A 230,686-nucleotide genomic window follows, 5' to 3' on the forward strand; every position below is an offset into this window, starting at 1 on the left:
CCAAGGACCACCAACACTAGCGTTTGTCATAACTGAGATCGGCAAATTCAAGGCATTGGACAAAATTTGTTGTCCAACGACTGGTGTCTTGAACAAACCACCCTGCGCGATCATCACGTCAGTCGTAATACCTTCTTCATTGGTCAAAATATCCATTCCGATCTTAAGCGGTGCAAAAGCTGAATATAACTGTGCTGTCATAAAGTTTGCCAAATTAAAATTGCTGTTTGGCGTTCTGACAAATAACGGCCGACCTTCTTCAGTTTTGGTAACTGGTTCACCTGAGAGATAGCTATAATTGACTACACCGCCAGCATCTGGATCACCTTTTGTAGTGTCCAAGAATAAGGTCGAATAGAGTTCATCAGGTTTAAGGTTCAAGCCTAACCGTCCAGCAAATTCCTTGAAAACACCTGCCCAAGCATTAATATCAGACGAACAATTATTGATATGGACCATCGCAACTGGCAGTCCATCTGGTGTTTGAACAATATCGATATCTCTATGAACTTTCTTCAACGGTTTATCCAATACAACCATCGAAAACTCAGACGTCCCGACCGAAATATTACCAGTCCGTAACCGAACACTGTTAGTCGAGATCATACCAGTCCCTGCGTCACCCTCAGGTGGTGCCATAACACTGCCCGCCTGCAACTTACCAGAGGGATCAAGTAATTTAACCCCCGTCTCTGTCAAGTTGCCAGCGCTTTGCCCGGCCTTCAAAACTGTTGGCAAAATATCTTGCAGCTTCCAAGAATATTGTTTGACCAGATCCAACTCATCAAATTGGGCCATCTTGTCTTGATCAAACTGCCCCTCTTTATCGATCGGAAACATTCCTGAAGCATCACCAACACCAATGTTTTTATTACCTGATAATTGCCAATGAACATAACCAGCTAGAGTAGTGATAAAATCAACGTCCTTAACATGCTCTTCCTTTTGTAAAATCGCATGATATAGATGAGCTATACTCCAGCGCAACGGAATATTAAAATCAAACAATTTTGTTAGCTCACCAGCAGCATCTTCGGTGATCGTATTACGCCATGTTCTAAATGGGACCAGCAATTCATCATTTTTATCAAATGCCAGGTAACCATGCATCATTGCACTAACACCGACCGAGCCGATTTTTTCAACTTGAACATGGTACTTAGTCGAGACTTCAGCGGCCATTTGTTGATAGCTTTGTTTGATCCCATCCCAAACTTCATCTAAAGAATAGGTCCACACGCCGTCTTTCAAGCTGTTTTCCCATAGAAAGCTGCCTGAAGCAATTGGTTCAAATTCTTTTGTTACTAAGACTGATTTGATCTGTGTCGAACCAAGCTCGATCCCTAAGGCCGTATTGCCAGCCTGGATCTCTTTGGCTGTTTCAGCGATATTCATTCAAACTACCTCCTAGTCTTTATTTTTTCCATGATTCATTCCAGCTTCTTGGATCTCTTCCAGAGTATGGCCCTGTGTTTCAGGAACACGGTAATGAATAAATAAGACGCCTGCTAAACAAATCACACCAAAAATTGCAAAAACTGCTTCTTGGGACATTGCAGCTGTCATAATTGGGAAGATCAAACCAACTGCCCATGAACCGACCCAATTCATTGAAGAAGCTAAACCGGAAGCACGTCCACGAACAGCAAGTGGGAACATTTCACCAACAATGACCCATGTCAGAGGTGCCCAAGTAAATGAGTAAAATGCAACATAGATACACAAGAAAACAACGATCGTGATCGGATTCATATTATCGATCATAATATTCAATAGTGACGGCAAAATAAATGATAGGCCCATTACCGTACCACCAAGCATTAACAAGGTCCGCCGTTTAACTTTTTCAGCGATCGCAATGTAAAATAATGAACCCAAAACCAAGATCACACCTTGAACAACAGGCCACAATAAGGCGGAACTTGCAGCATTCCCAGTAGCCTTCTCAACGATCAAGGGTATATAGTAGAAGATCGCATTAGCACCTTGAAATTGTTGGAATGTAGCAACACCAACACCCGCAATAACCAGATATCGGTATTTACCACTAAACAACGTTGCCCAAGATGTCTTTTGTTCTACTTTATTTTCTTCTTTTGAAGCTTCTTCGATCGATTTTATTTCCCGATCGATCTCACTGTCATCCTTACGGATATAAGACAAAACTTCTCGAGCTTCATCCCGCTTGCCGTTCTTGATCAAGAAACGAGGTGATTCTGGTAACTTCAACACACCCAAAAATAAAATTGCAGCTGGAATAGCAGCGCAACCAAGCATTACACGCCAGCCCCATTCCTGAGGAAGACCTTTGAGTAGGAAGTCCATAATGTAAGATAAAAGCATACCAGTCGTGATCATCGTCTGATTCAAACCTGATAAGCTTCCACGTGCATTGGCCGGAGCCATTTCAGACATGTAAGCGGGTACCAGAGCAGACGCTGCACCAACAGCCAACCCCAACAAGATCCTGACAATGATCAAATAGATAGATCCATTATTCGGTGACACCATTGAAAGAAGTGAAAATATAGCAAAAATTATTGCCGAAACTAAGATCATCTTTTTCCGACCAAACTTATCAGATAGCTGTCCAGCAACAGATCCTCCGAAAATCGCACCAAACATGACCGCGGATGTGATCCAACCAACTATCGAAGCATTAGTTAAGTTCCAATCGTTTTGCAAAAAAGGCAAGGCACCTGTCATGACACCAATGTCATAGCCAAATAAAATACCTCCAAAGGAACCGAAGAAATATATATATTTACTCGAGATCTTTTTTTCTTGAGCCACGGAACTTTCCTCCTTAAATCAAAAATTATTAATTTTAGAACGTTTGCAATAAAGCTTATCCGTTCTTTGTAACCGTTTATAATAATAAATATTTCATGCGAATGATTCCACCCTCTTAAAAATTCATTCGCATAAATATGTGGAACAAAACGGGTGTAACCCTTTACATTTCAAGGCTTTCTCTTTTGTGAAACAATTATTTATTTTTTTAGCCTATTAGTTTTAAATAGTCATTTGAAATTTATAGTACCAAAAAATCCCACAACTACTTATTTAAAAAGTGTTTTCACAAACCGGTTTGCTTGTGTTATCCTAAAAACATAAAATAAAATATTTGCAGACAATTTTTTATTGATTTAAATTTATTCAAATGAATTATGGGGTTAAACGAAATGAAAAGTGACTTTATTAAAGTCAAAGAAAAACTAAAGAACCAAATTACTTTTGGATCATATCAAATGAACGACAAGTTACCCACTGAAACCGAATTGATGGTAGCTTTTAATGTTTCCCGTTATGCGGTTAGAAAGGCTTTAATAGAGCTGCAACATGAACATTTTATTTATAAGATCCAGGGTAGCGGAATGTATGTTGAAGAATGGAACAAAAAATGGAATTTAAACACCGAAAGTAAAACGATCGGTTTGATCTGTACACACATTGCCGACTACATCTTTCCTAAAGTGATCTCTCAAATTGACACCGTTATCGGCAAGGAAAACTACTCCCTTCTACTGGCTAACACACACAATGATCCAGAAAAGGAACGCTTGAGTCTTATCAAGATGCTCGACTCACAAGTTGCTGGCTTAATAATAGAGCCCAGTGAAAGTGCCAAGCCTAACAGGAATTTGGATATTTATCAGCAAATCACCAAAAATAAGATACCTTTACTATTTATCAATGCAAAATATCCTGAATTAGACGCACCCGGGATCTTAAACGCCGACACCGAAGCTGAGAAAAAATTGGTTAAATATCTTTTGGAGATGGGCCACCGTGAGGTCCTTGGGGTCTTTCAAGTTGATGACCGTCAAGGTGTTCACCGAATGAGTGGCTTTATACAAGCTTATCAAGAAATGTCGCTCGACCCCTCAGACAGTAGTATTATTATGTATAGTTCCCATGATCCTTTCGAAGTCGTTAGCAAAAAAATCGACTTTTACTTCAGGGATACTTCTCATCCGACTGCGATCGCCTGCTATAACGATCAACTGGCCATCAAAGTCCTCGCCAAATTAAAAGAACAGGGCTTATCTATCCCACAAGACATTTCATTGGTTGGTTTCGATAATTTTGATTCCTCTGCTTACCTTAGTCCTAGCTTGACGACCATGAACTATCAGCGTACTAAAGTCGGACAAGAAGCCGGTGAAGGGATTTTAGCTGTGATCAAAGGAAAGAAAATAAAAACAATTGTCCATCACCCTAAAATACAATTACGTAATTCTGTACGAAAGATCGAAAAAAACCACCAGTAGAACTGGAGGTTTTTTGGTATGCCCTAAAAGGGCTTGACCTGTGGCATAGCCTCTGAAAGAGGCCCAGAAAATTCCTGCCAACCGCCAATGCTTTTATGCTACCTTACTTATACTTTTTATTTTTTCTATATTTATTTACCTCGTCTTTAAATGGGTCTAAATATTCTCTTTTCGTCATTTTATCCTCTAGACGATCTTCTGATTCTTGTTCACGTATATACTTTTGAATTGTTTTTTGATTAAGACCAACTGTACTGACATAGTATCCTCTCTTATTACCGTATTTGTAGACTAAATTAGCGTGACGCTCATGAATCAATACCGCACTTCTTCCTTTTAAATATCCCATAAACGATGAAACACTTAATTTTGGTGGGATCCTGACCAACATATGAATATGATCTGGCATTGCATGAGTTTCAATAATTTCGACATCTTTATTTTCACATAACCGTCGCAGTATTTGTCCTATATCTTTCCTAATTTCATTATAAATAACTTTTCTACGATATTTTGGTGTGAATACTAAATGATATTTACAATTCCACCTCGTATGTGCTAAGCTACTATCGTCTTTAGACACTTTAAGATCTCCCTTCGTTCTTTAGTTAGCGGTTGGTAGCCACTAACTATTTTAGCTGAAGGAAGGTCTTTTTTGCTAGAAGCTTCTCGAGTCGCACACGTATAACGTGTGGTTTATTAGCATCGTACTAAAAAAGATAGTATGAGATTTTTAGAGTTTAGAAATCTCATACTATTTTCATTAAGCTAAAGCCTACGTCAAAGCGTAACTATTACATAAAAATTAAATCATACAATTCTGAAGAAAAATCATTCTTTTACAGAAACACGAATCATATTCCATGAATAAGGCTGTAGTCGTGCTACGATCTGTTTTGAAGATACGTCTACTTCACCAAGTTTTTCAAGCTTCATATCTTGATCTTCATTTGTCTGTTTCAAATCATAACCACAAAATTTGGTTGCTTCAACTACATTATTTAATTGAAAATTGGTGAAATTACTTTCGAAATCCATCGGCTCTTTAGTCTTATTTTCTACAAAAACGACTATTTCTTTAGACTCTGGGTTATAGACTACAGTTGAACTAGAAGATAAATATTTTTGTCCCTTAATCGAATAGGACGAAACTTCTTTATTTACATCCAAAGTATACCCTTGACCATAATTTGACACCTGCATAAACGGGTAAAAAATAGACTGGTACCATAAAGAAGGTGACCCATCGTTATTAGTCATAATTGGCGCAATAACATTTACTAACTGAGCTAAACACCCTATTTTAACTCTATCGGCGTGTTCCATTAACACATTTGCTAATGCCCCAACTAATAAAGCATCTTCGAAGTTATAATGATCTTCTAACAAATGGGGAGCCTTTTGCCATGGTTCTTGCTCAACATCAGCTTTTTTAGTATGATACCATACATTCCATTCATCCATCGCCAAATTAATCTTTTTATCACTATGTCGCCGGGCTTTTACGGCATCACAAATGGACACCACATCGTTTATAAAGCCGTCAAAGTCCTCTGACCATCCTAAGAATTTATCAATATCATTATCATAATTATCATAATATTGATGCAAGGAAAGATAATCAACATTATCATAAACATAGTCTAGCAACGTTTCTTCCCACGTGCCAAAGGTGTCCATTGTTCGTAAAGAGCTTCCGCTAGCCACTAACTCAATACTTGGATCTATTAATTTCATTACTTTAGCTGTTTCGTGCGCGGCGCGGCCATATTCCTCAGCAGTGTCATGTCCTATCTGCCAGTCTCCATCCATCTCATTACCAATAGACCAAACTTTGATATTAAAAGGCTCCTCGGCACCATTTTTACGTCTAAGATCACTCCAGTATGTCCCTTTAGGAAAATTACAATACTCTACTAAATTTCTGGCTGCATCTATGTCCCGAGTACCCATATTGACGGCCATATCAGGCTCTGCTCCTACCTTTTTACACCATTTAATAAATTCATGTAATCCAAATTGATTAATTTCGATACTTTGCCAGGCTAAGTCTAACTTAGTGGGGCGTTTTTCTTTGGGACCAATTCCATCCTCCCAATTATAACCAGAAACAAAATTTCCTCCAGGGTAGCGAATTAATGGCACATTCAATTTTTTTACTGCCTCAATAACGTCTGTTCTAAATCCATCTTCATCAGCAGATGGATGGTCCGGTTGATAAACCCCATTATAAATAGACCTTCCAACATGCTCAGTAAAAGAACCCCACATTCTTGGATCAATTTTTCCAATTACTTTATCTTTATCAACATTTAAAATCGTTTTAATAACAATCACTCCTCATTGAGTTTCAAAAACCTGATTATCCTTTCCTAATAATAAACTGCCAATAAATTGTTAAGTTCAATCAACCTTACCGGCACTCGTATCAATTTTCTCTGTTTCACCTGCTTGAACTGGATCTTCTTTTTTAAGCAAGAAAGCAGCCAGCAAGGTAATAACAAAGACCACGATTCCCATAATAACATAAGTATGCTGATATCCTAAACTATCGTACATTGTACCAGCAGCTGATGAGAATATGAATACAGCAATTTGCTTAGCAAAATTGGACGCTAACGCATACACAGTAGCATAAACACGAATATCAAAGGCACCTGCAATATATTTCATAATCGAAGTCAGAAGGAGCGGCATTTCTAGTCCAGCTAATAACCTGAAGAAGACGACCCATCCCCATGCAGGTGACAATGCTGAACCTAAAATTCTGACACAAGTAATAAAACCATAGGCAATTAATCCGTTACGTGAACCAATTTTGTTAATGATCCAAGGCATTGGAAACATCAAAAGAAATTCAATCACAGTCTGTGCAGAACTCATATAGCTATATACAAGGGTACCTTGAGCAGCTGTATCAAAGAATGTTTTAAAAAAGATAATAAACTGTTGATCAAAAACATCAAAAATCGCGGCAGCACCCATATAAAAGATAGATAGAACCCAAAAGTTTGGATTTTTAAAAACAGTACCAATAGTCTTCAAATCCAAAGATTCGGAAGTATCTCCAGCAGCAGAAGCGTTTTCCATATTAATCTTATCACTAAACACTAATAAAAGTACCAAAACTAAAGCTGCAACTGAACAACTCCAAAAAATAGCGTTTGGCTTCCATAGAAACAGTCTACCTGCAACTAAAGCGGCCACGATGCCGGCAACGGATCCACCTAGCCTAGCGTGTGAATATTCAAAGCCATTTGCTAAACTTGCGCGTTGTACATACTGTTCAATAACACTTACGCCACCATTTAGAATAAAACTTAGAAAAATACCAGTTACAATAGCTACCAATCCAGAATTAATTTTCATTAAAGGTAAAAATAACCATTCAAAATAAGGTCCTATTAACAAACCAGCACCAGAAATTGTCAAAATTAAGTTCTTTTTAAAAAGTAGCTTATCCGAAATAACGCCGAAGAATGGCTGAAATAGAAGTGAAATTCCGGCCATCATCGAAAAAACAAGTCCAGATTGGGATCCGTTAAGGTGTCCCACTTCTTCCATCCATAAAGTCAAATATCCATTAACAGTAGCCCAAATAAAGAAATAGCTAAAATCAGTGAATGGAAATCCCCAAAAATAATTGCCTCTTTTTGCTTCTTTTTTCATTCCAATTAAACCTCCTGATAATTATAAGGTACTGGTTTTCCAAAATTCGGTGTTCCGTCTTCATTCCAAGAAAAAGCCTGAACTTTAGTATGTCTATTAGGATCATACAAAGGATCTCCCTTAATGTCTGTATAATCACGGCAATGGTAAACTAAAACGTCAGTTTCCTCATCCTCAGCAATGGTGAATGAATTATGGCCTGGACCATATTGATAAGTGGATAAATCGCTTTGAAATACAGGCTGCTTTTCTTTTTTCCAATTTGCTGAATCTAGCACGTTAGCGTTATCATCAATACTTAACATCCCCATGCAATAATTTTCATCAGTTGCACTAGCTGAATAAGTTAAGAAATATTTTCCATTTTTATGAATAATGGCTGGTCCTTCATTAACCCAGAATCCCCTTGTTTCCCATTCAAATTCTGGTTTTGTTAACATAACTGGGTCTGTTTCAAGGGTCCAGGGGTTTGCCATTTTAGAAATATAAATATTTGAATTTCCTTTAATTTGAGGATCTTTCTGGGCCCAGACATAATATAAATTCCCATTTGCTTCAAAAGTAGTCGCATCTAATGAAAATGAATCAATTGACGTTTTTATTTGACCGTGTTCTATCCAGTTATCTTCACTTTCCATCGGATCCTTTGCATCACATTCAATACAAAACATCCTATGTTGAAACATTCCATTCTCGTCGAAGTCTGTCGTTTCAGCAGCGGCAAAATAAATAAACCACTTTCCATCAATATAATGAATTTCCGGTGCCCAAATCAATTGACTCATTGGACCGCTTTCATGTTTTCGCCAAACTGTCCTAGGGGCCGCAAAAGCCAAAGCAGAGATTGTTTTTGCGCGACGGATCTCAATTAGATTATAGGCAGGGACCGAAGCAGTAAAATAATAGTAACCATCTGTATGTTTGTAAATATAAGGGTCTGCCCTTTGAATAATTAGAGGGCTAACGTACTGTCTTTCCATTTTATTTGAACACTCCCAATAACGAAATTTCTACGTAGCTATATTGTGCACGCTTTTCATAGTAATTACTTTAGCAACCGATTACAATATTCTTTTCGTTTATTTTTTTGTTTTTTTATTATAACAATAATATTTATGTGTTCTGTATATTGACATTTAACTCAAAACAAGAATAATATAAACAAAAACAATGTTATTAAAATAAAAAACAACAAAAAGGTTGGTAATAATGTGGAGCTAGATATATCGGAACGTTCTTTAGATGTTTATAAAGCTTTAGCAAGCCCAGTACGATTGGATATTATCGAGAAACTTTCACATAAAAAATTAAGTGTCCAACAGCTATCTTCTTCTTTAAATTTAAGTAGCACTATTATCCTGATGCATTTAAACAAGCTCGCTAATGCTGGTATTATTGGTTTTGAAAAAGTTGGTCATAATAAAGTTTCTTTTTTAAAGGTCGATAATATAAACATACGTTTTCCAGAGATTATTTACCCCGCCTTTGATGTCTATACCACTAATCTACCTGTGGGACAATTTACGAACTTTTCAGTCACGCCTTCTTGTGGCTTAGCTGGAAAAGAAGATTACATCGGTAAGGTCGATAATCCTGGATACTTCATGGATCCTCAAAGGGTTAACGCCGGGATGATTTGGTGGAATGAAGGTTTTATAGAATACAGATTTCCGAATTATCTTGATAAAAACGATAAACTAGAAATGGTCGATCTATCCATGGAATTAGGCTCCGAGTTTCCTTTTTCAAATAACGTTTGGCCATCAGACATTACTTTTTCTATTAATGGTATAGAAGTTGGAACTTGGACAAGCCCTGGGGATTTTTCTGATACTCGCGGTAAATATACACCATTATGGGTGCCAGATAACGTTAATCAATACGGCATCCTCAAATTATTGAGGATCACTAATCATGGAAGTTACTTAGATGGTCAACCATTCACTAATGTTTCAACTTCAGATATAGATTGGAGAGATAGTTCTATTACTCTCAAGTTTTCTATAAGGGAGAACGCTAAACATCAAGGTGGCTGTACAATTTTTGGTAAGGGCTTCGGTAATTACAATCAAGACATACAGATGAAAGTATTTTATAGTTCTTGAAATGTCAAATTAAGTTAGAAATAACATAGCTGTTTATCTGTGATGTTTTCCATGAATACCTCAATTGGTGTTTTATAATTTAATGATTTTCTTGGAATATGATTACGCCGGCTACTGACTTGTTGAACTAAAGCATTTGGTAAATTGCGAAAATCCATGCTCTTGTTGAGACCATCTCGTCTAATTAGTCCATTATTATTTTCGTTTAAGCCACGCTGGTTAGGAGCCCCAACTTCGGCAAAATAAGTACTAATATCATGCTTATTTGCGATTTCTTTCCAACCAGTGAATTCTTTACCATTATCAAAAGTAATTGACTTGAAAAGGTGTTTTGGCTGTTGGGACAACCATTGATTAAGATGTTTGTTAACGCATTCAGCCGATTTTTGTTGGATGTTTAAAATGATTTCAACTTTGGAGAGACGCTCAACTAAGGTCATAACTGCACCTTGATGTGCTTTGCCTTGGACGGTGTCTGCTTCTAAATGACCAAATTCATGTTGAAAATGAGGATAATCCTGATAGCGTTGATAAATACTTCTGCCGAGTCGGCCAGCTTTACCACGCCGTTCAACGTAACCATTTGGATGCCTTTTACCTTTCATTGGCAACAATTTCACATTGAAAACACCTCTTTGAAAAAGTCGGTATAAGGTTCTCATACTACAACTGATCTGTATCTCAGCTCGACCAATAATCGTATCAGGGGTCCAACCTAATGCGAGTTTCTGCTTAATGTATTTGGTTTCATCTTCTGGTAATTCAATTGCTTTTCGACCGCAATGAGTTTTATTAACTCGATGATTTTCTTGAAATTGACTAATTGAATTACCAGCATCTAGAAACCGGTAAACACGATAAACGGTTTCGCTGGAACGTTTAAGAGCTTTAGCGGCATGATAGGCTTTAATATCTTGTTTCCAAAAATTATATATAAAGGTTAATTCACGTGTGGTAAGATGTTTATAAGTCATTTGTGGTTACCTCTCTTTTGATTAGGGATATTCAAAAGTCTACCACAAATGGCTTTTTTATTTCTAACTTAATTTTACAAACGACGGTTAGATTAATTTATGTCTATTTCTATCCTAAAAAAGATTTGTTTTCTTAATTTTGAACAAATTTAATCCGTTATTTTTTTAATTGAAATACAAACAAAGGTGACAGAAAAAATAAATATGTAAAGTGCCCCATAATTATTAGAAGTAGAAGTCTAAAATTATGGAGCACTTTATTATTTTAGTCTTTTTTGTATCAAGATATGTTCATACATTCTCTTGTTAACGAACATATTTTGCATTTCAGCTATTCTTTTCTCTGATCCAACTTATCATTTGCCCGTTGGATCGATTAGCCCAAGCATAATAAGGGATTAAATACATGGTTTCTAAACTATTTTTTTTACTCCTTTCTTCTGTGTATAATGAGCCTCTTTCAGAGTCTTCTTGTTCCCTTTCCGCATAAGCAGCAATTGAAACAACCCCCTTTAATAAATTACTCTTATATTTAACGTCAACTTCTTTATTAGTATATATCTTATAAAGCCATAGAGGTGCATTATTATCTTCCTCTTCTGCACAATACACTAGTGGACCTCTCATTAACGCTACTTTTCCTATATTATCCTTAACCAAGTTATTAGTTTTCATAAACTTGACATCCATATCCAAAGTCAATTCTATATTCAGTTCTTTCGACATGACATCTATATAAATAAAACCATCTTCACTATCAATATAACTTTCTTGACCGTTAACTTTCAAAGTAAAATTATCTTGTGACCAACTAGGAATTCGAATTCCAAATTTGAAGTCTTCATTGCTATTTTCTATTTTATAATTAATCTTTCCATCCCAGGGAAAGTTATTAGTTTGTTTAATTATTGTTCCATTTTTTAAAGTTGTGTCATTTGCGATAAATTGGTGGCTTAGTAGCACGCCTTCTTTTTCTGTATATAAATATTGATCTATCGAGGCAATCAATCGAGCAAGATTAGCAGGGCAACAAGCACAACCGAACCAATCTGCACGATGGGTTAACACATGTGTTTTGCCTGGATTCTTTTGTGAAGCTACTGGATCCGCCTCTAACGGATTCACATAAAAGAAATGCTTCCCGTCTAATGCTATTCCGCTTAGAGCTCCATTAAATAATTCTTTTTCTAAAATATCTCCATACTCGCCCTTAGAATTGATCGATAACATCTGCTTGGCAAAGAAAGCCATTCCTACAGACGCACAAGTCTCACCATACATAGTGTCGTTTGGCAAATCATAATCATAAGTAAATGCTTCGCCCGTTGTGGTTGAGCCTATGTTGCCAGTAATATACATCCTTCTTTTCACAATATTATTCCAGAAACGGCTGCAAGCCTCTAATAAGTCCTTGTCTCCCGTTAAACGTGCAACATGTGCCATACCAGTACATAAATACACAACTCGAACTGCGTGCCCATCGGCCTTTTCCTGATCTTTAATTGGCTCTGCTGCCTGGTAATACGTTAAGGGTTGCTCTTGCATGCCTGGGATAATATCACGATCTTCAGAAGTACCATCTTTTTCAATTTGTCTATCAAAAAAGCTTGGATCTTTCCCACGTTCAGTTAAAAAGTAGTGAGCTAAATCAAGATACTTTTCTTTTTTCGTAACATCATACAATCGCGCTAAAGCCAATTCAATTTCAGGATGACCATCAACGCCGTGAATTTTACCTGATTCAGCTCCAAAATTATCATTAATGCAATTTGCCATCTTTATGGCTATATTTAAAGCCTTTTTATTTTCAGTTACTTGATAATATGCTACCCCTGCTTCAATATAATGTCCCATTGTATACAACTCATGCGACTGTTGTAATCTTTTAAATTTACGTTCTGGCGCATCAATTTGAAAATATGTTGACAAATAACCATCATCATCTTGGGCATCGGCAATTAAGTCAATCAAACTATCAGTGATTTTCTTTAAATCATCATTTGGTTGATAGTTAAAACTATAGGCAGCCGCTTCTAGCCACTTATACACATCCGTATCTTGAAAAGGAAAACCATAGTGATGTCCTTTCATCTCTCCAGCCGCAATTTTCAGATTCGCAACTGCATGACTATTTTTATCGATACCTACGTTTTGAGGATCAGAAGCAATATTTATATTTGCTTCATCATTCATTACTTTCCATTGATAGGGCAAAACTTCTTTAACAATTAATTTTCTATACCTATTCCAAAATTTCGACGTTACCTTTACATTTTTAATATTTGAATCCGTTGTAGACATTCTCAATTAAAACCCTCCTAGTATAGTAGTATACTTCTTACTTTCGTGCTTGTTCTACATGTCTTTGTCTTAAATCAGTATTAACAACCGCCTCGTGTTTTTCCCATTTACGATAAAAAATCATTATAATCAAAGCAACTGCATAAATAACAATTGGGACCCAAATAAAGGTCAATCTAATTCCGAATAAACTTTGGCTAGTTTGTTGTTGCCCTGCGACGAAACCAAAAATTTTTAAAATTTGCGAACAAATATAAGAACCCAAACCAGATCCCATTTGAATACAAAAAGAAGCAGCAATTGCCGTTAAAAAACCAGGAGCGCGAATTCCATTTTTCCACTCACCATAGTCAACAGTATCTGAAGCCATAGCAAAGAACATTGTACAAGCACTACCAGCACCAATACAAGCAATGCACCAACCAATAAGTAGCATTATTACATTGTTTCCGGAAAATCCCATCCAAATTTGACCAATAATAGTTAACCCAAGCATCAAAGCTGTTGCGCCCCATTTATGCAAATACCTCGCTACGTATGGGACCGCTAACATGCCAAGTACCTGAATAATAGAAAATCCATTAAAAACGGAAATTAAACCTTTACTGTCCATATTATATTGAAAATAATAAGCCATTGATGAATTTCTTACCATATAAGCAGCCCAATAAAGCAAATTACCAGCAACGATAAAAACCCACGGCCAATTATTTTTAGCAGCTTTAAAGCTTTCTTTAATGCTAAGGATTTTCTCACTTTCTAGGTTTTTTTCGCGCATATCCACGAAAGCCACAATTAACATTATTAAAGCAACAACTGCATAAATACCAACTGCTAATGACCAACCTTTTTGGTTATTTCCATTTCCTAAATAACTCGCTAAGGGAATAATAAATGTCACAGCAAAAAAGTTCCCCACATTTCCCATTGCCATTCTAATAGAATTAGCAGAATTTCTTTCATCAGTATCATTTGTCAAGTTAGGCAAAACAGATGTAATTGGTGTAGAAACAGCAGTATAAGATAAATCAGCTAAAACATACATGATACCAGCATAGGCAACCTTTGCTCCTCCTGATAAGTTGGGTGTCGTAAAAAGTAACCAAACAAATATTGCAAAAGGGAAAGCCATCCATAAAAACCAAGGCCGGCTTTTACCATATTTACTATTTGTATGGTCAACTAAAATTCCCATTGTCGGAGCTCCAATAGCATCAATAAACCGACCTATTAGTAATAATGTACCCGCTAGTCCAACAGACAAGCCAAAAACATCTGTGAAAAAATAAAGCATATAAGTACTAATGATACAGTACAATAAATTTCCTGCGCCATCAGTGAAAGCGTACGTTATTTTACGGTGAAAAGGAAGGTGATCGCCATCCTTTATCGTACCCACTTCGTCATCTAAAGCATTATCAGTTCCTGTATTCAAACTCATAATTTAAACCTCCAACATATCATTACCCGGGTCTGTAATCGTTAACAGTTTCAGTATAGCTATTTAAAAAAGCGCTTTAAAGGTCTATAATTTGTAAAAAGGTTACTTTTTTCGACTTCTTACTTTTCTGTTTTATTGATTTGTCCCTTATTTATGACATTTAGTAACGTTTTCCGACTATGACTTAAAAAAGGAGGCCCATTTTGTGATGCGTTATTTTACATTTGATCTGACTCAGCCCGTGTTATTTTATAAAGGGGGAGAGTTTACTTCAAAAAGCCAATGGGCACACCGTAAAATGTATCATCGTGGTGACTATGAACTCATCTTTTGTATTGAGGGCCCATTATTTTTAGAACTCGGTTCTGAAAAAATAGTACTCAAAAAAAACGATCTTTTGCTGGTCCCACCCTTTACACGCCTGGTAGGCTATAAAGAATCTTCAAATGATATTGACTTTTATTGGTTGCACTTTTTCTCAAGATTTGAGAACAATAATTTTATCGCAAACAAAGAAAAAAACTTAACTATTTTAAAAAAAACCGATTTTCACAGACAAAGGATCATCTTACCCGCATGTTTTCATATTGAAAACTTCTCTTCCGTAATGCTGGATTTTTACAAGATACTATCTATACAAAATGGTTTTTCTTATATTGATGAGCGAGACTATCTCACAACCGCTCTGCTAGTGAAACTATCAAAAATATATACTGAACAAAAAGAAACAAGCGAAATAGATAATCTAATTAGTCAAGTAAAAGAATGGATCCGTGCAAACATTAGTGCTGATTTAACAGTTGAAGAAATTGCAAACCAGTTTAATTTAAACATTGACTATATCACAAGATTATTTAAAAAAGGTACTGGCATAACACCTAAACAGTACATTACTGATTTGAAAATAAATGTAGCAAAACTTTTATTAATCCGGACAAAAATGCCGATAAAACAAATAGCCTCTGAATCCTTTTTCAATAACTCTAAAGTGTTTATGCGTTCATTTAAAAAAAGTAGCGGTGTAACCCCAACTAACTACCGCAAAAGCTATAACTTGGTACATTTAAACAATCCGCATATCGATCCACAAATTCCTATACCTAAAAGGATAGAAGATGACATTGAATTCGTCCCTAATAATGGTGATTTCGCAAAGAGATAATAAAAACACCCCCTAATTGTTAGTTTCTATGACTAACAATTAGGGGGCACTTCATCTACGATTTTTAATCCACCAAATAATACTCTCTTTTTATTTTTCTAATTGATATCTAGCTTGAAAATACTTGCCAGTTTATTTTGGGGAAGTATATTTCAGCTGATTATTAATCAGGTCATTTCCCATTTGAGTTTCCTTATTAGCATTTCCGATATAAAAACGTGCCCGCCTTTTTGGCAGACACGTTTTTTATTAATTAACTAGGTTTGAGAGCTCTTTATGCTTCATTCTTCAACTTCATGATATCACGAGCGATCATCAATTCTTCGTTTGTTGAAAGACGTAAGACTGAGACCTTAGAACCTGGTTGTGAAATTACGCCTTCATAGTTTTCAGAATTCTTAGCGTCATCATATGTCAATCCCAGGTATGCCAAGCGCTCCATGATCCGCTTACGGACTGGGATCGAATTTTCGCCAATACCAGCAGTAAAGACAATACCATCGACTCCGCCCATTTCAGCAATATACTCACCGATATACTTAACCACGTTTTTTACGAATAATTGAATAGCTAAGCTTGCACGTTCATTACCTTTTTCCTCGGCTTCCAACAAGTCTCGCATATCAGACGAAACGCCTGAGATACCGATCAAACCAGATTTATGATTCAAGATATCCAACATATCATCCATTGAGTCAATGTTTAACTTGTCCATTATATAACCCAACAAAGCTGCATCAATATCACCTGAACGAGTAGCCATTGTTACACCAGTCAATGGTGTAAAGCCCATAGAAATATCAAATGACTTCCCATCTTTAATGGCACAAACAGAAGAACCTGCTCCTAAATGACAAGTTATCAATTTAAGGTCTTCCAATGGTTTACCGATTTTTTCAGCAGCTAATTGTGAAACATATTTATGACTGATACCATGCGCACCATAACGGCGAACACCATAATCTCGATACCATTCGTAAGGAGTACTATATAAGTAATTAACAGCCGGGATCGTTTGATGGAAAGCTGTATCAAAAGATGCAACGGAAAAAGCATGTGGCAAGATCTGCTTAAATGCCTTGATCCCCATCAAGTTAGCTGGGTTATGCAATGGAGCCATATCAGCGATCTCATCAATGTGTTTGATGACATCATCATCCACGACAACGGAATGCTTAAAATATTCACCACCGGCCACAACGCGATGGCCAACGCCTGTAATTTCTTTAAGGTCTTTAACGATCCCTAAGTCCTTTAGCAAGAAAGTCAAACGATCCACGGCAACTTTATGGTCTTTAATTTCCTCTTGATTTTCATATTTTTGGCCATCACCATATTCGATTTTAATTTTTGACCCAGAAATACCGATCCGATCAACAATACCATCTGCTAATTCTTTTTCCTCTGGCATGACTAATAATTTGAATTTCAAACTTGAACTGCCTGAATTAATAACCAGCAGTTTTTCCATATGTGATCCTCTCCCTTTTTTCATTCTATACGATATTAAAATATCATAGTCCAACTACTTAATATTGTAAACGTTTAATATCTAACTTGACCATCAATAAGCTTAATTGGACCAATTACTTTTCTAACATACCATTGAAATCAGCAAAAAAACAGTATCTTGAACTAAAAATAATAAAAAATGGTCCAAAATCAAAACGAAGATTTCACACCATTAGTTATCATAAATTTTATTTTTTACGGTTTCTTAGAGCTCGTTTTTTAGCTTTTTTCAAATCACGTTCACGATCTTTTTTAGCCTGCTCTTTCGCTGCTCTTTCACGATTGATCTTAAATGGATTGTTGATCAGAAGTGTTTGGCCAACTGAAAAGGCATTGGTAACGACCCAATATAATGACAATGCAGCCGGAACATTTAAGGCAGTAACAAAAATCATCACAGGCATACCATATGTCATAGCTGCTGTCATACCTTTTTGCCCCGTATCAGGTTGAGACATCATACTTAATTTCGATGTAGCAAAGGTAAAAATAGCAGCCAAGATCGGCAAAATAATGTACGGATCTTTATCACCCAACTGCATCCATAAAAAGCTCCCGGTCTTCAATTCTTGTGATCTAAAAATAGCCTGGTACAAAGCGATCAAAACTGGCATCTGCACGATAAGTGGCAAACAACCAGCAACTGGGTTAACTCCAGCTTCAGCATATAACTTTCTTTGCTCTTCTTGCATCGCACGCATTGATTCTTGATCACGATCAGGATATTTTGCTTGTAATTCTTTTAATTGCGGTTGAATTTCCATTGTTTTCCGTGATGATTTCATTTGATAAACCATTAACGGTAAAATAATGATCCGAACAATAATTGTAAATACAATGATCCCCCAGCCAAAACTACCGCCAAAAATATTACTTAGACCCTTGATCGCGCGTACGAAGTTCCAGATAATATAATGGTCCCAAAATCCTGTACTTTGAGAAGTTACAGGATCAGTACTACATGCACTCAGCACTAATACTAAAGATAAAGCTCCAAATAAAGCAAGAGCCTTTTTCCCCTTTTTCAACGTGTTCTACCTCTCTTAAATTGAAATTCTTAACTATTAATAATATTTGCTAAAGAAAGAACATGGATCAAATGCTGTTTAACCTCAGCAGTAGACATTCCAGCAGCACTCGGACGTGCGATCACAAGAAAGTCACAATCTTGTTTAAGTTGCGGCTTTAATTCAGTCAAGCTCTGTCTGATCCGACGTTTGACCCAATTACGTGCCACTGCGTTACCTATCTTCTTACCAACTGAGATCCCCACGCGAAAATGAGACTGTTCAGCTTTTTCTAGTACATAGACAACAAACTGACGATTTGCACAAGATTTGCCTTGAGTAAAAACTTTTTGAAATTCCGCTTCTTTCTTGACGCGGTAAGATTTACGCATAATACATCTCCAAAAATAACAGAGCGGAGCAAGCCGGTTAAGTCTTGAGCATTATCGGAGTCAGACACTATAGCGCGCTTTTCAGCGATGTAATGTCTGACTTAGATAAGCGGAAAGGCTTAGCTTGCGTAGCTCGACTATGAAAACAGAGCGGAGAAAATCGTTAGACAACGAGCATTATCGGACTTGAGCCTTATAGTGCAGGCTTTGCACTGTGAGGTTCAAGTTGGATAAGCGGAATTGTCTGTTTTTCGCAGCTCGACTAATAACAGAGCGGAGCAAGCCGGTTAAGTCTTGAGCATTATCGGAGTCAGACACTATAGCGCGCTTTTCAGCGATGTAGTGCCTGACTTGGATAAGCGGAGAGACTTGGCTTGCGCAGCTCGACTATGAAAACAAAGCGGAGAAAATCGTCCAAAAGATGAGCACCAATGGACTTTGATACCACATTGCCATGTTCGCAATATGGTATCAAAGTTGACTAGACGGAATCTTATGAACATCGTAGCTCGACTAACAACAGAGCTAGCTAGCAAACCACGCCCGCTACCAACACAGCGTAATGTATTGCTAATACTAAGCTGGATTAAACACAAGGTCTATTATTGTTAAATACATCCACTCTTTTTTCTTTCAAAAACTTTGCTTAATAAAATAAAAAGACCACTGACGGTCTCAGTGATCTATGCAGACAATACTTTTCTGCCTTTACGGCGTCTACGTGCTAACACATTACGACCGTTGCTTGTACTCATGCGTTTACGGAAACCATGAACGCGTTGCCGATGGCGTTTTTTTGGTTGATAAGTTCTTTTCATTGGTTCTGACACCTCCTTGGTTTGAACTCTGATATCTTCTACTACCACAAAAAGGTAGTCACTTCAAGTTCAGACTTACTTGTCTATACTATCATATATGGCTTTAATTGCAAACAAAATTTTAAAAACACCTATTGGATGGAATGTCTAAATCAGCGTAAAAATTTCTAAGAAAAACAAGCAGAATTCCTTTAAGCGATCCAAAAGTTATCCACAGCAGTTGTTAAAAGTGTTTCTTTTCCTGTGAATTTTCTTTTTAGAATGCACACCATTTTCCCCGAAATTGTCCACAAGTCACAAGCTGTTCATAACAGTCCTGGTGTCTGTGGATTGTCTTGTTGATAACTCTCAAACTCCGCATGAGCCGTACGCAAAACACCCGTTCAGCTCTGTGGATAAGTTAAGAAAGCAAGGGGCTCATCAACTTATCCACACCCTTGTTGATAACAAGTTGAACAACCTGTTTTTTCTTCTTCTTTGTTTATGCACATTGTGGAAAACTAATCTATTCCATGCTACAATAATTGACGTGTAAATTTAATTAAAGGAGGAATGTCCAGTGCCAGATCTTGAAACTTTATGGCAATTTATTTGCGCAAAGTTCAATGAATCTTTCTCCACGATCACTTATAAGACTTGGATCGAAACTGCAAAACCTATTCAATTTGCTGATAAGACCCTTGTTGTTGAAGTCCCATCAAAGCTTCATCGTGATTACTGGACTCAAAGTGTGACCCCGCAGATTGTTGACTTGCTGGAAGAACCATTGGGTTATAAATTAACAATTTTACCAAAGACCCCCGATGAACCTAATCCATTGGAAGCGTACGACCCGACCGAAAACTTATCCACTGAAAATTTAACTTCAGAAGATGCAAGTGAAACTCCATCTAAGGTTTTTGTCAAAGACGCTCAACTAAATGAACGTTATACCTTCGATACGTTCGTGGTAGGGAAAGGGAACCAATTAGCTCATGCTGCTGCTTTAGCAGTTGCTGAAGAACCCGGCGTCTTTTATAACCCACTATTTTTCTATGGTGGTGTTGGCTTAGGTAAAACGCATTTAATGCATGCTATCGGTCATCAAATGTTAGAGAATCGTCCAAACGCTAAAGTCAAATATGTAACAAGCGAATCCTTTGCCAACGACTTCATCAACTCTATCCAAACAAAACGGCAAGAAGAATTCAGGCAGGAATACCGGAATGTTGATCTTTTATTAGTTGATGATATTCAGTTTTTCGCTGACAAAGTTGGTACCCAAGAAGAATTTTTCCATACATTTAACGCCTTATATGATGACAAAAAACAAATCGTACTTTCGTCAGACCGTTTGCCTAATGAGATCCCTAAGTTACAACAACGCTTGGTCTCTCGGTTTAAGTGGGGCTTATCAGTTGACATAACACCACCAGATTTTGAAACACGTATTGCGATCTTGCGCAATAAGGCAGAAAGCGAACATTTAGATATCCCTAGCGAAACTTTAAGCTATATCGCCGGTCAGTTTGATTCTAATATTCGAGAACTAGAAGGTGCTTTAATGCGTGTTCAAGCCTATTCTTCCATGAATCATACTAAAATCACAACTAGTTTAGCAGCTGAATCTCTCAAGAGTTTAAACGGTAAAGACCATAATAATAAACTCACGATCCCAGCAATACAAAACAAAGTTGCCAAGTATTATAACGTGTCTGTTAATGAACTTAAGGGTAAAAAAAGGGTAAAAGCAATCGTTGTTCCAAGGCAAGTAGCGATGTTTTTATCTCGAGAACTAACTGATTCTTCTCTCCCTCGCATCGGCCAAGAATTCGGTGGTAAAGATCATACCACGGTACTCCATGCGTGCGAAAAAATAACAGAGACTTTGGCAGACGATCCAGGATTAGAACATGAAATTAATGAATTGAAAGCAGAATTACAAGTTTAAAGAAAAATTTTTAACAGTTCTTGTTACAAATTACGTATTTAAAACAGATAAGCGAAGTGACCGTTACTTTTGCACCTGTGGATAACTGTGGAAAACTTCTGACTTTTATCCACATGTTATTAACAAGCAATTTTACTATTTCCTTTACTTTATCCTACTTATCAACATAAATAACAGGCCCTACTACTACGACTACTTTTATTATTAATTAATAATATAAAAACAGGAGGATATCATTCTATGAAATTCAGTATTCGCAGAAATACCTTCATTGCTTCTTTGAACGATTCTCAAAGAGCAATTTCATCCAAAACAGCGATCGATGTATTAACTGGTATTAAAATCACTCTATCAGCAAGTAAATTAACCTTAACTGGTAGTGATGCAGACATCTCGATCGAAACTGTTATCTCTCAAGATGATGAAAAAGCAGCTTTACAAATCGATGAACCAGGCAGCATTGTCTTGCCAGCACGCTTCTTTAATGAGGTCGTAAAAAAATTACCCGAAGATATAATGACGATCAGTGTAGATGAAAGATTCCAAGCAACTATTACTTCTGGGCAAGCTGAATTTACTATCAATGGTTTAGACTCCGAAACCTACCCTCATTTACCAGAGATCGATGCTGAAGATAAATTAGTTATAGCTGCAGATATTTTAAAAAAAGTGATCACACAAACCGTTATTGCCATTTCTACACAAGAAAGTCGCCCGATATTGACAGGTATTCATTTAGTGTATAGTAACGGAGAATTACTAGCTGTTGCTACTGATTCTCACCGTTTAAGCCAACGAAAAATTGCCTTGAACGATGCGGGAACTAAGGATTACGACATCATTGTTCCTGGAAAATCTTTAAATGAATTGGCCAAAATGTTAAGTGACACGAGCGAAAATGTAGAGATCCGTATTGCCGAAAATCAAATCTTATTTACTTTTGCAAATACTTCTTTCTATTCACGCTTATTAGAAGGAAATTACCCAGATACAGATCGTTTGATCCCACAAAGTTCAGAAACAACAGTAGAATTTAACGCGGTTGACCTACTACATTCAATTGAACGTGCTTCACTGTTGTCACATGAAGGACGTAATAACGTTGTTAAGTTATCGCTAAAGGCCGGGGAACAAAAGGCCGTTATCTACGGTAATTCTCCCGAGATCGGCAATGTAGAAGAAGACCTTGCATTCAAGAGACTTGAAGGAAATGACTTGGAGATCTCCTTTAACCCAGATTATATGAAAGATGCTTTATCTTCATTTGGTCAAACGGATATCATAATGTCGCTAACATTGCCGCTACGTCCGTTTACATTAGTTCCAACCGAAGATGGGACTGATTTCGTACAACTGATCACGCCAGTTAGAACATTTTAGTTAAGTTGGTATGGTAAAAAATTATTTTTTTATGGGCTCTTAAGATATGAGTCCATTTTTTTTAGCTTAGAGAAGTTTCTAAGACATTTTAAGAGTTCAAGTAGCTATTCTATCCAGATATAGTCAAAATTGCTTAGAATGGATATATAGCCCAATAAAATTGTTTTAAGTGGAAAAAAAAGGTATAATTAAGAGGTAACTTATAGAAAGTGAGGATCGTTTTTTTGAAACAAGAAATATCTTTAAAAACACCTTACATAACTCTCGGACAACTTTTGAAGATCGCTAATTTGATTCAAACTGGTGGACAGGCTAAATGGTTCTTGTCAAAAAACGATGTTTATGTAAATGGTGTGCTTGATTCACGGCGAGGCAAAAAGCTTTATGCCGATGATGTGGTCAAAATCAATGACGTAATGATCAAACTTAAAGCTGGAAAGTAATTATGTTTTTACAAAAGCTTCATCTTAAAAATTTTAGGAATTATTCAGAGGCTTTACTAAACTTTTCCCCTGGTATCAATGTCTTGCTAGGACAAAATGCTCAAGGAAAGACTAATTTGTTAGAATCAATTTATGTTTTAGCAACGGCCCGTAGTCATCGAACGGCTAATGACCGTGAGTTGATCCGTTTTGGTAATAATGATGCTGATATTCAAGGTTTGGTGCATCGGCGTGCTGATGAGCTTCCTTTAGAGCTTGAACTGGGTAAACGTGGTAAAAAGGCCCGTATAAATCATTTGGAGCAAGCTAAGCTTTCACAATACGTTGGCCAGTTGAACGTTATCTTATTTGCTCCTGAAGATCTATCTTTAGTGAAGGGAAGTCCAACAGGAAGACGGCGCTTCATTGATATGGAATTTGGCCAGATCGCCCCGCGATATCTTCATGATTTAAGTGCATACCGAGATGTTTTAAAACAGAGAAATCATTATCTGAAATCATTAAATATGCACCAGACAAGTGATCGGGTCTATTTGGATGTTTTGTCTGAACAGCTGTCTTCATTTGGCGGTAGTATCATGGCACAGCGACAAACTTTTTTAAATGAATTGGAGAAATATGCTCAAAAATTACATTTGTCGATCACCCAAGGGCAAGAAAAACTGTCATTCGAATATGAATCAAAGTTGAAAAATATAGAAGACTATTCCGAAAAAGAATTACAGCAGCTAATGTACGAGCAACTCAAAGAACAGTATGAAAAAGAAATTTTTCAAGGTACGACTTTGATCGGTCCACATAGAGACGACATTAAATTTTTGATCAATGATAAAAATGTTCAGACCTATGGCTCTCAAGGCCAACAACGAACCACGGCATTGTCAGTTAAATTAGCTGAAATAGATGTGATGAAGGAACAAACAGGTGAATACCCTTTATTACTTTTGGATGATGTTTTATCTGAATTGGATGGGCAACGCCAGACGCATTTATTAAAGACTATTCAAAACAAAGTACAAACGTTTTTAACAGCACCAGCAATGAATGATGTAGCTAGAAACCTGATCAAAGCGCCTAAAATTTTCACTATTAACCAGGGACATGTAGCTGAAACGACAGCTAATGGTGAGCTAGTTTTAAAAACGACCACTTATTATCCACGTGGTGATAATGAACAAGATAAATTTAATTTAAGCTAGTTTTGAAGGTTATAAAGAACAAACAATTAATGCAGTTGGTCTGTCCGAGGATCAGCTGTGGCTTTTTGTTAGTGGTATGACTTAGATAATAAGGAGGATATCAATTGACTGACGAAGAAAAAGAAGTAGAAGCCAAAGAGAAACAGGCAAGTGAATATGATGCTAGTCAAATACAAGTTTTAGAAGGGCTAGAAGCGGTTCGCAAACGTCCCGGAATGTATATTGGCTCAACAAGTACTCAAGGATTACATCACTTGGTTTGGGAAATAATCGATAATGGTATTGATGAAGCCCTAGCCGGTTTTTGTGATGAGATCAATGTTATCGTTGAAAAAGATAATAGTATTACGGTTAAGGATAATGGACGTGGGATCCCTGTTGATATTCAAAAGAAGACGGGACGCCCAGCTGTTGAAACTGTTTATACGATCCTACACGCTGGCGGTAAGTTTGGCGGTGGCGGATATAAGGTATCTGGTGGCCTGCATGGTGTGGGTGCCTCAGTTGTCAATGCACTTTCTTCTGACTTAGAAGTACGAGTAAAACGTGGTGGAGATACAAATGTGTATGCGATGGATTTTGCTTTTGGTAAAGTCAAAACACAATTGCATGTTGTTGGCCAAACTAGTGAGCATACTCACGGAACAGAGGTCCATTTCAAGCCTGACACTGATATTTTTACGGAAACTAATGTTTATGATATTAAAGTTTTGACTACTCGGATCCGTGAACTGGCCTTTTTAAATAAGGGATTAAAGCTAACTGTCACCGATCAACGGCCTGATAAACCAACGTTTGAAGAATTTCATTATGCTGGTGGGATCAAACATTACGTTGAATTCTTAAATAAAGGAAAAGAAGTCCTTTTCCCAGAGCCAGTATATGTTGAAGGTGAAATGAATGGTATCACGGTTGAGGTTTCATTACAGTATACGGATGATTTTCATTCAAACTTATTGACTTTTACTAACAACATCCATACGTATGAAGGCGGGACTCACGAAGCTGGTTTTAAGACTGCTTTGACCAGAGTGATCAACGATTATGCTAGAAAACAAGGTATCTTAAAAGACAGCGATGATAATCTTTCTGGAGAAGATGTACGAGAAGGGATCACAGCGGTGGTTTCTGTTAAGCATCCGGATCCGCAATTTGAAGGACAAACGAAGACTAAACTGGGAAATTCAGATGCTAGAACGGCTACAGATAAGTTATTTAGTGAAACATTCTCGCAGTTTATGTTTGAGAACCCAACGACTGCAAAACAGATCGTGGAAAAGGGTTCTTTGGCCGCTAAAGCTCGTGTTGCTGCCAGACGTGCCCGTGAGGTAACACGCAAAAAGAATGGCTTAGAGATTTCTAACTTGCCTGGTAAGTTAGCCGATAATACAAGCAAGGATCCTGAAATTTCAGAATTGTTTATTGTTGAGGGTGATTCTGCGGGCGGATCTGCTAAACAAGGACGTTCACGTTTGACACAGGCCATTTTGCCGATCCGTGGTAAAATTTTAAACGTTGAAAAAGCCAGTTTAGACCGCATTTTAGCCAATGAGGAGATTCGTTCGTTGTTTACGGCGCTGGGAACAGGTTTTGGCGAAGAATTCGATGTTAGCAAGGCAAATTATCATAAACTGATCATCATGACCGATGCCGACGTTGATGGCGCTCATATCAGAACTTTGCTGTTAACGTTATTCTATCGGTTTATGAAACCAATGATAGATGCAGGTTATGTTTATATTGCTCAGCCGCCTTTGTATCAAGTTCGACAGGGTAAAATGGTCAGATACATTGATTCTGATGAGGAATTGCAAGATATTTTGTCGCAATTGTCACCATCTCCAAAGCCATCTATCCAACGATATAAAGGTTTAGGTGAAATGGATGCTGATCAATTGTGGGAAACTACGATGAATCCAGAAAATCGGCGGATGATGCGTGTGTCACTGTCGGATGCTGAAGAAGCCAATAGTGTCTTCGAAATGCTAATGGGAGACCAAGTTGGACCAAGACGACAATTTATTGAAGAAAATGCCACATATGTTGAGAATTTAGATGCATAATTATTTCCCGGGAAATAAATTTCAACTGGGAGTAAAATAGGAGGTCAGAAAGTTGGTAGATATACCAGATCGAGTTAAGAATGTCGATTTATCCAAGGTAATGCAGAACTCTTTCCTTGATTATGCAATGAGTGTTATTGTTGCACGTGCTTTGCCTGATGTTCGAGATGGACTAAAGCCTGTTCATCGTCGAATTTTATACGGGATGAACGAGTTGGGTGTCACACCGGAAAAGCCGTATAAGAAGTCTGCTAGGATCGTTGGAGAAGTCATGGGTAAATTTCATCCACATGGTGATTCGGCAATTTATGAATCTATGGTGCGGATGGCACAAGATTTCAGCTATCGTTACATGTTGGTCGATGGGCATGGGAACTTTGGTTCGGTCGATGGTGATGGTGCTGCAGCTATGCGTTACACTGAAGCACGGATGTCGAAGATCACGCTAGAGATGTTGCGCGATATCAATAAAGATACGATCGATTTCGAACCAAACTATGATGGGACTGAAAGAGAACCCAAAGTTTTACCAGCACGTTTTCCAAATTTGCTAGTAAACGGAGCTACGGGGATCGCCGTTGGGATGACAACAAATATTCCACCGCATAACTTGGCAGAAGTCGTTTCTGCATTGCATATTCTGATGGATGATCCTGATGCCACAGTTGCTGATCTGATGGAGGCCATCCCAGGCCCAGATTTTCCTACTGGGGGGATAGTCATGGGTAAATCTGGGATCCGCAAGGCATATGAGACAGGCCATGGGCATATAGTTTTGCGAGCTAAGGTCGATATTCAAGAGGAAAAAAACGGTCGTGAACGAATTATTGTTAATGAATTGCCGTATATGGTCAACAAAGCTCGCTTGATCGAACGTATTGCAGAATTAGCTCGGGAGCATAAAATCGAGGGCATTACTGATATCAAAGATGAGTCTGATCGTGAAGGTATGCGGATCACTATCGATATTAGGCGTGACGTTAGTGCTTCAGTCGTTTTAAACAATTTGTATAAATTAACTTTAATGCAGTCGTCGTTTGGCTTTAATATGTTGGCGATCGTTGACGGTACTCCAAAGATCCTTAGCTTGAAGCAAATCTTACAGTATTACTTAAAACACCAAGAAGAAGTTATTCGCCGTCGGACTGAGTTTGATTTAAAGAAGGCTAAAGCCCGTGCGCATATACTTGAAGGGTTGCGGATCGCTTTAGATCATATCCAGGCGATCATTGATATCATTCGCAGCTCACAGAGTGGTGATATCGCTAAAGATCGTTTGATGAATGAATATCAATTAAGTGACAAACAAGCTCAAGCTATCTTAGATATGCGGTTGGTAAGATTGACCGGCTTGGAACGGGATAAAGTCGAAAATGATTATAAAAAGACGATGGACGCTATTGCTGATTATGAGGATATTTTGGCTCATACTGAGCGCATCAACCAAATTATTTACGAGGAACTTTTACAGATCCAAGAAAAGTTTGGCGATGACCGGCGTACTGAACTGCTTGTCGGTGATGTGACAAGTATTGAAGATGAAGACTTGATCGAAGAAGAATCAGTCGTCGTTACTTTAACTCACAACGGCTATATCAAACGCGTTCCAACTAGTGAATTCAAGGCACAAAATCGTGGAGGACGAGGTATTCAAGGAATGGGTGTCCATGAAGGAGACTTTATTGAGCATTTGATAGCTACTTCGACTCATGATGAACTATTGTTCTTTACCAATACTGGTAAAGTTTATAGCTCTAAAGGATATCAGATCCCTGAATATGGACGTTCAGCCAAGGGGATCCCAGTGATCAATATGTTAAATATTGCCTCGGACGAGAAGGTTGCTACAGTGGTCACTGTTTCTAAAAAAGATAAAGAAAACGCCGATACGGATAATAAGTTTTTGTTCTTTACCACTAAAAACGGTGTAGTTAAACGGACAGTTGTTTCAGAATTCTTGAATATTCGCAAGAATGGTTTAAAAGCTATTACTTTGCGTGATGATGATGAATTGATTGGTGTTTCGCAAACAAATGGCGCACAAAATATTATCATTGGAACACATCAAGGATTCGCTGTTTCTTTCGCCGAAGATAACGTTCGCTCCATGGGTCGTTCAGCTGCAGGTGTGCGAGGTATTCGTTTAGGTAGCGATGATTATGTGATCGGAGCTGATATTTTAAGCCCTGATAGTAGGGTTTTTGTTATTTCGGAACAAGGATACGGCAAACAAACTCCTGCTAGTGAATATGCAGTTCATGGCCGTGGCGGTAAAGGTGTCAAGACAGTCAACATTACTCCTAAAAATGGTCCACTGGTCGGTTTAACAACTGTGTCTGGTGATGAAGATATTATGGTCATTACTAATAAAGGCGTGTTGATCCGTTTTGCTATTGCTAATGTTTCAACAACTGGCCGTTCAGCACTCGGAGTACATTTGATCAACTTGGATGAAGATTCCTTTGTATCTACAATGGCCAAGGTTGAACCTAAAGAAATTGAAGAAACAGTGGCAGATGAACAAAATAATTCAGAAGCAGATCCTGCCCAATTAGAAACGGAAGAAAATAATACAAATAAGGACGATTTGGACTAAAAATCAAATTAGAAAGTAAAAAAAGATTTTTTTTGCGTATATATATTATGTAGCGTAAATCAAGTGGTCAGGAACAAAACAGTTAATAAAAAAGCAAACTAAGTGGCTTAAATTTTAGTTTTTGGACGGCTGTTAGCTGCTGGGCTCGTTTGTTTTAAGCGGTTATTGCAAATGAAATATAAACGTGTTATAATTCTAATTCGTGAGTATCTAAGCATTTTAGATTACTCTCCTTGTCCTCTACGTTAGGATAGGGGGCCAAAAGTCCATAAGGAGGTGTAAACAGTCATGACAAATTATGAAATTACCTACATTATCAGCCCTGCTATTGATGAACCTGCCAAAAATGATTTGGTAGAACGTTTCGATAACGTTTTGAAGAGCAACGGTGCAGAAGTTGTAGATTCAAAAGACTGGTCTAAGCGTCGTTTTGCTTACGAAATTGGTGGGTTTACAGAAGGTATCTACCACGTTGTAAACGCCAAAGCAGACAATGCTGACGCAGTGAATGAATTTGATCGTCTTGCTAAATTCAATGACGGGATCTTACGTCATATGATCGTTAAACGTGAAGCTTAATTTTTTTAAAATCAGAAGGGGGAACGAATTTTGATCAATAGAGCCGTATTAGTCGGACGACTGACCCGTGATCCTGATTTGCGTTACACATCTTCCGGAGCTGCTGTTGCATCCTTCACAGTTGCTGTCGATCGTCCGTTTACAAATCGTTCAGGTGAACGAGAGGCCGATTTCATTAATTGTGTTATTTGGAGGAAAGCAGCTGAAAACTTTGCTAATTTTACCCATAAGGGTTCAATGATCGGAATTGATGGACGGATCCAAACACGTTCATATGAAAATCAGCAAGGGAACCGTGTGTTTGTAACAGAGATCGTTGTTGATAATTTTGCGTTACTCGAGTCTAAAGCTCAGTCTGAGCAGTATCGTCAACAACATCCTAGTTCTCAGGGGAACAATTCTGCTCCTTCTTCACAATATTCATCACAACAGAATAACAATCCGTATGGCAATCCTAATGCTAATAATAATCAAGGTGGTTATCAGGATCAGAATAATTCTAATTCCGATAATGATCGTGATCCATTTGCAGATAATGGCCAACAGATCGATATTTCTGATGATGACTTACCATTCTAAGTAACTGGAGGAGGGAAAAACATGGCACAACAACGCAGAGGCGGACGTCGTCGTCGTAAGGTTGATTTTATCGCTGCTAATCATATTGAATATATTGATTATAAAGATACAGACTTGTTAAGAAGGTTTATTTCTGAGCGTGGTAAGATTTTACCACGTCGTGTTACAGGTACAAGTGCAAAGAATCAACGTAAGTTGACTGTTGCGATCAAACGTGCTCGTATCATGGGCTTATTGCCTTTCGTAACCGAAGACTAATAAAAGAATGGGCGAATATGATATTAAGTGTGTAAGCATAGTTTATTTTTAGTTCGCTCTATATTATGGATTTTAGCGATCCACCAAAAGGCTCCACGAAGTTTTTAATTAACTTTGTGGAGCCTTTTTTGTTTTGCAAAAAAATTTTATTTTTTTAACCGTAAAAGATGGTATTTAAAGGTCTTGTCGAATATAGATGGAAACAATTTGGTAGTTTCTTACCTTTTTTCTGCTATTGATCATTAACTATTTCTATTTGGTAATAATCCCAGCGCTTGTAGGTGACCACATACTCTGCCATGCTATTTTTAACTGATAACCATGTCTTTTTCTCTTGAAAAACAGTTGGCTGGTTTCCCTCTAACTGCAAAATATTTGCGACGTCATCATTTGTGGGGAAACAGATCTTGTTTATTTCTTTAGAGGGCATGTCATTTAAATTGATCGAAAAATCGTCTCGAAAACGTTGGTAGATCGAACTGTAGTAATTTGGGTCGTCGGGATGCTGAATGAAACGTTCAGGTATATATGAATGATGATAGATATATGGTATACCTTCAGCAGTTCGTAACCGGACTATTTTGTAGTAGTGTTCATCTATTGATAAATTCAATTCCTTTAGAATAGTAGGCTCATTTTCTTTAGTTAAAGAAAGCACTTTGACGTGATCATCAGCAGAAGAAAAAATTTCTTTGTCTGTAAAACGAACAAGCTTGTTCACGCGTTTACGAGAAACAAAAGTCCCCTTGCCTTGATATCGAACTAAATAACCTTCCTTAACCAGTTCTTGAATGGCACGGATCACTGTAATAGAACTAGCATCGTACATTTTGGTAAGTTCAGCTTCACTATAAAATTTGTCTCCGCTTGAATAAGTCCCGTTGAGGATCTGGCTTTTTAAATCGTTTTTTATTGTAAGATATTTCGGTGTTTTCAAATTTTCGCAACTCTTTTCTTTCCGCTAATTATATTAAGTTTAACCTATGCATCTAGTTAAGTGAAATGGAAATATATTTATTTTTACTAGTGTTAGCGTTTACACTTAATACTTATTATGTTAATATATTAAGTGTTAAATTGAAAGGGCGGGAGGAGAATATATTGGAGCATTTTTTCATCGGAAAACGTGATTTTTATTTAAATAATAAAAAATTTAAGATCTTATCGGGTGCGATCCATTATTTTCGGGTACATCCAAGTGATTGGCAAAATTCTCTACATAATTTAAAGGCTCTTGGCTTTAATACTGTGGAAACTTATGTGCCATGGAATGTCCACGAGGAAAATGAAGGGCAGTTTAACTTTTCGGAAGACGCAGATTTAAAGAGATTCATTGAGTTGGCTCAACGTGAGGACTTGTATGTTATTGTGCGTCCTTCCCCTTATATTTGCGCCGAGTGGGAATTTGGCGGTTTACCGGCATGGCTTTTGGAAAAAGGCTGCCACATTAGATCTAACGATCCGCAGTTTCTAAAGTTAGTGGCAACTTATTTTCAAAAATTATTTCAAATTTTAGTGCCCTTGCAGATCACTCATGGTGGTCCGATCATTATGATGCAGGTGGAAAATGAATACGGTTCATTTGGAGAAGACCATGACTATTTGCGAAGTATCCGCGACATAATGCTTAAAAATGGAGTAGACGTGCCCTTATTTACTGCTGATGGTGCTTGGCATGCGACTATGCAAGCGGGGAGCCTAATGCAGGACGGAATTTTAGAAACAGGTAATTTTGGCTCACATGCACAAGAAAATTTCGCAAATATTGTAAGTTTTCAAAATGAAAAAGGACAAACACAACCATTGATGAACATGGAGTTTTGGGATGGTTGGTTCGACAGGTGGGGAGAACCGTTTCATGCAAGAGACCAAGACGAAATGGTCAATGAACTTAAGAAGGTCATTGATCAAGGCAGTGTAAATATGTATATGTTTCATGGAGGAACGAATTTTGGCTTTATGAATGGTTGTTCTGCCCGTGGAACTCATGATTTACCACAGGTCACTTCTTATGATTATGGAGCACCGCTTAACGAACAGGGTAATCCGACCGATGGATATTATAAGATCAAAAATGTATTAAAAGAAAAATATCCAAAAATTGCACAGCAAGAACCTCGGATCAAAGAAAGTTTCGATTTAAGTGAAATTAAATTGCAAGATAAAGTAAGTTTGTTTGAAGTTTTAGATGAGGTAGGTAACAAAACAGTAACTAAATATCCACAAACGATGGAAAAAGCAGGTCATTATTATGGCTATATGTTGTATCGAACAAATATCAGACGTGATGCAGTTGAAGAAAAATACCGAATAATCGATGGAAGAGACCGAGCACAATTTTTCTTGAATCAAGAAAAACAAGCTACCCAGTATCAGGAAGAAATTGGCGAAGAGATCCATGTTAAACAAACTAAAGTAGAAAATGAAATTGCAATTTTAATGGAAAACATGGGACGAGTCAATTATGGTCATAAACTATTGGCTGATACGCAAAGAAAAGGGATCCGTTCTGGTGTTATGAGTGACCTGCATTATGTAATGGATTGGGAACAGTATGGACTAGATTTTTCGCAGCTTGAAAACCTTGATTTTTCTCGTGAATGGAAGCCGGGAGTACCAGCTTTTTATCGTTACTCGTTTGATTTGAATAAAGTCCAGGATACAAATATTGATTTAAGTCAATTTGGGAAAGGAGTTGTGGTAGTCAATGGATTCAACTTAGGTCGTTTTTGGCAACGTGGTCCGCTGCGTTCACTATACCTGCCACATGGAATTTTGCGTCAAGGAAAAAATGAGATAATTGTTTTCGAAACTGAAGGACAGTTTAGTGATGAACTTAATTTGGTAAAAGTACCGATCAAGTAGGAGGAAAGTATTATGAGTATTATCGGAACAAGAGTAGATGGTCGTTTGATACATGGACAAGTGGCGAACTTATGGGTCACAAAATTGCAAATTTCACGGATCATGGTCGTTGACGATGAAGTTGCAACTAGTCAGATAGAAAAAAGTGGGCTAAAGTTAGCCACACCGTCGGGAGTTAAACTTAGTGTTTTACCAGCCCAAAAAGCGGCAACTAACATCTTAGCAGGAAAATACGACAGTCAACGTTTGTTAATAGTCGTTAAAGAACCTAAATATTTGCTCGACTTAGTAGATGCGGGTGTTGAACTTCCTGAGGTCAACGTAGGGACTTTAGCACGCGATGGTGCTACAAAAACTTTGACCCATCAAATATCTGTTACACAAGAAGATATAGACAACTTTAAAGAATTAGATCAAAAAGGAGTTCACTTATTCGCTCAAGTCAACCCGAGTGTTAAGTCAGAAGATTTTATGAAGTTATTACAAAATTAAGAGGGGGGGCCATACAAATGGCAATTTCGTGGTGGCAAATTTTATTATTGACGCTTTATGCAGGTTATCAGATCTTAGATGAACTTGAAATAAATTCTAGCGCAGGTTCAGCAGTTTTTGCTGGGTTTATCACAGGTTTGATCATGGGGGATCTTAAGGCTGGTTTATTGATAGGTGGAAGCATGCAGCTAACGATTCTTGGTGTAGGCACTTTTGGTGGAGCTTCTAGGATTGATGCTAATTCAGGAACTGTTTTAGCGACTGCTTTTTCAATCGTAATTGGCATGAAGCCTGAACAGGCGATCGCAGCAATTGCAGTTCCAGTAGCTTCTTTAATGATCCAAACTGATATTTTAGCTCGTTTTGCAAATACTTTCTTTGCTCATAGGATCGACAAGAATATTGAAGATTTCAATTATTCAGCGATCAGCCGTAATTTTTTGTTGGGTAATATTCCATGGGCTCTTTCGCGGATGCTCCCAGTTTTCTTGGCACTCGCTTTTGGTGGAGGCTTAGTTACAAAGGTTGTTAATTATTTGAATACTGACCTTAAATGGCTTGGTGATGGCTTGTCAGTAGCCGGAGCTGTATTACCAGCCGTTGGTTTTGCTATTTTACTTCGTTATCTTCCGGTAAAGAAACATTTTCCTTATTTGGTTTTAGGTTTCACTTTAACAGCTTTATTATCGACGGTCTTTACAAATATTCAAACACTGGGAACGGGTTTAAAAGGCGTTGCTAAGAGTTTTTCAACTACTTTTAACGCTTTGCCAATGTTGGCCATCGCGCTGATCGGTTTTGCCTTGGCTGCTATTAGTTATAAGAATAGTCTTGATAGAAACAATGGAAACAATGGCAGTTCTGAAAATCAGCAAACAAAAGAACAGAGTGAAGAAAATGACGCAGAGGGGGAAATTGAAGATGACGAACTCTAATGAAAATCAAAGATATAAATTGACCGACAAAGATTTCAAACAAGTCAACCGGAGAAGTTTGTTCCTCTTTCAATCTGGTTGGAACTACGAAAGAATGCAAAATACAGGATATCTGTATCTGATACTGCCACAGTTACGCAAGATCCATGGAGATGGGACGCCTGAACTGAAACAGGCAATGAAAACACACGTCCAATTCTTTAATACATCCAACTTCTTTAATACTATCATTACTGGGATCGATTTAGCTTTGGAAGAAAAGCAAGGAGCAAAGTCGCTTGATGCAGTCGCCGGTCTTAAAGCCGGGTTACTTGGCCCGTTTGCCGCGATCGGTGATTCCTTATTCGCTGCTTTAGTTCCGACTATCTTTGGTGCGATCGCAGCTAACATGGCTATTAATGGTAACCCGACTGGTGTATTTATTTGGGTCTTAGCTAACATCTTCATTATGGTTTTCCGTTGGAAACAGCTGAAATTTGCTTATAAAGAAGGGGTCAACTTAGTCACAACAATGCAAAACCAAATGAGTGCCCTGACTGATGCAGCAACGATGCTGGGCGTTTTCATGGTCGGAGCTTTGGTTGCTACTATGATCAATGTCCACATCGGTTGGCAGCCGATGATCGGTAAAGTTCCGCTGGACATTCAAAATACTCTAGATATGTTAATGCCTAAAATTTTGCCAGCCGGTATTGTAGGGGTTATTTACTGGATGCTTGGCAAAAAGAATATGACATCAACACGTGCAATATTTATCGTTTTGATCGTTTCTGTTGTTCTATCAGCGCTAGGTGTTATCGCAAAATAATAATTAGGAAATCAAATAGTTTATTTAAGATGTGAAAGGGGTGTAAAAGATGGCAAAACCTTTAATACTGATCAGCCATGGAAATTTATGTTTGGAATTAAAGAAAAGTGTAGAACTTATAATGGGCCCTCAAGAGGGGATCTACACAGTGACTTTGCAGCCACAAGAGGGTCAACCGGAGTTTTTGCAGAAATTCGAAGAAACTATAGCTAACTTAGATGATTTTGTTGTTTTCGCTGATCTATATGGTGGGACACCATGTAATGTCGCTGCAAAAAAGATCCTTGGTGGTAGCAATTTTGAGCTGTATGCGGGAATGAATATGGCGATGGTCATAGATTATTTGAATGCTGGAATGTTAGACAATGAACCAGATCCCGTAAAAGGGGGAACTCAAGGGATCTGTGACGTTAACGCTTCTTTACAAGGGCTAGATGATGAAGACGAATGATCAGGGAGGAAATTAAAAATGTACGAACTGTCTCAAGCAGAATTGGAGAAAATGGGCGCAGATATTACCACACGCGAAATTAAACAAGAACCGGAATTATGGAAAGAAACTCTGAAAATTTACCGGCAGCATCAAACGAAGATCACATCATTTTTAGATGAGATCAAAGCTCAAACTAACCAAAAGATCCGAGTTATTTTTACTGGCGCGGGTACTTCGCAATATGTGGGAGATACTGTAGTTCCATACTTGAGAAAAAATGGTAATACAGCAACTTATTCGTTTGAAAGTATTGGGACAACTGATATTGTTTCGGCTCCAGAAGAAACTTTACTGCCAGACGAGCCAACGATCTTGGTCTCTTTTGCTCGGAGCGGTAATAGTCCAGAAAGTGTTGCAGCAGTCAAATTAGCTGAAAAAAGAGTGAAGAATATCCATCATTTAATGATCACATGTGCTAAAGACGGTGCATTAGCGGTTGATGGACAAAAGGCATCCAATACCTTTGTATTATTAATGCCGGAGCTTTCAAATGATGGTGGTTTTGCGATGACTGGTAGTTTTTCATGTATGACTTTGGGTGCACTGTTAACATTTGATCAAGTTGATCTTGAGACAAAAGCGCAGTACGTTGATAACTTGGCAGATTTGGGCCATGAGGTCATTGCACGTGAAAAAGAGATCCAAGAAATAGTCGGTCATGATTTTGAAAGGATCATTTATTTAGGGTCTGGAAGCCTGGCAGGATTGACACGTGAAGCTCAACTTAAGGTCCTTGAATTGACTGCGGGTAAAATCGCTACAGTTTTTGATTCTTCGATGGGATTCCGTCATGGTCCTAAGTCTTTTGTAAATGAAAAAACGTTGGTTTTTGATTTTGTTAATAATAATGAATACACGCGCGACTACGATTTAGATGTCATGGAAGAAATAAAGAATGACGAGATCGCTGCTAAGGTCACTACGGTCGGTCAGGCTGGTCAACGCAACTTTAGTGGTGATAGTTTTGAATTTACGAAGAGTTCTGAACTTTTACCGGACGGCTATCTTGCTTTAGCTGATATTATGTTTGCTCAAACGCTGGCATTGCTGACTTCCGTTAAAATTAACAATAAACCAGATACACCATCCCCAACAGGAACTGTTAACCGAGTCGTTAAAGGAGTTACGATCCATGATTTCAAATGATCAAGGAGGTCAAAGTATGCATTATTATATTCATGCAGCAAAATTTATTTTGGCTTCAGGCCTTGCCAAACAAGGCTACTTGGAGATCGTTGATGGGAAATTTGGTCGCTACACTAAGCAAAAGCCAACTGACGTTAAAGTGATTGATCTGGGACAGAGTATAGTTGCTCCAGGTCTAGTAGATACTCACATTCATGGCTATGGGGACCATGATGTTATGGACAATGATTTTAACGGTTTAAATGAGATATCTAAGGGATTATTGTCGTGTGGAGTAACCTCGTTTTTACCTACAACTTTGACAGCGACCTCTGACAAATTGAATGAAATTTGCAAAATGATCGCGGCAAGACATCAAGAAGTAGAAGGTGCACAGATCAAAGGAATTTTCTTTGAAGGTCCTTTTTTCACCACCGAACATAAAGGGGCGCAAAATCCAGATTATATGTCAGATCCGGAGCTGTCTGCTTTTCAGGATTGGCAAAATTCGGCACAAGGACTTTTGAAAAAAATAGCATTGGCTCCAGAACGTCATGGTTCTACAAAGTTTATTGAAAATGTCAGTAATACTGATGTTAGGGTAGGGATTGGACATAGTTCAGCCACTTATGAACAAGCACTTGAGGCAGTCTATGCAGGCGCAAGTATATTTGTGCATACTTTTAATGGCATGAGTGGGTTAAGCCACCATGCTCCAGGAATGGTAGGAGCAGCGATGTCTACGCCTAATACTTACGCTGAGTTGATTTGTGATGGGCATCATGTAGAACCCGGAGCGGCTAATTTGCTGATCCAAGAAAAAGGTGTTGATCATGTGGCTTTAGTGACTGATTGTATGAGTGCAGGAGGAATGCCTCCTGGAGATTATGTTTTGGGGGAATTTCCAGTTATTGTTAAGGACGGAGCAGCCCGACTAAAAGACGGCGGCAGCTTGGCAGGTAGTGTTTTGAAATTGCTTCAAGCGGTTCAGAATTTAGTTGAGTGGGGAAGAGTAAGCCTATATGATGCTTTTAAGATGGCTAGTTATGTTCCAGCCCTAAGTATTGGGATAGCTGATGAGTGTGGTTTGATTGCTGCAGGCAGAACGGCTGATTTTATAGTAGTCGATGAAAATATTGATTTGCAGGCTACATGTTTGGCTGGAGAAAAAGCTTATTCTAAACAATAAATTTCAATGTGAGTTATAACTGAAAATTGGAAGAGTGCTAGTGATCGGTCGGTCACTAGCACTTTTTTATAGGTTTTTTATAGGGTAAATATTTTTCTGTTGTAGTTTTAGAAAGTGGCGTATGATAGGGTTAAAATAATGAAGTTTAAAAATATAGTTAATAGGGGAAACGAGCATGTTAAAACGAGAGAGATTGTTAACAATTAAAAAACTTGTTCAAGAACATGGGATTATTACCGTGAAGGAAATGATAGACCAGTTAGGCGTATCTGATATGACTATTCGGCGTGATTTAGATGAACTGGCTGACAGTGGCAAGTTAGTTCGAGTCCACGGTGGTGCTCAAAGTATCGATAGTAGTGAAAATAATGAGTTATCACACGTTGAAAAAAAAGAGATCCATTTAATAGAAAAAAGACAGATAGCAAAAGAAGCGGCTAAACTAATTGAAGACGGAGATACTATCTATATTGGACCAGGAACAACACAAGAACTGATTGAACGTTACTTACCTTCTGTTTCAAATCTACGGGTAGTTACCAATAGTTTTCCAATTTTTCAAAGTTGGAAAAACAGAAATAATGTTGATTTAATTTTAGTGGGTGGTAATTATCGCCACCGATCAGGAGCATTTATCGGTGGGTTGGCTAATGATACTTTGTCTGAACTAAAGTTTAACAAGGCATTCGTTGGGGTCAACGGTATTCATAATGAAAGTATGATGACTGCTAATACTGAAGAGGGAAAATCACAGAGTGTTGCCCTAAATAATGCTAAAGAAAAAATAGTGTTGGCAGATAAATTTAAGATCAACCGTGATGATTTTTATCAATTTTACAATTTATACGATGTCGACCATCTGATCACCAATCATGATATTACAGAAGAGATCATGACACATTACCAGCAATTTACTAAAGTTTCTTTGGCTGGTGGCTAATGAACTTCAGGCACTGAAAATTTTAAGTTTTCAGTGCCTTTCTTATGCCAACCTTTTAAATGTTTCACGTGAAACACTTCTGAGGATCAAAAATTTAATTTCCAAAAATGTTGACAAAAACATATCCCACATATATAGTTAGTTACATAAGTAATTAACTAAATAAGCGACAGGAGGATGCGATATGAAAAAACAGGCGATCGTGTCAGCGAAAAATATTAGAAAAGTATATGGCCATAAAGGCGAAAAACAATTTGAAGCTTTGAAAGGGATAACTTTTGATGTTCAGCCAGGTGAATTTGTGGGAATAATGGGTGCTTCAGGATCGGGGAAAACCACATTATTAAATATTTTAACGACTCTAGACCAACCAACAGAAGGGTCTGTTGAAATTAACGGGCAAGATATTACAAGTTTGAAAGGCAATTCTGTTGCCGATTTTCGTGCCAAAGAGATCGGCTTTATTTTTCAAGATTTTAATTTGTTGGAAAATTTAACTAATAGTGAAAACCTCGCTTTGCCATTGTCTTTGCAAAACGTGGCAGCCGCTAAAATTAAGCCACAAATTCAGAAGCTGGCCAAACAATTATCGATCGAAGGCATTTTAGAAAAATACCCTAATGAGATCTCAGGCGGACAAAAACAAAGAGTTGCGGCCGCTCGGGCACTTGTGAGTCAACCAGCAATTTTATTTGGGGATGAGCCAACCGGAGCCCTAGATTCTTCCAGCACAACAGATTTATTGGAAATGTTGACAGAAGTTAATCAACAACAAGATGTTCCGATTTTGATGGTCACTCATGATCCTCTTTCAGCTAGTTATTGCCAACGGATCTTATTTATTCAAGATGGTAGGATCGGTCAGGAGTTAAAACGTGGAGGACAGACACGAAAACAATTTTATAAACGGATCATTGATGATCTGGGTGCATTTCAAGGTCAGGAGGCTGAATAGGTATGTTGCGAAAATTGGCTTTTACTGGTATCAAGAGTCGCCTACGTGATTATTTAGTCCTCTTCACCGGTTTAGTAATTTCAAGTGCTGTTTTTTATATGTTTGAAGCTTTGGCAACTAACCCTCAATTTTTAAAGAATAGTACAAATGGGATGAGTGCAGCTTCTTTTGTATTTCAGTTCGGGTCAGTTTTACTGACGATCATTTCATTGGTTTATATTTTTTATGCAAATACTTTTTTACTAAGTATGCGACAACATGACTATGGGATCTTTATGATGTTAGGAGCTAAGCCAGCTAAAATTGGACGCTTGATATTAACTGAGACCCTAGTTATCGGGGTGCTTTCAAGTTTGATCGGAGTCGTTTTAGGTTGTATCTTGACAGTTAGTCTAGGGTCATATTTGATGCAAAGTATTTTGCAGACCAACATAGCTGATTTTCAGGCCGTTCGTATACCTGCCATCATAGTAACCTTAGTCTTGTACTTAGTTTTATTTGTAGTTGCCGGTTTTATTAACAGACGAAAATTGATAAAAACGCCTGTATTAGAACTATTAAGAGGTGATAGTCAACCTAACAGGGCAAAACTTAAACCGGTAAATCAATTTATCCAAGTAGTGTTAGGGATCGGTTTATTGGCAGTCGGATACTATGTAATGGGTCACTTTATAGATTTTCAACTGGCAAGTATTCCAATTGCTCTAGTAACGATCGTTTTTGGCTCATACTTTTTGTTTAACGCAGTTTTTGTGTGGTTGGTCGTGTTGTTAAAGAAAACAAAGTGGGCACAGCGTAGTATCAATAACTTTACTTTGTCACAGCTGGGATTTCGGATCAGGAATTATACCAAAATCTTAGCCACGGTTTCGATTTTATTTGCTTTGGCTTTGGGGGCTATTACAGTTGGTATGGGCTTTGGAAAAGAAACAGACTTATTTACACAAGGCTCAAGTGGCTATACGATGGCGTTGCAAGATCCAAGCTCTGCTGTGAAAAAGCAAGTTGCTAAGTTAGCTACTGAGAAAAAAGTCAGTTATTCTGAAAAACAAGATAAAGATACGGTTTATTATGTTAAAGAGGAATTTGACCGCACACCTTTGCAAGATGTGAAAAACAATTGGATGAAAGAAATATCCAAAGGCAATAATACTAAGATCTCCTATCAAAATTTTGATGGGAAAAACCTACAAAAGAAACCAGGTTCGTTATACTATTTACAGCAAAATGGATATGATAAAAAGATAAGGGTTGTTTCTCAAAGCGATTTTTCTCAGATCCAGACACCGCGTCAGCAACTATATCTATTTAGGGTAAAAGACATTGAAAAAAGCAGATCTGCCTTGGATAAGATCGTGAAGACGGCCTATCCAAAGAACTACCACACAATGCGATCAATGGTCCCAGGAGGCTATTCTGCATATTTGAATGGGCTTGAATTATTTGGCGGTTTTGAATTCATGGGCCTTTTTTTGGGAGTCGCTTTTCTTGCAATGTTGGCAAGCTGTTTAATGTTTAAGATTTTAAGTGGTGCTAATAGCGATAAACATCGGTATGAAATGTTGAATAAATTAGGGGTCAGAAGGAAAGTATTACGTCGTTCTATTTCCCGGGAAATAATGACATTGTATGCTTTACCAGGTGTTTTAGGAGCTGTTCATGTTTTGTTTGGGTTGCAGCTATTTAAAACCTTGTTAATTTCGCCATATCGCGGGATCTGGGTGCCATTTTTGATTTTTATTGTGCTATATTTGCTTTATTATTGGGTCACGGTCGAGTTATATGAACGCATTGTTCTGCCAGAGGTAGAAATCGATAAATAAGTAAAATTTAAAGTAAAGCTGACCAGAGGTGTCGATAATGAAACTTGGTGATGATGATGCAGTTTAATTTTGATAGTTCTGAACCATTATATCTTCAAGTGGCAGAACAAATCGAAGCTGCAATTTTTTTAGGAAGCTTTGCAGCAGGAGAACAGATCCCGTCTACAACTGAGATCTCACGTGATTTTCAAATCAATCCCGCAACGGTTCTAAAGGGTATGAATATCTTGGTAGCAGAAGGTTTGATTCAAAAAAAGCGTGGGCGTGGAATGTTTGTTTTAGGGGATGCACAAGAAAAAATCCGTTCTAAAAGACAAAATGAATTTTTCCGCGATTATATTTTAAAGATGGTCGTTGAGGCTAAAAATCTTGGGTTAGATGAAGATACTATTATCTCTTTGGTTGAAAGGGGATTTGAAGAAGAATGACAGAAGTGATCTTAAACCAGATTTCAAAGGAATATGGTAAACAACAGGTTTTAGACGATATTAGTTTTAAGTTGAAGCCCAATGTGATCTACGGCTTATTGGGCCGCAACGGTGCTGGGAAAAGTACTTTATTGAATATTCTTACGAATCGAATACCAGCAACATCAGGGAGAGTTTTAATTGATGGCCAGACAAATATTAATAATGATTATGCGTTAAGCAAAATTTACCTAATGAGTGAGCCGAATTTATATCCGAGTCGAGCTAAAGTTTTTCAGATATTTAGAGAAACAGCACATTTTTATCCGGGATTTGACTTTGAACTGGCACATCAACTGGCAACAAAGTTCGAATTAAATGAAAATTTGCGTTTTAGTAAGTTGTCGACGGGCTATCGTTCAATTTTAAAAGATATTATTGCTTTGTGTGTTGACGCCGACATAATTTTGTTAGACGAACCAACCTTAGGATTGGATGCAAATCACCGTGAACTTTTTTACCAGGAATTAATGCAAACATACGCCGATCGACCGCGGACTTTTGTGATCTCGACTCATTTGATAGAAGAAATTGCGGGAATGATCGAAAATGTGTTGTTGATCAGAAAGGGTAAATTAGTACTTGATGACACTACAGAAAATTTGCTGGCACAAAGCTATTCTGTTACTGGACCAGAAAAACAAGTTCAAGAGTATACGGCGGGTCTTAACGTGATCGGACATGATAGTTTGGGTAAAATGCGGTCAAATTATGTATTTGGTAAGTTGAATGAAGAGCGTGTCTTACCTGATACGGTTAATGTGGACGGTATTGATTTACAAAAACTATTTATTAACTTAACTGAGCGATCCAGTGAGGAGGGGCGGAAATGAAAATAAAGAAGGCTTTTCAATACCAGTTAGCAAATGGGGCTAAATTATTGGGGTGGACATTTGTTTGGATCATTGTTGCAATTATTGTTGTCCCGTTTATAACTACGGCTTTAATGGGACGGTTAGGCTCTCTTAGTGTTAATGACTTCTTTTCACCAGGTCTATTGGAATTTTCACTCATAGTATTTTTGATTTTCTTTAGCGCCGCAACTTATGACGGTTTCCAATATATGATCCAAAATGGTGTTGGGCGTAAGACATACTTTTACTCTAAGCTGCTGGTGGTCGGAATATTCGCTTTTCTTGGAAGCTTAGTTAGTGTTTTATATAATATGTTAGTTCTTCCTTTTGATCCAGGCAATAATGATGGTTCATTTGCTTTAGCAGGTTTATACGATCGTTTCTTTTCGAGTAGCTTTTTGAACCATGTAATGCCATTTATTATTTTAGTCTTGTTAACTATTTGTATTGCTGCTACTTTTATGTTTTTGGGGAGTGTTTTGAGTTTATTTGAACGTCGGATACAAGTTGCGTTGGTCATTGGTATTCCCATTGTATTGATTATTGCCTTTATGATCGTTGTCAGTGCTAGCCAGCAGATCTCGTTGAAATTAACATGGATCGTACAAATGTTAATGTGGATCGCGGGGGGGAATGGTAATGCACAGACCGGCGCTTTAAATCCATTTCAGCCGTTGATATCAGGGATATTATACTCTATGATATTATTCGCAGGAACGTATTTGTTTACTCTTAAATTACGGACTCCTCGTTAACATAAATAAATTTTAACTACAAAAACGCCAAATATCTGAAGTGCCCCATAATTGTTAGACATAGAAACTAACAATTATGGGGTGTTTTTGTGTGAGTTAAGACTGCGATATAACCAGCTTTTATATTATGAAATTCGGTATTTAGAGTTAGATATGATAGAATATAAGAGAACGCACACATAGTGTTAGGTGGGGAGTATAAGATGGCAGCACGCTGACTTTAGGAGTGATCTTGTTGATCATTCTTGCTCATCAAGTGGCCTTTAGTTTAGAGTGCATAGAAATCTTTATTTTAAATTTTGCATATTAGGGGTCAAAAAAGAAGAGGAAGTTTTATGAAGAATAAGTTTATACAAAGGTTTGGCGATATACCTAAGATCTTTAAAAATGAACAGTTCCGCCTAGTCGCTCTTTTGTTAATTATAATGGCGGTTGTAAGTGATGCTTTAGCATTTACTTTTAACTTGATCTTTGGGGTCGTCTTTTTGTTGATCCTGGTTTTAGTGATAATCGGAGCTTTTACAATTTTAACTGAGATCCGTGGTCAAACGAGTGATTATATTTCGGATCTGACGTATCGTATTCAACGCGACGAGCAGGATGCGTTGATTAGAATGCCGATCGGGATCTTGCTATTTAATGAAAATACTGAAATTGATTGGGTCAATCCATATTTACAGAGTTATTTTGGCAAGGCAGATATTTTAGGTCGCAATTTAGATGACGTTGATTCAGACCTAGCTGATTTGATCGTAGAAAATATGGATCAAAAAGAGGATGTAGAAGTTAAATGGCATGATAACTATTTTAATTTATTGATCCAACAGGATATGCGTGTGGTTTATTTATTAGATATCACACATTATGCTCAGATCCAAAAGAAATATGACGATTCTCAACTAGTCATAGGGCAGGTCTTTTTGGATAATTATGACGAAGTTACTAAATCATTAAATGACACTGAAATTTCCAATTTGGATAGTTTTGTTGCAAATACTCTATCCAGATGGGCTGAAAAGTTCGGTATGTTTTTGAAAAAAGTTGATCAAGATCGGTATTTTATTTTGGCCTATACAGGTACTTTAAATGAAATCGAAAATGAAAAATTCAAGATCTTGGATGTGATCCGCGAGAAAACTTCTAAGGGGAATTCGCCGTTAACGTTGAGTATAGGTATGGCATATGGCAACGATAATTTGTCAGAACTCTCCGAACAATCACAAAATAACTTGGATCTGGCTTTAGGACGCGGTGGTGACCAAGTCGTTGTTCGTCAAGTTGATGGACAAGCACGCTTTTATGGTGGTACGACTGATCCGATGGCTAAGAGGACAAGGGTCCGAGCACGTATGATCTCACAGGCCCTCAGAGATTTAATGGTTCAGTCAGGACAAATATTCGTGATGGGACATAAAAGACCGGATATGGATTCTATTGGGGCTTGTTTAGGGATCAGAAGGATCGCTGCTATGAATAAAAAGCAGTGCTGGGTAGTAATTGACCAGGAAAACTTGCATTCTGATGTTTCTCGTCTAATGGAAGAGCTCAAAAAGGATGAAACGATCAGTGCAGCGATCATTAGTTCTGAAGAGGCGCTAGAAAAGGCTGATCAAGAAGACCTGTTAATTATGACAGACCATTCTAAGCGATCGATGGCGGCTAGTCCTGATTTGTATGACAAATTAGAAAATCGCTTAATGGTTATCGATCACCATCGTCGGGGTGAAGAGTTTCCTGAAAATCCGATGTTGGTTTATATCGAGCCTTACGCAAGTTCTACGTGTGAGTTGATCACAGAAATGTTTGAATATCAATCTCGTGAAAGTGAACCTATCAACCGGATCGAAGCTACGGCTATGCTAACAGGTATTGTTGTTGACACACAGTCGTTTTCGCAGCATACTGGGACACGGACTTTTGATGCCGCTAGTTACTTGCGTGCTTTAGGAGCAGATCAGGCTTTATCTAGTCATTTTATGAAGGAAAATGTTGATAGTTATATGAACCGGAGTCATTTGATAGATAGAGTTGAATTCTTGAATAGTGGTAATGCAGTTTGTGCAGGAGAAAATGATCGTACTTATGACCCAGTTACCGCTGCTCAAGCGGCAGATTCTTTACTTGACGTTAGTGGTGTGGAAGCTTCATTTGCTATAACTAAACGCTCTGAAAGTGCCGTCGGGATATCGGCTCGTAGTAGCGGGAGACGCAATGTTCAGTTGATCATGGAACAGATGGGCGGCGGTGGACATTTGTCCGTAGCAGCTACGCAGATCGAAGATACGACTGTATCTGAAGCTCGTGAACAGTTACTTGAAATTTTACAAGAACAGCAGGAAAATGAAGAGGAAACAGCAGAGTAATGTAGGAGGTACATTGATGAAAGTTATTTTTATACAAGATGTCCGAAATAAAGGTAAAAGAGGAGAAGTTAAGGAAATTCCGGATGGCTACGCTAACTTCTTGATCAAAAATAATAAAGCTAAACAAGCTAGTGCTGCTGCTATGAGCAAATTAAAGGGACAGCAACACGCTGAAGCAAAAAAGGAAGCTGAAATCATTGCTGAAGCTAAAGATTTGAAAGAGAAACTCGAATCTGGCAAGTATGTTGTTGAATTAAAGGCTAAGGCTGGTAAGGATGGACGTTTGTTTGGATCAGTAACATCTAAGCAGATAGCTCAAGGCCTACAAAAACAATATGGACTTCATATTGATAAACGTAAAATGGATCTAAAGGAGCCTATTCGTTCAATGGGCTATGTTAATGTGCCAGTCAAATTACACAACGATGTTTCTTCTAAGATCCGAGTTCATATTAGTGAACAATAATAAAAAGTAATAGGAAAAGATCAGTGTTGTTAAGTGGGAACCTAAGAGTACGTGGTGCTTCTTAGGCTCTTTCTTTTCGTTGTGTTTTATATTACTATGTAAAACAAACTATAATGAGTGGAAACTCCAAAATTTTGATTACTAGAAAGGAACACGGTCATGGATAATGACGTTTTGACGGAAAATTTACCTCCGCAAAATATTGAAGCTGAGCAAGCAGTTCTTGGGTCGGTTTTCTTAAGTACAGATGCACTAGCCGATGCAATGGAATATGTTGAACCAGATGATTTTTATCGGCGAGCTCATCAGATCATGTTTCAAGCAATGATCGAGCTTAATGATGCTGGTGAAGGTATTGATGTTGTGACTGTTAAGAACCAGCTTGAACAGGATAACCAAATTGACGATGTTGGTGGTGTAGCTTACATTGCTGAGTTAGCTCAAGCTGTTCCGACTGCCGCAAATGCCTCATATTATGCACAAATTGTTGAAGAAAAGGCTATGCTGCGCAGGTTGATCTCTGCGGCAACTAATATTATGAGTTCGGCACAGAATCAAGATGAGGATGTTCCTGATCTTTTAGATGATGCTGAACGCCAAATTATGGATGTGTCAGAAAGACGTAATCGTAGCGGTTTTAAACCCATTGCTCAAGTCTTGAAAAATACTTTAGAAGAGGTTGACAAGCTGTCACAGGAACATGATGATATTACTGGCTTACCGACTGGTTATAGGGATTTTGATTTAATGACTGCTGGTTTGCAACCTGATAATTTGGTCATTTTGGCCGCACGCCCCGCGGTCGGGAAAACAGCTTTTGCCTTGAACATTGCGCAAAATGTTGGGACGGCTACCGATTCCAATGTTGCAATTTTTTCTTTGGAAATGAGCGCTGAATCCCTGGTCAATCGGATGTTGTGTGCGGAAGGATCGATCAATGCCAATCATTTGCGTAATGGACAGTTAGATAACAACGAGTGGCAGAACCTGATCGTTGCGATGGGTGCGTTGTCTAAGACTAATATCTATATCGACGACACTCCTGGGATCAAAATGAGTGAGATCCGTGCTAAATGTCGGCGTTTGGCTAAGGAAAAAAATGGTTTAGATTTGATCGTTGTTGATTATTTGCAATTGATCGAAGGATCAAATAAGGAAAGTCGGCAACAAGAGGTTTCTGAGATCTCACGGCAACTTAAGAAATTGGCTAAAGAGTTATCAGTTCCCATTATTGCTTTATCACAGTTATCACGTGGAGTTGAACAAAGACAAGACAAGCGGCCTGTTTTATCTGATATTCGTGAATCTGGTTCCATTGAACAGGACGCAGATATCGTTGCCTTTTTATATCGTGATGATTATTATGAACGAGACAATGAAGAAGATGACGACGAGGAACAAAACGAAGAAGATCAAGATGTCGGCGAAGTTGAATTGATCATTGAAAAAAACCGTGCAGGCGCACGAGGTACGGTAAAACTTTTGTTTATTAAATCGTATAACAAATTTTCAAACATCGCTTACCAAGAAGAACAATAATAATTTATGCACAAAGGCTCCCTAAAATGGCGCAGTGAGTTAAGAAAACATTTATTGCGAAAGTCGGCATGGCACATTAGGCTATGCCGACTTTCGCTATTTCACGGTTTATTTGGGGTTGCTCAATGGCCTTTCCAAAGTCAAACGCACCGATAAAGTTATAAACGATTTCGTTTTCCTTCCTATGATGTTTTAATGCTTATTTTTAATGCTGTTACGCCATTTCGTCTGTCCCATTAAATCTCGCATATTGGCCATGTATTTTACGTCAGGTTCCGACCACCTCAATTGAATTAGTTTCTCCGCGTCCGGGCCTGCCGGATAACGCAACCTATCTGTTTTATCGCAAGCTGCATTAAAAACTTGTTCAGCAACTTGATCAACGTTGGCATACTCCAACGCAGGAGCGTTTTGAGCTTGCATATAAGATTTGAAATACTCGTTGTAGCAGGGCAGAACCGGGAAATCCTGTTCAGCGTGGATCGCAGCGACGCTTGTCATAAAGTTTGTGGTTATCATAAACCCCGGCTCTACAAGTTTGACAAATACGTTTTGTGATTCAAGTTCGTATGATAACGATTCCGTCAGTCCCTCGACAGCAAATTTTGTAGAAGCGTACACCGCCCGCATGGGTGGGGCCACAATACCGGCGGAAGAACTTACATTGACAACAGTACCGCCCCTTTGCTCTCGGAAATGTGGGAGTATTGCTTTTAGCACGTTTATAATGCCGAATACATTGGTTTCAAAAATTCTGCGTATATCCTCAATGGGCGTGGCTTCTAATGCGGCTCCAAAGCCATAGCCTGCGTTGTTCACAATCGCGTCTATTCGCCCGAACCGCGTAATACCCGCAGATATTGCCGCTTCAATAGTTTCGGGCTTCGTTACATCAAGCTCTGTAACAAAAATCCGGTCGGGATACTCCGCTGCAACACCCTTCGTTAGTCTTACGCATTGTTGCAACAACATTCCAGCCCTCATTTGCAAACTTTTGAGCAGCAGCAAAACCCAACCCAGTAGAACAACCTGTTATTAACACCGTTCTTGTCATAAAATGCCTCTTTTCTACTACCGAAACCTCGGCTTATTTGTTCAATACAAGTATAAGCCTAAAGTTAGCTTTATAGTATAATAAAAGTACTTTTGTAAGTGGCCGAATTTAGTTGGTCACTTTTTGACCACCATGTTTTCTTATGTAATCGTCGCTAATGGGGGCTTTTTTTATATGTGGTCGATCAGCATAGGAATATCTATATATTGACTTTCAAAAAAGTTCACATAATTAAATATGAACGCGCTTTATAAATATATTGAAAACAGTTTGTTTCGCAAAAGTAGAACGATAAACTTTATCTTTATTAAAAATATTCGTTTTTATTCTTGATTATGAACTTGCTTTTTGTTTATAATATCTTGTGGAAGTTAAGATTCACATTAGACAAAATGAAATGGGGAATTTTTAATGAAGTTTTTCAAAAAAGCTGCAATTGTTGCGTCTAGTCTCTTATGTGCAGTGGCTTTAGCAGCATGTGGCAATAGTAATAAAAGCTCCAAAGGTTCTGATACATATACACCTAAGGAATTAACAGTACAGTTTGTACCTTCTTCCAATGCAACAACGATCGAAGCTAAAGCAAAACCTTTGGAGAAATTATTGAAAAAGGAACTAGGTATTCCGGTGAAAGTTAGTGTTTCAACTGATTACAATACTATTGTAGAAGCTATGGGTTCTAAAAAGGTTGATGTAGGATTTTTGCCGCCAGATGCTTATGTTTTGGCACATAAACAAAATAACGCCAAAGCTATCTTGCAAGCTGAACGTAAAGAAGTTGTAGGAAAAGATGATCACGAAGGTAAAAAGAACGTGGATTATTATCGTTCGCAGATCCTTGTTCGCAAAGACAGCGGGATCAAAAACCTTGATGATCTGAAAGGAAAGAAGATCGCAGTTCAAGATACAACATCGACAGCGGGATGGATCTTCCCAGTTGTTGAAATGTACAAACACGGTGTGAATATTAACAAAGACGGCATTAAAACAGCCCAAGTAAAAGGTCATGATCAAGGCGTTTTATCTGTTTATAATAAAAATACGGATGCTGCTTTTGTTTTCCAAAGTGCACGTAATTTGGTCAAAAAAGATGCTCCAGATATTAACGATAAGGTTGTTCCGATCTATACAACAAAGAAGATCCCGAACGATACTATTACAGTTCGCGGAGATATGAGTGGAAAATGGCAAAAGAAAATTGCTAAAGCCTTCAAGGATATTGCTAAAACTAAAAAGGGCCACGATATCGTATCAAGTGTTTATTCACATGAAGGATACGCGGATTCAAAAGACAGTAATTTCGATATAATCCGTGAGTATGATAAGACGGCGGAAAAATTGGATAAATAAAACAGAACGACAGAGCGCAGCAAGCCGGTTAAGCCTCGAGCATTATCGGAGTCAGGGGCTATAGCGCGTTTTTCAGCGGTGTAGGCCCTGACTTGGATAAGCGGAAAGCCTTGGCTTGCGGAGCTCGACTAAATGACAGAGCAAAGTGAGGCGGGAGAAAGCGGGCACTATTGTAGTCTAGTTATATAGTGCGGCTTATGGCGCTGTATGACTAGACTGAGATAGGCGGAATTTTCTGTTTCATGTAGCTCGACTAAGAAAACACAGAGCAAATATTCTTTGATATACCGGTATTTGCTGACTCATGGTAATTTTACATGACAAATTTAGAAGTTTGAAAAGGGGGCAGAAACGAGTAACTTTTGTTTCTGCTCTTAGTTATATCTAGCTGCAATTGTGTGGCATGAAAGGCGGATTTGAAATGAATGACGGGTCGGTTATGATCGAGTTTGAAAATGTGCAAAAAGTCTATCCTAACGGAACTGTGGGGTTGAAGGATATTGATTTAAAAATCTATGAGGGTGAGTTTGTTGCTGTGGTTGGGCTGTCTGGGGCTGGAAAAAGTACTCTCCTTCGCTCGATCAATAGGATGCACGATGTTACTGGCGGCGATATAAAAGTTGATGGTCAGTCGATCGTTAGTTATAAGGGCAAAGAACTGCGAAATTTAAGACGTAGCATTGGGATGATATTTCAGGATTTTAACCTAGTTGATCGTGCAAGTGTTAGAAGGAATGTCTTATCCGGTAGAGTTGGGTATTATTCAACATGGAAAAGCTCGCTAGGATTATTTTCGGCGCAAGATAAAAAACGTGCCATCGACTCTTTGAAAAGGGTCAATATGGTGGAAAAATTATATACCAGAGTCGATGAGCTATCTGGTGGTCAACAACAACGAGTAGCTATTGCACGTGCTTTGATGCAAGATCCGAAAATTATGTTGGCAGATGAACCTATCGCATCGCTTGATCCGTTAACAACTAATTCTGTTATGGATGATTTACTTAGTTTGAATAAAGATTTAGGGATAACTGTATTGGCGAATCTCCACTCAGTTCCACTGGCAATGAAGTATGCAGACCGTATCATTGGCTTACGTGCTGGACAGTTAGTTTATGATAAACCGATCGCTGAAGTTTCCGAAAATGATTTTGATGAAATTTATAGCGAAAGTCAAGCTGTAACAGGAGGCGCTGTCAATGGATAAACAGCTTCTCCCAAAACGTACTTTTGTGCAAAAATACCATATCAAAGGTCTTTCTGGTACGATCCTTTTTCTCCTTTTGTTGTGGGGTTCAGCGGTTATGACGGGTGTCAATTGGGCCGAATTTTTTACTAATTTAGACCAATTTTTTGATTTGCTTAGCCGGATGGCGCATCCGGCTTGGGAGTACACAGCGATTGTTATCCAACCGATCTTAGAAACTATCCAAATGGCTTTGATCGGGACAACGCTCGGAACTTTGATCGCTATTCCGTTTTCGATCTTTGCTGCTAGAAATTTGATCAAAAATTCATTTGTTCGTGGGATCGTGCGGTTTGTTTTGAATTTGATCAGAACGTTACCTGACCTTTTGTTGGCCGCTTTGTTTGTAGCGATCGTTGGGATCGGTGCAACGGCCGGTGTTTGGACTTTAGCAGTATTTTCATTTGGGATGATCTCCAAATTATTCTATGAAACGATCGAAACTATTGACGATGGGCCACTGGAAGCTTTAAGAGCTGCAGGTGCTAATAATACACAGGTGGTTATTTTCGCAGTGATCCCCCAAGTTTTAAACAGTTTTGTTAGTTATTTTCTGTATACATTTGAAATTAATGTTCGTGCCTCGACCGTTCTTGGTTATTTAGGTGCAGGTGGTATTGGTGTGTATTTGCAACGCTCCTTATCTTCGTTTAGGTATGACCAAACAGCTGTGATCGTTATCGCTATTTTACTGGTCGTGATAGTGATCGACCCAGTCAGCAATAATTTAAGGAGGAGATTGCAATGACAGAAAATATAAAAAAACAAAACTTTAGTGCACGTTATGGTTGGATCTTCTGGGCTATTTTAGTAATTTTATTTTACGTTTGGTCAATCACGGGCCTCAAGTTTAGCGGGCTGCAAGAATCTGCCGGAGAAGTTTCAAAGTCGATCGTCGATGGTTTATTTCATCCCGAATGGGGCTACTTTTATGACGGTAGTGGCGAGGACTTGTTTAGTTTGATCATCCAAACACTTGCTATTGCCTTTTTAGGGACATTTGTTTCTGCTATTTTGAGTGTTCCTTTCGCTTTTTGGGCTGCACGTGGTGTTGAAGAAGGAAAGTTTCATCCGCGTTCTTCAACTGGGAAATTTGTCTTAGTTTTTATCAGAACATTTCCGGAATTGGTCCTAGCCATTATGTTCATTAAGGCTGTTGGACCAGGATCCTTTGCCGGAGTTTTGGCGGTTTCGATCCATTCGATCGGAATGCTAGGTAAGTTATTTGGCGAAGCAATTGAAAATATGGATCGTGGTTCTGAAGAGGCTATTCAATCTGCTGGCGGAAGTAAGACTGATATGTGGCTTTTAGCTACGATGCCGACTATCATGCCGTCTTTCTTGTCATATACATTATATAGATTTGAAATTGCTGTTCGTTCAGCGTCTATTCTGGGTATGGTCGGTGCTGGCGGGATCGGAACACCATTATTGTTTGCGATCCAAACAAGAAATTGGCCACGAGTAGGGATCATTTTATTGGGAATCATTGTAATGGTTACTATGATCGATCTTATTTCAGGTTTTATTAGAAAGAAGTTAGTTTAGATGAAAATTACGATACTATCTACAAGTGATATTCACGGTTATTTTTATCCGACTGATTTTAGTACAATAGATGATCGTCATGAATTTGGATTTTTAAAAGCAGCAAGTTTGATCAGACAAATCAGATCAAATGCAGCTACAGACGAAATAGTTCTTTATATCGAAAATGGTGACATTATTGAGGGCTCACCAATGGATTCTTATACTTATAATACAAAAAAGACAACTGATTGTTCTCAGCGTATCATTTCATTAGTGGATCTGGTTAAGCCTGATGCAGCTGTTTTGGGAAATCACGAATTTAACTATGGAATAGACTATTTAAGTGCTGTTTTGAAAGAGCGGAATTATCCGGTACTTGGGGCAAATGTCAGCGGTGATGATTCCCCACGGATCGTAGATGCACCGTATAAGATCTTCGAAAAAAAAGGCATTAAAATTGGGGTCGTTGGACTAACAACACAGTTCATTCCACATTGGGAAGATGCTGCAAATATAAAAGGTTTGCAGTTCTCGTCTGCCCTAGAGACATTGAAAGAAATAGTCGGCTATCTACGGCCTCAAGTTGATGTCTTGATCGTGGCTTATCATGGTGGATTTGAAGCAGATTTAATTAGTGGACAGCCAACTGAAAAAGACACTGGCGAAAACGAGGGGTCAGCTATTTTACATGAGGTACCGGAGATAGACGCTCTAGTGACTGGACATCAACATCGACGAGAAGCAGCGAGTGTTAATGGGACTCCAGTTACACAGCCTGGATATCGTGGTAGCGATGTTGGCAAAATTGTTTTGGAGCTTGATGAACAACGATATGTTAAACGGTCTAGTGCACAGTTGTTATCAGTGACAGGGCAAAAATTGGCCGAGGATCTGCAACAAGCTTCAAAACAATGGTATGTTGATACACAGAAGTGGTTAGACCAGCCAGTTGCGACGATCACAGGTGATATGAGGATCAACGACCATATGGCGGCACGGGCACAAGGGCATCCGTATTTGGACTTGGTTAATCGCGTTCAAATGGAAGCGACAGGCGCCAAAATATCTGGCACTGCTCTGTTTAATGATGATGTTCAGGGATTTGGTAAAAACGTGACCGTACGTAATGTGATGAATAGTTATGTTTATCCAAATACTTTAGTTGTTGAAAAGGTTACTGGAGCGGATTTAAGAAGTGCGCTTGAACGTTGTGCTGCGTTTTTTGAATTAGGGAAGGATGGCTCACTTAAAATTTCTGCAGAATTTAGTACACCAAAAGTAGAATTGTATAACTATGATTATTACTCAGGCCTAGATTACTCCTTTGATATACGTAAACCGGTCGGGCAAAGAGTTGGTAAAATTTTTTATGCCGGAGCTGAATTGCAAGATGAGCAAGAAGTTGAAGTAGTTTTGAATCAATATCGAGGCGTTGGTGGTGGGGATTATCCAATGTTTAGTGCGAACAAAGTTATTCGGGAATACGCGGATGATATGCCTAAGCTGATCATTCAGTATTTGCAGTCACACCCCGAGATCACAGCTGTCCACCCACATAACCTACATTTGATAAAATAATATAAAAGCCCATTTTATTAGTAGTTTGATAATAAAATGGGCTTTTTTGGTAGTTATAAATAAATAAATTTTGCTGGCAAGTGGTCAACTAACCAGACACCACTTTTTGTGGGATAAAATAAGATACCCAAGTTTGCAGCTTTTTGGGCTTTGATTTTTAAGACGACCGGCTGGTCATCATGACGTCGACCCACGTTTTTGGCATTGTGGAGATCGGCAAAAAGATGAACAAAAGAACGGTCCATTTTCTTTAGTCCTTCATTATGAATAAGTTCAGCGGCTGTATGAGAAGTACCATGATATAAGATCTTCGGTGGTGCAGCGGCCGGATCGAGTGGTTCTACCGGTAGGCTATGACCGTATAAAGCACGGATGGTGTCACCTTCAATAACAAAGCGCTGTTTATCACTGCATTGTATTATTTGTTCGATCTTCTTTTTGTCGAGCGGTGTTTGATAGTGGGCATTAAATTTTTTAAGAAGAACGTTTAGGTTCACTCTGCCAAATTTGTCTAGCAAAACACCTATTCGTTCCGGGTGATGGCGCAAGACAAAAGTGAGTTTTTTTACTAAGCCGAACTAATTGTTTATCCAAAAAACCTCACCTCGTATTCAACATAACTTTAGCATAATGTAATAAAGATTTGCTAACAAAAATGCTGGTCTCCTCGAAAGGAAATCAGTATTTTTTATAACAGAAATTATTTCAATGGTTTAAGTTCGATCAGTTCACCTGAAACTCCAACTTGGGCACCTTGTGCGATCTTATCAGACCTTGATCTATGAACGACTTGGAATTTGTTTTTCTTAACGATCCGTGGGTTATTGGAATGAAAATTTTCTGGCAAAGGCTGATTTGACCCTGCTGGCAGCATGACAATGATCTTGAAGCCAGCATCGTCAACTTTGAGCGGACTATAATGCAAGGTGTCACTATAAAACTCAACGACTGTTCCACGTGGAACAAAGAACAGTTCAGCTTGTTTTTCAGCATTAAATGTTCCGTTTTCTTCCAACACACTTCTTTTGCCTAAAACCATAACAACATCAGTTATCATAACATTCAATTCGCTGCCTTGGTGGTATTCAACGGCTGTGAAATTCGAAGATCGGCCAGTACATTCACCGACCTCGAAAGGCATACCGGCATAAACATCGGTGCCGATCATTTGCATTGAAGGAACTTTTTCTAGCTCCGCGTTGGTAGGTACGTAAATGTTGCTGGTTTTGTCGATGATAATATTTTCGTCCATATATTTAATAACATCAGAAACATCATAATTAGCGTAGATCTTACCGTATTTAGCAAAAGTAGGATCTGTGGTTTCCTTGATGGTATATGTTGGATTTTTGGCACACATTTTTTCGTATTTAGTCAAAGTTTTTTTCTTCTTTCTTTTCTATGGACCATATGATTTTAATTTAACTTTTCAACTGACACTTTATCGAAGTACTCGTCAAACAAAGTAGAGTCAATATGGCCGGTTTCTTTTTCCATGGTATTCAACATGCCAGTGGTCATACCTGTTTTCAAAATGTCCGAGATACTTTGGTTTCTGTTGATACCCACAGCCAAGCCGGCCACAGTTGAATCTCCCGAGCCAACTGGATTGACAACATTGATCTTAGGGATCATTACACGATAGATCTCTTTGCCTACTTTGGCAATAGCGCCATCTTTACCTAAGGACACAACTACCCATTCTAGGTCGTTAAATATTTTTTCATTCGACAGTACTTCTTGAAGATCCGCTAGATTTTTCAGTTCATGCCCAACTAATTGAGCGATCTCTTCTTGGTTGGGTTTGATCAATAAGGGTTTTTCTTCACCAGAGATACCAGCTAACAATGAATCCCCCGATGAATCAAGGATCACTTTAACATTTTGCTCAGCAGCGGCCTTGATCATTTGTGAGTAAAGATCCGTTGTAAAGCCTTGTGGTAGGCTTCCAGAAATAGTAACGAGACTAACTTCTTTTAAAAGGCCCGTAAAGTGTTGCATAAATTCGCTTTGTTGTTGAGCAGTTAATGTGGGGCCAGCTTCTAATATTTCAGTTTGCTCGCTACCATCATGCAAGATAGCAATGCAATTGCGTGATTCTTGTGGAATATGTAGAAATTGTTCTTGCAGACCGACTTCTTGCAGTTGCTGAGAAATATAGTCACCGATCGTACCACCTAAGACGCCACTAGTTGAAACAGGCTCTTTTAATTGGTGGATCACACGGGCAACATTGAGTCCTTTACCACCGGCAGTTTTAGTCACGTTTGAAACGCGGTTAACAGTATCGATATTTAAATGGTCTATAGGATACGAAATATCTACAGAAGGGTTCATCGTTATTGCTAAAATTTTATTTGCCATAAAAACCATTCCTTGTTTATTAATGTTTTAAAATGTTTGTCCAAAGCTAAAACTAGCATTAGCTAGCCAATAAGTCAAGCTTAACTACATTTATGCAGGGGGTAACGATGAAATAAAAATATTTCTATAGTGATCCGACCATGCCTCTCAGCAATAAATAACTGCTACTGCTAAAGCCAATTAGACAAGAATAATTTTGGTAAAATTAACATCATAAAAGTTTGGTTTTGTGCGATATTTTTTGTGTTATTAGAAGACAATGAGCTTTATTAAAACGCCTTTAATCAGTGCTTCCGTTGTGCACAATTAAGTTGGAAGCCTTTTCAAATTTATAGTTGACATTCATTGAAATACGCTATATTATTAGCCTGTAAACATTATTGAACAAAAATAAACAAGAAAGGAGATCGGCTAAAGTGCAAACAGAGAAAGAGGAACCACTTTTTGTTGAAGACACTGTTTATATTTCTTCAAAGACAACGGCAAAAGAGGTCATTGAAGAAATTTCAGATAAACTACTGTCGAAGGGGCTGGTCAAACCTGAGTTTTGTGAGAACGTTATTGCGCGAGAAAAGGATTATCCAACTGGAATAGATTTAAGTGTCGTTGATGAAAGACTTCCAAATATCGCGATCCCTCATACGGAAGGTGAGTTTGTCAATGTCCGCCGTGTGATACCAGTTCACTTGGAACAACCGATCACATTTAAAAATATGATCGATCCTAGTTCGAGCATGGAAGTTAGTTTTTTATTCATGATATTGAATAATGATCCAGAAGGACAATCGAATATTTTGGCTCAGATCATGAATTTCTGTACGACAACTTCCGCTAACGATTTGGGAATATTTTTTAAAAGTACAGATACCACTACGATCTATAAGTTTTTAGAGAGATCATTTAAAGAGTGAGTTGTAAAGTAAACAATTATTTTAATAATACGAGGAGGAACTTATTATGATCAAAATTTTAGCAGCATGTGGTGCAGGAGTTAATTCAAGTCATCAAATCAAAGAAGCTTTGGAGAGAGAAATGAGCGATCGTGGCTACGATGTTAAATGTGATGCTGTCATGGTCAAAGATATTACAGAAGATATGATGGGTAAATATGATATTTTCACACCAATTGCTAAGACTGATCTAGGATTTACACCATCGATCCCAGTGATTGATGCAGGGCCTATTTTGTATCGGATCTCAGCAATGGCAAAACCCGTTTATGACAAAGTCGAAGACACTATCAAAGAAAAGGGCCTGAAGTAACACTTTCTTTAAATCAAGGTATTAAATTTTGAAAAAGTAATAATTTTATCCTAAAAGGAGTGAAATTTTCTAATGCAAGCAATTATTGATGCGGCTAATGCAGTGTTCAAGCCGATCATTGATTTGGGCGCTGCCCCTATCATGTTGATCGTCTTGACGCTGTTAGCATTGTTATTCAGAGTTAAATTTTCTCGTGCCTTAGAAGGTGGTATTCGTTTAGCTATCGCGTTGACGGCTATCAGTGACATTATTAATTTGTTGACGCAAGCATATCAGAAGCCATTGAATGATTTTGTTAAATCGACAGGGATCCATTTGTCGATCACCGACGTTGGCTGGGCTCCATTAGGTACCATTACTTGGGGCTCTCCGTATACGCTATTTTTCTTGCTTATTATGATTTTATTGAACGTTGTAATGTTGGTCTTAAACAAAACAAATACGTTAGATGTTGATATTTTTGATATCTGGCACATTTCATTTACTGCGTTAATGGCTATGTATTTCGGTGCTAACTTATTTATTGCTACGCTTTTGATCTTATATATCGGTGCTTTGAAGATCGTTAATTCAGATTTGATGAAGCCGACGTTTAATGATTTGTTGGACGCCCCAGATGAAAATCCGATGACTACGACTCATTTGAACTACATGATGAATCCAATCATTATGGTATTTGATAAGATATTTGATAAGATTTTTCCTTGGTTGGACAAATATGACTTTGATTCCGCTGAGTTGAATAAAAAGATCGGTTTTTGGGGTAGTCATTTTGCCATTGGTGTTTATTTGGGGGTCTTCATCGGCCTGCTCTCACAACAAGATGTTAAGACGATTTTGACCTTGGCCTTCACAGGTGGTACATGTTTGGAACTGTTTAGTTTGATCGGTTCTTGGTTTATTGCTGCCGTTGAACCATTGTCACAAGGTATTTCTGATTTTGCCACTAAGAGATTTAAGGGGCGTACATTCAACATTGGCCTTGACTGGCCATTTATTGCCGGGCGTGCCGAAATTTGGGCCGCAGCTAATGTTTTAGCTCCTATTATGTTAGTTGAAGCATTGGTACTTCCTGGTAACCATATCATGCCATTAGGTTCTATCATTGCCATGGGTGTTACACCTGCCTTGTTAGTTGTTACTCGGGGTAAGATCATTCGTATGATCGTTATTGGTGCGATCGAAATGCCGATCTTCTTGTGGGCTGGTACATTATCAGCTCCGTTTATCACAGGCGTTGCTAAAAACGTTGGGGCCTTTCCTTCGGGTGTTAGTTCAGGAACGCAAATTGCCGAAGCTACTAAAGAAGGGCCTATCGAGCAATTCTTGGCTTACTTGGTTGGTAAAGCTTCCGATGGGCAAATCGAATTTATAATTTATGCAGCCCTTGCGCTGATCGCATATGGCTTGATTTTCTGGTGGTATGCAAAACAGATGAAGAAGCGGAATGCTGAATATGCTGCAGCAAAAGAAGCCTAAATTTAAAATGAGATATAAGCAGTCAGGTTTTCTTTGACGAAAGATCGAGGTGATGATCATGAAAAAAGCAACCGGTAAAATGTCAAAACGTACTAACCTTATTGTGTGGGCAGTGATCGTAGTTATTTCAAGTATTATCGCATCAGCATTTCCTAATGCTCTGGTACAAACCATTTCAACGATAATTGCATTGTATGCGTTGTATAAGACAGTTGGTGTTCCCAAGTCATATTACAAGCGGATCGAGCGTAGAAAAAAAGCTCATGAGGAGTACAAACATGAACAACAACAAGGAAATTAATGTTATCGGTCAATGCATTTTCCATGATGTATCAGAAGATCGGGTCATAGGGTCATATAAATGACTACAAAAGGTACTGTGTTAATTCGCAGTACCTTTTTGAATGAGGAAGTAAATTAATATAAATGTTTATTTTGTTGAAAATAAACAAACAAAAATGCACAAAAATCATTGACTAAGGTTTGGTTTAGTGCTAATTTATACATGCAAGAAACATTAACAAACAAAAATAATCATAAAAGGGAGTTGCTGGCATGTTAAAAAGAGAACGGCTGATGATGCTGCTTGCTATGGTTAACTAAAACAGCATTATGACCGTTAAGGATCTGATCAGTCAGCTAGGTGTTTCGGATATGACGATCCGTCGTGATCTGGACGAATTAGCAGACAGTGGCAAATTGATCAGAATACATGGCGGTGCCCAGAGTGTTGCTAGCAGCGATGCGACTGAGTTGTCACATATCGAAAAAAAGGAACTCCATCTTGAGCAAAAAGAACAAATTGCTAAGAGAGCCGCAAAAATGATCAATGCTGGAGACACGATATACATTGGTCCCGGAACAACTCAGGAGTTGATAGTTCAATACGTCGACGAGGTTGCTGATTTGAGAGTTGTCACTAATAGTTTACCAGTCTTTGAATCTTGGCAAATTAAAAATGTTGATTTAATTTTAGTTGGCGGCAATTTTCGAGAAAGGTCGGGTGCTTTTATTGGAGGGTTAGCAAGTGACACTTTAGGAGATTTGAAGTTTAATAAATCTTTTGTTGGTGTTAATGGTATTCGCAATGAAAGCATGATGACAGCAAACACTGAGGAAGGTAGTGCTCAGGCAATTGCAATCAATAATAGTTTGACAAAGATCGTTTTGGCTGATTGTTTCAAAGTAAATCGTGATGATTTTTACCAATTTTACAATTTGTATGACGTTGATTATTTGATTACTAACGATGAGTTGAATGATGAAATGGTCTCACATTATCAACAGTATACAAACATTATTTTATCACAGGAACAAACGGAGTGAAGTTTGTTAGCTTACACTCTATAAAAACAAAGAGACAGATCACTTTAGTGGTTTAACTCAAAAACAAAGGAGATTTTATTATGAAAATTGCATTGGCATCTGACAAGGGCGGGTTTGAGCTGAAAGAATATATCAAGAATTATTTGAAGGATAATAACTATGATGTAGTTGATTTGACGGAAGGACCGGCAGCAGACTTTGTTGATTCCTCTGTAGCGGTTTCTCATGCTGTACTTGATGGTAAGGCAGATCGTGGCATTATGTTCGATGAATTTGGTGCAGGGTCGGCCATGGCTTCTAATAAGATCCATGGCATGGTAACGGCTAACGTTGCTGAAGAAAACACTTCTCATATGACAACACAACATAATGGTGCGAAGGCGATCGCTATCGGCGCAGGTATCGTTGGACCAAAGAAGGCTGAATCTTTAGTCAATGAATACTTGGGTGTTAATTATGCAGGCGGACGTCACCAGATCCGTTTGGACATGTTAGAGAAGTTATCTTAATGATCAATTTCTGACAGAAGAAGAATTATTAGTCAAATTAAAAAGAGAAACTCTATTTCGAGGAGGAATTAAAATGATTATCGCATTAGGAAATGATCATATTGTTACAGGTACAAAAATTCAAATTTCGGATTTCGTTAAATCTTTAGGTCATGAAGTGATCGATGTCGGCACATACGATAATACCAGGACACATTATCCAATTTACGGATTGAAAGTTGCTGATTTGGTGCGCGATGGCAAAGCTGACCTGGGCGTAGTTCTTTGTGGAACTGGCGTTGGGATCTCAACAGCTGCTGACAAAAATACAGGGATCAGAGCTGCTTTGGTTAACGATGTTACAACAGCGAAGTATGCTAAAGAAGAATTAAACGCTAATGTAATTGGTTTTGGTGGAGCAGTTGTTGGTGAGCATCTCGCTGAAGAGATCGTTAATACTTTCTTGAAAGCAGAATACAAAGAAACCCCGGAAAACAAGAAATTGATCGAGAAAATCGATAACCTTGAAAAAGACAACCCAGATCAACATGATAACCCTCATTTTTATGATGATGAAATGAAGTTATGGAACGAAGGCTATTATCACGATTAATTAGTGGCTGGGAAATGAAGATGTCGAGAATACTGAACTTTAAGACTGAATAAAGAGGAGACCAATACAGTATGTCCAATAAAATCGAAGCTTTAAAACGTATGTCCAATAAAGATGGTGTGATCGCTGCTTTGGCGATCGACCAACGCGGTTCTTTGAAGAAAATGTTAGCTGCAGCTGCTAACAAGCCAGCCAACGAGGAAGATATCGTGGAATTTAAGAAGGCTATTTCTTCTGAATTGACCAAATATGCTTCTGCGATCTTGCTCGATCCAGAATACGGCTTGCCAGCCGCTAAAGAACGCGATGCCAGCTGTGGTTTGTTGACAGCCTATGAAAAAACAGGTTACGACACAACGGCTCCTGGCCGCATGCCCGACTTATTGGCTGACTGGTCGGTCAAGCGTTTGAAAGAAGCCGGTGCTGACTCGATCAAGTTCATGTTGTACTATGACGTTGATGAAGGCGACGAGATCAACGGTAAAAAACAAGCATTCGTTGAGCGGATCGGTGACGAATGTGTGTCTGAGGATATACCGTTCTTCTTGGAATTGATGTCATATGATGCAAATATCGATGATACTAAGAGTGCAGCCTATGCCAAGGTAAAACCGCACAAGGTCAACGCGATGGTCGAAGAGTTTGCTAAAGACCGTTACAATGTTGACGTCTTGAAGGTCGAAGTTCCCGTTAACATGGATTATGTTGCCGGCTACAATGGCGACAATGAAGCGATCTACACCAAGGATCAAGCTTTGAACTTCTTCAGGGAACAAGACCAGGCTACTGCTGGTGTACCTTTTATCTTCTTGAGTGCCGGCGTTTCCGCAGAACTTTTCCAGGAAACTTTGAAATTTGCTCATGAAGCAGGTTCGTCCTTCAACGGTGTTCTCTGTGGCCGTGCTACCTGGCGCCATTCGATCGAACCATTTGCTAAAGATGGCGAAGAAGCCGGTCGTAAATGGATGCAAACAACGGGCCGTAAGAACATTGAAGATCTCAATGAAGTCCTTGCAGCTACAGCTTCCCCATGGGAAAGCAAAGTCAAATAATTAAATAAAAACACAAAAAAGACTGCTACCGGATAAATTTAAAAATTCATCCAGTAACAGTCTTTTTAATTGTTTAATAATATTTTACATAAAGGTTATTTTTAAATGAATTGTAAAATAGTCATTAAAACAGGAACAACAACTATAAACAATACAGTACTCATAACGACAACATCAGTTGCGTATTTAACATCGCCATGAGATTCATTAGCTAAGATCGGCAAAACAGCAAGCATTGGAGTTGCTGATTGTACGACTAAAGTTTGGCTCATTAGACTTGGCATTGAAAAACCACTTGAGGCACCGATCTTGATCAAAATGATCAAGATGAGTGGTGAAAGGATAAAACGTCCGATCAAGGCCAGTACTGAATCACGTTCGAAGTGGAAGTTTTTCAAACCAGCGTTGTACAAGACGATCCCAATATAAACTAAGGAAAGTGGTGTAACTAGTGAACCAACATAATTTAGCGTTTGACCTAAGAAATTTGGAACTGGGATGTTTAATAACATCCAAACGATGGCCACGATAAAACCAACAAGCGGCATTGGCAAGATTTTCTTCCAATTGATCTTGTTATGCTTTTTTTTGGCTGATTTATCAACGGTTGGATCGTCATTTTGTATTAAGAATACACCGAATGCCCAGGTCGAAACTGTATTAACGATATAATAGATCAAGAAATATGACATGGCCTTATCACCGAAGAGTGCCATATTTAAAGGCATTCCGATGAAAATGGTATTGGCATTAACGAATGCGTTAATGAATATCCCACGCCGACCACGCTTGATCTTGAAAACTTTGACCATCAGCCAAGCGATAATATAACCGATCACAACACCTAGTACTGGGAAAACAAGTTCCGTTGAAAGGCTGAGTAGGCTTGACCTAGTCAGGTTTTTCATCACTGCGGTAAAAATTGAGGCTGGTAAAGCTATTTTGGTAATGATCGAAGATATTTCACCGCCAAATGAATCACCGACCCAGTCGTATTTTTTTAGTAAATAACCCAATGCCATGATCAAAACGATCACTACAACACTGGAAACAGATGTTAGAAATACAGACATGATCTGCTTACCTTCTTTTTTTAGATTTTGTAATATTAATATTTTGGTGTCCATTTGGCATTATGGACAGCCTTTTTAGCATCAGTGATACCATCTTTGGCTAATCCTTGGTCAATGGCACTTTGTGCAACAACTTCAGCAACGGTTGTTGAGAATTCTTCTAGTTTAGAAACTGGCGGCAATACGGCGGCACCAGCCTGAGTAGTATCCACGATACCACCTAAAGCATGACTGGCTGCAGCAAGCATTTTTTCGTTAATGAGCTTAGCACCGACTGCAATTGCACCAAAACCAACCCCGGGATAAACGAGTGCGTTATTAGCTTGGCCGATCTCATAGCTGACACCATCGTGATCTACAGGACCTGCTGGGATCCCAGTGGCAACCAAGGCTTTCCCATTTGTCCATTCGATCAAGTCCTGTGCTTTTGCTTCTGCAAGTTTGGTTGGATTGGACAATGGAAAAATGATAGGGCGTTTTGTATTCTGAGCCATTTCCTGAACAACTTCTTTAGTAAATGCACCCGGGGTAGTTGAAGTACCGATCATAATAGTTGGGTGTACAGCTTTAACGACAGAGAAAAGATCAGTTAATTCAGAAGAGTTGTTGAATTCAGCACGTGAACGAGTAAACTTCTTCTGCCCTTCTGTTAAGTCCGGTGTATCATCAAATAACAAACCTTGTTTATCAACGAGATAGAAATGTTTCTTAGCTTCTTGTGGTGATAGTCCAGCACGAACTAATTCATCGTACATCATTGATGCAATTCCGATACCTGCACTACCGGCCCCAAAGGTTAAGAATTTCTGATCAATAATTTTTTCGCCAGAGATATTTAAAGCTCCCAAAACTCCTGCAAGGGAAATGATCCCTGTTCCTTGGATATCATCATTAAAGGTCAATATTTGATCTTGATACTTATCTAAAAGAACAGAAGCATTTGCACGGCCAAAATCTTCAAAGTGAAGTAAAGCTTCTGGGAATAACTCAGTGGAAGTTGAAACGAATTTGTCAACGAAATCCAAGTAGCTTTTACCTTGGACCCGCGAATGACGGTTACCTAAATATTCAGGATCATCTAGTAATTTTTGATTATCAGTGCCCACATCTAAAACGACTGGCAGCACTTGAGAAGGGTCAACCCCAGCAGCAGCGGTATAGACCATCAATTTACCAACGGCGATGTCTACGCCGTTAACGCCCCAGTCACCGATACCAAGGATACCTTGTGAGTCTGTGACGACGATCAAACGAATGTCACGGTCGCTTGCAGCGTTTGCTAAAGCTTCCTTGACATGGTCAGGATCGTCGATAGACAAGAATGCGGCATATTGTGGATCGACGAATAACTGACCATATTGTTCAATAGAATCTGCAATCGTTGGGTCATAGACGACAGGCATGAACTCAGTAACGTGCTTCCCCATCAATGAAAAGAAAAGGATGCGGTTAGTATTGAAAATATTCATCAAAAACAGCCGTTGTTCAAGGGCAGAATCTTTACTCTTAAATTGGTCATAGGCCTGTTTTTCTTGTTCATCTAAAGTTTGAACGCGAGGAGGAAGAGTACCAATTAAACCATATTTTTCTCTCTCTTCGTTAGTAAATGCGGTGCCCTTGTTCTTGAAGGGATCGTTTAAAATGTTCTGTGCATTTTCCATGGTAAAACCTCCTAATTAAAACAGAGCGAAACGAGACGCCTAAGAGATGAGCATTATCGGACTTGGCCCTTATAGTGCGGTTTTGGTACTGTGAGGGCCAAGTTGGATAAGCGGAATCTCTTGTCTCGTGTAGCTCGACTAAAAACAGAGCGCAAACAAGCGGGAAGAAGCGAGCATTATCGAGCTCTGGCATTATGTCGCGATTTCTAGTGACGTGATGTCAGAGCTGGATAATGCTCGCTTCTTGCTTGTTGTAGCACGACTATGAAAACAGGGTGTAGCAGGCCGCTTTGGACCCGAGTACTAACGAGACCTACTATTATGGCGTGCGTTTTTCGCGCCGTGATAGTGGGGCTGGTTAGGCGGAAAGTCCAGGCTTGCGGAACTCGACTACAAAAGCAAAGAGCCAAGTCCAACTTCTGTTTTGCAAAACTTCAAAAGATTAATTTTTTATTCTTAACCTTTTGAACGACGCTTAGTATAGTAGTGTGATAAAATAATAGTCAAATCTTCAACTACTTATTATTATTATTTATAGGCTTTGCTAAAAGGTTGATATGGAGGTGCTTAAATGAACATAAAAGATTTAAAATATTTTGTGGACATTTTTGAAGAAAAAAATTTTTCTAACGTGGCCGCAAAAAGGGGTGTTTCACAGCCAACCATTACTTTAGCGATCAAACGTTTAGAGAATGAATTTGGAGCGAACTTATTTATACGCGATCATTCCCGTCAAAGGTTGGTACCTACAAGACAAGGGTTGCAGTTGTTGACACACGCGAAAAAAATGTTAACGGAACTAGAAGTAGCTAAAAAAGAATTGACTCAAATGGCGACCGGTAAAGTCCGATTGGGATTACCACCGATCATTGGTAACTATTATTTTCCTCGGATCTCACCAGCTTTATTTCGCAGTAAGTTGATCAGCAAAATAGAAACAGTTGAGGCTGGGTCGGCTGATCTGCGCACACGATTGATCAAAGGAGACTTGGATATAGCATTGCTTGGTTCACTGTCACCAGTTATTGACGAAGCTTTAAAAGTCGAAACTTTTGCCGAGTCAAAATTTAAAATCATCGTTTCTGAAAGTGATCCCTTAGCGCGGGCAGATCAGGTCAGTTTTAGCGATTTAAAAAAGAAAGATTTTATAGTTTTAAATAAGAGTTTTGTCCATGGGAAAGCTTTAAAGCAGCTCAGTCACCAGGCACATTACCGACCACATATCGTTTACCCAACAAGTGATATTCATATTTTAAAAGCATTAGTAGCTGAAAATTTGGGTATTGGTTTTTTGGCTGAATCTGCTATTTCTGAGACAGATCACTTACATTCATTGGGACTTACAGATAATGAACAACCAGTTTTTTATATGTCGACTGTGTATCGAAAAAATAAAATACTATCAGCTGATGAAAGAGATATTCTAAACCTTATACAACAAGGTTTACCACAGCCGTGACGACACATTTTTGTTTTGTAATGTTTATTTGTGTTAACAAATAAACATTTATTTAAAAAAACGTTTACAAGTTCTTGGATATAGTTTATACTAAACTTTGGATATTAAATGGATTGTTACTATTAGATTAGGCATGACCATAAGAGGTAAGTCAGTTCACTCAGAATTGTCGTATGCTCTTGTGGCCTTTTTTTGTCCAAATGTATGAAAGGAGGGTATTTTCTTGCTGGGGATCGTCCAAGTTTTAAATAATAATTGTGCAATCGTAGATCTGGGAAAGGGTCGCCAAGCGCTGGTCAAAGGCCGAGGGGTCGCTTACCAGAAAAGGAAGGGTGGTCAACTCGATAATGAGCGGATCGAAAAAGTAATGTATTTGGCAACTAAGGAGTCTCAACAAAACTTGGCGTTTTTGTTAAAGGACATTCCGATCAATATTGTAACGACGACATACGAAATAATTGATAATGCTAAAAGCAAGTATCAATACAGTTTGGCTGATTTTGTCTACGTTACTTTAGCTGATCATATCAACGGGATGTATAAGCATTTGCAAAATAACACCTATCAACGGACTCCAGTCCCTGATATGCAAGAACAATATCCTACTGAATACCACATTGCTGCTGACGGTTTGAAGATCATTAATGCGAATTTAAAAGTTTATTTTCCTAAAGATGAGATCAAGAGTATCGCTTTACACTTTATCAACGGCCGTAGTGAGGGCGAAGAAAATTTGACGGAGAATGAAACATCGCAGATCACTTCAGATCTGAATGACTTGGTACAAAGCATCTTGCAAAAAAATATGGTACTTAGAAGCAGCACTAATCAAAATTTTTATGATAGGTTAATGATCCATTTGGGTTACCTGGCTGAACGCTTATCCCAGCATCAACCAAGTAATGAGCAAGCAATAGTGAAGATCGAAGAAGAAATGAAAGTTTCTTATCCGCGCTCCTATCAAATTGCTCATGAGATCTACACAGCAATTTGTCGTGAATTGGATGCTGATCTAGGTGTCAATGAAGAATTGTATTTATTGATCCATATTCAACGGATCGTTAACGAGAAAGATAATGAAAGCGGTTTGAAACACAGTAAAACTAATTATTGATGACGAACGCTTGAGGAGAAAGTTAAAAGTTAATTGGAGGAATTACTAATGGCTACAAAAAATGATATTTCAATGGTAGGTTTTGCGATCGTTGCTTATGCCGGAGATGCAAAATCAGACTTGATCGAAGCTTTAAATCAAGCGCGCGATGGAAAGTTTGCTAAGGCTCGTGAATTAGTTGAATCTGCAAATAAAAACATCGTTGCAGCACATAATGAGCAAACTGATTTGTTAACCAAAGAAGCTGGTGGTTCTGACATGGACGTGACATTTATTATGGTTCACGGTCAGGACACTTTAATGACAACAATGATGTTGAAAGACCAAGTTGAGTATTTTATTAACGAATATGAAAGGATCGCTAAGATCGAAGAACGTTTAGATAAGGCAGGTCTTTAATTTATGAGTTTATTGAATAGAGTAAAGAGTCTACCGAAAGACTTTGTGTGGGGTGGAGCAACTGCCGCATATCAAGTAGAAGGAAGTACAAAGGTTGCGGGTAAAGGAAAAACAATGTGGGATGATTATCTGAAGGCTCAAGGGCGTTTTTCACCTGATCCTGCGAGTGATTTTTATAATCGTTACCCAGAAGATATCGCGCTTTCTAAAAAATTCGGCTTAAATGCGATCCGTGTTTCGCTTGCTTGGACGCGAATCTTTCCTGAGGGGTACGGCAAGCCTAACGCAGAAGGGGTTGCTTATTATCATCGCTTGTTTAAGGAATGTTTAGATAATGGAATAGAGCCTTATGTAAGTTTGCACCATTTTGACAGCCCACAAACGCTATTCGAAGATGGAGATTGGTTAAACAGAAAGAATGTTGACCACTTCGTAGATTATGCTGAATTTTGCTTCAAAGAATTCACAGAAATTAAAAACTGGTTTACGATCAATGAATTGATCTCTTTGGCATATTCTCAGTATATCCAAGGAAACTTTCCTCCTAACCATCACTTCGACGTGACAAGCGGGATCCAAGCGCAGCACAATGAATTAGTTGCTCATGCCCGCGTTGTAAATCTTTATAAGAAATTGGGTTTACCTGGACGGATCGGTTTGATCCACGTGATCCAGCCAATTTATCCGATCAATGATGAACCAGAAAATGTCCATGCTGCTAAACTACAGGACGCTTTCATGAATAAGTTCTTACTCGATGGAACTTTCTTAGGTTATTATTCAGATGATACGATGGCGTCTATCAATGAAATTTTGCGTTTGAATGACGCACATCTGGAAATTGAAGATGGCGATCTAGATATTTTAGCAGAAGCTGCACCACAAAATGATTTCTTTGGGATGAACTATTACCAAAATCAATTTATTAAGGCCTACCACGGCGAGAGTACCAATAGCTTTAATGGTACTGGCGATAAGGGGACTTCTTCCTTCAAGTTTAAAGGCGTCGGTGAAGCTGTTAAAAAGGAAGGCGTTCCTACGACTGATTGGGACTGGAACGTTTATCCAGAGGGTTTATATGATTCCTTAAAACGTGTAGCACACGACTATCCTAACTGCAAAACTATTTACATTACTGAAAATGGTTTAGGCCTTAAAGAAGAGAAACCTGCAGAAGGTGAGGTCTTAGAAGACGACAAGCGGATAGATTATATCGATCAACATATTGAAGTAATTTTAAGGGCGCGAAACGAAGGCGTCGATGTTCAAGGATACTTCGTGTGGTCATTACAGGATCAATTTTCTTGGGCCAATGGATATAACAAACGTTACGGCTTGTTCTTCATCGATTTTGAGACCCAAAAACGTTACATCAAAAAGAGTGCGTTGTGGTTTAAGGAATTAGCAGATACTATGAAATAACAGCGTAGTTTTGGTATCGTATGGCTAATGTTCGATAGCCGGACTTTTTGTTTCATAAAGTTATTAAAATCTTTGTTCAACAATATCCCCTTAAGGCGGATCGTTACTATTCAATTAGGCGTGACCGCAGTCGGGAAAGTACTGGAAACAAGAAAAACTTCTTGTTTGATGTGCTTTTTTCGGCTGCGGTTTTTTAATTAAGTGTTTTATTAATAAAAATTTTTTAAAAGGAGTGAGGATCTTTGAATGGTATTATTAAAGCGATAGAAAAACATCAATCTACGTTTGAAAAGATTTCGCGCAACATTTATTTACAAGCTATCAAGGATGGTTTCTTAGCCGCAATGCCGGTCATTTTGTTCTCAAGTATTTTTATCCTGTGTTCTTCTTTACCTAGTGTTTTTGGGGTAGAATTACCAAGTGGTTTGGCTGATTGGCTAAACAAAATTTATAACTATACTATGGGCGTAGTTGGAATGTTAGTGGCAGGAACAACTGCTCGTTGTTTGGCAGGTTCCATGAACCGCAGTAAAATGCCTGCCGGTAAAGCTATCAGTGAAGTTTCAGTTATGATCGCAGCGATCTGTGGGTTCTTATTACTCGCTGTTACTCAACAAAAAGACGGATCATTTGTTACAGCTAACATGGGTACAAATGGTATTTTGTCAGCATTTGTTTCTGCTTTCTTGACAGTAAACGTTTATCGTTTCTGCATTATTAAGGATATTACTATCCATATGCCTAAGGAAGTACCAGGGACGATCGCGCAAAACTTTCGTGATATCTTTGCGTATTCATTTTCGGTTTTAGGTTGTGCTCTTATTGATTTTCTAGCACGTCAATTTGTCAAAGTACCATTTGCTGAAGTTATTGCCAAATTATTCCAACCATTGTTTAATGGTGCAGAATCATACTTTGGTATGGCTTTGATTTGGTTTTTGATCCCGTTGTTCTGGTTTGTGGGTGTACATGGGCCCTCAGTTGTTAAACCAGCTATCGAAGCGCCATTGTTTGGTAACACAACGTTAAACTTGGCTTTGCAAAAGGCTGGAGAACATCCATCTCATGCTTTGACAGAAAACTTTGGTAACTTTGTTGGTGAACTTGGTGGTACTGGTGCAACATTAGTTGTTCCATTTATATTTATGCTTGCAATGCGTTCGAAACAGTTAAAAGCTGTTGGGAAAGCATCATTCATTCCGGTAATGTTTGCTGTTAACGAACCGCTATTGTTTGCTGCTCCAATGATCTTAAATCCATATATGTTTGTGCCTTTCGTTTTGGCGCCAGTTGCGAACGTCTTGATAGGTAAAGCATTTATTCAATTCTTCGGGATGAACGGATTTATGTATGTCTTGCCATGGGCTACTCCAGGTCCGATCGGGACATTCTTAGATACTGGCTTCCAACCAATATCGTTAGTCTTTATTTTGGCTTTATTAGTGGTTGATGTTTTGATCTACCTTCCATTCTGTCGTGCCTACGATAAAGAGTTGTGCGATCAAGAAGCTGCAAAATTAGCAGAAGAAACAGCTGCAGGTGACACAGCAGTTGAAACTGTTCCAGTCACCGGAGATCCATCTGAAGTTGGCACAATCGAACCAGAAACGGTCGAGCCAGTAGAAACTTCAGAACCAAAAGATGTTGCTGTGGATAGTGTAAGTAAAGGATCTGCTGATCCAACTAAAGTTTTAGTTCTTTGTGCCGGTGCAGGGACAAGTGAGTTGCTTGCTAACGCACTTAAAGAAGGTGCAGAAGAATATAACGTTAATTTGACTGCCCGGGCAGGAGCTTATGGTTCGCATTACGATATTTTACCTAATTTTGATGTTGTTGTTTTAGCTCCACAAGTTAAGACATATTATAACGATATTAAGAAAGATACCGATAAGTATGGAATTAAATTGATTGCAACTCAAGGTAAACAATACATTGACTTAACTCGTGCTCCAAAAGAAGCCATTGAATTTGTGATGAGTAAGTTGCATGGAGACGATACAACAAATGAATAAGTGAAATAGTAACACGGGATCCTACGACATAGAGAAGATCCCGTGTTTTTGGTAAATAATATTGAGAAAAATTAATTTTAGTGGTGGTATGAGATCAAATCCCTCGCTATTTAATGGAGAATGAAAATGATATTTTATCGTATGTTAAGCCTGACCTTATTCAATTGGTTGTGAACAATTAATTATGGTACTTTTAACATAAATAGCGTATAAAGTGATACAATAATCTGGTATTACATTATTATTCACAGATTTTTGGGGGGAAAGAAAATGCAAAAGAAGCGAGAAACATTTTGGCGAAAATTATGGCGCTCGATTTGGCTCGGGTTGATCGGCGGTATCGTTTCAGGTTTTGTTAAAATCGGTTGGGAAGGCCTAATGCCACCCCGTACACCGCTAAGAGACGCAACTAATCCACCGCAGCATTTGATGGAGCAAATGGGTGTTCCATATAAAATAACTCATGCGTCTTTTGTTTATTCAGGTAACCAAGTTCAATTTGTCAGTTTGATCTTACACTTTGGATTTTCAATTGCAGTCGCTATAGTATACTGTTTGATCGCAGAGTACTGGCTAAAGGTTACCTTTTTACAAGGTACTGTTTATGGGTTCGTGATCTGGATCTTATTCCACATTATTTTATTACCTGCATTAGGCACGGTTCCCGGACCTTGGGATCAACCATTCCAGGAACATCTGTCTGAATTTTTAGGACATCTATTGTGGGCTTGGGTATTTGAAATTTGTCGGCATGATCTTAAAGCTAGAGAAGAACACTTGGCTGTCGATTAATGGTTCATTTATAAGACATAATGTATTGGCCTTCAAAAGTTGGGTTTTCCTGATTTTTGGAGGCCAATTTTTATAAAAAATACAACGTGTAGGCAAGAGTATTGGTCTTCGTATAGGAAAAGTTCTTTTGACAGCGGATACGTAAGCGCTTTATAATTTAGACATGTCATTTTTTAAGGAGGAAATAATTTTATGAAAGGTTGGATTTTTGAAAAAACGCACAAGCCCTTAGAACTGCAAGAGGTTGCTGAACCGATCGTTACTGCTGATTCAGTGCTAGTCAATATTAAGGCTTCGGGTTTGTGTCATACGGATGTCACCATGGTTGATGATCCAGGTTGGATGGCGATGACTAAACCGCCAGTTATTTTAGGTCATGAAGGTGCAGGTGTCGTTGAAAGTGTTGGCGAAGATGTCACTAATTTTAAACCGGGAGACCGTGTAGGCATTTGCCCGATCGATCCAGCTACTAAAGTTGCTATCGGTGGAGGTAAAGACGGGGTATATGCCGAGAAGGTCAATGTTCCAGCAACACAGCTCATCAAATTACCAGATAATGTTTCTTTTGTTGAAGGTGCTGCAGCTACCGATGCTGGTATGACTTCTCATCATGCGCTTTTTGGTCTTGGTGGAGCAAAAAAGGGCATGAAGGTCGGTATCATCGGGATCGGCGGACTGGGAGATTTTGGCGCACAGATGGCAGTCGCTGCTGGCTGTGAGGTTTTGGCAGCAGATCCTAAACCGGAAGCTCAAGAGATCGCAAAGGGATTCGGTGTCAAGAAAGTATTTAAAGACGCGATCGAATTTAAAGATGAACAACCAGACCTGATCGTTGACTATGCCGGCTTTGGTTCAACAACAGCACATGCAGTAGAAGCCGTAAAGACTGATGGAACGATCGTTGTTGTAGGAATGGGTGTCTTGCACTCCGACATTAGTACTTGGGACCTAACTACTAGACGTCTTAAGATCTTTGGCAACAACGGCGGCGGTATCGATGATATTGCTAAAGTTTACAAGTATTTTGCAGATGGTACATTGAAACCAACTTTGCATACTATTCCATTTGAAGACATTGACAAAGGTTTAGATGAATTGAGAGCAGGTAAGGTTTCAGGACGTTTGATCGCTACACAGGAATGAAAAGTATAAAAAATACCGGCCTTTTGAAGGGTCGGTATTTTTGGGATTACATATTTTGTATGAACAATTTGATAACTTATGATCAAAAAGTCTCTCCTTTTTAAGAAGATTAAATTGGGATTTACAATAATTTGATAAATATAGAAGCGATGACGACCGATGCAACTGAAACTGTAGCGAAGCCGCCAACTAACATTTTGGGAAGAATGTTATCTAAAAGAACTTGTTCTTCATCCTCAGTTGCAGCTACATTGTGGCAAACTTCGGTTGTTAGGATATAGTCAGCTGGAAAACCGAACAGGGCGGTCAAGGAACAGGCAAATGCCATAGCACCGCTCATTCCTAATGGTTTGGCTAAGAGCCACGAAGCTAGGAACATCCCTGCGAGTCCCAAGATAACCAAAACTATGATCTGAATGATCACCTGGCCCATGATTGCCGGTGTAGTAATATTGAGTTGGGAAAAGACGTAGGCTAATAAACCATACATCAACCACTGGAAGACACCAGCCCTACTGAGAGCATTGTCTTCTAAAAATCCGAGTTCATGGGCGATCACTCCAAAAATAAGGCAAACGACATTGGCATTGATAGCATTATTGGTGAGTAAAGAAAACCCATTTGCTAGCAAGGCAACGATACCGATCCGCAAGAGGATAAAAGCTGATGTTTGATATTCTGCCGGCAGAGTAAATAGTTTTTTGGAAGTCTCCTTTTTTTCTGGGCCTTCATCTTTTTTCGGAGCTGCTTTGAGATGACCACTACGGTATTCACCTACTAAACGGTGTCCTTCCTTTTTTAGCATCCACGAAGTCAGCGGATAGCCGACAACTGAATGCAAAACAAACATTGCAACAGGCAAAGCGATCAAAGCTGTTGCTCCGACTGATTTTAGACCGCCGGTCATTAAGAGAGCTGCTACCAAACCTCCTGTTAATGGTGGGATAGCTGCAATGACTGTTCGCCAGTCGAAGATAAATGTCCCGATAGTCAGGGTCAAGATGATAGTTCCGATCACTCCTAAAAGTGCGATACAGACAGCTTTCCATTGCTGCAGAAGCTTTTTCAGACCCATCAGCGTCCCAAGATGGACTAATAATAGGGAAATACACACTCCAGAAAAAGTTTCTCCGAAAGAAGCCTGAGCAACAATGTTTTTGGGTAAGACAGTCCAATAACCTATAACAAATAAAACTGCACTTACAAACACTGATGGAATATAAGCCTTTGTGGCAGTTGAGACCCATTCGCCGATCAACATGAACAGCATGACGATAGTAAAAGCAAAAACAAATTGCATAAGCAGGCACCTCTTTACATTTTGATGATAAATATTATTATTTTATAATAATAATGCAAATAATCTAATTTTCAATAGTGACAATGAGAATTTTCTGTGGTAGTTTAAAGTGAGATGTACGCTATTGTTTCATGCCATGTGAAAAATAAGGTAAGCAATAATGGATGGAGGGCTTTCTCATGAAAATTTTATATAACAATTTGAATTTATTTGTAGGAACAGAAGAAAAATTATTGCTGATGCCTGGTTGTTGGTCGATGCAGATGGAAGAGTTGAAAAATATGGGACACGGGAAGCTCCTGATTCGCAACATCAGGTCGATCTAGGTGGTAAGTATGTTATGCCAGGATTGATCGATGCTCATACTCATATCATGATGGATCCGATAAGCAACAAGATGGATCACATGACAGAAACAGATGTTACTGTAGCAGGATTACATAACCTCAAAGAATTACTTCAGACTGGTGTGACGTCGATCCGCGATTGCGGTTGTGCGTTTAACGCCGATATTAAATTGGCACAAATAGCAGCTGAAGGATCTTTTGAGATCGAAGGGCCACAGATCATTGCTTCTGGGAGGCCGATGTCTATCACCGGCGGACATGGTGATTTTGTTGAAGGATGGGAGGGCGACACGACTTGGGGCTACATGACTGATTCGGAAGATGAGATGCGTAAATCGGTCAGAAAAGCCTTCAAGTATGGTGCCAAAAATATAAAGGTCATGTCGACTGGTGGCATAATGTCACCAACTGATCAAATCGATGATACAGAACTGAGTTTGGCAGAATTGAAGGTGGCAGTTGAGGAAGCTCATTCTAAACATATGACTGTTGCTGCCCATGCTGAAGGTGACCGTGGGATACATAACGCAGTCTTGGCAGGCGTTGATTCGATCGAACATGGCTCTTACGTGACTGATGAAGATATAGCAATAATGATCAAACAAGGGACCTTCTTAGTGCCGACTTTGATTGCTGGATACACGATCCCGAAATATGGAGAGGGTAAATTACCGCAATACATGCTAGACAAAGCAAAAGATTTCTTGGATAAGTATTTTGAACGGATCGGTGTTGCGATCAAAGCTGGAGTTAAAGTAGCATTTGGTACTGATTCTGGTACGCCATTTAATGGATTTAAGGATGCTGCGTTTGAGTTGGAATTAATGACACGGGTCGGAGCTACGAACTATCAGGCTTTGGTCGCTGCTGGCAAGTCAGCGGCTGAATTGCTGCAGATCGCGGACGAATACGGTACGCTCGAGCCGGGTAAGTTCGCCGACTTTATCGTTTTAGATCAAGATCCACTGGCAGATATCACAGCACTCCAGCAAGCAGATAAGGCGGTCTATCAACATAGAGTCCAGAAATTTTAGAAATTGGGTAATGATCCATACACTTACGAATTAGAATGTTGTGTGTTACACAGTCGAATAGGTATAAAAAGGCGGGGTATAATGGTTAGTGTGATTAAAAATGTTTCTTTATTTGATGGAGTTCACGATAAATGGCAGGTCAATTCCTACGTTTCATTTGACAAAAAGACTGGAAAGATCACTGCTATCGGACAAGGAGAGCCACCGGCAAACGATGAAGGAAAAACTTTTGACGGACAAGGTAAGTTTTTGTTACCAGGGCTGATCAATGCTCATACGCATTTAATGTTGGATCCGTTGGGAAACAAGATGGATCATTTGTCTGAAACCGAAATTACCGTCAATGCTTTGCGGAGTTTGCAATTGTTGATCAATGCAGGCGTGACCTACATTCGTGATTGTGGCTGTGCATTTGATACGGATATTAAGTTAGCTGATTTGATGAAAGAAGGGCGAGTGTTTGGGCCAGAGATCATGCCTTCAGGCCGTCCGATGACAATGACCGGTGGCCATGCTGATTTTGTTGAGGGAGTCGATGGTGATGTGGTTTGGGGACATATCACAGATTCTGCGGACGAAATGCGTAAGGCTGTGCGTGAGGAGTTTAAGTACGGAGCAAAAAATATTAAAGTGATGGCGACCGGCGGTGTTATGTCAGCTACAGATGAGATCGATGACATTGAGTTAAGTGAAGATGAATTGGAAGTTGCAGTGCAAGAAGCTCATTCTAAGCACATGACGGTGGCCGCGCATGCGCAGGGCAACCGTGGGATCCAGATCTCGTTGGAAGCCGGTGTTGATTCGATAGAACATGGGATCTACATCGATCAAAAACAGGCTCGTTATATGAAAGAACACGATATTTACTTGGTACCGACTTTAAATGCCCCAACTTGTATAGCTGAAAATGGACCAGGGATCTTGCCTGATTATATGCTTAGAAAAAACGATCAAGTTAAAGAAGATTTCTTTAAAAATATTGGAGCAGCAATTAAAGAAGGGGTCAAAGTCGTGGTTGGTACGGATGCAGGAACTCCTTTTAACCGCTTTGATAATGGTACAGCTAAAGAGATCGAATTACTGACTTCCGTTGGAGCAACTAATGCACAGGCATTGTTTGGTGCCACACGTTATGCAGCCGAATTATTACAGATCAGTGCTGATCATGGTACGGTAGAAATAGGCAAATATGCTGATCTGTTGCTGTTGGACTCAGATCCTCTGCAAGATATTACGGCCATAGAAAAGGCAAAACGCCAGGTCTTCAAAAAAGGACAGTTAGTGGCTGGGTAAATATGCTTAGAGTGAATCAACCACAATTCTTGACAAAAATAAACATGTCAGAAGGGCTAAAATATAGTTCTTTCTGACATGTTTTTTTGACTAATTTTAAATGAATGTATGAGACTTAGATTTTACGCCTTTTATAGTTCGTTTTACCGAGCTTTTCTCTGATCTGCTTTAGGCTGGATAGAACCGCCGCGAGCTTCTATCTGGATTCGCTCGGATCAAAGTCGCCTGGAGGTTTGCCTTTACTGTGAAACGCAGGAAAATTTTCTGACAGTGTGCTTTACCAAAATAAAAACACTTTTCATTACAGAAAGTGTTTTGTAATAAATAAATTATTATTGTTCAAATTCATTAAGGTAATTCCTTAGTTGCTATGAGTCCTTTAAGCCAATAGGCACTCTTTTTAGGGTAGCGTTCTTGTGTCTCAAAGTCGACAAAGAATAAGCCATAACGTTTAGAATAACCATTTGTCCATGAGAACATATCTTGCAAGGACCAAACGAAGTAACCTTTAACGTTGATCCCATGGTTGATAGCACGTAAAATTTCTTGCAAATGCAGTTTAATGTAATCTATTCGTTTTTGGTCATCTAAGGTCTTACCGGTAGCTGGTTTTTCTTCCTTGAGGCCTAAACCATTTTCGGTAATGTAAATATCTTGAACTTTGGGGTAGTTTGTGTGGATCCGTTCTAGCTGATCATATAGTCCTTGTGGGTTGATCGGCCAGTCCCAGTCCGTCATTTCTATTCCATCTGGTACACCGGATTCGCCGATCCCTTGGAGACGCGAAATAGATGATCCTTTTTTACCTGTACCGTTATGGAGCGTTTCCGAGATGCCATGATATTCTTTCATGTACTTACTGAAGTAGTAGTTTACACCAACGAAATCTAGTTGGTCAGCAGCTTGTTTAAGTTCTTCCATTTCACTAGACTTGATGTCGATTTTCTCTTGCTGGTTGGCTGCCAAGATCTCATTCATCAGTGCCAGGGTTTCTCGGCTATATTCGCCGCTTAATGTTCCATCTAAGAAAAGTCGGTTGTCTAAAACATCTTGTAATTTGGCAGCATGCTGATCGCCATTTTTGCTTGGGTCAAAGGCATAGACCGTTTGTAAGGCATGAACAACGCCAATCTGCCCGCTAATGTTTAATTTTCTAAAAGCGTTCACGACGCGGGCATGGGCTAGATTCAGATTATGCTCAGCTTGGAATGTTTTATGAAAATTGTACTTTTCACCAGGTGGAAAAGTTCCAGTAGTATATTGTTGTACAGCCATTGAAGTTGGCTCGTTGATCGTGATCCAGTAGTTGATCTCGCTAAATTCTTGGAAACAGAATTTAGCATAGTCAATGAATTTAGTAATATTTTCTTCGTTTAACCAGTCACCTGTTTGGTGCAAGGTTTCGGGTGTATCAAAATGGTGTAAGGTCACAAAGGGCTCAATTCCGTTTTTACGACACTCAGCAAACATGTGGTGATAATAATCGACACCTGCTTGTTCTACATTTCCACTCCCGGTCGGGAAGATACGTGTCCAGGCGATCGAGATCCGAATCGAATTGAGACCAAAGTCAGAGGACAACTTTAAATCTTCTGGATAGCGATGGTAAAAGTCACAGGCTGGTTCTGGGTCAAAGCGACCTTGTTTTTTCAAAAAGGGCTCCCACAAAACTTCACCTTTATTTCCTTCCTTAACTGCCCCTTCTGTTTGAAAGGCGGCCGTCGCACCGCCAAAATAAAAATCTGCGGGAAATTTCATGATAAGTTCTCCTTTTTTTTCTAAACTAAGCATTATTAATAAAATCAAATTTATTTACCCACTTATTCTCGGAAAGGTCGAAGTCAGACAAATAAAAATCTTTCCATAATTTGTGGTGTGGTAGTGATACAGTATTTTTCAAATCATTGCTCGCTTTTGCAGCTTAATTCGTGAAACTCATAAGCAGCCTGAAAGTGGATCATAGAAGCTGTTTTGATCTATATCTATACATTTTCAAATTAGTAATAGTTTAGTAAATAAAATTAATTACTACAGACGGGCAGATCAAATCGCTAGTTATAAAGCCAACGTATGAAGTAATACCTGTTTTTTGGACGGACAAATCACAGAACTAACGATATTAATTAAAAAACTACGGTGGAGTGATCATTACCTTAAAAAGAATGTTTCACGTGAAACGCCCTTCCTTGGTTCGACGTGGCTGTAACTTAAATTGCATGTTGAGAACCAATGTTGATTGGGTGATAAGGCGATATTTTATTTATCTACTGTTGATCACTATAATAAATCGTACTTTTGATCCCTTGATCATGGTTACCAAACTTGTTGCCAAAAATTGTACAGCCGCCAACGTTAGTAGCAGTTTCTTTAACTTCAAAACGCAGTGTCCAGGAATTCTTCGTTTTATCTATCATTTCAATAGTAGAATCACTTGCCTCTTGCCCATCAATATAAGATCCCTGTTTTGCAATGCGGAAAGATTTTAACAAACCATATTGATTCATATCGTTTTCGACCCATTTAGGCGTGTATCTTCCCCGCGTATCAGAGAAATCACCAGGACTCGTCCAGGTACCGAGTTCATGACCATCTAAACTAACGGTAATATCGGATAACCATTTGTTGTTAGAAAATGGAAATTCCGAACCTAATTCGACACTGATCTCTATCATTTCAAGTTGGTGTTCTTCTTTCTTTAAGTAATTTGGGATTTGATACTCAGTAAATCCTTGCCCAAACCAAAGCATATCTGCTTGATAGCGTTTGGGATCCATAAAATAACTTGGGTGATCAACTTCGCCGATAAAACCATTTGGGCCAGCTAAACCACAGGTTGGTTCAACGTCATAATTTGTAAATTGACCGATCGGTATTTCAACTTGCCAATTTTGAAAGGGGATATAAAGTTGTTTTGGAAAAGTGATTTGAATAGTATCAATATTAAGGCTGGCAATACGTTGGTTCCCCTGTTTTTCGGTACGTATAAGGCCAGCTTTTTCAAGTTTGTTAAGGTGTGATGCTGTTATCGGGCTACTTAAGTTGAGTTCTTTTGAGATGGCAGAAACATTCATTTTTTGTTGAGAAAGTAATTTAATAATTTTAATACGCACGGCACTATCTAAGGCTGCGAAAACGGGTAATGATTTGTCGGAAATATCCAGATCCATCAACTACACTTCCTTGCCATAATAATTATATTAACAATATACCATATAAGACGGCTAAGAAGCGAGAAAGTTAATATTTTTATTACTAATAAAAAGAAAGAAAATGTTATTGTTACGAATTTTTGTTAAAAAGCTGAACTTCGACTAATAAAATAATGTTTATATTAAATAAAATATATTTTATAAAAGTATTTAATAAAAAAGGTATTTACTTTGCTTTTTGTAAGTGCTAACATTTCTTCTATAGCAAGCATATACATGTGTAAGTTATTATTGGTAACATTTATATTAAGAAAGGAAAGTGTTATTTAATGGCTATTAAAGTAATGAATAAAGAAAACGGACCTAAAATAAGCAAATATATTTACGGTCAATTTTCTGAACATTTGGGTCGTGGTATATATGAAGGACTATACGTTGGAGAAAATTCTAATATTCCTAACGTAAATGGTATGCGTTCAGATGTTATTAGCGCATTGAAAGCAATTCACGTTCCGGTCCTGCGGTGGCCAGGGGGATTATTTGCGGATACTTATCATTGGCAACAAGGTATTGGTCCTAAAGACAAGCGTAAAAAGATCGTTAACACTAATTGGGGTGATGTGACTGAAGATAACTCATTTGGGACGCATGAATACTTTGAATTGTTAAAGCAGCTTGGAGCAAGTGCATATATTAACGCAAATATTGGTAGCGGTACCGTTCAAGAAATGGCCGAATGGGTCGAATATATGACCATGCCTGGTGAATCTCCAATGTCAGATTTACGTCAAAAAAACGGCCGACAAGAACCGTGGTCTTTAAAATTTTTTGGAATAGGAAATGAGAATTGGGGCGGCGGCGGAAACATGCGACCGGAATATTATGGTGATCTTTATCGACAATATCAAACATTCTTACCTCAATATAATAAAGATTCTCCTATTTATCGGGTTGCTTGTGGTCCCAACGAAGACGATTATAATTGGACAGAGACAGTCATGAAAAACTGCTCACAGTTTATAGATGGTTTAAGCCTGCATTATTATACGCTGCCTACAAGTGACTGGGATCATAAAGGCCCCGCCACTGACTTCTCAGGTAGAGCATGGTACAAAACAATGGAGCGTGCTAGTCTTATGGATCGTTTGTTGACTAATCATTCAGCCATTATGGACAAATATGATCCTGAAAAGAAGGTTGATTTGATCGTTGATGAATGGGGAACATGGTTTGACGTTGAGAAAGGAACGAACCCTGGATTCTTATATCAGCAAAATACGATTCGCGATGTATTGTCAGCAGCAATAACGCTCAACATTTTCCACGAACATGCTGACAGAGTTTATATGGCAAATATTGCACAAATGGTTAATGTTTTACAGGCAATGATATTGACTGACGGTGAAAAAATGTTGAAAACACCAACTTACTATTTGTTTGATATGTATCAAAAACACATGGATTCCACGGTGGTCCATATGGATAGCGAAGATACATTTCCTGAGCACGTCACTTATACTGCATCGAAAAAAGAAGGCCAGCTTACTATTTCTCTTGGAAATTACGACATCCATCAGGATCGCGATTTAGAATTTATTTTTGAAAAGGCTCCCTCAATTATCAAGGAAGCAACCATTATAACTGCCAATGAAATAGATGCTCATAACACTTTTGCTGATCCAAACAAAGTAACGTTACAGCCATTTAAGGGCGTGTCTATACATTCTGGTAAGGTCCATATTAACCTACCGGCTATGAGTGTTGTCTCACTCACGTTGGCATAATTTACTAAACTTAGGGAGGGTTATTTATGAGTTGGCTTAAAAGTATCAAAAGTCCCTATAACTCATTTGGAAAGTTTTGGTCATTCATTGTTTCTGAAATGTCATTTAACTTTATTTGGCCTGTAATTTCCACTTATTCAGGTTTTTGGTTAGTAAAATATGCAAATTTTTCTCATGCTAATGTTGGGTCAGCCTTTGCGATGATGTCCTTAATGGGTTTGATATCTGCCCCGATAATAGGATATATTGGTGATAAAGTCCTCGAAAAAAAATATTTGTCGTACGCCATTGCAATATTGTCAGCACTTTTGTTTTATTCGACTACAAAAGTGCAATTAAAGCTGTAAGAACTTGTCATTATCCTAACTGAACAGCTTAGTAAGAATTATGTGATCAATATGTCACGACAGAAAAAACGATCCAGTTTGGTAAACAATACCAAACGGAATCGTTTTTTGTGTGCTGCCATTTTTACTATCGCTTGTTGTTCATTTTGGCTGCGTCTGCTAGTGGGCAGCCAATATCGTCACAAGAATGGCAATCAGCTGCGCCATGATTTTTGATAAATTTCTTGTAAATTACATATGCAAAAAAGCCAAAAATCAAAATTCCTAAAATTATCGTTGCTGTCATTAATTAATGCCTTCTTTCAAGGATGTTTTACAAGTTTACTTAAGCTAATGCTTCATTTTTTTCGAGAGACTTGTCTTTTTTGATGATTAAGCCATATGCGACTATGGACAATCCAGTAATGGCATATAAAATGTTGGTTCCATTAAAACTGCCAGTCAAGATTAGCCAACATTGATAAATCGAAAGGGCAGTGATATATGCCAGACATGTTTGGTAGAAGACCGCACGCAAGGTCCACATTTTGTCACCATATTCTTTGTACATTGTGCCGATCGCTGCAAAACAAGGAGCACATAATAAGTTAAAGACCAAAAAGGCGTAGCCGGCCATCGGTGTAAATGTTCCATTAAGAGCCTGGGCGAATGATTGAGCTGAATTGCTTCCAAAGGCTAACCGTAATGTTCCAACACAATTTTCTTTGGCGATCAATCCAGCAATGACGGCCACTGTTGCGCGCCAATCGCCAAATCCAAGCGGTGAAAAAACAGGCGCAAACAAACTGCCGATTGTTTTTAACATGCTGTGGTTTTGATCGACCATGTTCATTTGCCAGTTAAAGGAAGATAGAAACCAAATTAAAACGCATGAGGCAAAAATGATCGTACCTGCTTTTTGGACGAAGCTTTTACTTCGACTCCATACATAATGCAAAATATTACTTGGACGAGGGAAGTGATATGCAGGCAGTTCCATGACGAAAGGCTGTGGCGGTCCGGAAAACATGCGAGTTTTCTTTAGAAAAATACCTGATCCAACTACCGCTAACATTCCAATGAAATAAGCAGAAGGAGCGACCCAACTCTGACCGCGGAAAAATGTTCCGGAGATCATTGCGATCACAGTTAATTTAGCTGAGCAAGGCATGAAAGTAGTTAACATGATCGTCATTTTACGATCTTTTTCGGATTCGATCGTTCGTGTAGCCATGATGCCAGGGACACCACATCCCGTTGAGATCAGCATCGGAATAAAGGATTTACCCGAAAGATTAAAACGATGAAAAATGCGATCCATTACAAAAGCGATCCGTGCCATGTACCCACAATCTTCCAAGATACCTAGACATAAAAACAACATCATAATTTGTGGGACAAAGCCAAGTACAGAACCAACACCACCGATGATCCCATCGATGATCAAACCTTTCATCCACGCGGCAACGTGCCAGCTATTCAAGAGACTGCCAGTTATATCGGGGATCCATTTGCCAAATAAAACATCATTGACCCAGTCAGTACCGATAGTTCCAACTGTTTGGATCGATAAGTAATATACTAACCACATTACTAGTACAAAAATCGGCAATGCCAGCCATTTGTGAGTAACGATCCTATCGATCCGATCACTGATGCTCATTTGAAAATCTGCTTGATCGACTACACACATTGCCATGATTTGAGCAACGTAATCATATCTGGCATTTACAATAATGCTGTCACTGGAATCAGCAAAGATCTTTTCAGCGGTTTTGATAATGTCTTCGATCTCTTGTTCTTGTTGAACGCTCAGTTTAATTTCTTGTTTGACTTCTTCGTCGCGTTCGAAAAACTTGATGGAATACCAACGTAATTTTGATGGTGCAACGTAGCTTCGGATCTGTTGGCTGATCATTGTTAACGCAGATTCTAAACGATCATCATATTCTGGATAAGGGTATTTAGGAGGTTCTTTAGCAGAGTTTTGAATTTGTTTGACTAAATCAAGAACATTTTCTTTTTTAACTGCGCTTAAAGAAACTACTGGAAGTGAAAGTAAGTACTCCATTTTTTTCAAATTGATCGTGCGACCTTGTTTTTTCAACAAGTCTTTCATGTTTAGAGCCAGCACCATCGGCAGGCCTGTTTCCATTAACTGCAACGACAGGTATAGGTTTCGTTCTAAGTTGGTGCTGTCCAAGACATCTAAGATCAGATCTGGCGGCTGTTCAATTAGATATTTACGCGAGATCCGTTCTTCTAGCGTATAAGGAGAAAGTGAATAAACACCTGGTAAATCAAGAAGCGTCATTTCTCTGTCACTTTTTAAATGGCCCATCTTTTTTTCAACGGTCACGCCCGGCCAATTACCTACATATTGACTTGCACCTGTCAGCTCGTTAAATAAGGTCGTTTTCCCGCTATTTTGATTTCCTGCAAGTGCAACTAGACTCATAGCTGTAGCTCCTTCACTAAGATTTTTGCTGCGTCACTCTTGCGAATACTTAATTTGTAACCACGTACTTGTAATTCGAGCGGATCACCCAGAGGAGCAACATGATAGACCTGGATAAGTGTGTTACGTGTTAAACCCATGTCCATTAAGCGTTTACGAACAGCCCTATCACCTGTTAGCTGGTAAACTACACAGGAACTATGGAGCGGGATATCTGTTAAGGGCACTGCGGGTGTGTTTTCTGACTCATCTAAAGGAGTAACGGTAATTTGTTCTGCCATTGATCGGCTAACAGCTAGACGCTGACCAGCAAGGTAAATTACTAAGCCACTCCCGCTTTTAGCGGAATTTATTACAGTGACCAGTTTTCCTATACTTAAGCCTAATTCGGCAAGTCTCGTGGTTAAGGCGTGGTCTCCAGATACTTTAGTGATAATGTATTTTTGCTGGGCTTGACCAGTTAACAGAGTGGGCATCGGTTTTCCTTCTTTAAAATATAATTGAGAACGATTTTCATTTAGCTTAAAAGTAGCACATTGTGAATTTGTATTCAATATTATTTGCTTAGAAAATGATTGTAGACAATATTGTTTGTGGAGAAAACTTGAATTTTTGGGGTCACTATTAAGAGGCTTATGTCGAGAAGTGTGATGTTTTTAATAAAAGCAACGGTTAATATTTTTGGGTTTGCTAAAAATAGAATCGAGTACATTAAATTTACAAAGAGTAAGTGCATGGGTTGAATATAAGCTTAATGAGTTGCATTTTGCTACGTTAGTTGGTATCTTATACTTAAATAGTCGTGCAAGACTGAATTTACATTAATTATCCAGCAAAAATAAGTTTTTACATTAAGGATGCGATCAAATGGTTAAAAAATATGATGTGGCCGTAGTGGGTGCTGGCCCAGCTGGCTTAACTGCCGCCTTATATGCTTCGCGAGCAAACTTGTCTGTTTTGCTCTTAGATCGCGGGGTCTATGGCGGACAAATGAACAATACAGCAGAAATTGAAAATTACCCAGGGTTTGATTCGATCCTTGGACCAGACCTATCACAAAAGATGTATGATTCTGCTGTTCGGTTTGGTGCTGATTATGCTTATGGAACTGTCCAGGATGTAATTGATAAGGGCAACTATAAGTTGATCAAAACTGATGGAGATGATCATGAAACCAAAGCATTGATCGTCAGTACTGGATCTAAATACCGTAACTTAGATGTCCCTGGAGAAGAAAAATATCGTGGACGAGGTGTTTCTAATTGTGCAGTTTGCGACGGTGCCTTTTTCAGAGGGAAAAACGTTGTAGTTGTTGGTGGCGGCGACTCTGCAATTGAAGAGGGAGAGTATTTAACACATTTAGTTGATAAAGTTACGATCATTCATCGGCGTGATCAATTGCGTGCCCAAAAAATTTTGCAGGATCGTGCATTTAAAAATGAAAAGATCGATTTTGTCTGGGATAGCAACGTTCAAGAAATTGTTGGCGACGGAAATAAGGTTACTAGTGTTAAGGGAGTCAATAATAAAACTCAAAAACCATTTGAATTTGCTACCTCAGGTGTCTTCATTTATGTTGGCCTTGAGCCGATGAGTGATCCATTCAAAAACCTGGGTATTACAGATGAAAATGGCTGGATCCCTACTAATGAACGGATGGAGACCCCCGTGCCTGGAGTTTTTGCAGTTGGAGATGTTCGTCAAAAAGAATTGCGGCAGGTAGTAACTGCCACGGGGGATGGTGGAATTGCTGGTCAGGCGGCTTATCAGTACGTTGCGGCATTAACTGATCCCCAAAATATAGTAAGGTCTGCTTAGGTAAAGAAAGTGTACAAATTAGTGAAATGAATTTGGAAGCTCAGCCTTATTTTTAACGTATGTTTGGTAATTGCTTTATGAAAAAACGGTATCTTATGTGTGCGTGGCCTAGAAAACTGTGACCAGTATGAAGTTATTATGGAAAGGATGAGCAACATGAATACGATCTATGATTTTAAAGAAACAGAAATGAGTGGCCAGGAAATCAATTTAGAAGACTACCAAGGTAAAGTGGTGATCATAGTTAACACTGCCAGCAAGTGTGGCCTGGCACCGCAATTGGAAGCACTTGAAGGATTGTATAAAAAGTATCACGATCAAGGCTTGGAAGTTTTAGGATTACCCTCTAACCAATTTCATCAGGAATTGAGCGAGGATGAAGAGACCAGTGATTATTGCCAGCGTCACTATGGAGTTACTTTTCCAATGACAAAACGTATAGTGATCAATGGTGAAGATGAGGATCCTTTATTCACCTTTTTGAAAGATTCTTCTGGGAATGGCAAGATCAAATGGAATTTCACCAAGTTTTTAGTTGGTCGGGATGGAAAACTGATCCATCGTTATGCCCCAGTAACTAAACCAGAAAAAATGGAAGAACAGATCGTTGAGGCATTAAAGTAGTAAATAGGCAACTTTTAATTTTGCCATGTTCGAAAGTTGATTATTTTCTTTTGTGCATTTTAAAATATTTTTTTGGAAATTGTCGGAATTAGTTGTTGAAAATTCTCATTAATATAGCCTGAATAATTTAGCTTTCGTCATGCCCGGATCTAAGCTAGAAAAGATGGAAGAGTAGGACGATAAAATGTCAACTTCCATTAGTCGTTTCACGAAAGCCTATACAGCATTTAAAGAAATAAATAGTTTTCTAGTGATTTGATCAACTGGTATTTATTACAATGAACCTTTATGCAGAAAATGTGATACAGAACTCCTTTTTTGGAATTTTGTATCACATTTTCTTATTTATTCATAATACAAAAGAGAGATCGACAAGTAGGGGGCATATCACCATGCATAATATTTTTGATCGACTAGAACTATTGTCATTTAAAGAAAAATGACGTACAGTAAAGTTAATAAGGGTAAACGATTACCGAAATTTTATGTATAAGGAGACTGCTATGACTGAAATATTGACGATAGGTGAGCCGCTCGCTGTATTGGCTTCAAATCAAATGGATGTACCTCTGGATAAGGCTCAACATTTTGATAGATACGCCGGTGGGGCGGAATTAAACGTAGCAACTGGAATAAGCAGGTTAGGACACACAGTAAGTTATATAGCACAAATTGGCGCTGATCCATTTGGAAAGTTTGTCCGTCGAGTAATTGAACAAAGAGATATTGGGTCTGAATATGTTAATGTTGATCCTTCCCATTGGACGGGTCATCAAATTAAAAATGTGGTTTCAAAAGGAGATCCAACAGTTTTTAATTTTAGAAGTGACTCAGCATCTGCACATTTTGATATAAATAAAATCGATCAGATCAGTTTGAATACTGTTAAGTACGTACATTTGACTGGGATTTTTCCGTCATTATCGGCAGCATCTAAAGAAGCTTTTGAAAAATTACTCCAAAAAGCATCTATAGAGGATGTACCTGTTTCTTTTGATACTAACTTAAGGCCAGATCTTTGGCCGGATAAAGGAACAATGATCCGTGAAATTAATCATTACGCAAATCAAGCGGACATCGTATTACCAGGCGTTGGTGAAGGGGAGATCTTATGCGGTAGTAGAAAACCAGAAGAGATCGCCGATTTCTATCTAAAAAGTCCAAAAACTCGAATCGTTATCGTTAAAGTTGGAGCAAAAGGGGCATATTATAAGACTAAAGATGGGGAACAAGCATTTATTCCAGGCTTTAAAGTCGAGGAAGTTAAGGATACTGTTGGAGCTGGGGATGGCTTTGCTGTCGGTATATTAACAGGTTTATTAGATAGACTTTCATTAGCAGATGTCATTCAAAGAGGAAATGCAATTGGTGCCTTGCAAGTGCAAGTTTATGGTGATAATAATGGCCTACCTATTTATGAACAACTGTCAGACTTTTTAGAAAACAATAGAGTAAATTAAAAAAATCTGCTAACAGCTTACTATGATAACTGCTAGCAGATTTTTTAAAATTTTGTTGGAACTACCGTTATTGGCTGGAAGTCGCTTTGGTCATTTAATAATTTAAGTAGGATATTGCCGGACATTTTTCCCATTTGAAAGGGGTCCTGGGTGATCATCTTAGAATCGGACCAAATAGCTGAGACGAGGTTTGTATCAGCAAAGCCTGAAATTTGGGTTTTATACTTGGTTAAATCATTGTTGGCAATTAAAGAAGGCAGAAATTCAAGCAACCACCTCTCCTTAAGTGAGAAAATAACTGTCTTTTTTGTTGATTTGTCCAGTAATTGATGAAGCTGCTGCACGATCGAGTGATGATCATAGGCTTTTTCATCTATTTCTATGATTTTCACATCTGGATATATTTCCCGTATACCTTTAAGCCGTTCCTGTCTAGTTGATGCAACAGAGATGGGTGAAGAGAGAACGATTGCTTGTTCATAGCTACTTTTTTTAAAATATCTAGCTGCAGTTAAACTGGCTTCATAATTGTTACTAAGGACTTGAGGCCATGGAGAGTAATTTAGCGGTCTGTCAAGCGTAACGATAGGCATACTACGACGGACTTCTGATTGAATAGTTTGAACATTACTGCCCAAAGGTTGCAAAATAAGGCCATCGTAAGTATTGATCCCTACCTCGTTGATCAGTTGTTTTTCTTTGTTTTGGTCAGAATTTGTGTCTAGCATGACAGTTACATAACCAGCATGTTCTAAAATGGAACATGCACCTTTAAACAGTTCAGTCGAAAAAGAATCAGAAATATCAACAACAACGATCGCTATTGTTTTACTTTGGCTTGTAATTAGAGTACGTGCCGCTGCATTTGGTACATAGTTTAGCTTTTCTATGGCATCGTTAACTCTTTGTCCAGTTGATTTTGACATATGACTCATTTCACCGTGTAAGAAACGAGAAACTGTTGCTGTAGAAACGTTAGCTAATTGAGCAACATCTTTGATACTTACTTGTTTGTTTTTCATCATTTTCCTCTGCTTACTTGAACATAAAATTTATGTGATGATTATAACATATATTCGATAAATGGTTGTATTTTTTAAGGTAAAGGATTACCATAAAAATGGTTATGGCTAAATTTTAAATAAATTTGGAGGGTGTATTATGCAAAAAACAGAAACAGTAATGGCTGTTAAAAAGGCTGGGGTCGTTTCAGTAGTCAGAGGGAATTCTAAAGAAGAAGCTTATAAAACTGCTGTTGCATGTATTAAAGGCGGAGTTAAGGCAATCGAATTAACATTTACTGCTCCCAAAGCTGATGAGATCATTAGTGAGTTGAGAGAAGAATATGCAGAAGATCCAGATGTAGTCGTTGGTGCTGGTACCGTTTTGGATGTTGTTACTGCGCGGATAGCTATTATGGCGGGTGCAAAATTCATCGTTAGTCCTTCTTTTGATAAAGAGACTGCTTTGCTATGTAATCAATATCAGATCCCATATATGCCTGGTTGCATGACTATTACGGAAATTCAGACAGCTATGCGTTATGGTGCTGAAATTGTTAAGGTATTTCCAGGAAGTGTTGTTGGTAAAGGATTCATTAAAGCTATTAAGGCTCCACTTCCACAAGTTAATGTGATGCCTACTGGTGGAGTTAACTTAGACAATATGCATGAATGGTTTGAAGTTGGAGTTGAGGCAATTGGAGCGGGTAGTAATTTAACGGGCACTGCTGCTAAGGGCGACTTTGAAACTGTTGAAAAACAAGCAGAGTTATACCATAAAGAAGTTTTGCGTATTCAAGGAGAAGTTAAGTAATGAAAAAAATAGTTACTTTTGGTGAAATGATGTTGCGTTTAAAACCGGCAGAAAACCAGAGAATTATTCAAACTGATCAATATTCAGGGTTATATGGTGGTGCTGAAGCAAATGTTGCTACATCTCTTTCCTTATTAGGAGATAATGCACAGTTTGTAAGTAAGGTTCCAGATAATGCGGTTGGACAAGCAGCAATCGGTACATTGCGCAAGTATGGTGTCGATACTTCGCAAATGCTGCAAGGTGGGCCACGTTTAGGCATCTACTTTTTTGAAAAGGGAGCAAGTATCAGAAATACTAGTGTTGTTTATGACCGTGCTGGTAGTTCATTTGCTGTTTCGAGCTCAGATGAGTATAAGTGGGAAGAGGTTTTACGAGATGCTGACTATTTCTACTTCTCTGGGATCACTCCTGCTATCTCGACGGATACAAAAAGGGCAGTTTTTGAGGCTGTTAAATATTGTAGTGAACATGGGGTCATGGTTATTTGTGATTTGAATTATCGTGGGAAAATGTGGAGTGAAGAAGAAGCACAAGAAACTATGAATCAATTAATGCCATATGTAAATGTTTGTTTGGCTAACGATGAAGATTTCGAATCGTCTTTAGGTATTAAGGCATTTGATGGCAATATGGAACGTGGTATTGAGCAAAGAGAAGAATTTGTCAGTGGAATGAAAAAAATTACTGAAAAATATTCAAATTGTCAAACTGTTGCCAGTGTTTTGCGGAATATTCATTCGGTGGAAAATTCGCAGTGGACAGCATTGATGGTCGATCATGGTGAAGTATTTGAAACACCTGTTTATGATATGCACGTTTGGGAGGGTGTCGCAGGCGGTGATGCCTTCGCGGCAGGCTTAATTCATGGAATCATGAATGATTTTGAGAAACAAGAAAGGATCGATTATGCAATTGCTGCTAGTGTTCTCAAATTAACTATTAGCGGTGATTTGAATTTAGTAAATGATTCAGAAGTTCGTGCTGTGATGAATAAGCAAAACGGAATGCGAGTCGTAAGATAGATTTAAATTTAAAAGGATAATACTTTTTTTATTATTCGGAAGCTAAAGCATAGTTTAAAATAAAAAAGCCCAATCGGTAAATTTGATTGGACTTTTTTATTTAGCTAATGTATGTTTATTTATCACCCTTTTCAAGTGCTTCCCATAGGCCATTGAGGTAAGTGATTCCTAACGCACGGTCGTATAAACCGTAACCAGGCCGACCTTGTTCACTCCAAATATCACGTCCGTGGTCGGGCCTGATATAGCCATCAAAATTTGTGTCATGCAAGGCTTTCATGATTTCATACATGTCAAGTGATCCTTCAGACGAAAGATGAGCAGATTCATGAAAATCTCCTTCATTACCAAAGAACTTAATATTACGAGCATGAATGAAGGGAGCACGGTCTTTATCAACGAATTCCCGAATAATAGCAGGCACGTCATTTTTGAGGTTTTCTCCAAGACTACCTGTACAAATCGTAAAGCCATTATATTTTGACTCGTGTAATTGTTCGATCGTCAGCATGTCTTCACGGTTTTTGTAAATTCGTGGAAGTCCAAACAATGGACGTGGTGGATCATCCGGATGCATTGCCATTCTAACACCACATTGCTCACAGACCGGAATGATAGCATCTAAAAAGTACTTTAGATTTTCAGTTAATTTAGCTGCGTCGACATCTTTATACAGTTCGAAAAGATGTTTAACTTCTGCTAAACGTTCTGGTTCCCAACCTGGCAAAGTATAACCATTAGAACTCTCTTGAACGGATTTGGCAATGTCTTCTGGATCACCTTCGACATATTTATGTTCAAAAGAAAGGTCCGTTGAACCGTCTGCTAATTTATAATGCAGATCAGTACGTACCCAATCAAAAATTGGCATGAAATTATAACATATGACTTTGATGCCAAACTGCGCTAGATTACGAATAGTTTGTTGGTAATTCTTGATATACATATCTCTAGAAGGCAGACCGATTTTAATAGCGTCATGTATATTGACAGATTCAATAACATCTAGTTTTAAACCAGCCGCCTCTACTTCATCCTTTAACGACTTAATTTTTTCTGTAGGCCATACTTCGCCAACTGGAACGTCAAATAATGCTCCGACTACTTGTGTTGTTCCAGGGATCTGACGAATGTCTTGTAATTTAATTGAATCATCTTTAGATCCATACCATCGGAATCCCATATTTTTCATTTTCTCTATGCTCCTATTATTTTATTTATTCGTTTACTTGTATTAGACGTGATAGCTCTTGTTCTCAACTGTTTCATGAATTGTTTTACGAACAGCTTCCTTGCCTGCAATTAAAAGTTTGAAGTAGTTTTCAACTTTTTCTCCTAAACCAATTTTGTATAGGTCATTGCCAAAAATAGTTTTATTAGACAAAATTGGTTGTAGATGTTTGTGAACATCAATGTCAGCAGCGTCTAATTTTATATCATCAACGTATTTTTTCATGTCATCCAGTAATGGATCTGGACTTTGCTCAAATGTTTCACCCTTATCATCGAGGCCCATTAAATAGCGACACCAGCCTGCTAAAACGAGTGGAATAAATTCTAAGCTTTGTGGGTCTTTCGTTGGATCGTCGACATAATGTTGTAGAGTCACACCGTAGCGTACAGGAATTTTTTGTGAAGTGTCACTTGCGATCCGTTGTGGTGTATCAGGAATATTTTTATTAGGTAAACGTTTAGAAACTAATTCATCAATAAATTTTTGTGGATCAATGATTTTAGGGTCCTTAACGACAGGTAGATCTTCCCCGTAACCTAAATTTTTGATCAGGCCCTTTAAATCAGGGTCCTCTATTTCACTTGCGATGGATTTGAAACCTAGAATGCTACCATAGATCGCTAAGGCAGTGTGTAGGGGATTTAGACAGGCGGTAACCTTCATTTGGTCTGCATCATTTACTGTATTGCGATCAGTTAAAATTACCCCGGCTTTTTCTAATGCTGGTCGGCTATTTGGAAAGCTATCCTCGATCACGAGATAATGAACTTCTTCAGTATTGCCGAATGGAGCAATGTTTGTATGTTTAGATGTATGAACGATTTGTGTGTCTTCAAATCCGCTAGATGTCAATTTAGCAGCTACCTTTTCAGAAGGATTAGGTGTAATACGATCGATCATACTCCAAGGAAACGAAACTTGTTTAGGATCTTTTAGGTAGTCAATAAATTCTTCTTCAACGAATCCATTTTGTTGCCATCCTTCTGCGATTCGTAAGACCTCAGTCTCTAGTTTCTTTCCATTTTGGGAAAAATTGTCGGTACTTACCATAGCGATCGGTAATTTACCGGCCTTATATCGAGCATATAATAAGTGAGTAATAGCACCCATATTTGTAACAGGAAATTTTGGACCGTTTTGTATGTCAGCTTTAGCAGCTTGTGTTAAGCTACCGTCAACGTCTGTGAGTGAGTATCCTTTTTCCGTAATAGAAAGAGTAACGAACTGTAAAGAAGGTTGAGTAAAAATTTCGGTTAACCTATTCCAACTGGCAACACTGTCTTTATTAAAATAAAGTGCATCAGCTACATCAGCGATCAGCTCCTTTTCTAAAGTACCATCAGCCTTCATTACTACACTGAGCATTCTATTATTATAAGGCTTGTAGATTTGATCGATCACCTCATCATCATAGGTTTCAGCGACCACTATACCACTTTTAAGTTCACCTTGATTCAATAGATCTTGAGCAATTTTTGCGTGAAAACAGCGAAAAAGGTTACCTCCGCCAAAATGGACCCAGACGGGAGTAGTGTTTGCGTTTTTAGTAATTCCTTGTGGATCGTAGTTAGGAATGGAAATGTTTTGTGCTTTAAAAGATTCCTTGTTTTTATTTAAGTTATCGAGTAATTTTACCATATAATAAAGCCTCCCTAATGTGATGCTGGTTTAAGTTTTTTAAAGCAAATTAATTTGATATACTAATATATTTTACAACTATAAATGTAATCGCATTCTATAGTATTGTCAATTAAAATTTGAGTAATTACAAAGAAAGGCAGAATAATTTCTATTTTATTTCATTCATTATCACATAGCGCTAATTTTCTGAACTAAAATATATATTGACGCGTGGCGCTAGTTTGTAATAATTCCATTTTCAACAAAATCGAAAAAGCCTAGATCATAAACTAAATCAGTCAATTTAATCTTTAACCAAAAACCAACACATGAACGAGTTAAGTTGCATTCAATACCATAGTTGTCCACTAAAATTGAAAAACGTGATTCTATGGTATGACGCAACCGCTTTAAGGTGGCGGTTATTATGTTCCTGGGCACCCTGCATATTAGTACGGTAAGGTGTTCAGAGAGGATAGCCCGTTTTTCTGAATTTTGCCTTTAAGAGCTGTCCAACATACCCCACACCCGCTAAAACAAAGGGGCAAGGTTAACTTGCAATTAAAGTTGACGCTGCTTGTGTATCATGCACTGAAGCTGGGACTACAACATGGTTCAAAATATAACCATTAGTCGTGACGGCAAAATGAGTTTTAAAGCCATAAAAATACATGTTTTTAGTGGCGTTATATCCTAAATTGGCCAGTCCAGGAAAAATCTTGAAGCGCTTATTCCTGACCTTTTGGCATAGTGGGTTAAGTAGGCTATCAATAATAGCGATCTGCCCCGCATGTGCGAGGTCATGGGTTAATCCTTGTTGGATCGTTATCACAACAGGCAAAAGGTGCTGTGCTCGCCGATTAAAACGTGTCCGTTCAAGCCTAATTTGCTGCAGAATAAACTGCTTAGCTCGCCTGAAGAATTCACGGTGTGATTGTGTATTGCTGATTACCTGCAAACAAAGTAAAGCTAAAATATTTATATCCGAAACTTGAGTATGATCAACATTACGCCGGTTGTAAATAAAAGCAGGACAATATTTATGGTACAAATAACCACAAACTTGTTTTAATTGTGCTAGACCGGCTTGTAAATTATGACGTTTTTGTTTAAACTTTAAGTGGTTCAAAATTGCTATGCTCCTTGTAGTTTAGTCACTTAAAGTCTAGCAATTTTGGGCTTTTTTGTTAACTTATTTTAAAATGTTACGAACTAGCACCACGTGTATATATTGAATAAAATAGTGGCAATTTCTAATGAGATTATTTGTCTACCCCAAATTTGCGCTAGTTTTAAACCTAATTATAGAAATGAGTGCTTAAACATGAAAATATTGTCTTGTTATCTCTGTTGTGAAAGGGTTATTATTTTATTGAGAAATTATTTGAATGTGTAAATAAAAAACTAAAGTGAGGCATTGATTTTATGTCGGCGATTTCAAGTATGAAGGATCAGGTATACGAAACAATTCTAAATAGGATTATTGATTTAGAATATTTACCTGGGAAAAGAATTTCAGAAAAAGAATTAAGTGAAGAAATGCAAGTTGGAAGAACTCCTATCAGAGAAGCAATTTTACAATTGCGACAAGAAGGTTTAGTGATGGCGATCCCTCAGTCAGGGACCTATGTGTCAAAAATAGATCTTAATGCTGCTAAAGATGCGCGTTACGTCAGAGAAAGCTTGGAGGTTAGGGTCATTGGCGAATCCGTAGAAAAATTGACGGATTATGATTATGTGATACTGCGGCAAATAATTGAACGCCAAGGATTGGTTAAAGATGGGGCACACAAAAATATGGATTTTTTTAAACAAGATGAGGCCTTTCATCATTATTTTTATACCGCTACTGGACATGAACAAATATGGAGTTGGCTGCAAAACGTCAATATGCAGTTAAATAGATTTCGTGTTTTACGTTTAAAAAACAAAGACTTATCTTGGGGATCGTTGATTCAAGAACACAGTGAATTACTCGCTGCTGTGGAAAAGGGGAAAACTAAATTAGCTGAAGAAAAAATTTCAGAACATTTACATCGAATGTTGGATGAGGAGCCACAGTTAAAGCAATCCTTCCCACAATATTTTAACTAAAATTGCTTTAATATCATAAATTTTCAGATTTTTCTGTCCCTGATTTAACAACAACTAAAGTAAAAATAAACCCACTTAATTACTGATAAAGTGATTTTAGAATAAGCATTACATTGGTTCATACTTTGATATTTTTCTGAGAAAAAACTGGTTGCCTTCTGATAATTGAGGAAGTCGATCAGTTTTTATTTTTAAAAGTGCAGATTTTTTTGATAGTTTAAATTAATAAAAATAATTACAAAAAAATATTTGACTAGTCACAAAAATTGTTCTATGATGTAAACGATTTATATACTAGTATATCAATTACGGATTCTCTCAAGATGGTCAAGTTGTTTACCAAGGTATTTTTTTAAGATTTTTTGATAGCGATATCAAGTTAAAGAGGTGGTTTTTTATATATGAAACAGCAATAAAATAATCTTCTAGAAATATTATTTAAATTATTTTTGTAAGTGGGAGTGAAATAATCAAATGGTAAAAAAAGATAGTGAATTTGAAAAGAAAGCAGTGAAAACAGCTGTTGGCGAAGTAACCAATGCCCGAGTTAGGGATGAGGAACAGCCTAAGCTTCCTTGGGGAATATCGTCAGCGATGTTTTTAGCACCTTTATGTTGGTACGGCCCAATCGGTTCAACTCGTAGCGTTTTAATTCCACAATTATTTAGCCAAATTGATCCAGCACATAAGGTGTGGGCTGTTGGTATCTTGGCCACCGTAGCATCTATCACAGGAGCAGTTGCTAATTTGCTTTTTGGAGCATTTTCTGATGTCACTCGAACAAAATTTGGTAAAAGAAAGCCTTATATTATTGGGGGAACTATTGCTGTTGCACTTTCGTTGATTGCAATTGCTAATATTACGTCAGTTACTGCTATTATTTTCATTTGGATTATTGCCGCTGCCGCAGAAAATGCTATTGCAGCTGCAATATATCCACAAATTTCTGATCGAGTTGCACCCCATTGGCGTGGAACGGTTTCTACTTTTTATGGAGTTGGTTTCACTATTGCCCAGCAAGGGTTTGCGTTATTAGCTGCTCAATTTTTGGGAAATGTTAAATTCGGAATCTATTTTATGGCTATAACCACTGTGGCTTTAGCTATTATTCACGTAGCTTTAATACGTGAAGGAACTAACATGGATGAACCAAAAGTGAAGTTAGACAAAGAAAGTTTAAAAAAATACTTTTTCTTCCCAACCCATGATGCACGAGATTTCTATTTAGCTCTAGCAGGTAAATTCTTTATGGTCGTTGGTACCACAATTATCACAACTTTCCAGCTGTATATTTTTACAGACTACATTGGTCAAGGCACAGAAGCTGCTGGTCATTCAATTTCTATTTTCTCGACTATCATGTTAGTTATAGGTGTATTTTTTGCATTGATTGGGGGACCAATTGCTGATAAAGCTAAAAGAGTAAAAATGCCAGTCGTTGTAGCAACATTTGCACTTGGGTTTGCAGCACTATTTCCGTTATTTATTGCGAAACCTTGGGCAATGTTTGTTTATGCTGTAATTGCCGCTTTTGGTAATGGCCTTTATAATTCGGTTGATGGGGCTTTGAATATGGATGTTTTGCCTTCATCAGATACAGCGGGTAAAGATTTAGGGTTAATTAATCTTGCAAACACTCTTGGACAGATGCTTGGTGCGATGTTTGCTTCCGCAGTTGTAGAAGGCTTTGGCTACCAATCAATATTTATTTTTGCCGTGACAATGGAAATCATTGGTGGCTTTGCTATTGCTGCGATCAAGAGAGTTAAATGAAGAATTGGATTTAAGATGGAACTTTAGTATTTAAAAAGGTGGTATATAAATGTCAAATTATGCAAAGCAATTTAATACAGAATTTTGGACTACAACTGCAGGAGATTTATCGAAAAAACGTGAAACCGTGCAAGTACCGACGGCAGAGAAAAGTATTGAAGGCGATGCCGCTCGGATAGTGATCGACCCAGCTGATAAACACCAAGATTGGATCGGTGCAGGGGCCGCTATTACTGATGCCGCTGCCTCGCTAATTTGGAAACAAAGTGAAGAGCAACGTAGTGCTTTATTGCATGAATTATTTGACCCTGAAGAGGGAAGTTTTTCTACGATCCGCATTCCATTGGGTTCTTGTGAACCAGCTAGTCAACCTTATTATACTTATGATGATGTTCCTTTTGGCGAACATGATTCGAGTTTATCTAAGTTTTCTATTGGTGAAGGCTTGCCTGGCGCAAAAGACGCTACTAAAGATTTAAAGTATGTTGTGCCAGTTGTTCAGGAGATCCTGAAAATTAATCCCGCAGTCAAGGTCATGGCTTCTCCTTGGTCTGCTCCCGCCTGGATGAAGAATACTGGAGAGCTGAAAATGGGTGGCCATTTACGCTTTGGAGAATATACAGGAAATGGCTACGATCAAATGAAAGACACATTTGAAGGTGTGTATGCTCAGTATTTTGTTCGTTATATAGAAGAATATAAAAAATTAGGTATTCCAATTTATGCTATCTCTATTCAGAACGAACCATCTAATGCTGCTGCATGGCCAGCGATGATTTGGAATATTTCAGAATTGGCAGAATTTGGCTATAAATATTTACGGCCGGCATTGAACCGCAGTTTTCCCGAGACAAAGTTATTTTTCTGGGATGGTAGTTTAAATGTTTTAACAGAACCCATTGCGAAATATATTACATCTGAACAAGCTGGTGCATTTGATGGCTTTGCTTTTCACACGTATGATGGCCCTTATACCAGTTTATTCAAAGCAAGCCGCAGTTTTCCAAATTGGATGCTTGCGATGACTGAACGTCGTTGTATGATTGAAGAAACTCCAGAAGATGCATCACATATTATGTTTGGTTTGATTGGGAATTGGTTAGTTCGCAATGGATTGGGAATGATCGATCTTTGGAATATGGCATTGGATGAGCGGGGGTTACCAAATATGGTTGGCTCAACTGGTCGTCGTGGCGTCGTTACAATCGACCATACAACAGGCAAAGTTCAGCGTAATTTGGAATATTATATGTTGAGAAACTTTGGTCAAGATGTTGTTCCTGGTTCTAAAGTTATTGGTTCTACTAACTATACGCAAGATGGTTATACTGGTGGATTAGGGTCAGTTGCCTTTTTAGGACCGGATGGATCTATTGCTGCACATATTTATAATCCAACCGATAAACCGCTTGATGCTGCGGTGACTGTTAGTGGCCAACCGCAAACTTGGCAACACGTTACTGTTCCTGCATGGGGTACTGTAACACTGCATAAAGCCTATGGAGAAGTTAATGAAAGTTCACCTCGTGAAGATGAAGATTTTGAATTGAATCCTTATCCTGCGGCTTTAGCAGATGATGAAGCCCCTGGTAAGGGAGTTAATAAAAATAAAAAATAATTACAGAAGAAGTGAAATGTTTTTTAATATATAGAATTCAATTGTTCTGTAGGATAAGTTAAATCAAGAATTGGTTTTTAATGTAAAAAGACTGCGGATACATGTTTCGTAGTCTTTTTAAAATTAGGTAAGAAAAGTATAAAGAGGAGGAATTTTCCATGGAAAAAGAACCGCTTTATCCGGTCAATACAAGTACTAGAAGTGATGTAAAACTTGATGGTTTGTGGAATTTCAAGTTTGACCCAGAAGGTGTAGGTGAAAAAAATGGCTGGGGATCTGGATTGAATGACAGTATCGAAATACCGGTTCCGGCAAGTTTTAATGATTTTTTTACTGATAAAGAATCACGTGAATATGTTGGAGATTTTTGGTATTCACGTAAGTTCTTTGTTCCTCAAGAATGGAATGATCGCTTTGTTGGCTTGAGATTTGATGGTGCGACCCATCGCGCTAAGGTTTTTGTAAATGGTGAATCGATTAGGGAACATGAAGGAGGTTTTTTACCCTTTGTTGCTGATGTGTCGTCAACTATCAAGTATGGAGAAGAAAATACTGTTGTAATTAAAGTAAATAACGAGCTACATCGTGATAAGTTACCTGCAGGTGACACTTTGACTTTGCAAAATGGTAAAAAAATGGCTAAACCATTCTTTGATTTCTTTAATTATTCTGGTTTGAATCGTAGTGTTCACTTACTTTCTTTACCAAGTACAAGAATTACTGACTATTCAACTGTTACAACAGACCTTTTCGAGCAAACCGCAAATATCCATTATCAAATAGATAGTAACAAGAAATTTTCTGTAAGTGCTGTTTTATTTGATGCTGTAGGTAATAAAGTAGCTGAAAGCCAAGGAGCTGAGGGTGATCTAATTGTCAAAGATCCACATTTATGGGAGATCGGACAGGGTTATATGTATACGATCGAACTTAAATTATTGGATGGTAAAAAAATCATAGATGAATATCATGACGAAATCGGTATTCGTACTATTGCTATCAAAGGCCATAAAATCTTGTTAAATGGAAAATCTGTTTACTTAAAAGGTTTTGGTCGGCATGAGGATAGTAATTTTGCTGGTCGTGGTTTTGATTTAAATGTGGAAAAGCGTGATCTATCTTTAATGAAATGGATAGGTGCGAACTCTTACCGGACGTCACATTATCCTTATGATGAGCAAGCGTATAAGATGGCTGATAAAGCTGGGATCTTGGTCATTGATGAGGTGCCAGCAGTTGGCTTTAAAATGGCAGCAGCTGGATTTTTAGGTGGCCTTGACCAAAACTTTTTCGATGGTGAATGGTTAGATGATTTATATAGAACTCATATTGATCAAATTAAAGATTTGATCAAACGTGATAAAAACCATCCGAGTGTGTTTGCCTGGAGTTTCTTTAATGAACCTGATACTTCTACTGACAAGTGTCTACCTTACTTTAGAAAAATTTTTGAAGCAACAAAACAATTAGACCCACAAAAACGCCCACGTACTTTTACCTTGAACGAGGATGACACTTTTGAAACATCTTATGCATTAGATTTTCCAGATATTTATCTTCTTAATCGATATCCAGGTTGGTATCATAAGTGGGGCTATGAGATCTCAGATGGAGAAAAATATTTACGCGAAGAAATGGAAAATTGGGCTAATGCTGATATCGATAAACCAATTATGTTTACGGAATATGGTGGTGACACGCAAGCAGGCCTGCATAAACTTCCTTCGGTAATGTGGTCTGAAGAATATCAAGTAGAACTATTGAAAATGTTTAATAGTGTTTTTGATAGCTATCCATTTATTCGTGGCGAACAAGTCTGGAATTTGGCAGATTTCCAAACAGTAGAAGGTAATCAAAGAGTTGATGGAAATAAAAAAGGTATCTTTACACGAGAACGGCAACCTAAAGCAGCAGCCTTTTACTTGAAAGAAAGATGGCATAAATTGCCGCTAGATTACAAGAATTAAGGATAGAGGTGTTAGTGATGGAACAAACACATTTTATAGTTGATGGGAATAAACTGGATGTTTCTTGTAATGATGCCAATACGTTTAAGGGATTTGGATACATTAGTTGCAACAATTCTTCTCGTTTGTTGCTAGATTATAAATATGAACAACCTGAAGTTTATCAGAAAATTTTAGAAATATTGTTTGGAGGAAAATATCCACTCTTGCGCATGGTCAAGGTTGAAATGGGCAATGATGCAAATACTTCTTCGGGTACAGAACCAGCAACTAAAAGATCAGTAGATGAAGAGGCTAATGTGTCGCGGGGAGCTGGCTTTCAAATTATAGCTGATGCGAAAAAAATTCAACCCGAGTTAAAAACGGCTATTTTACGCTGGGGTGAACCGGGATGGTTACGATTGCTTTGGCGACAGGTCAAAAGCGAAGATCCAGATAATTTAGTACTAGAAAGTGCCTATGAACCAATGTATCAGTGGTATAAACAAACAGTCATTGCTGCTTATCAAAAATATGGGTACTTGATAGATTATATCGATCCGGATCGTAATGAAAATACTAAGCCAATGCTTAAATGGATCAAATGGTTTAGTGATCTTATCAAACATGATGAGGCTGATTTTCCGAGTGAATTTCCACTTAAACAGTACCAGCAAATTAAAATTATTGCTGCTGATCAAAACTATGAGACTAATTTTGGTGATTATATGATGCAACAAGATGATTTGTTGGAAGTAGTTGATGCTGTGGGATATCACTATAATACCGATGATGGTGCTGATCACCCGTTCACTTTGCTAGCGGATCAAAAACACCGTGAAGTGTGGTATAGCGAAGGAGTAGCACCGATGGGTAATAGCAAATATCGTGTCCGTTCTTCCGATGGAAATAGCATCGGTGGCCCCGGTAGTAGTTTGGATGTTGCTAACCGAATTATTAAAGGATATTTTAAATCGCGTAGGAGTTTATATTTGTTTCAGCCAGCAGTCTCAGCATATTATCCTGGGGGTCAATTACACCCACAAAGAACTGGTCACTGCTCAACGCCCATGGTCTGGTTATTTTGAAGTCGATAATGTTGCCTTGCAAGTGATAAAGCATTTTACCGACTTTGCCATTACCGGCTGGCAAGAAAATGGCGCTTGGAGGTACTTAAACTCAGCTTGTTATAGTGGCGTAGGAGGTACAGAAAATTTAGATTTTGATACAGATCAACCAAGTTATTTGACTCTTCTATCACCAGATAAGAAAAACTTTTCTATAGTTTGTGTTAATGATAGTTCGAAACCCAGAAAATATAGCGTGGATATCAAGAACCTTTCTTTGAGCAAAGAAGATGTTTATTTCTGGACTAGCTGTGGGCCTAATGATGGTGAAGAATATGATTCGAATTTGAAAAAAGTTGCAAGAAAAAAACTTAGTTCGACAGGAATTCTTCAGTTTGACATGCCTGCTCATGGCATCGTTACAGTAACAACTTTAGAACGCCAAAATGATCCTGAGGTTAAATATCAAGGTAATATTGACATTAAACAAGATCATGTGTTGGGAACTGAAGGGCAAAAAGAGGTATTATATCATGATGGCTTTGATTATTCTGCTAACTATGTTGCACAAAGAAGCGGCACACCCAGATACACAACAGACCAAGGGGGAGCCTTTGAAGTAGTAAGTTGCCCTGAGGGTGGTTTTGTTTTACAGCAGATGATCACAGAGAGGGAACGTGCCCTTGATTGGGAATATTCTTTTGCCCCAAATTTTAGTTTAGGTGATGATCAGTGGAGCGATTATGAGGTTCAGGCTACCTTTAAATTTGACGAACAAACTGTTCAGAATTCTGCGGATGGTAATTATTTTGCCATTGGGCTTCGATCCATTACTGATATAAAAGGACGCCTTCAAAGTGCTCCTTATGTATTCAAAATAGATAATAATGGACATTACGAATTGATCATAAGAGATCAAGTGATTTCATTTGGATATGTCGATCAGCTAAATACTAGTGCATGGCACAATTTAACCTTTGGAGCAAAGAATCAAAGATTGTCAGCTTCACTTGACGGAAAAAAGTTATTAAAATATGAAGATAATGATGATCCTACCTACTCAGGGCGAATCAAAATCGGGTCAGGATACTATCATACTCAAATCAAAGACATTAAAGTTAAACAAGCTCATAAAGGAACGTATGTTAAGCAGCGCATTGATGATTCTGACCAATTGATTTTTTACGATGGGCCCCATCAACATATTGAAGGGATTCGCAATAGCGTTTGGAATCGGTCGTTAACAAATTTGTCATCAGGTTCTCAAATTTGTTTTGAATTTGTTGGTACTGGCTTTAATTTAATTGGAACACAGGAACAAATGAGTAAACTAACTATTTTTGTAGATGGAAAACCACGGGATGGAATTTACCAACCTAATATTGGGGGAGAAAGGCAGACAAATCTGCATATTGCTGAATTAACACCAGGCCATCATCAAATTATGATAAAAGTTCTTGAGGGAAGGTTTATGCTGGATGCTGTTGAAATTATAACACTTTTTTCAATGTAAACAAGGAACTGTGATTTTTTAACAAAGCCAAAGTTAAGAAATGTAACCCCTTAACATTAAATTTTTTAGGAGACTTTTGACATGAAGATAAAAAAGAAATGGTTATTGACAGTGATTTTTGCTTCGAGTTTGATTGTTTTTTCTTTTGGATTTTCTAAAAATATTTTTGCGAAAACTAATGAAAAACAGATAACTATAGATGGAAAACAAGTGGATCAGAATCCCGCTAATCGCTACCAAGGTTTTGGTTTTGTGTCTGCAAACGGTACTTCAAGATTACTTTTAGATTATAAATATCAACATCCAAGACAATATTGGCAAATCATGGATAAGTTGTTTTCGCCTAAGTACGGGGCAACCAATATGATCAAAGTTGAAATGGGGGCTGATGTAAATACTTCAACTGCCACAACACCAGCAACAATGAGAACGTCTACTGACAGTGCGAATACTAAACGAGATTGGGATTGGCAAATAGTTGCTGATGCAAAAAAAATAAACCCACAATTAAAAGTCGATATGTTACGTTGGGCAGAACCGAAATGGGTTGATAATGAATTTAAAAAAAGTGAACAAGAAGGCTTTGCTGCTCGTTATAAATGGTACAAAGAGACAATAGATTCGGCCTACGATACTTATGGTATTAAACTCAATTATGTTAGCGCTGATAAAAATGAAATTAACAAACCTGATGTAAATTGGATCAAATACTTAGCGCAGCAGCTAGATAATGAAAGGAATGGACATTATGATTATCGTGACATTCAATTAGTTGCTTCTGATCAAAATGGCTCGACTACATTACCTACATTAATGAAAAATGATGTCAAGTTACGTGAAGCTGTAGACGTGGTTTCGGAACATTATAATGCATATAATAATAGCGATATGCGTGAAATTAACCAAAAATATCACAAGCCGATCTGGTATTCTGAAGGAGTATCTTCATCTACTTTTGCTGAATATCGTTTAAAGAGTGATCAGCCAGCGGGAGGATTGGGAGGTACCAATGGTGCTTTGGACGTTGCTAATCGTTTTATAAACATGTATCAGTCAGGTAGTAATTCCAGCTCGTATATGACGAGATATGAATTTCAACCGCCTGTTAGTGCCTTTTATGATGGGGGACAGTATTCATCTAAAGAATTAATTGATGCAGAAACTCCTTGGTCTGGGGGATATTATGTAGATAGTGGTTTACCAGTAACACAACAATTTACACAATTTATCTCTCCTGGGTGGTTATATGTAAAAGGCGCTTCTTTTGGCGATGGAAAACAGCAAAATAATGGCTTTTTACAAACTACGAATAACTATTTGACCCTAACATCTCAGGACAGGAAAGATTATTCTGTTGTGTTGACCAATAATACTAATAAAAAAAGAAATTATACATTTAAAGTTAAAAACTTAATGGCAGCTTCTAAGTTTTTGAGGGTTTGGACAACAAAGGGTCCGAGAAAAGGTCAGCAATATGATAGCAATTGGCTTAAGCGGACGGGATTAATTAGACCTTATAAAGACAAAGAAGGTAACTATGTTTTTACTTATTCAGTACAACCAAATTCTATTACTACTTTGACCACAACTAAGGGACAATTTCCATACAGACGGAGTGGTAATTCCAAATTAACTGATAAACAAAATCAGCTTTCTTTACCTTATAAAGATCATTTTGAATATAGCAGAAGTTATACTGTTCAGCGTGGTGGTACACCCCGGTATTTTGAAAATATTGGTGGATCTTTTGAAGTTGTAAATAGCAATGATCCGAAGCATGGAAATGTCTTACAAGGAATGGTGGATAATTCAACTCATGCTAGCGGAGAATGGAACAACAAACCAGGTAATGATGCAGTTATAGGTGACGCATCCTGGAGCAACTACAAACATTCCGCAGACTTTAAATTAGATATCCCAGAAGACGATCAAACCTCTAACTATGCTGCTTTATTAGTTCGTAACCAAATAACTCGCAGCGGAGATGATACAGGTTATATGTACAAGGTATACAAAAATGGCAAAGAGGAATTAACCAAAGATGGCAAGGTGCTGGAAAGTGACACTATCAACAACTTTGACTCGTCAAAGTGGCATCATTTTTCAATGATTGCAGATGATAATACGATTCAAGCCCAAATAGACGGAAAAGATTCATTAGATTATACTGACAGTTCTTCCGTTTATGCTACAGGCCGTGTAGGTGTAAGCAGTGGTTATTATCATACGCGTTTTGATAACCTTAAGATCACTAAGTTAAGGCATGAGAATACTCAAGTAAATCGTTCAGATGATTTGAGTGATAATATTTCTTATCAAGGAGATTGGAAGCATCAAGCCATGACAGGCTTTGGAAACTACAATCGTTCTCTGTCTACAACTGCTAATGGTTCCCTTCGATTTAAATTTGTAGGGACAGGATTTAATATTGTTGGGGGTTCTTCACCCGCAACTATAGACGTGACTGTTGACGGTAAAAAAAGAATTCAAAACTATGCCGTTACAAAGACAACTGATAGGGCGGTTTCATATTATATGCACCATTTGCGCTTTGGCAGACACAATGTCCAAATCAAAGTCACGGATGGAGAATTAGGCGTTGATGCAGTTGACACACAATAAATATATTCAATAATGAGCACCTGAAATTTGTACCTCGAGATGAAAGTATAACCCCTGTGTCTTTATTATTTAGATTTTGAAGTAATTTTATTTTCTGGGGAATTTTTATGTTGTTAACCAGCGTATAATAAAACAGGAGGTGAATTATAAGAGGATAAAGACCTTCGAATAATGTAAGCTGGAGAAAGGCTAAATGACAGTACTCATCAGGAAAAATAATAATATTAGTTATTAATATTCGAATAAAAAATAGTTTAAAGTGGGGCTGGGAAGAAAATAATGACAATTAATAATTTGTGGATAATAATAAAGATTGTGTCGTAATGGGGATTTTAGATTTTACGTTCTGACACAATTTTCCCTTATAGAGTTAAATTTATAGTTTTATCCCAGTTCCTCTCAAAAAATTATTTTAGAAATAAGAGTATCAGTTCAACAATTATTGGTGGTTTATAAAGTCAAAATTTGGGGGTTTTACGATCGTTGATCATGCCGAAACGCTCCAAGTAACACAGAATAAAGTGTATGGAGAACTTGCAAAGAACAATTTATCTAATTTCTACTATCGAAAAGCAGAGATTTGAAAAGTAGTCAAGTATAAATAAAGCTACATAATATCCCTTTTATAATATCCGATGGATATTCAGGTTGAAATTAAAGTGTAATACGAGCGACAGTATGACAAACTTCTCTTATGAATAGTAAAAAGCGACAGCATAAAATTTTTTGCGTTTTCTGCTGTTCTTTTTATGTCAGATTTAAAAAGTTTTCTAATTAATTTTTAAAGTATTTACATTGCAAAATTAAACCGCTGCCATGGTTTGGTCAATTGTGCGATTGTTTCACAAATTCTTAAAAGGGAAAGCGCTTATTAAAAGTGCTTTTTCAAAGTAAGACTTGACTATTATAAAAAAATCACAAGAAAATTGTCGTGATGTAATGTAAAACACAGCCATTTTGCAAATGATTTCTTTGTTGACATATAAAGGTAATTCATTTATTATGTAATCGCATTAAAATATACTAATATATCAGAATAAGGATTATATAGTGAAAGGAAAAACAATTATATTGTATGTTTGTTTCTTTCCAATAAGTTAAGGGAGACGTTGATAAATGACTTTGTTAAATAAAGATTTTCTGTTAACGAATGAACCGGCAAAGAAGCTTTTCCATGAGTATGCTGAAAAAATGCCGATCATAGATTTCCATTGTCACTTGAATCCGAGAGAAATTTATGAAAATAAAAATTATCCAAATTTAACGCGAATTTGGATAAATGATGGTGATTTTGGTGATCACTATAAATGGAGGCTAATGAGAGCGAATGGAGTCCCAGAAGACCTGATCACTGGTGATGGAGACGAATACCAAAAATTAGTTGCTTGGACAAAAACGATCGAAAAAGCGATTGGAAATCCTTTGTACGAGTGGACGCATCTTGAACTGCGACGTTTCTTTGGTATCAAAGATACATTGACGTCTAGGAATGTTGAAGAAATATGGAATAAAGCTAATGAAGACTTGGCTAAAGATGACTTTAAACCGCGGAGTTTGATCAAAAAATCTAATGTAAAGGTGGTTTGTACAACAGATGATCCAGCTTCTAACCTGCACTATCATGAGCTTTTGGCACAAGAAGAGCAGGAAAATGGTTTCAAGGTATTGCCAGCAATGCGCCCGGATAAGGCATTTGATATTACCAACATTTCATACGGGAACTACATCGTAGCACTAGGAAATGCAGCAAACGTAACGATCACAAGTTTTGATGATTTAGTTGACGCCTTTAAGCAGCGTTTCAAATTTTTCCAAGAACATGGTGGCAGATTATCAGACCATGGCTTAAATACCTTTCATTTTGTAAAGGTCGATCAAACTGAGTTGGATGGGATCATAAACAAAGGAATTAAAAATGAAGAGCTATCGCAGCACGAGGTCGATGCTTATACGACAGGCCTGATAGAAGCATTGATGCGTTTAAACAAAGCATTTGATTGGACAATGCAATACCATATCAATGCCACGAGAAATGCAAATAAACCGATGCTTACTAAAGTTGGTCCAGATTCTGGTTTTGATTCAATGGGAACACAATCAGACATTGCTGCACAAATAATGGATCTGTTTACGGATATGCAAAATAAAGATAGTATTCCGAAGACGATTTTGTATTCACTTAATCCAAATGATTGGATGCAACTGGCAACTGGAATGGGAGACTTCTATGAAGGTGGTGTCCAAAAAATGCAGTTAGGTTGTGCATGGTGGTTCAACGATACTCGCGAAGGTATGAGAAAACAACTCACAACAATGGCACAGCAGAGTTTGTTAGCTAATTTTGTCGGAATGCTGACCGATTCACGGAGTTTTCTTTCTTATCCGCGGCACGAATATTTTAGACGCGTATTGTGTGACCTAATTGGCGAATGGGTGCAACGTGGTCAGTTGCCAGAAGATTATGAGTATTTGGGGCAGATAGTAGAGGATATTTCATATAATAATGCTAAAAATTATTTTGGCTTCTTAAATAATTGAGGAGGAGTGTCTTTTGACGAATAATGAAACACAAGTTGTTTTCGAAAAAAAAACTACAAAGTATTCGGTTTTGGTCGTTATTGTTGCGGCAATAGGTGGGCTTTTATTCGGATATGATCAAGGTGTTATTTCAGGGGCACTTAACTTTATTCAACACACATTTCATATGTCTTCTGGTATGTTAGGCTTTGTTTCTGGATGTATCCCCTTTGGAGCGATGTTTGGATGCTTATTAGCTGGCTGGTTGGCGGATAAATTTGGACGTAAACCCGTCCTTTTCACATCAGCCTTATTATTTATTTTTTCGAGTTTAGCATGTGGTTTAGCGACCCATATCGCATTTTTAATTACCGCTAGATTGATTGGTGGTATTGGTATTGGAATGGTCTCCACTCTAGTTCCACTTTATATCGCCGAAATAGCTCCCCAGAAAATACGTGGGACTATGGTTGGCGGATATCAACTTGCGGTGGCATTGGGGATGTTTATTGTTTACGTTATCAATTCTCTAATTGCTAATACACATTCTTTAGAATGGAATCAGAATACGGGTTGGAGAATGATGTTTTTTGCTGGCGCAGTTCCTGGTCTGATATTCTTTGTCCTGTTGTTTTTAATTCCTGAAAGTCCACGCTTCCTTATCAAAAATGAAGAAGATGACCGCGCTAAAGACGTTCTGCAAAACATATATGGCCCTAATTATCCCACAAGTGAAATTCATAGCGAAATTAAGGAAATACGTTCCTCTATTTTTGAAGAACAAAAAGGTTTTTGGGGAGAATTGTTTAAAAAGGGTTTCCGGATGGCGCTTTTTGTCGCAGTTATGGCTGCGGTTTTTCAACAATTATCTGGAGTCTCAGCGGTTGCGTACTATGCTCCTATGATATTTAGACAGGCAGGTGCTGGCAATGAAGCTTCATTAATTGAAACCGTTCTGATTGGACTAGTGAAAGTTGTTTTTGTTGCTGTTTTCATGTTTTTAGTCGATAAAATTGGTCGAAAGAAATTATTGATCTTAGGTGGAGTTGGAATGGCAGCTTGTTTGTTTATTCTAGCGTTCTGTTTTGAACAGAATCCAATTTCTCGAACTCTAGATATTGTCATCATTTCTATGATCGTTTTGCATACTGTTTTCTTTGAACTTTCATGGGGAGGTGGAGCTTGGGTATTAATTTCAGAAGTTTTTCCAAATCGTATTCGTGGACGAGCTTCGTCACTCGCATCCTTCGCATTGTGGGCAGCTACGTATGGCGTAACTCAATTATTTCCGATGATGTTAGGTAAGTTTGGGAGTGTAATGACGTATATTATTTTTGGTTCGTTTTGCGTTATTATGGCCGTATTTACCCACTTCTTTATTGAAGAAACTGCAGGTAAATCCCTGGAACAAATTCAAAAATCGCTATAGTATACAAATGCATTCTCTTTGTAGCCTAACTCCGTTGAGCGGTTTTTTACAATGTTCTTATAAAGCAAGCGACCGTTTCACAGCTTGTAAAAGTGGAATGTCCGCGAGAAACTGATTGGCCGCGTAAAAATACCGCCTAAAGTTTTGGAATTATTTTCCTGGCGTTGGATTAGGACCAACAAGTCATAAGCGAGAAATGTTAGTGCCACATAGCCACACAAAACGTCATAATTCTGGGTTTGGGGCTGGTCATACTGCAGAGATTGTTTTAAAGTTTTGAAAACACATTCGATCTGCCATCTCTGGGTATATAATTGAATGACTTTTTCCGGTGTCAGACTAGGTTTAGAAGTTGCCAAGGCGATATAGTGTCCCTTGTCCGTTCGATTTTGAATAAAGACTATTTTTAAGCGCAAGTGGTCCTGGTTAGCGAACTCAACGACCGTACTGTAGAGATAGTTGTCATGAACGCAATATTTTAAGCCTTTAAAGCGTTGAAACAACATTGAACACTATAATGACGCCCGCGATAGATAAAATAAGTTTTTGTGATGTTCTTAAACGACCGACAGCAGCGAGACTTAATTCTTGAAATTTTTTGAAAGCTTTGTGATAGGCATAACAACTGGCAAAGAGAACATAGCTGGCTTTGACCCCGGTTTTTAGAACTTTGAGCTACTAATTAATTCAACGGCGAATTATTTATGTGCCGTTTAGCTTGGGCATAACACTGAGCCGCCAAAGTACGCTGGTCAGCTGTTTGTGGTTCACGGTCGAGCCGATTTTTAGCTTTCCAGATGACTTTAAAGCAAACTTCAAGGGTATGGGAAAATATTGCCGCCACTCCATCCAATCGTCAAACTCCGAAAACCCTTGACATATCACGGCTGTTCTTGCGGTGCAGCATGATCATAAACATTCGCTAACAGTTCAGTTTTTTTCGAATGAGCTCGTTTGAATAAAGTGTCGTCAATGATCAGGGCCACTTTTCGGCTCAAGTCGTTAAAGGGACTGAGTCCCGTGATCTGGTTACGTCCTGCCAAGCTGACCAGCCACTGCCAGTTGATATGGCGGTCATTTAAAAAGTTACGGATCGTTTTTTCGAAAAAGCAGTTGGAGTGGCGTCTCGGTTCAGGGTCAAACGTTGGAACAAGGCTAGTAAAATTCAGCTGACAAGTTTGGTCAGCTTGCTCCCGCGGGCACAATAATCATTGGACCGACGTTACACTTGGGCGAAATTGATCACCTGCAAGAACTTACGAAAACGTGCAATTAAAGTGGTTTTATTTTGAGCTGATTGTTGTATATTGGAAGTGGACATAAATTACTCTCCCTTATTAGTTTTTGACGACTTAATTATAGGATGCAGAGCAATTTGTGTCTATTTTATTAACAAAAATCAACGATACAACAATGAAGTGCCCTATAGTTGTTAGTTTCTATGTCTAACAATTGTGGAGCACTCCACAAGCCCGGTTATTTTTTAACTTTCAACCTTTAGGACTTTTATTTTAAAAGTGGGAAGGTACACGCGTGTATAGTACCAATAGTTATTGTTTTATTTGGTTTATATCTTTCAAATTTAAAAGCGCTTTTAGTTCATTATTTTTAAATAATATGTCGTGATATTTATCACCCATGATAAGTAGTGATAGCCTTGTATTTTGGTTGATATTTTATGGGAACATGGTAAAAGCAAGAACAAAAACTTATTTGATAAAACTTAAGAAGCTATAACCCAAATGTATATTGTATAAAATCTTGTTATTGACAACGGTTTCATTTATGTGATACGTTTAACTTGTTGAATAGAAAGGGGTAATACGGTAATGAAAGCAGCAAGAATTTATGGCAAACAAGATATTCGGATCGAGGATGTTGATATTCCTGAACCTAAAGATGACCAGGTACAAGTTAAAGTTAAGTTCGTAGGGATCTGTGGTAGTGATATTCACATGTATTCAGAAGGACTTTCTTTACCATATGAAAAGAATCCTTTGTCTGGTAAGACAGTTCCGATCACCGAAGGACATGAATTTTCTGGTCAAGTAGTTAAAGTTGGTCAGAGTGTGCAGGATGTCAAAGTTGGTGACAGGATCGCGATCGAACCTATCTTGGCTTGTGGTCATTGTCGGAATTGTATGAAAGGTATGTACAATTATTGTTTGCATGCTGTTGGACGTGATGGTAGTGGAAACTTTATTGGTGTTTCAGACGATGGTGGTATGGCTGAATATGCTAATGTTCAAGCTAAGTTTGCACATAAGTTACCTGATGAAATGGGCTTTGATTTAGGAGCTTTAGCTGAACCAACTGCCGTGGCTTATGAAGGTATCAAGCGTAGTGGTTTGATCGAAGGCCAAACAGTCGCAGTTATGGGTGCTGGACCGATCGGTTTATGTACTGCTGTTTTGGCTAAGATCGCTGGGGCAACAAAAGTTTACATTTCCGATGTTTCAGACGTTCGCCTTGCTAAGGCTAAAGAAGTTGGCATTGAAAATACATTGAACCCAACAAAAGAAGATGTTGTTGAAAAGATCCATGAAGATCTGCCTGATGGTGTGGATATTAGTTTTGAATGTGCTGGCGTTCAAGCTACATTTGATACAGCTGCTCAAGCCACGACTGTAACTGGTTTGATTCAAGTTGATGCTTTATTCGGCAAGTCGATCGAGCTTGATATTAATGATGCAATTATGAAAGGCCATAATATCCATACGACCTTAGGTTATGAAAATGCCTTCCCAATAGTTATCAATATTATCAATAACAACCAAGAGACTTTCCAGAAAATGATCACAAAAAAGATTCCTTTGAATGAAACTATTGAAGGGATCAAGTCATTACAAAATGACAAATCACAAGTTAAAGTTATGATCTCTCCTGAAATGTAACATTGGCCCATAAATTAAGAAAACAATAATTCTATCTTTGTGGGTAGAAGGGCAATAACTTCAAGAAATACTTTCTTTTATCGTTTTTCGATGGAGGGGGGTATTTTTTAGTATAATAAATTGTTTTAAAGAAGTGTAAGTTTGCTACAATGTTCATAGGTATTGTTGCTGTTACATAATTAAAGGTCCCTTAAATTAAATACTGATTTTGTTTTGAACTGGTACTGTTCAATATTTGTCCGATTTGCTGGAGGGTCAGGATGAAATTAAACGATTTAAATTACTTTTGCTATCTGTGTAAAGTTGGCAGTTTTACTGAAGCTGCAAGGCACTTTGACGTTAGACAGCCAACTGTGACTTTAGCGATCAAACGGTTGGAAAATAGCTTACAAACGCAGCTTGTGTCCCGAGATCACTCACAAAATTTCTTGAAAATAACGCCTTCGGGAAAAATATTATACGAGCATGCGGATAAAATTTTGAATGAAGTACACCTTGCCACCGTTGAGATCGATAATTTTTCTAAAGAGAAAATAAGGTTTGGCCTGCCTCCGATTATCGGGAATCTGTATTTACCACTAATAGCTCCTGAATTGAGTGAAAACAGTTTGTTGCAAAGCTTAGTTGTGGATGAATCAGGTTCTGAGCAATTGACAAATGATCTTTTGAACGGAAAGATAGATATTGCTTTGCTGGGTAGTTTTGCACCAATAAACGACTCGCGACTAGCCGCAACTAAGATCACCGACAGAGATTTTGCAATTATTTCTTCAAATAAGCACTGGTTAAAAAAGTATGATCAAATATCTTTCGCGGATCTAAAGAATGAGAAGTTCATAACATTGGATAGTAAATTCATCCACCGGCAAGTTTTGGAACATTATTCAAATGAGGTAGGGTTTACGCCAAATATTGTTTTTAAGACTCAAAGCATTTCAATTTTAAAAAGGATGGTTGAACAAAATTCGGGGGTCGCATTACTTGTAGGAGACGCGGTCGCTTTAGGAGATAAGTTAAAGAGTACCCCGCTGACAGCTACGTTTGCTGAAAAATTCAATATTTCAATTGTCACTAGGAAAAATTATCTTTTAAAGGACCGGGAATGGGAACTTGTCACCCAGTTATTAAAGATCAAAGATAAACTAAAAAGTTAATGAACAAGCCAAGAGGAAGGAGCCTGTTGGCTTTTTAAATATTGTGAAAAAATAATTATTTTTTATTGTATAAAACTATATCTGTGAAAATTAAGTGACAAATGCCTAGTTTAACAGAGTCATAAATTAAAATTATAACTCCTGTTACGTTTGACTATACGCTATTTTCACCGCTATTATTAAATTGTAAAGAAAGGAGTGCCCATTTTAGTTTTTACTAGTTTATGTGAATAAATTAACACATAAAAATTTAAACCGGGTGATTTTATTTAAAAATGATAAACGTGATCATGTAGAAGTTCTGACTTTTGTTGTTATGTAATATAAGACATTATAGGAGGTCAAGTATTATGGCTAAAGATATTAGAATAGAAGAAGACACACTAGGAAAAGTTGAAATACCTGCAGCTGCTTTATGGGGACCCCAGACCGAACGGAGTAGAAATAACTTTCCGACAGGCAGTTACATTCCGTTAGAAATTATCAAAGCACTTTTACAGATCAAAAAGGCCGCTGCTCAATCAAATGAAAAAGAAGGCCAATTGCCTGAAGAAAAAACTGGGCCTATTATCAAAGCTGTAGATTCTTTGTTGGATCTTTCTGATGAAAAATTGCGTGCTGATTTTCCACTTAAAGTGTATCAAACTGGTTCGGGTACTCAGACGAATATGAATGTCAATGAAGTTGTTGCACGTCTAGCAACTAAATTAGGTGATGGCACAGAGATCTTACCTAATGACGATGTTAACCGTGGACAAAGCTCTAATGATATTTTTCCAACAGCAATGAATATGACTGCCAGTGTGGCTGTCAAAGATCTGGAAAAAGCAGTTAGTCATTTGATCGATGAATTAAAAGTTAAGCGAGACAAGTATTGGAAGGTAGTTAAAGTCGGCCGGACTCATTTGCAGGACGCAACACCGTTGACATTTGGACAAGAAGTTAGTGGTTGGGTCAGCATGTTAGAACATGATCTGTCATACTTGCAAAAATTAGATGATACTTTACTTGAATTCCCTATGGGTGGAACTGCTGTTGGGACTGGTTTGAATGCGGACCCACATTTTGCTGCAAACATCGCAGACAAAGTGAGTGAAATTTATGGTCTGAAGTTTGACGCAGATACAAATAAATTCTATGGCTTGGAAGCACACTCAGGCTTGAATGTTGTTCATGGTGCAATGAAGACCTTGGCTGCAGATTGTATGAAGATCGCTAATGATGTTCGTTTCTTAGCTAGTGGACCGCGTTCAGCTTATGGTGAATTGAATATTCCAGCTAATGAACCAGGGTCATCTATCATGCCAGGGAAGGTCAATCCAACGCAAGCTGAAGCAATTACAATGGCAGCCGTTCGTGTCATCGGAAATGACGTTGTTGTAGACATGGCTTCCTCACAAGGTAATTTTCAGCTGAATGTTTACAAACCTGTTTTGATCCAAGCATTCCTTGAATCGGCTGATTTATTAACAGGGACGATTACAGGTTTTGCTGACAAGATGATACACGGATTAACAGTTAATCAAGAAAGAATGACTGAATTAGTTAAAAATTCTTTGATGACTGTGACAGCTTTGTCACCACATATTGGTTACCATGATAGTGCCAAAATTGCACAGGATGCAGACAAGAACGGCACGACATTAAAAGAAGCAGCCTTGGCATCAGGCAAGTTAACAGAAGAACAGTTTGATGAATGGGTAGACCCGTTAAAGATGACGAATATCTAAAAACAGGGTAGAGTGAAGCGGCAGAAAGTGGGCATTATCGTAGTCTAGTCATACAGCGCCAAAATCGCATTGTATGACTAGACTGGGGTAGGCGGAACTTTCTGCTTCATGGAACCTAACTAAGAAAACAGAGTGAAGTGTGGCGCTTAGAAAGTGAGCACTAGCAGATCTCTCCGCCATATTGCTCTTTTTGCAATGTAGTGGGGAAATTAGCTAGGTGGAACCTTCTGCCACACGGAACCCGACTATAAACAAGGTGGAAGTCAGGTAACGATCCTGACTTACCGGGTCAACAAAGAACATGATTCCTACTTTATAGGGGAGGAAATTAAAAAATGGCGAAATATATTTTTAAGCCAACAGATTTAGCAAAATTAAAGGATAACTATGACTTAGTGATCATCGGTTCCGGTGGAACTGGGATGGTTGCAGCATTACAAGCGAAAGAATTAGGGCTTTCACCGGTCATCTTGGAAAAGATGGACAAGATGGGTGGAAATACAAACCGTGCCTCTTCCGGTATGAACGCTGCTGAAACAGATCTTCAGTTACAGCATCATATCGTTGACAGCTTTGGAGACTTTTACCAAGAGACTCTTAAAGGTGGTGGCGGTTTAAATAACAAAGAGATGTTGGATTATTTCACTTCTCATGGTGCCTTAGCTATCGACTGGCTGGCTGATCGTGGGATCGTTTTGAATGATATAACGATCACTGGTGGGATGAAGATCAAGCGGACTCATCGCCCTGCTAACAAAGCTGCGATCGGGGGTTACTTGGTAACTGAGCTCTTAAAGCAGATCGAAAAAGAAGAAATTCCATTGTTTGCAAATGTAACAGTAGATAAATTATTGGCTGATGATGAGCAGGTCAAAGGCTTAAACGTTAAATTGCCAAATAATGAAACAAAGCAAATCAAGGCTAAGGCAGTCATTTTGGCAACTGGTGGTTTTGGGGCTAATAAAGAGTTGATCAAACAATACCGGCCAGACCTCGATGGCTATGAAACAACTAACCAAGTCGGAGCAACGGGCGACGGTATTGAATTAGCTACTGGGATCGGAGCAGGTCTTGTTGATATGGATCAGATCCAGGTTCATCCAACAGTCCAGCAAGATACAGGACATGCCTATTTGATCGGTGAAGCAACCCGTGGCGAAGGGGCAATTCTCGTTAATGCCCAAGGGCAACGTTTTGTAAATGAATTAGATACGCGCAAAAATGTGACAAATGCCATCAATGCTTTGCCGGAAAAGAGTGCTTATTTGATCTATGATTCTGGTATCCGTGAAAGTGTACCGGCAATCAATTTTTACGACCACATTGGTTTAGTTAAACATGGAGATTCTTTAGCAGATCTGGCTCAAAATATTGAGATCGATCCTGACAAACTTCAAGCAACAGTTAGCGATTGGAACAAGGCAGTATCTGCCGGAAAAGATAACGATTTTGGTCGTGATTCAGGGATGGATCGTACTATCGACCATGGTGGTTATGAGGCAATCCACATTGCTCCAGCTGTTCATTATACGATGGGCGGACTTAAAATTGATGCTAAGTCACACGTGTTAACAGAAGCAGGTACTCCGATCGCTGGGCTATTTGCCGGTGGTGAAGTAGCTGGTGGTTTACATGGTAATAATCGTATCGGTGGTAATTCTATTGCCGAGACTGTTGTTTTTGGCCGTCAAACCGGACAGCAGGCGTATAAATACTTGGCAAGTTTGAAGTAAATCGAAATTTGATCGTGAGCTATTCATACGTGTTTATAAGTTAGTAAAAAGTAATAAGTCTTAAACAGCTAAACTAGGGCAGTGTACTTTTTCTTAAAGACAGTGGCCTGTTAAAAAGGGAGGCAAGCGACAAAAAATGCTTGTTTTGTTTGCAGTTTTTCTTTTTTGAAAAAGTATGGCCTTTAGTTTAGCTGTTTTTTACTAAAAGTCTGCATCTAGCATTCGGTATTTGGAAGAAGTTCACTGATCAAAATAACAATAGAACTATCACGAGGAAAGGTGATATATGTGTTATTGAGTAAGGAACAGTATAAAAAATTCTTTTGGCCAGTTCTAATTGGACTAGTCTTATGGTTCTGTACGCCGTTACGTCCAGCAGCCCTATCTGTTGCGGCATGGCGAATGTTTGCAATTTTTCTGGCAACGATCGTTGGCTGTATTACTCAACCTTTACCGATCGGTGCGGTTTCTATCATTGGTTTCGTGGTCTTGACTTTAACTAATGTCGTAGATATCGATACTGCGGTCGCTGGTTTTGGTAATAGTAGTATCTGGCTGATAGCAATGGCTTTCTTCATTTCCCGAGGGTTTATTAAAACTGGTCTGGGACGTAGGATAGCCTTGAATTTTGTTTCTTTGTTTGGTAAAAAGACTTTAAATTTAGCCTATTCGATCATTGGTGTTGATTTGGTATTAGCGCCTGCAACTCCAAGTAATACAGCCCGTGCGGGTGGGGTTGTTTATCCGATCATCGAGTCTTTGGCTGATGCTTTTCATTCTAGTCCAGATGACAATGAATCACGTAAGAAGATCGGTTCGTTTTTAGTTTTTGCAGAGTATCATGGAGATATTATTACTTCGGCTATGTTTATGACGGCGATGGCAGGGAATCCTTTAGCTCAAGCCTTTGCCAGCGACGCTAATGTCAATATTAGTTGGATGTCTTGGTTTTTGGCAGCCTTAGTGCCTGGTATTATTTCCTTGATTTTGATACCTTTCTTGATTTATAAAATGTATCCGCCAAAAATCAAAGAAACTCCGAATGCTAAACAATGGGCTGATGATCAACTCGAAGAAATGGGCAAATTCTCTACTTCTGAAAAAATCATGACAGGTATCTTTATCTTAGCACTTATTTCATGGATGACGGGAAGCTTGACCAATATTGATGCAACCACTACAGCGTTCGTTGCACTAGGATTATTGCTGTTGACCGGAGTTTTAAACTGGCAGGATGTTTTAAAAGAAACTGGTGCCTGGAATACATTGACCTGGTTCTCTGTTCTCGTTATGATGGCAACTCAATTAAATAAACTTGGATTTATTCCGTGGTTTAGTAAATTGATCGTTGGCAGCTTAGGCAACATGAACTGGTTCTTAGTCTTACTGTTAGTCATCTTGATATATTTCTATAGTCATTATATGTTTGCTAGTGCTACTGCACACGTTAGCGCAATGTATGCTGCCTTACTCGGGGTATCGATCGCAGCTGGTGTACCGCCTTTGTTGGCTGCATTGATGCTTGGTTTCTTTGGTAACCTTGCTGGTTCAACGACTCATTATGCATCGGGCCCGGCACCAATTTACTTTGGCTCAAAATATGTAACGCAAGGTGAATGGTGGAAGATGAACTTTGTATTAGGTTTAGTTTACATGGTGATCTGGCTTGGTATCGGTACATTATGGACTAAAGTTATCGGGATCTGGTAAAAAAGCAGCAACTGAAAGTTCATTGACTATCTAAAGTTTGAAAATTAAATAATACAGAAAAGCCCCGTCGTATTGGGGCTTTTTGTATAAAATTTTCTGTAAAACTGCCTTGACCTATTTTTTGTTTAGAGACTAAAAGTAGTGATTTTGGTCATAGCTTCTTTAGCAAATTCAACGGTCTATCGGGTAAGGCAAGCGTCTCATTTCCACTCATTACTTTACATTTTTGCTAAAAAGTGCTGTATTTGAAGTGATAACTTCAAATAAAATACAGGGGAGGAAGCGAAAAATATGAGTGAAGGCCATCCAATTACAGTTAGTGCGTGGACCCTTGGAAATAAATGTTCGTTTGAAGAACGGATCAAAGCGGCAGCTAATGCTGGTTTTGAAGGGGTCGGATTGCGAGCCGAAACGTACGTGGATGCGTTAGCTGAGGGATATACCGACCAAGATCTTCTGGCGATGCTGGACAAATATCAAATTAAATGCACTGAGGTCGAAGATATTTTTGGATGGTGCGAAGATCCACGTTCCTACGAACAGAAATATAAGGAGCAAATATGTTTCCATATGTGCGCTTTATTTGGTGTCAAGCATGTTAATACTGGATTGATGGAAAAATATTCTATCGACTACACCGCACAAAAATTGCGTGAATTGGCTGAAAGGGCTGGTAAATTAACTGTTACTTTAGAGCCAATGCCATATGGCGGTTTGACAAATTTTGCCAGAACATGGCAGATCTTGCAGAAAGCTGGCCGTGATAATGTGATGTTATTGCTGGACCAATGGCAGTGGGTCCGTGCTGATCAGTCATACACTGAACTTTTGACCAAAGAACAGGCTAGAAAGGTAATTTCAATTCAATTAGACGATGCTTACAAAAGGCCGTATGCTTCAGCGATGTTGCGCGATGAGTCGATGCATGATCGATTAGCGCCGGGCACCGGGGAAACGAATACAGTTGGCTTTGTCGAAATGCTTAAGGAGTCCGGTGTGAGTCCTGAAGTTGTGGGGGTCGAAGTTGCAAACGATGAGCTGATGAAAAAAGGTATCGATCGGCTCGCTCAGTATACGTATGATAATGCAGTTAAAGTTTTAAAAACTGCATGGCCTGAGCTTCTTCCAAAGAACAAGTAAGAACCTGTGCTCTCTTAAAATGAGATCGATACTTTAAGACAATGAAGAGTTTAAATTCAGTTCCTAAAAAGTTGACTCTTAAACCCAAAGGAAATTAATTTATGGTTCTTTTTAGTTTGCAATAGTAACCACTGTTAGTTTTGTAATAGGACTGGCAGTGGTCTTTGTGTTTAAATGCATTTGGGTAAGAAAGGCCGCTTGATTTTAATCAACGATCCGACGATTTATTAGCAAAATAGATACATTTTCAAGAATTAATTGAGCCAAATTGTAATTAACGTGATTATTGTGTTAAAAAGAACACAAGCAGTTTATACTTGTTAGTAGTATTCAGCATGGGAGTGTTTCGAGTGCAAGTTTTTTTAATGAATAACAAACAGTATGAATTAGTGGCAACAGCTCAGGATCAAAGTGTATATAAACAAGGGAAAATGGCTGTTTATCGCATTGTTGGTACTAATGAGTATTTTGTTTGTCCGATTGCTAACCTGATCTCCTTTTTATCTGTTGACAAAGAGATAGAAGCACGACTTTCTTATCGCCTAAAAATTTACAAGGATCTATTTGTAGGACGAGATGATGTATATGCTCATAGATATTACAATAAAAAGGTACAAAAAGATACTTATGCGCCAGTCACGCAATTTAAAAATGGACGACCTCTTAGAGACAAAGAAGCTTGGATCCCGCTAACCGATGAAACTTTGATCTCACATTTAGATAACCAAAAAAGTGAGTTTATTGGATTGTATCCTATGTATGAGGATAATACTTGTAAGTTTGTTGTTATCGATATCGATAAACAAAATTGGCAAGAAATTTGCAAAACTATTCGCGCTGTATGTAATAAACATCATGTTCCAGTATTAGTTGAGATATCTCAGTCGGGCAACGGATGTCATATGTGGGTTTTCTTTAATACCAGGATCAAAGCAAATAAAGCAAGAAAGCTGGCAGATAAAATTTTGCAGGCAAGCATGGAATATTCCTCTTCAGTATCTTTTTCAGCATTTGATAGGATTTTTCCAAGTCAAGATTTTATTCAAAAGGATAGACCAGGGAGTTTAATTGCAGCGCCATTACAAGGTCAACGACGCAAAGAAAACAAAACTGTTTTTGTGAATAACGATTTTGTTCCTTATAGTGATCAGTGGCAAATTTTAGTTAAAGTTGATCGTTTAGATGAAAATTCAGTAGATAAGATCCTTGCAGATTTCGAGGGGCAAAATCAGATTGAAATTCTCCCAGAGAATCAACGAAGCATACAGGAAAATCTTCTTTCAAACAAGATATACATTGACGGGTTAGAAATTATTAAAGGTAATATGCTCTATGTTTCAAAGGAAGGACTTTCTGCAAAACAAATTAGCTATTTAAAAACTTTAGGTGCTTTTTGGAATCCACAATTTTTTAAACGACAAAAGAACAGGTTGTCAACGTATAAAACTCCACGAATAATAGATCTATCTATAGATTTATCTGATTATATATGTTTACCTCGTGGTCTTGAAGATGAGCTTAATGATCAAGTTACGTATATAGACTGGATGGATCAAACAATTGGTGGAAATTCAATTAAAGTTCGTTTTAACGGGAATTTAAAAAAGGAACAAAAAGTTGCAAAAGAAAGAATGCTTGAGCATTCACATGGTATTTTGGCGGCGCGTACAGGTTTTGGTAAGACAGTAATTGCTGCTAGTATTATAGCAACAAAGAAAGTCAGTACTTTGGTTTTAGTTAATAACCGTGATTTGGCGCAACAATGGGTCAAACGACTAAAGTCTTTTCTCAAGATCTCAAGTGTTCCTTTGGTTGTGGAATTCACTGCCACTGGACGAAGGCGTAAGAAAAATGTGATCGGTAAGTATTATGGTACTACCCATAATCGTAGCGGCATAGTGGATGTCGCTACGATTCGATCATTTAATGAAACAAAAAAAGATCAGGAATACTTGATGATTATGGAATGGTCATATTTGATGAGGTTCATCATTTGCCAGCTTTTTCGTATGATTCGGTTTTTAAAAATATCAGAGCTAAATATATTTATGGTCTGTCGGCGACTCCATACCGTCAAGACGGTTTAAGTAAAATAATTACACTAAGGATGGGTCAAATTCGCTATCAGACTGAATTGGTCGATACATCCTATGTACTTAAAACAAATAGGGTGATAATACCTCGTTTTACTGAAGTAGGACTGAACCTAGCTGAATTAAAAACTAACAGTATTAATGAAAACTTTGGGATATTAACAGATGAAAATGAAAGAAATAAAAGCCTAATACTAGATATTCAGAAAAACCTAAGCGAGAGGCGTCATATCCTATTGCTGACTCATCGCTTAGACCATATTGAAAAATTAGAAGAAATGTTAAAGGATACTATAAATTGTCCAATTTTCAAATTATGTGGAGCACAAGGCGCACAAAAAAATAAGGTAAGTATAGAAAAAATCGGTGAACTAAATAAACCCTTTATCATTTTGCAACAGCAAAATATGCTGGTGAGGGAATGGATATCGGAACTCTTGATACGATAATTTTGGCAATGCCTAATTCATGGAAGGGAACTATTTTTCAGTATTTAGGTAGGATACAAAGAAATCTGGATAAAAAAAGTGAACTGCGAGTTTATGACTATGTCGACATGCTGATACCTTCTTTTGCAAAGATGTACCAAAAAAGGAAGAGTGCATATAAGGATTTAGGGTATAAGATTCAAGAAGATAAAAATAGTCGTAGGCCTAACGTTGATTTATATGAGGGTAGTTATCAATCGGCAATTTTAAAGAGTTTAAAAGATTCAACTGAAGTTATGATAGCCGCAAGTTTTATGTCTCCATTTATTTTTTGGAAAATAATCAATAGTTTGAAGAGTGAATATAAAATTGTGCTAGGTGAAATCAGTGATTTTTATGCCAAAAAATTAAAGAGTTATTCAATTTCATATACGTTGTCAGTAGATAACATGCCAGAGTGTATTTTAATAGACAATAGAGAGCTATGGTTATGCTCGGATAAAGGCTTTAATTCTGACAAAGGGATTGCCGTATGTATTACTAGTTCGGATACTATTAATGGATTCAGAAGAATCATTCAACAGAAAGAATAAGCAAATAGATAGTAAAAAGCTGTTAGGAGCTAATAATAGATAAACTGTAGCGAATTTATAAAAATGCTCAGTCTGTCAAAAGGTATAAGCAGCCTTTGACAGATTGAGCAAAGGTTTGTACAAAAATGTTATTTTCGATATGAGATGTTATATTCAAACTTATCGGCACGAGCATGTGAAATAATTAGTTCAAGAAGGACATTTTTTATTAAATAGGAGTGTTTTGCCTGTAGGATCGGCGTGATTGAGTCAATATGCAAAAGGTCGATCAATTTGTCGCTTGGTTTAGTAACGTTGATTTTATCTTAAACATCGTTGAGTTTTTTCTTTTTCAAATCGTGTTAAGTGAACATCTTTGAAAGATTCATAGACCAAGGAAGTAGTTTCCAAAAGGATAGAGTTCTTTATCGTTCAAACGGATCGTTTCAATTTTTAGGAGTTTCAGTAGAAGAGACATCAAAACGTTCGGTTAACTCAGGACCACAGTCGAGGAATTTTAATTTAAGCAACTTTGAGCTGGGTTTTGTTTCACTTCATAGTCAAATGAATTCTCACTGTAGTTTTCTTGCTTAATGTTTTTGACATATAAGACAAAGGTGCCTTTTCCTTGGTCACGTTCCACATAACCTAATTGCTGTAATTTTTTTAAAGCAGTACGTACTGTTTTATACCATCTACTTAACTATTCCAAGACCATACTCTTCTGCAATTTTTGATGGAAAATCAATTGATTGATACAAACTACACGCTAGGTTTAAACTGTGGTTGTAGTTATTTTTCAGGATTAAGTAACAGTGTTTAAAGTGAATTCGCTTAGTTTTAAGAATACGAAGGAGAATAAAGATGAAAACAGTAAATCTTTCAGGACAAACCGTACCTGCGATCGGAATCGGAACTTGGCATATGGGTGATGATCCAGCAAAAGAAAAGCAAGAGATCGAAGCTATCCGTGCGGGGATCGACGCAGGAGCAAAAGTTGTGGATACTGCTGAAATGTATGGATCTGGAAACTCAGAAATTCTTGTAAGCAAGGCATTAGAACCCTACAAGCGTGATGATATTTTCTTGATTTCGAAAGTTCTGCCTTTAAATGCATCTAAGGCAAAAATGGAGCAACATTTAGATGCTAGTTTGAAAAGATTGAATACTGATCACTTGGATCTTTACCTTTACCATTGGCGTGGTGGCACACCATTGTCAGAAACGATCAATGAATTAGAGCGTTTAAAGCAAACAGGTAAGATCCGTGCCTGGGGTGTTTCTAATTTTGATGTTGCTGATTTAGAGGAACTATGGGCTTTACCTGTAGGAAAGAACGCAGCCGTTAATGAAGATTTATATAATATTGAAACTCGAGGGATAGAATATGACTTGACCGATTGGCAAGCAGCACATGAACTACCTTTGATCGCTTATAGCCCGGTCGGTGGTTTGCATAATGAATTAGGAACAACGATGTTAGAAAATAAGGTCGTTCAAGAAATTGCAACTGCTCATGGTGTTAGTGCTCATGCTATTTTATTAGCTTGGGTGATCCGTAATGGAAGTACGATCGCTATCCCACAAAGTAGCAAAGCACAACATGTTGCAGATAACGTGAAGGCGGCAAATATTGAATTGTCTAAAGATGAAAAGGAACGGTTAGATCAAGAATATCCTAAGCCAGACCACAAAGTTCCGTTAGCTATCAATTAATAAATAGCAAAGAAGATGCTGAGACAAAATTTTTAGAAATAAAAGTTTTGCCCCAGCATTTTTATACATATGGAATTTTGTATTCAGTGGTGTTTGTATAAACTCTTTTGTTACAATATGTAGGAGAGGTTTCGACCAAGCTGTTAAAAATAAATGGAGGCCCTAAAGAATGATAAATTTAGCTTTTATAGGTAATGGCAAGAGTGCAAATCGTTATCACTTACCCTTTGTGTTAAAGCTGCAAGATAAGTTTTGTGTTAAGACTATGTTTTCGCGCCATATGAAAGATGATTGGGAAACGAATCGAAGGTGTACATTATACAACGAATATCAATGAGATATATACTGATCCTGAAATTGACCTCGTTGTTATCTCAACTACGCCGAAATTTCATTATCGGTACGCTAAGGAGGTTTTAGAGTGTGGGAAAAATGTTTTAGTGGAAAAGCCGTTTACACAAACAGTGAAAGAAGCTGAAGAATTATTCTCATTAGCTAAACAAAAAGGGTTGTTTATTCAGTGTTATCAAAACAGGAGATACGACTCAGATTTTCTTACTGTACAAAAGGTGATCAATAGTGGTGTATTAGGTGATCTAACAGAACTTGAAATGCACTTTGATTATTTCCGGCCTGAAGTTCCACAAGCCGCACATGAATTTTCTCGTGCTGATAGTTTTGTATATAGTCATGCTTGTCACACCCTTGATCAAGTGATCTCATTATTTGGCAAACCAGGTGATGTCCACTATGATGTCCGTCAATTATTAGGCCAGGGGCGAATGAACGATTATTTTGACATCGATCTATATTATGGCGGCCTTAAAGTTTCAGTAAAATCAAGTTATTTTCGGATAAAGTCCCGGCCTAGTTTTGTGGTTTATGGGCAAAAAGGGATGTTCGTTAAAGAAACGAAAGACCGTCAAGAAGAGCATTTGAAAATGTTTTATATGCTTGACCATGATGATTTTGGTGTTGATCAACCTGAACAATATGGTACTTTGACGTATATTGATGACCAAGGGAAATACCATGAGGAAAAAGTTGTTTCTGAAGTCGGCGATTATAGTCGTGTCTATCAGGATATTTATGAAACTTTAGTTCATCACAAGGAAAAAACAGTTAAAGATGAAGAAACGATCCTGCAAGTTAAGATGCTTTCAGAAGCCATTGACCAAATTAAAGCATAAAATATACTAAGCAAAAGTCTCCAGTATTGACTGTAACGTTTTAAGTGACAGTTATCAGTGCTTGGGGATTTTTGTTTTGGTTTCAGTAAGAGAGGAAAGAAAAATTACAAAATTTGTCGTAAATTACCGCCGAAGGATATATTGTAAGAATAAGCAAGTTTTTGTTAAAAAAATTATGGGTGAATTGCTTCCTACGTATAAAAGAAGTAACAATTTTGCTATAATAGAGAGTGTTTAATTGTGAATAATTTCGCTTTATTAAAAAGCCTTTTATTAACTGATAAAGCAGTTTAATTTCTTTGATCGTGTATTGCTACACGAATCAGAATGAGCCATCTTTTTAGCAATCGAAAATTTTCAAGGTTCAGTGAGACTCTATTTTAATTTTGAAAGCGTTTTGTTATATGGAAGAGGGATTTACTATGAATTATTCTAAAGTGTCAGATAAGGATATTGAAGCTTTGAGAAAAATTATTCCTACAGACCGTTTCTTTTATCCTACAACGAAGCATTATGATCATGATCAGTTCAATTACAAAAAAGCGGCACCTGATGTGGCTGTCCAACCGGTCGATAATGGTGAAGTTTCAGCTGTGATGCAGTATGCCAATGAACGCAGGATACCAGTCACCGTTCGTGGTAACGCAACTGGACTGATGGGAGCAAATATATCAGTTGATCATGGTATTGCCCTTGATATGATCAAAATGGACAAGATCCTAGAATATGATCCCGATAGTTTAACGATGACAGTTCAGGCTGGGGTACGGATCCGTGACATTGATGAATATTTAGCTGATCAGCCATTTATTTATGTTCCGTCACCAGCTATGAAATGGGCTGCGATCGGTGGGAATCTTAATACTAATGCTGGCGGTATGAAGGCTGTTAAATATGGGACTACTCGTGAACATGTTCGTGGGTTAACGGCAGTTTTAGCTGATGGAACACGGATCCATTGCAGTCATAAGAGGGTTAAAAATAGTTCGGGCTACGATATTAAAGACCTTATAATTGGAAGCGAGGGAACTTTAGCAGTTGTGACTGAAGTCGTGTTACGTTTGATACCTCGTCCACGAGTTGAAAAAACGATGCTTTTATCATTTCCTGATATTGAGCGTGCCATCACTTCTGTGCCAAAATTATTTGCTGCGGGTCTAACACCAACTAGTGTTGAATATTTTAGCCAAGAAGACGTTGAAAAATGGGAGGAGTATTCTGGCAAACAGTTCCCCGTTAAAGACGGCAGCGGCTATTTGATGATCGGTTTTGATGGTAATGATGATAAACTAGTCGATGGAGAATTGGCAGAGGTTGTCAATGTCGCTAATGAAAATGAGGTCAGCAATACACTGGTCTTAACGGCGGATGACCTGGACGCCCAGGCTGTCTGGAATGCACGGTCAGAATTTGAAACGGCCATCCAGCAAACTACCACTAAGATGGATGAGGCAGATATTGTGGTACCGATCAATAAGATCCCGTTAGTTTTAAAAGAAGTTAGAAAGATCTCTAAAAAAGAGAAGGTCAGACTGCCTAACTTTGGACATGCGGGCGATGGTAATTTGCATATCTATATTTGTTGCGATGATTATTCTGATGAAGAGTTCGAAGAAAAGAAGGATCGGATCTTCAAAGATCTGTATCAAGTTGCAAAACGATCTAATGGTGAAATGTCTGGTGAACATGGTATTGGTTTTGCTCGTAAGGACTATTTCGAAGATTTCTACGGAACTGATTATGTTGCATTGATGAGCCGGATAAAATTGGCGTTTGATCCAAACTTGATTTTAAATCCAGATAAAATATTTCCATTTCACGTTTCCGATAAGGAAAATGTGAAAGTTCAAAATAATTAAACTAAATGACGAAGTAACCCGTAATTATTAGGCAAAAAGGCTGGTAATTATGGGCTACTTCATTTATTAGTTGGCGTGCATTTCATAACAAAGCAGACACAAAACATAATTTCTAATTAAAATAGCATATTTTTTCATTCATTTGTATTGAGTGATATACTAACTAAAGGTAACCATTCATCTTTGTTATAGAAGTATAAGAAATGGCAATTTTGATATTAGATAGCTGTTCGTTACCGGTGAAATGTTCCTTATTTGTCATTGGAATAGCTAAATTAATTATTGTGAGATCACCATAAAATCTGAAAACGTTAGGAGAAATTATATATGTGGGATATTGTCATTAGTTCACTTCCCCAGATATTGTCAGCGGGAATTAAGTTTACTATTCCGCTGGCCTTGATATCATTTGCGATCGGCTTGATACTTGCATTGGTAACTGCGCTAGTTAGGATATCACATCGTGGTGGGGCTTTTGCGATCGTTAAGGGGATCTTTCGCTTTTATGTATGGCTCTTCCGGTCAACCCCCTTATTAGTGCAATTATTTATCGTTTATTTTGGTTTACCATATTTGAGGATCCCAGGTTTACTTGAAAATGGGGTCAAGTTTAGTCCGTTTATTGCGGGGATCATTACTTTTTCGTTGAATACCGGAGCGTACGCTTCAGAGACTATTCGAGCTTCGATCTCTTCAGTGCCTAATGGTCAGTGGGAAGCGGCCTCATCGATTGGAATGACCCGGGGGCAGACCTTACGTCGGATAGTTTTGCCCCAAGCTTTCCGGATCTCAGTACCACCTTTGGCAAATAGTTTTATTAGTTTAGTCAAAGACACATCGTTAGCTGCTTCGATCACGATCGTTGAAATGTTTGAAGTTAGTCAACAAATTGCTGCTCAGAATTATCAACCCTTGATCATGTATACATTAGTCGCATTGGTTTATGCAATTTTCTGTTCAATTTTGACGTTTGGGCAGGGCTATCTTGAAAAGAAAACTAATCAGCATTTAAATCAAACGGAAGGGGAGTGAGCAAGTGAAATTACAAGAACTTAATAAGTCGTTTGGGACAAATCACGTTTTACAGGATATCAATGTGGAATTGCCTGAAAAAGCGACAACGGTCATTGTTGGGCCATCTGGATCAGGAAAGTCGACATTATTACGTTCATTGAATTTATTAGAGCGGCCTGAAAGTGGTATTTATCAATTGGCAGATATGGAGATCGACTTTTCGAAAAAAATCTCCCCTAAACAAGTTTTGGATGTGCGCAAAAAAACAGGGATGGTATTTCAAGGGTATAACTTATTTCCTCATAAGTCTGTTTTACAAAACGTGACCGAAGGACCAGTCCAGGTTTTGAAACGAGATAAGAATGAGGAAACTAAAGAAGCTTATGATTTGTTAGATAAGGTTGGTTTAAAGGAAAAATCCGACTTTTACCCGGACCAGTTGTCTGGTGGACAGGCACAACGTGTTGCGATCGCTCGGTCTTTGGCGATGCATCCCGAATATATTTTGCTTGATGAACCGACTTCAGCTTTGGATCCAGAACTCGAAGCTGAAGTTTTAAAGGTTTTGGCAGATCTGGCAAATGAGAAGCAATCATTGATCATAGTGACACATAACTTGTTTTTTGCGCGTCAAATCGCGACAAAAGTCGTGTTTGTTGAAAATGGTCGTATCATTTTTGACGGACCTACAAATAAATTCTTTAATGAGGAACAAGAAAATACTAGGATCCATGATTTTATTTCATCGATGACATTTGCTGATATTGATGAGGGTACGGCAAATAATTAGCTATTAAATTACACAGAAGGGGAACTTTATAAAATGAAAAAGTTACAAAAAGTATTATTTTCGTTAGCAATTGTTGTTTTGACGGTTACTTTGGCCGCCTGCAGCAGTAAAAGCGGCTCGTCAAATAAAGAAAGTTCATTCAAGTCAGAACTAAAAAATGATGGGAATTTGACGATCGGACTAGAAGGGACTTATGCGCCCTATTCTTACCGTAAGAATGGTAAGTTAACAGGCTTTGAGGTAGAAATGGGGCGAGCACTTGCTAAGGAAATGGGGGTTAAGGCTAAATTTGTTCCCGGCAAATGGGATTCACTTATCGCAGGCCTTGGCTCACAAAAATACGATGTTGTGATCAATAACATTTCTGAAACTCCTGAGCGTAAGAAAGCATATGATTTTTCCATACCTTATATTTATTCACGCTTTGCTTTGATCACTCCTGAAAAAAGTTCACTTTCAAGTTTAAAAGATATTTCAGGTAAAAAATTTGCTGAAGGTACAGGGACTAACAATGAGCGTGTAGCTAAGAAGTATAAGGCCGATACCGTTGACTCTGGCGATTTCTCTGCAACACTTTCTTTGATCAGAAACGGTCGGGTAGATGGTACGATCAATTCTGCTGAGGCTTGGTATTCCTATAAGAAAAATAATTCAACCAAAGGCTTGAAGTTTAAGGATATGTCCAATGAAGAAAAACCGGTTGAGATCAAAGCCATGTTCAACAAGAAGAGCCCTAAAACTAGGAAACAATTTAATAAGGCCATCCAGTCTCTTAGAAAAGATGGCACTTTGAAGAAACTTTCTAATAAGTATTTTGGTAAAAATATTACTGAAAAAGAACAGTAAATTTTCTGTTTAAATCAAAAAATAACAGCACCTCAATAATTTCCTTGCTACTTTTCGGAGTATATGGAAAGGATCGAGTGTGCTGTTATTTTAATTTAATTATGATCAAAAGTTGATCTTTGTTTCTGCCGGCTTTGTTTCGACTAAGACCTTACCATGGCGAATGTTGAACAGAACGTTTCGATGTTCGTTTAATATTTCGTAGAAGTTATCGCCATCTAAGATGATACAGTTTGCCTGTTTACCAACTTCTATCCCATAGTCAGCAGAAATGTGTAAAGTTTTTGCACCATTATAAGTTACAAAGTTAAATGAGTCTTGTAGTTGTTGATAGCCCATTAGTTGACCGGCATAAACGCCCATACTTAAAGGATCCAACATATTTCCGCATCCAAGCGGGTTCCAAGGATCTGCAACGTCATCCTCGCCAAATGAAACGTTGATCCCGGCTTCGTTTAATTCTTTGATCCGGGTCAAACCACGTCGCTTTGGATAAGTGTCGAATCTGCCGCCCAAATGCATATTCACGAGCGGATTGGAAACGAAATTTAATTGTGCCATGCCTAATAAGCGGAATAATTTATAAGTATAAGCATCATTGTACGATCCCATTGCGGTTGTATGGCTGGCCGTTACACGATCTATTAGCCCCGTTTCATATGCTTGTGTGGCTAAGACCTCCAGGTTACGAGAATTAGGATCATCGATCTCATCACAATGCACGTCAACTAGTTTGTCATATTTCTCAGCTAGTGAGATCAAATATTTGACGGAATCGGCGCCATATTGTTGATTAAATTCGTAATGTGGTACACCTCCGACAGCATCTGCGCCTTCTTTGACAGCTTGTTCTAGAAGTTCTTTACCATTTGGATAGGATAAGATCCCTTCTTGCGGAAAAGCTACTAGTTGTAGGTCAACGATGTCTTTTAGTTCATCTTTCAATTCCAATAAAGCTTGGAGTGCGATCAAATGAGGATCGGTCGTATCGACATGACTGCGAACATATTGAACACCATTTTTGATTTGCTTTAAGATCGTTTTTTTGGCACGTTCTTTGACATCTTCAGCAGTCAATGATTTTTTACGCTCGGACCAGATGCGGATCCCATCAAATAAAGTTCCGCTTTCATTCCATTCTGGTTCTCCGGCAGTTAAGGTAGTATCTAAGTGGATATGTGAATCGACAAAGGGTGGTAATAAGACATTTCCTTGCCCATCGATTATCTTTTCTTCGGCATTGGATGTCAGTTCCGCTGCTATTTGGCTAAATCTTCCGTCCGTTATGCGAATGTCTTGTGCTTGCCGCTGATTATTGATATGCACGTTTTTAATTAGCATGATATTGTGCTCCTTTATTTAGCTGTAAAATTTAATTGTTTCTAAAATGATAATAACATACGACTAGGGGTTGGAGATCTTTTCGCATCTATTTGACAATAATGTAGCATTTAAAAAATATAATGAACATGCGTGGTGCTAGTTTGTAATAATTTCATTTTCATTAAAATCGAAAAAGTCTAGATTATAAACAAAAAACGACAGTATTATAGGTCTTCAAAAAATTGCTATTGGGGGAGGAATCAGTGAACAAAAAGTTGTGGTTGAACAGATAAAAAAGCAGTGTCGAAATGGCGTCGATACTGCTTCAGCATTGCAGAGAAATTTGAAAATTCCAGAAATAAAGAAAAATAAGAAAACTGTAGGCTCTATAAAAAGTAGGATTGCTAGTAGTTTTTTGGGGTAGGCAACAGCAACTGGCTAGTCTAGGAAGTGTGGTCTTGAGCCTTGGGGTTATATAGGTTTAAGATCATTTTTGTGCACTGCTATTTTGGTATCTTTGTTAATCCATGAGCTAAAATGATGGCTTAACGATAAACGCACTAACAACTGCTAAATTTGATGATGGCGGTTTATAATATCTTTCCTTCTTTTTGATGGAGAGATACCATAGAAGTCATAGTATTTTTTATAAAAGAAATTTTTATTTTTGATGCCAACTTCATCTATTATTTTGTTAATCGGAAGCGTACTAGACATCACCAGATTATTTGCTTGAATTAAACGTTGTTTTGTTTTTAATTCGGAAAAATTACTATTTGTATATCTTCTGATTAGGTTACCAAGATATTCTTTATTATAGCCAAAGGTTCGAGCCATGTCTTCTAGAGTTATGGTTTTATAATGTTTGTCAATTTGTTTTAAACATTTAAACACTAACTGTTGCTGTTCATTTCGAATCCTTACGGTAGGCATAGGGTGATGTCTTAATATTTTTGATATGAGGATGTCGAAATATGATTCGATAATAGAATCTGAAAATGGTTCTTCCAAGAAATATTCTTCAATGATTGAATCCATTGTCTTTCTGATATCTCTGTTTTCTGGGAAGATAATATAGTTACTTTTAGTTTTTTGCCCTAAAGAAATGTTTGTTAAAAAGTTGTAAGTCAGACTATTGTTGCGGTGTATATCGTTTAGTAAACCAAAAGTAATATTTTGATCTCGAAATAACAAATTTATTAAAATGTCTTTTTGTCCTAAAGTGCTGATTGAATGCGAGCAGCCGGCATTCATCATTAAGATGTCACCTTCATTTAAGGTGATGTTTTCGTTATTTACAGTTTGGTGACAACTTCCTGATAACATATAGTTTAATTCTAAAAATTTGTGTGAATGTTTAGGGTAAGGTGCAAACCTATTATGTTTACTAATGTATACTGAATGATATTTGAAAAAGTAATTGTTACTTAAAGAAGGAATGGTTGCAAATTTTGACTCTTTATCAATTGCTTTATTAGGTATGTCATTTACAAATTTATGGTCAAAAGATTGCTTTTTTTCGAGTTCATTCATTTCACATAATTTGTTAAAAATAATTGGCTCCAACGAGATCTTCTCCTCCCTTACACTTCTTACACTTGATTATAGTATAAAAGACCTCAAACAACATTAATTTCTTGTTTGAAGTCATCTTTGTATTGCCATGTGTAATAAAAGTTATTCTCCAGGTTGATAATCCTTATCAATTATCAAAACAGGTTTGATAGTTTTACCAGAAACAGAGTCGGCATTAGCTTGGTTAATTTCATCGAAATCGTAAAACTTCTCTGTTTTATCAAAGTCAAAGCAACCTAATTTATAAAATTCCAATAAACGCGGGATATCAATTTGTGGAATGGAATCGCCCATATTGACGCCGACTACTTTTTTATCATCAACACACAGGTCATTCCAAGTTGAAAACTCGACCGAATGTGGTGTTACTGCAATTGCAGCACACGTTCCCCCTTGGGCTAAAGAAGTAATACTGTCCATGATCACATTTGAGAGACCAGTTGTGTCAATAGTCCAGTTAACTCCGTAACCGTTGGTTAATCTTCTGATACCTTCAACAGCATCTTCTTCTCTGCTATTGATTGTGTGTGTTGCTCCTAATTCTTTAGCTAATTTGAGACGGTCTGGAACAATATCAACAGCAATTACTTTAGTGCAACCAGAAATTCGGCCAGCCATCATAGAAGCTAAACCAACAGCTCCAGTGCCAAAGACGGCAATAGTATCTCCAGGCTTCGGTTGTAGCGTGTTAAAAACTGTCCCGCTTCCTGTGACATATCCGCATCCTAAAGGACCGATTTTTCTTAGGTCTAAGTTTTTATCGATTTTAACAGCATTACGTTGATCCACTACGGTTGTGGTTGTGAATGAGGACTGGTTAAACATGTTAGAGACATGATTCCCATCCTCCTGAAATTGGTCCTCTCCATCTGCCCGAACGCCAGAGAGATTATAGTCACTATAATTACGGCATTGTGTTGGAACACCACGGAGACAATTATCACAAATACCATCTGCATAAAAAGACAAAATGACATGGTCACCTACAGCAAAATTTTTAACTTCAGAACCAATTTTTTCAACAATACCAGCTCCCTCATGCCCCAGAATTGCAGGATACCCTACTGATGCATCTCCCTTGCGGATTGCTTCATCTGAATGGCAGATACCACTAGCTATCATGTGAATCTGCAGATCTGTTGGACCAACTTTGTGTAATTCAATGTCATCCTTGATTTCAAATGGGGCTCCCATTTCTTTAACTACAGCTGCTTTGATTTTCATTTTAAACACACCCTTCAAAAATATTGTTCAACGATGATTATGCCACTATATATATAAATAAGCAATATAAAAATAGTGAAAAATTTAATTTGCTAAAAGCCACACCATTTTGGATTGAAAACTCATTTTTACAAATGTTTTCTATAACGCAGTTATTTGAGCCAAATAAGAGATATTTTTCTATTATTTTCTTTACTATCAATGTGAAATTATTAATAAAATAAAATTAAATACGCATGTAAGCGCTAGAACAAAAGTTGTTAAATGATACTAAAAGTGTTGCAACTTGTTATTGATACTGCTTAACAACAAACTGATAATAATAGGTGTAACAAGTAATCGATTACAAAGCAAAAAACATTTTGAGGAGTTTATCTAGTTATGGCAAAAAATTCGCATTCTTCTACATGGGCAGTTTCCTTAACTAATTTTTTGGATTCAGGTTCTATTGTTGCGGGAGCTGCTGGCTTAACTTTGTGGCAAAGGGAATTTGGTTTGAGTAGTTTTGCAGTGGGCCTTTTAGGAGCTTTAAGTGCTAATGCTTTTGGATCAGCACTTGGAGCGGTTATTGGTGGACATTTATCAGATAAATTTGGTCGCAAAATGATTTATACCTACGATATGTTAATTTATATGGTTGGAACATTAACTATTGTTTTTTCAATGAATTTTCCGATGTTATTGATGGGCTTTTTAATTACAGGGATGGCTGTTGGAGCAGGGGTTCCGGCTTCTTGGACTTATATAGGTGAAACTTCTGATGGAAATAACCGCGCACATGACATTGGCATCTCTCAATTTTCTTGGTCAATGGGGCCAGTATTTATCTTCATTTTGGCGACAATTTTAGCCCCGCTTGGATTGCTAGGTAACCGGATCCTATTTATTTGTTTAACGGTAATTGCCTTTATCGCCTGGTCGTTACAGCGTAAGTTACCAGAATCAAAAGATTGGTTAAGACAAAAAGAAACTGAGAAAGAGTCTGGTATTAAACCACATCCGTACAAAGAGTTGTTTTCTAGCAGTGTTTCAGTTAAAAGTGTTTTGTTTCTTTGTGGCGTTTATGTATTTTGGAATTTGGTCTCGGGAGCAATGGGATTTTTCATGCCATATGTTTATGAAACGGTTGGCGGCTTGAGCAACTTACAAGCTAATATGATGCAGGCTTTGCTTTGGGCTTGTACAGCTTTATCAGGCCACTTTGGTTTTGCCCTGTATGGAGACAAAATAGATCATAAAAACTTTTTCTTTGTTGGGGCTTTCATGGCAGTTCTTTCATGGGTTATTTTAACTTTCATAGGATTTGGCTGGACAGCATTAATTTCTTTTGTTGTTATATGGGGCCTTTCTGCAGGCATTGGAGCACAGGCATGGTACGCTTTGTGGGCCGTTGAGTTGTTTCCAACTAAATATCGTGCAGGCTCACAGGGAATAATGTTCTTTGTTGTTAGAGGTACAGCGGGGATTTGGTCCATGATTTTTCCAATGATTCTTTCGGGTATGGGATTCCAGGCGGCTGGTCTAGCGATGATTGGTTTGTTAGTTGTTTCTTTGTTAATCGGAACTATTTGGACACCAAAAACGCGAGGAAAATCATTGGATCAAATAACTGAAGAACGCTATGGTACTACAAAGGTAAATAAAGTTGATTCGTTAGGTCAAGATATAGAAAAAGATGACAAGATAACAACTAATAATTAAGTTTAGGAGTTGAAAAATATGCCTAAAACATATGTGGCAGTTGATATTGGAGCCTCTAGCGGGAGATTAATGCTAGGTCATTTAGTTGATGGCAAACTTAAATTACAAGAGATGCACCGTTTTAAAAACGGCTTCTCTAAAAAAAATGGTCAGGATTGCTGGGATATTGATCATATTTTACAAGAAATATTTATCGGTTTGGAAAAAATTAAAAGGTCGGGTTATGAAGAAGTAATACTTGGCATAGATACATGGGCAGTAGATTACGTTTTGATTGGTAAAAATGGAGCTCGGCTAACAGATCCTGTTTCTTACCGTGATGCAAGGACGAAAGATTCTATTAAAAAATTAACTTCTGAATTACCAAAAGAATATATCTATAAAAAGACAGGAATTCAGTTTTTGGATTTCAATACTTTATATCAACTTTTCGAAGAAGATCAGGAGTTGCTAGCAAAAACTGACAAAATATTGATGATCCCTGATTATATTGGTTATGTCCTAACTGGAAAAGCTGTAACGGAAGTAACCAATGCTTCAACAACACAAATGTTGAGTTTACGCGAGGGATTATTTGATGAACATTTGTTAGAGAAAATCAATGTCAAGCAGAAACAATTTCCAAAATTAATTGATCCAGGTACAACTCTAGGAATAATAGCTGATAAGTGGTATGAAAAGTATGATTTGCCAAAAACAAAAGTTGTAACTGTAGCCACACATGATACCGCATCAGCTGTTGTAGGTACGCCGGGTATTGGACAGAGATGGGCTTACTTAAGTTCGGGGACTTGGTCTTTAATTGGTACGGAACTTAATGTCCCTGAGAATGGAAGTTTAGCCTTTAAGCATAATTATACTAATGAGTGGGGAGCATACGGGACTTACCGCTTCTTGAAAAATATTATGGGGTTATGGATTATTCAAAATGTTAAGGAAGAACTTGGCAATAAATATAGTTTCGCAGAATTAGCAGATTTAGCCGGTAAGGAGAAACCGTTCCAGCAGTTTATTGATGTTAATGATGATCGCTTCCAAAATCCAACAAATATGATTCAAGAATTGCAAGGATACTGCCTAGAAACTTCGCAGGTCGTTCCACAGACTCCTGGTGAGATCGCAATGGCAGTGTATTCTAATTTGTCTTTATATTATGCGAGTGAGCTTAAAACATTAGGTGAAATTTTGGGATACAAGATAGATACTTTGAATATTGTTGGTGGTGGTTCAAATGTTGCGCTTATGAATCAATTGACCGCTACAGTAGCTAACGTTGAAGTTTATGCAGGACCATCGGAAGCAACTGCTATTGGTAATATTATTGTTCAGATGATTTCACAAGGTAGTATATTAAATGTTTATCTGGCAAGAAGAATTATTGCTGATTCGTTTCCGTTGAAAAAATATATACCTGAAAAAGAGTCTTACCATGACAAATTATTTGAGTACCAAGAATTTTTAAATAAAGAAAAGACAGCTGAAATTTAAGGAGGCGATTTTATTTGACAGTTAGAATGGGACAACTGATGCATGTTTATTCTGATCAATATGATGAATATGAAAGGCGTCATAATAATTTGTTTCCAGAGATGCGGCAAGCATTGAAAGAGGCAGGAGCGCACAATTATTCTATTTATTTAGATAAAAGTACTGGAAATCTGTTTGCATATTTGGAAGTAGACGACGTGGAAAAATACAATCAGATTTCTGAATCAGAGGCATGTAAAAAGTGGTGGGCTTACATGGAGTCGATTATGGATACCAATCCAGATCAGAGCCCCGTTACAACGGATTTACATGAGGTATTTCATTTAGATTAATTTTCAAAAGGAGAGGTTTTATTATGGTTAAATCTGAAGTAGTAGAAAGTGCTTATAAAGTAGCTAAAAAACGTTATGCTGAATTAGGAGTTGATACGGAAAAAGCAATGGACCAATTAAAGAAAGTTAAGCTTTCTGTTCATTGTTGGCAAGGAGACGACATTAATGGTTTTGTTAATCCTGAGCAAGAACTAACTGGTGGAATCGGTGTTAGTGGAGACTATCCAGGAATTGCTCGAACACCAGATGAATTAACAGATGATCTTCATGAAGCATTTTCGTTAATCCCGGGTAGCCATAAAGTTGCTTTGCACACTCTTTATGCTGTGACAGATAAAAAGAAAGACTTTGATGAAATTGGGCCAGAAGATTTTAGTTATTGGGTAGATTGGGCTAAAAAAGAAGGAATTGGGTTGGATATGAATCCTACTTTCTTTTCTCATTCAAAGCTCAAGCAAAACTTTACGCTTGCTAGTCCGGAAAAAGAAATTCGCGATTTTTGGGTTCGTGTAGGGAAACAATCCCGTGCAATTTCTAATTATTTTGGTAAAGAATTAGGACAACAATCGATCAATAACTTCTGGATGCCCGATGGGTTTAAAGATAATCCGATTGATAAATTGACACCACGTTTACGCATGATTGATGCCTTAGATGAAATTATCCATGATGGTAGTTATGATGAAGAAAACACTATTGAGGCTTTTGAAGGGAAATTGTTTGGAACGGGTGTTGAATCATACACGGTTGGTTCACATGAATTTTATGACAATTATGCTTTGACACGTGATAAATTGTGGACTATCGATGCTGGCCATTTCCATCCAACTGAAGATGTGTCTGATAAATTTACAGCCTTTTTACCATTCGGAGGTAAAGGCTTGATGCTGCACGTTTCTCGTCCAGTTCGTTGGGATAGTGACCACGTTGTTATTTTTGATGAAGCTTTACAACGAATTACACGCTCGCTTGTAAGAGATAATTTGTTAGATAAAACTAATATTGGTCTAGATTTCTTTGATGCGACTATTAATAGAACATCTGCATGGATCGTTGGTGCACGGGCAACGCAAAAGGCCTTATTACAAGCTATGCTTACGCCGATTGATGATTTGAAGGAGGCCGAATTGCATTACGACTTTACCAAGCGTTTGGCTGTGACTGAAGAACTTAAGTCATATCCATTTGGTGCAGTTTGGGATGAATTTTGTTTAAGAAATAATGTTCCTGTAGGTACGGATTGGCTGGATGATATTCGCAAGTATGAAAAAGATGTCCAATTTAAACGTAGTTAAAAAATTGTAGATTATTTAGGTTAAATAAAATGGACATCTATAAAAATCTAGGAGGAGCATAACATGGTTAGTTTTGGGGATTCAAAATTTGTAAAAGAGGTTTGTGGGGTTACACAGGCATCCTATCAACATGGTTGGGATGAACGTAATGGAGGAAATGTTTCTTTACGGCTAGCTGAAGCAGATGTTGCAAATTTTGATGATATTTCAAAAGTAAAAGAAACGTTTGACTTGGGTTTTGACGCAACAGAGTTGATTGGTAATTATTTTTTAGTTACGGCTACGGGACGTTATTTTAGGAATGTTGTTTCACAACCGAATTTAGATTTGGGATTAGTGAAGATCACCAATGATGGGAAACATGCTGATCTTTTGTGGGGGTATGAAGACGGCGCCAAGCCAACTTCGGAATTTCCTAGTCACTTAATGTCTCATATTGAACGTTTAAAGGTTGATGCAAAACATCGAGTTGTAATGCACTGTCACCCAACAAATGTAATTGCTTTATCATTTACTCAAGAATTGAATGAACGTAATTTAACTCGCTTATTATGGAAAATGCAAGCGGAGTCATTGGTGGTTTTTCCTGAAGGAATAGGAATTATACCTTATATGACTCCGGGGACAACTGAAATTGGTAAAGCGACGTCAAAAAAAATGTCAGATTTTAGGACAGTCATCTGGCCACACCACGGGATTTTTGGAACTGGTGACAGTCTTGATGAAGCTTTTGGTCTGATCGAAACTGTTGAAAAAGCAGCGACTATTTATTCTCAAATTTGTGCTCAAGGTGGAGAAATGAAGCAAGAAATTACAGATAGCCAATTGAGTCGGTTAGCAGAGTCTTTTGGTGTTACGGCAAACCCAGACTTCTTGCCTGCAACAAGTAAGATTTAGAATTTGAGATAAAGGGGTGGTTTACGGCAAATAGTTTGCGTAAACCACCTTATTTAATAGATTTTTTTAAAATACGAGGTGGATGATGCATGAAAACAGAAAAAGAAAAATTTTTAGCCGGAGAGCCATACTACATTATGGATTCTGAATTAGCAGAAGATGAGACCCATGCTAGGAGACTGTGTAAAAAGCTAAATGAACTTGATGATCAGAAAACGCAAGAAAAAGACACAATTATTCGAAAACTTTTTGGTTCTGTCGGGCAAAAACCGTACGTACAGCCGAATTTCCGTTGTGATTTTGGTTATAATATTCACGTTGGAGATAATTTTTTATGTAATTATGATTGTGTGATCCTTGATATAGCACCGGTAACAATTGGAGACCATTGTTTTATGGCACCTAAGGCACAAATATATTCAGCAGATCATCCGCTTGATTCAGATTCACGCGGGAAATATGTGGGCTGTGGAGCTCCAGTGACAATTGGTGATAATGTTTGGTTAGGAGCTAGTTCTGTAGTTTTGCCGGGGATTACTCTAGGTGATAATGTAATCGTTGGTGCTAATTCAACTGTCACTAAGTCATTTGGGAATGACGTTATTCTTGCCGGTTCACCTGCTAAGGTGATAGGAAGTAAATCTTCATTGAACAAAGAAAAATATGATGCTTTGGAATGCTATGATATTGTTGATTATAATGATTAGGTAAGTTAGTTTTTTATTTTCGTGCTTCTAATTTTACTTAGTTATTAAAGAGAGTGTCTTTATGCGACAGTCGGGGAAAATTTTTTATATTATTAATCGAAAGAGGATATTATGGTTATATTTAATCAAGTTATGTTCCCGGTTTTATTGATATTTTTGGTAGGATACTTTTTTCAAAAAATTTCTCCTTTAAATATTAAGCCTTTATCTACAGTGGCGATATATTTATTATTACCGTTTCTAGTTTTCCAGACTTTTTATAAAACAAATCTAGATAGTAACTTTTTTTACGTTATAATCACATCCCTACTAATTATGGTCGCTATGGTTGTGATTGGTATTGTGGTAAGTAAAATCTTTCATTATGACAAAGGTAAGCTAAGTGCCTTTTTACTTTCGACAGTTTTCCCAAATAGCGGTAATTATGGTGTGCCAATAATAATTTTTGCATTTGGTCAAAAGAGTGTACCATATGCTATGGCGATAATGGTTTTTCACAATATATTAATGGGCACGGTTGGTGTATTTATAGCTGCTTCGTCTAAAAAAATGGTTCAGAGGAAGTTAAAGAAGGTTTTGTAGCAGTTTTGAAACAGCCAATGAATTATGTTATTGTCCCAGCATTAGTGTTGAACCATTACCATATATTACTTCCACAAAACTTAATGAAAAGTGTTGGAATGATCGGTAATATTACAATCCCTCTAATTATGATAATCTTAGGAATGCAGTTAGCAGACGTCTCAGTTGAAAAAGTTTCCTGGTTTAGTGTTAGTTTGGTCATGATCTTTAGATTACTTATTTCACCTCTTTTTGCATATGTAGTTTGTTTAATGTTTGCACTAAATCAAACACTTACAGATGTAATTGTTATTATGGCAGCAATGCCTAGTGCTGCGAATACAAATATGTATGCAATTCAATTTAATACTGAGCCGGACTTAGTTTCGACTTGCACGTTAATGAGTACTTTGTTAAGTGTAGTTACCTTGACTTTTTTATTGAACATTCTTTGAGTTAGTTTATTACGGCTTATATATATAAACTAACTTAGGAGTAGAGAACAGAATAAAACATATAAATATTAGTCCTTGAGATCCGGGTTTACAATTCATTCGATTTAAATCTAATTCTCAGGACTTTTTTGTTATAGCTGAAAAAAGTGTTGGAAACAAAAGAACGATTTTGTGGTTTGAAATAATAGTAAAAAAAGATAATTTAATCAGCAATCATTAGTTGGATATTATTTCTTTTAATGGTGTTCATTATAGCCTGAGGCGGTATTTGATCTGTAACAATGGTTCCTATATGTTTGGGATTAAAGTTATCTAATAAAATGTAGTCCCTTTGGTTAAATTTTGAATGATCTACTAATAATATAGTTTTTTCGGAACATCTCATTACGGTTTTTTTCAGAAAGTTTTGATCTTCGTTTGCCATATAAATACCTTGTGAATCTAGAGAATTACACGATATGAAAGCAATATTTGGGCGGTAATTTTTTGTTAAGTCTTCTATTGCACGGGGTCCTAAAATAGATTTTGAACGATACAATAACTCGCCACCAAGAACAGATAATTCAACATTTTTCAGTTGGTTAATTTCTGAAGCAATATTAATATTATTTGTAATAACGTGAATATTAGACTTATTTGAAAAATATTTTGGTAAATATTCTAATGTTGAAGACCCGTCCAGAAAAATAGCCTGATCATTAGATATTAAACCTATTGCTCTTTTGCAAATTCTGTTTTTAATAGATTCATTTTTACTGCTTCTACTTGCATAAGCCATTTCTACATTAGAATATTCTAAGAGACTGACATAACCGTGGGTCCTGCGTATTGAATTAGTCATTTCTAATTTAAGCAGATCTCTTCTTAAAGTAGACGTACTAACGCCCATTATTGATTGGAGATTTGTTGTGCTAATTTTCTTATGCTTTGAAAGGACAATTAACATTTTTTTTAAGCGTTCTTCTTTAGTTAAATTCAAATCAAAGACCTTCTTTCTATCTTTTGTAAAGCGCTTAAATGTATTTTATTGGTTGTACATTTAGCTTAATTTTAATGAATTTTGTTCAAGAAAGATCTGTGTCTTATAGATATTACTAACAAGTATACCTTTACTTAACATATATAACTAACTGAGAGTGCATTGTCAAACTATTAATTAAATGGTTTTAATCGATGAATATTTATGAACATTTATCATTTAAAATTATCTATTTGTATTTTAGAGAATAAAATCGTTGTAACGGTAAAGGAAGCGCTTTATAATGTGGATAAAAGCTAGCTTTTAAAAAATGTAAAGTTCATAAATGTTCCTTTTTGTGAACGAAAGGAGTGGGATTTGTGAGTGACTATAGTAATTTGTTTGATAAAGAACTGATTTTTCTTGACGTAAATGCATCGGATCGAAATGATTTATATGAAAAGGTGTCTGAAAAATTAGAAGTACTAGGTTTTGTCAAAGACAGTTTTTCAGAAGCTTTGATTAAACGAGAAGACGAATTTCCTACAGGAGTTATTACACAATATCTACCGATTTCATTACCACACGCAAACCCTGAAAATGTTAATAAGCCATTTATTGCAGTTGTTCAAACTAAAGATACTATTAAAGTTCAACAGATGGGGACTAATGAAGAAGAAAAAACAAAAAACTTTTTCTTCTTAGGAATTGTTAAGGAAACACAGGACTTACAAGTAAAATTGTTACAAAGATTTATGCAGTTAATGAATGATCAAGAATTTGTCATGGACTTTAAAAAAATGAACAATTCTGCTGATATGTATGATTATTTAATTAATAACTTTTAGGAGAAGATCAAAATGCTAAAGATTGTCGTTGCATGTGGTAGTGGAATCGCAACTAGTGAAACGGTTGTTGGTTCAATTAAGAATTTTCTTGAGGAGCATTCTGTAAGTGGTGTGGAGGTTGAGGCAACTGATTTTAAGCAATTGTCAGGAGTTCTTGCCAATTACGATGTTTATGTTTGGCTTGCTAAACCTACGCCTGAAATTCAGGAAATTTGTGATAAAGAAGGTATTCCGGATGTCAATGGAGTAGACATATTGACTGGGTCTAAGGGAGATAAAACATACTTGGACTTAGTTAATGCTCTTATGAGCTTAAAAGACGCTTCTTAAAAGGAGGAGCATACTATGGATGTTTTAAGAACGGTTGTTAACTACGTTTTAGATCTTGGTGCTGCTGTGTTTGTGCCATTAATTATGTTTTTAATTTCTATTCTGGCCAGATTGAAGCTTAGCAAAGCAGTAAAGGCTGCATTGACTTTGGGTGTTGCTTTTAGTGGGATGACATTGGTTGTTAATTATATGACAGACGCTATTTCTCCGGCGGCTAAGTCTATGTCTAAGTTAATGAATTTGAGCTTAAATGCGATTGATCAAGGCTGGCCAGGTGTGGCTGCTATCACATGGTCGTATAAAACAGCTTTTTTGTTTTTTCCGCTGCTTTTAATTATCAACTTTATCATGTTGACTTTGAATTGGACAAAAACATTAAATGTTGATATGTGGAACGTTTGGAACAAAATTTTCACTTATGTAGTTGTATTATACTTTACTCATAATTCGCTCTACGGTTTCATAGTGGCTGGTCTTCAAATTGTTTTGGAGCTGAAAGCGGGAGATATGTGGCAAAGGCATATTGAAGATATGACTGGTATTCCGGGGGTAACCGTACCACATTTTATCTCCTTATTTGCCGTTCTATTGATGCCTTTGAATAAATTGTTAGATTTTATTCCAATTATGAACAAGCCTGCAGATGCAAACGCAATTCAGAAAAAAATCGGTATTTTTGCTGATAATTCTGTAATGGGGGCCATTATAGGACTTTTGCTTGGTTTTGGGGCAGGATACTCAATATCCGGTTCGCTTCAGCTGGCTATTGAAGCTGCTGCAGCTATGACTATGTTTCCAATGATCTCAAAACTTTTTATGGAAGCCTTAAATCCGATTGCTGATGCTATGAATAAAATGATGAAAAGTCATTTTAAAGGACGGCAGGTTTATATTGGTTTGGATTGGCCAATACTTGCTGGACGAAATGAGTTATGGGTAACAGTGATTATCCTTGTTCCCGTAATGCTGATATTAGCTATGATTTTACCAGGAAATACAGTATTGCCATTTGCAGGTATTATTAACCTTTCATTTGTAGTTGCAGCACTGTTATTGACTGGTGCCAACCTATGGAGGATGTTAACACTAGGAATTATAACTACCCCAATTTTCTTGTATGGAGCAACGTACTTCGCGCCAGTAATTACTAATTTAGCTAAGTCAACAGGAGCTGTGAATGTTAAACCTGGTCAACAACTTTCATGGTCGACGTTTGAAGGACCAGATTTTCGCTTGTTATTTGCTCAGCTTTTTACTGGGAAATGGTGGGCAATAGCAGGAGCTGTTATTTGGATTTTGCTTTTTGTATGGCTATACGTTGATCAAAATAAAATTCTTATCCCAAGTAAAAGGTATGCATTGGCGGGTGCTGGAACAGTAAGTGATAGTGATAATGATGTTTCTAATAAAGGTAATGGACCAACTAATGAAACGAAGATTGAGAGACAGGTGTCTGATATTGATGGCTTAGATTTTAGTAATGTGAAGAAAAGAAAAAAGAAAAGTAGTGAAGTTAATGATGTAGATGCAATAAATGGAATGGATTTTAGTGATTATAGTAGAAATGGGAGGGAGTAATGTAATATGAAAAGCAAGCAATCGCAGGAAAATATAAGCTCAAAGGTATGGTGGTCACTTGCACTGTTTATTAATGTTGTGTTAACGATTTTAGCTATTTTTACACAGAATATCCCAGGTTGTATTGCGACAATCGCCTTTGGATTATATATAGCTAAATATGGAGATCCAGTGATTTTTGCTGATTATAATAGGAAAAGAAAAGAAAAATATAGGCTTGCGAAAGAAAAACGAGACCAGTACCTAAAAAGGAAGGAGAACTAAAAATCATGATGGGACAAAATATCACAAAGGAGCGTTTACCGTTTGAAACCGAACGTCAAGACGTTGCCGATGTTGCTCTTGAAATGTTTGATCGTAAAATGACTAATGTAGCTGGTGGAAATATTTCTTTAAGAGTTACACCTGATGAATCATTTTCTTATGACGGACAGGCGTACGAAAAAGGTCACGATTATCTTTTGATGACTCCAACATTTATGTCTGAAGCTTGGTACGCGAAAATGAGTCTTTCGAAGATATTGGTCGTCGATCTCGAAACTGGTAAAAAAATTGTTGGTGAAGGAAGACTGACTAGAGAAATTAATATGCACGAAGAAGCTTATAAAGCAAACCCCGATATTAGAGTTGTATACCATTCACATGCTTCTAATTGCATGTTCTGGGCAACTCTTGGAGTGGATATGCCTAATTTAACGGAAGTAACATCGGTAAATGTTCCGTTGGGAAGAATAAAATGTTTACCATACAGAGAAGCATGTTCTCAGGAGCTAGCTGATGTCGTTTATAATGAGTTGAAAAAATTGGGAGATAAGGCTAAAGAAAATATTTTCTTATTGGACAGCCACGGTGTTTTAATTACTGATACTGATCTACACGCTGCCACAGAGGTTTTGGAAACAGTAGAATGGAATGCAGAAATCGCTTATAAACAGACTATTTTTAAAAAATTGGGCATTATAAAAGAATATCGTTCATGCGGTCAATTAACCAATGGTCAAATCGGTGGTAATTCATTGGATATTTGATCTTGTTATATTATATGAATCCGTGTTTCAGTTAAGCCCTCGGTTATAAACCTTTTAGAGTTGATAATCGGGGGTTTTACTTGTATCCTTGGATTTAGTTAACTGGCATATATCTATAAATGGCTTTTACTTGACACTTCAGTATAAAGAAATTATTTTAAATATATTAAGCTGTTTTATTCTAAAAGTTAATAAATGATAGTTTAGATTCCTTGTGCTCACTTGTTATAAGTGGGTAGAGGTGTCTTTTTTTCATAAGATCGAAGAAAGGGAGAGAAAAATTGAAAGAAAATGGTAGAGCTGCACGAGCGGGTAATTCGTTTATAAGGTATACATCTTATATTATTGCCTTGGGTGGCTTTTTGTTTGGATATGACACTGGTGTTATTAATGGGGCTTTGTCTTTTTTGAGTCGACCAGACCAACTGAACTTATCTTCTTCGGTTCAAGGTTTAGTATCTAGTTCCCTAGTATTGGGTTGTACTTTTGGTGCTATGTCAAACAGTTACTTAGCCAATCACGTTGGGCGAAAAAGATTACTACAGTGGGTCGCAATAGTTTTTACTTTTGCGACAGTAGCCTGTGCATTGTCAGTGAGTCCATGGATGTTGATTGGTTCTCGTTTTATTTTAGGTTTGTCGGTCGGAGTTGCTTCTAGTTTGTCACCGTTGTATTTAAATGAAATTTCACCAGATAGGTTGAAAGCACAGAATGTTAACAAAAATGCGATCGCAATCGTTTTGGGTCAGTTGACGGCATTTACTGTAAATGCTATCCTAGGCTCGGTTTGGGGAGACTGGCATTCTATTTGGCGGGTAATGATGGCTGTTGCTGCTTTACCTGCGATCTTGTTGTGGATCTTTTCATTTGAATTACCTAAGAGCCCCTTTTGGCAGATCCTCAACGAAGGGCGAAATAAGGCTGTCAAAACGTTTAGAAGGTTGCATTTTCCTAAATTGGATATCCGTGAGGCTATCACAGAGGCTAAAGAAGAAATTAAAAATGAAGATTCCTTCAGCTGGAGTGACTTTTTTAAAAATAAGTATATGCTGTATTTGTTGATAGCAGGGGTCACTGTTGGTTTTATTCAACAAGCATCTGGTATCAACACGGTCATGTATTATGGGACTGTAATTTTGGAGAAAGTAGGCTTAGGTTCTGGGGCTTCATTATACGGTAATATTTTGATCGGCCTGGTTTCTTCGCTCGCTATTTTAGTTGGCAGCAAGTTGCTGGGGGAAGTTCATCATCAGCATTTGTTGGTATTAGGTCTGCTCTCAAATGGTGTAACATTGTTTGTTTTAAATTGGGTCATGCGAAGCAATATATTCTCTCAAACTATTAATAATATTTTAGTTTTGCTTATTTTGGCGATCTTTTTAGCCATTCAGCAGGGGATCGTGAGCCCAGTGACTTGGCTATTATTGTCAGAGCTTTTCCCACAACGTGTTAAAGCAACTATGAATTCAATTGGTACGGCAACAACTTGGATCACTAATTTCGTGATCAGTTTAATATTCCCGATTTTACTGGATATTTTAGGAACAGCGGGCGTCTTTTTAGTCTTTGCTTTAGCCAACATTGGGTGTGTTATACTAGCTGAAGTATTAGTTAATCCACGGTTGATCAATAAGGCAAATAGCTCACTTTAAGGTTCACAGAAATAAGTGGGCCAACCATTCTAAGCTTATTGGAGGTAGGTTCTATGGGAAACTGGTTAAAAAATTCAAGAAGCGGTTTAGTAGTAGTAACACTTGTCCGACTTTTTGCAGGAGTTGAATGGCTGGCCGCCGGAGTAGGCAAATTTACTGGAGATTTTTCAGCGAAATCTTTTATAGTACATGCGATCGATCATCCAGTTCAAGATGATTTTGGTAGAGTTGCGTATCCTTGGTTTACCTCTTTTTTAAAAGAAGTAGTCCGCCCTCAAATAGGATTATTTGATTTCCTAGTTCAATATGGCGAGTTATTGATCGGGCTCGGTTTAATTTTAGGGACGTTGACTACGATTGCTAACTTTTTTGGCTTAGCGCTTAATTTTGTTTATTTGTTAGCTGGTTCGATCTCAACTAACCCTCTGTTGTTACTGTTAGAGATCATTATTTTACTTGCAGGCGCCAATCGTTTTAAAATCGGTTTTGATTACTGGTTAATTCCTTATCTACACAGAAAGCTCCCATTTTTGGATCGAAAGAAAAAGAAGTATGAATTACATTTTTATTGATAAAAGTAAGTGAGTTTAGGTAGTAGACTCAAACTTTTAAAAAGGAGACGGAAATTTCCGCCTCCTTTTTTGCTTATATAATTATTTAACCAGAAATGTAAGTGACAAAAATAATGTAAATGAGATAATAGTGGTAAATACTTTAAGAATGGAATGACTATATGAGATCTAATAAAGCTATCGCGGCCCGGGCCAACCAGTTGTTGACGATTTTTAAAGTGGAAAATGCCGCTAGTGGTGCGAAAGTACAAGAAATTATTAGCCAAGCACAAAAAAAGTTAGATAAACGTCAGATCCCGCCACAAAAAGTCATCGAAGATGTTGTGTTGGAGATGTATTCTTTAAAAGTTAAGGGCAGCGTTACTATTAATGACGCGACATTTAAGACGTTAAAGGAAATGGAAAAACTAGCTCGTGAACGCAGTTGGTTGCCTTTTAGACGTTATGATCCTTGGTGATATTAAAATCCTAACAAAATAATTGTGTACAGTCTTTTTTGACTATTATTTGCAGATAAAGTTCGTTAATTTAACTTTTTATGTTTTGCGTTTGCAATAATATTCGGTTTTAGCTTGAATGATCGTAGCTGCTTTGTTACAATTAGCGAGGTGTGTTTGAAAGCACAAAGTCAAATTCTCAACAATTAAATTAATGAGGTGAATGCAATGTCATCAGTAGTAGTAGTTGGCAGCCAATGGGGCGACGAAGGAAAAGGGAAGATCACAGACTTCCTTAGCCATGATGCTGAGGTTATCGCACGGTATCAAGGCGGCGATAACGCTGGACATACGATCGCGTTTAACGGGGAAACATATAAGTTGCGTCTGATCCCGTCGGGTATCTTTTATCATGATAAAATTAGCGTGATCGGCAATGGGGTTGTTTTAAATCCGAAGTCTCTCACGCAAGAAATTGACTATTTGCATGATGAGGGGATCTCGACTGATAATTTACGAGTTTCAGACCGAGCTCACGTTATTTTGCCGTACCATATAGTTTTAGATAAATTACAGGAAAAATCTAAAAAAGATAATAAGATCGGTACTACTGCTCATGGCATTGGTCCTGCTTATATGGATAAGGCTGCGAGGATCGGGATCCGTGTTGCTGACTTACTGGACAAAGACATTTTTGCAGCTCAGCTAAAAGTGAATTTGGAAGAAAAAAATCGTTTGTTTAAAAATATGTATGACTATGACGGGCAACTGCTTGACTTTGACCAAATCTTTGACGAGTACTATGAATATGGTCAACGTATCAAGGATTATGTAACTGATACTTCAGTTGTTTTAAATGATGCGTTAGATGCCGGCAAACGTGTGCTTTTTGAAGGTGCACAAGGCGTCATGTTGGATCTTGATCAAGGGACTTATCCGTTTGTAACCTCGTCCAACCCTGTCGCTGGCGGTGTAACGATCGGCAGTGGCGTCGGCCCTTCTAAGATCAATAAGGTGGTGGGTGTATGTAAAGCATATACATCAAGAGTCGGTGACGGACCATTTCCAACAGAACTGTTTGATGAAATTGGTGATCATATCAGAGAGGTTGGGCATGAGTACGGAACGGTTACGAAGCGTCCACGTCGTATTGGGTGGTTTGATAGCGTGGTAATGCGTCATGCCAAACGAGTATCAGGGTTGACCAACCTTTCTTTGAATTGTCTTGACATTTTGACTGGTCTTGATGAATTGAAGATCTGTACATCTTATGACTTGAATGGAGAAAAAATTTATCATTATCCAGCAAATTTGGAAGACCTGAAAGCTTGCAAACCAATTTATGAGACACTTCCTGGTTGGACCGAAGACATCACCTCATGCAAGACTTTGGAAGATCTGCCGGAAAATGCTCGGGCATATTTGCATCGCGTCCAAGATTTAGTCGGCGTAAAAATTTCAACTTTTTCTGTAGGCCCAGATCGTGATCAGACTAATGTTTTAGATAATGTTTGGGGCATCTGATAGATACGAATAGGTGAGTTGATCAAAATTTAAATCAAAAAATAAAGTCGGCTAAACGTGTTGTTTGGCTGGCTTTTTAGCGCTTGCCTGAATTTGAAAGGGAACGTAGGCAAAATTTTAAAGTTTTAGGAAATTATATTTTTCAAATATACAAATTCATTAAGAGTATATTCACTGGTAAATCAAGATTTTCTCTTAAATTTGTAGCAGATATTTTGCTTTTATACAGAAAATATTGAGTAAGGGGAATGATCCAAAAATTTTTTTGACGAGCAATAACTTGCTGTCCTAAGAGAAAACATGTCAAGTAAAATATTTGAACAATATTCGTACTTTTATTTACATATCTGGCGCGGTAAAATAAGGAAGTGTTAAGTAATCGGAACGGACGTTTGAGCGTCGTTGAATTCGGTATTGGAGGAATGTTGCATGTCATTAACAGCTAAGGCCTCAACTGAAAAATTGGTTGAAACAGTGATGGAAAGGCGTTCGTGTTCTTATCAAGAGGCAATTTTATTTTTACTGCGGTACGCGCAGAGATCTAAAAACTAGATAATTAATGAAACTAGGGCTGGGATTATACAGCTCTTTTTTTAATATAAATAGTGAAAGACGAAACAAATTAGATAATTTATTTTATGTTTTGCAAAATATTGTGAACTATATAACTGAATTTTATAGGTTATCCAAGAGACTTTCATTTTATAAGTTCCTTTTTAAAAAGGATTGTATGCGCTAACACAAAAAACAAAATCACCATATTTTTCTTGAATTCTTTGTGAAATGTGATTAAAAACCAAGGATATTTAATGTTGAAATGAATCACAAAGTGTTGTACTATAAAGTGGAAGAAAGCGTTTGAACTAACGTTTTCAAATTTGGGGAGGTTATTTATTATGATGAACAAAGTTGAAGAAAAAGTATCTTCTGCTTGGGATGGATTCAAAAAAGGTCAATGGCAATCGGAAATTGATATCCGTGATTTCATTGAGAAAAACTATGCCCAGTATAATGGTGATGAATCATTCCTGCAGGGTCCGACTGACGCAACTACTAAGTTAAATGACGAATTAACTGAATTAAAGATGAAACAACGTAAAGTTGGCGTTTTAGATGCTGATACTAAAGTTGTTTCCACTATCACTTCTCATGCTCCTGGTTATCTTGATAAAGATTTAGAAAAAATTGTTGGTTTACAAACTGACAAGCCTTTAAAACGTTCATTGATGCCACAAGGCGGTATTCGTATGGCTAAAGATGCTTTGGAAACTAACGGTTATAAACTCGATCCAGAAGTAGAATACTTCTATAGCAAGATCCAGAAATCACATAACCAAGGTGTCTTTGATGCTTATGACGAAGATATTCGTAAGGCACGCCATAACAAGATCTTGACTGGTTTGCCTGATGCATACGGACGTGGCCGGATCGTTGCTGATTTCCCACGTGTTGCTTTGTATGGTATTGATCGTTTGATCGAAGAAAAGGTGCATGACTTGGATCTAACTGGTGACGGTGAAATGACTAGTGATGTTATCGACAAACGTGAGCACATCTCTGACCAGATCCGTGCCTTGAAAGACATGAAGACAATGGCTGAATCATATGGCTATGATATTTCTAAGCCAGCCGTTAATGCGCAAGAAGCTATTCAATGGGTCTATTTTGGTTACTTGGCAGCTATCAAAACACAAAATGGTGCTGCAATGTCTATTGGCCGTGTTGATACATTTATGGATATTTATATCAATCGTGATATCGAACGTGGTGTCCTGACAGAAAAAGATGCCCAAGAATTGATCGACCAATTTACTATGAAATTACGGATGGTCTTCTTCATGCGGACACCGGAATATAATTCATTGTTCACTGGTGATCCTATCTGGGCAACATTATCATTGGCTGGTACAGGATTAGATGGCCGTCATCACGTAACTAAGACAGCTTATCGTTTCTTGAACACTTTGCATAATATGGGTGCTGCTCCTGAACCAAACATCACTTTACTTTGGTCAGACGATTTGCCTATGACGTTCAAACGTTATGCTTCAAGTGTTTCGATCGAGAGTTCAACTATTCAGTACGAAAATGACGATTTGATGAAGAGACAATGGGGTACAGATTACTACGGCATCGCTTGCTGTGTTTCTGCACAACCAGTTGACTCAGGTGTCCAATTCTTCGGTGCTCGTGCTAACTTAGCCAAGACGGTTCTGTATGCCTTGAATGAAGGTCGTGACGAGATCACTGGTCTGCAAGTTGGGCCTGAATTGAAGAAGATGAGTTCAGAGTATATTGATTATGATGAATTCATGGACAAATTAGATAAGATGATGGACTGGTTGGCTGACGTCTATGTTAACGCACTGAATGTTATTCATTATATGCATGACAAGTATTACTATGAATCCGCACAGTTGGCATTGAAGAACACTGATTTGGATTACACATTCGCTACGGGTCTTTCAGGCTTGTCAGTAGCTGCTGATTCGATCTCAGCTATCAAATATGGCCATGTTAAAGCTATCCGTAATGAAGATGGTTTGACAGTTGACTTTAAGGCTGACAATGAATATCCACGTTATGGTAATAATGATGATCGTGCTGATGAGATCGTTACATGGTTAGTTAAGACAATGTACGAGAAGATGAACACACATCATTTGTATAGAGATGCTGAATTGTCAACTTCTGCCTTAACAATTACTTCAAACGTTGTTTACGGTAAAAACACAGGTGCTACTCCTAATGGACGTGAACAAGGCGAACCATTTGTTCCAGGTGCTAACCCAGCATATGGTGCTGATGTTTCTGGTGCTTTGGCTTCATTGCTTTCAGTTGCTAAGATCCCTTACAAGTATGCAACAGATGGTATTTCTAACACATTTGCTGTAACACCAACAACACTTGGTAAAGTTGAAGATGAACAAGAAGATACACTGGTAAATATGATCGATGGTTATATGAAGAATAACGGTCATCACGTTAATGTCAATGTCTTCAAGCGTGAAACATTGATCGATGCTCAAAAACATCCAGAACAATATCCAACATTGACGATCCGTGTTTCTGGTTATTGCGTATACTTTGCTGATTTGACTAAAGAACAACAGGATGATGTTATTTCCAGAACATTCCATACTTCAATGTAATTGTAGGTACAGTTATTAGAAGCAGGGGGTTAAGAGAGAGATTATGAGTACAGAAACTAGAACAAGAACAAGGAAAACACGTAAGAGAAACCCACGGTTGCGGCCATTGCCTACTCGTGACGGACAAGTCGAAGGTTATGTTCATTCGATCGAGACCTTTGGTGCTGTTGATGGGCCAGGTATTCGCTTTGTAGCCTTTATGCAAGGCTGCAATATGCGCTGTAAATTCTGCCATAACCCTGATACTTGGAAGAAAAATGTCGGAACTAAGATGACATCAGATGAGATTTTAGATCAGGCATTATCTTATAAAGCTTTTTGGGGAGATAAAGGTGGGATCACCCTGTCAGGTGGCGAGATCTTATTGCAAATAGAGTTTGCTACAGAACTTTTTACCAAATGTAAGAAGTTAGGGATCAGTACTTGCTTGGATACCTGTGGCCAACCATTTACTCGTCGTGAACCTTGGTTTAGCCAGTTTAACAAGTTGCTGGATGTTACGGATATCATTTTGCTAGATATTAAGCACATCAATTCCGAAGAGCACAAGAAGTTGACGGGATATCCTAATGACAATATTCTAGATCTGGCTCGTTATCTTTCTGAGATCGGTAAACCGATGTGGGTCAGACAGGTTTTGATCCCGACGATCACCGACAATGATAAATTCCTAACTGAAACTGGTGACTTCGTTAAGACATTGCATAACGTCGAAAAATTCGAGGTTTTGCCTTACCATACGATGGGTGTGCATAAGTATGCTGAGATGGGTGTGAAATATCGCCTTGAAGGGATCGAACCTCCATCTGACGAGCAGGTTGCAAATGCCCAGAAATTATTGCGTTGTGCTGACTATCAAGGTTACCGGAATTGGCAACCAGGAGATTCAACTTTAGAAGATCCTGTAAGTTGAGATAAAACAGGGTGCAAACAGGCTTGATTTATTGCTTGTTGGAACTCGATCATAAGAAAAAAGTTGATGTGAGCTGTCTTTATGCAGATCACGTCAACTTTTTTATTTTAAAATACCGCTTTGATCAGTCAGCAGCTATTTGGAGCACTCCTGCACCTTTGACATCACCGACTGCTAGATAGTGTAAGGCTTCTTGAGCTTGGTCTAAAGAATATTTTCTTGTTTCAGGATGAATATTTAAACGACTAGCAAGCTTCAAAAATTCTTCACCATTTTTTCGGGTATTACTTTCTACGCTAGTGATCATTTTTTCGTGGAAAAGGTGTTGCTGATAATTTAATGGCGGAACATCGCTCATATGGATACCAGCTAAGGCTAATGTGCCGCCTGGCTTTAATCCTTCTAAAGCTTTGGGGATGATCTCGCCAGCCGGAGCAAAAATAATCGCTGAATCTAACAGCTCAGGTGGTAGGTCATAAGCACCAGCTGCCGAAGATGCCCCGAGCTTCAGAGCTAATTTTTGAGCGTGTTCACCACGAGTCAAAACATGGACTTTGATCCCTTGTTTAAGGGCTAGTTCGGCAGTGATGTGGGCAGAGCCGCCAAAACCATATAGCCCTAATGTACCGCCAGCGGGGACGTTTGCCTTAACATAGGCATGATAACCGATAATACCTGCACATAAAAGCGGTGCTGCTGTTGTTGATTCAAAAGAGTCAGGTATCGCATAAGCAAAAGCTTTATTGACTGTGGCGTATTGTGCGTATCCGCCGTCATGGTCCCAACCGGTATATTTTGAATTTGGACAGAGATTTTCATGCCCTGAACGACAAAAACTGCATTTTCCACATGTGTAACGAAGCCAGGGAATGCCAATCCTTTGACCAAGTTGAAAGCGACTCGTTTGTGGGCCGCAAGCGCATACTTCACCAATGATCTCATGACCGGGTGTGACCTGCTTTTGATGTAACGGTAGATCTCCTTCGGCTACGTGCAGATCTGTACGACAAACGCCACAAGTCAGTACTCTGACCAAAACTTCTCCAGCCTGAGGAGTTGGAACGTTTTTTGTAACTAATTGCAAAGGGCTTGGATCAGAATCTATTGGGCCTTGGGTATTGACCTCCCAGGCTTGCATCGTTGTTGGAATGTTACCTAAATTGACATTAATGTTTTTAGACTGCGTCATTTAGAACCCCCTCTTTTCTTTAATAGCGACACAGTGAACCTCTATATTGTCTATTATAAACGTGAGCGGCTTGCTTGTTTAATGAAAGCCTTTTGATATAAAAGCGTACAATAGCAAGTTATATATCATTAAAATTCAGTTTTACGTTGTTAATCAAAAAATATAGTGTTAAAATTTATACATCAATTAGTAAATATCGAACAAGGAGAAAAAGAGTGGAAAATACAGATAAATCGATCACTAAAAACTTTATTTTAGGGCTACAACATTTGCTGGCAATGTATTCGGGGGATATTTTAGTTCCCCTGTTGGTTGGTGGGGCATTACACTTTAATGCACAACAGATGACCTACTTAGTATCGATGGACATTTTCATGTGCGGTATCGCCACATTACTGCAGTTGAAAAGAACTCCGTGGACTGGGATAGCGATGCCCGTTGTTTTGGGATGTGCGGTTGAGTATGTGGCCCCTTTACAAAATATAGGAAATAATTTTGGCTGGGCATATATGTATGGTGGGATAATCGCTGCCGGTATCTTTATCATGTTGATCGCCGGGCCGTTTGCCAAATTACGCCGTTTTTTTCCACCAGTAGTTACGGGTTCTTTGATTACTTTGATCGGTTTCACTTTGATCCCTGTTGCTTTTCAAAATTTGGGTGGTGGTGATGCTTCAGCTAAAAGTTTCGGTACTCCGGTTAACTTATTCCTTGGGTTCACTACTGCTTTGATCATTATTGTGATCAATATTTGGGGTCGTGGTTTTTTCAAACAAATTTCTATTTTAGTTGGGATCTTGGCTGGAACATTACTTGCTATTATTTTAGGGGAAGTCGGCTTTTCACCGGTCAGCTCGGCTACTTGGTTCCAATTACCGGTCCCTTTTTATTTTGGAGTTCCCAAATTTGAATGGTCTTCGATCGCCACGATGATGCTAGCGGCTTTAACTTGTATGATAGAGTCAACTGGAGTTTATTATGCTTTAGCTGATGTAACGGGACGAAAGTTAAGTACAGATGATATGAAGCGTGGCTATCGTTCTGAAGGGTTAGCTGCTATTTTGGGTGGGATCTTTAATACCTTCCCATATTCCACTTTTTCTCAAAACGTTGGGATAGTACAACTTTCTGGCATCAAAAAATTGCGGCCCGTTTATTATTCGGCTGTATTGTTGTTGATTTTGGGACTGATCCCTAAGTTTGGCGCGATCGCTACTTTGATCCCAAGCTCGGTATTAGGCGGAGCGATGCTGGTAATGTTTGGTATGGTTGGTGCCCAAGGCATCAAAATGTTAGCAGAAGTTGAAATGAACAATAAGAATTTATTGGTTATGGCAGTTTCGATCGGCTTGGGTCTTGGTGTAACGACTCAGCCGTCTTTATTCCAATTTTTACCGCCTCAATTACAAACGATCCTTGGTAACGGGATGGTTATCGGTAGCTTTACTGCAGTTATTTTAAATATTTTTTTGAATCATACTAGTATCAAAGATCAAGTCGAAGAAGAAGTGTAATACATTAACAAGATGAATTATTTGAGTAAACAATATTTCCTTAATTTTTACAGGAAGATATTGTTTATTTTTTTGGCAGAGGAAATTTTGTTGTTCAACAGTTTAATTTTGTAATTGAGCTATAACAGTGACGTTTTGACAAATGTTTATGAAATAATATATTTGGTGTAGTATAAGGCTTGGAGGTAAGAAGATGTTTGATCTGTTGATATTACTGGCAGAGAGACTGGGCATCATCATGGTCTTAGCATTTTTGTTGGTAAATACTAGATTTTTCAGAGGATTGCTAGAAAAAAGGACTTTAAAAACACAAATTTGGTTGACTTTTATTTTTTCGTTATTTGTCATGATCGCTAATTTGACAGGTGTTGAAATTACCAACTCTAAAGAAGTTGTCACACCTTTGATCATCACTGGCTTACCGCAATCGGACTCGATCGCAAATACGCGGATGTTGGTGATCACTTCAGCAAGCTTGACCGGAGGGCCATATGTCGGCATATTGGTTGGCTTAGTTGGCGGTTTGCATCGAGTCATTTTTGGTGGATTTTCGGATTACTTTTATATTATTAGCTCAATATTGATCGGTTACCTGATCGGAGTTATGGGAGATAAAGTGAAGGAAGATAAGTTATACCCATCAACTCCTTGGGTGGTTATACTATCGTTTTCGGCAGAGTTGATACAAATGCTTTTTATTTTTATTTTTCATGGTATTGGACTGGTGAAGTTGATCTTTATCCCGATGGTTTTGTTAAATACCATTGGCTCCTGCTTGTTTATGGAAATATTGAAAACCTATTTATCTAACGAGAGACAATTACGAGCAGTACAGACCAAGGATGTTTTGGAATTGACAAATAAAACCTTGCCTTATTTTCGGAACGGGTTAAATTTTGATTCTGCACAACATGTTTGCCAAATAATCAAGGAATATACTAATTTCGATGCGGTGGGTCTGACAGACACGGAAAATGTCTTAGCTCATGTAGGCGCTGGTTCGGATCACCATATTGCAGGTGAGCCGGTGTTAACTGATCTTTCTAAGAGTGTAATAGCTAAAGGAAAAGAAAAACTCGCATTCAACCAAGAAGAAATTGGCTGCCCAGTGGCAAGTTGTCCTTTAAAAGCGGCAATCGTCCTTCCTTTGCGTGTCAATGAAAAAACTGTGGGTGCTTTAAAATTTTATTTTACTGAGCGAAGCAAGATGACAGTTGTTGAGGAAAATTTAGTGAATGGACTGGCGCTGATTTTTTCGGGACAATTAGCGATCGGGATCGCTGAAGAACAAACAAGTTTGCTAAACGAAGCTGAGATCAAAGCGTTACAGGTTCAGATCAGCCCCCACTTTTTCTTTAATGCGATCAACACTATTGGTGCATTAATGAGAGTGGACGTTGATAAAGCTCATGAAGCATTGATGCAGCTAAGTGCTTTTTTCCGTTCTAGTTTAAAGAATGGACAGGAAAAAGAAATTACTTTAGCACAAGAAAAGAAGCATGTTGATGCATATATGAGCATTGAAAAAATGCGTTTTCCGAACAAATTCAATTTGACTTATGACGTTGCTGTTCCAGATAATATTTTATTACCGTCATTTTGTTTACAAATATTTGTGGAAAATGCAGTGCGTCACGCATTTGGCAATAAGAAGAAAGATAATCAGATCTCCTTGCAGATCCATCGGATAGATGATAATTATTTTGAGATCATCGCTAAGGATAATGGTAATGGTGTTGATCCTAAAATTCTAGAAACAGTTGGGGAAAAGCCGGTGACGGAGTCTAAGGGCAGTGGGACTGCTTTATTTAATTTAAACCAACGTTTACAAGGATTATATGGCACTAAGAGTAAACTACAGGTCACAACAAGTTCTGAGGGGACAGTTTTTAAAACGATCATTCCAGTAAGCTTTCAGGAAGGAGCCAACGAATAATGAAAATTTTATTGGTCGATGATGAGCCTTTGGCGCGAGGGGAATTGGAATATTTGGTCAAACAAAGCTCGCTCCTAGCTGATGTTTCGTATGAGATCATTCAGGCTGAGGATCTTAAAGAGGCTCAAAGATCATTATTGAAAGAACATATAGATCTAATTTTTTTAGATATTTCTTTAAACGAAGAAAATGGGTTTGAATTGGCCGATGAGTTGAAGCAATTATCGTATTCTCCATTAATAATTTTTGCTACGGCCTATGATGATTATGCAGTTCGTGCTTTTAATGTCGATGCGCTAGATTATGTATTAAAACCGTTTGAACAAGAACGGATAGATCAGGCATTAAATAAAGCTTTAAAAACACTACAAGCTAGCTCTAGTTCAAATAACGATCAGCCCGTTAACGACATGTTGAGTATCGAGTTGGCTGATAGGAATGTTGTGATCAAAAAAGAAGACCTGGTCTCTGCTACTGTCAGTGACGGAATGCTAACTATTTCGACTGACGCTAATGAATATACCACTAAGAAGACACTTGCGTGGTTAAAGGATAAAATGACTGACTCTAAGTTTATGCAAGTTCACAGAAATAGTCTGGTCAATATCGAGAAGATCAAAGAAGTCCAACCCTGGTTCAATCATACTGCTTTATTGATCATGAATAACGACGATAAGGTACAAGTTGGTCGTTCGTATCAAAAGGAATTGGGACAGCGTTTGGGCATGTAAATTGAATATCTTCAAAACGGGATAAATGTGTTTGGCGTTTAAGTAAACGTTCTTGCATTTTAAGTCTCGTTTTTTGCATTTCAGCTCGGAAAGCCTTTCTAAAAATCTTTTTAGTCTAAGATAAACATATAGACAAGAGAGAGACAATATAAGAAAGGACCTGAAAAACTATGAAGAAAGAAAAAGAAACTAAGTCAGCACCGATTTTATTCCAGATGATGATCTATGCGGCGGTCTTATTCGTTTCGCAAATGATTTCATCTGTAATGCCGTCTTCCTTTCCAATACCAACTCCAGTGATCGGTTTGGTATTGTTGTATGCTTTGCTGACGGCACACATTATCAAAATAGAGTGGGTGGATTCATTTGGTAGTGCAATGATCTCAATGATCGGTTTCTTATTCGTTCCTTCAGGTATTTCATTGGCTGCCAACTTAGATATCATGAAAACTCAAGGTATTCAATTAGTGTTAGTTATTTTATTATCAACGGTTATTTTGTTAGTAGTTACAGCCTATACAGCACGGACGCTTGGCTGGTTCAAACAAAAAATCAGTGAGCATAAATCAAGTGCAGCAGGGCAAATCTCGCATAGTGCAGTAGGGGGCAACAAACAATGAGTTACCTAACAAATCCGCTTTTTGGTGTTTTCTTATCCTTAGCTGTATTCATGGTAGGACAGTGGCTCTTTAAAAAATCGAATGGCTTTTTCTTATTTCAACCGCTGTTTGTTGCTATGGTTTTAGGAATTGCCATCTTAGTAGTTTTGGGCAAGTCCTTCGATGTTAGCACAGCGCAAGTTTATGCAAGGGCTTATAAGCCAGGAGGAGACATTATTTTTTGGTTCTTAACTCCTGCTACGATCGCTTTTGCAGTGCCATTGTATAAACGAAATGATGTTGTGAAGAAAAACTGGGGGATCATTTTATCTAGTCTTGTGATCGGGACGATCGTATCACTATTTGTCATTACGATCGTTGCCAAATCATTCGGTTTAGACAAAATTGGTGTTGCTTCAATGCTTAGTCAGTCTGCAACTACTGCTATTGCTTTGCCATTAACAAGTGCTATTGGCGGAAATGCGTCAGTTACAGCAATGGCTTGTATTTTAAATGCTGTTATTATTTACGCTTTGGGTAATAAATTAGTCAAATGGTTCAAGTTAAAGGAAGATCCCGTTGGTGCTGGTTTGGGCCTTGGAACTGCCGGACATACGATCGGTTCAGCCTTTGCCTTAAAAATGGGATCGGTTGAAGGCGCAATGGCTGCAGTTGCGGTAGTCGTGATCGGTTTGGTCGATAATCTGGTCGTGCCCGTGTTTGCGCATTTGATGGGAATCTAAAAGATAATCATAGTCACCTGTTCATTATCGGAGCAGATGGCTTTTTTTTGTCTAATAAAAGGGACGATCGTTGATTAAAATTTGTATGCGATGTTTGCCTAAGTCCCTCTGTCTTAAAATAGCATAAGTTAATATAACGTACTTTATTAACTATAATCCGCAATATAGTTCGTTTATTATTTCATAAAACGAATTAATTTAAATTAATTACTGAAAACTTCTTGAAAAAGCGAATTATTGATGTAAAATTAAGTCATCGTTGGTCATTTTAAGGAGGACTCATACAGTGCTAGAAAAACTTTTTAAGCTCAAGGAACGAAAGACGAATGTTCGGACGGAATTTGTAGCTGGATTAACAACTTTTATGGCGATGGCATATGTTTTGGTCGTTCAGCCAAGTTCAGTTATGGGATTTGGAACGGGACAGACATTTACCGATATAAATGGAGTCGTTATTTCTAGAGGAGCATTAGTCGTTTTGACTGCTTTTGTTTCCGGGCTCATGACCTTGATCATGGGACTTTACGCTAACTTACCTTTTGCTTTGTCGACTGGGATGGGGACAAATTTTGTGTTAGGTGCCTTGATCCAGTCGGGGAAGCTTTCGTTTGGAAATAGTATGGTGATCGTCTTGATCAGTGGGATCATTTTTGTAGTCCTAACGGTCTTTGGTATTCGGGATGTTATCGTCAAAGCCATTCCTTTTAACATCAAGACTTCTATTTCAGTTGCGATCGGTTTTTTCATTACATACTTAGGGTTTAGTAATTCTGGGATCGGTAATTTTAAAGATGGGATCAGCTTGGGGAATTTTACTGACCCAAATGTTTTTCTAGCCATCCTCGGGCTGATATTGATCGCTGTAATGACACTTCATAAGGTCCCCGGGGCTTTATTGATCGGTATTATTGTGATCACGATCATAGGGATCCCCTTCGGTGTTACGAAAGTGCCAGCTCATTTTTTTGGCGTACCAAGGATGAGCGAGATCAGTCAATTGACTTTTTCATTTGATTTTAAAGGATTGGTCAATGGCAGTTCACTTGTTTTAATTTTCATCGCATTCTTCGGTGATTTCTTCTCTACATTAGGCACGGTTTTAGGTGTTAGCGAGAAAGCCGGCTTACTAGATGAAAATGGGAACCTCCCAGATATTCAAAAGCCTTTTATGGTCGACTCGATAGGGACAGTTTTAGGAGGCTTGTTGGGCTGTACATCTTTTGGGACTTTTGTTGAATCTTCCGCAGGAGTAGGGGCGGGTGGAAGGACCGGCTTATCTTCTGTATCAACGGCTGCTTTATTTTTTGTTTCAATTATGATCTCACCATTGTTCTTAATGATCCCGGATGCAGCAACTAGCCCTGTACTTATTTTTGTTGGATATAACATGATCTCATCGATCAAAAATATTGATTTTAGTGACTTTAGTGAGGCGTTTGGTCCGTTTATTATGATCATTTTTACTGCTTTTGCTGGCGGGATAGCTGCCGGTATCAGTGCTGGTATCCTAGCAGATGTTGCCATTAAGACATTTTCTAAAACTACTGGAGCAAAGAAGGAGGTTCATCCTTTGATGTATGTGATGTGTCTTCCTTTGATGGTTTATTTTGTATTTAACTGACCAGAAAATATTTATAGAAATAAAAAAATTGGAGGAATAATAGATAATGAAAAAGATAGCTACACCAGATCGGCGTGAATTATTGAAAGCAGCATTAGGAGAAATAAAAGCAGATTTGGCCGTAAAGAATACGCAGTATTTAAATTTATTTACTGGCGAGGAGTATCCTGCCACAATATTCATTCATAATGGGTTCGTTATTCATGTAGAAGCAGATGAGCTTGAGTCTGGGCTTGACAATGTCAAAGAAGTCATCGATGCTAAAGGAGCATACATCGTACCTGGATTGATAGATGCTCATGTGCATATTGAGAGTTCCATGCTTACACCGAGAAATTTTGCGGAAGCAGTTATCCCGCATGGAACGACAACAGTTATTACCGATCCGCATGAAGTTGGTAACGTTGCTGGTGAAGAGGCCGTTCGTTACATGCACGATGCTGGTCTGGACTTACCAATGAGACAATGGATCAATATTCCTTCTTCTGTTCCAGCTGTACCAGGATTGGAACAAGCGGGCGCTGTTTTTGATGCTGGTGTAGTAGATCGTTTGGCAAAATTAAAAAATGTTGTTGGCTTGGCGGAAATGATGGATTATAAGGGCGTAGAACAAGGGTCTGAGCGGACGATATCTATGATCGAGGCCGCAGAACGAAATGATTTATACGTTCAAGGCCATGTTCCTAATGAATTTGGGCGTGCATTAAGTGCCTACGCCGTGGGTGGCCCGACAACCGACCACGAAACTCGGACGGGTGAAGAAGCGAAAAGTAAATTACGCACTGGTATGTATCTAGATGCTAGAGAGTCTTCTATGGCTAAAAACATCGATGCCATTTGGTCCGGCGTTAAGGATCTGCCGTGGCGTGATCGTTTGGCATTATGTACTGATGATCGTGAGGCTGCCGATCTTTTAACAGACGGTCATTTGAACCACGTAGTTAATCGAATTATTGAAAATGGTATGCCAGCGATCGAAGCTGTTCGTGCAGCTTCTCTACATGCAGCACAAGAAGTTGGTGTTACCAATTTAGGCGCTATTGCTCCTGGATACGTGGCGGATTTCTTATTAGTCCGTGATCTGAAAAATTTTGAGCCAGAACAAGTCTATTTTGAAGGCAAATTGGTGGCTGAAAATGGAAAAATGGTAGTGCCGATCGAAGCTAAAGATTTTGACATTGAAAAAAGGAATACAGTTAATGTTTTACCTTTAACACTAGAAGATTTTCAATTAAAGGCTCCTAATGGGCAGCAAGATGGTAAAGTTAAGGTCAATGTTCCGGCTTATACAGACTATAAAGATTCTATGACACGTTTACAAGTAGAAGAGCATCAAGTAAATGGCGGTATCATAGATATTAGCGATGATCCTGATTTAGCTTATGTTATTACTATTAACCGTTATGGGAAACCGAATAGATCCGTGGGGCTGATCCGTCATTTTGGTGGAGTAGAAGGGGCAGTCGGAAGTACGATCGCTCATGATCACCATAATATGATGATCGTTTACCGTTATCCTGAAGCGGCTCAACGTGTGTATGAGGCTTTGGTAAAATGCGGCGGTGGGATCAGCTGTTCAAGCAAAGATGAATTGCTGCAAACTTTAGAGTTGCCGGTATTTGGATTAATGAGTAATGAAAGTTGTCTTGAAACTGCCAAAAAAGGCAGATCAATGGAAGAAACGTTAAGAAGTATTGGCTTGGACACTTTAAAGCCTCTATTACGTATCGTGACACTGGGCTTAACTGTGATCCCCGAGTTCAAATATAGCGATCTGGGGTTAGTAGATGTATTAGAGAGCAAATTGATACCAGTCTTCCCGGAATAGGCAAGAGGATAATATAAAATAAAAATGCAGTTTTAGAAATGAAGTATTGCTTTCTAAACTGCATTTTGTTTTGCTGAATTTGCTTGCTAACTAGCTGATATACGATTATTTACGGACAAAAGATATTTATATAGAAGGTGGTTTGTATTAAAGTCAGTCATATGATATTATCTTTAAAGAGTAATAATTACTATTTAAATGAGGAGATGGGGAACTTGGATAAAGTTAAACAAAACAGAAGTTTAGGGATAGTTCTTTTACTTATTTTATTAATTTTTGTAGGTGCAGGTTGTTCTAAAAATGCTACAAAAAAGGATACAAACAAAATCAAGATCACAGCGACTACAGATTTTTACGGTGAGGTTGCCAAGGCAGTAGTGGGAAATAAGGGTCAAGTCACATCAGTGATCAATAAACCTAATGTTGATCCTCACGATTACGATCCAACACCTAAGGTTGCAAAAGGGATCGCTGACTCACAAATAGTTATTGCTAATGGCGTTGGCTACGATAGTTGGATGAATAAGTTAGTTAAAAATAACGGCGGTAAGGCAAAGTATCTTAAAGTTGGAGAAAATATAATGGGCAAAAGAAGTGGGGATAATCCGCACCTTTGGTATGACCCTGATACTATGCCAAAATTAGCTAACAGGCTGGCAAGGGAACTGGGCAAAAAACAACCTAAAAATAAGAAATATTTTCAGAAAAATGCTCAAAAATATATTAATTCTTTGCAGCCAGTCGATAACAAGATAGAAAATTTGCAAAAAATAGCTGCTAAATCAGATAATAAAAAGGTTTATGTTTCAGAACCTGTTTTTGATTATGCGATAAAATCAATGGGGTTTAAGATCGGAGATAAAAAATTCGAAAATTCAGTTGAAAAAGGTACTGATCCTTCTCCACAAACAATTAGCGATATGCAAAAGAATATTAAACACCATAAAATTGCTTTTTTTGTATATAACTCGCAAGTTAGCGATAAAGTTGTGAATAATTTTGTCTCCTTAGCTAAGAAAAACAACGTACCAGTACTTAAGGTGACCGAAACTTTACCTGCCAAAAAGAATTATAAGCAATGGATGTCTGGGCAATATGATAATTTGCTGAAAATTTTAGACGAAGAAAAATAGGATCTGAATCTATAGGCAGTGCCAGTTAATGATCCGAAACAAAAGAAATCGTTGACAGTTAATTTTTTATTTTGTATATTTAGGTTAAATCACTCGGAGGTGTCATTATGATGCAATTTATGCTTAATGTAAATACTTGTTGCTGTCGAACAGTGCGTTTTTGGCGATGTTCGACCTGTTTGCATTAGCATTTTTGGGGAATAATGACCTTAAAGTGTTCAATGTCCACGTAGGTTGGCATTGAACTAAGGACGCTGGAATTCTGTTTATCAGGATCTGGCGTCTTTTTTTATAGCTGAAAACCGTGCTATTGCGCCTGATTCCGATAATGCTCATTGTCTGTCGAGCTTTTCTGCTCTGTTTTGTTGTTTAGAAAGGAAGTAAAACTTATGGCCATTCAATCTGTTTCACAATTGATCGGCAACACACCGTTGATCGATCTACAAATAAATGTGCCTAAACAAAGTCACATTTATGCTAAGTTGGAGATGTTTAATCCTGGCGGGAGTATTAAAGACCGTTTGGGTAAGTATATGTTACAAGATGGGATCGCTAAGGGAAAGATCAACCAGAAAACGACTATCATCGAGCCCACTGCGGGTAATACAGGGATCGGACTTGCTTTGGCCGCTCAGCAGCATCATTTAAAGACGATCCTGGTCGTTCCAGAAAAATTTAGTTTTGAAAAGCAACAATTGATGCAAGCTTTAGGAGCTAAACTTATTCATACTCCAAGTGAAGATGGGATCAAAGGTGCGATAGAAAAAGCGCGTGAACTTGAACGAAAAACGTCTAATAGTTATGTGCCCATGCAATTTGAAAATTCAGCTAATCCAGAAACTTATTACCTTACTTTGGCTCCTGAGTTGGTTTCTGAATTAGATAAGCCGGTGGATGCTTTTGTTGCTGGTGCTGGAAGTGGGGGAACATTTGCCGGGGTGGCGAAATATTTACAGGAACAGTATCCTGAGGTCAAAACAATTGTGGTTGAGCCTGAGGGTTCGATTTTAAATGGTGGTCCTGCTCATTCACATAGGACCGAAGGAATCGGGGTCGAATTTATTCCACCATTTTTCTCTGGTCTGCAGATCGATCAGACGATCACAGTTCCTGATAATGATGCATTTAAGGAAGTCAGACGAATGGCGCGGGAACAAGGACTTTTTATTGGCAGTTCTAGTGGGGCCGCACTTGCTGCAAGCCTCAAAGTCGCTGAAACCTTACCTGAGAATAGTAGTATCGTTACAATTTTTCCTGATAGCAGTGAACGATATATGAGTCAAAATATATATGAGTAAATTTGAAAAGTTACTTTTTAAAAAATAAATTGATCTAGAAAGACGGAGGTAGTTTGATCATGAAGTTTGATACAAAATTATTACACGCAGGTGTTAGTGAAGATAAATATACTGGTGCAACTTCGATCCCGATTTATATGGCATCTACATTTCACCAAAAGAAAGTTGGAGAAACAGAATATGAATATTCGCGGACCGGCAATCCGACGCGGGAAGCTGTTGAAAAGTTAATTGCGGACCTGGAAGGAGGAGTCGCTGGCTTTGCCTTTTCTTCAGGATCAGCGGCGATCAATACGGTCTTTTCTATGTTTTCGGCTGGGGATCATTTTGTTGTTGGCAATGATGTTTATGGTGGAACATTCCGGTTATTGAATACCGTTTTAAAGAGATTGGGATTGTCTTTTAGTGTGGTCGATACTCGTGATTTAGCAGCAGTTGAAAATGCTATCCAGGAAAATACAAAAGCTATCTATCTGGAAACACCAACGAACCCTTTATTGCATGTGACAGATATCGCTGAAGTTGCTCGTATCGCTAAAGAGCACGGTATTTTGAGCATTATTGATAACACTTTTGCTTCCCCATATATCCAACGTCCGTTAGAGCTAGGGATAGACATTGTGCTCCATAGTGCTTCAAAATACCTTGGAGGACACAGTGATGTAATTGCAGGCTTGGTGGTTACAAAAGAGCAAAAGTTAGCAGATCAGATCGGTTACTTGCAAAATTCGATCGGCAGTATTTTGGGTCCGCAAGAAAGTTGGTTATTACAGCGTGGGATGAAAACTTTAGGTTTGCGAATGAGAGCGCATCTGACAAATACTGAAAAAGTGTTTGATTATTTATCTAAGCAGCCGTTAGTTAGTAAGGTTTATTATCCAGGTGATCCTGACGATCCTGATTACGAAGTAGCTCGTAAACAAATGAATGGCTTTGGCGCAATGATCTCTTTTGAATTGAAAGATGGACTCGATCCTAGGGAATTTGTCGAAGGGTTGCAATTGGTCACTTTGGCGGAAAGCCTCGGTGCATTGGAATCATTGATCGAGATCCCGGCTTTGATGACACATGGTGCGATCCCACGCGAAACTAGATTAAAAAATGGTATTAAAGACGAGTTGATCCGGTTGTCTGTTGGTGTTGAGGATGAAAATGATCTACTTTTGGATCTTCAACAAGGGTTTGCTAACCTGAAAGGAAGTCAGGATCATGTTGGAAACGGCGCGTTCAATTCTTAAAAGAGATCCCGCAGCGCATAGTTTAGTGGAAGTCTTGCTGACTTATCCTGGACTCCATGCCCTGTTTTGGCACCGAATTGCTCATTATTTTCACGTGCATAAATTATACGTTCTGGCAGGGTCGGTGAGTCACCACGCAACGCATAAGACAGGGATCTCTATCTCTCCGGCTGCTCGGATCGGACGGCGAGTGTTTATTGATCATGGCGTTGGGGTAGTAATTGGAGAAACTGCTGTCATCGAAGACGATGTGACTCTTTTTCAAGGCGTCACATTAGGTGCTAGACACTTGTCAGATGAACAAAAGCGCCATCCGCATATTGAAAAAAGAGCCTTTATCGGAGCGAACGCACAGATCTTAGGACCGTTAGTTATCGGGGAAGACAGTAAGGTCGGTGCAGGTGCGGTTGTTTTAAAGGATGTTCCAGCAGGTTCCACAGTTGTTGGATCACCTGCTCAGATAGTTAACCGGCAAAAAGCAAAAGTGGATCCTGTGTTGTGTGGCAAAGATTTGACGAATTATAGTACTGAAATAGCGAATAAAGTGCTGGAATAGATGACTCACCTTGACGTAAAGTTAACTCAGATACATCACTTCAAGCTGTTTTTATAGTTCGATATGCTCGGATTTTAAACACCATGATCCATTTCTGTGTTTATAGTTAATAAAAAACTGCAGCCAAGCGGGAATACATTCTTGTTTGGCTGCAGTTTTTATGGTTAAAAAGTGAGAGTTGATTTGCACACTAATCTAGATCCCAAGGATACTTTAAACTAAGTGAATTGTTAAATTCTTTTTGTGATCTCAAGTTAGTCATTCTGTTTTCTTGGCGTTTTTCGTAACCAGCATTGATCATTTTTTCTTCCGCTGTCTCTGGAATGATTTTTTCTAAGGAAACACTTTTGTCTGTTACTACAAAGGTCAAAAATGATGTTAATCCAATATAACGTTCACCAGTTTGCAAATGTTCACCGATAATCTTTGCAAAAACTTCGATCGACCGCTTACCGCACCCGCTAACATAGGTTTCGATGCAAAAAGAATCTTGTAAACCAAACGGTGCGATAAAGTTTGTCTGGTCCATTGAAGCAGTGACGTTGACGCTCTTTGCTAATCTGGCTGCTGAGATCGAAGCTGTTCCGTCTAGCATTTCTAATAATCGGCCGCCATAGACCGTTTCGTGTTCATTTAAGTCGCCCGCTAGCACTCTGTGACTGGTTAAAGCAAGTGTTTGGCGACAAGCTAGTGATTTAGACATAAGAATTCCTCCTGTGCATGAGTCTAACTAATATTTAAAAACATTTGTATAAAACCAAATATAAAATTAGTATAGATGAATATTATACTGCGGTAAACGTTGCCTTGCAGGATCGCCAAATTCTGCGATTAAACTTTAAGGACAAAGCTTTAAGACTTTTCATCTTTTTCGCTTCTGATTGAAAATATCACTAAGCATCTGTGCAGTGATATAACCAAGCGCAATAGCGCCTGCGACCATAGCGACATGGATCGTTTTTGAAATTGCCAGAGTCGTCTCCCCGTTGATAAAAGCTGCCACTGCTTGGTAACCACTGGCTCCTGGAACAAGAGGAACAAGTCCAGAGCTAAACATGGTCGAAGGCATTTGCTTTTTAAAAGAAAAGAAGATACCGAGTAAGCCAACTAATAAGGCGGCCATAAAGTTGGCTAAGATCGACCCATAGTCGAATTTAAATATAAACCAATACAGTAGCCAACCGGCCATGCCAATGAAACTAGAAGTGTTTAAGGCCTTTTTTGGCAAATTAATGAACAGCCCAAAAGTAAATGTTCCCAAGTAACTAAAAGCTGCCTGAATAAAAAAATGGTAAAGCGTCATAAAATACCCCTTTTATCTAAACATAACGTAGAACAAGCCCAACACCAAACGCGATAGCACTTAAAATGATCAGTGACTCCATCAACCTTTCGATCCCTGAAAGCAGATTTCCTTCAAAGATGTCACGCATAGAGTTGATCATTGGTATTCCTGGCAGAGGAGGCATGATCGCGCCAATAATAATATTTTGGACATTGACTCCGAGGTGAAGACGGACACCGATCACAGCGCATAAACCAACCGTGAGAGCGCCAAGGAATTCGCTCATAAAGCGGACCCTAACTCGTGTACCGACGTAATAAGTTACTAAGTAGCCTAGTGCCCCCGCAAAAAAGGCAAGAGGAAAATCTTCCCAGTTATAAGTTTGGGTAAAAATGAACATAAAAAAAGCACCTTCAAAGCCGGCACCGACTGTCTGTAACCATAGCGGGTATTGCGGTTTTGTGTTTTTTAGTTGGAGCAGTCTTAGTTCCAATTCTTCCAGTGTCAATTTATTTTCTGTGTATTGGCGAGACAACGTATTAACTCGGTCAATGTTGTTCATGTTGATACCACGCTTTTCAACTTGCATAAAACGTGTGTAGGGAGTGTCTTTTAAGTTGACTAATAGTCCCGTCAAACTAGTAAAAGCTTCAGTCTTATTTGACGATGCATGGTTAATGATCCGCTTAGTGGTATCTTCGACACGCCACATTTCAGATCCAGCTTCAACTAATATCTTACCAGCTAAAACTCCGACGTCGATCGCTTTATTTTCCACTATCCCACTCCCTTTGTTAATTATTGTTTGTAAAAAATCTCCATATATATAGAACACTACCATTATACGTCAAGATTATTCAATGCACAGTTGATAACTCTTAATCTTAATAAAATACATTTCAGCAAACTGAAAAGTGCATGACAAAGGTTCAGATTTTATTTACATTAATTAGCTTAATCGGTATACTATAAATTAGTAAATTTTGTTTTTACAGAGTGTGAAATTATCGCGATAGAAATGATCTCACACTTAGGAATACACGCTACATAAAGAAAGAGGGACTTCCTTTGTATTTAGCTATAAACATTGTTGGTTTAGTGATTTTTCTATTGATCGGTTGGCTTCTTTCCAAAGAAAAATCCAAGATCAATTGGAAAGCTGTTGGGATCATGGTTGTATTTAATCTTGTATTAGCTTGGTTTTTGACAAGTTTTTCTATCGGGAGAACCATTGTCGATGTTGCTGCTGCTGTTTTTAATGAGTTGGTCGATGTGGCCTATACTGGTATTGCTTTTGCTGTACCAAGTATGGTCAACGTTAAACAAATGGATTGGTTCGTTCAGGTGTTGCTGCCGATTTTAATGATCGTACCATTGTTTGATATTTTGACTTATATCGGTGTTTTACCTTGGATCATTAAATGGTTAGGTCGTGGCTTGTCTAAGTTGACTGGACAACCACGTTTTGAGTCTTTCTTTGCTGTTGAAATGATGTTCTTGGGCAATACCGAAGCATTAGCTGTTTCTTCATTACAGTTGAAAACAATGAATGCCAAACGTAACTTAACGATCGCTATGATGTCAATGAGTTGTGTTACGGCTTCGATCGTTGGTTCATATACACAAATGATGCCAGCTGAATTTATTTTGACGGCGATCCCGATCAATGTGATCAATGCTTTGATCGTTACTTCGATGCTCAACCCAGTCGTTGTTCCAGCAGAAGAAGATAAGATCGCTACGATGGGAGGCTCTGCCGCTGCTGAAGTTGGTGAAGCTGATGAATCTGGTAAGAAAGAACCATTCTTCTCATTCTTGGGTGATTCTATTCTTGGTGCTGGCCGTTTGGTCTTGATCATCGCAGCTAATGTTATTGCCTTTGTTGCCTTAGCTGCCTTGATCGATAAGGTGTTGGGCTGGATCACACCATGGTTATCATTGGAACATATTTTAGGAGTCGTAATGTTCCCATTTGCATGGTTGATGGGTCTGCCTGTCAATGATGCTTTCCAGTTTGCTCAATATATGGGTGAAAAATTGGTTACAAACGAATTCGTTGTTATGGGTAAAGTTACTAAAACCATTGCTACAGCAGCCTTTTCTGACCACTATCGTGCTGTGTTGACAGTCTTTGTCACATCATTTGCTAACTTCTCAACAGTTGGTATGATCATTGGTGCCTTCAAAGGCTTGGTCAACAAAGAAAAGAACGATGTGATTGCTGCTAATGTTGGTTATATGCTGATTTCCGGTATTTTAGTTTCGTTGCTATCAGCAGCGATGGTCGGGGTCTTTGTCTGGTAGTTTAAGATGAAAAAGCAACATAGTTTCACTAGTAACATCAATTTACGAACAGAATTTATCGCTGGAATGACAAGTTTTTTTGCGATTTCGTATATCATCGTGGTCAACCCGATAATTCTCAAAGACGCGGGGATCCCTGCGTCTTTGTCCGTTTTTGCAACAATTTTTTCTTCAGCGCTTGGATGTTTGCTGATGTATTTTATCGCAAATGCACCAGTTATTATTACTCCAGGAATGGGAGTCAATGCTTTTTTCACGTACACACTTGTCCAGTCCATGAAATTTACATGGCAACAGGCACTGGCCATTTGTGTTGTTAGCGGCTTTTTGTATTTAGTTGTTGCTTTTACTCCATTGAGTAAGGTTTTTGCAAATACGATCCCTGCGAGTTTGAAACACGGGATCACGGCTGGGATCGGCATGTTTCTGGTTGTTCTTGGATTAGAAAAGGCACAACTGATCCACTCTGGTGGACAGAAATCATTACTTGCTTTGGGAGACTTAAGCAGCTTACCGGTTTTATTAGCGCTGTTTTGCTTGGCTTTGACATTGATTTTATATTTACGTAAAGTTCCGGGCGGTTTTGTGATCGGGATTGTCACAACAAGTGTATTGGCCTTTATAGTGGGCTCTGGTGCAAAATCAGGCAGCAATGCAAGTTTGTCGTCGCTTGGTTTATATGGTCAACTATTGTTTCAAGGTGATTTTGGCGGAGTATTCACTGTTAAGTTTTTGGTGGCTGTTTTTTCAATGACAATGATCTTAGTTTTCGAATCGATGGGGTTATTGCAAGGGTTGCTTGGCGATTCGCCAGATTTTCAAAAAGCTTATCGTGCTAATGCTCTAGCGGCTTTTTGTTCAAGCTTTATGGGGACAAGTCCAACCGTCGCTGCAGCAGAAAGTGCATCAGGGATCGAAAGTGGTGGCAGGACAGGTATCACTGCTTTAACTGCTGGTATTATGTTTCTGCTTTCATTATTTTTTATCCCTTTGTTGAGTTATGTGCCTGATGCAGCTATTGCTCCTGTGATCATTATCACCGGGGCATTGATGATGGAACAGATCGGCCAGATCGACCTGACTGACTTTAGTGAATGGTTTCCTGCGTTTTTGATCATTGTTTTGATACCTTTAACTGGCTCGATATCAACTGGGCTGGCATTTGGGTTTGTAGGATATCCACTCGTAAAATTTGCTGCGGGCCAAAAAAAGAGCATTTCGCCAATGATGTTAGGGTTATCCGGTTTGTTTTTATTACAATTGATTGCCTCTGTTTTGATTTAACTTTATTAAAATATTAATTATATATAAACTGCTTAAGCGCAAAAGTTTAAGCAGTTTTTATTCTGGAGATTTTTCTGCTTGACTTTAACTCATTTCTTGCTTATATTTAGTTTAGCTAATAACGAGGGGGTAATCATTGTGACAATTCAATTCAATACTAAAATGTGCTGTTGCTGTATGTCGCGTCTGATGCGATGTTCAGTCTGTTAAGTATTGACTATTACGATTGTTGCAATGATAAAGTTCATACTAAACAAATGATAATGAACAAAGCCCAGACGCGAGAATTCTTAAGTGAATGATCGTGTCTTTTTTGTCTATTAAATTTGAATTTATTTATAAAGTTGTATAAGTTGGAAACTTTGAAAATAGAAGATGAATGATTCTCTTTGCGACGATAGTAAAGCTGTAATCGCTTTTTATGTAGCCATGTTGGTCCAGCTGAGCTTCGGGAAGCTAGTATATTTCACACTGCTTGCTTGTGCGCAGCTATTATACGAGGGGGAAATGAAATGAAGAAGATACATCAAGTATTATTAACTGTTTTTACTGCTTTATTGTTGGTCGTTATTGCCGGATGTGGTAACAAAAACTCAAATAGTAATGACACTAATAAAAAGCAACTGAATCTCAGTGCTACAGCACCTTTGGATACTATCGATATTTCAAAATCGACTGGTTACGGGCAGACAGGTAATGTTTTTGAAAGCTTCTATCGTTTGGGCAAGAAAGGTAAAGTTAATGCAGGTTTGGCTAAAAGTAGTTCTGTGTCAAATGACGGCTTGACTTGGACTCTTAAATTACGTGATGCTAAATGGAGTAATGGTGACAAGATCACAGCTAAAGACTTTGTATATTCTTGGCGACGGACGCTTGATCCGAAGACCAAATCCCCATATTCATACTTATTTAGCGGGATCAAGAATGCTGATCAAATCATAGATGGCAAAGCTAAACCATCTAGCATCGGGATCTCTGCTCCAGATAGTAAGACGGTAGTTGTAAAGTTGGAAAAACCAATTGCGTACTTTAAAGTTTTGATGGCTTATCCTTTATTTGGACCCCAAAATGAAAAAGTCGTTAACAAGTACGGTAAGAAATATGGTACCAAATCACAGTACATGGTTTATTCTGGGCCATTTAAAATCAAGAACTGGACGGGTACCGGTAATAAGTGGCAGTTTACCAAAAATGATAACTACTGGGACAAGAAAGTTGTTAAGTTAAACCAAATCAACTTTACGGTGGTTTCTAATCCAACTACTGGTCAGGAATTGTATCAGCAAAACAAACTCGACCTGACGCCATTAACAAGTCAACAGGTCAAGAACTTTAAAAATGACAAAGAATTCAAGCAGTATCCATATTCATTCGTGACATACATTAAGTATAACTTTGCTGATCAAGACGCAGCTAAGCGTAAGGCAATGAATAACAAGAATATCAGATTGGCAATGTCACTTGCACTTGACCGTGATGTTTTAACTAAAAAGATCTTAGGTGACGGATCAGAACCACCGAAGGGATTTGTAGCTTCTGATTTGGCTAAAGACCCTAAGACAGGCAAATATTTTGCCGATCAACAGTATGTAAAGAATACCGTTGATACCAATACTGCATTAGCTAAAAAGTATTGGCAAAAAGGTTTGAAAGAGATCGGTCAGAAAAACTTGAAATTGACTTTACTAGCAAGCAACGATGATGCTAACGGCAAAGTTATTTCTGAATATTTGCAATCACGTTACCACAAGATCTTACCAGGACTTGATATCGATATTCGAGATATTCCTGGTCATAGTGCAACCCAGCGTGCTGACGATGGGGACTTCGACTTGTACTTGTCTGGTTGGGGCGGAGACTTCAGTGACCCGATCACATTCTTACAAACGGCGAAGAGTAACACATCTTACAACCAAGGAAAGTATTCTAATAAAGAATTTGACGAATTAGTCGACCGTGCACAAGACCAAGATGCTAACGATGAAAACAAGCGGTGGAATGATTTGGTAAAAGCAACACAGATCTTAAACACCGAGCAAGGAATGACACCAGTCTATCAACAAGTAACTGCTTATTTGCAGAAATCTGATGTTAGGGGCATTATTCACAACACTGCTGGAACACAGTGGAGTTATAAGTACGCATACAAAAATTAAAGTTGAACTGGTAATATAAACAAGGCCTTCAAAAGTTAAGTGAAATGCTAACTTTTGGAGGCTTTTTGAATGAAAATTTATACATGGATGTGGGGCCAATTAACTTGTTTTTGGCCCCACATTCCTTTGACCTGGGTCCAAATACCTGCTTTTTGGCCCCACATCTTTCCGACTTGGGTCCAAATATTTATTTTTCGGACCCATATAGATAAGATGTAGGGCCATTATAGAATAGGCGAAGACATTTTATTCGATCGTAAACCTTATGAAATAAAAAAGTAGGGACGTTCTTAGTGAAAATCGATCGCAGAAAAACATTGCCGTTCCATAGATAGGACAGTAAGCTTGATCAAGCGACATTTTAATGAATAAAGATGAACTTGTGATTGGTGGAGCGTTTTTCGTCAAATGAATACGTAGGAGACTGGAAATCCTTGATCTTATCTAAAGTAGAGATCTCATTTTCAGCCATAAAACGAACCATCTCACCACGCGCCATTTTAGCTGGAGTTGCTCTTATGCGCAAATTGCCGTCGACTAGATGTGCAAAAACTATTTCTATGAACTGGTCATCTTTTTGTAAATAAGGAGTGATCACTTTTGAATATTCTTTCGATGCTAAATTAATGATCGGACCGTTATTCTTTAGGGCAGCGTACAATTTATCTCCCCAAAAGCTGTACAAATCTTTATTATTATTGATTTGAAGTCGAGCCCCCATCTCTAAACGATAGGGAACAATGCCATCAAAAGGGCGCAAGATACCATAAAAGCCGGAGACAATACGTAACGTCTGTTGTAAATAATCTAGTGCAGACCGAGTTAAAACATCTGGTGCCATGTACTGGTACTGGATCCCCGAATAACTGAGTATGGCGGGGGTCAATTGCTGACGTAAGTCCATGTCTTGGAGTTGTTGGAAATTTTCTTGTGTTAACTTATCACTGGTTTTCCATAGTTTTTTAGCTTCGGTATAGGAAAGCTGCTTCATTTTTTGTAAAATTTTTTCAGTTTGCTCAAGGAAAGCTGGTTCTTCGTTGGGGAAAAAACTATCCTGATCAACTATCATTTTCTTGGCGGGAGAGATAATAATTTGCATAAGCACGATCCTTTTTTGGCAGATATCATGAATTACCTGCATTTTTAATGTAGTTATTTTTCTTATTATGTTTTAAATCAATGGTAACATTAATGTTAGGGGAATTTACTGTTGTCTCATGGAGCAGAGTTATGTAAATTTTTGTTCAAATATACTAGGATATGAAAATACCATGCCCGAGGGAGATGGATGTCAATGAAACATGATTTACGTTTTATAAAAACTGAAAACGATATTAGCCGAGCTTTTTTTGAATTACTGGCCACGGAGACATTTGAACAGATCACCGTTAGTCAAATTGTAAAAACTGCTCCGGTCGGTCGGCAAACTTTTTACCGTCACTACCAGGATAAATATGATCTAGCGAGTCACGTGATCAGTAGGTATGGTGAAGATTTTAGGCAGCTGATAGTTGAGCGCTTAACTGGTATTGATCTTGAAGGAGCGCTAGAAGTTTTAGGCCGATATTTGATTGCAAATCATGATCATCTTGTATCGCTGCTAAAACTGACAGGAATAGAAGGCCCAGATCTAATGGACTACTATCAAAAAGTAATGTTAGAAGATTTTAAGCGCAGCCGGGTGGTCAAACATCAAGGTTTGCCGCTCGATTATTTAGCTCAATTATATGTAGCTGTTGCGACCGTTTATGTAAAATATAGCTTAGAAAAAAAGGAAGTCAATTTCCAGATCATTCATAGTTTATGTAAGATGCAAAAAGAGCTAACCTTAATTGACTAGGCTAGTTTTTTGTCTAATTTTTAAAATTCTTCATTTAAAAATCCAATGATACATTTGGCAGCCAAGGGTTTATCATCGACCTGACAGTGACGTTCACCACCACTTCTGCTAGTGAAAACTTTTGTAGTGATCGAACGAGCATTGACTAATTGACTTGCTTCTTTGGCTGCAGTGTCAGCCGGGACATAGAGGTCTTTAGAACAACCTAACAGTAAAACGTCTTGAGTTACGCGATCCAACTTACCGACCATGGTATATTTCACGGCTTCCATGACAAAGTCGATCGGTCGTTTTGCCAGGGTAATATCCATGCCTTTACGCATTTTGAAAGCTAGATCAACGTTGTTTTTAGCTTTTTGGGTTAAGATTTGGTTGAATTGTTCTTGGGTCTGCGGATCTCTAAGTTGTGAGATCATTTTATGTGCACCAGGCATTTTCATGATCAGTGCATCAGCCATATCGTACATGACGTCGAAACAAAGGACTTTTTTAATACGTGGTTCGTATGCTGCTGCGCGGATGGCGAGATAGCCGCCCAATGACATTCCTAATATATCTGCTTCTTTAATGTTGTAGTGATCTAAGAGGACACCGACCGGTTTTTCCCATTCAGGAGTTAATGGGATACCTGTACGTAATGCTGCTCCTTGACCAGGCCCTTCAAATAAAATGAAGTTGTACTGTGGAAGTTTATCATATAGACCTTGCGAAAAAGTCACGCGAATAATTTCTTCTATATAAGAATCAAAACCACCGTGAAAAAGTAAAGTCTTAGTTGCCCCGGGATGGTTGATCTGAACAACTGGCATGTAACCTGCTCCATATGGGACTTTATCAAAAATTAATTTGGACGTATCAATGCTTTGATAATAATTTTCAACGAATCGGCAATAAGTTTTTTTCTTACGTTCATCTTCTTCACCTAAAAAGAAATCAGCTAGTTGAAAATATGCAGAGGCTAGGTCATATTTTCTTTCATTTTCTGCTGTATTTCCTAGTTTGTTCCATGTTTCATACCAGCTTTCTTGGTCGGTGATTTTTTTGACCGCATCTGAGATTTCTGCCTGAACTGCACTATCGTTGTAGTAAGGCTCCATGAATCGATTGATCTGAAAATTAAATTGCTCATTATTCATGTACATCTTATACATTGAATGACCTCCTTGAGTTTTGAAAATTTATTGGGCTTTAGGTAAATACTTACAAGACTGATTTTCAATTAATAACTGTTAGTTTGGATCTGGCCTTTAGCCTTTCCTGAACCCATCTATGAGTATATGTGAAGTGCAACCAAAATGTAAGGTATACTTGGTAATGCAATATCACATATATGACAAAAGGTAGCATAGTGTCCCATAAAACTATCAAATGAGATCAATTTTAGCTGGTTTATAGCAGCAATAACACTGTGTTCTTTATTGATTTAGAAAGCGCTTTATTTTAAAATTTAAATTAGGTAGTGTTTTGAGATAAGGTTATAGTTATTACGGTAACAATTACATCATTTTTGATAAAGGAGTTCTTTTTGAAAAAAACAGATCGGCAATTGACTTTGTTATTAAGCCAATTACAAGCAATCGCTCAAACAGGCAAATTTTATACTAAAGACATTTATGATAAAGATCGCTATATGCAGTTAGAAGATGTTTCTAAAAAATTAATGACTAAATTAACAGCAGCGTCATCGGAGCAGCTTCAAGTGTTTTTTGACCAGGACACTGGTTATGTGACACCCAAGGTAGATGTTAGGGCAGTAACTTTTAATAATGACAAGATCCTACTAGTCCAAGAAAAGGCAACTAAGACTTGGTCGATCCCTGGTGGTTGGGCGGATATTGGCTATTCTGCCAGTGAAATAGCTGTTAAAGAAACGCAAGAAGAGGCAGGTATCACGGTTAACCCAGTACGTATGATAGCTGTTCAAGACATGGATAAACATCAATATAAGAAAAAAAGTCTCAATTACGTTTACAAGGTATTCTTTGAATGTGAGCCAAAGCAAAGCCAAGTTCATAGCGGTGTTGAGACTAGCGATGTTGCTTATTTTAGTTTGGAAGAAGCTTTAAAACTAGAATTATCTTTGAATCGTAATCTTCCTGAAGACTTAAAAATGGCTTTTAAATGCCATCGATCAGAGTATTGGCAAACTAAATTCGATTGATATAAGCAGTATCTCTGATAGCTTTAAAGTGACAATATATTTTAGAATTAGTAACGAATTACAAAAATTTTGTTAGGAGACATTATAAGATGATTAAAGGGATTATTTTCGATATGGATGGTTTATTGGTTAATACAGAAGTCGTTTCATTAGAAGTTTACCAACGTTTGTTGCAAAAATACGGGGCAGGTCCTTTTACCCAAACTTACTATGCGCAAAACTATAGTGGGCACAATGAGGAAGATAACATGGAAAAGCTTATCAAGGAGTTTGAATTGCCTATTACAATAAAAAGAGGATTAATAGAGGGTAAAAAGATCGAAGGGACCATACTTGCTCAAGGAGTAGCTGCAAAAAAGGGCGCACCAGAACTGTTGGAATTCCTGAGTAGTAATAATTACTTTATCGGTTTGGCAACCTCTAGTAAGGAAGATCGTGCAGTGACTATTTTACAGCAAAATCAGATCTTGAATTATTTTGATCATCTGACTTTTAATGCGGAGATCAAAGTAGGAAAGCCTGCCCCCGATATATACAATAAGGCTTTAGATAAAATGTCATTGAAGCCAGACGAAGCCATTATTTACGAGGATAGTGAGGCGGGGATAGCGGCTGGCATCGCCGTAGGTAGTAAAGTTATATGTGTGCCTGATATGCATATTCCTGCTCCCCAATTTTTGAATGAGACTGAAAAAGTCTATGATGATCTTGAGAAATCTATTTCATATTTTACAGTTTAAGTTATTTTTAAGCGGATTTCTGCGTTTTTTGAGAGGAGTATATATTGTTGGAAAATTTTAAAGGATTTATCGTTCGAGAAAAGGATAGCGAAGTTACTGGTCGAATCGAAGATCTAAGTCCGGCTGACCTTTCGACTGGGGACGTAGTTATTAAAGTTGAGTATTCTTCTTTAAATTATAAAGATATGTTAGCTTTTCAAAAGAATGGCGGGGTCATTCGTAATTATCCACTGATCCCGGGGATAGATTTGGCTGGAACTGTTGTCAGCTCAGAAGATCCAGGATTTAAAGAAGGCGAACAGGTATTAAGTACGGGCTATAACTTAGGCGTTAGCCACAGTGGTGGCTTAACGGAAATTGCTAGGGTCCCAAGCGAGTGGTTGACTAAAATACCCGCAGCTATGACAACTAGAGATGCAATGATATATGGAACGGCCGGGTTAACAGCCGGTTTGTCGATCACAGCTCTGCTTAAGGCTGAAATGAAGCCGTCGGATCAAGTTTTGGTGACTGGTGCAACTGGGGGAGTGGGGAGCATTGCCACAAAAATTTTAGCAAATTTAGGTTATCAACATTTGATCGCTCTGGTACGTAAACCCGGTCAAGCGAAAATAGCTCATGGTCTAGGGGCTGCGGAAATACTTGATGTATCGTCTATCAAAGCAGACCGACCGTTGCAGCATCAAACATTTGACTATGTTCTAGATACTGTGGGCGGTGACGTGGCTGCTGCCTTGTTGTCAATGATCAAGGTCGGTGGAGCAATGAGTGTCTGTGGTAATGCTGGAGGTAATAAACTGACGACCTCAGTTTTACCATTTATTTTGCGAGGAGTTTCTCTATTAGGTATTGATTCGATCACATCACCAGCTAAAATACAAAATGAAATTTGGCAAAAACTGGCGGTTGACTGGAATATCGTAGATGAGTTAATAGTCGATGAAGTTTCTTTGGATGGTGTTTTGCGAGTTGTTCAAAAGTTAAAAGATGGACAGCATTTGGGCCGTACGATAGTAAAAATTCAGTAAATGAAAAACTAGTTGTTGAGCCCTTGTTGTCGAAGGGCTGAGCAACTAGTTTTGATTATTTTTTCTTCTTTATCAGGTGCCTTTTGGGTCGACGATAAGTAAAGCCTTCTCCTGCAGCCTCATTGACACTGAACGAGGTCATAAATGCGTGCGGATCGACTGAGGAAACAAGTTCTTTCAATACGTGAAGCTCCTTTGGGGTTACCACAACGTAGAGGGTCGGACGTGTTTCTCCTGAATAAACTCCTTGTCCATCGAGAACAGTCACGCCACGGTCCATTTTTTCCATGATCAGGTCAGCGATCTCACGGTAATTATTACTGATTATCAGGTTTCCCCTTGCTACATAGGCGCCATCGATCGATGAGTTTATCAAGCGAGACGAAATATAGGAATAAAGCAGTGTGTATGCCATGTGGCGCAGATCAACGTAGACTAAGGATACAGTCAAGATAACAATATCTAACCATAAAAGAGACTGTCCCATTGGTACACCTTTAAAGCGTTCGAACATCTTAGCAATAATGTCAGTTCCACCAGTAGTTCCACCGAAACGGTAGACTATCCCTTGCCCGATACCACCACAGATCCCAGCTCCGACAGACGCCAAGAATAAATCATGATCGATGTTAATGTTGAGCGGGACACGCTGCCAGATCCATAAAGCTACTGATAATGCCACAGTACCGTAGATGGTATAGATAAGAGTTTGACGACCAAGATAGCGATAGCCAGACCAGATCAAGGGGATATTCAAAAGAAAAGTTGTATATGCAGGGTCTATTTTAAAGACAGCTTTAATTATCAAGGTCACACCACTAAGTCCTCCATCTGCTAAGTTATTAGCAATGTTAAAGAAGACCAATGAGAACGCAAAAATAGAACAACCAAGTGTGATCATGATCAGATCCAGCACATGAACTGACTCGGGATTCCTTTCTGCCACAAGATCACTCCCTCCAAAAGATATATAAACTAATTCTAGCAGATTGTTTAGTGAAAAGGGAAAATTTTCTAAATTTGCGGATGAGAGTAGAGTTATTATTACAATCATATAATTATTACTGCACGTTGAATAATCATTAGACCTTTAGGCTATTTTGTAGTAACGAATCCTCGGTTCGTTAGCAAAATCAAGGTTTTAAAGCACAAAAAGGTAGAATGAAATAAAGAAAAAACTAACAAAATAGCTCCTAAGTTTGTAGGAAATTTTGCTAGTTTTTTAGGCACTTATTCGTAATGGCTCTATGCCGCATAAATATATACTTTTTTAATTCGTCATCTACACGACAAATTACCCGATGTTGTGCATTTAATCGTCTTGAATACAACCCACGACTGGTGGGCTGTAATTTTTCAAATGATCGCATTGGCTGATAAGGATCATCTTTGAGGATAGCAACAGTTTTTATGAATTGCTCTTTCAAGTTCGACTTATTTAACTTTTTCAAGTTTATTTTAAACTAAATCACCATTCTTTTCTTTACGCAGCTCTCGTTTACGTAACCAAGGCATGACAAGTCCTAGACCAAACAAAACAAAAACAGTAATGAAATTTAAAATAAGTTGATGAGTAAAGGCCCAGGTCCCAAATTTAACTTCCTGTGGAATAAAGCCCAGGGTTGCACAAACAAAGGTAAATAGTAAACACCATCCCCCGACCAAAAGAGCTCCTGTCTTGTTTTTAATAAAAACATAGTCTGAGTGGAACTTCTTATCTTGCCAACGAACAGCAATAAAGGCAAAAAAGACCCAGCATGTTTTGTATGGCGAAACGATGCCGTTAACGTTTAGTAGCCAATTATAAATTGTATTGATATCTGGCAATGTTCCTGTTAAAAGTAGTAAAAAAAGACTCAAGCCGGTTGTCATTAAGTAAGAGTTGATCGGACGGCCATTTTTATTCTTCTTAGTGACCCACTTAGGCATGAAATTATCAGCGACATCACCTGCAAAAACACGACTGGTTGCATCTAGTAACACCGCTAACTGAGCCATCATAAAAATCGCTTGTACCACAGCGAAAATATACATTAAAGTTTGCCCTAAGCCGAGTTGCTGTCCGAGCAAAGCAAAAGCATAATAAGGACCGTTCATTTTAAAATCGTGTGGTATCTGATTTGCGTTAAAGAAAACAGCCAGTGCCAGTGTCCCAAAAATGGTCAAGAATGCAGTCATAATGGCTAATAACCACATAGCTTTAGGAAATTCATGCTTAGGATCACGCATGCGTACTACATAAGGTGCTGCTAATTCGGCACCTGACATTGCAAAAATCAGAAGACCGGTGGTTGAAAAGTATTTTAACGAGAAATTAGGCATAAAAGAATGCCAATTAAATGGTTCAGTAGCAATGTGTGCTCCTTGTGTTAATGCATAACCCGCTAAAAGTACGAATAACACAGACATAATAAACATTGCTCCACCGCCGATCAATGACAAAATTTCAAGGGAATTTTTGATCGCGTTTTGCAACAAAATAAATATCAAGATCAAAACAAAGGTTAATAAACCAAACCAAAAGGGAGACATTTTTTGTCCCAAAGAGCTATCACCAAGGATCATCCAGCTAAAAGAAACAATAACCGAATTAGAAACGTCTACAATATAAGGTACACTTTGTACCCAGTACATCCACGAAGTAACATAACCCAATGTATCGTTACTGCTTCGACGGACCCAAGAAGCCAGACCGCCATCTTGATTATCAAAAGTTAAACTCATTTGACTGGCGATCAACTCATAAGGGATCACGTAAGAAAATAAAAGAAAGATCCAGGAAATAACGACTGAAAGGCCTTGGTTTTGAAAGGGATAAAAAATATTTTCAAAACTAATTATTGTTACAAAATCTAAAAGTGCGATCACAGTCCAGTGCATATAGTGTTTATTCGGTTGTAATTCTTCCATAATTAATAATTTTGCTCCTTAAATAATTATTCTTTTGTTTTAAGAACCAATTACAATGTTAGGAGGCTTATAAATTGTTAAAAAAACAGACATGAATATCCCTCATTTATAGTTGCTATTAGTAATGGAATATCAAAGTTCCTTATACTGTGAAACTTACAAGAAGACCTTACTTCTCATGTTGTATAATAAACTTGGGTCCTATTACTTGAATGCTAGTTTTGTTACTAAATATAGTTGAAAATCTGTATAATATGTATTTCATGGTGAAAAAGTATGACCATAATTTATAGCTATTCTATTGTAAGCCAATTTAACTATTTTTAACAGAAATTTTCTAATTTTGAAAGAATGTGAAAAAACATGGAAATTTTAAAAATCGCGGCGCCTAAGGACATAAGTAATTGTATCCCCGCTCAATGGAAAGGGATCGATCCAAGTGAGGTTACAAATGCAGCGGAGCTTGCTGCAGGTATAAGCTTACAAGATGACTTTTACACGCAACAAATTTTTCAAAAATTACAACAGGATTCGGGTTTACACTTTCCCATAATTAAAGTTGGAGCCCCGTTTGATGCAAAAGATATTCAAGCTCAAGTTTCTAGTGTCGCAGAAAGATATGAACGAGAATCTGTACCTGGGTTTCTAAGTGACTTGATCAAATTTGCTGAGACAACACCGCTTAGCTTCACAACACCGGGACATCACAACGGACAGTACTATGAGAAACACCCTGCCGGTGTAGTGTTTAATCGGTTTTTTGGGAAAAATATGTTGACTGCTGATACCAGTGATACAGTTGCTGCATTAGGCGACACTATGACTCATACCGGCACACCGCTAACAGCTCAAAAGGTTGCTGCCCAAGCTTATCATGCTGATAAAGTTTATTTTTGTACAAATGGAACAACCAGTGCTAATACGATTTGTGCTAGTGCTCTATTGTCTCCTGGTGACTTGGTATTATTTGACCGTAACAATCATAAATCCTTATATAATAGTGCGCTGGTCTCTAGTGGCGCGATCCCGGTATACGTTAGAACAGATCGTAACCCGCTAGGATCGATCGGTGCGATGGACCCTAATGATTTGAGTGAGGAAAATTTAAGGGAGCAAATCAAAAAGGTTGCTCCTTCAAAAGTGAATGCCAAGCGACCATTTCGCTTAGCTGTTGTTCAAGCCGAAACTTATGACGGTGTTTTTTATAATGCAGAATGGATGATCAAGAAAATTGGTGCACTCTGTGATTATATTTTATTTGACTGTGCCTGGGGAGGATATGAACAATTTGTTCCACTACTCAAGGGTCTATCGCCGTTAAATCAACATTATGATCCAGATGACCCGGGGATCTTAGTTACACAATCTATCCACAAACAGCAGGCCGGAATGGGACAAACTTCTCAAATCCTAAAAAAAGATCATCATATAAAAGGGCAGGCACGGTATGTTGACCATAAACATTTTAACAATGCTTATTTGAAATATGTGACCTCCAGTTATTCCTATCCGGTGTATGCTTCACTGACTGCTAATGCTTATTTAGCTGCTAGTGAAGGTGTTTCTAAATGGTGGTCAGATCTGTTAGTAAGAAGCATCGAATTTCGAAAGCAGTTATTACGTCGTTCAAATTTATTTAAACCGTTAGTACCTTTAACTTATGAAAATGTTCCTTGGCAAGATATTCCCACGACACAATTAGCGACCCAGCAAAAGTATTGGCAGTTTGATAAAAGTAATAATTGGCATGGCTTTGATAATACTGCGAAAGAGGAAGCAATGTTAGATCCATTTAAGCTGACGATCGTGACACCAGGGATCGACATTAAAAACGAGCGTTATCTACCTGATGGGATCCCAGGAGCTGTTGTAGCGGAGTTTTTGCTGGAAAAACAAATTATTCGCGGAAAAGATGATTTAAACTCATTGCTATTCTTATTAACACCTGGAGATTCGGAAAGTGATCTTAATATTCTGCTTGATGCCTTGTTGGAATTTGAAAAAGCCTATGACGCTGATGTTTCCTTACAGGAAGCTTTACCGCGTCTCTATGAACAATATCAGCAGCGTTATCAAGGCTATACTTTACACGATCTTTGCTATGAAATGCATAACTATTATAAAGAAAACAATACTTTCAATTTACAAAAAGCTTTGTTTGCCAAAAATAATTTGCAGGATTATGTAGAAACGCCATGGCAAGCTGACCTGAATTTTAAGAAGAATCAAAACGAACTGTGCAATTTAGACAACATTGTTGGTCAAGTCGCATTAGAAGGTGCTTTGCCTTATCCACCGGGAGTGTTTATCGTCGCACCAGGAGAAAAATGGCAAAAAATAGACCAGCAATATTTCAAGGTATTAGTTGGAGTAATGGAAAGGTTTCCCGGATTTATTCCCGAGATCCAAGGCGTTTACTATGAGAAAGATGAGCAGGGGCATTATAAGGTACAAGGTGAGGTAGAGCACAAAGGTAATGGGTTTTAGAGGAGCCATACCTGTAATAAAGGAAGCAAATGGAAGTCCTGTTGAATAGGACTTCCAGTGGAACTGTTTAAGATGGTAGTAAATTAAAGTAAAATGGCCGTTAGCTATGTAAAACTAAGACGGCCATTTTTTTGCGGATTTTCAACCAAATCTATAACTAAATATGATCAAGGGCACGATAAACGTATTGGAGTAAATTATTAGCGACAGCGACTCAAAAACACTTGTTACCTGTGAAACCTTGTTTGTTCTTCCAGACATAAAACCCCCCTTAATAATAGTAAATACGGATTTTGTTTATTTCCGTGTCTACTATAAGGAGAGCATATCAATACCGGCTAAAAACATAAAAAGCTTTTCTTTTCATTCCTATCTCTGTATTCTTTTGTAACTTATCTACGATAATTTTAACTAAAATCAGAGAGTATATTTTTAGTTACTCCATCTTTTCAGGTATATATTCTAGGATGTCACCTGGTTGGCATTCTAATGCCTGACATATTTTTCCCAGAGTTTCAAAGCGTAACCCTTTAACTTTGCCGTTTTTTAGATTTGATAAATTAGCTTGAGTAATACCAACTTCTTTTGCTAATTTTGTTAAAGAAATTTGGCGATCAAACATGACCTTAGTTAAATTGACCTTTATCATTTCGTCACCTACTTATAAAAATGAATCATTTTCATCTTTTAATTCAGTTCCATTTTTAACTAAAGTATAAATTGTATAGAAGATAGCTAAGAAAACAAGCGTAATTACTAACGAGGTCAAATTCAAATTAAAATCATTGCCATGACTGTCAATATTAATACCTAAATCAGCAATTATAAAAATACCTTGTACAAAGATCAATTCCCAAATATTAGTTAGGATTTGTTTTAAATAATGTAAGTTGTTTGCAGTGAAAAATTGTTCTTGCTGCATATTATTAACTAAACTTTTTAATAAATTTGCGATAGAAAATAAAATAAGAACAAATATCAATCCCAGTATCAAAGAGCCAAATATTACTCCCATATTAACTAAGGAACCGTCAATTTGTATATTTTTGCCACCAATCGTTGCATTCGTTTTGACTTGATCCCGAAAAGGTGGGATAGCGATTACGACTCCTACAAAGACAAACATAGCTGCATTAAAAGCAAATATCACTTTTGCTATTAAAGATAATAACGATAAAAACTTAAGCGAAATCTTTGTTTTCTTATTCATGATGCTCTCACTCCTTTATGTTTATCGTAACGCAATAAATTATTATTGCAAAATGGTAAAAATGCTTTTTGTTAGATCCAATTATGTTGATCCTTGTAGTTTAGTAACAACACAAAGCGTTTTTTCTACATAGGCAGTGTTAAATTGTGAAAATAAGGTAATGGAGGTCAAAAAATGAAATTAGTCTTTGATATCGACGGAACAATAAGCTTTAACGGTAAAAATTGGCGGGATAGCTAATGCTGACAAAGCAACAGGAAATGGCGTCTTTAAACCAGACTTTATTTGTTCCCCTAAAGAAAATAATATTGTCTCTTCAATTAACCAAATAGGTGCTGTATATGATAATGAACCTTGTAAAATGTTTCTTTACTACTTTAAAGAAGTAAGTGAGATTTATATCATTATTGATTTCTAGATCCGATACTCAATGATCCAATAAATATGTATTAGAAAAAACAGCTTAATTTATGTTAGCATGAGAATTGTTTAAGTTGATATAACAGTGCATAATCTAAGTCAATTTTTCTGAAATTCTAAATTTTTTTAATAGGAGGAGAATAATGAAAAAAACATTAATGGGTACGTTTTTAATTATTGCCGTCTTATCTTTGATAAGCACTTCATCCGTATCATCCAGGCCTACAGTTTCTTTGGTTTTCCTGATACTTATCTTAATCATCAGTTTGCTTGGAATTTTCTACGTTAATAAAAATGCCTCATAATATATCGTCTAAGTCGGTAAACTCGAACAATTATTTATAGTAGTGATTACCTGAATCTAAAGTGATGTTTGAGCCCCTTGTTCTTAAGGGGGGTAATTTTTATACTTAAATCTAGATGGTGAAAGCACAAAACAGGTAGCTCTCCTTGCTATTATTAAGTTGTAATACTAAATATTAATAAATTTGACTGTGTTTGGATACAAAAAAGTTTTTATGGTAACAAGGAACTACCGTAATCGGCATCGTTAGTGTTTCGTTCTCGATTCTAATTTAAAATTGGTGGTATAAATGAAATATGTAAAACCTATCGTAAATATTATTATTATCCTTTTGTTCGTTAGCCCAATTGTTTCACTGTTTTTTGACTTTAAAACTAGTTTTCATGGCGGAATAGTAACATTAGCTTCTTTTACTGTGATAGCAATTGCTGTTGGTTTGAAAAGCAAATACAGAAGTAAATAAGGTTCAAGAGTTTCACACCAAAGTGGCGATAGAATTGCCGGAATTTTAACTAAAGGTCCCTGCAGTGGTTGGAGGTTACTTATGAAAAAAGTTTGGAAAAGGATGCTTAAAATGATTGAAAATATTTGGGAAGTAACCACTGATTCTTTTATATTTGAATTTTTATATAGCATAACTATAGGACTATGGGTTTATTTCAAAAAAAGTGGCGAACGAAAAAATAAAGAATAATAGCCTTTGAAGTGCCCTTATAATTGTTAGGTATAGAGATATAGTAATTTATAGAAAGAAAGTCCTACCAATCAAGGTTTGCAAAGTTTTGCCTTAGGTGCAACGGAGGAACAATTTTATAAGAACCTGCGTAAAGTAGTCGTTTACCTTCAAGCCAATTAGAATGTTGGACTCGTATGACCCTCCGTAAACATAGTAGTGAAGTACATGACTCAAGTGATTATTTAGACATAGAGCAAGCCAGCAGTGAAGGATATGAGATAATATCGACCTTGATTAAAAATTCAACATGATGACATATTACTAGGAAAAATTAAGAAGGAGGAGTTTATGATCGACCAAAAGAAAGACTGAAAAAAATTATTGAATTCAAAAAAATCTTTAATGCGAAATTTGATTTGAACATTGAAGCTATTGTTAAAGTTCGTTTACAGGATTCGCAAAAATATAGAGATACAATAAAAGAGTAACCAAAATTCGGAAATATTTTGGTTACTCTTTTTCAGAACTAATTCGTTATTAAATGCTTATATAGCTACAAATGGTGTTTTTACCTTAAAATGCCTAGTGTAAGACATATCAAGTTTGAAAAATGTAATTTGAAGTTGTTTTGGTAAATTCTGACCGTACAATTCAGCAATACTACAAACCGTTTTCATTTCTACATAGAGAGTGTTAAATTGAGGAATGGGAGGGATTCCTATGAATGATAGTTCTCGAGAGAGTTGGGGCAGGGAAACTTTACAATTTTTAGTTTATTGGCTGAACCCGATAATTTTAGCTGGGGTTACATGGCTCTTATACTCTTACTTACCAATATACTCTTTAACGGAGGAAGGGATCATAGGCATTGGAGGCGGAATATACATTGTCGTTGGTCTAGGTTCTGACTTCCTATCCCTTTTTGCAGGTGATAGGAAGACAAAATCAAAACTACAAAAAACAATTCGCATATTCAGTATTATATATATACTTTTCCTAGCCTTGTTTACCCTTATCTCGTGGATCACATAAAGCGGCCAGTCAAACTTTTAATAAGTCTTCCTAATTGTGTCAGGTATAGCAAGAAACTGCTCAACTTATTATAATTGACTCGCAAAACGGGAGTATTTTGGCAACATTACATCACAAGAGCTTGTGCTGCAAGTCCAAGTTCGGCTTGGATCACCAAACATTCGGTTATAGCAGTCAACTTGTTAACTTCTTCTGTTTGTTACAGCAATTAACTTGTATATTTTGATGGCTAATTGTATTTAAAAAAATAAAATTATAGTTAAGAACATTTTTTAAAAATCGTTGTAATCGATTTATAAAATCTAATATAGTACAATGAACAAGAAAGGTTGTGAGTTAATTATGAAAAAGATCATCAATGATGCTGGAAATGTAGTTCCAGAAATGGTTGATGGGTTGGTTCGTTCTTACCCGCAGTATTTACGTCAAATTCCTGATACTGAAGCTGTGATGCGGTCTGATGAAGACTCAATGAAAGATAAGGTAGGGATCGTTTCCGGTGGTGGTTCAGGGCATGAACCAGCACATGCAGGCTTCGTTGGTCAAGGAATGTTATCCGGCGCAGTATTTGGACAAGTCTTTACTTCTCCTACTCCTGATCAGATCTATGAAGCAATTAAGCAGGCTGATCATGGTAAAGGTGTTTTCTTAGTTGTTAAAAATTATTCTGGCGATGTGATGAACTTCGATATGGCTAAAGATTTGGCTGAGGTTGATGACATCCAGACTAAGACGATCGTTGTTGATGATGATATTGCAGTGGAAGATAGTTTGTTTACACAAGGTAAGCGTGGTGTAGCAGGAACTGTATTGATGCATAAAGTGCTGGGTGCAGCTGCTGATCAAGGTGCAAGTTTGGATGATTTGGATAAATTAGCTCAAGCTGTTTTGCCAAATATCAAAACTATTGGTATTGCATTACACGCAGCCACAGTCCCAGAAGTTGGTAAGCCAGGATTTGAACTGAAGGATGATGAGATCGAATACGGTGTTGGGATCCATAGTGAACCTGGTTACAAGCGTGAAAAGATCAAATCTTCTAAAGAAATGGCAAAAGAACTTATTGTTCAGATCGACAAGACAGTTGACCTTGATAGTTCTAAAAAATATGCTGTCATGGTCAACGGTATGGGTGCAACTCCACTGATGGAACAATATATTTTTTCGCATGACCTCTTAGATCTATTGAAAGAAAAAGATATTGAGCCAGCCTTTATGAAGGTCGGTAACTATATGACATCGATCGACATGGCAGGTTTGTCGTTAACAGTTTTTGAGTTGAAAGAAGATAAGTGGCTAGACTATCTGAAATATCCAGTAGATACGGTAGCCTGGTAAGATACAAGGTAAAATAAGCTAAGGGAATAGTTTGAATGTAAACTGAACTTGCTTCATGTGTTGTGATCTAGAAGCTAGTTGGGACAGGCACTTTGTCTTTAGCAATATACCAAGGTATTTGAAGATGCTTTTCAAGAGACTTTTAGTTTGACGTGAGTAAGAAGTATTAAAAATATGTAGTTAGAAAAGGGCGGATGACAATGGCTTTAACAGTTGATAATTTAATAGAATGGATCAATTCTTTCGCACAAAAAGTGAATGAAGAAAAAGATCATTTAAGTGAATTGGATACACCGATCGGCGATGGAGACCACGGTAATAACATGGCTCGTGGTGTCAAAGCAGTTCAAGAGTCGCTTGATAATAAAAAGCCGGCTGAATTGACCGATGCATTCAAGCAAGTCGCTATGGCATTGATCAGCAAGGTCGGTGGCGCTTCTGGTCCTTTGTATGGCACAGCATTTCTTGAAATGGCTAAGAAGAGTAAAGATACTGCTGACCTGGGTGAATTGTTCACTGCTGCCAATGATGGAATCAAAAAACGTGGCGGTGCCCAAGTTGGTGACAAGACGATGGTTGATGTTTGGGAACCTTTGTCAGACAAAATATCTCAGGGCTCTATTACCCAATATGACATTGATAATGCTGTCGATAGTACAAAAGACCTTGTAGCTAAAAAAGGACGTGCTTCTTATTTGGGTGATCGTTCTGTTGGTCACTTGGATCCAGGAGCAATGTCTAGTGGATATTTATTTACAGCTCTAATTGAAACGGAGGGGATCCTATGACATTAGGGATCACGATCGTGTCACACGTACCAGAGATCGCTGAAGGTCTGCCAAAGTTGTTGCAACAGGTGGCTGCTGATGTTCCATTGACTTTTGCAGGTGGTACAGATGATGGTGAGATCGGAACAAGTATGGAGAAGATCGGTCAGGCTTTTGACGATAATTCAGCTGATGAGATCTTAGCATTTTACGACTTGGGCAGTGCTAAAATGAATCTTGAAATGGCACAAGAAATGTCGGATAAGACGATCCATCTATATGATACAGCTTTGATCGAAAGTGCTTATACAGCTGCATCCTTATTGCAGGCTGATGTTCCATTGAAAGATGTTGAAGAACAGCTAAAACCACTGAAAGTTAAATAATTTACTAAACAAGCGTAAGGATTTTTCCCTTGCGCTTTTTATTTTGTTGGTTTGATTGAGAATATAGAGGGAGGATAAGGGAAAAAGGACTATTTAAAAACCGTAGGATAATTGTTTTCTTTGGCAGAGTATAATTTAATGTTTGCATGATTGGTATAGTTTCGTTATAATTGTTCTCATGAAAACGTTTTATTCCTATACTAGCTATTATTTATTCTTAACACTAAGTTCATGAAGCAATCGGCAGGAAATAAAAAGCCGGCAGCTTTTTTGAAAATAATCGGCAATCATTGTGCAAGATAGACATTATATTTACTTATTTTTTTAGTGTGAATTCACAAATCGTAATTTGTTTGATAAAAATTTTATTATCGTTAAACACGTATATGTTAGCTTTTTAAGACTTTAGTTAGGTTCCTCTAAAAAAATATTGCAAACAATATGGTTGTCAAACTTAGGTTTGAGTTTTATAATAACATAAGTCAAACAAGTAAACGGTTTCTTGTTTTTTTAAATAAACTAGGGTGTAACGACCACTATATTAGGAGGATATCAAATGGCAGAAAAATATATCATGGCGATCGACGAAGGAACTACGAGTACTCGAGCAATTATTTTTGACCACAATGGTAAAGAAGTAGCTGACGGTCAAAGAGAATTTACTCAGTACTTCCCACATTCTGGCTGGGTCGAACATGATGCCAACGAAATTTGGAACGCTGTTCAAGCTACGATTGCTGATGCATTTATTAACTCTGGTATTCAGCCAGATCAGATCCAAGGTATTGGGATCACTACTCAGCGTGAAACTACAGTTATCTGGGACGCAAAGACAGGATTGCCGATCTACAATGCGATCGTATGGCAATCACGTCAGACTAGTGATTACGCAAACAAGATCATTGCAGATGGTCATTCAGATATGATCCATGAAAAGACAGGATTGTTGGTCGATCCATATTTCTCAGCAACTAAGATCCGTTGGATCCTTGATCATGTTGATGGTGCACAGGAACGTGCTGAAAAGGGAGAATTGCTATTTGGTACGATCGATTCATGGTTGGTATGGAAGTTAACTGGTGGTAAGTCACATGTTACTGACTATTCCAATGCTTCTCGTACAATGTTATTCAACATTCATGAATTACAATGGGATAAGGATATCCTAAAACTTTTGAATATTCCTGAAAAGATGTTGCCAGAACCAAAAGGGAACTCTGAAATTTATGGTTACACAATGGATTACCATTTCTATGGCAGCCGGGTTCCAGTAGCAGGTATGGCTGGTGACCAGCAGTCTGCTCTCTTCGGTCAATTGGCTTTGAAGAAGGGTATGGTTAAGAATACTTATGGTACAGGTGCTTTCGTGTTGATGAACACAGGTGAAGAACCTATTATCTCTGAAAATAACTTGTTAACAACGATCGGTTATTCGATCAACGGAAAAGTTAACTACGTACTTGAAGGCTCAGTCTTCGTGGCTGGCTCAGCACTTCAATGGTTACGTGATGGTATGAAGATGATCGAATCTGCTCCTGAATCAGAACAACTCTCTAATGAATCAGAGAATGATGACGAAGTATACGTGGTTCCTGCCTTTACTGGTTTGGGTGCTCCATACTGGGATTCAGCTGCTCGTGGTGCAGTTTTTGGTTTAACACGTGGTACATCCAATAAAGACTTCGTCAAGGCTACATTACAATCATTGGCTTATCAAACACGTGACGTTGTTGACACAATGTACAAAGATACTGGTATCGAGATCCCAGCATTGCGTGTTGATGGTGGTGCAGCTCGTAATAATTACTTGCTGCAATTCCAGGCCGACTTGTTGAATACACCAGTTGAACGTGTAGCTAACTTGGAAACAACAGCTATGGGTGCTGCATTTCTTGCAGGTTTAGGCTGTGGTTTCTGGAAAGATACAGACGAATTACAGCATATGTTTGAAATTGGCCAACGCTTTGATCCTGAAATGGATGACAAACGTCGTGATCATTTGTACACAGGATGGCAAGAAGCTGTTAAAGCAACAAGAACTTTCAAGCCAGCTGAATAATCGTGATCTAATACCTTTACAAGGTAAGAGAGAAGAAATTATTAAGAAGTTGAACAAGGCTAAATGCCTTATACAACTCGATCTTAACAAGACTGCGTGAGACATTCGATCGTCTCACGCAGCTTGACTAAAACGAGGAGGATATTGAAATTGAATTTTTCTTATAAATCGAGAAAGGAAACGATTGACGGACTTAAAAACACTGACTTAGATCTGTTAGTTATCGGTGGTGGTATCACTGGTGCTGGTGTAGCTATCCAAGCTGCTAAAGCAGGAGCTAAAGTTGGATTGCTTGAAATGCAGGATTTTGCTGAAGGGACAAGTTCTCGTTCAACTAAATTAGTGCATGGCGGTATTCGCTACCTGAAGACTTTTGATGTTGGGGTCGTGTCTGACACTGTCAAGGAACGTGCCGTAGTTCAAGGGATCGCTCCACATATTCCTAAGCCATTCCCAATGTTATTACCTATTTACGATGCTCCAGACCAAACATTTGATATGTTTAGTGTCAAAATCGCAATGGATCTCTATGACCGTTTAGCAGGTGTTGAATCAAGTCAATATGCTAACTATACGATCGACCGTGATGAGGTATTACAACGTGAACCAGGTCTGAAGAGTGACAAGTTGCTTGGCGCCGGTGTTTATCTTGATTATGTCAATAATGACGCACGTTTGGTGATCGAAAACATCAAGGGTGCGGTCGAATTGGGCGGTTTGATGGCAAGTCGTGTTAAGGCAGTTAGTGTTTCACATAATGCTGATGGTCAGATCGACGGTGTGACTGCACAAGATGTCTTATCTGGTGAAAAGTTTGCTATTAATGCTAAGTTAGTCATTAATACCACTGGCCCATGGTCATCTAAATTCCTCGGTTTGGATGATGAAAACGGCGATAATGGCCAAGTTATTCGTCCTACAAAAGGTGTTCACTTGGTAGTCGACGAGTCAGTGTTAAGTGTACCGCAACCAACATATTCTGATTCAGGTGCTGACGATGGCCGAATGATCTTCGTTGTGCCGCGTGAAGGTAAGACTTACTTTGGTACAACAGATACAGATTACACTGGTGATTACACACATCCTACTGTTGAACAAGCAGATGTTGATTACTTGTTAAAAGCTATCAATAATCGTTTCCCTGAAGCTGATATCACGATCGACGATATTGAAGCTAGTTGGGCGGGTATTCGTCCGTTACTTGGTTCCAATGCCGGGTCTGATTACAACGGCGGCGGTGCTAACACTGGTAAAGTTTCCGATGAAAGTTTCAATAACCTGATCGATACTGTTAATAAGTACAACAATGGTGAAGTGGAACGTTTTGATGTTGAGAAAGCTATCAGTTCCTTGAAGCAATCAAGCGGTGAGAAAGAAGTTTCTGCTTCGCAAATTTCTCGTGGATCGTCATTGGATGTTGGTGAAGATGGTTTGATCACATTATCTGGTGGTAAGATCACTGATTACCGTAAGATGGCTGCAGGTGCTATGGAATTGATCACAAAGACATTGAAGGATGAATTCAATATTGAGATCAAGGACATAGATTCTACTAAATTGCAGGTTTCTGGGGGTCACTTTGACCCAACAAATGTTGAAAAGACGTTAGAGTTTTATACAAAGCTTGCTGTTGGTAAGGGCATCCCTCAGGATGAAGCAGAAGACCTCGCAAATCGTTTCGGTTCAAATACAGGTCGAGTTGTTTCTTATGCTGAACATGTTGAAACTGCACCAGGCTTAAGTTTGGCAGATACTATCAGTTTGCATTATTCGATCAACGAAGAAATGACATTGACACCAGTCGATTATCTCTTACGTCGAACAAACTTTATTTTGTTCCATGAAGACAAGTTGGTAGCCAAGAAAGATGCGGTCGTTGACGAAATGGCTCGTATTTTAGGTTGGTCAGATGATGAGAAGCAAAAGCAGGCTGACGAATTAAATGCTCTTATTTCCGAGACACGTCTGGATGCTTTAAAAAATAAGTAAAGTAAGATAGTTAGTTAGCAGCTATTTATTTTGGATCTATCAGCTAACACCAAATGCAGTAGGTGCTACCTGCTGCATAATATATAATGTTTAAAATTAGAACGAAAGATCACTTTTGATTCTAAACACATACTAGGAGGAAAAATTATGGGATCTATTGCTACACAGGCAATTGGGGAATTTATTGGGACACTTGTTTTGATCGTACTTGGTGACGGCGTGTGTGCCGCTGTTAACTTGAAAAAGTCTAAAGCAGAAGGGGCAGACTGGGTCGTTATCGCACTTGGTTGGGGCCTGGCTGTAACTATGGGTGCTTATGTTGGCGGAATGATGGGTCCTGCTCACTTGAATCCAGCAGTAACAATTGGGTTTGCAGTTGTTGGTTTAACTAAATGGGCAGCAGTTGTTCCTTTCATTATTGCACAGATGTTAGGTGCTATTATAGGGGCAGCAGTTGTTTGGCTTGCATACTTACCACATTGGAAAGCAACAGAAGACGCAGATACTATTCTGGGCGTTTATGCAACAGAACCTGCCATTCGTAGTTTAGGTGCTAACTTTGTGACTGAGGCAATTGGTACGGCAGTCTTGGTACTTGGTTTGGCTACATTTGGTCATGGTTCAATGGCTGATGGTCTGAACCCATTGGTAGCTGGTAGCTTGATCGTAAGTATTGGCCTTTCACTTGGTGGCCCTACAGGTTATGCTATTAACCCTGCCCGTGATATGGGACCTCGTATTGCTCATGCTATTTTGCCGATCGCAAATAAAGGAGGCAATGACTGGGCTTACAGCTGGGTACCATTCTTCGGTCCTATCGTTGGTGGGATTATCGGCGCATTGATTTTCGCTGTACTGCCAATTTAATAAAAAACTAATTTACTGAAAGCTCTGAGACTGAAAGTCTTGGAGCTTTTTTTAGTTCTTTGAACGTACAAGGCTACTGTTTAATGTGAGAAAACGGTTAAAAATGTAAGCGTTTTATTGATTTTGATTTCTTTCGTGCTATTATAATTGGTGGGAACAAATATTAAATGGTCTAACAAATATAAAAAATATGTGATATAGTTTTCCGTTAATTTGAAGACTATTTGGAAAGGAGAAAATAGATGTATTCCAAAGTTGCCGAGGCGATCATTCAGGATATCTTGAACGATAAATATGTTGATAAACTTCCAACTGAAAAAGAATTAAGCGACAAATATCAAGTAAGTCGTAACACGATCCGCAGAGCGTTAGATGTTGTTTTTTCGCACGGGATGCTTAGGAGAGTCCAAGGAAGCGGGTACTATGTGATAAAAAGACCATTGCAATCCAAAAATATTTTAAATCTATCGTTAGTTTTTGAAAAAAATCCGGTTGATTCTAAAGACGCGCTTAAATCTAAACTTGTTACCTTTGATACCGTAAAGGCAGATGGGCAATTAGCCATACGGGGCAACATTCCTGTTGGTTCAGAGGTATACCGGGTCGTCCGTTTGCGTTATTTTAGAGATCGACTTTATGATTTGGAAGAGGCTTATTATCCGCGAAGTGAGGTTCCTTATCTCACAGAAGAAAACGCGAAAGGTTCGATCTTTAATTTTTTGCGTGAAACGTATCAGATCATTGGAGAAACTTCTGAAAACTATATTCATGTTGAGCTAGTAGATGATTATTACGCAGATCTATTGGAAACTAACAAAAATGATAAAATTTTGTGTCTTGATGCTATCAACTACTTGTCAAACGGCAACGTTTTTAACTTTTCAAGGACTTTTTTCGTGGACAATGATCTAGCGTTGTATTATCACACGAAAAATCTTGACTTGAACAATTAAATTGAATACTGGTCGTGGCTTACTCTGCTTTTTATGCGAGGAGGAGATCGCAATGAATAAATTTATGGATTGGTTGCAGAAGTATGTTATTCCACCGATGGCAAAAGTCGGAAATAATAAATATTTGGTCGCAGTGCGTAATGGGTTAGTCTTGACGTTACCAGCAATTATTAGTGGAAGTATCTTCCTGATTTTAGGAAATATACCGATCAATGCGTGGTTAAACTTTATCAAGCCGTATGAAGATTGGATCAACGTGGCTGTTAATGGTTCCTTTGGTATCATCTCTTTAATTGCAGTTATAGGGATCGGATATGAGTTAGCCAAAGAACTAAAGGTCGATCCGATCTCCGGTGCGGGGTTATCAACCATGGCATTCGTCATTCTTTCATTTGACGATAAGTTCAAGATCGATGTCGAGAATTTTTCTTCAACAGGACTATTCACGGCAATTATCACTGCTTTTATAGCCGTGTCGATTTATAGTTGGTTTATCAAACGGAATATAATTATCAAATTACCAGAAGGCGTGCCAAGTGCTGTTGCGAATTCGTTTGTTGCTTTGTTACCGGGATTTGTAATTTTGATTTTGTTTTGGGTGATCAGGGTCCCATTTGGTGTTGATGTTGGGCAAGTTATTCAAGCAATATTCCACCCATTGCTTTTTGCATTAAATTCATTACCAGGAATTTTGATATATACCTTACTTGTTAGTGTATTATGGGTATGTGGGGTACATGGAGACATGACTTTAGAGGGAATTGCAGATCCGATCTTCCTGCAATTTTTAGCTGCAAATGGTACGGCGTATGCTAATCATCAGCCATTACCTTACGTGACTGCTTCAGGTTTTTCTAGTTTATTCGTCAATGTTGGGGGAACAGGTGCGACAATAACGTTAGTTGCGTTGATGATATTTAGTAAGAGTAAAACGTATCGTTATCTAGGTAGAGTAGCATTTCCAAGTGCGTTATTTGAGATCAATGAACCGGTGATCTTCGGCTTTCCGATCGTCATGAATCCGATCACGATGATCCCATTTATAGTTGTCCCGTTAGTCTTAGCGACTCTTTCATATATTTTTATCAGCGTTGGATGGATCGCTGCGCCATCGGCTATGGTGCCATGGACAATGCCGCCGATCATCGGACCTTTGATGGCAACAGGATGGGATTGGAAGGCAGCAGTTTGGTCAGCCGTTGAATTGGTCCTGGCAGGCGCTATGTATTTCCCATTCTTTAAAGTTGCTGAAAAGCAGATGCTTGCTAAAGAAACTGAGGAAACAAATAAGTAAATTTCTCTATTAGGAGGTTTTAATTTGCCACAATTTCGTTTGAAAAGCTCAGAAGATCTTGAAAAATTCTATCAACTCTATTTATATGCTTTTAATGCGGTAGATGAACCTAGACGGCGAAAATATTTCTTTGAGCGCTGCCGTCATGGCCTAGTGTATGGAATAAAGCAAGATGAAAAATTAGCTAGCGCCTTGTATAGCTTACCTTTTCAAGTTGACTTTCATGGTAGCAAGTATTTGATGAATGGTATAGGAGATGTAGCAACTGCTCCTGAAAGTGCGGGAAAAGGTGGAGCTAGTACTTTGTTGCAGGAAGCTTTGGGCGAAATGGCGGCCAACAAAGTTACGTTATCTTATCTTGCCCCTTTTTCATATGAATATTACCGGAGGTTTGGCTACGAACAAGTTTTTAACCATGTTCATTATGCATTGACCAACCAGAATATTCCGGCCTTTAAACCCAAAGAAAATCAAGGCAGTGTTGTACGCAAAACGTTAAAGGAACATTTGCCGGAGGTTGAACAGTTTTATTCAGAGACTGCAAAAAAAGGCCTAAAGGGCGGGATATTACGAGAAAAGTGGTGGTGGTATTATTTACCGCTTAAAAATGACTGGCTGGTCGGCGTTTATTATACTGAAAATAAGCAAATGCAGGGCTATGTGATTTATGAATTCACATCAACGCAGTTGGTGGTCAAAGAAATGAGATATTCAACTACTACGGCATTTGAACATTTGTTGAGTTTTATCTTTAACCATAAAAATTCAGTCCGGCAGTTTTTGTTTGATTCTCCTGATCCTATATATCATGGGGATTGGCTTCTTGCTCCGGATGTTTTGGAGGCACACGTGTTTCCTTATATGATGGCGCGGATCGTTGATGTCGAAGATTTTATGTTGCGCTATCCATATTTAAAGCAGGACTTTGGTCCGATCACCTTTGGAATTGAAGATAATAACCTCCCGCAAAATTCCGGCGTGTGGGAACTTTCTTCTAAGGATGATACGGTCAAATTAATAAAATTGAGTGAATTAACGGATGATGTTAGAGAAAAAATCACCATTCAAGAATTTACTAAGATCTTATTCGGAGCCGAAAAAATGAAAAACAGTGTGATGGTGGGCAAGGCTGAGCTGAGCTTGGAAACAGCCGAACTCTTAGACGAAGTATTAGTAAATGAACCGCCAGAGTTAGTGGATTATTTTTAGGACCGCCAGGGAACTTTTTTGATTTGTTTTAAAGCTAGGCATAACTGTTTAAATATGGGACTTACTGAATAACTAAAAAGGAGAAGGAAATGAAGAAAAAATTCATTTATTTGGTACTTTCACTTTTAGTAGTAGTTTTATTTGGTTGCAGTCAAGAAAACAAGAGCAGCAAAAAAGCTGAACAAAAGGAACCAACAGTTAGTTTAACTGATAAGGATAAAAAAGAGACCGCGATGGAACTTGTGTCAAGTGCTGAAAATTCATCATTAGAATGGAAAAAACAGTACAGTTATATTGAAGATATCAAGGATGGTCGTGGATATACGGCCGGTATTATCGGTTTTTGCTCGGGCACGGGTGATATGCTTGAGGTCGTAAAAAATTACACTAAAGAAAAACCGGATAATAAGCTGGCAAAATTTCTCCCCGCTTTAAAAAAGGTCAACGGTTCTGACTCGCATGAAGGATTGGGAGTTGAATATGAAAAAGCATGGAAAGAAGCTAGTAAAGATGTTGACTTTCAAAAAGCACAAAATAAAATTAGAGATAGGGATTATTTTGAGCCTGCCGTGAAGCAAGCCAAAAAAGATGGCTTATCGGTCTTAGGACAGTTCATATATTATGATGCTATGATAATGCATGGACCTGGCGATGGTTCTGTTCCGGCAGAACAGAGTTTTCCTGGAATAAGAAAAACTGCTGTGAAGGCTTATAAAAACCCAAAGCAAGGTGGCAGTGAGAAAAAGTATTTAACTGTCTTTCTAGATAAAAGAGACAAGGTCATGCATATGGAAGACGCGCATGATGACCTAAGCCGCACGCAAGCTCAGCGCAAGTTTTTGAAAGAAAAGAATTACGATTTGAATAAACCATTAAAATTTAAAATGTATGGAGATCCATTTGAAATTAAATAAAGTGACTCCGTAGATAGATAAGAGGTTGAGAAATGAGACAATTAGGGATTTCAATTTACCCAGATCAAAGCAGTTTCGAACAGGACAAGCAGTATTTGCAACTGGCAAAACATTATGGTTATACAAGGATCTTTACTTCATTATTGCAATTAAAGGGCGCTGGTGGGGAGGACATCTTGGACAAGTTTCAAAAAACAGTGAACTATGCCAATGAATTAGGCTTTAAGACTGTGGTCGATGTTAACCCTGAATTATTTAAAGAATTGGGATTAAAATATAGCGACCTTCATGTTTTACATGATTTGGGTGTTTGGGGTATGCGGCTAGATGAAGGTTTTACCGGCATGGAAGAAGCACAAATGACCCATAATCCCTATGGGCTAAAGATCGAATTGAACATAAGCCGTGGTACGAATTATCTGGATAGTATCATGTCTTATTCGCCTGAGCTGGATAATTTGATCGGTTGCCACAATTTCTATCCGCAAGAATATACAGGCTTGAGTGATGCGATCTTTATGGATTATTCGCAAAAATACCGGCAGTATTCTTTGCATACGGCAGCTTTTGTCTCATCGCATGAGGCTAGCTTTGGACCTTGGCCGGTCAATGAGGGCTTGCCGACTATGGAAAGTGACAGACAAAGGCAGGTGTATAGTCAAGTAACACATTTGAGATTGACAGGCATGGTCGATGACGTGATCATCGGAAATGCATATGCTTCAGAAACCGAATTAGCGGCTGTTGCAGCAGCTTTCAAGAGTGATTATCCAACTTTACATGTTGACTTTTCTGACGAGATCTCTGCTTTGGAAAAAGAAATCGTTTTGACGTCGGCACATCTTTATCGTGGTGATGCATCGGAATATTTATTGCGAGACACTTTACCACGGGTAGTGTATGGTAAAGAAAGTATCCCTGCGCATACAAATGATTTTACGTTGACTAGGGGTGATTTTGTGGTGGTTAACGACGGTTATGCCCGGTACAAAGGAGAGCTCCAACTTGTTTTAAAGGAGATCCCAAATGATAGGCGACGCAACGTTGTTGGACATTTAAGCCAGGATGACCAGCCCTTATTAGGGCTTTTGCAACCCTGGAGCACGTTTAATTTAATTGAATGAAGGTCAGTCTGTAAAAAATAGATTTTATGAGAGAAAAACAGTGCTAGTTGATATTACTAGGGCTGTTTTTCTTTTTTCGTATCCGTATTTCGAGTATGATATATATAAAGTAGGAATAGAACTAGGCCCTACCAGCAAGGAAACCATCTTGTCTACTGAACTGCTGATCGAGCAGCAAAACCTATTGATGGTTGGACTTTAAACGAGGGGGGAGTACTAATGCAGTTTTATACATATCAATATTTGCTCGATGATCAAACTAAATTTCCCTATACCAGGATCATCGTTATTACTATTTTGGCAGTGGCCTTTATTGCTTTATTAGTGAGGTACTTTTGGGATAAGGGGGACGTCAAATATAAGGATCTGGCAGTTATCGTGGGAACGCTCTTGATCCTAACGGTAGCTATCCAATTTAACGACTACACTAATTTGAGAACTACGACTCAAAAAAGTGGGCAAGAGGTTTCTTTGGTTAAAGATGTTGCTAAAAGATTGAAAGTTAAACCACAGGAATTGAGTGTCAATAATACACAAACGGATACTGGTGACATTTTGGTTAAAAGCCCACATGGTTATTACCGGGTAATTTTTAACGATGACAATTCCGCTTACGCTTTAGAAAAAGTCAGCTTAAAACCTTCAAAGATCGAAGTTAAAGGGGAGTAACAAGATGTTTTCATATTCAGATATTTTCTTAAAATTAGTGATCGGTTTTGTTTTTATTACTTTATTGATCAAATTTAGTGGTAATGGCAGTTTGGCACCAACATCGCCGCTTGATCAGCTGCAAAACTATGTTTTAGGCGGTATTATAGGCGGGATCTTATATAATTCTGCGATCTCCGTCGCCCAGTATGTTGTAATTTTGTCAATTTGGGCGTTGTTGATGTTGGTAACTCGCTACCTTAAAATACATGTCCATATTTTTGGAAAATTTATTGATGGTGAGCCGACGACTGTTATTCGTAATGGGCAACTACTGGTGAACAACTGCCTGCGTGCGAATATGTCAGCGAAGGAGATCGATTTTAAATTGCGTTCTGCTGGTGTTGTAGATATTAGGAATGTCAAACGAGCTATTTTAGAACAAAATGGTAGTTTGACAATTTTAGGTAGAAATGATGAAGATGTACGTTATCCAATTATTGTTGACGGAAAAATTGATCCTGATGTTCTTGATGTCATGAATAAGGATGAAGCGTGGTTAAATAAAGAATTGAGTGCGCAAGGGATCAAAGATATCAAAGATGTGTATATGGCTAAATACCGTAAAAACAAGTGGGAAATAGCTACATATTTGAAACACTGATCTATCTGAAGTGATGATTGCAAAGGCAAATTGTAGGGTGTATCGTAAAATGTGGGTAAAATAAAATCGCTTGCAATGTATTTTTTGATAATCGTAGTTAGAGCTATATTTAAATTCAAAAAAGTCTTCCGAATGATGTATTTGCTGAATTGATTTAGCAAATATATTTTTTTCACTTTTTAGTGAGGGGATCTTGCTATATAATTTAGACTATTGATCAATTATGTATTTATAAAAGAGATTAGAATGGAGGAGAAGTATTGGAGGTTTATTATCTAAAAGCGGGCGATCTTAACCCAGAGCTTTTCGCACGACCGATGGTGATGGCTTTAGGTTTCTTTGATGGGGTCCATTTGGGCCACCAACAAGTTATCAACACGGCGCGCAAATATGGTCGGGAAAAGAACCTGCCCTTAGCGGTAATGACTTTTGATCGTCACTCTTCAATGATATTTTTTGATCCTGAAAAAAATTCGTTTCGTTACTTAAATACTTTACCAGAAAAAGTGAATCTGATGGAGAGACAGAAGGTCGATTACCTTTTTGTTGTTGAATTTTCACGTGAATTTTCCGGTATGGATCCAAAAGATTTTGTGCAAAAATATTTGATAGATCTGCAAGTTAAAGTAGCAGTTGCTGGCTTTGACTTTACGTTTGGCAAGTATGGTTTAGGAGATATGAAGCTTTTGGGAAAACTAGGCGATTCTAACTTTCAAACGGTGACAGTCCCTAAAAAAGATGAACATCATCATAAGATCAGTTCCACTAGGATCCGCAAAGCCATAGCTGATGGAAGAATGACGGATGCGGTCAAATTGCTTGGTCATGAGTATTTGATCGAGGGAAAATTACTATCAGACGACCAGATTTGGATCAGTAATAAGTATCAACAGCTTCCTTTGCCTGGCACGTATTTATGTGAGGTCGAGATCGGGTCAGAAAAATATCAGGTTAAAATCAAGATCCCTGTTGTAGGAGATAAGCCGTCTCACCCTATTTTTAAGGCGGATCTGCAAAGGTTTTCTGAGGCTAATTTAAAAGCTGATGCTGACGTGAAAATAATTTGGAATTAAAAATATTGAGCAATAACTTTGTGTACTCAATATTTGAATATAAATGATAGAAAGTTAGTAATTTGGTCATTGTCAGTCGCTATGTATGTGTCATTTTTAAGGTTGTGAGTAGATTTGAATTATAATATTTTGCCTTTTAAATATTTTGTTGACGTTGTGGAAACGCAAGGTTTCACTTCTGCAGCCAAACGAAATTTTATTTCGCAAACAGCTATTAGTAATTCCGTAAAAAATTTGGAACAGCAGCTAGACGTGCAGTTGATCGATCGTTCGACCTCACATTTTTTAGTAACACCTGCTGGTGAGGTCTTATACCGTGATTCAATAAAGCTGATCAAGGAATATCAGTCTTTTGCCGATAATTTAGGTAACTTAAAGCATTCTGGAACGCAAAAAAAGTTCTTAAAGATCCGTTATTTACGAGGATTCGGTTACTGGGCAACAGTTTTAGCTAGAAACTTAAAAAAAATGGACCCAACTATGGAAATTCAGATAGATACTGAGTCATTTTCTGACAGTATTACAAAATTAGACAATGGTAATTATGATATTCTAGTTAGTTTTTCAACCGCTGTCAGTAAAATTAAAAACATTGATTCTGTCCCGATCGGGATGGCTAATTTTTGTATCCTAGCTAATAAAGATATTTTTGACGAAGAAGGTAAAGTCAAGTCTAAAGTCGTTAAGAAAAAGCCGCTCTTCTTACAAAAGTGGACAGCTACTGACAGCAATGATGTTCAGGAAAAAATTCGGATCATTTTAAAGAAAATGGGGATCAGTTATTCGGAGGTCGTTTATCTGGACAGTTTCGATTCCGCAACTGCTAACGTTGAATTGTCAAAAGGGCTTGCATTATATCCGCGAGAATTCTCTATCCCTGACTTTTATCCCAATGTTTTGAAGTACATTCCAAAATTTCCAGATCTGCAGTATGATGTCATAGCAATTCATAAGAAACCTGAAGTCGGCAAACTTCTAAATAAATATTTACAATTTATGGAAGCCTGACTTCTAATAATTGAGTACTCTTTGAGAGACAGTAACAAGGTCAATAAGATCTTCGAGTTTTTTACAGGAGTACTTCTTTTTTCTAAACCGATGTGGATAGTGCAACAGCTTCGTGCTTGCTACTTAGATTTCGCGAAATAGACACGGCCTTAATTGTTTTTAAACATTGTGAATTAATACTCAAAATTTAAGGACTTATATGTAGGATGTTGAAGTCTATTTATTTCCCATAATTTATAAAGATTATAATCTATGCAATTTATGGCTGGTAATATAGCCTATAATTGGAGAACATAACTTGAAGTTATAAATGAAAACATTTAAATGTTACCGTTTACTTAAGACTGCGTGTACAATGAGCATTGTGAAAGGGAAGTAAAACTTTTAGCAAAAGATGTCCGGACCTTCTTTTTGTGAGTAAGTTTGTAAACGAGGAGGAAACATAATGGCTCAAAAATATTTGCTAGCGATCGATGAAGGTACGACAAGTACACGGGCAATAATTTTCGATCATGATGGCCAAAAAGTTGCAGAATCCCAAAAAGAATTTAGACAATATTTTCCAAATCCTGGCTGGGTAGAGCATGACGCCAATGAGATCTGGAATTCAGTTCAGTCTACAATTGCAAACGGTTTTATCAATTCTGGTGTTAAACCAGATCAAATCGTTGGTATTGGAATTACCAATCAACGTGAAACCACGGTGATCTGGGATAAAAAAACTGGTTTACCAATTTATCACGCTGTTGTCTGGCAATCACGCCAAACTGCTCCCTTGGCTAATAAGATAATGGCTGATGGTTATAAGGATATGATCCATGAAAAGACGGGCTTGATCCCCGATGCATATTTCTCAGCTACAAAGATCCGATGGATCTTAGACCAAGTTCCTGGAGCACAAGAACGGGCTGAGAATGGCGAGCTATTGTTTGGGACGATCGATACTTGGCTTGTTTGGAAGCTGACCGGTGGTAAAGCTCATGTAACTGATTACTCTAATGCAAGTCGGACGATGTTGTTCAATATTTTTGATTTGCAATGGGACCAGGAGATCTTGGATCTGTTAAACATTCCGTCCGTGATGTTACCAGAGGTTCGCTCTAATTCGGAAGTTTATGGTAGTACTATTGATTACCACTTTTATGGAAGCCAGGTCCCAATTTCTGGGATGGCTGGTGACCAACAATCTGCACTGGTTGGTCAGTTGGCTTTTGAGCCGGGGATGGTCAAAAACACTTATGGTACAGGTGCTTTTACAGTTATGAATACTGGGACTAGACCCAAACTTTCAGCAAATAATTTATTGACAACGATTGCATATGGGATCGACGGTAAGGTCAATTATGCTTTGGAAGGTAGTATCTACGTTGCTGGGTCCGCGATCCAGTGGCTGCGTGATCAAATGGAGATGATCGAAACAGCTCCTGATTCAGAGTCAGCCTCTAAAGAATCTACCAGCAACAATGAGGTCTTTGTGGTACCAGCCTTTACAGGACTTGGTGCACCATACTGGGATTCGGATGTCAGAGGTGCAGTTTTCGGGTTGACTCGAGGAACTTCACGCAATGACTTTATTAAAGCTACGTTACAATCTTTAGCTTACCAAAGTCGCGATGTCGTGGATACGATGAAAAAAGATACTGGTATCGACATTCCTAAATTAAAGGTCGATGGTGGTGCAGCTAAGAATGATTATCTTATGCAATTCCAGGCAGATATTTTAGGCACTGAGATCGACCGGGCTGCTAACCTTGAAACAACTGCTTTAGGTGCAGCATTCTTGGCAGGTTTGAGCATTGGCTTTTGGGACAGTATTGATGATGTCAAGAAGATCCAAACTGGTGGTAAAGTGTTCAAACCTGAAATGAAAGCAGCTGAACGTGAAAACCTGTATTCAGGCTGGCAATCTGCTGTTGTTGCTGCACAAACTTTCTCATTTGATCCATATTCATCGGAGGAAGATTAATAAGTTGTTTAAAAGTAAACTCAATAAAAAGGAGAGAAATTCATGTCATTTTCAATTGAAACAAGAAAACAAGAGATCGCTAAGTTAAAAAACGAGCAGCTTGATCTGTTGATCGTCGGTGGTGGTATTACAGGTGCCGGCGTTGCGCTCCAAGCTAGTGCCGCAGGAATGAAGACAGCATTGATCGATATGCAAGACTTCGGTGCTGGTACTTCATCACGTTCAACACGTTTAGTCCATGGTGGTATTCGCTATCTTAAGAACTTCGATGTTCAAGTTGTTTCGGATACTGTTAAAGAACGTGCTGTAGTTCAACATATTGCACCGCATATGACACAGGCTGATCCTATGTTATTGCCGATTTATGATGAACCTGGTACAACATTTACAATGTTTTCAGTTAAGGTTGCGATGGATCTGTATGATCATTTGGCAGGCATTGAAGGTGATTCACCGCTAACAAGATATGCTAATTATACGATCGATAAAGATGAAGCATTAAAACGTGAACCACAATTAAACCCAGAAAATCTAGAAGGTGCTGGAGTTTACTTGGATTACCAAAACAATGATTCACGTTTGGTAGTAGAAAATATCAAGAAGGCTCATGACGAGGGCGGTACGATGCTCAGCCGTATCAAGTGTATTGAGATCTTACATGATGAAAATGGTAAAGTTAATGGTGCGCGTGTTAAAGACTTACTGACTGGTGAAGAATTCGACATTAAGGCTAACATTGTGATCAATACTTCTGGTCCATGGTCAGACTTGGTTCGTGGAACAGATGATAAGAGTTCTAAGAAGTCACAAATGCGTCCCACAAAGGGCGTTCACTTAGTGGTTGACCAATCCAGATTGAGTGTACCTCAGCCAACGTACTTCGGTTCGGGTACAGACGATGGACGGATGATCTTTACTATCCCACGGGAAGGCAAGACGTATTTCGGGACAACTGATACTGACTATGATGGTGACTTGGAAGATCCTCAGGTAGATATGTCTGATGTTGATTACCTGTTGAAGATCATTAATAAGAAATATCCTAGCGCCCACTTAACAATTGACGATGTTGAGGCAAGCTGGGCAGGTATTCGTCCGCTCGTTGCTGCTGAAGATGAAGGACAAGAAGAAGTTGATGCAGTTTCAGGTGCTAGTGATTCTGGTGATACTTCAGCTCCTTCAGCAGTTTCCCGCGGCAGTTCCTTGAAGATGGCTAATGATGGCTTGATCACATTAGCTGGTGGTAAGTTGACTGATTACCGTGTAATGGCCGATGGTGCGATGGATATGATCGCGGACACTCTGAAAGATTCATTTGATGAGAAGTTTGAATTGAAAGATTCAGCACAGATCAAAGTTTCAGGTGGGGATTTTGACTCAGATCACGCGGAAGATGCTTTGGATGAGATCACACAAGAAGGTGTGAAAGTTGGGTTGCCAGAAGACGAAGCTCATGAAATTGCTAGTCTTTATGGTTCAAATGCCCATAATATTTTTCATCGTGCTAAAGTACTTCGACCTGCAGAAGGTTTGAGCTTGGCAGAAACTGCAGCATTGAACTATTCTCTAGATGAAGAAATGACATTGTCAGCAGTCGACTATCTCATGCGTAGGACCTATAACATCCTGTTCAAGAGTGACAAGTTGGACAAAGTTGCCCCAGGTGTTATCAAGGAAATGACTAAATACTTCGATTGGAATGACGATGAAGTTGCTCGTCAAGAAAAAGAAGTAAATGATGTTATTGCTGAATCTAAATTAAACGAGCTCAAGCAAGAAGTTAAATCTGCAAAATAATTTTTACAATAGAAAGAAATTTTCAGGTGAAATATTCATTTAGTAAAGGTGGAAAATCAATTGGTCGCAATTAGGTATTGTTCTAAATCAGGTAACACAGAAAAAGTTGCTAAACTTTTGGGAGAAAAACTAGGAGTAGAAGCTTTGTCGGTTGAAGAACCGCTTACGGGGCAAGTTGACAAACTATACTTGGGTGGAGCAGTCCATGGTAAGATGTATTCAGAGTTGAAAAAATTCGCTCAAGGACTTGATCCAAACCAAGTTGGTAAAGTATATATGTTTGGGACGTCTGGCGGTGCTTTTTCGATCAAAAAAGAATTGACATCTGCGCTGAAAAAAAGTGGTGTTAAGATCGGAGAGGAATCCCTGTTTCTACATGGTTTTGCTCCGAAGATCAAGGCGGAGCTAAACGATAATCAACTTGCAGAAGTAGATAAGTTTGTTGAAGCAACAAAGTAAATAGTAAGTAAAAGCTCCTCAAATAGCTCACAGTCACCTCATCGTTTTTTGATGGGGTGACTTTTTGGATATTGAAAAAGCGGTAATTTCAAATTATTTTGAAATTACCGCTTATCGTTTAATGTGATGGGCGGCCAGGGGCTCGAACCCTGGACCCACGGATTAAGAGTCCGTTGCTCTACCAACTGAGCTAGCCGCCCATAAGTGTGTTTTACGCAACACCAACAATAATTATATTAGCAATAAATCGAAATGAATGCAAGCTTTTTTTGCAGCAACAGGATAAAAAATATAGGAGTTATTTTATGTATGTTTTGACGAGTTTGTGCCTTTTTTAAGAATGGCATTCATATTGTTGATCGAATTATACAGTGTGTGGTTAAAATTTACAATTTTCACTCAATAATGAATAAATCCGGACAAATTTGCATAAATAATCAAAATTAGGGTTGAAAAATGAAATTAAATACAGTATGCTTGTCAACATAGAAATTAAAAACGAGTTAAAAATGAAAGAGGCTGTTTTCAATGAAGGGCAAAAAGAAGATTTACATATTATTAGCATTTTTAGCAGTATTTTGTGTTGTATTAACTGCTTGTGGCAAGAAGGAGACAGATAATAGTGTCCAGAAGATCAAGGATAAAAAAACTTTAGTCGTAGGAACTTCAGCGGATTATGCTCCCTTTGAGTTTCCAATCGTTAAAGATGGCAAGAAACAAATTGTCGGCTATGATATCATGCTTGCACAAAAAATTGCCGATAAATTAGGCGTTAAACTTAAAGTGGTCAACACAGAGTTTCCTTCACTTGTTTCAGAGCTAAAAGATAACAAGGTCGACTTGGTAATGGCTGGGATGGTTTCAACTAAAGAACGTAAAAAACAAGTTGGTTTTTCTGATAGCTATTTCAATGTTGAAAATCAAGTTTTGGTAAAGAAAGGCCAAGCAAATAAATACAAAAAAGCAAATACTGATTTTAAGAATAAATCAGTTGGTGTTCAACAGACAACAACACAAGAGACAATTGCTAAAAAGCAAATGAAGGGTGCTAATGTTGTTTCTGAATCAAAAGTTACGGCTCTAACGACGGAATTGAAGAAGGGCAAGTTAGATGCAGTGGTAGTCGAAAATACGATTGCAGATAACTATGCTAAGAACTTTCCGAATGATTATGAAATTGCACCGGCCAAATTACAGACGCCGAAAGATCTGCAAAACATCAATGTTGCGACTAAAAAAACTGATCATAAGTTGATCAAGCAAATAAATAAAGTTATTGCTCAATTAAAGAAGAGCGGCGAGCTCGATAAGAGGTTGGAAAAAGCACAAACTCTACAGTCAGAAAATAAATAATATCAAGATAATGTTTTAGTTTTATCAGTGATAAATATTTTAGAAAGGGCTATAGATCATTCAAATGAATGTTTTATAGTCTTTTCACTCACAATTGTGTATATGGTTTGGAGGAAAATTATGTTTGATTTTTTAGGACAATACTATAAATTATTTTTACAAGGAGCAGGATTAACTGTCATTATTTCAGTTATTGGTATCCTGTTGGGCATTATATTAGGCCTGGTACTTGTGTTGTTGCGGCGGTCTAAATTTAAGGTCTTCCAATATATTTCACGGATCTATGTTTCTATCGTCCGTGGCACTCCTTCGATGATCCAGGTTATGCTGATTTATTATTCAATTTCAAAGGGCTTGGAAATTTCTCAGGTTCAAGTTTTAGGCTCAGGCCTTGACCGGATCATTCCAGGTTCGATCGCCTTGGGGTTAAATTCGGCTGCTTATACTTCTGAAATTTTCCGTTCCGGGATCATTTCAGTACCAACTGGGCAGATGGAAGCAGGACTTTCTTTAGGGATGAGCGAGCGAACAGCTTTATTTTCTATCATCTTACCGCAAGCCGTTCGTAATATCTTACCTGCATTAGGCAATGAGTTCATTACTTTGATCAAGGAATCGTCAGTTCTGTTTTATATTGGTGTTCAAGAGGTAACAGCACAAGCTCTAGGTGTTGGTGGAACATTGTACGATTATATTGCTCCATTGCTTGTAGCTGCTGCGATCTACTGGGTCTTGACCAGTATTATGGCCTGGATCATAGGGGTTTTTGAGAAGAGAATGGGAAAGAAATATGATGTAGCGGCATAAAAGAGAAGCGAGAAGTTGGATGGTAGTTGTTTTTCCGCTTGCTTTCGCTCTGTGTTTTATAGTCTAGCTGCGTGAAGCAGAAAGCTCCGCCTGTCCCAGTCTAACCACACAGCGCCAAAATCGCGCTATATGGCTAGACCACGATAGTGCTCACTTTCTTTCGCTTCACTGCGCTCTGTGTTTATAGTCGGGCTTCACGAGACAAGAGATTCCGCTTATCCAACTTAGGCCTCACAGTGCCAAAAACACACTATAAGGCCTAAGCCCGATAATGCTCATCTCTTGGGCGTCTCGTTGCGCTCTGTGTTTAGTCGAGCTGCAGCAAGCAAGAAGTTCCGTCTATCCAGCTCTGGCATCACATCGCTGAGGATCACGATATAATGCCAGAGCTCGATAGTACTCGCTTCTTCCCGCTTGCTTTCGCTCTGTGTTTATTTAGGAGGCAAATTATGGTAAAACCGGTTGCAAAATTATTTCAAGATCCTGACAAAAACATTATGGCCGAAATTGGGAAAACGGCTGCTTTGATGAATAATGTTATTGACTTATCTATTGGAGATCCCGATATGGCTACACCAAAGCCAATAGTTGATGCTACAACTCAGGCAATGTTGGATGGCTACACACATTACACTGCCTCTGATGGTGATCCGCAATATTTACAAACGATAGTGGATTTTCATAATCAGCAATTTGGGTCTGACTATGCTTTAGAAAATGTTCGTGCAACAGTTGGTGCTAGTCACGCAACGGACTTAGCCTTTGGTGCTTTGCTTGACCCAGAAGATGAGGTTGTTATTTTTGAACCTTACTTTGCGCCATATAAGGTGCAAGTTGAACAGTTTCATGGCAAACCCGTTGTTGTAACTTGCAAAGCTGAAAATAATTTTCAACCGCAAAAAGAAGATATTGAGGCTGCTATTACTTCAAAAACTAAGGTTATCCTAGTCAACTCACCCAACAATCCGACGGGAGCTGTTTATGAGCAGGATATTTTGCAAGACATCGTTGACATAGCCCGCAAATACGATTTGTATTTGATTGCAGATGAAGTATATTGGCCTTACGTTTTTAATGGAAGAACTTTTACTCCGCTTGAAAATTTGGCGCCGGAACGTACCATCGTTACTGATTCTTTGTCCAAGGTATTTGCGATGACCGGTTTTAGGATCGGCTACTTGTTAGGTCCGACAGACGTGATCACCGCTGCTGGTTTGCTGAATGAAGGGGTGGCGTACACTGCTCCAAGTATGGCGCAAGTTGCTGGAACTTATGGCTTACAAAATGTTAAGGAATTGGCAGAGCCTTTACAAAATGAATTTGGTAAAAGATTGATTTATTTAGGAGAAGAGTTGAACAAATTACCTTGGGCTAAGACTATTCCGGTCGCAGGCAGTATTTATTTGTTTTTAGATGTCTCTGGTGCAGGGATGGATGATGTTGAATTTAGCGACTATTTACTAGAAAAAGCAGGGATCTTGGTCATTCCTGGACAGGCGTTCGGCCAAGGAGGCCAAGGCTTTGTGCGGATCGCCGCTACTCAAAATATGGAGATACTAGAAAAAGCAGTTGCTGGCTTTAAAGCCTTAAGTTTTGTAGATTAAAAGGGGGATATTTGAAGTGACAAAATTATTGATGTTTAATGCTTTGAAAGACGAAGCTGATGTGGTCAACAAGTGGCAAGAAAACCATCCTGGCGTAACGATAGATTCTAACGAAGAAACACTTACATCACAAACGGTAGATTTGGTAAAGGGTTACGATGGTCTTCTACTCCAACAAGATAACCTGATCGATGATCCAAAAATCTATCAAAAGCTGCATTCATATGGTATCAAACAAATGTCATTGCGTACGACAGGCTATGAAACAGTCGACTTAAAGGAGGCCGCTGCCAATGATTTGGTTGTTACCAATGTTCCAGCATACTCGCCACGTTCTGTTTCCGAACTAGTTTTGGCACATACGATGTGGTTATTACGGCATTTAAACGTTGCCGAAAAACGTGAAAACCATAATGATTTTACCTGGGATAATTTACAGGCACGAGAGATCCATGAACTAACTGTGGGTATCATAGGTGCAGGTAAGATCGGCAGCGAAGTCGCCCGTGTTTTTAAAGCTTTAGGTGCAACTGTGATCGCATCAGATCCTATTCATCGTCCAGAATTAAATAGTGTACTTAAATATGTTGACCAACAGACGGTTTTTGAACAAGCCGATATTGTCACGATGCACACACCACTTCTGACATCGACGTACCATATGGTTGATGCTGCGGTTTTCAAGTCTATGAAACCGTCTACTATCTTTATTAATGCATCACGTGGAGCAGTGGTTGATACACCAGCATTGCTAGCAGCATTGAAAAATAAGGATATCGCGGCTGCAGGGATCGATACGATCGAAAATGAAGCTAATATTTTTAGCAATGATTTTTCGCAAAAGGAACAGCCAAATTCCTGGCTTGAGGAATTATTATCGTTGGACAATGCGACCGTTAGCCCCCATGTTGGTTTTTATACAGATATTGCTGTTAAAAATATGGTCGAGATCTCTCTCGAAGATGCCTTGAGGATCATTAATGGTCAGCACGGCTTGCACGAGATCCACTTATCCGAATAAAAATAAATAAAGAAAAAGCTAGGGACTTTCCTGTGCCGAATTTTTCCTGATCATTAGAGCAATTTCTAAAGATCAGGAAAGATTCAGACAGATATTCCTAGCTTTTTTCATGTATTAACTGATGAAGTTGAGTAGTTAACCTAACGCTACATCTAATGCCATCATTAAGGCAAAACCAAATAGTAATGCTAAGGTTGCAAGGTCGTTGTTTCCGTTTGTCTGTGATTCTGGAATCAATTCTTCCACACAGACGAAAATCATGGCTCCTGCAGCAAAAGATAATGCGTATGGCAATATGACCGTAACTTGAGTTACTAGCCAAGCACCTAGTGTAGCACCAATGATCTCAACTAAGGCACTGGCTTGACCGAGGTTAAACGAATGACCTTTGGAAGCACCGCTAGACCTGATCGGCATTGATAATGCGGAACCTTCTGGAAAGTTTTGAATGCCGATCCCTAAAGCAAGGATCAAGGCACTTTGTAAAGTTGCGGAACTTAATCCCATTCCGCCAGCACCAAATGCGACGCCGACAGATAGACCTTCCGGGAAATTGTGAATAGTGATTGCGAGAAATAACAGGGTGGTCGGGGAAAGCTTGGTTTTAGGCCCTTCCACACCTTCCTTGCCGGCGAAGTCCATGTTTGGAACTACAGCATCAATGATCCGTAAAAAGACACCGCCAAACAAGAAACCGACGACTGCCGGAACAAAAGACCATTTTCCATAGCCGCCTGCTTGAGCATAGTCGATCGAAGGGGCAAGTAGAGACCAGAAGCTGGCCGCGATCATGATCCCAGCTGCGAAACCGTTCATGATATCCAGTAACTTACGATTCACATCGTTAAATAAGAATACGATCGCCGAACCCACGGCTGTACAGCCCCAGGTGAAAATACCAGCTAAAGTTGCTTGAATAATGGGATTTGCCTCAGCAAACCAAGTTAGCATAAAATATCCTCCTAGTATATTTTAAAATAGGGTATCGTGAAAAGAGAAAAGCAAGTCCGACTACATAGCGCAGGCTTGGTGCTGTGTGGCGGGATAGGCGGAGCTTTCAACTTCGCGAAACCTGTCTATCAGATAGTTCTTTGTTGAAGTTTATTTCTAAATTCAATATAACAAATAACCACGAGAAGAGTCCACTATCTTTTGCCGGATTTAATTAAAAGATTAGGCCAAGCAAAAAAGTAGGCCGGTAAACGCTGATTTAAGTTCAATTTAAGCAAATAACAGAAAATTTGGACAAAAAAAGAGAAGCCAGATTTGTTTTCCAAATGCATTTCGCACCAACAATTCTGCTTCTCAAGGGTTTGGCACCCATGGGTGGTCAGGGGCTCGAACCCTGGACCCACGGATTAAGAGTCCGTTGCTCTACCAACTGAGCTAACCACCCAGACCATATAAAATGACCATCTACCATTATGCCAATTTTGTATACAAAAAACAAGTCCTTTTGTTAATTACTTTTTATCCTTCAGGTTTGCTGGCCCATTCTTTTAATTGAAAGTCTTTTCCATCGTTGCTTTCAAAAACGGTAACACTCGAGGTAGAAACGAGACCATCCTTCCTGATGTCTTTTAAGTCAATGCCCGCCAAAGTTTTGAGTAAAGTTGTTAGTAACAAACCATGACTAGCAATTAGGATATTTTCACCGTTTTCTGCTAGGTCATAAATTTGTCCTAGCACTTGGTGACCACGATCCAGTACATCATGATAACTTTCGGCATGAATCGAATGCCCATCAAAGAGGTCTGGAGCTTGAAAGTAATTTTTGGTCTGTGGCTCCTGGCCCAAATTATCGATCGAAATGCCATCCCAGTCGCCAAGATCCATTTCAGTCAGGTTTGGTAGGATCTGTATTTCTGGAAGCTGCTGGGCACTTTCTTTAAGGACCAGTTCAGCTGTAGCATACGCTCTTTTAAGCGGGGATGAAAAGCACGCGTCAAAAGGGATGTCTCGTAAATATCGCCCAAGTTTTTCGGCTTCGTTTTTTCCTTGAGTGGTTAGTACTGGGTCGACTCCACCACCGTTAAAAGTATGGTTTTGATTATTAATGGTGGTTCCGTGGCGTGCAAAGTAAAAACGCATAATAAATTCCTTCTTTATTTAATTTAGTAGAGGGTTTAGTGTTCTGGTTTTCATTGTAACATTATCTGCATAATTCAAATATTGTCCTTGAAAAAATGGCATAATAATTATGGAGATTATTTATGAAGCCATTATTTGCGCAGATTTGGCAAATGTAACACGGTAGTTGCGTTACTTTTTCTGTATTTAACGGTATTTTATTGTTAAAAGGGAGTTGATAACTATGGAATTTGCGACAGTTCTACGAAAGAAAAGAAAAGATTTACATTTGACCCAGCAAGAGCTTGCTGATCGATTGCACGTTACCAGACAGACTTTGTCACGGTGGGAGAATAGTGCGACCTTTCCTAATTTAGATACTTTAGTTGAACTTAGCATTATTCTTGATATTCCCTTAGATAATTTACTCAAAGGAGAAGACAATGCTATGGTAGAAAAAATCAGTTCTGACGTCCGTGGTAAAACAAAATTTAAACGCTATTCGATAATTATTAGCTCGATTTTCGTTATCCTTTTATTATGGTTGGTACTTTTAGGATATGGGCGTGCTAATCAGATTGCTTTGATCGATCGTTTTGATCCATTTTTACGAACACAGTATGGTTATGCTATTCTTCCTTCTAAAACTCCTACAAAAAAAGAGTTGCAGGAAGTAAGTAACTCTGGTAAAACAACTAAACGTAAAGAGTGGATCAGTGTTCCACAAAAGGTAGATGCTTATGTTTCAGATGATCCTTTTGGCGGAGGCGAATGGCTCAAATTTGATACGGGCTTGTATTCAAAAGGGAATCGTTGGGCTTTGGTGAGACATAAAGGCTCTTATGTCTCTGCGGCGCGGGTGGTCGCGAAGAAACAGATACCCGTGCAAATGCGAGAACAGGCTGGGGACCATTATATCCCATATAATAAAAAGACAGACGGTCCAAGGGCAGCTGGTTTTCCCTGGTGGCCTTTTAACTAATAAACTTGAATTTTGTGACTTAAGATCAACTTTCAAGCTTTAATAAGTTTTCGATCATTTCCTGTTTGGTTGTTTTACCTAGGAGCTGGTCGATTTTTTGTTCAGTTTGATTTAAGAACGCGCTAATTTCTATGGCCATTTGCTTCGCCTTGGGAGTTAGGATAATTTCTTTAAGACGAGTGTCGTGGCTGTCCGTTTTTTTTGTGACCAGATCCTTTTGTTCCATTAATCTTAAAATGTTTGTTGCGGTTGATTTTCGAATGTTAAATTCAAATTCAATATCTCTTTGATACTTAGCAGCATTTTCAGGAGCAGAATTTAAAAAATCAATAATGCTTGCCTGAGTACCTGTTAATCCCAGAGTTCTCGCATAACTATCGACTTCACGGTGTAATGTGTTCTGTACTCTTTGTAAAGCGACACCTAACCTTCTCATTAAATCATTCCTTTACCGATTTATTTACCTTTGTGGCATGATAGAGCAAGTATACACCAACAATTACCAAGATCAGCAGAAAAATTAGTGCGCTTTGAGCGCCGGTCCTAGTTTTATTGGTCAAAGATGAAGCCGAACTTAATTGCTGTCCGAATTGCATGATAGCGGAAACCAGTGCAGTCCCAACCGCTCCAGAAAGCTGTTGGGTCATGTTGAATAAACCATTCCCATCTGCGTTTTCTTCCTTATTTAATAAAGTTAAGGAACTAGTCATTATATTTCCCATGGATAAACCAGTCCCTAACATAATGATCAGATAGAAAATAATTATTTTAATTGAGGATAAATTTGAGGCATAAAAACAAAATAATCCGCTTCCTATGAACTCTAGGAGTGCTCCTGTCATGATCGGTCTTCTGGCGCCATATTCATCTAGCAAATGTCCGCTCAATGGGGCAAATATTGCACCAAGAGCTCCGCCAGGTAAAACTAATAATCCAGCGATCATTGCGGTTGAATTATTTATTAATTGAACATAATTAGGCAAAATAAATGATAAGCCTAAGACATTAACTTGAAAAATAAAATAAGCACCAAGCCCTTGGGAAAACTTACTTAGTTTGAGAAGCCGGATGTTGACTAAGGGATTTGAAACATTGAGAGAGTGTTTAATAAATAGGGCTAAAGCTGTCGCTCCAATAATTAATGGCCCTATAAAATTTAGAGGTTGTGTTTGTACCGTTGAAAGGTTGCTAAAGGCGAATATAAAACCACTAAAAGCTACGGCAATTTCGATAAATCCTAGCAGACCAAGCTTTGTAGGCTGCAGGTTCGTAGTGTCACTTTTAATAAAAATAGTTCCTAAAATAAGTGAAATTGCAATTAAGGGTATTATCAGGATAAAGACGTATCTCCAGCCTAGTGAGCTAACAACTAAACCGCCAAATGTCGGTCCTAAAGCTGGAGCAACGGCCGTTATCATAGTACCGATCCCCATTAATAGTCCGATTTTATTAAATGGTGCACGTTCTAAAATAATATTAAACATTAATGGGATAGCAATGCCTGCGGCTGCACCTTGGATCAAACGTCCAGCAACTAAAAAGAAAAACTTAGTGGCACAAGCATCTGTGATCGCTCCTAATAAGAATAATGAAACAGCAACAGTAAAAAGTCTCTTAGAAGTAAAGTTCTTTTTTAAGTAGGCAGATAAGGGCATGGTGATCGCAGCAATTAATAAATATCCTGTTGTCATCCATTGAACAGTAGAAAGATCAACGTTGAAATCTTTCATTAAAACGGGAAAGGTAATATTACTAGCTGTTTCAATGACCACACCACAAAAGGACATTAAGCCTGTGGCGATGATCGAAAAAATTAATTTACTATCTAACTTTCTTTGCATAAAAAGTCCTCCTTACATCATATAGTTAGCAAGCTAACTATTACAAAGAACGATTTTATTCTTTAAAGTTAGGAAAGTCAATTGGTAAATTATTGGGTGTGGAGCTATCTGTAATGGTTGGATGAAACTTTCGTATTACGATCAATTATATGCAGAAGAAGTTTGGACTGATAGTATGATTATTATCAGCAAATGCTGGTTTCAGTGTGTGACTTATTCAAATGAAAGGGCTTAATTGCTTTTATTACCAGTAAATGCTATTTTATACTAAAATTTGTAAAAAGGAGCTTATTTATGAAAGATATTTTACTGAGCTTTAGCTTACTGACTAATTTAGCCTTATTGGGTATTTTAAAAATTGCCCAGGCCCAAAATGATGCCTTAAAAAGTCAAATAATTTTGACAGACGAACGCACAGAAGACATGTCAAAAAACAATACAAAGAAGGGTTAAATATGCACATCAGTAACAGTAGTATTGATCCAGGTTTAAGAAGAACAGGAAAAATCATTCGGACTATCATGCCCAGCCTTACTGAAAAGAAGATCAAGGCTATCCAAGGTATGATTAGCCTTTCAAAAGGGATCAATAACACTAAATTTAATTATGAACAACACTTTGTGACACGAGCAGATGGGTCTAAGCTGCGTCTTTGTGTGTACTCTTCTGATACACCTAAAAAAGATGCTCCGGGTGTCTTATGGATCCACGGTGGCGGTTACGCCATGGGGAGCCCAGAGACAGAAACAGGTCCATTTGCTGATCTGATTGATAAATTCGGTGCCGTAGTAGTGGCTCCTGATTATTGCCGTTCTACCGAAAAGCCTTATCCTGCTGCTTTATCCGACTGTTATGCCGGCTTAGAATGGCTTCGTAAACATACTGCTGAGTATGGCATCCGTGATGATCAATTAGTTGTTGCAGGCTCAAGTGCCGGTGGCGGGTTAACGGCTGCACTAACCTTGTATGCCAGAGACAAAGGAGATATTGCAATCGCATTTCAAATGCCGCTTTATCCCATGATCGATGAACGACCGACAGGATCTTCTATTGATAATGACGCTCCTGTTTGGAATACTAAGTCTAACCAGACCTGTTGGAAAATGTATTTAGGGTCACTATATGATAATGAGCGTATTCCGGCGTATGCTGCTCCGGCCAGAGCAGAAGATTTATCTAATTTACCACCTACCGTTTCTTTTGTAGGAGATATTGAGCCTTTTTATGATGAAACTGTGAGTTATATTGATAGATTGCAAAATGCTGGAGTCAAGACGACTTTTAAAGTCTTTCCTGGAGCTTTTCATGGTTTTGACATGGTGTGTCCCAAGGCACAATTATCCCAGGAAGCTCATGAGTTTTTCTTTGATAGTTTTAAGTATTATAGTGAGCACTATTTCGCTAAGCAGCCGCGTAAATAGTTTTTATATTGCTATTAGATCAGGGTTTCATTGGAAATTGCTGCATGAATATGAGCCGCAATTTTTGGGCTCATAGAGCATTTATTGCTAGAATGGAACTAGAAAACTTAATGCGAGGAGGGTCATTATGGTAGAAGAGAAATTTCAGATACGAGAATTAACAAGGAAAGACGATCTAGCTGTAAAAGATATAATTCAGAGTGTTTTGAGGGAGTATCATGATGATCTTCCTGGAACAGCGTATTTTGATCCGGAGCTTGGAGAACTTTCTAAATTTTATGCAGCATCTCCGTGCAGAAAATATTTGGTAGCTACTGTTGACGGAGTCGTAGTAGGCGGCTGTGGCTTGGCGGAGTTTGATGACCATGGTACGGCTGAGATCCAAAAACTATACCTGTCAGCTGAAGCACGCGGTTTGGGAGCGGGTAAAAAATTGTTGAGACTTTGTGAAACTTATGGGCAGGAATTTGGCTTTAAATCTTTATATATTGAAACCTTGTCAAATATGAAGGAAGCTTTGGGATTGTATGAACATCTAGGTTTTCACAGGTTGAAATTTTCGAAAAGTGGAACTTTGCATAATACTTGTGATGTTTGGTTGGAAAAGAAGATCTGAGTGTGTTTGTCGGTAAGGTGAGATTTTTTCTTAGAATAGTAAGAGGTATTTTAAGAAAGGAACGAGATCAATGATTGAGATTGGCTCAACGACTGACAGTGAATTTGTCAACGTGCTGTTAACAAGTTATGTTTCTTTACTGGAAAATAATCCACGGGAATCTTTTAGTTTTAATATTATAGATGACGAACTGACAGATGGTGACAAAGAACGGATAAATTTGTTAGAGCGAGTTTACCCTAATTGCGAACGGATCACTTTTTTGGGTAGTGATTTTGCACAACTTTATCGTGGTGCAAATGTCAAGTCCCCCCGTTCTTTGATCAAGGAAAACACTTATTACAGGTTTGAAATGCCACATTTAGTTTCGTGTTCCCGGTTACTGTATCTCGACTGTGATATGATTTGCCGTGGTGAGGTCGGCCCATTGTTCAGGTCAAATATCCACGCTAACATTATTGGCGCAGTGGAATCCCAGATGTATGTCGATCGCCTGAAAACATTGGGAGTTGAACATCAGCAACCTAAATACTTTAATGCTGGGCTTTTATTGATCGATACGAAAAGGTGGAATGATAACGATATTACGGCTGAAGCACGCCAATATATGCATGATAATGCCGCTATTATTGATTTTCAGGACCAAGATATTCTCAATGTCGTTTTAGCTGATCAGTGGGAATCGCTTGATCCTAAGTATAATTTGCAATCGCCTTTGATGCGGCATGAAAAACAAAGTTCTGATCCTAAGCAAAGAAAGCTGGCACAGCTTGCCTTAAGAGATCCGGTGCTTATTCATTATACGGGTTTTAGTAAACCTTGGATCATAGAAGGTCGATACGTCAGTTCATGGCGCAAAGAGTACTATAAGTATCAAAAAATCATGTTTGAAAAATTAGGTAAATAAAAACTAGGAAGGAACAATTCGCTACTACGAGATGCTCCTTCCTAGTTTGTAAAAAAATATTTTAAAGAGAATTACTTGGATTCTTACGTAATGATGTGTAAACCTTTTTAACAAAGAAATATAAAATTGGGGTCAAGATCGCCGTGGAGATCGAGTTGATGATAGTCGCCGGCAAACTGACAAAAGACGCAACTAAAGCAGCTTTAAAAAAGGATCCCGCCATAAGTGCTTCTACGATCGAAACACAGTAGGTAGTTAAAGTTTTGGTGATCCCTGCAATTATTGCAATGATGATAATGTTTCGCTTGCTGTCGTTATATTTTAAGGCTTTATAAATACCGGTTATGACGAAAGCTATCACGACCACTTCCAGCATCGTGAGCCAAGATGTTGCGGCATACCCATTAAGGATATCGAACGCGCCAAGACCGATCACCCCTGCCAGCATTCCATTTCGTAAACCTAAAAATAAGATTGCCACAGCTGTTAGAGTATTACCAAAGTGTATAAATGGACGACCTACAAGAGCTGGGATCGGGATGCGTAAGACCCAGATCCCAATGTAAATAATAGCAGCAAAAAGTCCTGTCAGTATAATTGCTCTTAATGAATTTTTATTATCTTCAATCATTTGTTTCTCCTTGTGATAGTTGTTTGTAAAAATGCGGTAATGCGGAATTATAGTTAAGGCCAAGACGAGGATCAACTTTTGGTTTTGTCTGACGTTCTAAAATCGATGTGTGCAGTAAGTCCATCGCGATATCACACGCTTTTTCGACCTGATGACCAGACACTAAACCCGAAAAAAGCGCCGCAGCAAAAATGTCACCTGTACCAAAATAGCTAGACGGAAAGCGTGTTTGCGTTTTGACCCAGAGCTTATTAGCCCCCTGGCGACCTACAACCGCAATTTGGTCATCAGTTAAAGGAATACCAGTGATCAAGATAGTTTGTATCTCAAAGCGTTCTTGTAATTGATGGATCGCTGATTTGGCCTCTTTTATTCCACCATTTACCAATTGCGGTCGGTCAAGCAAGAATGACGCCTCCGTCAAATTAGGCGTTAGGACATCTGCTTTTTGTACTAATTTTTTCATGGCATTGACGTATTGGTGGTCAAAGCCATGGTAAAGGCGCCCATTATCTCCCATAACAGGGTCGATCAAAATCAACGAATTATGTGTGACTAGAGTTGAAAGGCTTTTTTGTAATCGTTGTAAGGGTTCAAATCCTAAATAGCCCAGGTAAACACCGTCAAAAGTGAGTTTAAGTTTTTGCCAGTGATTTATGATACGAGCCATTTCTTGACTAAGGTCTAAGTATGTATTGTCACCGAAACCACCGGTATGTGTAGAAAGTAGAGCGGTTGGCAAGGCACTAATGTTTGCTCCGCTGGCGTTTATTAATGGTAGAGCGGTCAGGAGTGAAACTTGACCAAAACAAGATAGGTCTTGGCTAACTAAAACATTTGGTTGCAAAATTTGGCCTCCTTTAGATACTTATTTTACCCTTGAGTATAGCACCTTTATACCGAAAGGAGAATAAAGTATGAATCACAGCCGCGATATTTCTAATATTTGGAATATTACAGGCACTGGTTTATAATAAAATGGAGTGACGATTGAACGAGATGTTATTTAGTATTGTTCAGCTCGTCTATACCTGTAAGTATTCGAGAACAATAAACGGCTGGTGAGAAAGTTCACCAAGGAGGATTTATACTATGAAGAAAATTTTAGTGGTAGATGATGAAAAACCAATTTCTGATATCATTAAATTTAATTTGAATAAAGAAGGCTATGATGTATATGTAGCTTACGATGGTGAAGATGCCATCAAACAAGTTGGAGAGGTCGATCCTGATTTGATCATCTTAGACTTAATGTTGCCCAAGGTCGATGGGCTGGAGGTTGCACGTGAGATCCGCAAAACACATGAGATGCCGATCATCATGGTTACGGCTAAAGACACGGAGATCGATAAGGTGCTAGGGTTAGAAATGGGTGCTGATGACTACGTGACTAAACCGTTTTCTAACCGAGAATTGGTGGCGCGGGTCAAGGCTAACTTGCGTCGACAAAATACGGTCGCACAGGCTGCGCAAAATGAAGAAAAAGAAGAAAATAGCGACATCGTTATCGGAGACTTAACGATCCATCCTGAATCATATACGGTGTCACGTCATGGTGAAAAAATTGAACTGACCCATCGTGAATTCGAACTATTGAATTATTTAGCAAAACATATGGGTCAGGTCATGACTCGTGAGCATTTATTACAAACAGTTTGGGGCTATGATTATTTTGGCGATGTGCGCACAGTTGACGTAACGATGCGCCGTTTGCGCGAAAAAGTTGAGGATAACCCTAGCCGCCCTGTCTGGTTAGTAACTCGTCGTGGTGTTGGGTACTATTTGCGTAACCCAGAAACTGATTAAAAATAGAGGATACGGTAAGCTGGTCAGTTATTGACTGGGTGAAACTTAGGTAAATGTTGAGCGCTGGCAGTAGAAATACAGCCGGCGTTTTATGTTTTATAAGTTGGCAAATAATACGAGGGGAAAAAGTTGAAGAAAAGACTACGTATTTTTCGTTCTATTCATTTTAAAATAGCTTTAGTTTTCGTTTTGTTGCTGTTGCTGGCATTTCAGATCGTTGGAGCGGTCTTTGTGCAACGACTCAAAAGTGAAAACTTAAAGGCCTTTAAGCAGAGGGTCGAATTGACGTCTTACGTGGATAATTCATTGATCTCAAGTTTAAGTATGACGGATTCAGAAAAAGGTGACCGTCAGATCAATTCGGCTTTGACTGGAATCAATAACCAGAACATTTCAGATGTGCAAGTAGTTGATGCTAAAGGAAATATCAGGGGT

Annotated in this window: 200 protein-coding genes, 2 tRNA genes and 4 pseudogenes (2 of these 206 only partly in view); 150 read left to right on the forward strand and 56 right to left on the reverse strand. The window is 38.2% G+C overall.

Annotated elements, in window-relative coordinates:
- Together AC3XNE_RS04100 and AC3XNE_RS04105 are read right to left on the reverse strand one after the other, a co-directional pair.
- On the reverse strand, positions 1 to 1,395 hold the 5' portion of the coding sequence (locus AC3XNE_RS04100) for a xylulokinase (RefSeq protein WP_489833044.1). 219 nt of this gene lie to the left of the window's left edge; only the first 1,395 of its 1,614 coding nucleotides appear in the window; the start codon lies at positions 1,393 to 1,395; its stop codon lies off the left edge, out of view.
- Positions 1,396 to 1,407: 12 nt separating this feature from the next.
- Entirely contained in the window at positions 1,408 to 2,793 is a 1,386-nt protein-coding gene (locus AC3XNE_RS04105; protein WP_489833045.1) for a sugar porter family MFS transporter, read from the reverse strand.
- A 392-nt stretch (positions 2,794 to 3,185) separates the two neighbouring features.
- On the opposite strand from AC3XNE_RS04105, the gene AC3XNE_RS04110 reads away from it, so the two are divergent.
- Entirely contained in the window at positions 3,186 to 4,274 is a 1,089-nt protein-coding gene (locus tag AC3XNE_RS04110; protein WP_489833046.1) for a GntR family transcriptional regulator, read from the forward strand.
- Between the two features lie 103 nt (positions 4,275 to 4,377).
- Here AC3XNE_RS04110 and tnpA read toward each other — a convergent pair whose 3' ends face one another.
- The 4 genes from tnpA to AC3XNE_RS04130 form a co-directional block, all read right to left on the reverse strand.
- Positions 4,378 to 4,857 (reverse strand): IS200/IS605 family transposase, encoded by a 480-nt coding sequence (gene tnpA / locus AC3XNE_RS04115; protein WP_489833047.1) that lies wholly within the window; start codon positions 4,855 to 4,857, stop codon positions 4,378 to 4,380.
- Positions 4,858 to 5,105: 248 nt separating this feature from the next.
- The gene (arfA, locus tag AC3XNE_RS04120; RefSeq protein ID WP_489833367.1) at positions 5,106 to 6,545 is read right to left on the reverse strand and encodes an arabinosylfuranosidase ArfA; all 1,440 of its coding nucleotides are present in this window, start codon (positions 6,543 to 6,545) and stop codon (positions 5,106 to 5,108) included.
- A gap of 132 nt (positions 6,546 to 6,677) precedes the next feature.
- Positions 6,678 to 7,943: an oligosaccharide MFS transporter gene (locus tag AC3XNE_RS04125; protein WP_489833048.1), complete on the reverse strand. Its 1,266-nt coding sequence runs from the start codon at positions 7,941 to 7,943 to the stop codon at positions 6,678 to 6,680.
- Positions 7,944 to 7,948: 5 nt separating this feature from the next.
- Entirely contained in the window at positions 7,949 to 8,923 is a 975-nt protein-coding gene (locus AC3XNE_RS04130) for a glycoside hydrolase family 43 protein (RefSeq protein WP_489833049.1), read from the reverse strand.
- Between the two features lie 231 nt (positions 8,924 to 9,154).
- Here AC3XNE_RS04130 and AC3XNE_RS04135 point away from each other — a divergent pair, with 231 nt between their 5' ends.
- Positions 9,155 to 10,048 carry an ArsR/SmtB family transcription factor gene (locus AC3XNE_RS04135; protein ID WP_489833050.1) on the forward strand — a complete coding sequence of 298 codons (894 nt, stop codon included), beginning with the start codon at positions 9,155 to 9,157 and terminating at the stop codon, positions 10,046 to 10,048.
- A gap of 14 nt (positions 10,049 to 10,062) precedes the next feature.
- Here the strand turns inward: AC3XNE_RS04135 and AC3XNE_RS04140 are convergent, their stop codons facing one another.
- The 3 genes from AC3XNE_RS04140 to AC3XNE_RS04150 all read right to left on the reverse strand — a co-directional run bounded on the left by AC3XNE_RS04140 (position 10,063) and on the right by AC3XNE_RS04150 (position 14,764).
- Positions 10,063 to 11,022: an IS30 family transposase gene (locus AC3XNE_RS04140; RefSeq protein ID WP_010500073.1), complete on the reverse strand. Its 960-nt coding sequence runs from the start codon at positions 11,020 to 11,022 to the stop codon at positions 10,063 to 10,065.
- 327 nt (positions 11,023 to 11,349) lie between these two features.
- Entirely contained in the window at positions 11,350 to 13,323 is a 1,974-nt protein-coding gene (locus AC3XNE_RS04145; protein ID WP_489833051.1) for a glycoside hydrolase family 127 protein, read from the reverse strand.
- Between the two features lie 37 nt (positions 13,324 to 13,360).
- Positions 13,361 to 14,764 carry an MFS transporter gene (locus AC3XNE_RS04150; RefSeq protein ID WP_489833052.1) on the reverse strand — a complete coding sequence of 468 codons (1,404 nt, stop codon included), beginning with the start codon at positions 14,762 to 14,764 and terminating at the stop codon, positions 13,361 to 13,363.
- Between the two features lie 208 nt (positions 14,765 to 14,972).
- On the opposite strand from AC3XNE_RS04150, the gene AC3XNE_RS04155 reads away from it, so the two are divergent.
- Positions 14,973 to 15,926: a helix-turn-helix domain-containing protein gene (locus AC3XNE_RS04155; protein WP_489833368.1), complete on the forward strand. Its 954-nt coding sequence runs from the start codon at positions 14,973 to 14,975 to the stop codon at positions 15,924 to 15,926.
- A 274-nt stretch (positions 15,927 to 16,200) separates the two neighbouring features.
- Here the strand turns inward: AC3XNE_RS04155 and AC3XNE_RS04160 are convergent, their stop codons facing one another.
- The 4 genes from AC3XNE_RS04160 to rpmH all read right to left on the reverse strand — a co-directional run bounded on the left by AC3XNE_RS04160 (position 16,201) and on the right by rpmH (position 19,655).
- Complete coding sequence (locus AC3XNE_RS04160; protein ID WP_489833053.1) at positions 16,201 to 17,397, reverse strand: acetate/propionate family kinase; 1,197 nt, start codon at positions 17,395 to 17,397, stop codon at positions 16,201 to 16,203.
- A 229-nt stretch (positions 17,398 to 17,626) separates the two neighbouring features.
- On the reverse strand, positions 17,627 to 18,466 hold the full coding sequence (locus AC3XNE_RS04165) for a YidC/Oxa1 family membrane protein insertase (protein WP_489833054.1): 840 nt from the start codon (positions 18,464 to 18,466) through the stop codon (positions 17,627 to 17,629).
- Positions 18,467 to 18,495: 29 nt separating this feature from the next.
- Positions 18,496 to 18,837 carry a ribonuclease P protein component gene (gene rnpA, locus AC3XNE_RS04170; RefSeq protein WP_489833055.1) on the reverse strand — a complete coding sequence of 114 codons (342 nt, stop codon included), beginning with the start codon at positions 18,835 to 18,837 and terminating at the stop codon, positions 18,496 to 18,498.
- Between the two features lie 683 nt (positions 18,838 to 19,520).
- The gene (rpmH, locus tag AC3XNE_RS04175; RefSeq protein ID WP_003701411.1) at positions 19,521 to 19,655 is read right to left on the reverse strand and encodes a 50S ribosomal protein L34; all 135 of its coding nucleotides are present in this window, start codon (positions 19,653 to 19,655) and stop codon (positions 19,521 to 19,523) included.
- 559 nt (positions 19,656 to 20,214) lie between these two features.
- On the opposite strand from rpmH, the gene dnaA reads away from it, so the two are divergent.
- From dnaA to rpsR, 9 genes are all read left to right on the forward strand, one after another.
- Positions 20,215 to 21,585, forward strand: a complete 1,371-nt coding sequence (dnaA, locus tag AC3XNE_RS04180; RefSeq protein ID WP_489833056.1) for a chromosomal replication initiator protein DnaA — start codon at positions 20,215 to 20,217, stop codon at positions 21,583 to 21,585.
- Between the two features lie 240 nt (positions 21,586 to 21,825).
- Entirely contained in the window at positions 21,826 to 22,965 is a 1,140-nt protein-coding gene (gene dnaN / locus AC3XNE_RS04185) for a DNA polymerase III subunit beta (RefSeq protein ID WP_489833057.1), read from the forward strand.
- 224 nt (positions 22,966 to 23,189) lie between these two features.
- Positions 23,190 to 23,408 (forward strand): S4 domain-containing protein YaaA, encoded by a 219-nt coding sequence (gene yaaA, locus AC3XNE_RS04190; RefSeq protein ID WP_489833058.1) that lies wholly within the window; start codon positions 23,190 to 23,192, stop codon positions 23,406 to 23,408.
- A 2-nt stretch (positions 23,409 to 23,410) separates the two neighbouring features.
- Positions 23,411 to 24,607 (forward strand): DNA replication/repair protein RecF, encoded by a 1,197-nt coding sequence (gene recF / locus AC3XNE_RS04195; RefSeq protein ID WP_489833059.1) that lies wholly within the window; start codon positions 23,411 to 23,413, stop codon positions 24,605 to 24,607.
- A 104-nt stretch (positions 24,608 to 24,711) separates the two neighbouring features.
- Complete coding sequence (gyrB, locus tag AC3XNE_RS04200) at positions 24,712 to 26,670, forward strand: DNA topoisomerase (ATP-hydrolyzing) subunit B (RefSeq protein WP_489833060.1); 1,959 nt, start codon at positions 24,712 to 24,714, stop codon at positions 26,668 to 26,670.
- 52 nt (positions 26,671 to 26,722) lie between these two features.
- On the forward strand, positions 26,723 to 29,266 hold the full coding sequence (gene gyrA, locus AC3XNE_RS04205) for a DNA gyrase subunit A (RefSeq protein WP_489833061.1): 2,544 nt from the start codon (positions 26,723 to 26,725) through the stop codon (positions 29,264 to 29,266).
- A gap of 288 nt (positions 29,267 to 29,554) precedes the next feature.
- Positions 29,555 to 29,845 (forward strand): 30S ribosomal protein S6, encoded by a 291-nt coding sequence (rpsF, locus tag AC3XNE_RS04210; RefSeq protein WP_489833062.1) that lies wholly within the window; start codon positions 29,555 to 29,557, stop codon positions 29,843 to 29,845.
- A gap of 30 nt (positions 29,846 to 29,875) precedes the next feature.
- The gene (gene ssb, locus AC3XNE_RS04215; protein WP_489833063.1) at positions 29,876 to 30,424 is read left to right on the forward strand and encodes a single-stranded DNA-binding protein; all 549 of its coding nucleotides are present in this window, start codon (positions 29,876 to 29,878) and stop codon (positions 30,422 to 30,424) included.
- A gap of 21 nt (positions 30,425 to 30,445) precedes the next feature.
- Entirely contained in the window at positions 30,446 to 30,682 is a 237-nt protein-coding gene (rpsR, locus tag AC3XNE_RS04220; RefSeq protein WP_489833064.1) for a 30S ribosomal protein S18, read from the forward strand.
- A 232-nt stretch (positions 30,683 to 30,914) separates the two neighbouring features.
- Here rpsR and AC3XNE_RS04225 read toward each other — a convergent pair whose 3' ends face one another.
- Positions 30,915 to 31,619, reverse strand: coding sequence for a GntR family transcriptional regulator (locus AC3XNE_RS04225; RefSeq protein ID WP_489833065.1), 705 nt, complete (start codon positions 31,617 to 31,619; stop codon positions 30,915 to 30,917).
- Positions 31,620 to 31,783: 164 nt separating this feature from the next.
- Between AC3XNE_RS04225 and AC3XNE_RS04230 the strand changes: the two genes are divergently transcribed.
- The 16 genes from AC3XNE_RS04230 to dnaB all read left to right on the forward strand — a co-directional run bounded on the left by AC3XNE_RS04230 (position 31,784) and on the right by dnaB (position 48,751).
- Complete coding sequence (locus tag AC3XNE_RS04230) at positions 31,784 to 33,547, forward strand: glycoside hydrolase family 35 protein (RefSeq protein ID WP_489833066.1); 1,764 nt, start codon at positions 31,784 to 31,786, stop codon at positions 33,545 to 33,547.
- Positions 33,548 to 33,559: 12 nt separating this feature from the next.
- Positions 33,560 to 34,039, forward strand: a complete 480-nt coding sequence (locus AC3XNE_RS04235; RefSeq protein WP_489833067.1) for a PTS sugar transporter subunit IIB — start codon at positions 33,560 to 33,562, stop codon at positions 34,037 to 34,039.
- Positions 34,040 to 34,056: 17 nt separating this feature from the next.
- The gene (locus tag AC3XNE_RS04240) at positions 34,057 to 34,974 is read left to right on the forward strand and encodes a PTS mannose/fructose/sorbose/N-acetylgalactosamine transporter subunit IIC (protein ID WP_489833068.1); all 918 of its coding nucleotides are present in this window, start codon (positions 34,057 to 34,059) and stop codon (positions 34,972 to 34,974) included.
- Complete coding sequence (locus AC3XNE_RS04245) at positions 34,961 to 35,782, forward strand: PTS system mannose/fructose/sorbose family transporter subunit IID (RefSeq protein WP_489833069.1); 822 nt, start codon at positions 34,961 to 34,963, stop codon at positions 35,780 to 35,782. The genes AC3XNE_RS04240 and AC3XNE_RS04245 overlap by 14 nt, the downstream gene beginning before the upstream one ends.
- Positions 35,783 to 35,831: 49 nt before the next feature.
- Positions 35,832 to 36,233, forward strand: a complete 402-nt coding sequence (locus AC3XNE_RS04250; protein WP_489833070.1) for a PTS sugar transporter subunit IIA — start codon at positions 35,832 to 35,834, stop codon at positions 36,231 to 36,233.
- A gap of 18 nt (positions 36,234 to 36,251) precedes the next feature.
- A complete protein-coding gene (locus AC3XNE_RS04255; RefSeq protein WP_489833071.1) occupies positions 36,252 to 37,421 on the forward strand; it encodes an SIS domain-containing protein in 1,170 nt (389 codons plus the stop codon).
- A gap of 16 nt (positions 37,422 to 37,437) precedes the next feature.
- A complete protein-coding gene (nagA, locus tag AC3XNE_RS04260) occupies positions 37,438 to 38,589 on the forward strand; it encodes an N-acetylglucosamine-6-phosphate deacetylase (protein ID WP_489833369.1) in 1,152 nt (383 codons plus the stop codon).
- Positions 38,590 to 38,764: 175 nt separating this feature from the next.
- Positions 38,765 to 39,529, forward strand: coding sequence for a DeoR/GlpR family DNA-binding transcription regulator (locus AC3XNE_RS04265; protein WP_489833072.1), 765 nt, complete (start codon positions 38,765 to 38,767; stop codon positions 39,527 to 39,529).
- Positions 39,530 to 39,713: 184 nt separating this feature from the next.
- Positions 39,714 to 40,484 (forward strand): ABC transporter ATP-binding protein, encoded by a 771-nt coding sequence (locus AC3XNE_RS04270; RefSeq protein WP_489833073.1) that lies wholly within the window; start codon positions 39,714 to 39,716, stop codon positions 40,482 to 40,484.
- A 2-nt stretch (positions 40,485 to 40,486) separates the two neighbouring features.
- Entirely contained in the window at positions 40,487 to 42,307 is a 1,821-nt protein-coding gene (locus tag AC3XNE_RS04275) for an FtsX-like permease family protein (RefSeq protein ID WP_489833074.1), read from the forward strand.
- A 56-nt stretch (positions 42,308 to 42,363) separates the two neighbouring features.
- Positions 42,364 to 42,735, forward strand: coding sequence for a GntR family transcriptional regulator (locus tag AC3XNE_RS04280; protein ID WP_489833370.1), 372 nt, complete (start codon positions 42,364 to 42,366; stop codon positions 42,733 to 42,735).
- Positions 42,732 to 43,607: an ATP-binding cassette domain-containing protein gene (locus tag AC3XNE_RS04285; RefSeq protein WP_489833075.1), complete on the forward strand. Its 876-nt coding sequence runs from the start codon at positions 42,732 to 42,734 to the stop codon at positions 43,605 to 43,607. Before AC3XNE_RS04280 ends, AC3XNE_RS04285 begins: the two co-directional genes overlap by 4 nt.
- The gene (locus AC3XNE_RS04290) at positions 43,604 to 44,383 is read left to right on the forward strand and encodes an ABC transporter permease (protein ID WP_489833076.1); all 780 of its coding nucleotides are present in this window, start codon (positions 43,604 to 43,606) and stop codon (positions 44,381 to 44,383) included. Before AC3XNE_RS04285 ends, AC3XNE_RS04290 begins: the two co-directional genes overlap by 4 nt.
- A gap of 335 nt (positions 44,384 to 44,718) precedes the next feature.
- A complete protein-coding gene (locus AC3XNE_RS04295) occupies positions 44,719 to 46,746 on the forward strand; it encodes a DHH family phosphoesterase (RefSeq protein WP_489833077.1) in 2,028 nt (675 codons plus the stop codon).
- Between the two features lie 16 nt (positions 46,747 to 46,762).
- Positions 46,763 to 47,212 (forward strand): 50S ribosomal protein L9, encoded by a 450-nt coding sequence (rplI, locus tag AC3XNE_RS04300; protein ID WP_489833078.1) that lies wholly within the window; start codon positions 46,763 to 46,765, stop codon positions 47,210 to 47,212.
- A gap of 159 nt (positions 47,213 to 47,371) precedes the next feature.
- Positions 47,372 to 48,751 (forward strand): replicative DNA helicase, encoded by a 1,380-nt coding sequence (gene dnaB, locus AC3XNE_RS04305; RefSeq protein WP_489833079.1) that lies wholly within the window; start codon positions 47,372 to 47,374, stop codon positions 48,749 to 48,751.
- 192 nt (positions 48,752 to 48,943) lie between these two features.
- On the opposite strand, the gene AC3XNE_RS04310 is transcribed toward dnaB, so the two are convergent.
- The gene (locus AC3XNE_RS04310; RefSeq protein ID WP_489833371.1) at positions 48,944 to 49,720 is read right to left on the reverse strand and encodes an SDR family NAD(P)-dependent oxidoreductase; all 777 of its coding nucleotides are present in this window, start codon (positions 49,718 to 49,720) and stop codon (positions 48,944 to 48,946) included.
- Positions 49,644 to 49,805, reverse strand: a complete 162-nt coding sequence (locus AC3XNE_RS04315) for an SDR family NAD(P)-dependent oxidoreductase (RefSeq protein ID WP_489833080.1) — start codon at positions 49,803 to 49,805, stop codon at positions 49,644 to 49,646. The genes AC3XNE_RS04310 and AC3XNE_RS04315 overlap by 77 nt, the downstream gene beginning before the upstream one ends.
- A gap of 411 nt (positions 49,806 to 50,216) precedes the next feature.
- Here AC3XNE_RS04315 and AC3XNE_RS04320 point away from each other — a divergent pair, with 411 nt between their 5' ends.
- The 5 genes from AC3XNE_RS04320 (at position 50,217) to AC3XNE_RS04340 (ending at position 55,509) form a co-directional block, all read left to right on the forward strand.
- Positions 50,217 to 51,155, forward strand: a complete 939-nt coding sequence (locus AC3XNE_RS04320) for a phosphate/phosphite/phosphonate ABC transporter substrate-binding protein (RefSeq protein ID WP_489833081.1) — start codon at positions 50,217 to 50,219, stop codon at positions 51,153 to 51,155.
- A 421-nt stretch (positions 51,156 to 51,576) separates the two neighbouring features.
- Entirely contained in the window at positions 51,577 to 52,362 is a 786-nt protein-coding gene (gene phnC, locus AC3XNE_RS04325; RefSeq protein ID WP_489833082.1) for a phosphonate ABC transporter ATP-binding protein, read from the forward strand.
- Positions 52,355 to 53,149, forward strand: a complete 795-nt coding sequence (phnE, locus tag AC3XNE_RS04330; RefSeq protein ID WP_489833083.1) for a phosphonate ABC transporter, permease protein PhnE — start codon at positions 52,355 to 52,357, stop codon at positions 53,147 to 53,149. Before phnC ends, phnE (AC3XNE_RS04330) begins: the two co-directional genes overlap by 8 nt.
- Positions 53,146 to 53,949 carry a phosphonate ABC transporter, permease protein PhnE gene (phnE, locus tag AC3XNE_RS04335; RefSeq protein WP_489833084.1) on the forward strand — a complete coding sequence of 268 codons (804 nt, stop codon included), beginning with the start codon at positions 53,146 to 53,148 and terminating at the stop codon, positions 53,947 to 53,949. The genes phnE (AC3XNE_RS04330) and phnE (AC3XNE_RS04335) overlap by 4 nt, the downstream gene beginning before the upstream one ends.
- Complete coding sequence (locus tag AC3XNE_RS04340) at positions 53,950 to 55,509, forward strand: bifunctional metallophosphatase/5'-nucleotidase (RefSeq protein ID WP_489833085.1); 1,560 nt, start codon at positions 53,950 to 53,952, stop codon at positions 55,507 to 55,509.
- Between the two features lie 53 nt (positions 55,510 to 55,562).
- Here AC3XNE_RS04340 and AC3XNE_RS04345 read toward each other — a convergent pair.
- From AC3XNE_RS04345 to AC3XNE_RS04355, 3 genes and pseudogenes are all read right to left on the reverse strand, one after another.
- Positions 55,563 to 56,103, reverse strand: a pseudogene (locus tag AC3XNE_RS04345) (RNA 2'-phosphotransferase).
- A 106-nt stretch (positions 56,104 to 56,209) separates the two neighbouring features.
- The gene (locus tag AC3XNE_RS04350) at positions 56,210 to 56,887 is read right to left on the reverse strand and encodes a DUF4867 family protein (RefSeq protein ID WP_489833086.1); all 678 of its coding nucleotides are present in this window, start codon (positions 56,885 to 56,887) and stop codon (positions 56,210 to 56,212) included.
- Positions 56,888 to 56,925: 38 nt separating this feature from the next.
- Complete coding sequence (locus AC3XNE_RS04355) at positions 56,926 to 57,873, reverse strand: hexose kinase (protein WP_489833087.1); 948 nt, start codon at positions 57,871 to 57,873, stop codon at positions 56,926 to 56,928.
- 416 nt (positions 57,874 to 58,289) lie between these two features.
- Here AC3XNE_RS04355 and AC3XNE_RS04360 point away from each other — a divergent pair, with 416 nt between their 5' ends.
- The 8 genes from AC3XNE_RS04360 to lacD all read left to right on the forward strand — a co-directional run bounded on the left by AC3XNE_RS04360 (position 58,290) and on the right by lacD (position 64,094).
- Entirely contained in the window at positions 58,290 to 58,784 is a 495-nt protein-coding gene (locus AC3XNE_RS04360) for a PTS sugar transporter subunit IIA (RefSeq protein WP_489833088.1), read from the forward strand.
- Positions 58,785 to 58,830: 46 nt separating this feature from the next.
- Positions 58,831 to 59,136, forward strand: coding sequence for a PTS sugar transporter subunit IIB (locus AC3XNE_RS04365; RefSeq protein ID WP_489833089.1), 306 nt, complete (start codon positions 58,831 to 58,833; stop codon positions 59,134 to 59,136).
- Positions 59,137 to 59,208: 72 nt separating this feature from the next.
- Complete coding sequence (locus AC3XNE_RS04370; protein ID WP_489833090.1) at positions 59,209 to 60,615, forward strand: PTS galactitol transporter subunit IIC; 1,407 nt, start codon at positions 59,209 to 59,211, stop codon at positions 60,613 to 60,615.
- Positions 60,616 to 60,673: 58 nt separating this feature from the next.
- On the forward strand, positions 60,674 to 60,916 hold the full coding sequence (locus AC3XNE_RS04375) for a hypothetical protein (RefSeq protein ID WP_489833091.1): 243 nt from the start codon (positions 60,674 to 60,676) through the stop codon (positions 60,914 to 60,916).
- Positions 60,917 to 61,227: 311 nt separating this feature from the next.
- Positions 61,228 to 61,941 carry a DeoR/GlpR family DNA-binding transcription regulator gene (locus AC3XNE_RS04380; protein ID WP_489833092.1) on the forward strand — a complete coding sequence of 238 codons (714 nt, stop codon included), beginning with the start codon at positions 61,228 to 61,230 and terminating at the stop codon, positions 61,939 to 61,941.
- Between the two features lie 80 nt (positions 61,942 to 62,021).
- Positions 62,022 to 62,450: a galactose-6-phosphate isomerase subunit LacA gene (lacA, locus tag AC3XNE_RS04385; protein ID WP_489833093.1), complete on the forward strand. Its 429-nt coding sequence runs from the start codon at positions 62,022 to 62,024 to the stop codon at positions 62,448 to 62,450.
- Between the two features lie 73 nt (positions 62,451 to 62,523).
- Positions 62,524 to 63,042 (forward strand): galactose-6-phosphate isomerase subunit LacB, encoded by a 519-nt coding sequence (gene lacB, locus AC3XNE_RS04390; RefSeq protein ID WP_489833094.1) that lies wholly within the window; start codon positions 62,524 to 62,526, stop codon positions 63,040 to 63,042.
- Between the two features lie 71 nt (positions 63,043 to 63,113).
- Positions 63,114 to 64,094, forward strand: coding sequence for a tagatose-bisphosphate aldolase (gene lacD / locus AC3XNE_RS04395; protein ID WP_489833095.1), 981 nt, complete (start codon positions 63,114 to 63,116; stop codon positions 64,092 to 64,094).
- Positions 64,095 to 64,195: 101 nt separating this feature from the next.
- On the opposite strand, the gene AC3XNE_RS04400 is transcribed toward lacD, so the two are convergent.
- Entirely contained in the window at positions 64,196 to 65,167 is a 972-nt protein-coding gene (locus AC3XNE_RS04400) for an AEC family transporter (protein ID WP_489833096.1), read from the reverse strand.
- Between the two features lie 35 nt (positions 65,168 to 65,202).
- Positions 65,203 to 66,828 (reverse strand): malolactic enzyme, encoded by a 1,626-nt coding sequence (locus AC3XNE_RS04405; RefSeq protein WP_489833097.1) that lies wholly within the window; start codon positions 66,826 to 66,828, stop codon positions 65,203 to 65,205.
- A 571-nt stretch (positions 66,829 to 67,399) separates the two neighbouring features.
- Here AC3XNE_RS04405 and AC3XNE_RS04410 point away from each other — a divergent pair.
- The 7 genes from AC3XNE_RS04410 (at position 67,400) to AC3XNE_RS04440 (ending at position 75,169) form a co-directional block, all read left to right on the forward strand.
- Positions 67,400 to 68,287 (forward strand): LysR family transcriptional regulator, encoded by an 888-nt coding sequence (locus AC3XNE_RS04410; protein WP_489833098.1) that lies wholly within the window; start codon positions 67,400 to 67,402, stop codon positions 68,285 to 68,287.
- Between the two features lie 223 nt (positions 68,288 to 68,510).
- Positions 68,511 to 69,401 (forward strand): PRD domain-containing protein, encoded by an 891-nt coding sequence (locus tag AC3XNE_RS04415; RefSeq protein ID WP_489833099.1) that lies wholly within the window; start codon positions 68,511 to 68,513, stop codon positions 69,399 to 69,401.
- A gap of 48 nt (positions 69,402 to 69,449) precedes the next feature.
- The gene (locus AC3XNE_RS04420; protein WP_489833100.1) at positions 69,450 to 69,800 is read left to right on the forward strand and encodes a PTS sugar transporter subunit IIA; all 351 of its coding nucleotides are present in this window, start codon (positions 69,450 to 69,452) and stop codon (positions 69,798 to 69,800) included.
- Between the two features lie 3 nt (positions 69,801 to 69,803).
- Positions 69,804 to 71,222, forward strand: a complete 1,419-nt coding sequence (gene lacG / locus AC3XNE_RS04425; RefSeq protein ID WP_489833101.1) for a 6-phospho-beta-galactosidase — start codon at positions 69,804 to 69,806, stop codon at positions 71,220 to 71,222.
- 242 nt (positions 71,223 to 71,464) lie between these two features.
- On the forward strand, positions 71,465 to 73,234 hold the full coding sequence (locus AC3XNE_RS04430) for a PTS lactose transporter subunit IIBC (protein WP_489833102.1): 1,770 nt from the start codon (positions 71,465 to 71,467) through the stop codon (positions 73,232 to 73,234).
- 270 nt (positions 73,235 to 73,504) lie between these two features.
- Complete coding sequence (locus AC3XNE_RS04435) at positions 73,505 to 74,026, forward strand: YagU family protein (RefSeq protein WP_489833103.1); 522 nt, start codon at positions 73,505 to 73,507, stop codon at positions 74,024 to 74,026.
- A gap of 192 nt (positions 74,027 to 74,218) precedes the next feature.
- A complete protein-coding gene (locus AC3XNE_RS04440) occupies positions 74,219 to 75,169 on the forward strand; it encodes a zinc-binding dehydrogenase (RefSeq protein WP_489833104.1) in 951 nt (316 codons plus the stop codon).
- Between the two features lie 121 nt (positions 75,170 to 75,290).
- Here the strand turns inward: AC3XNE_RS04440 and AC3XNE_RS04445 are convergent, their stop codons facing one another.
- On the reverse strand, positions 75,291 to 76,469 hold the full coding sequence (locus AC3XNE_RS04445) for a hypothetical protein (protein ID WP_489833105.1): 1,179 nt from the start codon (positions 76,467 to 76,469) through the stop codon (positions 75,291 to 75,293).
- A gap of 179 nt (positions 76,470 to 76,648) precedes the next feature.
- Here AC3XNE_RS04445 and AC3XNE_RS04450 point away from each other — a divergent pair.
- Positions 76,649 to 77,850 (forward strand): annotated as a pseudogene (locus AC3XNE_RS04450) (metal-dependent hydrolase family protein).
- A gap of 81 nt (positions 77,851 to 77,931) precedes the next feature.
- Entirely contained in the window at positions 77,932 to 79,143 is a 1,212-nt protein-coding gene (locus AC3XNE_RS04455) for a metal-dependent hydrolase family protein (RefSeq protein WP_489833106.1), read from the forward strand.
- A 348-nt stretch (positions 79,144 to 79,491) separates the two neighbouring features.
- Here AC3XNE_RS04455 and lacG (AC3XNE_RS04460) read toward each other — a convergent pair whose 3' ends face one another.
- Together lacG (AC3XNE_RS04460) and AC3XNE_RS04465 are read right to left on the reverse strand one after the other, a co-directional pair.
- Positions 79,492 to 80,901, reverse strand: coding sequence for a 6-phospho-beta-galactosidase (gene lacG, locus AC3XNE_RS04460; RefSeq protein WP_489833107.1), 1,410 nt, complete (start codon positions 80,899 to 80,901; stop codon positions 79,492 to 79,494).
- Positions 80,902 to 81,407: 506 nt separating this feature from the next.
- Positions 81,408 to 82,310: an ArsR/SmtB family transcription factor gene (locus AC3XNE_RS04465; RefSeq protein ID WP_489833108.1), complete on the reverse strand. Its 903-nt coding sequence runs from the start codon at positions 82,308 to 82,310 to the stop codon at positions 81,408 to 81,410.
- A 311-nt stretch (positions 82,311 to 82,621) separates the two neighbouring features.
- On the opposite strand from AC3XNE_RS04465, the gene AC3XNE_RS04470 reads away from it, so the two are divergent.
- Both AC3XNE_RS04470 and AC3XNE_RS04475 read left to right on the forward strand, forming a co-directional pair.
- A complete protein-coding gene (locus tag AC3XNE_RS04470) occupies positions 82,622 to 84,076 on the forward strand; it encodes an alpha-N-arabinofuranosidase (RefSeq protein WP_489833109.1) in 1,455 nt (484 codons plus the stop codon).
- A 26-nt stretch (positions 84,077 to 84,102) separates the two neighbouring features.
- On the forward strand, positions 84,103 to 84,423 hold the full coding sequence (locus tag AC3XNE_RS04475) for an MFS transporter (protein ID WP_489833110.1): 321 nt from the start codon (positions 84,103 to 84,105) through the stop codon (positions 84,421 to 84,423).
- 127 nt (positions 84,424 to 84,550) lie between these two features.
- Here the strand turns inward: AC3XNE_RS04475 and AC3XNE_RS04480 are convergent, their stop codons facing one another.
- The 3 genes from AC3XNE_RS04480 to AC3XNE_RS04490 are packed head-to-tail and all read right to left on the reverse strand — an operon-like array spanning position 84,551 to position 87,336.
- Positions 84,551 to 84,709: a FeoB-associated Cys-rich membrane protein gene (locus AC3XNE_RS04480; RefSeq protein ID WP_489833111.1), complete on the reverse strand. Its 159-nt coding sequence runs from the start codon at positions 84,707 to 84,709 to the stop codon at positions 84,551 to 84,553.
- 39 nt (positions 84,710 to 84,748) lie between these two features.
- Positions 84,749 to 86,860 (reverse strand): ferrous iron transport protein B, encoded by a 2,112-nt coding sequence (feoB, locus tag AC3XNE_RS04485; RefSeq protein WP_489833112.1) that lies wholly within the window; start codon positions 86,858 to 86,860, stop codon positions 84,749 to 84,751.
- Complete coding sequence (locus AC3XNE_RS04490; RefSeq protein ID WP_489833113.1) at positions 86,857 to 87,336, reverse strand: FeoA family protein; 480 nt, start codon at positions 87,334 to 87,336, stop codon at positions 86,857 to 86,859. The genes feoB and AC3XNE_RS04490 overlap by 4 nt, the downstream gene beginning before the upstream one ends.
- A 391-nt stretch (positions 87,337 to 87,727) precedes the next feature.
- Between AC3XNE_RS04490 and trxB the strand changes: the two genes are divergently transcribed.
- The 3 genes from trxB to AC3XNE_RS04505 all read left to right on the forward strand — a co-directional run bounded on the left by trxB (position 87,728) and on the right by AC3XNE_RS04505 (position 90,762).
- Positions 87,728 to 88,678 carry a thioredoxin-disulfide reductase gene (gene trxB, locus AC3XNE_RS04495; RefSeq protein WP_489833114.1) on the forward strand — a complete coding sequence of 317 codons (951 nt, stop codon included), beginning with the start codon at positions 87,728 to 87,730 and terminating at the stop codon, positions 88,676 to 88,678.
- Positions 88,679 to 88,834: 156 nt separating this feature from the next.
- On the forward strand, positions 88,835 to 89,302 hold the full coding sequence (locus AC3XNE_RS04500; RefSeq protein ID WP_489833115.1) for a glutathione peroxidase: 468 nt from the start codon (positions 88,835 to 88,837) through the stop codon (positions 89,300 to 89,302).
- Positions 89,303 to 89,805: 503 nt separating this feature from the next.
- Positions 89,806 to 90,762, forward strand: coding sequence for a sugar kinase (locus tag AC3XNE_RS04505; protein ID WP_489833116.1), 957 nt, complete (start codon positions 89,806 to 89,808; stop codon positions 90,760 to 90,762).
- A gap of 44 nt (positions 90,763 to 90,806) precedes the next feature.
- Here the strand turns inward: AC3XNE_RS04505 and AC3XNE_RS04510 are convergent, their stop codons facing one another.
- Positions 90,807 to 91,787 (reverse strand): LacI family DNA-binding transcriptional regulator, encoded by a 981-nt coding sequence (locus AC3XNE_RS04510; RefSeq protein ID WP_489833117.1) that lies wholly within the window; start codon positions 91,785 to 91,787, stop codon positions 90,807 to 90,809.
- A 136-nt stretch (positions 91,788 to 91,923) separates the two neighbouring features.
- Here AC3XNE_RS04510 and AC3XNE_RS04515 point away from each other — a divergent pair, with 136 nt between their 5' ends.
- Together AC3XNE_RS04515 and AC3XNE_RS04520 are read left to right on the forward strand one after the other, a co-directional pair.
- On the forward strand, positions 91,924 to 92,577 hold the full coding sequence (locus AC3XNE_RS04515) for a bifunctional 4-hydroxy-2-oxoglutarate aldolase/2-dehydro-3-deoxy-phosphogluconate aldolase (RefSeq protein ID WP_489833118.1): 654 nt from the start codon (positions 91,924 to 91,926) through the stop codon (positions 92,575 to 92,577).
- Positions 92,577 to 93,602: a sugar kinase gene (locus AC3XNE_RS04520; protein ID WP_489833119.1), complete on the forward strand. Its 1,026-nt coding sequence runs from the start codon at positions 92,577 to 92,579 to the stop codon at positions 93,600 to 93,602. Before AC3XNE_RS04515 ends, AC3XNE_RS04520 begins: the two co-directional genes overlap by 1 nt.
- Before the next feature lie 115 nt (positions 93,603 to 93,717).
- Here AC3XNE_RS04520 and uxuA read toward each other — a convergent pair whose 3' ends face one another.
- The 3 genes and pseudogenes from uxuA to AC3XNE_RS04535 all read right to left on the reverse strand — a co-directional run bounded on the left by uxuA (position 93,718) and on the right by AC3XNE_RS04535 (position 97,588).
- A complete protein-coding gene (gene uxuA / locus AC3XNE_RS04525; RefSeq protein WP_489833120.1) occupies positions 93,718 to 94,794 on the reverse strand; it encodes a mannonate dehydratase in 1,077 nt (358 codons plus the stop codon).
- Between the two features lie 42 nt (positions 94,795 to 94,836).
- Positions 94,837 to 96,474, reverse strand: coding sequence for a mannitol dehydrogenase family protein (locus AC3XNE_RS04530; RefSeq protein ID WP_489833121.1), 1,638 nt, complete (start codon positions 96,472 to 96,474; stop codon positions 94,837 to 94,839).
- A gap of 219 nt (positions 96,475 to 96,693) precedes the next feature.
- A pseudogene (locus tag AC3XNE_RS04535) lies at positions 96,694 to 97,588 on the reverse strand (IS982 family transposase).
- A 293-nt stretch (positions 97,589 to 97,881) separates the two neighbouring features.
- On the opposite strand from AC3XNE_RS04535, the gene AC3XNE_RS04540 reads away from it, so the two are divergent.
- The 9 genes from AC3XNE_RS04540 (at position 97,882) to AC3XNE_RS04580 (ending at position 113,035) form a co-directional block, all read left to right on the forward strand.
- Positions 97,882 to 98,550 (forward strand): GntR family transcriptional regulator, encoded by a 669-nt coding sequence (locus AC3XNE_RS04540; protein ID WP_489833122.1) that lies wholly within the window; start codon positions 97,882 to 97,884, stop codon positions 98,548 to 98,550.
- A gap of 474 nt (positions 98,551 to 99,024) precedes the next feature.
- Positions 99,025 to 100,323, forward strand: a complete 1,299-nt coding sequence (locus tag AC3XNE_RS04545; protein ID WP_489833123.1) for an MFS transporter — start codon at positions 99,025 to 99,027, stop codon at positions 100,321 to 100,323.
- A gap of 49 nt (positions 100,324 to 100,372) precedes the next feature.
- The gene (locus AC3XNE_RS04550) at positions 100,373 to 101,941 is read left to right on the forward strand and encodes a glycoside hydrolase family 30 protein (protein WP_489833124.1); all 1,569 of its coding nucleotides are present in this window, start codon (positions 100,373 to 100,375) and stop codon (positions 101,939 to 101,941) included.
- A gap of 158 nt (positions 101,942 to 102,099) precedes the next feature.
- Complete coding sequence (gene uidA, locus AC3XNE_RS04555) at positions 102,100 to 103,908, forward strand: beta-glucuronidase (protein WP_489833125.1); 1,809 nt, start codon at positions 102,100 to 102,102, stop codon at positions 103,906 to 103,908.
- A gap of 17 nt (positions 103,909 to 103,925) precedes the next feature.
- Complete coding sequence (locus AC3XNE_RS04560; protein ID WP_489833126.1) at positions 103,926 to 104,975, forward strand: glycoside hydrolase family 30 protein; 1,050 nt, start codon at positions 103,926 to 103,928, stop codon at positions 104,973 to 104,975.
- Positions 104,976 to 104,997: 22 nt separating this feature from the next.
- Positions 104,998 to 106,467: a hypothetical protein gene (locus tag AC3XNE_RS04565; protein WP_489833127.1), complete on the forward strand. Its 1,470-nt coding sequence runs from the start codon at positions 104,998 to 105,000 to the stop codon at positions 106,465 to 106,467.
- A gap of 81 nt (positions 106,468 to 106,548) precedes the next feature.
- Positions 106,549 to 109,089 (forward strand): 3-keto-alpha-glucoside-1,2-lyase-like domain-containing protein, encoded by a 2,541-nt coding sequence (locus AC3XNE_RS04570; RefSeq protein WP_489833128.1) that lies wholly within the window; start codon positions 106,549 to 106,551, stop codon positions 109,087 to 109,089.
- A 1,116-nt stretch (positions 109,090 to 110,205) separates the two neighbouring features.
- Positions 110,206 to 111,627, forward strand: coding sequence for a glucuronate isomerase (uxaC, locus tag AC3XNE_RS04575; RefSeq protein WP_489833129.1), 1,422 nt, complete (start codon positions 110,206 to 110,208; stop codon positions 111,625 to 111,627).
- A 13-nt stretch (positions 111,628 to 111,640) separates the two neighbouring features.
- Positions 111,641 to 113,035, forward strand: a complete 1,395-nt coding sequence (locus AC3XNE_RS04580; RefSeq protein ID WP_489833130.1) for a sugar porter family MFS transporter — start codon at positions 111,641 to 111,643, stop codon at positions 113,033 to 113,035.
- Positions 113,036 to 113,112: 77 nt separating this feature from the next.
- Here AC3XNE_RS04580 and AC3XNE_RS04585 read toward each other — a convergent pair whose 3' ends face one another.
- Together AC3XNE_RS04585 and AC3XNE_RS04590 are read right to left on the reverse strand one after the other, a co-directional pair.
- Positions 113,113 to 113,541, reverse strand: a complete 429-nt coding sequence (locus AC3XNE_RS04585) for a transposase (RefSeq protein ID WP_489833131.1) — start codon at positions 113,539 to 113,541, stop codon at positions 113,113 to 113,115.
- Between the two features lie 375 nt (positions 113,542 to 113,916).
- Positions 113,917 to 114,078 (reverse strand): hypothetical protein, encoded by a 162-nt coding sequence (locus AC3XNE_RS04590; protein ID WP_489833132.1) that lies wholly within the window; start codon positions 114,076 to 114,078, stop codon positions 113,917 to 113,919.
- Between the two features lie 786 nt (positions 114,079 to 114,864).
- Here AC3XNE_RS04590 and AC3XNE_RS04595 point away from each other — a divergent pair.
- The 15 genes and pseudogenes from AC3XNE_RS04595 (at position 114,865) to AC3XNE_RS04665 (ending at position 133,904) form a co-directional block, all read left to right on the forward strand.
- On the forward strand, positions 114,865 to 115,929 hold the full coding sequence (locus AC3XNE_RS04595) for a 2,3-butanediol dehydrogenase (protein WP_489833133.1): 1,065 nt from the start codon (positions 114,865 to 114,867) through the stop codon (positions 115,927 to 115,929).
- Between the two features lie 260 nt (positions 115,930 to 116,189).
- Complete coding sequence (locus tag AC3XNE_RS04600) at positions 116,190 to 117,083, forward strand: LysR family transcriptional regulator (protein ID WP_489833134.1); 894 nt, start codon at positions 116,190 to 116,192, stop codon at positions 117,081 to 117,083.
- 350 nt (positions 117,084 to 117,433) lie between these two features.
- Positions 117,434 to 118,813: a class II fumarate hydratase gene (locus AC3XNE_RS04605; protein ID WP_489833135.1), complete on the forward strand. Its 1,380-nt coding sequence runs from the start codon at positions 117,434 to 117,436 to the stop codon at positions 118,811 to 118,813.
- A 335-nt stretch (positions 118,814 to 119,148) separates the two neighbouring features.
- Positions 119,149 to 120,546, forward strand: coding sequence for a flavocytochrome c (locus tag AC3XNE_RS04610; protein WP_489833136.1), 1,398 nt, complete (start codon positions 119,149 to 119,151; stop codon positions 120,544 to 120,546).
- 288 nt (positions 120,547 to 120,834) lie between these two features.
- On the forward strand, positions 120,835 to 122,256 hold the full coding sequence (locus tag AC3XNE_RS04615) for an anion permease (RefSeq protein WP_489833137.1): 1,422 nt from the start codon (positions 120,835 to 120,837) through the stop codon (positions 122,254 to 122,256).
- Between the two features lie 291 nt (positions 122,257 to 122,547).
- Positions 122,548 to 123,396: a sugar phosphate isomerase/epimerase family protein gene (locus tag AC3XNE_RS04620; RefSeq protein WP_489833138.1), complete on the forward strand. Its 849-nt coding sequence runs from the start codon at positions 122,548 to 122,550 to the stop codon at positions 123,394 to 123,396.
- Positions 123,397 to 123,746: 350 nt separating this feature from the next.
- The gene (locus AC3XNE_RS04625) at positions 123,747 to 125,483 is read left to right on the forward strand and encodes a TOTE conflict system archaeo-eukaryotic primase domain-containing protein (RefSeq protein WP_489833139.1); all 1,737 of its coding nucleotides are present in this window, start codon (positions 123,747 to 123,749) and stop codon (positions 125,481 to 125,483) included.
- On the forward strand, positions 125,390 to 125,938 hold the full coding sequence (locus tag AC3XNE_RS04630) for a hypothetical protein (protein ID WP_489833140.1): 549 nt from the start codon (positions 125,390 to 125,392) through the stop codon (positions 125,936 to 125,938). The genes AC3XNE_RS04625 and AC3XNE_RS04630 overlap by 94 nt, the downstream gene beginning before the upstream one ends.
- Complete coding sequence (locus tag AC3XNE_RS04635) at positions 125,911 to 126,510, forward strand: hypothetical protein (RefSeq protein WP_489833141.1); 600 nt, start codon at positions 125,911 to 125,913, stop codon at positions 126,508 to 126,510. The genes AC3XNE_RS04630 and AC3XNE_RS04635 overlap by 28 nt, the downstream gene beginning before the upstream one ends.
- Positions 126,511 to 127,353: 843 nt before the next feature.
- Entirely contained in the window at positions 127,354 to 128,205 is an 852-nt protein-coding gene (locus AC3XNE_RS04640) for an aldo/keto reductase (RefSeq protein WP_489833142.1), read from the forward strand.
- A gap of 169 nt (positions 128,206 to 128,374) precedes the next feature.
- Positions 128,375 to 129,395: pseudogene (locus AC3XNE_RS04645) on the forward strand (Gfo/Idh/MocA family oxidoreductase).
- A 422-nt stretch (positions 129,396 to 129,817) separates the two neighbouring features.
- Entirely contained in the window at positions 129,818 to 131,254 is a 1,437-nt protein-coding gene (locus tag AC3XNE_RS04650) for an FAD-binding oxidoreductase (RefSeq protein WP_489833143.1), read from the forward strand.
- Positions 131,255 to 131,581: 327 nt separating this feature from the next.
- Complete coding sequence (locus AC3XNE_RS04655) at positions 131,582 to 132,286, forward strand: amino acid ABC transporter permease (protein WP_489833144.1); 705 nt, start codon at positions 131,582 to 131,584, stop codon at positions 132,284 to 132,286.
- A 4-nt stretch (positions 132,287 to 132,290) separates the two neighbouring features.
- A complete protein-coding gene (locus AC3XNE_RS04660; RefSeq protein ID WP_489833145.1) occupies positions 132,291 to 133,058 on the forward strand; it encodes an amino acid ABC transporter ATP-binding protein in 768 nt (255 codons plus the stop codon).
- A gap of 33 nt (positions 133,059 to 133,091) precedes the next feature.
- Positions 133,092 to 133,904: a transporter substrate-binding domain-containing protein gene (locus tag AC3XNE_RS04665; RefSeq protein ID WP_489833146.1), complete on the forward strand. Its 813-nt coding sequence runs from the start codon at positions 133,092 to 133,094 to the stop codon at positions 133,902 to 133,904.
- A 105-nt stretch (positions 133,905 to 134,009) separates the two neighbouring features.
- On the opposite strand, the gene codA is transcribed toward AC3XNE_RS04665, so the two are convergent.
- From codA to AC3XNE_RS04680, 3 genes are all read right to left on the reverse strand, one after another.
- Positions 134,010 to 135,245 carry a cytosine deaminase gene (codA, locus tag AC3XNE_RS04670; protein ID WP_489833147.1) on the reverse strand — a complete coding sequence of 412 codons (1,236 nt, stop codon included), beginning with the start codon at positions 135,243 to 135,245 and terminating at the stop codon, positions 134,010 to 134,012.
- 552 nt (positions 135,246 to 135,797) lie between these two features.
- Entirely contained in the window at positions 135,798 to 136,793 is a 996-nt protein-coding gene (locus AC3XNE_RS04675) for an AraC family transcriptional regulator (protein ID WP_489833148.1), read from the reverse strand.
- Positions 136,794 to 136,904: 111 nt separating this feature from the next.
- Complete coding sequence (locus tag AC3XNE_RS04680) at positions 136,905 to 138,026, reverse strand: NAD(P)-dependent alcohol dehydrogenase (RefSeq protein WP_489833149.1); 1,122 nt, start codon at positions 138,024 to 138,026, stop codon at positions 136,905 to 136,907.
- Positions 138,027 to 138,407: 381 nt separating this feature from the next.
- Between AC3XNE_RS04680 and AC3XNE_RS04685 the strand changes: the two genes are divergently transcribed.
- From AC3XNE_RS04685 to AC3XNE_RS04720, 8 genes are all read left to right on the forward strand, one after another.
- A complete protein-coding gene (locus tag AC3XNE_RS04685; protein WP_489833150.1) occupies positions 138,408 to 139,727 on the forward strand; it encodes an MFS transporter in 1,320 nt (439 codons plus the stop codon).
- 18 nt (positions 139,728 to 139,745) lie between these two features.
- Positions 139,746 to 141,215, forward strand: a complete 1,470-nt coding sequence (gene rhaB / locus AC3XNE_RS04690) for a rhamnulokinase (RefSeq protein ID WP_489833151.1) — start codon at positions 139,746 to 139,748, stop codon at positions 141,213 to 141,215.
- 14 nt (positions 141,216 to 141,229) lie between these two features.
- Positions 141,230 to 141,547: an L-rhamnose mutarotase gene (gene rhaM, locus AC3XNE_RS04695; RefSeq protein WP_489833152.1), complete on the forward strand. Its 318-nt coding sequence runs from the start codon at positions 141,230 to 141,232 to the stop codon at positions 141,545 to 141,547.
- A gap of 23 nt (positions 141,548 to 141,570) precedes the next feature.
- A complete protein-coding gene (locus AC3XNE_RS04700; RefSeq protein ID WP_489833153.1) occupies positions 141,571 to 142,842 on the forward strand; it encodes an L-rhamnose isomerase in 1,272 nt (423 codons plus the stop codon).
- A 63-nt stretch (positions 142,843 to 142,905) separates the two neighbouring features.
- Positions 142,906 to 143,739, forward strand: a complete 834-nt coding sequence (rhaD, locus tag AC3XNE_RS04705) for a rhamnulose-1-phosphate aldolase (RefSeq protein WP_489833154.1) — start codon at positions 142,906 to 142,908, stop codon at positions 143,737 to 143,739.
- Positions 143,740 to 143,828: 89 nt separating this feature from the next.
- Positions 143,829 to 144,446, forward strand: coding sequence for a sugar O-acetyltransferase (locus tag AC3XNE_RS04710; protein ID WP_489833155.1), 618 nt, complete (start codon positions 143,829 to 143,831; stop codon positions 144,444 to 144,446).
- 111 nt (positions 144,447 to 144,557) lie between these two features.
- The gene (locus AC3XNE_RS04715; RefSeq protein WP_489833156.1) at positions 144,558 to 145,028 is read left to right on the forward strand and encodes an AEC family transporter; all 471 of its coding nucleotides are present in this window, start codon (positions 144,558 to 144,560) and stop codon (positions 145,026 to 145,028) included.
- A gap of 17 nt (positions 145,029 to 145,045) precedes the next feature.
- Positions 145,046 to 145,462: an AEC family transporter gene (locus AC3XNE_RS04720; RefSeq protein ID WP_489833157.1), complete on the forward strand. Its 417-nt coding sequence runs from the start codon at positions 145,046 to 145,048 to the stop codon at positions 145,460 to 145,462.
- Positions 145,463 to 145,664: 202 nt separating this feature from the next.
- On the opposite strand, the gene AC3XNE_RS04725 is transcribed toward AC3XNE_RS04720, so the two are convergent.
- Entirely contained in the window at positions 145,665 to 146,441 is a 777-nt protein-coding gene (locus AC3XNE_RS04725; RefSeq protein ID WP_489833158.1) for a DeoR/GlpR family DNA-binding transcription regulator, read from the reverse strand.
- Between the two features lie 359 nt (positions 146,442 to 146,800).
- Between AC3XNE_RS04725 and AC3XNE_RS04730 the strand changes: the two genes are divergently transcribed.
- The 11 genes from AC3XNE_RS04730 to pflA all read left to right on the forward strand — a co-directional run bounded on the left by AC3XNE_RS04730 (position 146,801) and on the right by pflA (position 158,454).
- Positions 146,801 to 147,268: a PTS sugar transporter subunit IIA gene (locus AC3XNE_RS04730; protein WP_489833159.1), complete on the forward strand. Its 468-nt coding sequence runs from the start codon at positions 146,801 to 146,803 to the stop codon at positions 147,266 to 147,268.
- 12 nt (positions 147,269 to 147,280) lie between these two features.
- A complete protein-coding gene (locus AC3XNE_RS04735) occupies positions 147,281 to 147,598 on the forward strand; it encodes a PTS sugar transporter subunit IIB (RefSeq protein WP_489833160.1) in 318 nt (105 codons plus the stop codon).
- A gap of 15 nt (positions 147,599 to 147,613) precedes the next feature.
- Positions 147,614 to 149,176: a PTS galactitol transporter subunit IIC gene (locus AC3XNE_RS04740; RefSeq protein ID WP_489833161.1), complete on the forward strand. Its 1,563-nt coding sequence runs from the start codon at positions 147,614 to 147,616 to the stop codon at positions 149,174 to 149,176.
- Between the two features lie 6 nt (positions 149,177 to 149,182).
- Positions 149,183 to 149,440, forward strand: coding sequence for a hypothetical protein (locus tag AC3XNE_RS04745; RefSeq protein WP_489833162.1), 258 nt, complete (start codon positions 149,183 to 149,185; stop codon positions 149,438 to 149,440).
- Between the two features lie 5 nt (positions 149,441 to 149,445).
- On the forward strand, positions 149,446 to 150,204 hold the full coding sequence (locus AC3XNE_RS04750) for a class II aldolase/adducin family protein (protein ID WP_489833163.1): 759 nt from the start codon (positions 149,446 to 149,448) through the stop codon (positions 150,202 to 150,204).
- 281 nt (positions 150,205 to 150,485) lie between these two features.
- Complete coding sequence (locus tag AC3XNE_RS04755) at positions 150,486 to 151,856, forward strand: sugar porter family MFS transporter (RefSeq protein ID WP_489833164.1); 1,371 nt, start codon at positions 150,486 to 150,488, stop codon at positions 151,854 to 151,856.
- 53 nt (positions 151,857 to 151,909) lie between these two features.
- Positions 151,910 to 152,428 carry a DoxX family membrane protein gene (locus AC3XNE_RS04760; protein WP_489833165.1) on the forward strand — a complete coding sequence of 173 codons (519 nt, stop codon included), beginning with the start codon at positions 151,910 to 151,912 and terminating at the stop codon, positions 152,426 to 152,428.
- A gap of 161 nt (positions 152,429 to 152,589) precedes the next feature.
- Positions 152,590 to 152,886: a hypothetical protein gene (locus tag AC3XNE_RS04765; protein WP_489833166.1), complete on the forward strand. Its 297-nt coding sequence runs from the start codon at positions 152,590 to 152,592 to the stop codon at positions 152,884 to 152,886.
- A 207-nt stretch (positions 152,887 to 153,093) separates the two neighbouring features.
- Positions 153,094 to 154,389 (forward strand): adenylosuccinate synthase, encoded by a 1,296-nt coding sequence (locus AC3XNE_RS04770; RefSeq protein ID WP_489833167.1) that lies wholly within the window; start codon positions 153,094 to 153,096, stop codon positions 154,387 to 154,389.
- 899 nt (positions 154,390 to 155,288) lie between these two features.
- Positions 155,289 to 157,541, forward strand: coding sequence for a formate C-acetyltransferase (pflB, locus tag AC3XNE_RS04775; RefSeq protein ID WP_489833372.1), 2,253 nt, complete (start codon positions 155,289 to 155,291; stop codon positions 157,539 to 157,541).
- Positions 157,542 to 157,584: 43 nt separating this feature from the next.
- Positions 157,585 to 158,454, forward strand: coding sequence for a pyruvate formate-lyase-activating protein (gene pflA, locus AC3XNE_RS04780; protein ID WP_489833168.1), 870 nt, complete (start codon positions 157,585 to 157,587; stop codon positions 158,452 to 158,454).
- 124 nt (positions 158,455 to 158,578) lie between these two features.
- Here the strand turns inward: pflA and AC3XNE_RS04785 are convergent, their stop codons facing one another.
- Entirely contained in the window at positions 158,579 to 159,643 is a 1,065-nt protein-coding gene (locus AC3XNE_RS04785) for a zinc-dependent alcohol dehydrogenase family protein (RefSeq protein ID WP_489833169.1), read from the reverse strand.
- 215 nt (positions 159,644 to 159,858) lie between these two features.
- Here AC3XNE_RS04785 and AC3XNE_RS04790 point away from each other — a divergent pair, with 215 nt between their 5' ends.
- From AC3XNE_RS04790 to epsC, 11 genes are all read left to right on the forward strand, one after another.
- Positions 159,859 to 161,157, forward strand: a complete 1,299-nt coding sequence (locus AC3XNE_RS04790) for a nucleobase:cation symporter-2 family protein (RefSeq protein ID WP_489833170.1) — start codon at positions 159,859 to 159,861, stop codon at positions 161,155 to 161,157.
- 193 nt (positions 161,158 to 161,350) lie between these two features.
- Complete coding sequence (locus AC3XNE_RS04795; RefSeq protein WP_489833171.1) at positions 161,351 to 163,093, forward strand: LytS/YhcK type 5TM receptor domain-containing protein; 1,743 nt, start codon at positions 161,351 to 161,353, stop codon at positions 163,091 to 163,093.
- The gene (locus tag AC3XNE_RS04800; protein WP_489833172.1) at positions 163,093 to 163,824 is read left to right on the forward strand and encodes a LytTR family transcriptional regulator DNA-binding domain-containing protein; all 732 of its coding nucleotides are present in this window, start codon (positions 163,093 to 163,095) and stop codon (positions 163,822 to 163,824) included. The genes AC3XNE_RS04795 and AC3XNE_RS04800 overlap by 1 nt, the downstream gene beginning before the upstream one ends.
- Positions 163,825 to 163,994: 170 nt before the next feature.
- Positions 163,995 to 164,444, forward strand: a complete 450-nt coding sequence (locus AC3XNE_RS04805) for a CidA/LrgA family protein (protein WP_489833173.1) — start codon at positions 163,995 to 163,997, stop codon at positions 164,442 to 164,444.
- Positions 164,441 to 165,166: an antiholin-like protein LrgB gene (gene lrgB, locus AC3XNE_RS04810; RefSeq protein ID WP_489833174.1), complete on the forward strand. Its 726-nt coding sequence runs from the start codon at positions 164,441 to 164,443 to the stop codon at positions 165,164 to 165,166. The genes AC3XNE_RS04805 and lrgB overlap by 4 nt, the downstream gene beginning before the upstream one ends.
- Before the next feature lie 286 nt (positions 165,167 to 165,452).
- Entirely contained in the window at positions 165,453 to 166,787 is a 1,335-nt protein-coding gene (locus tag AC3XNE_RS04815) for an NCS2 family permease (RefSeq protein ID WP_489833175.1), read from the forward strand.
- A gap of 46 nt (positions 166,788 to 166,833) precedes the next feature.
- Positions 166,834 to 168,615 carry an adenine deaminase gene (locus AC3XNE_RS04820; RefSeq protein WP_489833176.1) on the forward strand — a complete coding sequence of 594 codons (1,782 nt, stop codon included), beginning with the start codon at positions 166,834 to 166,836 and terminating at the stop codon, positions 168,613 to 168,615.
- A gap of 215 nt (positions 168,616 to 168,830) precedes the next feature.
- Positions 168,831 to 169,748 (forward strand): metal ABC transporter solute-binding protein, encoded by a 918-nt coding sequence (locus tag AC3XNE_RS04825; protein ID WP_489833177.1) that lies wholly within the window; start codon positions 168,831 to 168,833, stop codon positions 169,746 to 169,748.
- A gap of 389 nt (positions 169,749 to 170,137) precedes the next feature.
- On the forward strand, positions 170,138 to 171,046 hold the full coding sequence (locus tag AC3XNE_RS04830) for a PLP-dependent cysteine synthase family protein (RefSeq protein ID WP_489833178.1): 909 nt from the start codon (positions 170,138 to 170,140) through the stop codon (positions 171,044 to 171,046).
- Positions 171,047 to 171,105: 59 nt separating this feature from the next.
- Positions 171,106 to 172,284 (forward strand): trans-sulfuration enzyme family protein, encoded by a 1,179-nt coding sequence (locus AC3XNE_RS04835; RefSeq protein ID WP_489833179.1) that lies wholly within the window; start codon positions 171,106 to 171,108, stop codon positions 172,282 to 172,284.
- Complete coding sequence (gene epsC / locus AC3XNE_RS04840; RefSeq protein ID WP_489833180.1) at positions 172,256 to 172,840, forward strand: serine O-acetyltransferase EpsC; 585 nt, start codon at positions 172,256 to 172,258, stop codon at positions 172,838 to 172,840. Before AC3XNE_RS04835 ends, epsC begins: the two co-directional genes overlap by 29 nt.
- A 190-nt stretch (positions 172,841 to 173,030) precedes the next feature.
- Here epsC and AC3XNE_RS04845 read toward each other — a convergent pair whose 3' ends face one another.
- The 3 genes from AC3XNE_RS04845 to AC3XNE_RS04855 all read right to left on the reverse strand — a co-directional run bounded on the left by AC3XNE_RS04845 (position 173,031) and on the right by AC3XNE_RS04855 (position 174,903).
- Complete coding sequence (locus tag AC3XNE_RS04845; protein WP_489833181.1) at positions 173,031 to 173,543, reverse strand: acyl-CoA thioesterase; 513 nt, start codon at positions 173,541 to 173,543, stop codon at positions 173,031 to 173,033.
- 159 nt (positions 173,544 to 173,702) lie between these two features.
- Positions 173,703 to 174,143, reverse strand: a complete 441-nt coding sequence (locus tag AC3XNE_RS04850) for a threonine/serine exporter family protein (RefSeq protein WP_489833182.1) — start codon at positions 174,141 to 174,143, stop codon at positions 173,703 to 173,705.
- A gap of 16 nt (positions 174,144 to 174,159) precedes the next feature.
- Positions 174,160 to 174,903, reverse strand: a complete 744-nt coding sequence (locus AC3XNE_RS04855) for a threonine/serine exporter family protein (RefSeq protein WP_489833183.1) — start codon at positions 174,901 to 174,903, stop codon at positions 174,160 to 174,162.
- Between the two features lie 290 nt (positions 174,904 to 175,193).
- Between AC3XNE_RS04855 and AC3XNE_RS04860 the strand changes: the two genes are divergently transcribed.
- The 4 genes from AC3XNE_RS04860 to AC3XNE_RS04875 all read left to right on the forward strand — a co-directional run bounded on the left by AC3XNE_RS04860 (position 175,194) and on the right by AC3XNE_RS04875 (position 180,088).
- Positions 175,194 to 176,429, forward strand: a complete 1,236-nt coding sequence (locus tag AC3XNE_RS04860) for a NupC/NupG family nucleoside CNT transporter (protein WP_489833184.1) — start codon at positions 175,194 to 175,196, stop codon at positions 176,427 to 176,429.
- Positions 176,430 to 176,435: 6 nt separating this feature from the next.
- Positions 176,436 to 177,713, forward strand: a complete 1,278-nt coding sequence (locus AC3XNE_RS04865) for an NCS2 family permease (RefSeq protein WP_489833185.1) — start codon at positions 176,436 to 176,438, stop codon at positions 177,711 to 177,713.
- 512 nt (positions 177,714 to 178,225) lie between these two features.
- On the forward strand, positions 178,226 to 179,869 hold the full coding sequence (locus tag AC3XNE_RS04870; protein ID WP_489833186.1) for a peptide ABC transporter substrate-binding protein: 1,644 nt from the start codon (positions 178,226 to 178,228) through the stop codon (positions 179,867 to 179,869).
- Positions 179,870 to 179,938: 69 nt separating this feature from the next.
- Positions 179,939 to 180,088, forward strand: coding sequence for a hypothetical protein (locus tag AC3XNE_RS04875; RefSeq protein WP_489833187.1), 150 nt, complete (start codon positions 179,939 to 179,941; stop codon positions 180,086 to 180,088).
- Positions 180,089 to 180,230: 142 nt separating this feature from the next.
- Here AC3XNE_RS04875 and yaaA (AC3XNE_RS04880) read toward each other — a convergent pair whose 3' ends face one another.
- Positions 180,231 to 180,968 (reverse strand): peroxide stress protein YaaA, encoded by a 738-nt coding sequence (gene yaaA / locus AC3XNE_RS04880; protein WP_489833188.1) that lies wholly within the window; start codon positions 180,966 to 180,968, stop codon positions 180,231 to 180,233.
- A 195-nt stretch (positions 180,969 to 181,163) separates the two neighbouring features.
- Between yaaA (AC3XNE_RS04880) and AC3XNE_RS04885 the strand changes: the two genes are divergently transcribed.
- Positions 181,164 to 181,709, forward strand: coding sequence for a TetR/AcrR family transcriptional regulator (locus AC3XNE_RS04885; RefSeq protein WP_489833189.1), 546 nt, complete (start codon positions 181,164 to 181,166; stop codon positions 181,707 to 181,709).
- 20 nt (positions 181,710 to 181,729) lie between these two features.
- Here the strand turns inward: AC3XNE_RS04885 and AC3XNE_RS04890 are convergent, their stop codons facing one another.
- Entirely contained in the window at positions 181,730 to 182,860 is a 1,131-nt protein-coding gene (locus AC3XNE_RS04890; protein ID WP_489833190.1) for an alpha/beta fold hydrolase, read from the reverse strand.
- Positions 182,861 to 183,234: 374 nt separating this feature from the next.
- Between AC3XNE_RS04890 and AC3XNE_RS04895 the strand changes: the two genes are divergently transcribed.
- The 3 genes from AC3XNE_RS04895 (at position 183,235) to AC3XNE_RS04905 (ending at position 185,638) form a co-directional block, all read left to right on the forward strand.
- Complete coding sequence (locus AC3XNE_RS04895; protein WP_489833191.1) at positions 183,235 to 183,870, forward strand: NUDIX hydrolase N-terminal domain-containing protein; 636 nt, start codon at positions 183,235 to 183,237, stop codon at positions 183,868 to 183,870.
- 89 nt (positions 183,871 to 183,959) lie between these two features.
- The gene (locus AC3XNE_RS04900; protein WP_489833192.1) at positions 183,960 to 184,610 is read left to right on the forward strand and encodes an HAD family hydrolase; all 651 of its coding nucleotides are present in this window, start codon (positions 183,960 to 183,962) and stop codon (positions 184,608 to 184,610) included.
- A gap of 47 nt (positions 184,611 to 184,657) precedes the next feature.
- Positions 184,658 to 185,638 (forward strand): YhdH/YhfP family quinone oxidoreductase, encoded by a 981-nt coding sequence (locus AC3XNE_RS04905; RefSeq protein ID WP_489833193.1) that lies wholly within the window; start codon positions 184,658 to 184,660, stop codon positions 185,636 to 185,638.
- Between the two features lie 55 nt (positions 185,639 to 185,693).
- Here the strand turns inward: AC3XNE_RS04905 and AC3XNE_RS04910 are convergent, their stop codons facing one another.
- From AC3XNE_RS04910 to AC3XNE_RS04920, 3 genes are all read right to left on the reverse strand, one after another.
- Entirely contained in the window at positions 185,694 to 186,584 is an 891-nt protein-coding gene (locus AC3XNE_RS04910) for a YitT family protein (protein WP_489833194.1), read from the reverse strand.
- Between the two features lie 268 nt (positions 186,585 to 186,852).
- Positions 186,853 to 187,089 carry a type II toxin-antitoxin system RelE/ParE family toxin gene (locus tag AC3XNE_RS04915; RefSeq protein ID WP_489833195.1) on the reverse strand — a complete coding sequence of 79 codons (237 nt, stop codon included), beginning with the start codon at positions 187,087 to 187,089 and terminating at the stop codon, positions 186,853 to 186,855.
- Between the two features lie 7 nt (positions 187,090 to 187,096).
- Positions 187,097 to 188,548: an APC family permease gene (locus AC3XNE_RS04920; protein ID WP_489833196.1), complete on the reverse strand. Its 1,452-nt coding sequence runs from the start codon at positions 188,546 to 188,548 to the stop codon at positions 187,097 to 187,099.
- 363 nt (positions 188,549 to 188,911) lie between these two features.
- On the opposite strand from AC3XNE_RS04920, the gene AC3XNE_RS04925 reads away from it, so the two are divergent.
- Positions 188,912 to 191,035, forward strand: coding sequence for a putative ornithine decarboxylase (locus AC3XNE_RS04925; protein WP_489833197.1), 2,124 nt, complete (start codon positions 188,912 to 188,914; stop codon positions 191,033 to 191,035).
- Positions 191,036 to 191,471: 436 nt separating this feature from the next.
- Here the strand turns inward: AC3XNE_RS04925 and AC3XNE_RS04930 are convergent, their stop codons facing one another.
- Together AC3XNE_RS04930 and AC3XNE_RS04935 are read right to left on the reverse strand one after the other, a co-directional pair.
- On the reverse strand, positions 191,472 to 191,684 hold the full coding sequence (locus tag AC3XNE_RS04930) for a helix-turn-helix domain-containing protein (RefSeq protein ID WP_489833198.1): 213 nt from the start codon (positions 191,682 to 191,684) through the stop codon (positions 191,472 to 191,474).
- A gap of 12 nt (positions 191,685 to 191,696) precedes the next feature.
- Positions 191,697 to 192,245, reverse strand: a complete 549-nt coding sequence (locus AC3XNE_RS04935) for a hypothetical protein (protein ID WP_489833199.1) — start codon at positions 192,243 to 192,245, stop codon at positions 191,697 to 191,699.
- 1,268 nt (positions 192,246 to 193,513) lie between these two features.
- On the opposite strand from AC3XNE_RS04935, the gene AC3XNE_RS04940 reads away from it, so the two are divergent.
- The 19 genes from AC3XNE_RS04940 to AC3XNE_RS05030 all read left to right on the forward strand — a co-directional run bounded on the left by AC3XNE_RS04940 (position 193,514) and on the right by AC3XNE_RS05030 (position 215,192).
- The gene (locus AC3XNE_RS04940) at positions 193,514 to 193,663 is read left to right on the forward strand and encodes a hypothetical protein (RefSeq protein ID WP_489833200.1); all 150 of its coding nucleotides are present in this window, start codon (positions 193,514 to 193,516) and stop codon (positions 193,661 to 193,663) included.
- 1,356 nt (positions 193,664 to 195,019) lie between these two features.
- Positions 195,020 to 196,015 (forward strand): dihydroxyacetone kinase subunit DhaK, encoded by a 996-nt coding sequence (gene dhaK, locus AC3XNE_RS04945; protein WP_489833201.1) that lies wholly within the window; start codon positions 195,020 to 195,022, stop codon positions 196,013 to 196,015.
- 200 nt (positions 196,016 to 196,215) lie between these two features.
- Positions 196,216 to 196,803: a dihydroxyacetone kinase subunit DhaL gene (dhaL, locus tag AC3XNE_RS04950; protein WP_489833202.1), complete on the forward strand. Its 588-nt coding sequence runs from the start codon at positions 196,216 to 196,218 to the stop codon at positions 196,801 to 196,803.
- Positions 196,800 to 197,168 (forward strand): dihydroxyacetone kinase phosphoryl donor subunit DhaM, encoded by a 369-nt coding sequence (gene dhaM, locus AC3XNE_RS04955; RefSeq protein WP_489833203.1) that lies wholly within the window; start codon positions 196,800 to 196,802, stop codon positions 197,166 to 197,168. Before dhaL ends, dhaM begins: the two co-directional genes overlap by 4 nt.
- A gap of 556 nt (positions 197,169 to 197,724) precedes the next feature.
- Positions 197,725 to 199,227: a glycerol kinase GlpK gene (glpK, locus tag AC3XNE_RS04960; RefSeq protein ID WP_489833204.1), complete on the forward strand. Its 1,503-nt coding sequence runs from the start codon at positions 197,725 to 197,727 to the stop codon at positions 199,225 to 199,227.
- Positions 199,228 to 199,377: 150 nt separating this feature from the next.
- Positions 199,378 to 201,216, forward strand: a complete 1,839-nt coding sequence (gene glpO / locus AC3XNE_RS04965) for a type 1 glycerol-3-phosphate oxidase (RefSeq protein WP_489833205.1) — start codon at positions 199,378 to 199,380, stop codon at positions 201,214 to 201,216.
- Positions 201,217 to 201,363: 147 nt separating this feature from the next.
- A complete protein-coding gene (locus AC3XNE_RS04970) occupies positions 201,364 to 202,083 on the forward strand; it encodes an MIP/aquaporin family protein (RefSeq protein WP_489833206.1) in 720 nt (239 codons plus the stop codon).
- A gap of 242 nt (positions 202,084 to 202,325) precedes the next feature.
- Complete coding sequence (locus tag AC3XNE_RS04975) at positions 202,326 to 203,036, forward strand: GntR family transcriptional regulator (protein ID WP_489833207.1); 711 nt, start codon at positions 202,326 to 202,328, stop codon at positions 203,034 to 203,036.
- Between the two features lie 52 nt (positions 203,037 to 203,088).
- Complete coding sequence (locus AC3XNE_RS04980) at positions 203,089 to 204,330, forward strand: PTS sugar transporter subunit IIC (protein ID WP_489833208.1); 1,242 nt, start codon at positions 203,089 to 203,091, stop codon at positions 204,328 to 204,330.
- A gap of 24 nt (positions 204,331 to 204,354) precedes the next feature.
- Positions 204,355 to 205,539, forward strand: coding sequence for a GNAT family N-acetyltransferase (locus tag AC3XNE_RS04985; protein WP_489833209.1), 1,185 nt, complete (start codon positions 204,355 to 204,357; stop codon positions 205,537 to 205,539).
- Between the two features lie 89 nt (positions 205,540 to 205,628).
- On the forward strand, positions 205,629 to 206,453 hold the full coding sequence (locus AC3XNE_RS04990; RefSeq protein ID WP_489833210.1) for a chitosanase: 825 nt from the start codon (positions 205,629 to 205,631) through the stop codon (positions 206,451 to 206,453).
- Positions 206,454 to 206,485: 32 nt separating this feature from the next.
- Positions 206,486 to 207,577, forward strand: coding sequence for a DUF871 domain-containing protein (locus AC3XNE_RS04995; protein ID WP_489833211.1), 1,092 nt, complete (start codon positions 206,486 to 206,488; stop codon positions 207,575 to 207,577).
- A 219-nt stretch (positions 207,578 to 207,796) separates the two neighbouring features.
- The gene (locus tag AC3XNE_RS05000) at positions 207,797 to 208,246 is read left to right on the forward strand and encodes a DUF3290 domain-containing protein (protein WP_489833212.1); all 450 of its coding nucleotides are present in this window, start codon (positions 207,797 to 207,799) and stop codon (positions 208,244 to 208,246) included.
- Positions 208,247 to 208,250: 4 nt separating this feature from the next.
- Positions 208,251 to 208,889 (forward strand): DUF421 domain-containing protein, encoded by a 639-nt coding sequence (locus AC3XNE_RS05005; RefSeq protein WP_489833213.1) that lies wholly within the window; start codon positions 208,251 to 208,253, stop codon positions 208,887 to 208,889.
- A 260-nt stretch (positions 208,890 to 209,149) separates the two neighbouring features.
- Complete coding sequence (locus AC3XNE_RS05010; protein WP_489833214.1) at positions 209,150 to 209,962, forward strand: FAD synthetase family protein; 813 nt, start codon at positions 209,150 to 209,152, stop codon at positions 209,960 to 209,962.
- Between the two features lie 114 nt (positions 209,963 to 210,076).
- Positions 210,077 to 210,970 carry a LysR family transcriptional regulator gene (locus AC3XNE_RS05015; RefSeq protein WP_489833215.1) on the forward strand — a complete coding sequence of 298 codons (894 nt, stop codon included), beginning with the start codon at positions 210,077 to 210,079 and terminating at the stop codon, positions 210,968 to 210,970.
- A 445-nt stretch (positions 210,971 to 211,415) separates the two neighbouring features.
- Positions 211,416 to 212,936 (forward strand): glycerol kinase GlpK, encoded by a 1,521-nt coding sequence (gene glpK / locus AC3XNE_RS05020; RefSeq protein ID WP_489833216.1) that lies wholly within the window; start codon positions 211,416 to 211,418, stop codon positions 212,934 to 212,936.
- 42 nt (positions 212,937 to 212,978) lie between these two features.
- Positions 212,979 to 214,733 carry an FAD-dependent oxidoreductase gene (locus tag AC3XNE_RS05025; protein WP_489833217.1) on the forward strand — a complete coding sequence of 585 codons (1,755 nt, stop codon included), beginning with the start codon at positions 212,979 to 212,981 and terminating at the stop codon, positions 214,731 to 214,733.
- A 60-nt stretch (positions 214,734 to 214,793) separates the two neighbouring features.
- Positions 214,794 to 215,192 (forward strand): flavodoxin family protein, encoded by a 399-nt coding sequence (locus AC3XNE_RS05030; RefSeq protein WP_489833218.1) that lies wholly within the window; start codon positions 214,794 to 214,796, stop codon positions 215,190 to 215,192.
- 127 nt (positions 215,193 to 215,319) lie between these two features.
- On the opposite strand, the gene AC3XNE_RS05035 is transcribed toward AC3XNE_RS05030, so the two are convergent.
- A tRNA-Lys gene (locus AC3XNE_RS05035) sits at positions 215,320 to 215,392 on the reverse strand.
- Positions 215,393 to 215,720: 328 nt separating this feature from the next.
- Here AC3XNE_RS05035 and AC3XNE_RS05040 point away from each other — a divergent pair.
- The 4 genes from AC3XNE_RS05040 to AC3XNE_RS05055 all read left to right on the forward strand — a co-directional run bounded on the left by AC3XNE_RS05040 (position 215,721) and on the right by AC3XNE_RS05055 (position 219,977).
- A complete protein-coding gene (locus AC3XNE_RS05040) occupies positions 215,721 to 216,545 on the forward strand; it encodes a transporter substrate-binding domain-containing protein (protein WP_489833219.1) in 825 nt (274 codons plus the stop codon).
- Positions 216,546 to 216,665: 120 nt separating this feature from the next.
- Positions 216,666 to 217,352 carry an amino acid ABC transporter permease gene (locus AC3XNE_RS05045; protein WP_489833220.1) on the forward strand — a complete coding sequence of 229 codons (687 nt, stop codon included), beginning with the start codon at positions 216,666 to 216,668 and terminating at the stop codon, positions 217,350 to 217,352.
- 449 nt (positions 217,353 to 217,801) lie between these two features.
- Entirely contained in the window at positions 217,802 to 218,956 is a 1,155-nt protein-coding gene (locus AC3XNE_RS05050) for a pyridoxal phosphate-dependent aminotransferase (RefSeq protein WP_489833221.1), read from the forward strand.
- Between the two features lie 16 nt (positions 218,957 to 218,972).
- The gene (locus tag AC3XNE_RS05055; RefSeq protein ID WP_489833222.1) at positions 218,973 to 219,977 is read left to right on the forward strand and encodes a D-2-hydroxyacid dehydrogenase; all 1,005 of its coding nucleotides are present in this window, start codon (positions 218,973 to 218,975) and stop codon (positions 219,975 to 219,977) included.
- 135 nt (positions 219,978 to 220,112) lie between these two features.
- Here the strand turns inward: AC3XNE_RS05055 and AC3XNE_RS05060 are convergent, their stop codons facing one another.
- From AC3XNE_RS05060 to AC3XNE_RS05070, 3 genes are all read right to left on the reverse strand, one after another.
- Entirely contained in the window at positions 220,113 to 220,928 is an 816-nt protein-coding gene (locus tag AC3XNE_RS05060; protein ID WP_489833223.1) for a ZIP family metal transporter, read from the reverse strand.
- Positions 220,929 to 221,300: 372 nt separating this feature from the next.
- Positions 221,301 to 221,373: transfer RNA gene (locus tag AC3XNE_RS05065), tRNA-Lys, on the reverse strand.
- Positions 221,374 to 221,447: 74 nt separating this feature from the next.
- Positions 221,448 to 222,068 (reverse strand): histidine phosphatase family protein, encoded by a 621-nt coding sequence (locus tag AC3XNE_RS05070; RefSeq protein WP_489833224.1) that lies wholly within the window; start codon positions 222,066 to 222,068, stop codon positions 221,448 to 221,450.
- 223 nt (positions 222,069 to 222,291) lie between these two features.
- On the opposite strand from AC3XNE_RS05070, the gene AC3XNE_RS05075 reads away from it, so the two are divergent.
- Positions 222,292 to 223,029 (forward strand): helix-turn-helix domain-containing protein, encoded by a 738-nt coding sequence (locus AC3XNE_RS05075; protein WP_489833225.1) that lies wholly within the window; start codon positions 222,292 to 222,294, stop codon positions 223,027 to 223,029.
- Between the two features lie 25 nt (positions 223,030 to 223,054).
- Here the strand turns inward: AC3XNE_RS05075 and AC3XNE_RS05080 are convergent, their stop codons facing one another.
- Both AC3XNE_RS05080 and AC3XNE_RS05085 read right to left on the reverse strand, forming a co-directional pair.
- Entirely contained in the window at positions 223,055 to 223,465 is a 411-nt protein-coding gene (locus AC3XNE_RS05080) for a MarR family winged helix-turn-helix transcriptional regulator (protein WP_489833226.1), read from the reverse strand.
- A 4-nt stretch (positions 223,466 to 223,469) separates the two neighbouring features.
- The gene (locus AC3XNE_RS05085) at positions 223,470 to 224,870 is read right to left on the reverse strand and encodes a DHA2 family efflux MFS transporter permease subunit (protein ID WP_489833227.1); all 1,401 of its coding nucleotides are present in this window, start codon (positions 224,868 to 224,870) and stop codon (positions 223,470 to 223,472) included.
- A 294-nt stretch (positions 224,871 to 225,164) separates the two neighbouring features.
- Between AC3XNE_RS05085 and AC3XNE_RS05090 the strand changes: the two genes are divergently transcribed.
- From AC3XNE_RS05090 to AC3XNE_RS05105, 4 genes are all read left to right on the forward strand, one after another.
- Positions 225,165 to 225,323 carry a hypothetical protein gene (locus AC3XNE_RS05090; protein ID WP_489833228.1) on the forward strand — a complete coding sequence of 53 codons (159 nt, stop codon included), beginning with the start codon at positions 225,165 to 225,167 and terminating at the stop codon, positions 225,321 to 225,323.
- Between the two features lie 2 nt (positions 225,324 to 225,325).
- Positions 225,326 to 226,291: an alpha/beta hydrolase gene (locus tag AC3XNE_RS05095; RefSeq protein ID WP_489833229.1), complete on the forward strand. Its 966-nt coding sequence runs from the start codon at positions 225,326 to 225,328 to the stop codon at positions 226,289 to 226,291.
- A 127-nt stretch (positions 226,292 to 226,418) separates the two neighbouring features.
- A complete protein-coding gene (locus AC3XNE_RS05100; RefSeq protein ID WP_489833230.1) occupies positions 226,419 to 226,907 on the forward strand; it encodes a GNAT family N-acetyltransferase in 489 nt (162 codons plus the stop codon).
- A 70-nt stretch (positions 226,908 to 226,977) separates the two neighbouring features.
- Positions 226,978 to 227,814: a glycosyltransferase family 8 protein gene (locus AC3XNE_RS05105; protein WP_489833231.1), complete on the forward strand. Its 837-nt coding sequence runs from the start codon at positions 226,978 to 226,980 to the stop codon at positions 227,812 to 227,814.
- Positions 227,815 to 227,875: 61 nt separating this feature from the next.
- Here the strand turns inward: AC3XNE_RS05105 and AC3XNE_RS05110 are convergent, their stop codons facing one another.
- Positions 227,876 to 228,445 (reverse strand): ECF transporter S component, encoded by a 570-nt coding sequence (locus AC3XNE_RS05110; protein WP_489833232.1) that lies wholly within the window; start codon positions 228,443 to 228,445, stop codon positions 227,876 to 227,878.
- Positions 228,438 to 229,292 carry a pyridoxamine kinase gene (locus AC3XNE_RS05115; protein WP_489833233.1) on the reverse strand — a complete coding sequence of 285 codons (855 nt, stop codon included), beginning with the start codon at positions 229,290 to 229,292 and terminating at the stop codon, positions 228,438 to 228,440. The genes AC3XNE_RS05110 and AC3XNE_RS05115 overlap by 8 nt, the downstream gene beginning before the upstream one ends.
- Positions 229,293 to 229,537: 245 nt before the next feature.
- On the opposite strand from AC3XNE_RS05115, the gene yycF reads away from it, so the two are divergent.
- Positions 229,538 to 230,251 carry a response regulator YycF gene (yycF, locus tag AC3XNE_RS05120; protein ID WP_489833234.1) on the forward strand — a complete coding sequence of 238 codons (714 nt, stop codon included), beginning with the start codon at positions 229,538 to 229,540 and terminating at the stop codon, positions 230,249 to 230,251.
- Between the two features lie 129 nt (positions 230,252 to 230,380).
- Positions 230,381 to 230,686: the beginning of a cell wall metabolism sensor histidine kinase WalK gene (gene walK, locus AC3XNE_RS05125; protein WP_489833235.1), read on the forward strand. It continues 1,572 nt past the right edge of the window; the window shows 306 of its 1,878 coding nt (coding positions 1–306); its start codon is at positions 230,381 to 230,383; its stop codon lies off the right edge, out of view.

The sequence above is a fragment of the Ligilactobacillus sp. JN-6 (Y).1 genome (genome assembly GCF_058111525.1).

What these genes read in the sequence shown, in the direction of transcription:
- AC3XNE_RS04110 (WP_489833046.1), top strand. Translation starts at nt 3,186, where the DNA reads ATGAAAAGTGACTTTATTAAAGTCAAAGAAAAACTAAAGAACCAAATT.
- arfA (WP_489833367.1), bottom strand. Translation starts at nt 6,545, where the DNA reads ATGTGGGGTTCTTTTACTGAGCATGTTGGAAGGTCTATTTATAATGGG.
- AC3XNE_RS04125 (WP_489833048.1), bottom strand. Translation starts at nt 7,943, where the DNA reads ATGAAAAAAGAAGCAAAAAGAGGCAATTATTTTTGGGGATTTCCATTC.
- AC3XNE_RS04130 (WP_489833049.1), bottom strand. Translation starts at nt 8,923, where the DNA reads ATGGAAAGACAGTACGTTAGCCCTCTAATTATTCAAAGGGCAGACCCT.
- AC3XNE_RS04140 (WP_010500073.1), bottom strand. Translation starts at nt 11,022, where the DNA reads ATGACTTATAAACATCTTACCACACGTGAATTAACCTTTATATATAAT.
- AC3XNE_RS04145 (WP_489833051.1), bottom strand. Translation starts at nt 13,323, where the DNA reads ATGTCTACAACGGATTCAAATATTAAAAATGTAAAGGTAACGTCGAAA.
- AC3XNE_RS04150 (WP_489833052.1), bottom strand. Translation starts at nt 14,764, where the DNA reads ATGAGTTTGAATACAGGAACTGATAATGCTTTAGATGACGAAGTGGGT.
- AC3XNE_RS04155 (WP_489833368.1), top strand. Translation starts at nt 14,973, where the DNA reads ATGCGTTATTTTACATTTGATCTGACTCAGCCCGTGTTATTTTATAAA.
- AC3XNE_RS04160 (WP_489833053.1), bottom strand. Translation starts at nt 17,397, where the DNA reads ATGGAAAAACTGCTGGTTATTAATTCAGGCAGTTCAAGTTTGAAATTC.
- rnpA (WP_489833055.1), bottom strand. Translation starts at nt 18,837, where the DNA reads ATGCGTAAATCTTACCGCGTCAAGAAAGAAGCGGAATTTCAAAAAGTT.
- rpmH (WP_003701411.1), bottom strand. Translation starts at nt 19,655, where the DNA reads ATGAAAAGAACTTATCAACCAAAAAAACGCCATCGGCAACGCGTTCAT.
- dnaN (WP_489833057.1), top strand. Translation starts at nt 21,826, where the DNA reads ATGAAATTCAGTATTCGCAGAAATACCTTCATTGCTTCTTTGAACGAT.
- recF (WP_489833059.1), top strand. Translation starts at nt 23,411, where the DNA reads ATGTTTTTACAAAAGCTTCATCTTAAAAATTTTAGGAATTATTCAGAG.
- rpsF (WP_489833062.1), top strand. Translation starts at nt 29,555, where the DNA reads ATGACAAATTATGAAATTACCTACATTATCAGCCCTGCTATTGATGAA.
- rpsR (WP_489833064.1), top strand. Translation starts at nt 30,446, where the DNA reads ATGGCACAACAACGCAGAGGCGGACGTCGTCGTCGTAAGGTTGATTTT.
- AC3XNE_RS04235 (WP_489833067.1), top strand. Translation starts at nt 33,560, where the DNA reads ATGAGTATTATCGGAACAAGAGTAGATGGTCGTTTGATACATGGACAA.
- AC3XNE_RS04240 (WP_489833068.1), top strand. Translation starts at nt 34,057, where the DNA reads ATGGCAATTTCGTGGTGGCAAATTTTATTATTGACGCTTTATGCAGGT.
- AC3XNE_RS04245 (WP_489833069.1), top strand. Translation starts at nt 34,961, where the DNA reads ATGACGAACTCTAATGAAAATCAAAGATATAAATTGACCGACAAAGAT.
- AC3XNE_RS04250 (WP_489833070.1), top strand. Translation starts at nt 35,832, where the DNA reads ATGGCAAAACCTTTAATACTGATCAGCCATGGAAATTTATGTTTGGAA.
- AC3XNE_RS04255 (WP_489833071.1), top strand. Translation starts at nt 36,252, where the DNA reads ATGTACGAACTGTCTCAAGCAGAATTGGAGAAAATGGGCGCAGATATT.
- nagA (WP_489833369.1), top strand. Translation starts at nt 37,438, where the DNA reads ATGCATTATTATATTCATGCAGCAAAATTTATTTTGGCTTCAGGCCTT.
- AC3XNE_RS04265 (WP_489833072.1), top strand. Translation starts at nt 38,765, where the DNA reads ATGTTAAAACGAGAGAGATTGTTAACAATTAAAAAACTTGTTCAAGAA.
- AC3XNE_RS04270 (WP_489833073.1), top strand. Translation starts at nt 39,714, where the DNA reads ATGAAAAAACAGGCGATCGTGTCAGCGAAAAATATTAGAAAAGTATAT.
- AC3XNE_RS04275 (WP_489833074.1), top strand. Translation starts at nt 40,487, where the DNA reads ATGTTGCGAAAATTGGCTTTTACTGGTATCAAGAGTCGCCTACGTGAT.
- AC3XNE_RS04280 (WP_489833370.1), top strand. Translation starts at nt 42,364, where the DNA reads ATGCAGTTTAATTTTGATAGTTCTGAACCATTATATCTTCAAGTGGCA.
- AC3XNE_RS04285 (WP_489833075.1), top strand. Translation starts at nt 42,732, where the DNA reads ATGACAGAAGTGATCTTAAACCAGATTTCAAAGGAATATGGTAAACAA.
- AC3XNE_RS04290 (WP_489833076.1), top strand. Translation starts at nt 43,604, where the DNA reads ATGAAAATAAAGAAGGCTTTTCAATACCAGTTAGCAAATGGGGCTAAA.
- AC3XNE_RS04295 (WP_489833077.1), top strand. Translation starts at nt 44,719, where the DNA reads ATGAAGAATAAGTTTATACAAAGGTTTGGCGATATACCTAAGATCTTT.
- rplI (WP_489833078.1), top strand. Translation starts at nt 46,763, where the DNA reads ATGAAAGTTATTTTTATACAAGATGTCCGAAATAAAGGTAAAAGAGGA.
- dnaB (WP_489833079.1), top strand. Translation starts at nt 47,372, where the DNA reads ATGGATAATGACGTTTTGACGGAAAATTTACCTCCGCAAAATATTGAA.
- AC3XNE_RS04315 (WP_489833080.1), bottom strand. Translation starts at nt 49,805, where the DNA reads ATGACAAGAACGGTGTTAATAACAGGTTGTTCTACTGGGTTGGGTTTT.
- AC3XNE_RS04320 (WP_489833081.1), top strand. Translation starts at nt 50,217, where the DNA reads ATGAAGTTTTTCAAAAAAGCTGCAATTGTTGCGTCTAGTCTCTTATGT.
- phnC (WP_489833082.1), top strand. Translation starts at nt 51,577, where the DNA reads ATGAATGACGGGTCGGTTATGATCGAGTTTGAAAATGTGCAAAAAGTC.
- phnE (WP_489833083.1), top strand. Translation starts at nt 52,355, where the DNA reads ATGGATAAACAGCTTCTCCCAAAACGTACTTTTGTGCAAAAATACCAT.
- phnE (WP_489833084.1), top strand. Translation starts at nt 53,146, where the DNA reads ATGACAGAAAATATAAAAAAACAAAACTTTAGTGCACGTTATGGTTGG.
- AC3XNE_RS04340 (WP_489833085.1), top strand. Translation starts at nt 53,950, where the DNA reads ATGAAAATTACGATACTATCTACAAGTGATATTCACGGTTATTTTTAT.
- AC3XNE_RS04355 (WP_489833087.1), bottom strand. Translation starts at nt 57,873, where the DNA reads ATGGCAAATAAAATTTTAGCAATAACGATGAACCCTTCTGTAGATATT.
- AC3XNE_RS04365 (WP_489833089.1), top strand. Translation starts at nt 58,831, where the DNA reads ATGATCAAAATTTTAGCAGCATGTGGTGCAGGAGTTAATTCAAGTCAT.
- AC3XNE_RS04370 (WP_489833090.1), top strand. Translation starts at nt 59,209, where the DNA reads ATGCAAGCAATTATTGATGCGGCTAATGCAGTGTTCAAGCCGATCATT.
- AC3XNE_RS04375 (WP_489833091.1), top strand. Translation starts at nt 60,674, where the DNA reads ATGAAAAAAGCAACCGGTAAAATGTCAAAACGTACTAACCTTATTGTG.
- AC3XNE_RS04380 (WP_489833092.1), top strand. Translation starts at nt 61,228, where the DNA reads ATGACCGTTAAGGATCTGATCAGTCAGCTAGGTGTTTCGGATATGACG.
- lacA (WP_489833093.1), top strand. Translation starts at nt 62,022, where the DNA reads ATGAAAATTGCATTGGCATCTGACAAGGGCGGGTTTGAGCTGAAAGAA.
- lacB (WP_489833094.1), top strand. Translation starts at nt 62,524, where the DNA reads ATGATTATCGCATTAGGAAATGATCATATTGTTACAGGTACAAAAATT.
- lacD (WP_489833095.1), top strand. Translation starts at nt 63,114, where the DNA reads ATGTCCAATAAAATCGAAGCTTTAAAACGTATGTCCAATAAAGATGGT.
- AC3XNE_RS04400 (WP_489833096.1), bottom strand. Translation starts at nt 65,167, where the DNA reads ATGTCTGTATTTCTAACATCTGTTTCCAGTGTTGTAGTGATCGTTTTG.
- AC3XNE_RS04405 (WP_489833097.1), bottom strand. Translation starts at nt 66,828, where the DNA reads ATGGAAAATGCACAGAACATTTTAAACGATCCCTTCAAGAACAAGGGC.
- AC3XNE_RS04410 (WP_489833098.1), top strand. Translation starts at nt 67,400, where the DNA reads ATGAACATAAAAGATTTAAAATATTTTGTGGACATTTTTGAAGAAAAA.
- AC3XNE_RS04420 (WP_489833100.1), top strand. Translation starts at nt 69,450, where the DNA reads ATGGCTACAAAAAATGATATTTCAATGGTAGGTTTTGCGATCGTTGCT.
- lacG (WP_489833101.1), top strand. Translation starts at nt 69,804, where the DNA reads ATGAGTTTATTGAATAGAGTAAAGAGTCTACCGAAAGACTTTGTGTGG.
- AC3XNE_RS04435 (WP_489833103.1), top strand. Translation starts at nt 73,505, where the DNA reads ATGCAAAAGAAGCGAGAAACATTTTGGCGAAAATTATGGCGCTCGATT.
- AC3XNE_RS04440 (WP_489833104.1), top strand. Translation starts at nt 74,219, where the DNA reads ATGAAAGGTTGGATTTTTGAAAAAACGCACAAGCCCTTAGAACTGCAA.
- AC3XNE_RS04445 (WP_489833105.1), bottom strand. Translation starts at nt 76,469, where the DNA reads ATGCAATTTGTTTTTGCTTTTACTATCGTCATGCTGTTCATGTTGATC.
- AC3XNE_RS04455 (WP_489833106.1), top strand. Translation starts at nt 77,932, where the DNA reads ATGGTTAGTGTGATTAAAAATGTTTCTTTATTTGATGGAGTTCACGAT.
- lacG (WP_489833107.1), bottom strand. Translation starts at nt 80,901, where the DNA reads ATGAAATTTCCCGCAGATTTTTATTTTGGCGGTGCGACGGCCGCCTTT.
- AC3XNE_RS04465 (WP_489833108.1), bottom strand. Translation starts at nt 82,310, where the DNA reads ATGGATCTGGATATTTCCGACAAATCATTACCCGTTTTCGCAGCCTTA.
- AC3XNE_RS04470 (WP_489833109.1), top strand. Translation starts at nt 82,622, where the DNA reads ATGGCTATTAAAGTAATGAATAAAGAAAACGGACCTAAAATAAGCAAA.
- AC3XNE_RS04475 (WP_489833110.1), top strand. Translation starts at nt 84,103, where the DNA reads ATGAGTTGGCTTAAAAGTATCAAAAGTCCCTATAACTCATTTGGAAAG.
- AC3XNE_RS04480 (WP_489833111.1), bottom strand. Translation starts at nt 84,709, where the DNA reads ATGACAGCAACGATAATTTTAGGAATTTTGATTTTTGGCTTTTTTGCA.
- feoB (WP_489833112.1), bottom strand. Translation starts at nt 86,860, where the DNA reads ATGAGTCTAGTTGCACTTGCAGGAAATCAAAATAGCGGGAAAACGACC.
- AC3XNE_RS04490 (WP_489833113.1), bottom strand. Translation starts at nt 87,336, where the DNA reads ATGCCCACTCTGTTAACTGGTCAAGCCCAGCAAAAATACATTATCACT.
- trxB (WP_489833114.1), top strand. Translation starts at nt 87,728, where the DNA reads ATGGTTAAAAAATATGATGTGGCCGTAGTGGGTGCTGGCCCAGCTGGC.
- AC3XNE_RS04500 (WP_489833115.1), top strand. Translation starts at nt 88,835, where the DNA reads ATGAATACGATCTATGATTTTAAAGAAACAGAAATGAGTGGCCAGGAA.
- AC3XNE_RS04505 (WP_489833116.1), top strand. Translation starts at nt 89,806, where the DNA reads ATGACTGAAATATTGACGATAGGTGAGCCGCTCGCTGTATTGGCTTCA.
- AC3XNE_RS04510 (WP_489833117.1), bottom strand. Translation starts at nt 91,787, where the DNA reads ATGATGAAAAACAAACAAGTAAGTATCAAAGATGTTGCTCAATTAGCT.
- AC3XNE_RS04515 (WP_489833118.1), top strand. Translation starts at nt 91,924, where the DNA reads ATGCAAAAAACAGAAACAGTAATGGCTGTTAAAAAGGCTGGGGTCGTT.
- AC3XNE_RS04520 (WP_489833119.1), top strand. Translation starts at nt 92,577, where the DNA reads ATGAAAAAAATAGTTACTTTTGGTGAAATGATGTTGCGTTTAAAACCG.
- uxuA (WP_489833120.1), bottom strand. Translation starts at nt 94,794, where the DNA reads ATGAAAAATATGGGATTCCGATGGTATGGATCTAAAGATGATTCAATT.
- AC3XNE_RS04530 (WP_489833121.1), bottom strand. Translation starts at nt 96,474, where the DNA reads ATGGTAAAATTACTCGATAACTTAAATAAAAACAAGGAATCTTTTAAA.
- AC3XNE_RS04540 (WP_489833122.1), top strand. Translation starts at nt 97,882, where the DNA reads ATGTCGGCGATTTCAAGTATGAAGGATCAGGTATACGAAACAATTCTA.
- AC3XNE_RS04545 (WP_489833123.1), top strand. Translation starts at nt 99,025, where the DNA reads ATGGTAAAAAAAGATAGTGAATTTGAAAAGAAAGCAGTGAAAACAGCT.
- AC3XNE_RS04550 (WP_489833124.1), top strand. Translation starts at nt 100,373, where the DNA reads ATGTCAAATTATGCAAAGCAATTTAATACAGAATTTTGGACTACAACT.
- uidA (WP_489833125.1), top strand. Translation starts at nt 102,100, where the DNA reads ATGGAAAAAGAACCGCTTTATCCGGTCAATACAAGTACTAGAAGTGAT.
- AC3XNE_RS04560 (WP_489833126.1), top strand. Translation starts at nt 103,926, where the DNA reads ATGGAACAAACACATTTTATAGTTGATGGGAATAAACTGGATGTTTCT.
- AC3XNE_RS04570 (WP_489833128.1), top strand. Translation starts at nt 106,549, where the DNA reads ATGAAGATAAAAAAGAAATGGTTATTGACAGTGATTTTTGCTTCGAGT.
- uxaC (WP_489833129.1), top strand. Translation starts at nt 110,206, where the DNA reads ATGACTTTGTTAAATAAAGATTTTCTGTTAACGAATGAACCGGCAAAG.
- AC3XNE_RS04585 (WP_489833131.1), bottom strand. Translation starts at nt 113,541, where the DNA reads ATGTTGTTTCAACGCTTTAAAGGCTTAAAATATTGCGTTCATGACAAC.
- AC3XNE_RS04595 (WP_489833133.1), top strand. Translation starts at nt 114,865, where the DNA reads ATGAAAGCAGCAAGAATTTATGGCAAACAAGATATTCGGATCGAGGAT.
- AC3XNE_RS04600 (WP_489833134.1), top strand. Translation starts at nt 116,190, where the DNA reads ATGAAATTAAACGATTTAAATTACTTTTGCTATCTGTGTAAAGTTGGC.
- AC3XNE_RS04605 (WP_489833135.1), top strand. Translation starts at nt 117,434, where the DNA reads ATGGCTAAAGATATTAGAATAGAAGAAGACACACTAGGAAAAGTTGAA.
- AC3XNE_RS04610 (WP_489833136.1), top strand. Translation starts at nt 119,149, where the DNA reads ATGGCGAAATATATTTTTAAGCCAACAGATTTAGCAAAATTAAAGGAT.
- AC3XNE_RS04620 (WP_489833138.1), top strand. Translation starts at nt 122,548, where the DNA reads ATGAGTGAAGGCCATCCAATTACAGTTAGTGCGTGGACCCTTGGAAAT.
- AC3XNE_RS04635 (WP_489833141.1), top strand. Translation starts at nt 125,911, where the DNA reads ATGGATATCGGAACTCTTGATACGATAATTTTGGCAATGCCTAATTCA.
- AC3XNE_RS04640 (WP_489833142.1), top strand. Translation starts at nt 127,354, where the DNA reads ATGAAAACAGTAAATCTTTCAGGACAAACCGTACCTGCGATCGGAATC.
- AC3XNE_RS04650 (WP_489833143.1), top strand. Translation starts at nt 129,818, where the DNA reads ATGAATTATTCTAAAGTGTCAGATAAGGATATTGAAGCTTTGAGAAAA.
- AC3XNE_RS04655 (WP_489833144.1), top strand. Translation starts at nt 131,582, where the DNA reads ATGTGGGATATTGTCATTAGTTCACTTCCCCAGATATTGTCAGCGGGA.
- AC3XNE_RS04665 (WP_489833146.1), top strand. Translation starts at nt 133,092, where the DNA reads ATGAAAAAGTTACAAAAAGTATTATTTTCGTTAGCAATTGTTGTTTTG.
- codA (WP_489833147.1), bottom strand. Translation starts at nt 135,245, where the DNA reads ATGCTAATTAAAAACGTGCATATCAATAATCAGCGGCAAGCACAAGAC.
- AC3XNE_RS04680 (WP_489833149.1), bottom strand. Translation starts at nt 138,026, where the DNA reads ATGAAAATCAAAGCAGCTGTAGTTAAAGAAATGGGAGCCCCATTTGAA.
- AC3XNE_RS04685 (WP_489833150.1), top strand. Translation starts at nt 138,408, where the DNA reads ATGGCAAAAAATTCGCATTCTTCTACATGGGCAGTTTCCTTAACTAAT.
- rhaB (WP_489833151.1), top strand. Translation starts at nt 139,746, where the DNA reads ATGCCTAAAACATATGTGGCAGTTGATATTGGAGCCTCTAGCGGGAGA.
- AC3XNE_RS04700 (WP_489833153.1), top strand. Translation starts at nt 141,571, where the DNA reads ATGGTTAAATCTGAAGTAGTAGAAAGTGCTTATAAAGTAGCTAAAAAA.
- rhaD (WP_489833154.1), top strand. Translation starts at nt 142,906, where the DNA reads ATGGTTAGTTTTGGGGATTCAAAATTTGTAAAAGAGGTTTGTGGGGTT.
- AC3XNE_RS04710 (WP_489833155.1), top strand. Translation starts at nt 143,829, where the DNA reads ATGAAAACAGAAAAAGAAAAATTTTTAGCCGGAGAGCCATACTACATT.
- AC3XNE_RS04715 (WP_489833156.1), top strand. Translation starts at nt 144,558, where the DNA reads ATGGTTATATTTAATCAAGTTATGTTCCCGGTTTTATTGATATTTTTG.
- AC3XNE_RS04720 (WP_489833157.1), top strand. Translation starts at nt 145,046, where the DNA reads ATGAATTATGTTATTGTCCCAGCATTAGTGTTGAACCATTACCATATA.
- AC3XNE_RS04735 (WP_489833160.1), top strand. Translation starts at nt 147,281, where the DNA reads ATGCTAAAGATTGTCGTTGCATGTGGTAGTGGAATCGCAACTAGTGAA.
- AC3XNE_RS04740 (WP_489833161.1), top strand. Translation starts at nt 147,614, where the DNA reads ATGGATGTTTTAAGAACGGTTGTTAACTACGTTTTAGATCTTGGTGCT.
- AC3XNE_RS04745 (WP_489833162.1), top strand. Translation starts at nt 149,183, where the DNA reads ATGAAAAGCAAGCAATCGCAGGAAAATATAAGCTCAAAGGTATGGTGG.
- AC3XNE_RS04750 (WP_489833163.1), top strand. Translation starts at nt 149,446, where the DNA reads ATGATGGGACAAAATATCACAAAGGAGCGTTTACCGTTTGAAACCGAA.
- AC3XNE_RS04760 (WP_489833165.1), top strand. Translation starts at nt 151,910, where the DNA reads ATGGGAAACTGGTTAAAAAATTCAAGAAGCGGTTTAGTAGTAGTAACA.
- AC3XNE_RS04765 (WP_489833166.1), top strand. Translation starts at nt 152,590, where the DNA reads ATGAGATCTAATAAAGCTATCGCGGCCCGGGCCAACCAGTTGTTGACG.
- AC3XNE_RS04770 (WP_489833167.1), top strand. Translation starts at nt 153,094, where the DNA reads ATGTCATCAGTAGTAGTAGTTGGCAGCCAATGGGGCGACGAAGGAAAA.
- pflB (WP_489833372.1), top strand. Translation starts at nt 155,289, where the DNA reads ATGAACAAAGTTGAAGAAAAAGTATCTTCTGCTTGGGATGGATTCAAA.
- pflA (WP_489833168.1), top strand. Translation starts at nt 157,585, where the DNA reads ATGAGTACAGAAACTAGAACAAGAACAAGGAAAACACGTAAGAGAAAC.
- AC3XNE_RS04785 (WP_489833169.1), bottom strand. Translation starts at nt 159,643, where the DNA reads ATGACGCAGTCTAAAAACATTAATGTCAATTTAGGTAACATTCCAACA.
- AC3XNE_RS04795 (WP_489833171.1), top strand. Translation starts at nt 161,351, where the DNA reads ATGTTTGATCTGTTGATATTACTGGCAGAGAGACTGGGCATCATCATG.
- AC3XNE_RS04800 (WP_489833172.1), top strand. Translation starts at nt 163,093, where the DNA reads ATGAAAATTTTATTGGTCGATGATGAGCCTTTGGCGCGAGGGGAATTG.
- AC3XNE_RS04805 (WP_489833173.1), top strand. Translation starts at nt 163,995, where the DNA reads ATGAAGAAAGAAAAAGAAACTAAGTCAGCACCGATTTTATTCCAGATG.
- lrgB (WP_489833174.1), top strand. Translation starts at nt 164,441, where the DNA reads ATGAGTTACCTAACAAATCCGCTTTTTGGTGTTTTCTTATCCTTAGCT.
- AC3XNE_RS04820 (WP_489833176.1), top strand. Translation starts at nt 166,834, where the DNA reads ATGAAAAAGATAGCTACACCAGATCGGCGTGAATTATTGAAAGCAGCA.
- AC3XNE_RS04830 (WP_489833178.1), top strand. Translation starts at nt 170,138, where the DNA reads ATGGCCATTCAATCTGTTTCACAATTGATCGGCAACACACCGTTGATC.
- AC3XNE_RS04835 (WP_489833179.1), top strand. Translation starts at nt 171,106, where the DNA reads ATGAAGTTTGATACAAAATTATTACACGCAGGTGTTAGTGAAGATAAA.
- epsC (WP_489833180.1), top strand. Translation starts at nt 172,256, where the DNA reads ATGTTGGAAACGGCGCGTTCAATTCTTAAAAGAGATCCCGCAGCGCAT.
- AC3XNE_RS04845 (WP_489833181.1), bottom strand. Translation starts at nt 173,543, where the DNA reads ATGTCTAAATCACTAGCTTGTCGCCAAACACTTGCTTTAACCAGTCAC.
- AC3XNE_RS04850 (WP_489833182.1), bottom strand. Translation starts at nt 174,143, where the DNA reads ATGACGCTTTACCATTTTTTTATTCAGGCAGCTTTTAGTTACTTGGGA.
- AC3XNE_RS04865 (WP_489833185.1), top strand. Translation starts at nt 176,436, where the DNA reads ATGAAAAAGCAACATAGTTTCACTAGTAACATCAATTTACGAACAGAA.
- AC3XNE_RS04870 (WP_489833186.1), top strand. Translation starts at nt 178,226, where the DNA reads ATGAAGAAGATACATCAAGTATTATTAACTGTTTTTACTGCTTTATTG.
- AC3XNE_RS04875 (WP_489833187.1), top strand. Translation starts at nt 179,939, where the DNA reads ATGAAAATTTATACATGGATGTGGGGCCAATTAACTTGTTTTTGGCCC.
- yaaA (WP_489833188.1), bottom strand. Translation starts at nt 180,968, where the DNA reads ATGCAAATTATTATCTCTCCCGCCAAGAAAATGATAGTTGATCAGGAT.
- AC3XNE_RS04885 (WP_489833189.1), top strand. Translation starts at nt 181,164, where the DNA reads ATGAAACATGATTTACGTTTTATAAAAACTGAAAACGATATTAGCCGA.
- AC3XNE_RS04890 (WP_489833190.1), bottom strand. Translation starts at nt 182,860, where the DNA reads ATGTATAAGATGTACATGAATAATGAGCAATTTAATTTTCAGATCAAT.
- AC3XNE_RS04900 (WP_489833192.1), top strand. Translation starts at nt 183,960, where the DNA reads ATGATTAAAGGGATTATTTTCGATATGGATGGTTTATTGGTTAATACA.
- AC3XNE_RS04920 (WP_489833196.1), bottom strand. Translation starts at nt 188,548, where the DNA reads ATGGAAGAATTACAACCGAATAAACACTATATGCACTGGACTGTGATC.
- AC3XNE_RS04925 (WP_489833197.1), top strand. Translation starts at nt 188,912, where the DNA reads ATGGAAATTTTAAAAATCGCGGCGCCTAAGGACATAAGTAATTGTATC.
- AC3XNE_RS04930 (WP_489833198.1), bottom strand. Translation starts at nt 191,684, where the DNA reads ATGATAAAGGTCAATTTAACTAAGGTCATGTTTGATCGCCAAATTTCT.
- AC3XNE_RS04935 (WP_489833199.1), bottom strand. Translation starts at nt 192,245, where the DNA reads ATGAATAAGAAAACAAAGATTTCGCTTAAGTTTTTATCGTTATTATCT.
- AC3XNE_RS04940 (WP_489833200.1), top strand. Translation starts at nt 193,514, where the DNA reads ATGAAAAAAGTTTGGAAAAGGATGCTTAAAATGATTGAAAATATTTGG.
- dhaK (WP_489833201.1), top strand. Translation starts at nt 195,020, where the DNA reads ATGAAAAAGATCATCAATGATGCTGGAAATGTAGTTCCAGAAATGGTT.
- dhaL (WP_489833202.1), top strand. Translation starts at nt 196,216, where the DNA reads ATGGCTTTAACAGTTGATAATTTAATAGAATGGATCAATTCTTTCGCA.
- dhaM (WP_489833203.1), top strand. Translation starts at nt 196,800, where the DNA reads ATGACATTAGGGATCACGATCGTGTCACACGTACCAGAGATCGCTGAA.
- glpK (WP_489833204.1), top strand. Translation starts at nt 197,725, where the DNA reads ATGGCAGAAAAATATATCATGGCGATCGACGAAGGAACTACGAGTACT.
- AC3XNE_RS04970 (WP_489833206.1), top strand. Translation starts at nt 201,364, where the DNA reads ATGGGATCTATTGCTACACAGGCAATTGGGGAATTTATTGGGACACTT.
- AC3XNE_RS04975 (WP_489833207.1), top strand. Translation starts at nt 202,326, where the DNA reads ATGTATTCCAAAGTTGCCGAGGCGATCATTCAGGATATCTTGAACGAT.
- AC3XNE_RS04980 (WP_489833208.1), top strand. Translation starts at nt 203,089, where the DNA reads ATGAATAAATTTATGGATTGGTTGCAGAAGTATGTTATTCCACCGATG.
- AC3XNE_RS04990 (WP_489833210.1), top strand. Translation starts at nt 205,629, where the DNA reads ATGAAGAAAAAATTCATTTATTTGGTACTTTCACTTTTAGTAGTAGTT.
- AC3XNE_RS04995 (WP_489833211.1), top strand. Translation starts at nt 206,486, where the DNA reads ATGAGACAATTAGGGATTTCAATTTACCCAGATCAAAGCAGTTTCGAA.
- AC3XNE_RS05000 (WP_489833212.1), top strand. Translation starts at nt 207,797, where the DNA reads ATGCAGTTTTATACATATCAATATTTGCTCGATGATCAAACTAAATTT.
- AC3XNE_RS05005 (WP_489833213.1), top strand. Translation starts at nt 208,251, where the DNA reads ATGTTTTCATATTCAGATATTTTCTTAAAATTAGTGATCGGTTTTGTT.
- glpK (WP_489833216.1), top strand. Translation starts at nt 211,416, where the DNA reads ATGGCTCAAAAATATTTGCTAGCGATCGATGAAGGTACGACAAGTACA.
- AC3XNE_RS05025 (WP_489833217.1), top strand. Translation starts at nt 212,979, where the DNA reads ATGTCATTTTCAATTGAAACAAGAAAACAAGAGATCGCTAAGTTAAAA.
- AC3XNE_RS05040 (WP_489833219.1), top strand. Translation starts at nt 215,721, where the DNA reads ATGAAGGGCAAAAAGAAGATTTACATATTATTAGCATTTTTAGCAGTA.
- AC3XNE_RS05045 (WP_489833220.1), top strand. Translation starts at nt 216,666, where the DNA reads ATGTTTGATTTTTTAGGACAATACTATAAATTATTTTTACAAGGAGCA.
- AC3XNE_RS05050 (WP_489833221.1), top strand. Translation starts at nt 217,802, where the DNA reads ATGGTAAAACCGGTTGCAAAATTATTTCAAGATCCTGACAAAAACATT.
- AC3XNE_RS05060 (WP_489833223.1), bottom strand. Translation starts at nt 220,928, where the DNA reads ATGCTAACTTGGTTTGCTGAGGCAAATCCCATTATTCAAGCAACTTTA.
- AC3XNE_RS05070 (WP_489833224.1), bottom strand. Translation starts at nt 222,068, where the DNA reads ATGCGTTTTTACTTTGCACGCCACGGAACCACCATTAATAATCAAAAC.
- AC3XNE_RS05075 (WP_489833225.1), top strand. Translation starts at nt 222,292, where the DNA reads ATGGAATTTGCGACAGTTCTACGAAAGAAAAGAAAAGATTTACATTTG.
- AC3XNE_RS05080 (WP_489833226.1), bottom strand. Translation starts at nt 223,465, where the DNA reads ATGAGAAGGTTAGGTGTCGCTTTACAAAGAGTACAGAACACATTACAC.
- AC3XNE_RS05085 (WP_489833227.1), bottom strand. Translation starts at nt 224,870, where the DNA reads ATGCAAAGAAAGTTAGATAGTAAATTAATTTTTTCGATCATCGCCACA.
- AC3XNE_RS05090 (WP_489833228.1), top strand. Translation starts at nt 225,165, where the DNA reads ATGAAAGATATTTTACTGAGCTTTAGCTTACTGACTAATTTAGCCTTA.
- AC3XNE_RS05095 (WP_489833229.1), top strand. Translation starts at nt 225,326, where the DNA reads ATGCACATCAGTAACAGTAGTATTGATCCAGGTTTAAGAAGAACAGGA.
- AC3XNE_RS05100 (WP_489833230.1), top strand. Translation starts at nt 226,419, where the DNA reads ATGGTAGAAGAGAAATTTCAGATACGAGAATTAACAAGGAAAGACGAT.
- AC3XNE_RS05105 (WP_489833231.1), top strand. Translation starts at nt 226,978, where the DNA reads ATGATTGAGATTGGCTCAACGACTGACAGTGAATTTGTCAACGTGCTG.
- AC3XNE_RS05110 (WP_489833232.1), bottom strand. Translation starts at nt 228,445, where the DNA reads ATGATTGAAGATAATAAAAATTCATTAAGAGCAATTATACTGACAGGA.
- yycF (WP_489833234.1), top strand. Translation starts at nt 229,538, where the DNA reads ATGAAGAAAATTTTAGTGGTAGATGATGAAAAACCAATTTCTGATATC.